Source organism: Bradyrhizobium paxllaeri, assembly GCF_001693515.2.
Classification (GTDB): domain Bacteria; phylum Pseudomonadota; class Alphaproteobacteria; order Rhizobiales; family Xanthobacteraceae; genus Bradyrhizobium; species Bradyrhizobium paxllaeri.
Genome location: NZ_CP042968.1, coordinates 4,923,267 through 5,153,952, shown reverse-complemented (window position 1 = coordinate 5,153,952; position 230,686 = coordinate 4,923,267). Strand labels below are relative to the sequence as shown.

Annotated in this window: 192 protein-coding genes and 11 pseudogenes (2 of these 203 only partly in view); 112 read left to right on the top strand and 91 right to left on the bottom strand. The window is 59.6% G+C overall.

Translation table 11 applies throughout. From position 1 onward, the window contains the following. The 5 genes from nifA to LMTR21_RS24590 all read left to right on the top strand — a co-directional run. Nucleotides 1-266: the 3' end of a nif-specific transcriptional activator NifA gene (gene nifA / locus LMTR21_RS24610; RefSeq protein WP_065754580.1), read on the top strand. 1,558 nt of this gene lie to the left of the window's left edge; the window shows 266 of its 1,824 coding nt (coding positions 1,559-1,824); the start codon falls outside the window, past its left edge; the stop codon is at nucleotides 264-266. A 745-nt stretch (nucleotides 267-1,011) separates the two neighbouring features. Next, on the top strand, nucleotides 1,012-1,854 hold the full coding sequence (locus LMTR21_RS24605) for an electron transfer flavoprotein subunit beta/FixA family protein (protein ID WP_065754579.1): 843 nt from the start codon (nucleotides 1,012-1,014) through the stop codon (nucleotides 1,852-1,854). Between the two features lie 479 nt (nucleotides 1,855-2,333). Continuing rightward, nucleotides 2,334-3,635 carry an FAD-dependent oxidoreductase gene (locus LMTR21_RS24600; protein ID WP_065754578.1) on the top strand — a complete coding sequence of 434 codons (1,302 nt, stop codon included), beginning with the start codon at nucleotides 2,334-2,336 and terminating at the stop codon, nucleotides 3,633-3,635. Nucleotides 3,636-4,375: 740 nt separating this feature from the next. Next, on the top strand, nucleotides 4,376-5,653 hold the full coding sequence (locus LMTR21_RS24595; RefSeq protein ID WP_246174167.1) for a GFA family protein: 1,278 nt from the start codon (nucleotides 4,376-4,378) through the stop codon (nucleotides 5,651-5,653). 37 nt (nucleotides 5,654-5,690) lie between these two features. Then, nucleotides 5,691-6,368 carry a 2OG-Fe(II) oxygenase gene (locus LMTR21_RS24590; RefSeq protein ID WP_065754577.1) on the top strand — a complete coding sequence of 226 codons (678 nt, stop codon included), beginning with the start codon at nucleotides 5,691-5,693 and terminating at the stop codon, nucleotides 6,366-6,368. Nucleotides 6,369-6,819: 451 nt separating this feature from the next. Here LMTR21_RS24590 and LMTR21_RS40235 read toward each other — a convergent pair whose 3' ends face one another. From LMTR21_RS40235 to LMTR21_RS24575, 3 genes are read right to left on the bottom strand one after another with little or no spacing between them, the layout of a single operon-like run. Continuing rightward, entirely contained in the window at nucleotides 6,820-8,118 is a 1,299-nt protein-coding gene (locus LMTR21_RS40235) for a preATP grasp domain-containing protein (protein WP_246174152.1), read from the bottom strand. 17 nt (nucleotides 8,119-8,135) lie between these two features. After that, entirely contained in the window at nucleotides 8,136-8,339 is a 204-nt protein-coding gene (locus LMTR21_RS24580; protein ID WP_141688435.1) for a hypothetical protein, read from the bottom strand. Then, the gene (locus LMTR21_RS24575) at nucleotides 8,305-9,843 is read right to left on the bottom strand and encodes a class I adenylate-forming enzyme family protein (protein ID WP_065754575.1); all 1,539 of its coding nucleotides are present in this window, start codon (nucleotides 9,841-9,843) and stop codon (nucleotides 8,305-8,307) included. The genes LMTR21_RS24580 and LMTR21_RS24575 overlap by 35 nt, the downstream gene beginning before the upstream one ends. A gap of 837 nt (nucleotides 9,844-10,680) precedes the next feature. Here LMTR21_RS24575 and tnpA (LMTR21_RS24570) point away from each other — a divergent pair. From tnpA (LMTR21_RS24570) to tnpC (LMTR21_RS24560), 3 genes are all read left to right on the top strand, one after another. Beyond that, nucleotides 10,681-11,100 (top strand): IS66-like element accessory protein TnpA, encoded by a 420-nt coding sequence (gene tnpA / locus LMTR21_RS24570; protein ID WP_065754574.1) that lies wholly within the window; start codon nucleotides 10,681-10,683, stop codon nucleotides 11,098-11,100. Further along, entirely contained in the window at nucleotides 11,100-11,447 is a 348-nt protein-coding gene (tnpB, locus tag LMTR21_RS24565) for an IS66 family insertion sequence element accessory protein TnpB (protein WP_065754573.1), read from the top strand. The genes tnpA (LMTR21_RS24570) and tnpB (LMTR21_RS24565) overlap by 1 nt, the downstream gene beginning before the upstream one ends. Nucleotides 11,448-11,517: 70 nt before the next feature. Further along, nucleotides 11,518-13,167: an IS66 family transposase gene (tnpC, locus tag LMTR21_RS24560; RefSeq protein WP_065754572.1), complete on the top strand. Its 1,650-nt coding sequence runs from the start codon at nucleotides 11,518-11,520 to the stop codon at nucleotides 13,165-13,167. 242 nt (nucleotides 13,168-13,409) lie between these two features. On the opposite strand, the gene LMTR21_RS24555 is transcribed toward tnpC (LMTR21_RS24560), so the two are convergent. From LMTR21_RS24555 to LMTR21_RS24510, 12 genes and pseudogenes are all read right to left on the bottom strand, one after another. Further along, nucleotides 13,410-13,781, bottom strand: a complete 372-nt coding sequence (locus LMTR21_RS24555; RefSeq protein ID WP_187399180.1) for a hypothetical protein — start codon at nucleotides 13,779-13,781, stop codon at nucleotides 13,410-13,412. Between the two features lie 70 nt (nucleotides 13,782-13,851). Continuing rightward, nucleotides 13,852-14,121: a flavin reductase gene (locus LMTR21_RS41500; RefSeq protein WP_283813508.1), complete on the bottom strand. Its 270-nt coding sequence runs from the start codon at nucleotides 14,119-14,121 to the stop codon at nucleotides 13,852-13,854. Beyond that, nucleotides 14,021-14,437 (bottom strand): flavin reductase, encoded by a 417-nt coding sequence (locus tag LMTR21_RS41495; RefSeq protein ID WP_283813507.1) that lies wholly within the window; start codon nucleotides 14,435-14,437, stop codon nucleotides 14,021-14,023. Before LMTR21_RS41495 ends, LMTR21_RS41500 begins: the two co-directional genes overlap by 101 nt. A gap of 197 nt (nucleotides 14,438-14,634) precedes the next feature. Further along, nucleotides 14,635-14,874, bottom strand: coding sequence for a hypothetical protein (locus LMTR21_RS24545; protein ID WP_065754570.1), 240 nt, complete (start codon nucleotides 14,872-14,874; stop codon nucleotides 14,635-14,637). Next, entirely contained in the window at nucleotides 14,871-15,125 is a 255-nt protein-coding gene (locus tag LMTR21_RS24540; protein ID WP_065754569.1) for a hypothetical protein, read from the bottom strand. The genes LMTR21_RS24545 and LMTR21_RS24540 overlap by 4 nt, the downstream gene beginning before the upstream one ends. A gap of 233 nt (nucleotides 15,126-15,358) precedes the next feature. After that, the gene (gene trpC, locus LMTR21_RS24535; RefSeq protein WP_065754568.1) at nucleotides 15,359-16,177 is read right to left on the bottom strand and encodes an indole-3-glycerol phosphate synthase TrpC; all 819 of its coding nucleotides are present in this window, start codon (nucleotides 16,175-16,177) and stop codon (nucleotides 15,359-15,361) included. A 16-nt stretch (nucleotides 16,178-16,193) separates the two neighbouring features. Further along, nucleotides 16,194-16,430: pseudogene (locus LMTR21_RS24530) on the bottom strand (anthranilate phosphoribosyltransferase); the annotation flags it as partial. Between the two features lie 750 nt (nucleotides 16,431-17,180). Beyond that, nucleotides 17,181-17,357: a hypothetical protein gene (locus LMTR21_RS40230; RefSeq protein WP_156434855.1), complete on the bottom strand. Its 177-nt coding sequence runs from the start codon at nucleotides 17,355-17,357 to the stop codon at nucleotides 17,181-17,183. Between the two features lie 138 nt (nucleotides 17,358-17,495). After that, complete coding sequence (locus LMTR21_RS24525; protein WP_141688434.1) at nucleotides 17,496-18,038, bottom strand: hypothetical protein; 543 nt, start codon at nucleotides 18,036-18,038, stop codon at nucleotides 17,496-17,498. 511 nt (nucleotides 18,039-18,549) lie between these two features. Then, nucleotides 18,550-20,157 carry an acyl-CoA carboxylase subunit beta gene (locus tag LMTR21_RS24520; RefSeq protein ID WP_065754565.1) on the bottom strand — a complete coding sequence of 536 codons (1,608 nt, stop codon included), beginning with the start codon at nucleotides 20,155-20,157 and terminating at the stop codon, nucleotides 18,550-18,552. A gap of 1 nt (nucleotide 20,158) precedes the next feature. After that, nucleotides 20,159-20,662: an acyl-CoA carboxylase biotin carboxyl carrier protein subunit gene (locus LMTR21_RS40595; protein ID WP_210250532.1), complete on the bottom strand. Its 504-nt coding sequence runs from the start codon at nucleotides 20,660-20,662 to the stop codon at nucleotides 20,159-20,161. A gap of 1 nt (nucleotide 20,663) precedes the next feature. After that, on the bottom strand, nucleotides 20,664-22,139 hold the full coding sequence (locus LMTR21_RS24510) for an acetyl-CoA carboxylase biotin carboxylase subunit (RefSeq protein ID WP_065754563.1): 1,476 nt from the start codon (nucleotides 22,137-22,139) through the stop codon (nucleotides 20,664-20,666). Nucleotides 22,140-22,581: 442 nt separating this feature from the next. Here LMTR21_RS24510 and LMTR21_RS24500 point away from each other — a divergent pair, with 442 nt between their 5' ends. Next, nucleotides 22,582-22,956: a hypothetical protein gene (locus LMTR21_RS24500; protein ID WP_187399179.1), complete on the top strand. Its 375-nt coding sequence runs from the start codon at nucleotides 22,582-22,584 to the stop codon at nucleotides 22,954-22,956. A gap of 693 nt (nucleotides 22,957-23,649) precedes the next feature. Then, entirely contained in the window at nucleotides 23,650-24,111 is a 462-nt protein-coding gene (locus LMTR21_RS24495; RefSeq protein ID WP_187399178.1) for an acyl-CoA dehydrogenase family protein, read from the top strand. 75 nt (nucleotides 24,112-24,186) lie between these two features. Here the strand turns inward: LMTR21_RS24495 and hemN are convergent, their stop codons facing one another. Next, a complete protein-coding gene (hemN, locus tag LMTR21_RS24490) occupies nucleotides 24,187-25,539 on the bottom strand; it encodes an oxygen-independent coproporphyrinogen III oxidase (protein WP_065754560.1) in 1,353 nt (450 codons plus the stop codon). 956 nt (nucleotides 25,540-26,495) lie between these two features. Here hemN and LMTR21_RS24480 point away from each other — a divergent pair. Beyond that, complete coding sequence (locus LMTR21_RS24480; protein ID WP_187399177.1) at nucleotides 26,496-27,335, top strand: DMT family transporter; 840 nt, start codon at nucleotides 26,496-26,498, stop codon at nucleotides 27,333-27,335. Nucleotides 27,336-27,637: 302 nt separating this feature from the next. Here LMTR21_RS24480 and LMTR21_RS24475 read toward each other — a convergent pair whose 3' ends face one another. The 3 genes from LMTR21_RS24475 to LMTR21_RS24465 form a co-directional block, all read right to left on the bottom strand. Beyond that, nucleotides 27,638-29,422, bottom strand: a complete 1,785-nt coding sequence (locus LMTR21_RS24475; RefSeq protein WP_065754558.1) for a DUF885 domain-containing protein — start codon at nucleotides 29,420-29,422, stop codon at nucleotides 27,638-27,640. Nucleotides 29,423-30,555: 1,133 nt separating this feature from the next. Next, on the bottom strand, nucleotides 30,556-30,765 hold the full coding sequence (locus LMTR21_RS40225) for a hypothetical protein (RefSeq protein WP_065754557.1): 210 nt from the start codon (nucleotides 30,763-30,765) through the stop codon (nucleotides 30,556-30,558). A 131-nt stretch (nucleotides 30,766-30,896) separates the two neighbouring features. Next, nucleotides 30,897-31,346, bottom strand: coding sequence for a VirK family protein (locus tag LMTR21_RS24465; protein ID WP_065754556.1), 450 nt, complete (start codon nucleotides 31,344-31,346; stop codon nucleotides 30,897-30,899). 1,635 nt (nucleotides 31,347-32,981) lie between these two features. Here LMTR21_RS24465 and LMTR21_RS24460 point away from each other — a divergent pair. From LMTR21_RS24460 to LMTR21_RS41020, 10 genes and pseudogenes are all read left to right on the top strand, one after another. Next, the gene (locus LMTR21_RS24460) at nucleotides 32,982-34,184 is read left to right on the top strand and encodes a cytochrome P450 (protein ID WP_065754555.1); all 1,203 of its coding nucleotides are present in this window, start codon (nucleotides 32,982-32,984) and stop codon (nucleotides 34,182-34,184) included. Nucleotides 34,185-34,277: 93 nt separating this feature from the next. Then, a complete protein-coding gene (locus LMTR21_RS24455) occupies nucleotides 34,278-35,570 on the top strand; it encodes a cytochrome P450 (protein WP_065754554.1) in 1,293 nt (430 codons plus the stop codon). A gap of 1 nt (nucleotide 35,571) precedes the next feature. Continuing rightward, nucleotides 35,572-35,874 (top strand): annotated as a pseudogene (locus tag LMTR21_RS24450) (ferredoxin). After that, nucleotides 35,861-36,706, top strand: coding sequence for an SDR family oxidoreductase (locus LMTR21_RS24445; RefSeq protein WP_065754553.1), 846 nt, complete (start codon nucleotides 35,861-35,863; stop codon nucleotides 36,704-36,706). The pseudogene LMTR21_RS24450 and the gene LMTR21_RS24445 overlap by 14 nt, the downstream one beginning before the upstream one ends. Then, nucleotides 36,706-38,049 (top strand): cytochrome P450, encoded by a 1,344-nt coding sequence (locus tag LMTR21_RS24440; protein WP_065754552.1) that lies wholly within the window; start codon nucleotides 36,706-36,708, stop codon nucleotides 38,047-38,049. The genes LMTR21_RS24445 and LMTR21_RS24440 overlap by 1 nt, the downstream gene beginning before the upstream one ends. A 145-nt stretch (nucleotides 38,050-38,194) precedes the next feature. Further along, entirely contained in the window at nucleotides 38,195-39,202 is a 1,008-nt protein-coding gene (locus LMTR21_RS24435) for a polyprenyl synthetase family protein (RefSeq protein WP_187399176.1), read from the top strand. Nucleotides 39,203-39,506: 304 nt separating this feature from the next. Next, entirely contained in the window at nucleotides 39,507-41,057 is a 1,551-nt protein-coding gene (locus tag LMTR21_RS24430; RefSeq protein ID WP_065754550.1) for a hypothetical protein, read from the top strand. Then, nucleotides 41,054-41,956, top strand: coding sequence for a terpene synthase family protein (locus tag LMTR21_RS24425; protein WP_065754549.1), 903 nt, complete (start codon nucleotides 41,054-41,056; stop codon nucleotides 41,954-41,956). Before LMTR21_RS24430 ends, LMTR21_RS24425 begins: the two co-directional genes overlap by 4 nt. A 19-nt stretch (nucleotides 41,957-41,975) precedes the next feature. Beyond that, nucleotides 41,976-42,203, top strand: a pseudogene (locus LMTR21_RS41620) (type 2 isopentenyl-diphosphate Delta-isomerase); the annotation flags it as partial. A gap of 1,602 nt (nucleotides 42,204-43,805) precedes the next feature. Beyond that, nucleotides 43,806-44,062 (top strand): annotated as a pseudogene (locus LMTR21_RS41020) (transposase); the annotation flags it as partial. 230 nt (nucleotides 44,063-44,292) lie between these two features. Here the strand turns inward: LMTR21_RS41020 and LMTR21_RS24415 are convergent. Further along, on the bottom strand, nucleotides 44,293-44,700 hold the full coding sequence (locus LMTR21_RS24415) for a hypothetical protein (protein ID WP_065754582.1): 408 nt from the start codon (nucleotides 44,698-44,700) through the stop codon (nucleotides 44,293-44,295). 535 nt (nucleotides 44,701-45,235) lie between these two features. Next, nucleotides 45,236-46,099: an Effector protein NopP gene (locus LMTR21_RS24410; protein WP_065754547.1), complete on the bottom strand. Its 864-nt coding sequence runs from the start codon at nucleotides 46,097-46,099 to the stop codon at nucleotides 45,236-45,238. Nucleotides 46,100-46,851: 752 nt separating this feature from the next. On the opposite strand from LMTR21_RS24410, the gene LMTR21_RS24405 reads away from it, so the two are divergent. After that, nucleotides 46,852-47,727, top strand: a complete 876-nt coding sequence (locus LMTR21_RS24405) for a host specificity protein (RefSeq protein WP_246174150.1) — start codon at nucleotides 46,852-46,854, stop codon at nucleotides 47,725-47,727. A gap of 1,605 nt (nucleotides 47,728-49,332) precedes the next feature. Then, on the top strand, nucleotides 49,333-49,551 hold the full coding sequence (locus LMTR21_RS41895) for a DUF7694 domain-containing protein (protein WP_084030784.1): 219 nt from the start codon (nucleotides 49,333-49,335) through the stop codon (nucleotides 49,549-49,551). Between the two features lie 1,835 nt (nucleotides 49,552-51,386). Here LMTR21_RS41895 and nopM read toward each other — a convergent pair. After that, nucleotides 51,387-53,129, bottom strand: a complete 1,743-nt coding sequence (gene nopM, locus LMTR21_RS24395) for a T3SS effector NEL-type E3 ubiquitin ligase NopM (RefSeq protein ID WP_187399175.1) — start codon at nucleotides 53,127-53,129, stop codon at nucleotides 51,387-51,389. A 250-nt stretch (nucleotides 53,130-53,379) separates the two neighbouring features. Then, nucleotides 53,380-53,706 carry a recombinase family protein gene (locus LMTR21_RS24390; RefSeq protein ID WP_246174147.1) on the bottom strand — a complete coding sequence of 109 codons (327 nt, stop codon included), beginning with the start codon at nucleotides 53,704-53,706 and terminating at the stop codon, nucleotides 53,380-53,382. Between the two features lie 236 nt (nucleotides 53,707-53,942). On the opposite strand from LMTR21_RS24390, the gene LMTR21_RS24385 reads away from it, so the two are divergent. Further along, a complete protein-coding gene (locus LMTR21_RS24385) occupies nucleotides 53,943-54,908 on the top strand; it encodes an IS481 family transposase (protein ID WP_148636005.1) in 966 nt (321 codons plus the stop codon). 602 nt (nucleotides 54,909-55,510) lie between these two features. Here LMTR21_RS24385 and LMTR21_RS41890 read toward each other — a convergent pair. Both LMTR21_RS41890 and LMTR21_RS24370 read right to left on the bottom strand, forming a co-directional pair. Continuing rightward, entirely contained in the window at nucleotides 55,511-55,807 is a 297-nt protein-coding gene (locus LMTR21_RS41890) for a transposase (RefSeq protein ID WP_430642593.1), read from the bottom strand. 321 nt (nucleotides 55,808-56,128) lie between these two features. Further along, a complete protein-coding gene (locus LMTR21_RS24370; RefSeq protein WP_065755985.1) occupies nucleotides 56,129-56,866 on the bottom strand; it encodes a carbonic anhydrase in 738 nt (245 codons plus the stop codon). 826 nt (nucleotides 56,867-57,692) lie between these two features. Between LMTR21_RS24370 and ltrA the strand changes: the two genes are divergently transcribed. Next, the gene (gene ltrA, locus LMTR21_RS24365; RefSeq protein WP_187399174.1) at nucleotides 57,693-59,081 is read left to right on the top strand and encodes a group II intron reverse transcriptase/maturase; all 1,389 of its coding nucleotides are present in this window, start codon (nucleotides 57,693-57,695) and stop codon (nucleotides 59,079-59,081) included. 201 nt (nucleotides 59,082-59,282) lie between these two features. Here ltrA and LMTR21_RS24360 read toward each other — a convergent pair whose 3' ends face one another. Beyond that, nucleotides 59,283-59,486: a hypothetical protein gene (locus LMTR21_RS24360; protein ID WP_065755984.1), complete on the bottom strand. Its 204-nt coding sequence runs from the start codon at nucleotides 59,484-59,486 to the stop codon at nucleotides 59,283-59,285. A gap of 985 nt (nucleotides 59,487-60,471) precedes the next feature. Next, nucleotides 60,472-61,068: a nodulation methyltransferase NodS gene (gene nodS / locus LMTR21_RS24355; protein WP_065755982.1), complete on the bottom strand. Its 597-nt coding sequence runs from the start codon at nucleotides 61,066-61,068 to the stop codon at nucleotides 60,472-60,474. 1,053 nt (nucleotides 61,069-62,121) lie between these two features. Between nodS and LMTR21_RS24350 the strand changes: the two genes are divergently transcribed. After that, nucleotides 62,122-63,294, top strand: a complete 1,173-nt coding sequence (locus LMTR21_RS24350; protein ID WP_065755981.1) for a PLP-dependent cysteine synthase family protein — start codon at nucleotides 62,122-62,124, stop codon at nucleotides 63,292-63,294. 1,147 nt (nucleotides 63,295-64,441) lie between these two features. Beyond that, nucleotides 64,442-65,026, top strand: coding sequence for a GNAT family N-acetyltransferase (locus tag LMTR21_RS24345; RefSeq protein WP_065755980.1), 585 nt, complete (start codon nucleotides 64,442-64,444; stop codon nucleotides 65,024-65,026). 496 nt (nucleotides 65,027-65,522) lie between these two features. On the opposite strand, the gene LMTR21_RS24340 is transcribed toward LMTR21_RS24345, so the two are convergent. After that, nucleotides 65,523-67,544, bottom strand: coding sequence for a hypothetical protein (locus LMTR21_RS24340; protein WP_347339124.1), 2,022 nt, complete (start codon nucleotides 67,542-67,544; stop codon nucleotides 65,523-65,525). 524 nt (nucleotides 67,545-68,068) lie between these two features. Here LMTR21_RS24340 and LMTR21_RS24335 point away from each other — a divergent pair. Further along, entirely contained in the window at nucleotides 68,069-68,551 is a 483-nt protein-coding gene (locus LMTR21_RS24335) for a helix-turn-helix domain-containing protein (protein WP_141688600.1), read from the top strand. A 732-nt stretch (nucleotides 68,552-69,283) separates the two neighbouring features. Here the strand turns inward: LMTR21_RS24335 and LMTR21_RS24330 are convergent. The 7 genes from LMTR21_RS24330 to LMTR21_RS24295 all read right to left on the bottom strand — a co-directional run bounded on the left by LMTR21_RS24330 (nucleotide 69,284) and on the right by LMTR21_RS24295 (nucleotide 75,586). After that, entirely contained in the window at nucleotides 69,284-70,144 is an 861-nt protein-coding gene (locus tag LMTR21_RS24330; protein WP_065755978.1) for a hypothetical protein, read from the bottom strand. Nucleotides 70,145-70,290: 146 nt separating this feature from the next. Next, a complete protein-coding gene (locus tag LMTR21_RS24325) occupies nucleotides 70,291-70,881 on the bottom strand; it encodes a tetratricopeptide repeat protein (protein ID WP_065755988.1) in 591 nt (196 codons plus the stop codon). Nucleotides 70,882-70,914: 33 nt separating this feature from the next. After that, nucleotides 70,915-73,032, bottom strand: a complete 2,118-nt coding sequence (sctV, locus tag LMTR21_RS24320; protein ID WP_065755977.1) for a type III secretion system export apparatus subunit SctV — start codon at nucleotides 73,030-73,032, stop codon at nucleotides 70,915-70,917. Nucleotides 73,033-73,473: 441 nt separating this feature from the next. Continuing rightward, entirely contained in the window at nucleotides 73,474-73,998 is a 525-nt protein-coding gene (locus LMTR21_RS24310) for a hypothetical protein (RefSeq protein ID WP_065755975.1), read from the bottom strand. A gap of 30 nt (nucleotides 73,999-74,028) precedes the next feature. After that, nucleotides 74,029-74,916 carry a SctD/MshK family protein gene (locus tag LMTR21_RS24305; protein WP_065755974.1) on the bottom strand — a complete coding sequence of 296 codons (888 nt, stop codon included), beginning with the start codon at nucleotides 74,914-74,916 and terminating at the stop codon, nucleotides 74,029-74,031. A gap of 123 nt (nucleotides 74,917-75,039) precedes the next feature. Next, nucleotides 75,040-75,246, bottom strand: coding sequence for a hypothetical protein (locus tag LMTR21_RS24300; protein WP_065755973.1), 207 nt, complete (start codon nucleotides 75,244-75,246; stop codon nucleotides 75,040-75,042). A gap of 52 nt (nucleotides 75,247-75,298) precedes the next feature. After that, the gene (locus tag LMTR21_RS24295; protein ID WP_065755972.1) at nucleotides 75,299-75,586 is read right to left on the bottom strand and encodes a hypothetical protein; all 288 of its coding nucleotides are present in this window, start codon (nucleotides 75,584-75,586) and stop codon (nucleotides 75,299-75,301) included. A 686-nt stretch (nucleotides 75,587-76,272) separates the two neighbouring features. Here LMTR21_RS24295 and LMTR21_RS24290 point away from each other — a divergent pair. Then, nucleotides 76,273-77,703: a DUF1521 domain-containing protein gene (locus LMTR21_RS24290; protein WP_065755987.1), complete on the top strand. Its 1,431-nt coding sequence runs from the start codon at nucleotides 76,273-76,275 to the stop codon at nucleotides 77,701-77,703. Nucleotides 77,704-78,338: 635 nt separating this feature from the next. Here the strand turns inward: LMTR21_RS24290 and LMTR21_RS24285 are convergent. Then, a complete protein-coding gene (locus LMTR21_RS24285; protein ID WP_065755971.1) occupies nucleotides 78,339-78,554 on the bottom strand; it encodes a hypothetical protein in 216 nt (71 codons plus the stop codon). A gap of 1,173 nt (nucleotides 78,555-79,727) precedes the next feature. Between LMTR21_RS24285 and LMTR21_RS24280 the strand changes: the two genes are divergently transcribed. From LMTR21_RS24280 to LMTR21_RS24270, 3 genes are all read left to right on the top strand, one after another. After that, on the top strand, nucleotides 79,728-81,065 hold the full coding sequence (locus tag LMTR21_RS24280) for a M16 family metallopeptidase (RefSeq protein WP_065755986.1): 1,338 nt from the start codon (nucleotides 79,728-79,730) through the stop codon (nucleotides 81,063-81,065). Beyond that, nucleotides 81,062-82,486, top strand: coding sequence for a M16 family metallopeptidase (locus LMTR21_RS24275; protein ID WP_065755969.1), 1,425 nt, complete (start codon nucleotides 81,062-81,064; stop codon nucleotides 82,484-82,486). The genes LMTR21_RS24280 and LMTR21_RS24275 overlap by 4 nt, the downstream gene beginning before the upstream one ends. Before the next feature lie 806 nt (nucleotides 82,487-83,292). Further along, on the top strand, nucleotides 83,293-84,258 hold the full coding sequence (locus LMTR21_RS24270; RefSeq protein ID WP_148636004.1) for an IS481 family transposase: 966 nt from the start codon (nucleotides 83,293-83,295) through the stop codon (nucleotides 84,256-84,258). A 213-nt stretch (nucleotides 84,259-84,471) separates the two neighbouring features. On the opposite strand, the gene LMTR21_RS40220 is transcribed toward LMTR21_RS24270, so the two are convergent. Together LMTR21_RS40220 and LMTR21_RS24255 are read right to left on the bottom strand one after the other, a co-directional pair. Next, nucleotides 84,472-85,221 (bottom strand): hypothetical protein, encoded by a 750-nt coding sequence (locus tag LMTR21_RS40220; protein ID WP_187399412.1) that lies wholly within the window; start codon nucleotides 85,219-85,221, stop codon nucleotides 84,472-84,474. A 330-nt stretch (nucleotides 85,222-85,551) separates the two neighbouring features. Beyond that, a complete protein-coding gene (locus LMTR21_RS24255; protein ID WP_141688696.1) occupies nucleotides 85,552-86,250 on the bottom strand; it encodes a nodulation protein NolW in 699 nt (232 codons plus the stop codon). A 648-nt stretch (nucleotides 86,251-86,898) separates the two neighbouring features. Between LMTR21_RS24255 and LMTR21_RS24250 the strand changes: the two genes are divergently transcribed. Then, the gene (locus LMTR21_RS24250) at nucleotides 86,899-88,173 is read left to right on the top strand and encodes an IS256 family transposase (protein WP_065750578.1); all 1,275 of its coding nucleotides are present in this window, start codon (nucleotides 86,899-86,901) and stop codon (nucleotides 88,171-88,173) included. Nucleotides 88,174-88,773: 600 nt separating this feature from the next. After that, nucleotides 88,774-91,401: a hypothetical protein gene (locus tag LMTR21_RS24245; protein ID WP_065756361.1), complete on the top strand. Its 2,628-nt coding sequence runs from the start codon at nucleotides 88,774-88,776 to the stop codon at nucleotides 91,399-91,401. Between the two features lie 499 nt (nucleotides 91,402-91,900). Here LMTR21_RS24245 and LMTR21_RS41885 read toward each other — a convergent pair. Further along, nucleotides 91,901-92,410: pseudogene (locus LMTR21_RS41885) on the bottom strand (nodulation protein NolW); the annotation flags it as partial. A 201-nt stretch (nucleotides 92,411-92,611) separates the two neighbouring features. Between LMTR21_RS41885 and LMTR21_RS40215 the strand changes: the two are divergent. The 11 genes from LMTR21_RS40215 to LMTR21_RS24185 all read left to right on the top strand — a co-directional run bounded on the left by LMTR21_RS40215 (nucleotide 92,612) and on the right by LMTR21_RS24185 (nucleotide 101,043). Continuing rightward, nucleotides 92,612-93,136, top strand: a complete 525-nt coding sequence (locus LMTR21_RS40215) for a nodulation protein NolB (RefSeq protein ID WP_347339122.1) — start codon at nucleotides 92,612-92,614, stop codon at nucleotides 93,134-93,136. Nucleotides 93,137-93,141: 5 nt separating this feature from the next. Then, nucleotides 93,142-94,008, top strand: coding sequence for a type III secretion system inner membrane ring lipoprotein SctJ (sctJ, locus tag LMTR21_RS24230; RefSeq protein ID WP_084030988.1), 867 nt, complete (start codon nucleotides 93,142-93,144; stop codon nucleotides 94,006-94,008). A gap of 11 nt (nucleotides 94,009-94,019) precedes the next feature. After that, the gene (locus LMTR21_RS24225; protein ID WP_065756360.1) at nucleotides 94,020-94,658 is read left to right on the top strand and encodes a nodulation protein NolU; all 639 of its coding nucleotides are present in this window, start codon (nucleotides 94,020-94,022) and stop codon (nucleotides 94,656-94,658) included. Further along, nucleotides 94,648-95,271, top strand: coding sequence for a type III secretion system stator protein SctL (gene sctL / locus LMTR21_RS24220; RefSeq protein WP_065756359.1), 624 nt, complete (start codon nucleotides 94,648-94,650; stop codon nucleotides 95,269-95,271). Before LMTR21_RS24225 ends, sctL begins: the two co-directional genes overlap by 11 nt. Further along, the gene (gene sctN / locus LMTR21_RS24215) at nucleotides 95,268-96,617 is read left to right on the top strand and encodes a type III secretion system ATPase SctN (protein WP_065756358.1); all 1,350 of its coding nucleotides are present in this window, start codon (nucleotides 95,268-95,270) and stop codon (nucleotides 96,615-96,617) included. Before sctL ends, sctN begins: the two co-directional genes overlap by 4 nt. Then, a complete protein-coding gene (gene sctO, locus LMTR21_RS24210) occupies nucleotides 96,593-97,123 on the top strand; it encodes a type III secretion system stalk subunit SctO (RefSeq protein WP_065756357.1) in 531 nt (176 codons plus the stop codon). Before sctN ends, sctO begins: the two co-directional genes overlap by 25 nt. Nucleotides 97,124-97,186: 63 nt before the next feature. Beyond that, entirely contained in the window at nucleotides 97,187-98,242 is a 1,056-nt protein-coding gene (gene sctQ, locus LMTR21_RS24205) for a type III secretion system cytoplasmic ring protein SctQ (RefSeq protein WP_065756356.1), read from the top strand. Further along, complete coding sequence (gene sctR, locus LMTR21_RS24200) at nucleotides 98,235-98,900, top strand: type III secretion system export apparatus subunit SctR (RefSeq protein WP_065756355.1); 666 nt, start codon at nucleotides 98,235-98,237, stop codon at nucleotides 98,898-98,900. The genes sctQ and sctR overlap by 8 nt, the downstream gene beginning before the upstream one ends. Before the next feature lie 2 nt (nucleotides 98,901-98,902). Beyond that, nucleotides 98,903-99,187 carry an EscS/YscS/HrcS family type III secretion system export apparatus protein gene (locus LMTR21_RS24195; RefSeq protein WP_028350693.1) on the top strand — a complete coding sequence of 95 codons (285 nt, stop codon included), beginning with the start codon at nucleotides 98,903-98,905 and terminating at the stop codon, nucleotides 99,185-99,187. After that, nucleotides 99,188-100,009, top strand: a complete 822-nt coding sequence (gene sctT, locus LMTR21_RS24190; protein WP_065745421.1) for a type III secretion system export apparatus subunit SctT — start codon at nucleotides 99,188-99,190, stop codon at nucleotides 100,007-100,009. Beyond that, a complete protein-coding gene (locus tag LMTR21_RS24185; RefSeq protein WP_065756354.1) occupies nucleotides 100,006-101,043 on the top strand; it encodes an EscU/YscU/HrcU family type III secretion system export apparatus switch protein in 1,038 nt (345 codons plus the stop codon). The genes sctT and LMTR21_RS24185 overlap by 4 nt, the downstream gene beginning before the upstream one ends. Before the next feature lie 41 nt (nucleotides 101,044-101,084). Here LMTR21_RS24185 and LMTR21_RS24180 read toward each other — a convergent pair whose 3' ends face one another. From LMTR21_RS24180 to LMTR21_RS24155, 6 genes are all read right to left on the bottom strand, one after another. Beyond that, nucleotides 101,085-101,744 carry a CpaD family pilus assembly lipoprotein gene (locus tag LMTR21_RS24180; protein WP_065756353.1) on the bottom strand — a complete coding sequence of 220 codons (660 nt, stop codon included), beginning with the start codon at nucleotides 101,742-101,744 and terminating at the stop codon, nucleotides 101,085-101,087. A gap of 10 nt (nucleotides 101,745-101,754) precedes the next feature. Continuing rightward, on the bottom strand, nucleotides 101,755-103,170 hold the full coding sequence (locus LMTR21_RS24175; protein ID WP_246175724.1) for a type II and III secretion system protein family protein: 1,416 nt from the start codon (nucleotides 103,168-103,170) through the stop codon (nucleotides 101,755-101,757). A 73-nt stretch (nucleotides 103,171-103,243) separates the two neighbouring features. Further along, entirely contained in the window at nucleotides 103,244-103,933 is a 690-nt protein-coding gene (locus LMTR21_RS24170) for a response regulator (protein WP_065756352.1), read from the bottom strand. A gap of 1 nt (nucleotide 103,934) precedes the next feature. Then, nucleotides 103,935-104,339, bottom strand: coding sequence for a hypothetical protein (locus LMTR21_RS24165; RefSeq protein WP_065756351.1), 405 nt, complete (start codon nucleotides 104,337-104,339; stop codon nucleotides 103,935-103,937). Between the two features lie 1,076 nt (nucleotides 104,340-105,415). After that, nucleotides 105,416-106,087, bottom strand: a complete 672-nt coding sequence (locus LMTR21_RS24160; RefSeq protein WP_065756350.1) for a hypothetical protein — start codon at nucleotides 106,085-106,087, stop codon at nucleotides 105,416-105,418. 61 nt (nucleotides 106,088-106,148) lie between these two features. Beyond that, on the bottom strand, nucleotides 106,149-106,898 hold the full coding sequence (locus LMTR21_RS24155; RefSeq protein ID WP_057859058.1) for a P-loop NTPase family protein: 750 nt from the start codon (nucleotides 106,896-106,898) through the stop codon (nucleotides 106,149-106,151). A gap of 747 nt (nucleotides 106,899-107,645) precedes the next feature. On the opposite strand from LMTR21_RS24155, the gene LMTR21_RS24150 reads away from it, so the two are divergent. From LMTR21_RS24150 to LMTR21_RS41010, 8 genes and pseudogenes are all read left to right on the top strand, one after another. Further along, nucleotides 107,646-109,523 carry a hypothetical protein gene (locus LMTR21_RS24150; protein WP_065756349.1) on the top strand — a complete coding sequence of 626 codons (1,878 nt, stop codon included), beginning with the start codon at nucleotides 107,646-107,648 and terminating at the stop codon, nucleotides 109,521-109,523. Nucleotides 109,524-109,707: 184 nt separating this feature from the next. Beyond that, a complete protein-coding gene (locus LMTR21_RS24145; protein WP_141688635.1) occupies nucleotides 109,708-110,199 on the top strand; it encodes an LLM class flavin-dependent oxidoreductase in 492 nt (163 codons plus the stop codon). Between the two features lie 604 nt (nucleotides 110,200-110,803). Further along, nucleotides 110,804-111,205 (top strand): IS66-like element accessory protein TnpA, encoded by a 402-nt coding sequence (gene tnpA, locus LMTR21_RS24135; protein ID WP_148636003.1) that lies wholly within the window; start codon nucleotides 110,804-110,806, stop codon nucleotides 111,203-111,205. A 23-nt stretch (nucleotides 111,206-111,228) separates the two neighbouring features. Next, nucleotides 111,229-111,549 (top strand): IS66 family insertion sequence element accessory protein TnpB, encoded by a 321-nt coding sequence (gene tnpB, locus LMTR21_RS24130; RefSeq protein ID WP_430642467.1) that lies wholly within the window; start codon nucleotides 111,229-111,231, stop codon nucleotides 111,547-111,549. A gap of 47 nt (nucleotides 111,550-111,596) precedes the next feature. Next, on the top strand, nucleotides 111,597-113,261 hold the full coding sequence (tnpC, locus tag LMTR21_RS24125; protein WP_148636002.1) for an IS66 family transposase: 1,665 nt from the start codon (nucleotides 111,597-111,599) through the stop codon (nucleotides 113,259-113,261). A gap of 238 nt (nucleotides 113,262-113,499) precedes the next feature. After that, the gene (locus tag LMTR21_RS24120; protein ID WP_084031034.1) at nucleotides 113,500-113,778 is read left to right on the top strand and encodes a helix-turn-helix transcriptional regulator; all 279 of its coding nucleotides are present in this window, start codon (nucleotides 113,500-113,502) and stop codon (nucleotides 113,776-113,778) included. Then, nucleotides 113,775-115,139, top strand: coding sequence for a type II toxin-antitoxin system HipA family toxin (locus LMTR21_RS24115; protein WP_065756763.1), 1,365 nt, complete (start codon nucleotides 113,775-113,777; stop codon nucleotides 115,137-115,139). Before LMTR21_RS24120 ends, LMTR21_RS24115 begins: the two co-directional genes overlap by 4 nt. Before the next feature lie 554 nt (nucleotides 115,140-115,693). Beyond that, nucleotides 115,694-115,954, top strand: a pseudogene (locus LMTR21_RS41010) (transposase); the annotation flags it as partial. Nucleotides 115,955-116,103: 149 nt separating this feature from the next. On the opposite strand, the gene fcl reads toward LMTR21_RS41010, so the two are convergent. Continuing rightward, the gene (gene fcl / locus LMTR21_RS24105) at nucleotides 116,104-117,057 is read right to left on the bottom strand and encodes a GDP-L-fucose synthase (RefSeq protein WP_065756762.1); all 954 of its coding nucleotides are present in this window, start codon (nucleotides 117,055-117,057) and stop codon (nucleotides 116,104-116,106) included. Then, a complete protein-coding gene (gene gmd / locus LMTR21_RS24100; protein ID WP_141688669.1) occupies nucleotides 117,038-118,123 on the bottom strand; it encodes a GDP-mannose 4,6-dehydratase in 1,086 nt (361 codons plus the stop codon). Before gmd ends, fcl begins: the two co-directional genes overlap by 20 nt. A 475-nt stretch (nucleotides 118,124-118,598) precedes the next feature. Between gmd and LMTR21_RS24095 the strand changes: the two genes are divergently transcribed. After that, nucleotides 118,599-119,255 (top strand): FkbM family methyltransferase, encoded by a 657-nt coding sequence (locus LMTR21_RS24095; protein WP_057859050.1) that lies wholly within the window; start codon nucleotides 118,599-118,601, stop codon nucleotides 119,253-119,255. A gap of 1 nt (nucleotide 119,256) precedes the next feature. After that, nucleotides 119,257-119,388: a hypothetical protein gene (locus tag LMTR21_RS41490; RefSeq protein WP_283813505.1), complete on the top strand. Its 132-nt coding sequence runs from the start codon at nucleotides 119,257-119,259 to the stop codon at nucleotides 119,386-119,388. Between the two features lie 812 nt (nucleotides 119,389-120,200). On the opposite strand, the gene LMTR21_RS41005 is transcribed toward LMTR21_RS41490, so the two are convergent. Then, complete coding sequence (locus LMTR21_RS41005; protein WP_246175723.1) at nucleotides 120,201-120,515, bottom strand: hypothetical protein; 315 nt, start codon at nucleotides 120,513-120,515, stop codon at nucleotides 120,201-120,203. Between the two features lie 928 nt (nucleotides 120,516-121,443). Here LMTR21_RS41005 and LMTR21_RS24080 point away from each other — a divergent pair. Together LMTR21_RS24080 and LMTR21_RS24075 are read left to right on the top strand one after the other, a co-directional pair. Next, nucleotides 121,444-121,689 carry a hypothetical protein gene (locus LMTR21_RS24080; protein WP_245319843.1) on the top strand — a complete coding sequence of 82 codons (246 nt, stop codon included), beginning with the start codon at nucleotides 121,444-121,446 and terminating at the stop codon, nucleotides 121,687-121,689. Nucleotides 121,690-122,157: 468 nt separating this feature from the next. Then, on the top strand, nucleotides 122,158-122,832 hold the full coding sequence (locus LMTR21_RS24075; RefSeq protein WP_084031030.1) for a 4'-phosphopantetheinyl transferase family protein: 675 nt from the start codon (nucleotides 122,158-122,160) through the stop codon (nucleotides 122,830-122,832). A 909-nt stretch (nucleotides 122,833-123,741) separates the two neighbouring features. On the opposite strand, the gene tnpC (LMTR21_RS24070) is transcribed toward LMTR21_RS24075, so the two are convergent. From tnpC (LMTR21_RS24070) to LMTR21_RS24050, 6 genes are all read right to left on the bottom strand, one after another. Then, nucleotides 123,742-125,394, bottom strand: a complete 1,653-nt coding sequence (gene tnpC, locus LMTR21_RS24070; protein WP_065756977.1) for an IS66 family transposase — start codon at nucleotides 125,392-125,394, stop codon at nucleotides 123,742-123,744. Nucleotides 125,395-125,440: 46 nt separating this feature from the next. Then, nucleotides 125,441-125,788 carry an IS66 family insertion sequence element accessory protein TnpB gene (gene tnpB, locus LMTR21_RS24065; RefSeq protein WP_065756978.1) on the bottom strand — a complete coding sequence of 116 codons (348 nt, stop codon included), beginning with the start codon at nucleotides 125,786-125,788 and terminating at the stop codon, nucleotides 125,441-125,443. Continuing rightward, nucleotides 125,785-126,186 carry an IS66-like element accessory protein TnpA gene (gene tnpA, locus LMTR21_RS24060; protein WP_148636000.1) on the bottom strand — a complete coding sequence of 134 codons (402 nt, stop codon included), beginning with the start codon at nucleotides 126,184-126,186 and terminating at the stop codon, nucleotides 125,785-125,787. The genes tnpB (LMTR21_RS24065) and tnpA (LMTR21_RS24060) overlap by 4 nt, the downstream gene beginning before the upstream one ends. A gap of 22 nt (nucleotides 126,187-126,208) precedes the next feature. Beyond that, nucleotides 126,209-126,394: a cyclic nucleotide-binding domain-containing protein gene (locus tag LMTR21_RS41000; protein ID WP_246174118.1), complete on the bottom strand. Its 186-nt coding sequence runs from the start codon at nucleotides 126,392-126,394 to the stop codon at nucleotides 126,209-126,211. A 108-nt stretch (nucleotides 126,395-126,502) separates the two neighbouring features. Then, a complete protein-coding gene (locus tag LMTR21_RS40995; RefSeq protein WP_065756971.1) occupies nucleotides 126,503-126,997 on the bottom strand; it encodes a cyclic nucleotide-binding domain-containing protein in 495 nt (164 codons plus the stop codon). Between the two features lie 1,881 nt (nucleotides 126,998-128,878). After that, nucleotides 128,879-130,153, bottom strand: coding sequence for an IS256 family transposase (locus LMTR21_RS24050; protein ID WP_065750578.1), 1,275 nt, complete (start codon nucleotides 130,151-130,153; stop codon nucleotides 128,879-128,881). A gap of 1,073 nt (nucleotides 130,154-131,226) precedes the next feature. Here LMTR21_RS24050 and LMTR21_RS24045 point away from each other — a divergent pair. From LMTR21_RS24045 to LMTR21_RS24020, 6 genes are all read left to right on the top strand, one after another. Then, the gene (locus LMTR21_RS24045; protein ID WP_065756983.1) at nucleotides 131,227-131,703 is read left to right on the top strand and encodes an Lrp/AsnC family transcriptional regulator; all 477 of its coding nucleotides are present in this window, start codon (nucleotides 131,227-131,229) and stop codon (nucleotides 131,701-131,703) included. A gap of 184 nt (nucleotides 131,704-131,887) precedes the next feature. Continuing rightward, nucleotides 131,888-132,289 (top strand): IS66-like element accessory protein TnpA, encoded by a 402-nt coding sequence (gene tnpA, locus LMTR21_RS24040; protein ID WP_148636000.1) that lies wholly within the window; start codon nucleotides 131,888-131,890, stop codon nucleotides 132,287-132,289. Continuing rightward, nucleotides 132,286-132,633, top strand: a complete 348-nt coding sequence (gene tnpB / locus LMTR21_RS24035; RefSeq protein WP_065756978.1) for an IS66 family insertion sequence element accessory protein TnpB — start codon at nucleotides 132,286-132,288, stop codon at nucleotides 132,631-132,633. Before tnpA (LMTR21_RS24040) ends, tnpB (LMTR21_RS24035) begins: the two co-directional genes overlap by 4 nt. A gap of 46 nt (nucleotides 132,634-132,679) precedes the next feature. Continuing rightward, nucleotides 132,680-134,332, top strand: a complete 1,653-nt coding sequence (gene tnpC, locus LMTR21_RS24030) for an IS66 family transposase (protein ID WP_065756977.1) — start codon at nucleotides 132,680-132,682, stop codon at nucleotides 134,330-134,332. Between the two features lie 562 nt (nucleotides 134,333-134,894). Continuing rightward, nucleotides 134,895-135,272, top strand: coding sequence for a hypothetical protein (locus LMTR21_RS24025; protein ID WP_065755964.1), 378 nt, complete (start codon nucleotides 134,895-134,897; stop codon nucleotides 135,270-135,272). A gap of 410 nt (nucleotides 135,273-135,682) precedes the next feature. Next, entirely contained in the window at nucleotides 135,683-135,988 is a 306-nt protein-coding gene (locus LMTR21_RS24020) for a hypothetical protein (protein WP_065755963.1), read from the top strand. Nucleotides 135,989-136,512: 524 nt separating this feature from the next. Here LMTR21_RS24020 and LMTR21_RS24015 read toward each other — a convergent pair. Together LMTR21_RS24015 and LMTR21_RS24010 are read right to left on the bottom strand one after the other, a co-directional pair. Then, nucleotides 136,513-136,950, bottom strand: coding sequence for a MarR family winged helix-turn-helix transcriptional regulator (locus LMTR21_RS24015; protein WP_347339121.1), 438 nt, complete (start codon nucleotides 136,948-136,950; stop codon nucleotides 136,513-136,515). Nucleotides 136,951-137,063: 113 nt separating this feature from the next. Beyond that, entirely contained in the window at nucleotides 137,064-137,279 is a 216-nt protein-coding gene (locus LMTR21_RS24010) for a hypothetical protein (protein WP_065755962.1), read from the bottom strand. Nucleotides 137,280-138,938: 1,659 nt separating this feature from the next. Between LMTR21_RS24010 and LMTR21_RS40210 the strand changes: the two genes are divergently transcribed. Next, nucleotides 138,939-139,112: a hypothetical protein gene (locus LMTR21_RS40210; RefSeq protein ID WP_187399173.1), complete on the top strand. Its 174-nt coding sequence runs from the start codon at nucleotides 138,939-138,941 to the stop codon at nucleotides 139,110-139,112. A gap of 107 nt (nucleotides 139,113-139,219) precedes the next feature. Here the strand turns inward: LMTR21_RS40210 and LMTR21_RS41610 are convergent, their stop codons facing one another. From LMTR21_RS41610 to LMTR21_RS23995, 3 genes are all read right to left on the bottom strand, one after another. Then, complete coding sequence (locus LMTR21_RS41610; protein WP_187399172.1) at nucleotides 139,220-139,861, bottom strand: Mov34/MPN/PAD-1 family protein; 642 nt, start codon at nucleotides 139,859-139,861, stop codon at nucleotides 139,220-139,222. Then, nucleotides 139,861-141,471 (bottom strand): ThiF family adenylyltransferase, encoded by a 1,611-nt coding sequence (locus LMTR21_RS24000; RefSeq protein ID WP_065755960.1) that lies wholly within the window; start codon nucleotides 141,469-141,471, stop codon nucleotides 139,861-139,863. The genes LMTR21_RS41610 and LMTR21_RS24000 overlap by 1 nt, the downstream gene beginning before the upstream one ends. 465 nt (nucleotides 141,472-141,936) lie before the next feature. Next, nucleotides 141,937-143,055: a branched-chain amino acid ABC transporter substrate-binding protein gene (locus LMTR21_RS23995; RefSeq protein ID WP_065755959.1), complete on the bottom strand. Its 1,119-nt coding sequence runs from the start codon at nucleotides 143,053-143,055 to the stop codon at nucleotides 141,937-141,939. Between the two features lie 676 nt (nucleotides 143,056-143,731). Here LMTR21_RS23995 and LMTR21_RS23990 point away from each other — a divergent pair. The 3 genes from LMTR21_RS23990 to LMTR21_RS23980 all read left to right on the top strand — a co-directional run bounded on the left by LMTR21_RS23990 (nucleotide 143,732) and on the right by LMTR21_RS23980 (nucleotide 145,244). Then, complete coding sequence (locus LMTR21_RS23990; protein ID WP_084030939.1) at nucleotides 143,732-143,926, top strand: Flp family type IVb pilin; 195 nt, start codon at nucleotides 143,732-143,734, stop codon at nucleotides 143,924-143,926. Between the two features lie 107 nt (nucleotides 143,927-144,033). Continuing rightward, on the top strand, nucleotides 144,034-144,699 hold the full coding sequence (folE, locus tag LMTR21_RS23985) for a GTP cyclohydrolase I (RefSeq protein ID WP_187399171.1): 666 nt from the start codon (nucleotides 144,034-144,036) through the stop codon (nucleotides 144,697-144,699). Then, a complete protein-coding gene (locus tag LMTR21_RS23980; protein WP_246174107.1) occupies nucleotides 144,696-145,244 on the top strand; it encodes a 6-pyruvoyl trahydropterin synthase family protein in 549 nt (182 codons plus the stop codon). Before folE ends, LMTR21_RS23980 begins: the two co-directional genes overlap by 4 nt. Before the next feature lie 788 nt (nucleotides 145,245-146,032). Here the strand turns inward: LMTR21_RS23980 and LMTR21_RS23975 are convergent. From LMTR21_RS23975 to LMTR21_RS40205, 3 genes are all read right to left on the bottom strand, one after another. Continuing rightward, nucleotides 146,033-148,450, bottom strand: coding sequence for a putative bifunctional diguanylate cyclase/phosphodiesterase (locus LMTR21_RS23975; protein WP_187399170.1), 2,418 nt, complete (start codon nucleotides 148,448-148,450; stop codon nucleotides 146,033-146,035). A 35-nt stretch (nucleotides 148,451-148,485) separates the two neighbouring features. Beyond that, nucleotides 148,486-149,049, bottom strand: coding sequence for a putative pterin-binding protein (locus LMTR21_RS23970; protein WP_347339120.1), 564 nt, complete (start codon nucleotides 149,047-149,049; stop codon nucleotides 148,486-148,488). 274 nt (nucleotides 149,050-149,323) lie between these two features. Then, on the bottom strand, nucleotides 149,324-149,575 hold the full coding sequence (locus LMTR21_RS40205; protein ID WP_065755956.1) for a hypothetical protein: 252 nt from the start codon (nucleotides 149,573-149,575) through the stop codon (nucleotides 149,324-149,326). Here LMTR21_RS40205 and LMTR21_RS23965 point away from each other — a divergent pair. The 3 genes and pseudogenes from LMTR21_RS23965 to LMTR21_RS40200 form a co-directional block, all read left to right on the top strand. Next, nucleotides 149,550-150,177, top strand: a pseudogene (locus LMTR21_RS23965) (ArdC family protein); the annotation flags it as partial. The gene LMTR21_RS40205 and the pseudogene LMTR21_RS23965 overlap by 26 nt on opposite strands. A 1,063-nt stretch (nucleotides 150,178-151,240) precedes the next feature. Next, nucleotides 151,241-152,056 (top strand): ferredoxin--NADP reductase, encoded by an 816-nt coding sequence (locus LMTR21_RS23960; RefSeq protein ID WP_065755955.1) that lies wholly within the window; start codon nucleotides 151,241-151,243, stop codon nucleotides 152,054-152,056. Between the two features lie 32 nt (nucleotides 152,057-152,088). Then, nucleotides 152,089-152,247, top strand: coding sequence for a hypothetical protein (locus LMTR21_RS40200; protein ID WP_187399169.1), 159 nt, complete (start codon nucleotides 152,089-152,091; stop codon nucleotides 152,245-152,247). Nucleotides 152,248-153,344: 1,097 nt separating this feature from the next. On the opposite strand, the gene LMTR21_RS23950 is transcribed toward LMTR21_RS40200, so the two are convergent. Next, a complete protein-coding gene (locus LMTR21_RS23950; protein ID WP_065755954.1) occupies nucleotides 153,345-155,081 on the bottom strand; it encodes an outer membrane beta-barrel protein in 1,737 nt (578 codons plus the stop codon). Between the two features lie 2,231 nt (nucleotides 155,082-157,312). On the opposite strand from LMTR21_RS23950, the gene LMTR21_RS23940 reads away from it, so the two are divergent. Next, the gene (locus LMTR21_RS23940) at nucleotides 157,313-158,377 is read left to right on the top strand and encodes an IS110 family RNA-guided transposase (RefSeq protein ID WP_065755951.1); all 1,065 of its coding nucleotides are present in this window, start codon (nucleotides 157,313-157,315) and stop codon (nucleotides 158,375-158,377) included. A 576-nt stretch (nucleotides 158,378-158,953) separates the two neighbouring features. Here LMTR21_RS23940 and LMTR21_RS23935 read toward each other — a convergent pair. Then, on the bottom strand, nucleotides 158,954-159,133 hold the full coding sequence (locus tag LMTR21_RS23935; RefSeq protein ID WP_065755950.1) for a hypothetical protein: 180 nt from the start codon (nucleotides 159,131-159,133) through the stop codon (nucleotides 158,954-158,956). Between the two features lie 74 nt (nucleotides 159,134-159,207). On the opposite strand from LMTR21_RS23935, the gene LMTR21_RS23930 reads away from it, so the two are divergent. After that, entirely contained in the window at nucleotides 159,208-160,122 is a 915-nt protein-coding gene (locus tag LMTR21_RS23930) for an alpha/beta fold hydrolase (RefSeq protein ID WP_065755949.1), read from the top strand. After that, nucleotides 160,119-161,993, top strand: a complete 1,875-nt coding sequence (locus LMTR21_RS23925; RefSeq protein WP_246174099.1) for an MFS transporter — start codon at nucleotides 160,119-160,121, stop codon at nucleotides 161,991-161,993. The genes LMTR21_RS23930 and LMTR21_RS23925 overlap by 4 nt, the downstream gene beginning before the upstream one ends. Nucleotides 161,994-162,147: 154 nt before the next feature. Here LMTR21_RS23925 and LMTR21_RS41880 read toward each other — a convergent pair whose 3' ends face one another. Continuing rightward, a complete protein-coding gene (locus tag LMTR21_RS41880; RefSeq protein ID WP_084030936.1) occupies nucleotides 162,148-162,348 on the bottom strand; it encodes a LysR substrate-binding domain-containing protein in 201 nt (66 codons plus the stop codon). A 342-nt stretch (nucleotides 162,349-162,690) separates the two neighbouring features. Beyond that, nucleotides 162,691-162,906, bottom strand: a pseudogene (locus LMTR21_RS41875) (hypothetical protein); the annotation flags it as partial. Between the two features lie 446 nt (nucleotides 162,907-163,352). Here LMTR21_RS41875 and LMTR21_RS23910 point away from each other — a divergent pair. The 4 genes from LMTR21_RS23910 to LMTR21_RS23895 all read left to right on the top strand — a co-directional run bounded on the left by LMTR21_RS23910 (nucleotide 163,353) and on the right by LMTR21_RS23895 (nucleotide 167,014). Next, on the top strand, nucleotides 163,353-164,627 hold the full coding sequence (locus tag LMTR21_RS23910; protein ID WP_065750578.1) for an IS256 family transposase: 1,275 nt from the start codon (nucleotides 163,353-163,355) through the stop codon (nucleotides 164,625-164,627). Between the two features lie 253 nt (nucleotides 164,628-164,880). Beyond that, a complete protein-coding gene (locus tag LMTR21_RS23905) occupies nucleotides 164,881-165,609 on the top strand; it encodes a helix-turn-helix transcriptional regulator (RefSeq protein ID WP_065752832.1) in 729 nt (242 codons plus the stop codon). A 191-nt stretch (nucleotides 165,610-165,800) separates the two neighbouring features. Then, a complete protein-coding gene (locus tag LMTR21_RS23900) occupies nucleotides 165,801-166,439 on the top strand; it encodes an acyl-homoserine-lactone synthase (protein ID WP_065752833.1) in 639 nt (212 codons plus the stop codon). A gap of 71 nt (nucleotides 166,440-166,510) precedes the next feature. Next, nucleotides 166,511-167,014: a cysteine hydrolase family protein gene (locus LMTR21_RS23895; protein WP_065752834.1), complete on the top strand. Its 504-nt coding sequence runs from the start codon at nucleotides 166,511-166,513 to the stop codon at nucleotides 167,012-167,014. 514 nt (nucleotides 167,015-167,528) lie between these two features. Here the strand turns inward: LMTR21_RS23895 and LMTR21_RS40195 are convergent. The 6 genes and pseudogenes from LMTR21_RS40195 to LMTR21_RS23865 form a co-directional block, all read right to left on the bottom strand. Then, nucleotides 167,529-167,734: pseudogene (locus LMTR21_RS40195) on the bottom strand (IS5/IS1182 family transposase); the annotation flags it as partial. 1,477 nt (nucleotides 167,735-169,211) lie between these two features. Further along, nucleotides 169,212-169,406 carry a hypothetical protein gene (locus LMTR21_RS23885; protein WP_065752837.1) on the bottom strand — a complete coding sequence of 65 codons (195 nt, stop codon included), beginning with the start codon at nucleotides 169,404-169,406 and terminating at the stop codon, nucleotides 169,212-169,214. Nucleotides 169,407-170,354: 948 nt separating this feature from the next. Beyond that, nucleotides 170,355-171,041: an HAD family hydrolase gene (locus LMTR21_RS23880; protein WP_065752923.1), complete on the bottom strand. Its 687-nt coding sequence runs from the start codon at nucleotides 171,039-171,041 to the stop codon at nucleotides 170,355-170,357. A 7-nt stretch (nucleotides 171,042-171,048) separates the two neighbouring features. Beyond that, complete coding sequence (locus LMTR21_RS23875; RefSeq protein WP_246174091.1) at nucleotides 171,049-172,635, bottom strand: amidophosphoribosyltransferase; 1,587 nt, start codon at nucleotides 172,633-172,635, stop codon at nucleotides 171,049-171,051. A 958-nt stretch (nucleotides 172,636-173,593) separates the two neighbouring features. Further along, nucleotides 173,594-174,376: an enoyl-CoA hydratase-related protein gene (locus LMTR21_RS23870; RefSeq protein WP_246174069.1), complete on the bottom strand. Its 783-nt coding sequence runs from the start codon at nucleotides 174,374-174,376 to the stop codon at nucleotides 173,594-173,596. Between the two features lie 92 nt (nucleotides 174,377-174,468). Next, nucleotides 174,469-175,545, bottom strand: a complete 1,077-nt coding sequence (locus LMTR21_RS23865) for a LacI family DNA-binding transcriptional regulator (protein WP_065752839.1) — start codon at nucleotides 175,543-175,545, stop codon at nucleotides 174,469-174,471. Between the two features lie 286 nt (nucleotides 175,546-175,831). Between LMTR21_RS23865 and LMTR21_RS23860 the strand changes: the two genes are divergently transcribed. From LMTR21_RS23860 to LMTR21_RS23825, 8 genes are all read left to right on the top strand, one after another. After that, nucleotides 175,832-177,046, top strand: a complete 1,215-nt coding sequence (locus LMTR21_RS23860; protein WP_065752840.1) for a CaiB/BaiF CoA transferase family protein — start codon at nucleotides 175,832-175,834, stop codon at nucleotides 177,044-177,046. 1,013 nt (nucleotides 177,047-178,059) lie between these two features. After that, nucleotides 178,060-179,358 (top strand): extracellular solute-binding protein, encoded by a 1,299-nt coding sequence (locus LMTR21_RS23855; protein ID WP_065752841.1) that lies wholly within the window; start codon nucleotides 178,060-178,062, stop codon nucleotides 179,356-179,358. After that, nucleotides 179,358-180,260: a carbohydrate ABC transporter permease gene (locus LMTR21_RS23850; RefSeq protein ID WP_065752842.1), complete on the top strand. Its 903-nt coding sequence runs from the start codon at nucleotides 179,358-179,360 to the stop codon at nucleotides 180,258-180,260. The genes LMTR21_RS23855 and LMTR21_RS23850 overlap by 1 nt, the downstream gene beginning before the upstream one ends. 95 nt (nucleotides 180,261-180,355) lie before the next feature. Beyond that, entirely contained in the window at nucleotides 180,356-181,069 is a 714-nt protein-coding gene (locus LMTR21_RS23845; protein ID WP_246174065.1) for a carbohydrate ABC transporter permease, read from the top strand. A gap of 24 nt (nucleotides 181,070-181,093) precedes the next feature. Further along, nucleotides 181,094-182,191 (top strand): ABC transporter ATP-binding protein, encoded by a 1,098-nt coding sequence (locus LMTR21_RS23840; RefSeq protein WP_065752844.1) that lies wholly within the window; start codon nucleotides 181,094-181,096, stop codon nucleotides 182,189-182,191. Nucleotides 182,192-182,244: 53 nt separating this feature from the next. Next, complete coding sequence (locus LMTR21_RS23835; protein ID WP_065752845.1) at nucleotides 182,245-182,700, top strand: MaoC family dehydratase; 456 nt, start codon at nucleotides 182,245-182,247, stop codon at nucleotides 182,698-182,700. Then, on the top strand, nucleotides 182,664-183,926 hold the full coding sequence (locus LMTR21_RS23830; protein WP_084030592.1) for a glycoside hydrolase family 88 protein: 1,263 nt from the start codon (nucleotides 182,664-182,666) through the stop codon (nucleotides 183,924-183,926). The genes LMTR21_RS23835 and LMTR21_RS23830 overlap by 37 nt, the downstream gene beginning before the upstream one ends. Nucleotides 183,927-184,201: 275 nt before the next feature. Further along, entirely contained in the window at nucleotides 184,202-184,678 is a 477-nt protein-coding gene (locus tag LMTR21_RS23825; RefSeq protein ID WP_065752847.1) for an Lrp/AsnC family transcriptional regulator, read from the top strand. A gap of 213 nt (nucleotides 184,679-184,891) precedes the next feature. Here LMTR21_RS23825 and LMTR21_RS23820 read toward each other — a convergent pair whose 3' ends face one another. The 7 genes from LMTR21_RS23820 to LMTR21_RS23790 form a co-directional block, all read right to left on the bottom strand. Next, nucleotides 184,892-186,115 (bottom strand): glycoside hydrolase family protein, encoded by a 1,224-nt coding sequence (locus LMTR21_RS23820; RefSeq protein ID WP_065752848.1) that lies wholly within the window; start codon nucleotides 186,113-186,115, stop codon nucleotides 184,892-184,894. A gap of 98 nt (nucleotides 186,116-186,213) precedes the next feature. Beyond that, complete coding sequence (locus LMTR21_RS23815; RefSeq protein WP_210250531.1) at nucleotides 186,214-187,074, bottom strand: helix-turn-helix domain-containing protein; 861 nt, start codon at nucleotides 187,072-187,074, stop codon at nucleotides 186,214-186,216. 173 nt (nucleotides 187,075-187,247) lie between these two features. Beyond that, the gene (locus LMTR21_RS23810; RefSeq protein WP_065752849.1) at nucleotides 187,248-187,553 is read right to left on the bottom strand and encodes a hypothetical protein; all 306 of its coding nucleotides are present in this window, start codon (nucleotides 187,551-187,553) and stop codon (nucleotides 187,248-187,250) included. Then, entirely contained in the window at nucleotides 187,550-188,743 is a 1,194-nt protein-coding gene (locus LMTR21_RS23805; protein ID WP_065752850.1) for a CaiB/BaiF CoA transferase family protein, read from the bottom strand. Before LMTR21_RS23805 ends, LMTR21_RS23810 begins: the two co-directional genes overlap by 4 nt. A 59-nt stretch (nucleotides 188,744-188,802) precedes the next feature. Next, on the bottom strand, nucleotides 188,803-189,138 hold the full coding sequence (locus LMTR21_RS23800; protein WP_210250530.1) for an acyl-CoA dehydrogenase family protein: 336 nt from the start codon (nucleotides 189,136-189,138) through the stop codon (nucleotides 188,803-188,805). 10 nt (nucleotides 189,139-189,148) lie between these two features. Then, entirely contained in the window at nucleotides 189,149-189,937 is a 789-nt protein-coding gene (locus LMTR21_RS23795; protein WP_246175720.1) for an enoyl-CoA hydratase/isomerase family protein, read from the bottom strand. Between the two features lie 32 nt (nucleotides 189,938-189,969). Next, on the bottom strand, nucleotides 189,970-190,392 hold the full coding sequence (locus LMTR21_RS23790; RefSeq protein ID WP_210250529.1) for a MaoC/PaaZ C-terminal domain-containing protein: 423 nt from the start codon (nucleotides 190,390-190,392) through the stop codon (nucleotides 189,970-189,972). A 742-nt stretch (nucleotides 190,393-191,134) separates the two neighbouring features. Between LMTR21_RS23790 and LMTR21_RS40980 the strand changes: the two genes are divergently transcribed. The 7 genes and pseudogenes from LMTR21_RS40980 (at nucleotide 191,135) to LMTR21_RS23755 (ending at nucleotide 198,133) form a co-directional block, all read left to right on the top strand. Beyond that, complete coding sequence (locus LMTR21_RS40980; protein WP_246174057.1) at nucleotides 191,135-191,827, top strand: copper chaperone PCu(A)C; 693 nt, start codon at nucleotides 191,135-191,137, stop codon at nucleotides 191,825-191,827. Between the two features lie 103 nt (nucleotides 191,828-191,930). Next, on the top strand, nucleotides 191,931-193,718 hold the full coding sequence (locus tag LMTR21_RS23780; RefSeq protein WP_065752853.1) for a PQQ-dependent dehydrogenase, methanol/ethanol family: 1,788 nt from the start codon (nucleotides 191,931-191,933) through the stop codon (nucleotides 193,716-193,718). A 132-nt stretch (nucleotides 193,719-193,850) separates the two neighbouring features. Further along, entirely contained in the window at nucleotides 193,851-194,345 is a 495-nt protein-coding gene (locus LMTR21_RS23775; protein WP_065752928.1) for a c-type cytochrome, read from the top strand. Beyond that, complete coding sequence (locus LMTR21_RS23770; RefSeq protein WP_065752854.1) at nucleotides 194,342-194,974, top strand: hypothetical protein; 633 nt, start codon at nucleotides 194,342-194,344, stop codon at nucleotides 194,972-194,974. Before LMTR21_RS23775 ends, LMTR21_RS23770 begins: the two co-directional genes overlap by 4 nt. A 135-nt stretch (nucleotides 194,975-195,109) precedes the next feature. Then, a pseudogene (gene pqqA / locus LMTR21_RS41605) lies at nucleotides 195,110-195,178 on the top strand (pyrroloquinoline quinone precursor peptide PqqA); the annotation flags it as partial. Nucleotides 195,179-195,371: 193 nt separating this feature from the next. Then, nucleotides 195,372-195,863: a (2Fe-2S)-binding protein gene (locus LMTR21_RS23760; protein WP_065752856.1), complete on the top strand. Its 492-nt coding sequence runs from the start codon at nucleotides 195,372-195,374 to the stop codon at nucleotides 195,861-195,863. Then, nucleotides 195,860-198,133 (top strand): xanthine dehydrogenase family protein molybdopterin-binding subunit, encoded by a 2,274-nt coding sequence (locus tag LMTR21_RS23755; RefSeq protein WP_065752857.1) that lies wholly within the window; start codon nucleotides 195,860-195,862, stop codon nucleotides 198,131-198,133. The genes LMTR21_RS23760 and LMTR21_RS23755 overlap by 4 nt, the downstream gene beginning before the upstream one ends. 484 nt (nucleotides 198,134-198,617) lie before the next feature. Here the strand turns inward: LMTR21_RS23755 and LMTR21_RS23750 are convergent. The 4 genes and pseudogenes from LMTR21_RS23750 to LMTR21_RS23735 all read right to left on the bottom strand — a co-directional run. Beyond that, nucleotides 198,618-199,061 (bottom strand): annotated as a pseudogene (locus LMTR21_RS23750) (carbamoyltransferase C-terminal domain-containing protein); the annotation flags it as partial. A gap of 160 nt (nucleotides 199,062-199,221) precedes the next feature. Next, nucleotides 199,222-201,090 (bottom strand): reverse transcriptase family protein, encoded by a 1,869-nt coding sequence (locus tag LMTR21_RS23745; RefSeq protein WP_065752859.1) that lies wholly within the window; start codon nucleotides 201,088-201,090, stop codon nucleotides 199,222-199,224. A 352-nt stretch (nucleotides 201,091-201,442) separates the two neighbouring features. Then, the gene (locus tag LMTR21_RS23740; RefSeq protein ID WP_065752860.1) at nucleotides 201,443-203,113 is read right to left on the bottom strand and encodes an SWIM zinc finger family protein; all 1,671 of its coding nucleotides are present in this window, start codon (nucleotides 203,111-203,113) and stop codon (nucleotides 201,443-201,445) included. Next, the gene (locus tag LMTR21_RS23735) at nucleotides 203,110-206,268 is read right to left on the bottom strand and encodes a hypothetical protein (RefSeq protein ID WP_065752861.1); all 3,159 of its coding nucleotides are present in this window, start codon (nucleotides 206,266-206,268) and stop codon (nucleotides 203,110-203,112) included. Before LMTR21_RS23735 ends, LMTR21_RS23740 begins: the two co-directional genes overlap by 4 nt. A 55-nt stretch (nucleotides 206,269-206,323) precedes the next feature. Between LMTR21_RS23735 and LMTR21_RS23730 the strand changes: the two genes are divergently transcribed. Continuing rightward, the gene (locus LMTR21_RS23730; protein WP_141688288.1) at nucleotides 206,324-206,506 is read left to right on the top strand and encodes a hypothetical protein; all 183 of its coding nucleotides are present in this window, start codon (nucleotides 206,324-206,326) and stop codon (nucleotides 206,504-206,506) included. A 102-nt stretch (nucleotides 206,507-206,608) separates the two neighbouring features. Here LMTR21_RS23730 and LMTR21_RS23725 read toward each other — a convergent pair whose 3' ends face one another. Together LMTR21_RS23725 and LMTR21_RS23720 are read right to left on the bottom strand one after the other, a co-directional pair. Next, complete coding sequence (locus LMTR21_RS23725) at nucleotides 206,609-207,424, bottom strand: DUF2182 domain-containing protein (protein ID WP_065752862.1); 816 nt, start codon at nucleotides 207,422-207,424, stop codon at nucleotides 206,609-206,611. A gap of 49 nt (nucleotides 207,425-207,473) precedes the next feature. Further along, nucleotides 207,474-208,103: a DUF1326 domain-containing protein gene (locus LMTR21_RS23720; protein WP_065752863.1), complete on the bottom strand. Its 630-nt coding sequence runs from the start codon at nucleotides 208,101-208,103 to the stop codon at nucleotides 207,474-207,476. 272 nt (nucleotides 208,104-208,375) lie between these two features. On the opposite strand from LMTR21_RS23720, the gene parS reads away from it, so the two are divergent. Both parS and LMTR21_RS23710 read left to right on the top strand, forming a co-directional pair. Then, nucleotides 208,376-208,894: a type II RES/Xre toxin-antitoxin system antitoxin gene (gene parS / locus LMTR21_RS23715; RefSeq protein WP_084030593.1), complete on the top strand. Its 519-nt coding sequence runs from the start codon at nucleotides 208,376-208,378 to the stop codon at nucleotides 208,892-208,894. After that, nucleotides 208,891-209,394 carry an RES family NAD+ phosphorylase gene (locus LMTR21_RS23710; RefSeq protein ID WP_065752864.1) on the top strand — a complete coding sequence of 168 codons (504 nt, stop codon included), beginning with the start codon at nucleotides 208,891-208,893 and terminating at the stop codon, nucleotides 209,392-209,394. Before parS ends, LMTR21_RS23710 begins: the two co-directional genes overlap by 4 nt. Nucleotides 209,395-209,628: 234 nt before the next feature. On the opposite strand, the gene LMTR21_RS40975 is transcribed toward LMTR21_RS23710, so the two are convergent. Then, the gene (locus LMTR21_RS40975; RefSeq protein WP_246174047.1) at nucleotides 209,629-210,498 is read right to left on the bottom strand and encodes a hypothetical protein; all 870 of its coding nucleotides are present in this window, start codon (nucleotides 210,496-210,498) and stop codon (nucleotides 209,629-209,631) included. Nucleotides 210,499-210,848: 350 nt separating this feature from the next. On the opposite strand from LMTR21_RS40975, the gene LMTR21_RS23700 reads away from it, so the two are divergent. Then, nucleotides 210,849-211,166: a hypothetical protein gene (locus tag LMTR21_RS23700; protein ID WP_187399166.1), complete on the top strand. Its 318-nt coding sequence runs from the start codon at nucleotides 210,849-210,851 to the stop codon at nucleotides 211,164-211,166. 459 nt (nucleotides 211,167-211,625) lie between these two features. Next, entirely contained in the window at nucleotides 211,626-212,000 is a 375-nt protein-coding gene (locus LMTR21_RS23695) for a hypothetical protein (RefSeq protein ID WP_065752866.1), read from the top strand. Nucleotides 212,001-212,101: 101 nt separating this feature from the next. Here the strand turns inward: LMTR21_RS23695 and LMTR21_RS23690 are convergent, their stop codons facing one another. Together LMTR21_RS23690 and LMTR21_RS23685 are read right to left on the bottom strand one after the other, a co-directional pair. After that, complete coding sequence (locus LMTR21_RS23690; protein WP_430642465.1) at nucleotides 212,102-213,349, bottom strand: polysaccharide deacetylase family protein; 1,248 nt, start codon at nucleotides 213,347-213,349, stop codon at nucleotides 212,102-212,104. Nucleotides 213,350-213,543: 194 nt separating this feature from the next. Beyond that, nucleotides 213,544-214,290: a polysaccharide deacetylase family protein gene (locus LMTR21_RS23685; RefSeq protein ID WP_065752930.1), complete on the bottom strand. Its 747-nt coding sequence runs from the start codon at nucleotides 214,288-214,290 to the stop codon at nucleotides 213,544-213,546. 153 nt (nucleotides 214,291-214,443) lie between these two features. On the opposite strand from LMTR21_RS23685, the gene mgtE reads away from it, so the two are divergent. The 5 genes from mgtE to LMTR21_RS23660 all read left to right on the top strand — a co-directional run bounded on the left by mgtE (nucleotide 214,444) and on the right by LMTR21_RS23660 (nucleotide 218,545). Further along, nucleotides 214,444-215,880, top strand: a complete 1,437-nt coding sequence (gene mgtE, locus LMTR21_RS23680; protein ID WP_065752868.1) for a magnesium transporter — start codon at nucleotides 214,444-214,446, stop codon at nucleotides 215,878-215,880. A 118-nt stretch (nucleotides 215,881-215,998) separates the two neighbouring features. Next, nucleotides 215,999-216,337 (top strand): helix-turn-helix domain-containing protein, encoded by a 339-nt coding sequence (locus LMTR21_RS23675; protein WP_065752931.1) that lies wholly within the window; start codon nucleotides 215,999-216,001, stop codon nucleotides 216,335-216,337. A gap of 109 nt (nucleotides 216,338-216,446) precedes the next feature. Then, entirely contained in the window at nucleotides 216,447-217,265 is an 819-nt protein-coding gene (locus tag LMTR21_RS23670; protein ID WP_065752869.1) for an aldo/keto reductase, read from the top strand. Nucleotides 217,266-217,330: 65 nt separating this feature from the next. Then, nucleotides 217,331-218,146, top strand: coding sequence for a hypothetical protein (locus LMTR21_RS23665; RefSeq protein WP_065752870.1), 816 nt, complete (start codon nucleotides 217,331-217,333; stop codon nucleotides 218,144-218,146). A 165-nt stretch (nucleotides 218,147-218,311) separates the two neighbouring features. Next, on the top strand, nucleotides 218,312-218,545 hold the full coding sequence (locus LMTR21_RS23660; RefSeq protein ID WP_065752871.1) for a hypothetical protein: 234 nt from the start codon (nucleotides 218,312-218,314) through the stop codon (nucleotides 218,543-218,545). A gap of 14 nt (nucleotides 218,546-218,559) precedes the next feature. On the opposite strand, the gene LMTR21_RS23655 is transcribed toward LMTR21_RS23660, so the two are convergent. Beyond that, nucleotides 218,560-219,237 carry a DUF599 domain-containing protein gene (locus tag LMTR21_RS23655; protein WP_065752872.1) on the bottom strand — a complete coding sequence of 226 codons (678 nt, stop codon included), beginning with the start codon at nucleotides 219,235-219,237 and terminating at the stop codon, nucleotides 218,560-218,562. Nucleotides 219,238-219,339: 102 nt separating this feature from the next. On the opposite strand from LMTR21_RS23655, the gene LMTR21_RS23650 reads away from it, so the two are divergent. The 4 genes from LMTR21_RS23650 to LMTR21_RS23635 all read left to right on the top strand — a co-directional run bounded on the left by LMTR21_RS23650 (nucleotide 219,340) and on the right by LMTR21_RS23635 (nucleotide 222,100). Beyond that, nucleotides 219,340-219,996: a glutathione S-transferase family protein gene (locus LMTR21_RS23650; protein WP_065752873.1), complete on the top strand. Its 657-nt coding sequence runs from the start codon at nucleotides 219,340-219,342 to the stop codon at nucleotides 219,994-219,996. 277 nt (nucleotides 219,997-220,273) lie between these two features. Beyond that, entirely contained in the window at nucleotides 220,274-220,477 is a 204-nt protein-coding gene (locus LMTR21_RS23645) for a hypothetical protein (RefSeq protein WP_108517906.1), read from the top strand. Between the two features lie 151 nt (nucleotides 220,478-220,628). After that, nucleotides 220,629-221,603, top strand: a complete 975-nt coding sequence (locus tag LMTR21_RS23640) for a hypothetical protein (RefSeq protein ID WP_065752874.1) — start codon at nucleotides 220,629-220,631, stop codon at nucleotides 221,601-221,603. A 56-nt stretch (nucleotides 221,604-221,659) separates the two neighbouring features. Further along, on the top strand, nucleotides 221,660-222,100 hold the full coding sequence (locus LMTR21_RS23635) for a DUF1489 family protein (protein ID WP_057856784.1): 441 nt from the start codon (nucleotides 221,660-221,662) through the stop codon (nucleotides 222,098-222,100). Nucleotides 222,101-222,117: 17 nt separating this feature from the next. On the opposite strand, the gene panC is transcribed toward LMTR21_RS23635, so the two are convergent. Beyond that, nucleotides 222,118-222,969, bottom strand: coding sequence for a pantoate--beta-alanine ligase (gene panC, locus LMTR21_RS23630; RefSeq protein ID WP_065752875.1), 852 nt, complete (start codon nucleotides 222,967-222,969; stop codon nucleotides 222,118-222,120). Nucleotides 222,970-223,292: 323 nt separating this feature from the next. Between panC and LMTR21_RS23625 the strand changes: the two genes are divergently transcribed. The 4 genes from LMTR21_RS23625 (at nucleotide 223,293) to LMTR21_RS23610 (ending at nucleotide 227,383) form a co-directional block, all read left to right on the top strand. Further along, nucleotides 223,293-224,228 carry a division plane positioning ATPase MipZ gene (locus LMTR21_RS23625; protein WP_065752876.1) on the top strand — a complete coding sequence of 312 codons (936 nt, stop codon included), beginning with the start codon at nucleotides 223,293-223,295 and terminating at the stop codon, nucleotides 224,226-224,228. A 597-nt stretch (nucleotides 224,229-224,825) separates the two neighbouring features. Then, nucleotides 224,826-225,725: an alpha/beta fold hydrolase gene (locus tag LMTR21_RS23620; RefSeq protein ID WP_065752877.1), complete on the top strand. Its 900-nt coding sequence runs from the start codon at nucleotides 224,826-224,828 to the stop codon at nucleotides 225,723-225,725. A 104-nt stretch (nucleotides 225,726-225,829) separates the two neighbouring features. Next, on the top strand, nucleotides 225,830-226,591 hold the full coding sequence (locus LMTR21_RS23615; protein ID WP_065752878.1) for a hypothetical protein: 762 nt from the start codon (nucleotides 225,830-225,832) through the stop codon (nucleotides 226,589-226,591). A 66-nt stretch (nucleotides 226,592-226,657) separates the two neighbouring features. After that, the gene (locus tag LMTR21_RS23610; RefSeq protein WP_065752879.1) at nucleotides 226,658-227,383 is read left to right on the top strand and encodes a DnaJ domain-containing protein; all 726 of its coding nucleotides are present in this window, start codon (nucleotides 226,658-226,660) and stop codon (nucleotides 227,381-227,383) included. A 259-nt stretch (nucleotides 227,384-227,642) separates the two neighbouring features. Here the strand turns inward: LMTR21_RS23610 and LMTR21_RS23605 are convergent, their stop codons facing one another. Then, nucleotides 227,643-229,490: a serine hydrolase gene (locus tag LMTR21_RS23605; RefSeq protein WP_148635998.1), complete on the bottom strand. Its 1,848-nt coding sequence runs from the start codon at nucleotides 229,488-229,490 to the stop codon at nucleotides 227,643-227,645. Nucleotides 229,491-229,889: 399 nt separating this feature from the next. On the opposite strand from LMTR21_RS23605, the gene LMTR21_RS23600 reads away from it, so the two are divergent. Next, nucleotides 229,890-230,228, top strand: coding sequence for a phasin family protein (locus LMTR21_RS23600; RefSeq protein ID WP_065752932.1), 339 nt, complete (start codon nucleotides 229,890-229,892; stop codon nucleotides 230,226-230,228). A gap of 430 nt (nucleotides 230,229-230,658) precedes the next feature. Then, nucleotides 230,659-230,686, top strand: partial view of a hypothetical protein gene (locus LMTR21_RS23595; protein ID WP_084030602.1) — the start only. It continues 170 nt past the right edge of the window; only the first 28 of its 198 coding nucleotides appear in the window; its start codon is at nucleotides 230,659-230,661; its stop codon lies beyond the right edge, outside the window.

Below are 230,686 nucleotides of genomic sequence, written 5' to 3'. Positions count from 1 at the left end.
CGATCCGACCAGTGCCCGCTAAGCCCGCCGCGCCGCCGGCCGAGACTGCTACATCGATCCCGCCTTTCGGCAGCGAGCTCGCCCCGCTGGCACCGGTCGGCGCAGCTCTTGTAGGTGGTGCGAAGATGGCAGATCGCGAGCGTGTCATCGCGGCCATGGAAAGATCCGGCTGGGTACAGGCAAAGGCGGCGCGCCTGCTTGGACTTACGCCGCGCCAAATTGGCTACGCCCTGAGGAAATATGGCGTCGAGATCAAGCGCTTCTAAAGCAGTGTCGGACTTTGGGTGTGTCGGGGCCGTGATTATCGCCGCTTATGGCGAATAGTTGGCGAAACAAAATAGAGGCGTGATGGTTTGGGGCGGTCCTGGAGCCACGATAGGATGCGGCCCCCGCGTCAGCGCCGGTTCTGGCATCAACCGCCCGGCACAGGTGGTCCCTTGCCTTCTACGCTCGTGCGAACGCGAAGCTGTCAGCAAGAATCCGTTGGCCATGTCGCCATTGGCCATTAGCTCACGGCCTGATACCGTCAGTGAGACCATCGGGGGCTGTTCGACCTCGTTCGATTCGCGCGGCATCGTATGCGGCGACCGCTGCGCGATGCGAGGCCTGCGCAAAAGAAACCGCCGTGTGCCTTGCGGTCGCAGACGCCGCAAACGTATTGCGGCGCCTTGCTCCTCTCGACGCGAAGCATCGTCCAGTGCAACTCGGCTCAGGGCTTACGCTCTCTCGTGAGCGCAGCGGCCGCTACGAGACCCAAAATCGCGTGTGGATCAACTCTGGCAAAGCGCATCCTGTCTTTGGGCCGCTCTCATTGAGAGATCAAGAACAAATCACGCCGCGAGAGCCGGGCTGTCGTAGTCACGACGAATGTCGCAATTGCGTCGGCGAACGTCAGGCGACAGTGACATTGCTTCCCAAAAGCCGTTGTATTTCTGCCCGATATTGAAATTCGCGCAATGGTACGACACTTGCTGTTCTGTTCGCCAGCCGTTGCCACGTCTGGAGAAGCACATGCACAACGTCGTCTGCATCAAGCAGGTTCCCGACTCCGCGCAGATCCGCGTGCACCCCGTGACCAACACGATCATGCGTCAGGGCGTGCCCACCATCATTAATCCATACGACCTCTTCGCGCTCGAGGCCGCGTTGGAGTTGCGCGATAAGTTCGGTGGCGAGATCACTGTCCTTACAATGGGGCCGCCATCAGCGGAGGACTCATTACGCAAAGCGCTGACCTTTGGCGCCGATCGCGCCGTACTGCTCACCGACCGCTGCTTTGCGGGCGCCGATACGCTGGCAACGACTTACGCGCTCGCGACCGCCATCCGCAAAATCGGCAAGGAATATGGCCCGCCGGACCTTATCTTCACCGGTAAGCAGACCATCGACGGCGACACCGCGCAGGTTGGGCCCGGCGTCGCGAAGCGGCTCGGTGTGCTGCAGCTTACCTACGTCGCAAAGATCAGGGCGCTGGATCTCGCTGCGCGCACAATAGAAACAGAACGGCGCTCCGAAGGTGGCGTCCAAGTGCTCCGCACCAGGCTGCCGTGTCTCATCACCATGCTCGAGGCAACCAACCAGATTCGCCGCGGTGCCATGGACGATGCATTGCGTGCCGCCCGAGCGCCGATCGTGAAATGGAGCGCCCAGGAGGCTGGCGTCGAGGACATCTCCAAATGCGGTCTCAAGGGCTCGCCAACCGTCGTCAAGCGTGTCTTCGCGCCGTCCGCGCGTGCTGAGAAGGCGATGCTGGTAGAGGCGGCCGAGCAGCCGGCGCAAGCATTGATCGACGCCATCTTCAAGCACCAGCCCAAGCTAGAAGCCGACCTTGCGGCGCTAGCTCGCGATGCCTGATCTGAAGGGGCTTGGCGATGAACTATCTGATAAGAGCTCCCGCGTTTCTTGCGCAAAGGGTGCGCGCTGCCAAGAAGGCGCTGCCGGGGCATAAGGCGGACAAGCATGTCTGGGTCGTTTCGAACAGGGGCGCGGGCAGGTGCATCCAATCTCCTGGCACGGGCCGCAAGCTCGCCGAGAAGCGGAAGGTTGGTCTCGCGCCGGTTTGTCGGTCCCGAGGCCGAGGCGACACGCAGCGCCGCGGTCGAATTCTTCTCCTACGCCCGCCGACCTTGTCGCAGCCGTCAACGTGTTCGCAGATTACCGCGACGAGTCCTACAGCATGGCGCCGACCGATCTCGTGAATAGCCATCAGGCGGAGATCCTGCTGTTGGGAGCCACCATCTTTCGCCGCCTTCGATGTTCGCCGCGCTCACGCGACCGCGTCACAAGCGAGCGTACGTTTTGAGAACATGCGCCACTGAACAAGGGAGAGGCCAATGGTCGAAGAGAGGTTCGATGCCATCGTGGTTGGCGCCGGAATGGCCGGCAACGCGGCGGCGCTGACCATGGCCAAGCGTGGCATGAAGGTACTGCAGCTCGAGCGCGGCGAATATTCCGGATCAAAGAACGTGCGGGCTGCCATCCTCGATGGGGACATCATGGAACAGCTGGCCCCCGATTTCCGCGAGGGCGCGCCGCTCGAGCGCCGCCTTGTCGAGCAGCGATTTTGGTTATTGGATAGCCGCTCCCATGTCGGGCTGCGCTACCGCTTCAACGACTGCAATGACAAGCGACCGAATCAGTATATCGTTATCCGCGCAGTATTCGATAAATGGTTCTCCCGGAAGGTGAGGGAGGCCGGTGCCACGGTCTTGTACCAGAGTACAGTTACGGAGTTGGCGCAGAATTGTCGCGGCCGCGTCATTGGTGTGCGTACCGACCGCCAGGATGGCATAATCCACGCCGATGTAGTGGTGCTCGCCGAGGGCGCCAATGGCTGGCTCGGGACGCGCGCGGGCTTGCGCGAGCGGTTGACGCCCGACCATATTGCGCTGCAGGTCAAGGAAATGCACCTCTTGCCGCGCGAGATCATCGAATCTCGATTCAATCTCAAGCGCGACGAAGGGGTCATCATCGAGGCTGCCGGCACCATCTCGCGCGGCATGACGGGCATGGGTTTTATCTATGCGAATAGGGAGTGCCTCTCGCTCGGCATCGGCTGCCTCGTCTCCGACCTCCAGCGAACGGGCGAAACGCCTTACGGGCTACTCGAACGCTTCAAACGTCATCCGTCGATTCTGCCGCTAATCAACGGCTCAGAGCTCAAGGAATATTCCGCGCACCTCATCCCGAAACGCGGCTACAACACCATACCCCAGCTCTACGGCAAAGGCTGGGTGGTGGTTGGGGATGCCGCCGAACTCAACAATACCGGCGATTGTGGACGTCTGAACCTTGCGATTATCTCTGGAAGAATTGCAGCGGAAGCGATCTTCCGTGTAAAGTCGCGCGGTGCTCGCAGCACGTCGAGTACTCTTTCACTGTACAAGAAGATGCTGAATGAATCGTATGAGGATCTGAAAAACGACAAGTATATGCCAGCGCTTATCCATACCCAGCCGGAGAACTTTCTCCTCAGCTATCCGCAGCTCGTCTCGAAGGCCATCGTGAACTTCGCACGCATCGGCGTCGGGCCAAAGGCGGGGGAGAGCAAGCCGGATTCAAAATCCTTTTGTGATATGTGGTCGTGGACCGGACTCTTCGGCGATGGCTTCCGCTTGCCGCGCGCCTGGCGCTGAATCAGCACTAGTTCGAGCGAGACGCCGGAAATGTACTTCGAGCATTCGGTGCGCTAAATGACAAGCTGTTCTATAGCCCGTTATGCGTCGCAAACAGCTACATCAAGGGCGGCCCCACGAGGCCCCGTCAGTGCCGTTAGTCAGCTGCTGCTGAAGCTGTTGCCGCGCCGCTACGAGTCGAACACGAAGGCCATACGCGGACTACCGTTGAGGGGCGCATCGAATGCCGCCCTCCCAGCTCATCGGCGAGCAAGCGGGAATGCTTATCCGGCGGCGTTGACCCACCCTGGGGATCATTCTGGTAGAGGCAAAGATCACCGCTGATCATGTGTAAAACTATATCGAAGACAGCTCTCGCCCAGGAGCACCTTTCGTTAATGAAAAAGCGTGGTCTCAATCCCGCCCTGCCACCAACGAATCGATCCGGCCCGTCTCCCAGCAATCGGCCCGCCGCAAAAGTGATTGCGTGAGCCTTGCTTGAAAAAGGCATAACCACGCGCTTTCTGACTCCGCTCAGATCGTTTCCAACCGGACACGTCGCGAGAATTGGTACGGGCCTTGCTTGAGGTGAGCAAATGGCTCTGGGGCCGGACGACGAGGTGGAATGATAGTGCCACGTTGTCAGGTTTCCGACTTCGCGTCTCCAACCGGACACGCACCGCAGGACAACATGGAGAAAGAAATGATGGCGACCCAACAGACCTAGCTCGCATGACGGGTGGCGCTAGGGGAAGGCTGACATGGAAATCCCGCTCTTTGTCCGGGGTGATCGCAGGCTAGCGCGGCTTAAGCGCTCTCTCTCTCTCTCTCTCTCTCTCTCTCTCTATGCCCGGACTCGAATGACGCTATCCCAACCTTCTTCTTCTAAACTGGATCAACCTTCAGAGATACCGGTCGGCGAGCACTTGGCGCGCAGAGCCCGGGATCTGCATGGCGCCCATCCGTTTGCTGCGGAAATCTCCAAAGATCAGGTAGCCAGTCTACTACCTGAATACTTCGCGATGTCACAGGCGTTCCCATATCTGCAGGCGGGATCGCAAAAGGATCTCGTATTCGAGGCAATGCACCGCAATCGAGAGCTCCCGAAGGACGTTGAGCTGACCAGTGTGGTCGCAAACTTTATCTGTTGGGATGAAACGGGAGGACACAGTCGGGTTCTCCAGGGCGGCAACGCTGCGCTACCCAGTATTCTGGAGACAGAATACTTCCACTCAAAGCTCTTTAGAAGAGATGCGTCGCGCCTACTTGGCCGCGCAATACAGCCTAACTACAGCACCAGAACGAGCCGGTACCTTCGTGCGCTATATCATGGCTTGTCGTCGCGAGATGCCATAGTCCGCTGCGCCCACATGGTCGCCTTCGAGCTACATGCTGCGGAGATGATCCAGGCACTGTGGACTACTTTAGTCAAGACGTTTGATGCGCGATCTGACGATCTTGAGTATTTCCAGGCCCATGTCGGCGGCGAGGATCCTGCGGAGAAATATCACGGAGAGATGACAACCAGGCTCATTAGCGAACTGGTTCCTGCCGACTGCAATAACCGTTTCTTGGATGAATTCGATCGGGCGTATGGTCTCAGCTTAGAGTGGTGCCGCAATCTAGTCGGAAGTTATTCGCCTCGCGGAAATAGTGGGGCGGAGGTGGAACACAGCGGCCGCTGTCATTGTGGATCTGTCAAGTTCTACGTACGAGCGCCAGCAGAGATTTCTGCAGTGAAGTGCAGTTGCTCGATCTGCCAAATGTCAGGATTTGTGCACATGCTCGTTGCCGATGACAAGCTCAGGATTGAATGCGGCGAAAACGTCCTCACTACATACCAGTTCAATAAGAACATCGCTCGGCATACGTTTTGTCGGTTTTGTGGCGTAAAGCCATTTTATCGACCGCGATCGAACCCTGCAGGATTCAGCGTAAATGTTCGATGCCTAGATAAAACGACGATCGAAAGCATAGAAGTAGAGGATTTCGACGGCGAGAATTGGGATTTGGCGATCCGTTCGTTGCACGCGGATTAGAGGAGGCGAACTTGAGTGAATCCGAAAGGCGCGCACAATGAGCGATAAACGTGGTCTGCTTTCAGAAGATGCCATCGCGGAATACCGTGCAGAGCTGGCAGATAGAGGTACGGTCCTGATTGCCCCCGATACGCTGTTCACCAAAGACGAGTTGACGAGGATCGATCAGCTTCAGTGCGATGTTCCAGAAGAACAGGTTCGGAAGGGAGATGCCGGCGATTGTCACAACGTTTTTGTGAAACGAGTGCGGCTAGATCACGCCGGCCATAATCCTAGCAACGTGAATGGTACAGCTTCAGCGCAGATCATCAAACTACTGGAAAGAAACGAGCGGGTCTCTGCGCTCAGAAGGATCTTCGGAGCGTCATCGGAGTACGTGATTCGCCGATGCCAAATGCATCGCATGCCGCCTGGGTCCTTCGTTGGTATCCATTTAGATGCTGAGAGCGACCCCGACTTCGAATATTCTGTAATTGTTCAGCTCACGACAGAGTTCGAGGGCGGTGAGTTCGTCGTGTATCCAACCGACCGCAAACGGCAGGTGTTTCGTCCACACTTTGGGACAGTGCTTATCACAACATGTAGGTTCTGGCATGAGGTAAGGAAGGTGCACGCGGGGGAGCGTCGGTCACTCGTCTACTTTTGTTCAAAATACGACGGTGTGAACCGCCGGATAGTCGAAGACCATGCCGCTCGCGTGCGGTCGGCTAGCTAGATGGCACGGCCTGCAATGGCGTCGGGATGAGGTATATTGATGCGGGCCGGATGCTCTAACTGGATGCGCCCGTAGCGGCGCACAAAGATTCTCTTCGTCGCCCGTGGCCATAGGGGAACAGCTTTGTTCTGGCTCAACCCATTGCCCTGTCGCTCAGGGCTATCGCACATTCGTTGATTGTGCTGGTTCGGTATGCCGGGCAAATTCGTCCTGCCGGAGAAGCCCGGGCATTACGATGAGCAATAATGACGACGCTCGCGCGCACGCTAGCGCTCTGACCCAGCGATCGCGTGCCGTCAACGTCGCCGGAGCCCGCGTCATTGACCTCGCATTACGCAAAGCGCCTTTGGGGTCCAGCAGATGGTTGGGAATAGGGCTGTAGTTCAAGTTGGAACAAGCAAATGGACCGAACAAAGTATCTTGAATAGTGGACATGGGGCAGTGGTCCAGATCAGACTATCCTCAATAATCGATGCTCGAAATTGCGGCCCACGAGCCTATCGCGCGCGATCACGAGGCACTCGACCGTACCTGCGTCTTGATCGGCGGCAAGCGGAATAACGCCTTCCTTCTGTATGCTATCAAATAGCAATCCTTCATCGACAAAACAATCAACCGCCTCTCGGAGGGAGTTTAGTCGGACGTTCCGCACGGATGAAATCACGTGAGAATGGGAATAGTCGGATCCTAGCATCCGGTCAGCAATGCTGTGCAGTACCGAGCCCCCGCCCCAGCGACCGTTCGCTTCATTAAAGAGCAGCCTCCCGTCGATCGAAAAAATGGCATCTATGTTGATCATTCCGCGGTATCCCAAGGTCCGCGCAAGCTCCACAAACCGATAGGCGTGCTCGTAAGCGGTCGAGTACTGCTCATTGCTTAGGTCGCTTGGAAGTTCTAGTCCAGTCCAGACGAGAGCTCTCTCGGACGGATCTTCGCTTCGACGCAGACGTATGTTGCCGCTATTGACGTATGCGATGGAACCATTTTCCTCGATTTCAAACTCCAGATAGAAGAGAGAACGAGCCACGTGGTATGACTCGACGACCACTATTTTACATGAGGCGGTTGTCAGCTCAGACCAAAGTTGATCAGGATCAAACGACGGCCAAAGGACCCGCCGGGTCTCTCTTGCCCCAGGTAGTGGAGCGCTCTCCTTGCCGGTCAATATGACATTTCCGACCCCGCCGGCGCCATTGTCCAACTTTACAATAACGCTGCCGGTTTCAAGCCTTAGCGAGTTGACCGCTCTGAACAGTTCTTCTGAAGTTGTTGCTATGCATCCACTGGGCAACGGAAGCATGGTACTTGTTGCCAGTTGACGGAAGTGGCTCTTGCGGTTCAATAAATCAGGACCCCGCTGCAGAGCGAACTCGTCCCCGTACTGCATTACGCCGAGCATCGCCGCTAGGCGCGCGACGCCTTCAGTAGCGTAGCAAGCATATAGTTTCCAATGTGTTTTGTCACAAATGTGGCGGCGGATCTGTTCAACAATTATGTTGGACTGTAGAGTGAAATCACTAAGGACACCCATCTCGTGCGCGTTTTCCGGCACGACCACCAAGACAGTCGATGGGTCGAACCTTAATGTCGCACCAACATATTGTAGCAGGTCAGTCGGGATCGCTACCGGAGAGACAATTAGGTCGCCCGGTTGCGCAAACCATACGGAGCGCCAAGCCGACTTGGCCGCAAGCGAAAGTTGGAGTGCCGTTAGATCGGCACCGGACATTTGGGCGGTACCGGCATTCATAATTAGGATTCGCGGCATCAACGAGCTCCGTGGCACTTGGCATATTGGACGGAAGCGCAGTCCCGCACTACGTGAACGGGCGGCAGCGCATTCATGTAGAACATTTTGATCGAAACGACCTCATTGAGCTTGAGACGGAAGACCGCCTGCAGCAGGCGAATATTGGCAGCGCCCAATCCGCGATACTTATTTGGTGTCTCTTTGCCGAGTTGATCGCGCATCGAGTTCTTTCAGCATATAATGCTGGATCTTGCCGAGCGCCGTTCTCGGCAGTTCTTCCGTGAAAATGATTTCGCGCGGCACTTTGAAACGGGCGAGCTGCGACTGCATGTGCGCGCTCAGCGCTTCTGCTTCAATCCGTGCGCTTGACCTTCTGATCACATATGCCACTGGTACTTCATCCCAGCGCGAATCGGGCCGACCGATGACAGCGCATTCTGCGACATCGGGATGCTCCATAAGCACACGCTCGACTTCCGCCGGGTAAATGTTTTCTCCGCCGGAAATGATCAGATTCTTCTTGCGATCCTGCACCCAGAAATATCCATCGGCATCGCGGCGGCCGATGTCGCCCGTGTGATACCAGCCATTATGCAGCGCCTCGCCCGTTGCGTCTTGATTGCCCCAATATTCGCAGAAGACATTAGGCCCGCGCACTACGATCTCGCCCAGGGTTCCTGGCGGCTGCTTGTTCCCCGCATCATTGATGATTTCCACTTCGCAGCAAAGGCCGGGCAGGCCAGTCGTACCCTCACGCGAGAGATCACCGCCCAGTCTCGTATAGACAGCAATTGGGCACGTCTCCGTGGACCCATACACCTGCAACACTGGTACGCTGCGTGCGACGAAGCGTTCGATCAGGTGCTGCGGCACCATGGTTGAGCCGGCGGAAATCGCTCTGAGTGAGGTGAGGTCGGTGGTCGACCACTGGGGATGCTCGGTCAGGGCTTGAATCGTGGCAGGCACCAGGACAGTCAGCGTTGGCCGGTCGCGCCCGATCGCAGCGAGCGTCGCCTCTGGCGTAAACCGCGTGTGAATCGTAACGGTCGCGCCGTGATGCAAAGCTGGCGTCGTCTGGATGTTGAGGCCACCCACGTGGAACAGCGGCAACACTGTTAAGACGTGGTCTGCCGAGGTGATGCCATGCATGTGCTGACTCATCATCCCATTCCACAGCAAGGTCTCCTGGCTCAGCACAGCCCCTTTCGGCCGCCCGGTGGTGCCCGAGGTATAGACGATCAGAAGCGGACAGGACAGGTCCGTGTGCGGATTGCGACCGTCGCCGTGCCCTCGGTCTAGCAGGCCATCCCATCTGCTTCCGCCAAGAGGCGCAAAATCCAAGCCAACGACAAAGATATCCGGTAGTTGATCGGCCAGGGCTGGCAGGAGCGCCTCGAAGGCGTGCTCGACCACCAGCACCTTGGCGTCAGCGTCGGATAGGATGAAGAGCTGCTCAGCGACCGCAAGCCTCCAATTCAATGGCACGAGCATTGCGCCGAGCCGCGCGCAGGCATAGAGCAGCACCAGATGGTCAGGCCGGTTAAGACTAAGGATCGCGACGCGATCGCCTCTCTCGACACCAAGCTGGCTTTTTAGGGCGCGAGCGACCTGCTCGATCATTTGATTGAAACTCGCGTAACTTAAGGTCTCGCCCTCGAAATGGATCGCCGGCTTGTCGGGAGAGAACGCCGCGTTGCGCTCAATCAGCGTGCAGAGATCAACCATCAGTCTTCCGCTTTCCCTGGCTTGCACCGTATATCCTCCCGAAGCGGCAATGAGAGCTCATCAACGTCCCGTGAGGTATCGATTAGACTTTTATGGTGTTAGATGAGCCGCCTTGCGTCAGGTATCTGCAAAAAGGATGCAGCTTGTGGCGATGTCATGAGGCTCAGGTAGGGTGGATGTGACACGAGGGCTCAAAGTGTAGGCTCTTGCTCACGTACTTTAGTTTGCTCGACAGGGGCTGTCGCATACACGCGATAATTTCGATAAGCGCACCATGAGGAGAGTTTCTGCGATATTCTCAATGCAGGCTCGCCACACATATAGGCGGCTCCAGCATCTCCATCTTTGAAGCCGACATGGCCCGGCATTGGCCTTCAGTGTGATTGACTAGCAAGAGCTTCCTGGAGCCGTCAGGTCCTTTTCACATTGCCCCTCCGAGAACCGGGCAATCTTTTGCGATGCCGCGCCGATTGTGGTGGCGGAATGTGCCGTTCCTGCTCCTTAGCTTCTGCAGCCCAATCGACCTTTATTCGTTTGCGCGATCTTGTCGCCATACCAGCTCCGAGGGATCTGTGCGGACAGAACAAAACCACGTTTCTTTGATTGACCGCGGCCCGGCCGGAAACCGGCGCCTTTGAGACCGTACAATGTGACGCTACGTACGATTCAAGTCGTTTTTGGGCGGCCGGCGGGTGAATATGTTCAAACCTCTAAAACCTGCCGCAAGCAGCGACATACGAAACTGAAAAGTGCACTGCCATTCTTTCCTCATAAGATCTGTATCGCTCCGGTGAAGGCCGCCTTGCGCGCTTGGACGGAGGATGAAGACATAGGCGTATGACTGACCATACGCCTATTTCGAAGGTCTCCCGATTGGAAGTTGTTTCGACGGGCGCTCGACGCCGTTGGACGTTGGACGAGAAGCGGCGGATCGTTGCTGAGAGTTATGGCGGTTCCCGACTGGTGTCGGAGACGGCGCGGCGCAACGAGTTGTCGACGAGCCAGCTGTTCACTTGGCGACGTTTGGCGCGTGAGGGCCGGCTGGGCGGGGATGCCACGCCGGTGCTTGTTCCTGTGGAGATCACTTCGACGCCATCTGCGGCATCGACCTTGGTAGCACAACCGCGGCCATCGCCAGCCAAGGAGCGCGCGAAGGTAGGAATCATCGAGATCGAGCTCGGCGATTGCCGGGTTTGCGTTGACCGTGACGTAGACCTTGAAGCGCTGCGGCAGGTCCTCGAACTTCTGAGGCGGTAATGATCCCGATCCCAAGCGGCGTCAGGGTCTGGATCGCAACCGGCCACACCGACATGCGCCGCGGCATGCAAAGCCTTGCGCTGGTGGTTCAGGAGAGCCTCAAGCGCGATCCTCATGCGGGCGATCTCTACATCTTCCGCGGCCGCCGCGGCGATCTGATCAAGATCCTTTGGCATGATGGGTTGGGCACGTCGCTCTATGCCAAGCGGCTGGATCGCGGCAAGTTTATCTGGCCTTCGGCGTCGGATGGTGCGGTGTCGATATCGGCGGCGCAAATGGCTTACATGCTCGAGGGCATCGACTGGAGAAATCCCCAGCTCAGCTGGCGGCCGCAGAGCGCGGGCTGAGCAAATAAATCTACCGCCCTTCAGCTTTTGGGGAGTCACAACACATCCGATCTGTGATTCACTGCATCGCATGGATACCAATCGCAACGCTGGTCCTGATGATATTGCAGCCCTGAAGGAGGCTCTGGCGGCCGAGCGTGCCAGGGGTTTGGAGATTGCGGCCGAACTTGCGGTAGCCCGTGCGAAGGCATCAGAAGACAGCGCGCTGATCGCCCACCAGAAGCTCCAGATCGCCAAGCTAAAGCATCAGATCTACGGCCAGCGTTCGGAACGTTCGGCACGGCTGATCGAACAGTTGGCCTTGGCACTCGAAGAGCTGGAGGCCGATGCCACCGAAGACGAACTGGCGGCAGAACGGGCCGTGGCCAAGACGACCACAGTACGCCAGTTTGTCCGCAACCGCGCCGAGCGCCAAACCTTCCCCGCGCATCTGCCCCGCGAGCGTGTGGTGATCGACCCGCCGGCTGTGTGTGAGTGCTGCGGCGGCAATCGCCTGCGCAAGCTCGGCGAGGACGTGACGCAGACTCTGGAGGCGGTACCGCGCCAGTGGAAGGTGGTCGAGACAGTGCGGGAGAAGTTCTCTTGCCGTGACTGCGAGAAGATCAGCCAGCCGCCGGCGCCGTTCCATGCCATCGCGAGAGGATGGGCCGGACCGAGCCTGTTGGCCATGATCATGTTCGAGAAGTTTGGCCAGCACCAGCCGTTGAACCGCCAAGCCGAGCGCTACGCTCTGGAGGGCGTGCCGATTGCGCTATCGACCATGGCGGACGCCGTAGGGGCGGTCTGCGCGTCCCTGGATCCGCTCCTGCGCCGCCTCGAAGCACATGTGATGGCGGCCGAGCGGCTTCATGCCGATGATACGACCGTGCCGGTGCTGGCCAAAGGCAAGACTGACACGGGCCGGTGCTGGGTCTATGTCCGGGACGACCGACCGTTTGGCAGCGCAGGCCCACCGGCGGCGATGTTCTATTACTCACGCGATCGCAGGGGGGAGCATCCCCAGGCACATCTGGCTGGGTATGCCGGCATCCTGCAGGCCGATGCCTATGATGGGTATAACCAGCTCTATCTGGCGGGACGCCATCCTGGACCGATCCGGGAAGCGGCGTGTTGGGTCCATGCGCGGCGTCCCTTCTTTGCCATGGCCGACGTCGAAGAGAACGCGCGGCGCAAAGCTGCCGGCAACAAGGAAATCCCTCTATCTCCGATCGCAATTGAGGTGGTGCGTCGCATCGATGCGCTGTTTGAGATCGAGCGCTCCATCAATGGCAAGAGCCCGACGGAGCGTCTTCAGGTACGGCAGACGCTGAGCCGCCCTCTGGTCGAGGACCTCCAGATCTATATGCGCGAACAGCTCGCCAAGCTGTCGCGGGGACATGACCTGGCCAAAGCGTTCAATTACATCCTGAAGCGATGGGCGAGCTTCACGCTGTTCCTCGAGGACGGGCGGGTGTGTCTCTCGAACAATGCCGCCGAGCGCGGCCTAAGAGGCATCGCACTTGGCCGAAAGGCCTGGTTGTTCTGCGGCTCTGATCGCGGCGGGCGGCGCGCTGCGGCCCTGTATAGCCAGATCGTCACGGCCAAAATGAACGGCATAGATCCGCAGGTCTGGCTCGCCGACATACTCAACCGCATCGCAGCTTACCCAGCTCATCGCTTGGACGAACTGCTGCCTTGGAATTGGACGTCGGCATCAGCAATCTCCGTTCGAGCTGCGTGATCACGGCAAGCCGATTAAGCTTCTCGCGCCAGCTCCGTCCGCGGCCCACACCGGATGGGTACTAAGATCTGGCCCGAGCCGGGCTTGCGTTGCTATCCCAGAAGGCGCCGTCTTCGAGCGGCGCAGCTGATCGGCATCGAGTTGCCATTCAGGGCTGATCTTTTCGCCGCCATCCTACGGTTCGCACCGGGTAAGAAGCCGAGCTGCCAAAAAGAGCTGCTATCCAGACAGATAGACGAGTGTCACGTGCATGCTGGGCACGAACTCAGGATGCGAGCTGCCTGGGAGTTTTCTGATGAGAGCCGTCTTTCGATATGTGCGCGAATCGCATTTGCTTTAGCGTCAATCCAGCCGCGCTCGCGCGCGCTTGCGACCATCTTGGCGTAGGCTGCTTCCCAAGTTGCGTTGTCCTTGGGGCGGCCAGGCAGGATAGGTACTAAATCAACAGGCACCAGCGCATTGTCCTGGTCAACGAGCGTGATCCCATTCAAGTCTGAAGGCTTAGCGGCATGCGTGCCCTTCAAGACGAGCTTGAAGCCGCAAAATCGAAGGGCTCCGCCAGTTGCACTTCCCCCACCGGCGAGCATTCTGTGATCATAAATCGGATCCTTCATCGTGGCTTTCAACATAAGCCTAGCCGTAGAGTTTCGTTACGAATAGCGAGCTTGCGGTGAAAACACGCCCTCAGCCGTACAGTAGCGTTCGAAACTCCCCACGGAAGTTGATGAGTGGATTGCCTTGAGCTGATCGCGTTGCGACAATCCGGCCGACAAAGATCCCAGGGGTGCCGACGACTTGGTAATGATGCAAGACGCATTCGAGCACACAAACTGCGCTTTGCAGAACCGGTACGTTAAGGACGCCTTGACCCCATGCCGCTGTGGGAAACGGTCGGCGCCGTTTGCGCCGTGCCGGCGGGCAAACGCGGTGCGAGGTCCTGCTTACTGCCGCCAAGAAGACTCACACCAAGAGTGCCGTTGGCGAGTATCGCGTCGTTAGTTTCGCAACTGTTAATGCCGACCAGCAGGCAGGGAGGCTCCATGCAGATCGAGGTAATAGAGCTGACAGTTAAGCCGCGCCGTCCGTCGACCGTTCCGGTCGCTACAATGGACACGCCGCTCGCCAGATTTCGCACGGCTTGGCGAAACTTGATCGCCTCGATGGCTGAATTTCGCTTATCGGGGGAGGCGATTGCCAGCCCATAGTCCAGCTCCAGAGTGGCGTTTGACTTCGAAGCTTTGAGGCATGCGGAGATTGCGTAGGTTCGCAACCGTTGAAGTTGCCTCCGCGCTGTTCGCGCTTGGTGGCACCTGTAATCTGACTGATCTGGCGATGCTGCTCGTCGCGCCTCCGCGTCAGATCGAGTACGTTCCACTTCCTCGTGTCGTAGGCCGGGAAGAGCGACGGGCAGGATGCCGGTACGTCCGAAGGGCCGGCCGTCCGTGATCTGTCCGCGCGGGGCATCATTCACTGCAAATTATTCCTCGGTGGTGACATGGGCATTGCCCACGCGCCATTTTGCCTGCCGATACTGTCGAGAAGGCGCTTTTTCCCGGAGATAAGACGCTCATCCAGCGTGGCGTGCAACGAAAGCCGCAGCTCAGGCGGGATCGAGGCGTCTGTATCGATCACTTCACGAAGCTTACGAAACATGAGTTCGATCAGCGCGATCGATCCGAGTACCGTGTCTGTCTGCCAAGATATCATTGTTGGCCTCTTTTGGCGCTCCAGCGCGAAGCGCGATTCACCGAGCCGCCTATCTCTTCGATGATCTCCGTGGGGCGCTTCGCACCGGCTCTGGCGATCTGAGCGGCGCTCGATATGTCGGCCGCCGCCTTGACCTCGATCAGCTCGGCAGCATTGACGCCGTACGCATGCTGCCGCCCGAAAAGTGCGCTGCTCCGAGCATAGACCGCGCTCATCTGACGAATCTCCACCTCGATTTTAAGACTTTCCATGATTCTGCCATTAATCCCCGGGCTAGGGCACCGCTATTTCGTTCAAACGGTGCATTTCGACTCTCCATCACCGGCTGCACTTATCGGCCTACTCAAAGCAGGGGAGATTACGGGCTCTTGGCTGACGTGAGAGTTCTGCGGACCTTCTGAATGCTGAATAGCCGTCCTCGAAACGCGCGACCCCGAGCAGTATTCGGACCGAAGCCAGCTTGGCTGGGAGGTTTTGTCGCGCATTACTGCGCTCCGGTTGAAGCCGCCGCCTCGCGTGAGAGCAGCGCGCGGGTCGCCGCCCTCACATCAGCCTGCCGCATCAGACTTTCTCCGACCAGGAAGGTCGAAATGCCAAGCCGCGAAAGACGTAGAACATCGCCCTGCGAGCGGATACCGCTTTCGCCGACGATCACGCGATTCTTGGGTAGGAGCGGCGCCAGCGCCTCGCTGATCGTAAGAGCGGTCTCGAAGGTGCGCAGGTTGCGGTTGTTGATGCCGATCATCGGCGAGCGGAGTTTAAGCGCCCGATCGATCTCCTCGACGTCGTTGATCTCGATCAGCACATCCATACCATGAGACATTGCCGCAGCCTCAATCTCACGAGCGGCTTCGTCTTCAAGCGCCGCCATGATGATCAGAATGCAGTCGGCTCCCTGAGCGCGCGCTTCGGCCACCTGATAGGTGTCAAGCAAGAAGTCCTTGCGCAGCACCGGAAGATATGATGCCGCGCGCGCCGCGACCGTGGAATCAGGGTGCCCCTGGAAGAGGTGCGTTTCCGTCAGTACCGACAGACAGGCAGCGCCGCCCCCTTCATAGGCCCTGGCTAGCGAGGGCAGATCGAAGTCGCTCCGGATAAGGCCCTTGGTGGGAGAGGCCTTTTTGATCTCGGCGATCAGCGCATATTCATCTGCTGCGTGCTTGTTGCAGATGGCGGCGAGAAAACCCCGCGGCGGCGAGGCCTGCCGTGCGAGCGTTTCGACCTCTGAAAGTGGCAAGGCGCGCTTGGCGGCTGCGATCTCTCCGCGTTTGTAGGCTTTGATCTTCGTCAAGATATCGGACATCGGTTAGGCTCGGCTGTTAGGCGTTGGATACTGCGATTAGTTGTTTCAACCGCGCCGCCGCGGCACCGCTACCAAGCGATTTCTGCCCTAGTGCGACGCCTTCCTTCAAGGTTTTGGCACGGCCGGCCACGATCAATGCCGCGGCCGCATTGAGAAGCGCGATACCGCGATATGGGCTTGGCGTGCCGTCGAGCACGCTTTTCAGCGCCACTGCATTGGCATTGGCGTCGCCGCCCTTCAGTCCCTCGGCTGGCGGGTCACCGGTGCCCATGGCTTGCGTGGCGTAGGTTTGGTCATAATTCATTCCTACAACCTAACGCAGCGTCAGGTTCAATCCCTTTTAGTGGCTTGGCTGAACCAATTATGCCGTCCCAATATGCAATCTCGCGCGTTCCAGAGTGACGGGGACACAAGCGTCTGAGAAACCACTTCGAAAGGTTAGTTACTCACATTGGAACGGGTCGTCGGGTGTTTTCAGGCCGACAAGGACGACTGAGAAATCTTGGCGGCCGAGGAGCGGGCCCGCCCGAGGCGGCCACGAGTGCTGCCGTCCCCTCGCAAATCATGGTGTTTCCGACATTCATGCTGGTTATCGAACCGATCGGGATCGACGCCCAATCAAACCTTCAGGACAGACTCAGAACTCATCCTGCCTTGGGCTGGCTAAAATGGCTGGACGACTATCGCCGGCAACAGCCGTAGGGCCCAGTCGAGATCGTCACGGCACCTAGCATTGTCGTGCCAGATGGGCTCGAGACGAGGGCGCAATCGTCATCAGGAGCGTCCACAGATGATCGCGATCGCTTACCGGCTGTTCACGACAAAGATTCGGCACAGACAGCCGCGAAGTTGAGAACTCATAGCAGGCGCTAGGCAGCGTCTGGAAGTTCTTTAGCTTATGGATCTCGATCCACCTGCCGCTTCAGATCGGTGATAGCGGCGTGAAGCCTCGCATTACAACCACGCACCGCTGTTCATGGGCGGGTCAGTTTTTTATTCGCTTTCAGCTGCGCGTGATCGTTAGACCAGCATTCTCCAGGGCATCCAGGATCTTGCCCGCATCAGCCGGCGCGTCGTGTTGGTGCTCGCCAGTCAGGGCGCCGGCAATGACCGCGTACGCCTCCTCGCGCTCGGCCGGCTTGTGCACAGTATATTCGCCGCAGACATTGCAGGCGATCATCGGTCGACCGCTCCAGGGATCATGTGACGCGATTTCGCACCAGTCATCGGAGTTGCATTTCGGGCACTGCATGGGCAAGGGCTCCTGGCAGTTCTCAGCGAGCTCGGTTCTAGTCAAATCCAAAGGCGGTTGGGCAGCTTACCTCTGCAGAAGCATCGGGAGTGTGGAGCTCGCCTCGGCCATTCCAGAAGCGAACAAAGCTAGCGAGGCCAGCGCGAAAACAAACGAACAGACGTGGCAAATGCGCGCGGCGTTCGCAGCGCGCAAGCGGCGCGCCTCTTGGATCCGTTGTGGCTCACAAGTCCTGAGCCTCGAAACCGCGATTTCAGCAGCGGCGCCGGCGAACATTGCAAGGAAAGCGAGCGCAGCCCCCAACGCGAAGTACATCGCTGCTGAAGAGAGGGAGCCGATAAGGCTCAGATCGATTGTGGCTCTGGTTGCTACGCCTTCGAGAGATGACATGACTGCAAGCCCAGCTCCACAGTTGATCAATATCAGAGCGCGAAGCGCAATCGGGACTGAATCGAGGGCAGCCTCTCTTACAAATCTCCGAACTTGGACCTTGCGAGGGACGCGCTGCGCATCTTCGTGGTTCAGGCCGTGATGCCATTTCCAGTCTTTTACCGCCTGTCTTTGATCGGAATGTTCTTCAAATGTTGATTGTTTGTTGGACTTGTCCACTAGGTGTGCTCCTCGGTCCGTTCGGGGCGACGAGAGCGCCGCTTCGGGCGCTTAGGTCGCGGGAGTTGATCCTTTGAGAGGCGAAAGCTAGTCCGGACCCAAAGGCGGTAGGCGCAAGCTGCGTGCTTGACACGGCGAATCGGCTTTCGCTCAAGAACATATCGGCTCGGAAGCTCACGAAATCCCATTCGTGTGATGACGTCGTGCTAGCACAGAACCGTTTCGAGGCCGGTCGCCCGTGCTTGCGTCAAACTTCGCTGATGCATCAGCGTCTCAGTGGTCGCCACCGGAGCGGGTTCGAATTCGCTCTCCTCTAGCTGCTTCGAAAGTTTCGACACTGGAGCACATATAGTTCAGATCCAGTTTTCATCGACGGAAGGCCGCGGCGAAGGTGATGCGTTTTACTTATCTGCCTTTCGCGTGGAGGTAGACCCAGCCGCCGATTTGGAAGCCAGTCAAATCGAAGAATCGGCATGATCAACGCCTTCTCGCTTTGCGCCTGATCCGATCGCTACATTCTGAAGACGCCGTAACGTGGCGCCTCGATGGGAGTATTGAGCGAAGCGCTCAGGACGATTGCGAGCGCGCTTCTGGTGTCGACGGGATCAAGAATGCCGTCGTCCCAGATTTCGGAAGTTGCATAGTAGGCGCTCGATCGTTCCCGATACTCTTCGACGATAGGCTCTCGGATGGCCGCCAACTCTTGCTCCGATAAGCGTCCACCCGCCCGGGCCAATTGTCTTGCCTTGACATGCGTAAGCACGCCTGCCGCTTGCTCTGCACCCATCGCTGAGATCTGAGACTGCGGCCAGGAGAACATAAAGCGTGAATCGTAAGCTCGTCCCGCCATAGCGAATGTCCCCGCTCCGTGGGAGCGGTTGCAAATAACCGTGAATTTAGGCACCGACGCTCCAGAGACGGCCATGATAAGCTTGGCGCCATCCTTGGTGATGCCACGCCGTTCGTATTCGCGGCCGACCATGAAACCCGTGATATTCTGCAGAAACAGCAGAGGCGTTCGATTCTTGTCGCACAATTGGATGAAGTGAGCGCCCTTCAGCGCGCTATCGCTGAACAGTGCGCCGTTGTTTGCAATAAGCCCGATCTGATATCCATAAAGGCGGGCGAAGCCGCACACCAAAGACTCGCCATAGCGAGGCCGGTATTCGTGGAATCGGCTGCCGTCGACCAGACGGGCGATAATCTCCCGCATGTCGAACTGCACTCGAGGATCCCTGGGAAGAATACCGTACAACTCAGACGCATCGTAAGCGGGCGGCTCCGGAGCGACTCTATTGATCGAGGCTTTCGTAGCAGGATTGAAGCCAGCGACAATGTCCCGCGCGATGGCAATCGCGTGCATCTCGGAGTTTGCGAGATAGTCACTCGTTCCAGACACGCTGGTATGCATATGAGCGCCGCCAAGCTCTTCGGCGGATACCGTTTCGCCCGTGGCCGCTTTCACGACCGGGGGGCCCCCTAGAAAAATCGCGCCCGTTCCCTCCACGATGATGTTGTAGTCGCTAAGCGCGGGGACATACGCCCCTCCTGCGGTGCAATGACCCATTGCGATGGCGACTTGCGGCACTGCCATCTTCGAGAGAATGGACTGATTGCGGAAGATTCGCCCGGCGTAGTATCGATCCGCGAAGAACTCCGCCTGCAAAGGCAGAAATCCACCAGCACAGTCGCACAGATGAACAACAGGCAAACGGTTCTCGATCGCGATGTCTAAGGCCCGCACGATCTTCTTGACAGACAGCGGATACCATGCGCCGCCCTTCACGCTGGCGTCATCGGCGTGAACAATGACTTCGTGACCCGCTACGATGCCGATGCCGACGACCTGCGCTGCGCCGGGCACATCGCCGTCGTAAGCCTTGTTAGCGGCTAGAGTCGAAAGCTCGAGGAACGGTGTTTCTGGATCGAGCAAAGCCTCGATCCGATCCCGTACAAACAGTTTGTTCTGCCGGCGCAGGCGCTCAAGTTCCCGTTCAGCGCGATTATAGCGGACGGTACGTTGTCGTTCCTTCAATTCGGCCGCGAGTCGTCTGTTATGGAGTTGGTTGAGGCGAAATTCTTGGGATTGGACATCCACTTCAGAAGCGATCCGCTGCATCTCAGCGCCCTTCCTCGGAGAGCGTAACCAGCACTGCGTCTTGCTCGAAGCTTTCGCCTTCGTTGAAGTGAATCCGGTCGATCACCCCGTCTCGTGGAGAGCGTATGATAGTTTCCAACTTCATGCTCTCGATTTTCATCAGCGGCGTGCCTGCGGAAACGGCTTGGCCAGGCGAAACGCTGGTGGTAACGACCAGGCCAGGCATCGGCGCGCGCGCCATCAGATGATGTGGCTTATTGTTCGCGCAAGCGAGCGTTCTCAATGGGTCGCGGTAGTGCAGAATGCGCGTCCGGTCGCGCATACGCACGTGAATAACGTCGCCATCGATGGCGAATCTAACCGGTTCGCTTTCGCCTGCGATGGTAAGAACGCCGCGGCCTTCGCTTTGCTGGGAGAACGCGATTGGAGCAATCACTTCATTGCTCAAGCAAAGCCGATAGCCATGTTGGCAACGTGAAAGCGATAGCTGATAAGTTACGCCATCAACTTCAAAAAAGTGGTTCACGTCAGTTTCTCCAGCTCCCCAGCGCTGCGTGAAGCTCGGGCACGGCATCTGCAGATTCGCGGACAGGTCTCGTCAGGAGGGCGGCTGTGGCGAGGAAGTCAGATAAGTCGGACGCGGGTTCGCCCGATGCAATATGCGGATTTTCCTCAAGATATCCCGTATGGACGTGTCCGCTCAGAAATGCCTTGTCGCGGAGGATGCGTGTAAGAAAGCTTGCGTTTGTCTCGCAGCCGAGAAGCACCAGCTCGCGCATCGCGCGATCGGCCTTCAGCGCAGCCTCCATGCGCGTGGGCGAATGCACGATGATCTTTGCAAGCATGGGATCGAACGCTGTCGTGATCTGCTGGCCTTGCACGATGCCACTGTCGATCCGTATGCCGTCGCCGTCCGGATACTCAAGAACAAGTACCTTGCCAGTCGTCGGAATATACCCGCGTTCCGGGGCTTCCGCATACAGTCTAGCCTCGATCGCGTGTCCTTTCGAGACAATATCAGACTGCGAAAATCCAAGTTCGCGGCCGGCGGCGACATAGATCTGTTGCGCAACAAGATCGATGCCGGTGATCATCTCTGTCACACTATGCTCAACTTGCAGACGCGTATTCATCTCGAGAAAATAGAACTCTCCGCCGTCGTAGATGAATTCGACAGTGCCTGCGTTCTGGTATTTGGCGGCACGCGCGATGCCCGCGGCAGCTTCGCAGATCCGCCTCTGCAACTCTCCCGATAGTGCGGGGGACGGCGCCTCCTCGATGACTTTCTGGAATCGGCGCTGGACCGAGCACTCTCGCTCGAAGAGATGGACCACGTTTCCGAAGGAGTCGCCGAGCACCTGGACTTCGATGTGCCGCGGGTTTTCGACGTATCGTTCGATGTAAAGCCGGCCATCACCGAAGTATCTCTGCGCCTCACTGCGCGCCTGCGCAATCGCGTCCTCCAAGTTAGCGAGGTCGCGCACGATCCGCATGCCCTTGCCGCCACCTCCAGCCGATGGCTTCACCAGCAAAGGAACGCCAACAGTTCGAGCCCTGAATGTGAATGTCGCTGGATCATCTTCTTCGATCGCGGAAGGTGCAACCGGAAAACCGCTCCGCTGAACGAAGTTGCGAGCCCTGATTTTGTCGCCCATCAGTTCGATGCTTTCCGGAGCTGGCCCGATGAAAGCAATGCCTGCCTTTGTCACGGCCCTGGCGAACTCAGCATTCTCGGAGAGAAACCCATAGCCCGGATGAAGGGCGGCGGCGCTCGCCTTGTGGGCAGCAGCGATGATTTGCGGGATATCGAGATAGGCGGCAATCGGAGTGCGACCGCTGATCGCAATCGCCGTGTCAGCCATGGCAACAGCCGGCGTCCCCGCATCCTCATCGTGGTAGACAATTGCAGAGCGAAGCCCCAGCCCTCGCAAGGTTTTGATGATTCGTACGGCAATCTCGCCTCTGTTGGCGATCAGAACGGTTTGGAAAGGTATTTCACGCATTCGCCTGTTCGTCCAAGTAAGTGTCCAGCGCCAAGAATTCCGTCATTCGCAAGCGGTTGGTGCAGCCTCAATTGCCCGCGCCCTTTCATCTGTCCCCATTCGGCGTTGCCATCCTGGAATTCAGCCCCAGGGGCTGGTCTCGAACGTGGGCAATCGAAGCCGGCGGGCTATCGGCGCCGGCTCATTTCGAGCTTTCCTTTCGCTTGGCAGAGTCTCGAAACGATATCACGTAGCGACATTGGTCACTCAGGTTTCCGAACTTGGCTCTGAGACAGGAAGTGATGGCTCCTGCATCAGGTATGTGGCTGCTACAAAGGCGAAACACGTCCGGTGTGCAAGCCTCTCGTTCCTCCGGTGTCGCCAGCCGATCTCGCGCACCCGCCTGTTCGGCGCATAGAACCGTGGTAGTCACAGCAGCAACGGCAAGTGATGCTGCACAGCGGTGTACTTTGAAAAACCAAGACCGATACGTTCGCAGCTTTTGATTCACGATATCCTCTTTATGTTGAGACAACCTGCGGTATTGTCCTTTCTGCGCGAAGCGCAGCGTGACCTGTCTACCGCGAAACAGGGCGGGACCATTCAAAGCATTGACGGCCGCGGAAGCGCACTCGCGTATCTGCACACCTATCGCAGCGGTGCTTCGGTCGTCCTATTCGTAGATACCGTAACTTCCGAGCGCATGGAGGCGCCTAACAAGCCGCCGGTCGCCGATGAGCCAGAGCCGCCAACGCCGGGCGAAACAACGATTGCGACCCGGGTAGACGAAAGAAGTTTCGATACCGGTAAGATATACCTCGCAAGCATTGTGGATTGAGCTACCTCCAAATGCCGCCGAAGCTGCATCTGGTCGGGGAGAGAGAACCAGGAGCGGTCTGTAACAGCCGTGGCTATCACCCACATGCTGCGCAGATCGCGCCAGACTCTCATCCTATTCCGGGTGCAACGTGGTAGGTTTGCGATGCGGCTGATGGACCACTTTGCTTTCGGGTGAGTGCTCGAGCATCGTGATTTTGCGACGTGAGCTCACGAGTGTGGGACATTAGCAATTCTCATCACTTGGTTGGAAGCGTTGAAATGGCCACAGGGACGCCACCTGCTTTTTAAGACCGTACAATCTAACGCTACGTGCGATTCAAGCCCTCGCCAGGACTACTCGTGTGGATATATCTAAAACTCGCAGGCCCAAGTGCCATCTGGCGCGAATAGGGTGAGAGGCCTTGCACTGGCAAATCTCAGTTCCATTCCCATCTAGCCCGAGCGGGGCCGTGCACGTGAGCGCCAGGTCCAGCACGGCTGATCCCTTAAGCGGGCAAGTGGAGCGATCGAAAATTGAACAGGTTTTCGATCCTTGTCAGCGTAAACTGCGCGTAGCGGTAGCAGTTCGAAAGCGAAGAGCTTTTATTCCCGAGATGCAGGCGCTTTAGATGTGCCGCCTTTACACGTTCGTCCTGAAAGAAACTTGACCTAGCGCGCCTTCGAAGGAAATCGTCGCGGCTACGGGTGTATCTTGCTGGGTCCGGCTGCCACCGAGTGTCTGCGAGGCATAAGCAAAGCCAAGTTTATAAACAGCTCAATACGTGCGCACCCGCTTGGTCGGGCTCGGGCTCGCGCAGGGCGCGTTCGAGAAGGCGCCGACATTCGTGAAGGAGCGGCAATTCGGGCGCCCGATCGCCGATTGCAGTGGAGGCTGGCAGACATGGCGAACGCGCTCAATGCGGCAAGGTTGTCGCTGCATCAGGCTGCGATCAGCGCCGATCCCTTTCCCGATCCGCTTCTCGCCACGCAGGCGAAGATCATCGCTTCCGAGGCGGCCAACAATGTGACCAACCAGGCGCTGCAACTGTTCGGCGCCAGGGGCTATTCGCGCGACTATCCGCTCGAACGCATGGTGCGCGACGCTCGCATGTTCACCATCGCGGCCCGCACGGCGCAGGATGATGAGGACGCTGGTCGCCTTGAGGATTCTTGACACAAAGACCCCCAGACCCGCGATGGATACCTGGAGGCTGTTCAAACGCCCTCGCTGGCGGCAAAGTGAGCTTGATCAGACCGCCCGGCTGTGCGTCGCAGCGGAGCTGGCAAGATGCGCATCGAATGCTGATGCGACGCTGCGAACCAGGAATTCCGCGCCCTCGCTGATTGAAAGCCGATCGTCGATCATGGTCACTGCCCCGTCGACGATGAGGCGTTCGATTCGTGATCGATCGACGATGGCGGACTTGAGGTCACGGCCGTGTACCTTGGATATCCGGGACAGATCGACGGCAAGATCGCACATGATCCGCTCGATGATGTCGGCACGGAAACGATCTTCCGCGGTGAAGCGATAGCCCTTGGCGATCGCAGGCCGTCCTTCGGCGATGCGCGCGAGATAGTCGCGCGTCGGGACGATGTTCTGAATGAAGCCTTGCGGCATGCGGCCGATCGCACTGGCACCGAGGCCAATCAGCGTGTCGGCGGAATCGTCGGTGTAGCCCTGGAAATTGCGCTTCAGCCGGCCGTCCTGCCGCGCGATGGCCAGATTGTCGTCGGGAAGAGCGAAATGGTCGAGGCCGATGCGGACGTAGCCGGCGTCCAGCAGAGCCTCCGCTATTGTTTCGGACTGCAGGTGGCGCTTGATGCTGCCGGGAAGGGCATCTTCAGCGATCTTGCGTTGATGCCTCTTGAACGAGGGGACATGCGCGTAGCCGAACACCGAAAAGCGATCCGGGCGGAGTTCGACGCATTTGGCGACGGTATCGAGACATGAATCCACTGTCTGAAGAGGTAGGCCATAGAGCAGGTCGAAATTGATTCGCTTGATACCAAGATGGCGCAGGCGCGCGACCGACGCTGCGGTTTGCTCGAAGCTCTGCATGCGATTGATGGCGCGCTGCACGGCGGGATCGAAGCTCTGGACTCCCAGGCTCGCGCGGTTGACGCCGCAATAGCCGAGCGCCTTCGTCATCTGTTCAGTCAGCGTGCGCGGATCGATTTCGACCGCGATCTCCGCATCGGGCAGAACGAAATATGCATACCGCAGCGCGCCGACGAGGTCCGCGAACATCTCGGGCGACATGATTGTCGGCGTCCCGCCGCCGAAGTGAATATGGGAGATCGGCAGTCGCTGGCCGATCGTTTCGGCTACGAGCCCCGCTTCGGTGCGCAGGCCCGCTGCATAGTTTGCGATCGGGTCCTCGCGCTTGGTGACCGAGGTGTGACAGCCGCAGTACCAGCACATCGACCGGCAGAAGGGCACGTGCAGGTACATCGACGCCGGCTGCTGGAGCGATATCGACTTCAGCCAGCGGCGGTAGTCCTCCTCGCCGATGGCCGGCGAGAAGTGCGGAGCCGTGGGGTAACTGGTGTAGCGCGGCAGCCTGTCCTGCCCATAGGGTTGCGCCAGATCCGATCGCATCTGCATTTCTCCTTCACCCCGCCGGATCATGTAGCGGACCCGGGGCGGAAGGACTTTGTTCTAGCTCAACCCGCCGGTCTGTCGCCGACAGTTGGGGCGCGCACTCAGAAATCCTCATTGAGCTTGGCTCGACCTGCGCTCAGCAGAGGCCGGAGGCGCACCGGTCATCAGGACAGCCGTCATCGATGCAAATTGAGTTGACGGCTGGGCCGGGTGACTTCCGCAGCTAGCGCAAGCCAATCGCGCTCCCGGCTTCACTCCCTCCGAGATATAGATTGGATTCGAATTTGCGAATTTTGCGGGGGAAGGCACTACGTAATGATACGGAGGCCTGGTGTCGCATTCTCTTCATGTACGAAGTGCATCTCATGTACATGAAACCCAAAGATCCGTTCTACGATCCAAAATTCTGGCGAAGCCGTGCGGAAGCGACGCGGACCAAAGCGGTGTCGTTCGCTGAAGGCAAGTCCAGAGATAGGCTCCTTAAGATCGCCGAGGAATATGAGAAGCTAGCCCGGCACGCAGAGGAGTGGCCGACGCTCAAAAAGGATTGCGACGCAGGACCCGATCGCAGTCCCTGATGCTTGGCCGGATTTTCGATAAAATCCTGAGTAGCTCTCTAGGAGCGGCTAGCTCGATGCGTCACACGCATGCGGGCCGATTTGGATTACTCGGCCGTTAGCATTCGTTCATCGGGCGCGTGATCAACCTCACTATTGAACAAGCGATGCCTAAAGTTAGCACCCTGGTTCTTTATCTCGCAGATCCGGTACCATCCAGAATCTTGATCGCTATCTCTGGAGAAGGCTGATTGCGACGTTTCCTCTAACCATGGAGGCATCCGCGGCTGCTGACCTATTGCACGAACCTGGGTGTCATACGGTCTGATGCAAACGAAAAGCCATCCGTTGAACCAGCCTAGCCTTTTCGTACCGCTTCTTTGCGGAACCCTTGCGATGGTCAGCTGGAGTATCGGAAACGTCCTGTCCAAGGCCGCCCTCTGCTGTATCGAGCCGCTCTCGCTACTAACAGGGCAGTTGGCTGTGAGCGCTGCAAGCCTGACCGTACTATCCATCTGGTCAGGCGCGCCGCCTCGCTTGAGCGATTGGCGTGCTGGCCTTCCGGGCCTCCTGCAGCCGGCGCTTGCGTCTGGTTTGTCGACCTTCGGCCTGACGATGCTGCCGGCGTCTGTGGAAGCGATCCTGTTCGCAGTTGAAACGCCAATGATCATACTCCTCGCGTGGTTGATTCTTGGCGAGACCCCCAACCGGGGCGTCGGCTTGCTCTGCTTGTTGGCCTTTTCCGGAGTTAGTTTGCTGAGCTGGACCTCCGAACCCGATCCCTACGCAACGCGCGGACTGGGAGTCGGCCTCGTCCTCGGCGGTGTTCTATTTGCCTCGCTCTACAGCATCACAGTCCGGTTGATGTCGGATCGGATCGATGCGCTGCGGCTTACGACAGTAAGCCAAATCGTCGCGTTCGCAGCAGTGGCATGTGTATGGATTGGTGTTCGTCCATTGCCGATGCTCACGCCAACTATCACTGATGTTATTTTGGTGGTCGCATCAGGATTGCTGCTCATGTCAATTCCATTTCTTCTCTACGGCATTGCGCTGGAACGCATGAGCGCGACCGCGGCCGCGCTGTTGCTGCCGCTAGTCCCGATGTTTACGTCTATCCTCGCATCTGTTTTTCTTCAGGAAACCCTGACTGCAAAACAGTGGCTAGGTGCTGCCACTGTTCTCGTGTCGGCGCTTGGAATGCCCTTGGCCCTGCGTTGCAAACCGCACGATTGACCTGGATCAATTTGGCGCAGGCCACGTCGTCTCGCTAGCGGCCCAACCAAGCAAAAATGCGCGGCTTCCTCGGCCGCGGCCAGTTACAGGTGGACAGTTCCTCTTTCAGATGTCTGGGGCAGGAGATCGAACCTTCCAACCATTTCACCTTCGGGCGGCTCGCTCGATCGTCGGCGACGAAAATCATTCGGGCCGTCGGCACATAATCGCACCCGGAACATGGCTCCTCGTTTCGCGTCCAGCCGAAATGACGCGACAGAAGCAGGATCAGATCGTCTCGCCTTCGATCTGCGCATCGCACGTTAGCCGCGAGGAGTTGCGCCGGGGCCTTTGCTTGCGATCCAGCGATCGACGAGCTCGCTGAGGAGTCCGAAGGGAAGTGCACCGCTGCCGAGGACGATGTCGTGGAACTCGCGCGCGTCGAATGCCCGGCCCAGCTGAGAGCTTGCCTTGCTCCTCAACGCGAGCAGTTGCTGCATGCCCACCTTGTACGCAGTAGCCTGGCCCGGTAAGACGACATAGCGTTCCACCTCACTTATGATTTCGGACAAGGGGTTCGGCGTTACCTTGCTTAGGTAGTCGATCGCTTGTTCGCGCGTCCAGCGACTAGCGTGGATGCCGGTATCCACCACAAGCCGCGCGGCGCGCCACAGCTCCGCCGCAAGCCGCCCGAAATCGGACATCGGATCGCGATACGCACCCATGTCCTTGGCGAGCGACTCAGCATATAACGCCCACCCTTCCGCATAGGCGGTGTACGAGCCGAACTTCTGGAAGGCGGGAACTCCGGTCAGTTCTCTCGCAATCGCAATCTGCATGTGATGACCCGGCACGCCCTCGTGGTAGGCGAGAGCTTCGAGCTGGAACGTCTTCAGAATCTCCATTCTGGACAGGTTAACATAGTAGACGCCGGGCTGGCTGCCGTCAGCCGTCATTCGCTGATAGAAGGCGAGGGCCCCAGAGTTCTCACGGAAGGGCTCGACGCGCCTGACAACCAAAGGAGCCTTGGGAAGCCTGCCAAAAGAATCGCCGAGCTTGCGGTACATCGCATCCAAAATGCGGGACGTTTCGCTGAGGTAGGTGCTCCGTCCCTCCTCGGTGTCGGGATAGACAAACTTGGGGTTTGTCTTGATGTGCTTAAAAAAGGCGGCGAGGTCGCCGCCAAAGCCAAGCGAGTTCTTTATCTTTTCCATCTCTCCGTGGATCCGGCCGACCTCCTCTCGTCCGCACTCGTGGATTTGGGCGGCCGACAGCTCCGTCGTGGTTATGTGCCTGAGCGCCTGCGCGTAGAACTCAAGTCCGTTGGGGTGCTTCCAAGCGCCATCGTCGGTGCTGGACGAGGCCTCGAGTCGGCCCGCCGCCGTAATCAAATCGACGTAAGCCGGCTGGACGAACCTGATCATCGCTTGGATGGCTGCTTCAATAAGCTTGGGCTTCTTCGCGTAAGATATTGGCAGCGCCTCGAGCTTGATGCGGAAGTCCGCAAGCCACGTCGAGTCCTTTCCTGAAGCATGAAAGGGCACGCCGCTCAGAAGATTGCGACATTCCCGGATGACCTTGTCGTAAACAAACCTGGGAGCGGAAATACCGTTGCGAGAACGCAACTCGACACCATCAATGATTTGTGCGACCAACCTGCGGATGCCCTCGAGGCGAGAGATGTAGGCCTCCGCATCTTCGACAGCGTCGATTGGATGATGGTTGAGCAGAAAGGCCGGAATGGACGATTGCCAGCCACCCATTTGGTTTAGCGGGTAGTTGTAATGCCGGAATTCGTCCGCTTCTAGCGATGTCACGCAGTTGCTCTCGAACAGCCGATAGCTCAGCTTGGCCGCGGCCGGCAACGTCTGCGGATCGAAGTCCGCGCGCAGTCGATCAAGGTCCTGCCGAGTCTCGCGAACCGCTTGGTCCCGTGCTGGTTCGTCGATCTCGTCCCATAGATGCTGGCGATCTTTGCGCCGCAGCAAGGCGGCCTCTCTCATCGGGCTCCGTCGGATTTGCCGTTCGAAGGCCTGTTCGAAGAAAACACCGAGCGCCTCGGTTTGCGGTGTGGCCGTAACCGACTGAGGCATGGTAGGCTTGTTCATTCTGTTCAAGGTCCTCGATTGAAAACCGCGCGCCGAGTCCGCCCCTGAAGATCACCGCACCGCGGTTGTGAGATGCCGCGAACGAAGCAAGCGGCGTGCCGAATTGAATTGCAGGTTTTTGACGGCACCTCGTAAGTGTGTGTGGCGTCAAGTTGCTGACATTGGTTCCAAGGCTGACAATCGCCGCCGCTAGTTGCCGACAGAACGTTGCGCAGCGGGAAGCCGCCTTTTTCGAAGAGCTTTCCCATGACGTACTCAATGTGCGCCTTTGCAGGAGTCGGCGACGAGCACCGACACAAGGCATGGATGCCGTGCATCACTTTTTGAGGACGCGCGCAGAAGGTTGGTCTTGAAATCACGCCGACGTTGATTCGCGAGGTTTCGTCGTTGCGGCCTAGCGACGGGGAGGCGCCCGGGAGAGTACGCCGGACCCCCGATTCGCCCAGATTTGACGGCGGGTTATGCTTGCTCCTAAAAAAAGGGCTTTCCCCGCCCATAAACGAACTTACAGGGGCTACATGCACGCACCGGCGAGTAAGCCGGCTGTAGAAACATGGCCCTTTTAGGCGAGTACGGCCGCACGAAACGGAATTCGCGCCGGCATTCGGCCGAGCAAATCGGCCAGATCGCCGCATCTATCCGGCAATGGGCGGGACGATGCCGATCCTAGCCGCCGAGCGATTACGCTCGGCGCGGTCAAAGCCAGGATGCAGAAGATTTCATTAGCACCTGCCGCGTATTGGAGAGAACACTAGCGGCCGGAGTTCCGCAATGGATGGCGAACGAGCCGGCACGGCGGATATGCCGTCAGCAGCGCATCCGCAACGGCGGCGAGGACGCATTCGGCCAAGTCAATACGGTCGCAGGGCAAGAAACGCTCAGTTTTCTCCGTAATCACATCGCGAGCGCTTTTACCTTCGCTACCACCGTCTACAATCTGGCGCGACTGCGCGGGCGGCGATGGTCAAGACCGGGCTTCGCACAGACCCCTGACCGTTGGCGCATCATCGAAACGGATAGCTGGGCAGCGCTTCCTCCATCTTATTCTGAGAGGCGAATCTCACCTTCAAGCATAAGTCCGATGCTGAAATCGCCATAGCCTTCGGTGCGCTGGAGCGCCTTGTCGACTTCCGCTACGGTTCGCGAGAGGAGGCGGCCTGCTCGGAATTCTGATGGTAACGGGACGACGAGAATGACCCCGCACGCGGTCGCGGATCGGCTATGATCGGCATCACGGGCAGCCGGTCGGCCAGTTCTTCGTACACGATAGCGACCATCAGGCGTCCCTTGCGAACGCGGCCGAGTTCTTCAACAGTCTGGTAGGTCAGCACCACCTCATTCAAATGCTGCTTCAGTAAACGGTAAGTAACTTCGCCGCGCGGCCACCGGCTACGAAAAGACGGCCAGAAATGACCTGGCCGCCGTCACGATTTCGGTTACGGTGTTATGGCTCGATAAAGCTGCACTCGAAAGGTCAGTGGAGAGAAGAAACGAACTTTGCGCCGTCCGGCAGTTCGCACACGAATTCGCCCTGATTCACTACTTCGGTCGCCCCGACGATCAGCTTGGAGGCCCGCACCGTAAGCTTGCCTTCGCGGCTGAGGCTGTGGCGAATGTATTCCGTCACTGGCTGTCCCGAGCTATCCACGGTTTGATGCGCATTGGCAAAGCTGATGCCGTTCTGGGCGGTCACCCTGAACGCACTAATAAGCAGCCCGGCCTGCGTCGCTGGTCCGGGCTTGCCGCCATCGAGCGTGGTACAGCGGCTTAGGTCCAATATGAGCTTCACATTCTTGCCGGCCTGCAGGGCACTGAGCACCTCGACGTATTTCGGCGAGGGCTCATCGGCCTTGGCGATCGTGCTCACGCTCGCAGCCGAAAGCAACGAAAGCAGGATCGACAGGCATCTGCGATTAAACTTCATACGCTCTTCTCCTTCACAGCAACACCGCACGCCACGCATGCGGCAACTCCGATGTCGCGTCCGCAAACAGCTTGGCGGATTCCGGACATCGAGCATGTGCGCTTCGCAACAACTACACGTGTTGCAACCGCTTGCAAGTTGTTGCGAAGGCTAATCCAACCTCACAAGCTCGTACGTAAGGTTTTTCGAAGTGGCGTCACCATTTGCGACATCCTGTGCACTGTTTTGTCCAGGGGGGCAGTGTCGAAACAGGAATCGCAATAGTGCGTAAATGCAAAGGTGGCCGATATGAGCGAGAGAGTGCAGGTTAGGACTCTCATATACACGTGAGCGGAACAGCTTCGAACGAGCCTTCAAACGACGGGCGTTCTTGCTGCGCATTTTGTGTGGTCGCCCGTCAGGGGGCCGCTGCCGCCCGAAGAAATGGTCCGGAATGGACGGGAGGCGAAACTGATCCAGTGGGAGAACGAGCAAAATACTTGATAGTTCAAGGAAGTTGACCTCGGTCTATCGAAACAAGGTTGGCGGAATGTCAATGGCGCAACGGCAGCGTTGATTGCTTGCCCCCGCGCTTGGCGCGACTCCGGGGCCACCCCGCTCATGCAATGAATGACTAGCTGACCCGCGGCGCTCCCGCTGAAAACGGTGCGTGACATACGCACTCGCTCGCTAGCATGCGGCGGTGCGTCGCGAGCTCATTTGCTTAGAGGTTACGTAGATGTTCCTGCTGCGCAATCGAAATGGAAGGTCATGCGTCGTCATGATTTGTGACGCAGTATATCTAATCCGTTCGGATGCCCACGCCCCTCTGGCCACACTGCGCAACGAAGTCTCGCCTACTTCGAAATCCGGCGATCGTCCAGCCACTAGTCTAAGGAGGAAATGGCCCATAGGTAGGCGCGTCCTGCCGCAATTGAAAATCCGTGCGCCCGACGCCGGCGAATCGACGCCGATCATCGGCACTATTTCGTGTGGCATTTCATTTGCACGGGTTTGTCTGGGTTGGACGACCAAGTGCCGCGCCATCCCCAACCGGCCCCACGCACCTTATACCCGGCAGTGTGCGTTGGGCCGGTGCTGTTGCAGCATAGGAGATCGACGCTCGACCGCATTCACCGGTGTTAAGTCGGATGCAGCCGCTTGTGCGACGACCGATACAACGGCCGAGAACGCTGCGCTCAAGCGTGCCGGCAGGAAGGAATGGCAACGCGTGGTCATGACATGATCTAGCGCTGCTCGCTGACTGCCGCGCAACGTGCGCCTCGGCGCCAACACCAACGCGTTCGAGGGAGGATTTCGACTGTGTGAAGAAGGGGCGATTAACGCGCCCAGTGTACGGCGATAGAGAAATGCCGGAGCTGGCGCCTCCAACGTACAGGCGCGTGAGCTTTGCGTTCGCTCTTGGTCGTCATCGCGATGCTATTTCAAGGCCAAGCATGCATTTTTCCGCCTTGAGCTTAGGGGGCTACTACAAGATTCGGTAGATGGCAAAAGCCAAATTGAGGCCCTAGGGTCTGGCTGCCTTCCCCGCCGATCATCGTCGACGAACAGAAGTGAACGCAAGCGCAAGTGAAGCCGCTGCCCGCAGCACCTGCCGGTCACCTTCCGCCCTTGCGTCGCTTAGAGAGTGCCACCATGTCCGAACAACCTTTGCCGACGCTGCCGATGTGGCGCGTCGATCACATCGACCCCTTGCCCGATATGTTGGCGCTACGCGCCGACGGTCCGATCCACCGCGTGCGCTTCCCATCCGGGCACGAAGGCTGGTGGGTGACAGGCTACGATGAGGCCAAGGCGGTGCTGTCCGACGTGGCGTTCCGGCCCGCGGGAATGCCGCCGGCCGCATTCACCCCGGATTCGGTGATTCTCGGTTCGCCCGGGTGGCTGGTCTCGCACGAGGGGGGCGAGCATGCCCGGTTACGCACCATAGTGGCGCCGGCCTTAAGCAACCGCAGGGTGAAGCTGCTCGTGCAGCAGGTCGAGGCGATCGCCGCGCAGTTATTCGAGACACTGGCGGCCCAGCCCCAGCCCGCCGACCTGCGGCGCCACCTCTCCTTTCCGCTTCCGGCCATGGTCATCAGCGCGCTGATGGGGGTGCTCTACGAGGATCACGCCTTTTTCGCCGGGCTGTCTGACGAGGTGATGACGCATCAGCATGAAAGCGGCCCGCGCAGCGCGTCGCACCTGGCCTGGAAAGAACTGCGCGCCTACATTCGCGGCAAGATGCGGGACAAGCGCCAGGATCCGGGCGACAACCTGCTGACGGATCTGCTCGCGGCGGTCGACCAGGGCAAGGCGACCGAGGAAGAGGCGATCGGCCTAGCGGCGGGCATGCTGGTGGCGGGGCACGAGAGCACCGTCGCGCAGATTGAATTCGGCCTGCTGGCTATGTTCCGCCATCCGCAACAGCGCGAACGCCTGGTCGGCGATCCATCCCTGGTGGACAAGGCGGTGGAGGAAATCCTGCGCATGTACCCGCCTGGCGCGGGCTGGGACGGCATCATGCGCTATCCGAGAACCGACGTGACGATCGCGGGCGTGCATGTTCCCGCGGAGAGTAAGGTGCTGGTCGGCCTGCCGGCGACATCGTTCGATCCGCGCCATTTCGACGACCCGGAAATCTTCGACATCGGACGCGAAGAAAAGGAGCACCTGGCGTTCTCCTACGGGCCGCATCACTGCATCGGCTCGGCGCTGGCCAGGCTGGAACTCAAGGTGGTGTTCGGTTCGATCTTCCAGCGCTTTCCCGCGCTGCGCCTGGCCGTGGCGCCCGAAGAACTGAAGTTGCGCAAGGCGATCATTACCGGCGGGTTCGAGGAGGTCCCGGTGCTCTGGTGATGCGCGGACGCCGCCGAGGATCGCGATTCTTCTCCGCAATTTGCCGGCGCCTGGCGCGCGCCGGTCAGATCAGCCAGCCAACAGGTAACCAAGATGGACGTGCGAGAAACCACTGCAGCATGCCGCGACGCCTTCGCGGAACTGGCATCGCCAGCGTGCATCCACGACCCGTATCCGTTCATGCGGTGGTTGCGCGAGCACGATCCGGTGCATCGCGCGGCGTCGGGCCTCTTTCTGTTGAGCCGCCACGCCGACATCTACTGGGCGCTCACGGCTACGGGCGATGCGTTTCGGGGACCGGCGCCAGGCGAACTGGCGCGCTATTTCCCGCGTGCGGCGACCAGCCTGTCGCTCAAGCTGCTGGCGTCCACGCTAGCGATGAAGGAACCACCGACGCATACGCGTCTGCGCCGGCTGATCTCGCGCGATTTCACCTTGCTCCAGATCGACAATCTGCGGCCGAGCATCGCGCGCATCGTCGCAGCGCGCCTGGACGGCATGGCGCCCGCGCTAGAGCGTGGGGAGGCGGTCGACCTGCATCGGGAATTCGCGCTGGCCCTGCCCATGCTGGTCTTTGCCGAACTGTTCGGCCTGCCCCAGGACGACATGTTCGGGCTCGCCGCCGGCATCGGCGCCATTGCGGAAGGCCTGAGCCCGCACGCCAGCGATTGCCAGCTCGCCGCGGCGGACGTGGCCAGCGCCAGGGTGCAGGCCTACTTCGGCGACCTCATACAGCGCAAGCGCACCGATCCCCGCCACGATATCGTGTCGATGCTGGTCGGCGCACACGACGACGATGCCGACACGCTGTCGGATGCGGAGTTGATCAGCATGCTGTGGGGCATGCTGCTGGGCGGCTTCGCCACAACTGCTGCGACCATCGACCATGCGGTCCTGGCCATGCTGGCGTATCCCGAACAGCGGCATTGGCTGCAGGCAGACGCCGTGGGGGTAAAGGCATTCGTCGAAGAAGTCCTGCGCTGCGACGCGCCCGCCATGTTCAGCTCCATTCCGCGTATCGCCCAGCGCGACATCGAACTGGGCGGCGTGGTGATTCCGAAGAATGCGGACGTGCGCGTGCTGATCGCGGCCGGCAATCGCGACCCGGACGCCTTCGCTGATCCCGACCGCTTCGATCCCGCGCGGTTCTACGGCACCAGTCCTGGCATGTCGACCGACGGGAAGATCATGCTGAGCTTCGGCCACGGCATCCACTTCTGCCTCGGTGCGCAACTGGCCCGGGTGCAGTTGGCCGAGAGCCTGCCGCGGATCCAGGCGCGCTTCCCCGCGCTAGCGTTGGCCGAGCAGCCGACCCGGGAGCCCTCCGCGTTCCTTAGGACGTTCCGCGCGCTGCCGGTGCGGCTGCATGCGCGAGGGGGAGGCTGAGATGCGCGTCGTGGTCGACCAGGATCTGTGCAGCACCACGGGGCAGTGCGTGCTGACGCTGCCGGGCACCTTTCGCCAGCGCGAACCGGACGGCGTGGCCGAAGTGTGTGTGGCGACGGTCCCGCAGGCGCTGCACGCCGCCGTGCGGCTCGCGGCCAGCCAGTGCCCGGTCGCCGCCATTCGGGTCATCGAAAGCGACGCTGGGGATGACGAGCACGCCAGCGCCAATCTTGCGTTCTCCGCCGGAGGCCGAGCGGCATGCCGCGAAAGACGCAATCCAGGAGGACACGATGGGACGGTTTGAAGGCAAAGTGGCTGTGGTGACCGGCGCCGGCGCCGGCATCGGCAAGGCATGCGCCCTCGCCATCGCGCGGGAGGGCGGCAGAGTGGTGGTGGCCGACATTGATGGCTCGGCGGCCATCGCCTGCACCGCGCAGATCGCGGCCGAAGCGGGCCACGCGCTGGCCCTGGCCATGGACATCGCCGATGCGCAGGCGGTGGTAGCGCTGTTCGAAACGGCGGAGCGGCACTTCTGTGGGGTCGACCTGCTGGTGAACAACGCGAGCGCCATGCATCTGACCCCGCGCGACCGCGCGATCCTCGACCTGGACCTTGCGGTCTGGGATCAGACCATGGCGACCAATCTGCGCGGCACGCTGCTCTGCTGCCGGCAGGCCATCCCACGGATGATCGCCCGAGGCGGTGGCGCGATCGTCAACATGTCGTCGTGCCAGGGGCTCAGCGGTGACACCGCGCTGACATCCTACGCCGCGTCGAAGGCGGCGATGAACATGCTGTCGGCCTCGCTCGCCACCCAGTACGGTCATGCGCAGATCCGCTGCAATGCGGTTGCGCCCGGTCTCATCATGACCGAGCGTCTCCTCGCCAAACTGGACGCGTGCATGCAACGGCATCTGCGCCGACACCAGCTCCTGCCGCGCGTCGGCCGCCCCGACGACGTGGCCGCGCTGGTGGCGTTCCTGCTCTCCGACGATGCTGCGTTCATCACCGGCCAGGTCGTGTGCATCGACGGCGGCATGCTGGCGCATGTGCCGACATACGCCGACGGTGGCAACAGCCGCGCCGCGCGGCCTGCCGGCGCGACCGCCGAAGGGGACGCGGCGCCGCGCTGCTGATGGACATGCTGCTCAACCCGCTGAACCGTCGGCATCGGCTGCGGCACGACATCCCGGTCGTGCCCGGCGCTTTTCCCTTGGTCGGGCATCTTCCCGCCGTCACCTGCGACCTGCCGCGCCTGCTGCGGCGCGCGGAACGGACGCTGGGCAGCCACTTCTGGCTGGATTTCGGCCCTGCCGGACACCTGATGACCAGTCTGGATCCGGATGCTCTCGCACTGCTCCGGCACAAGGACGTGTCCTCGGCGTTGATCGAAGACATCGCGCCCGAATTGTTTGGCGGAACGTTGGTCGCCCAGGACGGCATCGCGCACCGGCAGGCGCGCGATGCGATCCAGGCGGCGCTTCTGCCCAAGGGGCTGACTCAGGCCGGCATCGGCGAGCTGTTCGCGCCCGTCATCCGGGCGCGCGTGCAGAGGTGGCGCGACCGGGGCGACGTCACCATCCTGCGCGAAACCGGCGATCTGATGCTCAAGCTCATCTTCAGCCTCATGGGAATCCCCGCGCAGGACCTGCCGGGATGGCATCGCAAGTACCGGCAACTGCTGCAGTTGATCGTCGCGCCCCCGGTCGACCTGCCCGGACTGCCCTTGCGGCGCGGCCGCGCCGCCCGCGACTGGATCGATGCGCGGTTGCGCGAGTTCGTCCGCGCCGCGCGCGAACATGCCTCGCGCACCGGGTTGATCAACGACATGGTGAGCGCCTTCGATCGCAGCGACGATGCGCTTTCCGATGACGTCCTGGTCGCCAATATCCGCTTGCTGCTGCTTGGTGGTCACGACACCACCGCCTCGACGATGGCCTGGATGGTGATCGAGCTAGCGCGGCAGCCTGGGCTGTGGGACGCCCTGGTCGAGGAGGCGCAACGCGTAGGCGCGGTGCCGACCCGGCACGCGGACCTGGCGCAGTGTCCGGTCGCCGAGGCGCTGTTCCGCGAGACGCTGCGCGTGCATCCGGCGACGCCGCTCCTAGTGCGTCGCGCACTGCGTGAATTGCGACTCGGCCAACGGCGCATTCCTACGGGCACCGATCTGTGCATCCCGCTGCTGCATTTCTCGACCTCGGCGCTGCTGCACGAGGCGCCTGATCAGTTTCGGCTGGCGCGGTGGCTGCAACGCACCGAGCCGATCCGGCCGGTGGACATGCTGCAGTTCGGTACCGGCCCACACGTCTGCATGGGCTACCACCTGGCGTGGCTGGAACTGGTGCAGTTCTGTATCGCCTTGGCGCTGACCATGCACGAGGCCGGGGTGCGGCCGCGGTTGCTGAGCGGCGTCGAAAAAGGCCGGCGCTATTACCCGACCGCACATCCGTCCATGACTATCCGCATCGGATTCTCATGAGCTGGCATCGCATGCCCCGTGTGGTGAGGCAGCGGCGCCGGCGACGCGCGGCATTGCTGCACTTGGCGCGCGCGCTCGGTGCGAGGCCGGCAACACCGCGGCGGCTCGCCGCTCGCCGTGGCCGTCTCCTGGCAGGTACAATGACATGAACAACATGCAGACCGGTTGCACACTACACGGCGAGCGAACTGGCGTTTCCGCGCTCGGTGGATTGGGCGCGCAGGCGCGCGGCGCATCCGGCTGGCTGCTGCCGGAGATCTGGATGCAGGACGGCGCAAAGCGGGTCGAACAGGCGCTGACGCGTCTTCTCTGCGGTGAAGACGACGGTGAGACCGAGCTGATGGCGGCGATGCGCTACGCCACCTTGCATGGCGGGAAGCGCACCCGTGCCTTGCTCTGTCTGGCTGCCGGGGCGCTGGCCGACACGCCGGCGCACATGCTCGACGACGTCAGCGCCGCCATCGAGATGATGCATGCCTGTACCCTGGTCCACGATGACCTGCCCGCGATGGACGACGACGTGCTTCGCCGCGGGCTTCCGACCGTGCACGTCAAGTTCGGCGAAGCCACTGCGATCCTGGTCGGCGATGCGCTGCAGGCGCACGCCTTCCTGACCCTGGCGAGCCTGGATGCGCCGGGCGACAACCGTATCGCGCTCGTGCGCGAACTGGCGCAGGCGGTATCCGCCGAGGGTGCCGCAGGCGGGCAGGCCATGGATCTGTCGCTGGTTGGAAAGCACGTCGAGCTGGACAGGATCCTGGCGATGCACCGGATGAAGACCGGAGCGCTAGTGCGCGCGTCCGTTCGCATGGGCGCGCTATGCGCCATCGCGGAGGATGCCGCGCACGCTGCGCTATACTGTGCGCTCGATCGCTACAGCGCCTGTTTCGGCCTAGCGTTACAGGTGGTCGACGACATTCTCGACGCGACAGCGGATATCGCGACGCTGGGCAAGACCCCCGGCAAGGACGCGGCGGCGCAGAAGCCGACCTGTGTGTCAATCATGGGGCTGCAGGCAGCGCGCCAGTTCGCGCCGGATCTGTTGCGCGACGCCGGGGAGGCCATCGCCCCGCTGGGGCCGCGTGCGGAAAGGTTGGCGCAGATGCTGCAGCGGGCCAACGCCTATCTGTTCAAGCACGTGCCATGCGCGTGAGCGCGCCCGTCCGCATGGAATCGCCCCTGTGCCGCTGCGATCGGCAGGCGGCAGCGGTGCATGCTGCACTCTGTCCGAGTCCGCGGCGCCGATCGCAGCGGTTGCCCAGCACGGCCGCGGCGCACGCGGCGCGCTGCGCGGAGACCCATGCAGCGAACCGGCGCAGCATCGGGGCGCGTCGCCGCGCCGGAGCAAGCGGCCATCCGGCGCTGCCCATGCGCCGGGCCGCAACTGCCTGCGGCGACGTGCGCGGGGTCTGCCCGATCCTGGCTCTCGTCAAGCGTCTGCAGAAGGAACATCCGACGTGAACGCGCTGTCCGAACAGATCCTTTCCGAATTGCGCCACCTGCTGAGCGAGATGAGCGATGGCGGCAGCGTCGGTCCGTCCGTCTACGACACGGCGCGAGCTCTGCAGTTCCACGGCAACGTCACCGGTCGGCAGGACGCATACGCGTGGCTCATCGCGCAGCAGCAGGCCGATGGCGGATGGGGAAGCGCGGACTTCCCGCTGTTTCGCCATGCGCCCACGTGGGCGGCGTTGCTGGCATTGCAGCGTGCCGATCCTCTTCCCGGCGCTGCCGACGCAGTCCAGGCTGCAACCCGATTCCTCCAGCGCCAGCCCGATCCCTACGCGCATGCGGTGCCGGAAGACGCGCCTATCGGCGCGGAGCTGATCCTGCCGCAGTTTTGCGGCGAGGCCGCATCCTTGCTGGGCGGCGTGGCGTTTCCGCGCCACCCGGCGCTGTTGCCGTTGCGGCAAGCGTGCCTGGGCAAGCTGTCGGCGGTGGCGAGCTTGCCGAGCGGCCATCCGTTGCTGCACTCCTGGGAAGCCTGGGGGACGTCGCCGACCACCGCATGTCCGGATGACGACGGCAGTATCGGCATCAGTCCGGCGGCCACCGCCGCGTGGCGTGCGCACGCGGTGACACAGGGGAGCACGCCGCAGGTCGGGCGCGCTGACGCGTATCTGCAGGCGGCATCGCGAGCGACGCGCAGCGGCATCGAAGGTGTCGTTCCCAACGTCTGGCCGATCAATGTGTTCGAGCCATGCTGGTCGCTGTACACCCTGCATCTGGCCGGGCTGTTCGCGCATCCCGCGCTCGCCGAGGCGGTGCGCGTGATCGTCGCGCAGCTCGACGCCCGCCTGGGCGTGCGCGGTCTGGGCCCGGCCTTGCACTTCGCAGCCGATGCGGACGACACCGCCGTTGCGTTGTGCGTCCTGCGCCTTGCAGGCCGCGACCCGGCGGTCGATACGTTGCGCCATTTCGAAGTCGGCGAGAAGTTCGTCACCTTCCCCGGCGAGCGCAATGCCTCGGTGTCGACCAACATTCATGCCCTGCATGCGTTGCGATTGTTGGGAAAGCCCGCCGCCGGCACCAGCGCCTACGTCGAGGCCAATCGCAACCCGAACGGTCTATGGGACAACGAGAAATGGCACGTTTCGTGGCTGTATCCCACCGCGCACGCCGTCGTTGCGCTGGCGCAAGGCAAGCCCCAGTGGCGCGCCGAGCGCGCGCTGGCGGCGCTGCTGCAGGCGCAGCGCGAGGACGGAGGCTGGGGCGCCGGTCGCGCGTCCACATTCGAGGAAACCGCCTATGCGCTGTTCGCGTTGCACGTGATGGACGGGAGGGAAGAGCCGACTGGGCGCCGGCGCATCGCGCAGGCGGTGGCGCGTGCGCTGGAGTGGATGCTCGCCCGCCATGTGGCGCATCGATTGCCGCAGATGCCGCTGTGGATCGGCAAGGAACTGTATTGCCCCACCCGGGTCGTGCGCGTGGCCGAACTCGCCGGGTTGTGGCTTGCGCTTCGTTGGGGGCGGCGCGTCCCGGCCGAAGGAGCAGGAGCGGCGCCATGATCCAGACCGGACGCGCGCTGCAGCAGGTGCTGGAGTGGGGGCGTTCCCTGACCGGGTTCGCCGACGAGCATGCCGTGGAAGCGGTCAGGGGCGGCCAGTACATCCTGCAGCGCATCCACCCGAGCCTGCGCGACACCAGCGCCCGCACCGGCCGCGATCCGCAGGACGAAACGCTGATCGTGACGTTCTATCGCGAACTGGCGCTGCTGTTCTGGCTCGACGATTGCAACGACCTTGGCCTGATCGCGCCGGAGCAGCTCGCCGCGGTGGAGCAGGCGCTGGGGCAGGGCGTGCCGTGCGCGCTCCCCGGATTCGAGGGCTGCGCTGTGCTGCGCGCTTCGCTGGCCGCGCTCGCCTACGATCGGCGCGACTATGCTCAGCTTCTCGACGATACCCGGTGCTACTGCGCGGCGCTGCGCGCCGGCCACGCGCAGGCGGCAGGGGCGGAACGCTGGTCCTACGCCGAGTACCTGTACAACGGCATCGATTCGATCGCCTACGCCAACGTGTTTTGTTGCCTGTCGTTGCTGTGGGGGCTGGACATGGCGACGTTGCGCGCGCGTCCGACGTTTCGCCAAGTCCTGCGGCTCATCTCCGCGATAGGGCGCCTGCAGAACGATCTGCATGGACGCGACAAGGACAGGTCGGCCGGCGAGGCCGACAACGCGGCGATCCTGCTGCTGCAGCGCTATCCGGCTATGCCTGCGGTGGAGTTCCTCAACGACGAGCTGGCCGGCCATACGCGCATGCTGCACCGGGTGATGGCGGAAGAACGCTTTCCCGCGCCGTGGGGACCGTTGATCGAGGCCATGGCGGCCCTCCGCACGCAGTACTACCAGACCTCGACCGGCCGCTACCGCAGCGACGCTGCGGGGGGAGGGCAGCGTACGCCGGCCTGAACGCGCGGGAGGCGGCGGCGTGCGCGCGCTGCCGTCGGTCTGATCCGACGCAACGCCGTCGCCCGATGCGACGGATGGAGCGAGCGGGAACGACACCGCCCTGAGCCGGCGCAAGGACGACCATCTGGATCTCGTGCTGGATCGGCGAACGGCGCCGGCCACGGTCGCCGCCGGCTGGGAGTACATGCGGTTCGAACACTGCGCATTGCCCAAGTTGGACCTGACGCAGATCGACTTGCGCGCCTCGGGTCCGTGGGGCGCAATGGCGAAGCGTATTGCGGCGTCTTGCGTTGGTGACCGATAAGTTGGCTAATCCACCCGGCGTGCGTACGTACGTGCCTCCAATATTCTGGAGACCGCGAGCCGCTGAGAAAGGTCAGTCGATGACCACAGGTGTGGATGCAAGTTTGCGCTTGCCAAGGTGTCCATCCTTGTGGCGCCGCATTCGGCTGCGTTGGCACACCGTCTCGCTCATAAGAACGCGTAGATGAGCCAGCAGATACCGGCCCACAGGAGCGCGTTGAGGAGGAGCGCCGCAAGCGGCCAGGGGTTCCACACTATCCGCGGCTGCGAAGTATCAGCGTGTAATGCGCGATCGGCCTTGCCGCCTTCAATCACGCGCGGTTTTGGTTTGCTCCAGTGCGTCATTCGTATCCCATGCTTGCGCTGCGTTAGTCGACTAGGCACCGGCAAATCGAAGATCACCAAGTCAAGCAAACGTCGCGATCCCGATGCAGACAGCATCACGGTCGTGAGCTGGTGAGGCTGATCGTCAGCCTCCTCGACTGCCAGATGCCAGCCAGCATGCGGTCTAGGTCTGGCCCTTCGAGCACCTAATCATAGTGTCAATGATCACGTGAGCCTCAGGCCTTTTGGAGATCGATGAACCCAGCGTTGCTTCGCGGTCGGCGCTGCTCCTCAACGGCTGCGCACGTTGCGTGATCTGGTTCTAGCATTGTCCATTCGCGCCCCAAGCTCACAGCTGCTTCGTGAGCAGCCGTCCGCTTGATGCTCAAGACTATTTCCTTGGTCGGTGGGGTTAAGTTAGCGGGCTACGGCCACATCAATGTCTGCCGGTCGTACAGTTACGACTAGCGTCAACGCCACATTGATCAAGATCAATCGAACGAGTCTCATTGTGAATTCCTAGCTCGGCGACCAGCGCGCCGCTCTTTAATTGCGGCAATCCTCATCTCAGCAATCGGCGTGCCACACGCCGAAGTACTCTCTGCGCGTCCCTTGAAGAAGGAAAACGCGCGCGCGAAGCAGAATCTGTGGAATGATTTAGCGGTAGTAGTCGGATTCTCCACATCAACGTCCGTAACCGAACACGATCGGGACGACAAGATGGAGGGCAAATGACGCCGGCCAAGGCAGCAACAATGCTTCGCATTGGGGGGCGCTGAAAGTATTTCCCTCACCAAAGTGAGCAGTTGGGACGCATCTGCAGCACGGCTGATCGTTCAAGGGGCAAGTGCGAACTCGAGATATGGGACTCGTTGGTATCGCAACCAGTCCACCGGGTAGAGCATGCTCTCGATAGTGGTTAATTACGTGCCGCTAATTCAATTCACGAAGAGCGCGCCCCCAAACTACATCCGGTGGGTCGCCGAAACTATCTTGGCCTATGGCCCAAAACAGCTCACCAAGAGAGCGGAAACGTGCACGTGAAGCTATCCGCGCAAACTTCTTAGTCGCTCGTGAAGAATCCCTAAAGACGTGATCGGAGATTCCATTTTCTGGCGAAGGCGGAATTGCAAACTTTTGCAACTCGCAGCCTCGGGAGCTCCTAATTTTATTGAGCAGATTCTCGAATCGACGCGTGATTCCGTGATGCAGGGGAAGGGCGATGCAACCGAATAAGCCAAAGACGACTGGGGAGGGCGATGTGGTTCGAGCCGGGCTGGATCAGATCATCAACCTGAAGCGCGAGTTGGTGCAGCTCGAGGCAAGATCGACTGGGACTGGATTGATGGCGAGGTCGCGCCGCTCTACTTAACGAGGCCGGGCGGACATCGCAAGCCGCTCCCTGATCGGACTGCTGCTGCTCAACCATCTACGGCCTGTCTGACCAACGGGTTGTGCGATCGCTGGGCCTTCGACCCCTGTTCCACAGGCGCCCCGAATGCCATTGAGGTACCGAGAAACTCACCGGCGGCACAGTCGAGCGCGCCTATGTGGTTAGCTCTCCTGCGCACTGCGGCGCCAACTAGCCTCGGTTCGCCTGCGGTGGGCTCACCCTTTATCAGCGAGCCTCCGCCGGTCCCGATGAAACCTCAAGCGATCAGGGGGAACGCGCCAATCTAGGGATTGGCCACGTTCCTGTTAAGCCACTCTCATCCGATATCTTTCGCATGAGGAGTGTTGTCTCCGAAGCCGAGGTCCGGAAATCGCGTGACGAGCGCGGTTTTCAAAAACAGGATATGCCTGATAGTGACTTCTAGCTCGTTCAACCGCCGTTCCCCTTCCGCTATTTCACTGCCAAGCAAATTCTGATAATGGTTGTCTTCCGGATCGCGCGTAAGATATTCGTCGGAATCATTGCCCAACGTTACTGCCGACCGCGCTAACGCTTCATCGACACTCGATTTTAGGTCAGCTTGCTCTGCCATCGCATCTTGCAGCGCGTTCTCTATCGAACGCAAAATGGACGTAGCACGGGCACGATCAGTTTCGGCATCACGACTAGTCGATCGGGCCTTGAAATAGACACCGCTGAGCGCCTTTAGCAATCGTTGAAACATCTTCTTCTCCATGCTTAGTCGAAGTGGCCGCCGAATCTTCACACCCAAATCAGAGGCCCAACCGCCCGGCGCAATAGGCCAATGCTCACAGAATATCTCACCACGTCCGATGATCACTGTGCTACATCTGCAAAGTCGGTGTCGTAACGAAGCCAGTTCCTCCTGGTCAGCAAAGTTCGGGACCAACGACACCGGCGTGAGTAAGTGTGCTCGCCAGAAGCAGACCGAAAGCTTCAACAACTTTCTGCGACAGCAAAGCTTTGGGCGTAAGTCGGCCTCCCAAGCAATCCGCCGGCAAAATCGATTTGATGCCTACGGCGATTGGGCCAAGCTTAAGGCGTCCCGACGAGCTGAGCGCCGAATTGCGCTAAGCGTCCAAGAACCAGCCGAGACGATTGATAGTCGCCAACGAAGGCTCTTGTGCCACGGGAGCCGTCCACACATGTGATCCAGCCTGAAGAGGATCGCTGCATAGGAAGCAAGACGCGGTCAGATCCGGTCGTCTCCGTCGCGACTCTAAAAGATCCCATTCGATCTACATAAAGTCATCCTCGTACGAGTACGTGGCGGGACTTGCTGCGCTCTCGATATTACTGTTCTCACCGCGCGCAGCTTTGGAGAGATATAGTGGAGGTTTGTTTTTGCGCTGCCATTCACCGGCAGTGTTCTTTATCCAAATGTCGGGGTACTGGGTGGGATCAAGTACCATATTGTTCTCGTCAACCGCGACGAATCCCATCGTCGCTGCACGGGCTTTTGACTCTTGATTGGCAGCACGCCAATTGAGCAGCGGTCGTTCGCCGTCGAGTCGAAGTTGATACTCCAACAGAATATCACCTGCGTTCTCGACAAGCGGGTGAGTAAGTTGAAGATCTACAACGGATGTGATTTCGGTTCGCTCAGGAAACAGTTCGCGCCACTTTTCGCCTTCGAACTCAGTCATGCTGAATCCGCCTTCCGTTCTTAGAAGCCCGGCACTCTGCTTTCCTAATTGATAGCTAAAATATCGCGCGTGCTCGGTATCTTTAGTGCAACCGTATTTCTCGGCGACCTGAGCGGTGCGCTTGGCTTTTTCGGATATGAAATCCGAGTACTCTTGTGGATTAGCGGCTATGTGCTTGATTTCATCGTCATAAAAGCGCTTCGCTTCTCTCCTAAATAAAGGCTTGTCGATCTTCACAACTGGAGGTCTGGGAAGGAGGGCATATAACGGCGCTTCGGCCGAAGATGAGCCATCGTTAGAATCCGGTGCGGCAAAGTACATCTGTGCGAACATGTCCGCGAGGCTTTGGCTGTCCGCATCAGTTTTCTCGGCGCTACTTGCTGACGGCCTCGTTTCGTCACCCTCGCCAAGGGGAGCGTATTGAATATTGGACGAGCCGCTGATTCGGCTATGCATGGCGTTCCGCGCTCTTATCGGATTAGTGTTTCGCACTGAGTTCAGGCTGGCCAGAACCTGCGGGCTTGATAGTCAGCCAAGCTGACGGCAGGCTGACGCAGGCGTCGGCGTCACTCGTCTGCAGGCCCGGTTACGGAAGGATCTGCTCGGTAGAAGGAGCGCTCGCGCGCATGATGGCGTACAAGAGAAAGCCAATTATTGACACAGTGCATACGATGAAGAGTTGATCAGCACTGATCTCTGTTCGCAGGAGAGACGGCTGTGTCCCCTCGAGTGACCCGACGTCAGTTGCGTCAACATACTCATTTGCCGCATCCTGCTTCGCCCGTGTACGGTTCCGCTGTTTGGTCGCGTTTGTCGCAACATACAATACCGGTGATGGCGCCGGCCGGGCGAGGCTTGGATCAGCTCGACGCGATCGGCAAGACGAGCGCCGCCTTGGTCCAAGCGCCCGGCAACCTCGCCGCAAGAGCAGTCGGATAGTCGCCGATCACGAAGGGATCTGGACGCGCCGCGCCTACAACTCCTGGAGCCATGCAGAAATCGCCACGTAGGCGGCTAGAATCTCCCGCGAATGGCAGCAAGCGTTACTGTAAAAGCCCGCCGCCCCTCGCCATGCAAAAATGTGAGCACCCCTAGGATGATGCACCGTGTCTGTGCGTCAGCTTATTGTCAGCTCGCGCGCCTATCATGTCTACAGGTCTTCAAGTAGGCCAGTTGGGTGCATTTTTGCGATAGGGAGAGCGAACCACATGGATAGCAGAATCACTGGTTCTTCCAGTCGATTTCCAAGCGCGAGCCAGGCCGATGAATCGGAGCCATTACCAGATGGCCGAAGGTTTACGGAAACGCTTGCCGACGCGGCGCCTGGTCCGTCCTCGGGGGCGACACGGTCGTACTCACTCGTTTCCGAACCTCCCATCGATGAGATCAACAGGAAGTCATTCAAGGAAGAACTGAGAAAGTTTTACGGTGACGACATCAAGCACATAGCCGATAATCCGCTAGAATACTCGGATTTCGTTTCCAACAAGGCTAGGCAAACAGCGATGGTCGCCAGAGCCGCATCCACCGTAGAGGATTCGGACGAGGCGCAATATTTCAGCTACCAATTGGGTGACAAGAGTGTCGGGCTTCTAAAAACCGAAGGTCGACGTCGCATGGGAGGGGAGGCGTGGGAGCGGAACTTTCCTGGGCGAAAACATGTCTCGTCCGTTGTCGGTCTCCGGGTTACTCATCCGCTCGTTGAGAACGCAGGCGATGTTCTGCTGGAACATCAACTTCGGCTTGACGGCAAGCGGGCATTGGTCATGTCGCGTCCTGCCACCGATGAGGTGCAGCCCCGTCTAGAGCAAATGGGCTTTGTTTACGTGGGAGACAAGGAAGATGACAACGAATATGTGCTTGACCCTAGGCAGCATCCCGACAAGTGGACGCTGAACGAGCAGGGAAAATGGCAGCGGGTGGACAAACCTCAGCTATATCTCTCCAAAGCTGAGAGTAGTGATGACGAAAACGAAGGAAGTGTCGAGGAATATTCGGGTGAAGAATACATCGAAACGGATTCGTCGGGGGACGATCCTTCTTGGTACTTCGAACAGCTCAATTTAGGCCCGGGGACTGGCTAGCAGACGTCCTGACGGGTGCGGCTTGGCCTCAAAGTGGCCGACTTCTCCTAGCGGCATGCACCGGGAAGGGGCGCACCAACGGGAGCGCCCGCCACGCGCGGGCCCCATGCGGCGCGCGAGCGGATAAATTGGAAGCGGCAGCGGTTCCCGAGTTTGCTGGCAGAGCAGCTTCTTTGGAACCCCTAGTCAGCTGCTCTGAGTGCTTTTTGCGTCATTGGAAACTCTCTGGGATATGGACGCTTCATCGATGCGTTGTGCGAGTCTTGCGGGGCGCTTCGCTGGACGGTTAATTGAGGTGTGCTCCTCGTGACCAGCAACGGGTCAAGCCTAGTGTCGCTGCCGCCTATGCGATCTGCGGCTTCAATTAACCTGGCGCGCTACGGAAGGAGCAAGGGATGAATCAGCCTGGTCTATATCGATGAAAAACACCCGCGCGTGATGCAAACCAGATCGCGCTGTTCGTTGATCGATACCGCCAATTGTCTGGAGACTTTCGTCGTCGAGCCGAAGAGGGGGCGCTGCTCGGAGCTCCGCTTGCCGCGCCTCATCCGGACCTCATCTTCATGGATAGCGAAATGTCTTGCCGTCGTTGCTGATCTTAGTGCTTGCCAGGATGACCATCCGACGCAAGCGGGGGGTCAATTGCCGACATGTTACAGCCTACCGCCTGTGCATTGGCGCCGCTGCTCGTTAATCCCTTCATCAGCTGTTTAGCGCTTGGATCACGAGCGATTTCCGACTGAGGCTTGGGGGAGCCTGTGGCTCGTCCGGCCACTTGCCGAACCGTTCACCAGGTTCGCGGGGCTGCGCTGTGCAAAGAGAGAGAAGGCCGTCTCGAAAAATTCGGCCTTCTGATCATCCGATGGTCGCATTCTGCTGCGCGGGGGTGCCTGCCCATTCCAAACGAGAAGGCCAGCATCGAAAGAGTTCCTGAATTCGACGGCGGGATCAAGCTCCGAAACGGTCGCCTTGTGAGCCAGGCGTTCAACGGGGCTCATTCCATCTGCCCGCCGTGACAATACTGGAAGAGCAACTGCTTCCGACGGCGCGTTTGCCGTCGTCAAGGGTTCCTAGCCTCGCGAGGCGAGCCGCAGCCGTGGGTTTGCGGCAAGCTTCGAAAGGAACCGGGGATGTGGTGAGCTAAAAAAGGAAAGATCTGTTGCTGAAACCAAACTCGACCTTATCCGTACGGAAACGTACGCGGTTTCTCAATAAAGGTGACGGAGATGGCTGAAAGTTTATCCTGGCCTCACGGGGAGATGCTTTACCGGCTCGACGAAAGCCGAGCGTCCGCTTGCATGTGTTTGCCGACATTGGAAGCGGAAGAAGAGAAATGATCTGCATCTGCGGTTTGTTCAGCGGTTTGCTCGAAACCAAATTCATCAGCGAGGCAAAGCAGGGGACGTGAGAGCACAAGTTCTAGAAAAACTCGAGGCCGGCCGCGTACGACATGGCCAATTCGCCAGCGCGCCGGGATCAGGTCCTTGCGGCCTTTTCTTTGTTCAGGGCCCTTGTGGGTGCAGACTCAGGATAGTCGGACTTGTTCGCCCAGGGTGGGAGCATGTCTCCGTCTCCACGCCGCGACGTTGTCCGAACTGGGAGGAGATGTGCTTCGTCAAAGACCTGTTTTGGGATGAAGAGGAGTGCGTGATGCAACTGCATCCGCCTCATTCGCAATACGTAAATAACAGCCGGTACTGTCTGCATCTCTGGAAGCCGACTCGTCAGGACATTCCCGTGCCACCGGCTAGCTTCGTAGGCGTCGTCGGGCTTGGACCCTCTGAAACGGCGAGATTGCTTGCACAGATTGGCGGGCTATCGTGAAAGCCGTTTTACTACAACGAATCGGCGCCTCCAACATGGGGCGCCGCCGCACGTATTCAGTACGAACGACGACTGCAATGCAGGGAAAACTCTCTTCAAGACATCTAAGAGGTTTGTTGGGGTTTGTTGGGGAAATTTTCCAGATCTCTTCGGCTGATCAGCAATGCCCGGAACTCACGCGAAACGATATCGTTGCCGGCGGGAAACTCGTCAGCTTGACGTCAGCTCGCACCCTTAGGGTGCCGATCCGTCAATCGGCGCTGAATGATAACCTTATCACGCATCGAGAAGAGCAGCGAGTTATAGCGAGCATGTCTGGCTCTACGGAGGACACGGCACGTGTGGATTGGGTGCCGTTCTGGTTGCGATCGGTCTTGGATGTAGCCGCATTGTGCTGTGTGGCGTGCCTTTTGATGACGACCGTTATAATGACGAGCCTTTTTGGTGGCGTACTGCTTTTGCTTCATCTGATGCGGCGGGCTCGGTCGGTGCAAATCGCAACGTCTATTGTGGAAGCTGGACCAGATCGCTTTCGAGCGAAAAATGAGAAGCATGTCGGACCGCACCAAGAAGTGGTTGGGTGGCGCACACAAACGCGACCCGCGGCCTCAGGAGATACGATCGAGTAGGACCCGCAGTAGTCGACCGCCTGAAAACAGCAGACCGCGCCACATGAGATGCGCTCCTGTTATAGTTTCAACTTGCAAGAACGGGGAAACGGGTTCGGTCCTCTGGACCGGCAGATGTCGTTGCACTGCATCAATAAGGCGCGCCTGACGAGGACAGCGCCTCTCAAAGCAGAGAGTATACTCATCGCAGTGTGCCTCAACACTGAGTACCATCAAGATCAATCCGGCATACGGCAATGATCTAGCGTGTGGTTGCCTCGCGGGCGCTGACGCAGTCGCCAATCGACGATGGAGTACAACGAGTCGTTCCCCGTGGGCGCCGCAGCCGGCCTATTTGCCAGCCCAAAGTGTCAGTCAGTCGACCCGCGATTCTGCGATAAACTTCGAGGCATATACCTCCGGCCGGGCAGATCAATCCTCTTACGACCCGGGTCCGCTGCCGAGTATATCTTTATATCGTCCCCTGGAGTGGCAGCACGGCGCACAGTGGGTGCCGGAAGACCTTAAGGAGGGACTTGCAAAACGTGCTGCCAGGCGCGTCTCAACCGGGGACAAACCTCATCCTTCAGGGCGTGAATTACACCACCACCATCGGCCGGCAAGCTATGAGAGTGATGTTTTTCTGCGCCCAACCGCATAAGGGGATGACAATCTTCGAGAGTGGGGCCGTTCAATGACCGACCGGCTGCTGGAGGGCGACATCGCGGCAAAGTTCTGCCGGTGGTGCTAGCGCAGCCCAAGGTTAAGAAGCTTCTGTCGAGCGATCACTGATCGAGGCCTGGGCCTCGAGTAAGCGCGACTAGCCGGTCGTTCGGCGGGAAGCGGGCTCGCTTGCTGCGAGCCCACGTCGAACAGCAACTCCCTTGCTCAGGCCTGGCCACCTCGCGTCACGAGCAAAACTCGGCAGTCCACAACTGGACCGTCCCAAGCCTGCGAGCCTAATGCTGCGAGTCTCTTGAGCCGCGTTTATTGCTCCCGCCGCGTGCCCTTCGATCACCATTTCTGCTCACTCGACTCCTGCCCATCGCTCTTGAGCGGGCCGAAGGCTCTCTATGGCCCGGCCAGCGTTGTTTGATCCGCTGACGAAAGTCGAGCGCCAAGCGGCAATCGTCAGCGGCAGTTCGAAGATGATATCAATTGCACGTTCGATCTTTAGGTAGCGCCACAGAGCAATGAAAAATATCCCTGCGGGAGTCTTGGGAAGTCTCATTGTTCGAGGCCACGGTCTGCGAGCAGCCGGTGCATGACCTCGCGTTTGATCTCGCCAGCGATTTGGTTTCGGACTTGGGCTCCGAGTACCCGCTCGGCATCCGCATCGCCTAGCAGACCATGCTCGGCCAGCCGCTGATCGAGGCGGCTTTGAAACTCCTCGCCCATAGCTTCGACGAGCCGGTCTTGCATCGCTGCATATTCGTCCGGAGCGATGCGCCTCAGCACCGTCTCCCAGGGTTGCCAGCTTGCCACGTAGTCGGTGAACTGGCTTGCTTCCCGCTCCCGGACCAGGTGCAGCGCCTCCGTTGCATCATCCTCGCTTACGTGAGAGACCGCCAGGAAGCGCATGTCAGGGGCGACGTGACTGAGCTCCAGAGGCTCGCGCAGCCGATGTTGATAGGCCAGGTAGACTTCGACGTCGTCTACGTTCGGATTGCCGCTGAGGAGCGAGTTGACCCTGTCGCGCGCGATCTCGTCCAGCGCCTCCAAGCGGAACGCGACACGGCCGCGCTGGATCAGTTCGCCAAGCCGATCGTCATATAGCCCGTTCTCGACGTCAGCGTTGAGGCGCGCGCTCTGCATACCGTTCCAGTGCAAAGTAACACGATCCTCGCAGCTCGCGTTGGCCTCGGAAGCCTGTGTGAAAAACTGCTCGCGCAATCTCGGATTGGCCGCCGCCTGCCGCAGATCATCAGCCACTGCCTGCCGAAACGCGTCATTGCCGTAGTTCACGGTGCCTCGTAGCCTCTCCAGGAACTGTGCGTAATTCTGGGCGCCGGGCTCATCCGCAAAGTGCTGCCACTCGGCCAGCGTCGCCGGATCATCTGCGAGCCAGTGTGCGGCAGCCTCATGCAGGGATTGCTGCGCAAGCTGCGGTGGCGCTTCAGCCGCTGCCAGACGAGCGAGGACGTCGTCCGGCAGCGGGTTATCCCCGAACTCGAGGCTCTCCAGATGCGGGTAGTAGGGACTAAGATGCGGTACAAGAGCCTCAACAAGACCCTCAGGCAGGCTGGTCAGCCGGTTACCGATAAGATTGAGCGATTGCAGCGTGCTCGGAAGAGGGTCGGGGAGGTTGGCCAATTGATTGCTGCTGACATCGAGTTCAATGAGCCACGATGGGAGTGACTCAGGGAGGTCGGTCAGCTGATTGCCACTAACCGCGAGCGAGGTGAGCCCGCTCGGGAGAGGGTCCGGCAGGCTAGTTAGTCGGTTGTCGTTTGCGTTTAGGATCTCAAGCCCAGCCGGAAGGTTGGCCGGCAGACTGGTCAAGCTGTTGTCGGCGAGCTCCAGCCGCGAGAGGGTCGCTGGAAGAGCGTCCGGCAAACTGGTCAAGCGGTTATGGCTAATGAGAAGATGCTGGAGACCGGGTGGGAACGTAGCTGGTAGGCTGCTTAGCTCGTTGTGCCTAGCGCGCAGTTCCAGCAATCTTGGCGGCAGGGCGGCGGGCAAAGCGGTCAGCGAGAGGGACGACAAATCCAGCGAGTGCGAGTCTGCGTCGTCCGAATCCCTGATTCGTGTGCGCCCCTGTCGCCGATTCTCGGCTTCGCCCTGCCCCTCTTCGGCAACCCAATTGTCCAGGATCTGCGCGCGCGCGGAGGCTGGGGTCCGATACCCTGTCAGGGTTTCGACCCAATCCGCCATGGCTCGGCTGAAGCCGCTGAAATAACTTTCCTGCTCCCCCTCTTCAGAAGGGGCCGAGGAAGAACCTGCACTCCACTGTGCCTGTCCCGTGTTCATCAATTTCTCCATTGTCAGAACAAGAATACCCCCCGCTTCTCAAGCTCGCGAAGCAGGTGGTTGCGCAGCGCAATGATCATTCGACAGCCGGTGCACGTGCGCTGCGGCTCCCGTCCGACTCGAGCCGGTACAGGCTTACACGAGCCCAACCGCGGCAAATGGATCGATACTGCTGCGAGCTTCTGCCAATCGTTGACCAGATAAGTCGTCAACATGGAAGCGTTCTGCCCTTAGCAGGCCTACCTGTCGATCAGCTGACGAGTGTCGCTGCAGAATACCCAGTTCGCTCCACTGTTGCCACCAGCGACCGAAGCAGGTCCACCTTGCGGGTGAGCCGGTCAAGCTTCGCAAAGACCAGCTTCGAACCGATTGCCTTGGCATGTAAGAGGGCCGCCGCGAGCTTGGGGCGGTCGGAGCGCCTGCCGCTCTCGGTTTCCACGTACTCGGCCGAAAGGGCCCACTGGCCGCCGTTGAGATAACGCACCATCGCCTCGCGCTGGGCCTCTATGCCCAAGCCGCTCCTGCCCTGCTTATCCGTGGAAACGCGTAGGTAGGAGATGAACTTGCCCTCAGCCATGGTCGCAGCCCTGTCCCAAATCAATTTGCAACGGGACCTTCACGCGAAGACGAGGGCTGTCTTTGAATCCCTACGATTCGTTTTTGCAAAGGCCGCTTGCGAATCGTTGTCGCGAAGGCCGATAGCTCGGACGCTGGGGGACAGCGTGAGACGAAACTGCTGGTGAAGGAAGGCAACCGCTGTTTAGTCCCAAGCTTTGATGGTGCATTCTTATCGCACGATTCGAAGGATGCGCTATGGGACAAGTTTTACACGGCTGCGCCACCACGACGGAGGCAGTCCGTCGAGCAATACAGAATAGTCAAGAGAGCCTGAGAGCACTCGCCAAGCGCTACGGGATCAACCAGAAGACTGTTGCGAAGTGGAAGCAGCGCGAGACCGTCGCCGATCGTTCGACAGGCCCCAAGGAAGCCAAGTCGACTGTCCTTTCCATCGAGGAGGAGGCGATCATCGTCGCTTTCCGGCGACATACGCTGCTGCCACTCGACGATTGCCTCTATGCGCTGCAGCCAACCATCCCGCATCTGACGCGATCATCCCTGCATCGTTGCCTCCAGCGCCACGGCATCAGCCGGTTGCCGGAGGTCGAAGGTGGCAAGCCTTCGAAGAAAAAGTTCAAGGCTTATCCGATCGGCTATTTCCACATCGACATTGCCGAGCTCCAGACCGCTGAAGGCAAGCTCTACCTCTACGTCGCCATCGATCGCACCAGCAAGTTCGCCTTCGTGCAACTGGTCAAGAAGACGGGAAGGACCTCCGCCGCGGCGTTCCTCGAAGCCCTGATCGCGGCAGTCCCCTACAAGATCCACACGGTTCTCACCGACAATGGGATCCAGTTCACCTTCCCGCCGCGCTATGCGGACGGCCCGACGGCGAGATACGTGACGCATATGTTCGATATGCGCTGCCAAGAGAACGGGATCGAACATCGGCTGACCAAGATCAAACATCCCTGGACCAATGGCCATGTCGAGCGCATGAACCGCACGATCAAGGAAGCGACCGTCCAACGCTACTATTACGATCGGCACGATCAGCTCGAAGCTCACCTTGCCGACTTCATAAACGCCTACAACTACGCTCGGCGGCTGAAAACCCTGAAGGGCCTCACACCTTACGAATACATCTGCAAATGCTGGACTTCCCAGCCAGAACGATTCAAACTCAATCCGCTCCAGCAAATGCCGGGACTAAACACCTAGGGGGCCGCATGACAATCGGGCGATTTCTATGGCAATTTGCTCCCGCCATCCTGGCACCTTTCAGGTGCGGTCGTCCTGGCTTTCGGCAGCTTTTCGTTATCGTGGCGGCAGTCAAACTTTAACGTCACGCTTGCTCAAATAATGAGGAGATTGCCCGCCTGCGGAGAGCGCGAACACGATAACAGGTGGCAACAGCTTCGCGTATATGGCGTTCCAGGTGCCTGATCCAAGCAGTGATAGCGCCGCTATTCCCCTGTTCATCCATCAAGGAAAATACCCGCTGTACGACGTGGGAGTGCGGATTTAACCTAGTGATTAAGGCCCTATGGGTACAGCACTGCGCGTGGGCAATAGCACGCCGGGTCTTGCTGTGTCGGTGGGTTCTGTCCTCCCACACACCGGCCGAGACTTCTCCTACAATGTTTTCTCCGGGGCGCGGAATGGCGCTTTGAAGCCACGACGCCTGGGCTGACGTGGGCGCATCGCTGGGTGCAAGAGCTACGGATGCGCTGGGTTGAGCACGCTTGGCAATTGCCAGCAGGGTGACGGGGGTCAGGAAGGCAAAGAGCTTTATCGAAAGTTAGCGTTCAGACTCAATTGACTCAATAGGCGGCAATGGCGGCGAGGTGGACGGCAGCCAAGAAGTTTCTGGCAAGTTTGTCATAGCGAGTTGCGACTCGCCTGAAGTCCTTGAGCCGGCAGAAACAGCGCTCGATAACATTGCGGCTTTTGTAGTGCGTTTGCTGAAGCTGTGGAGGGGCACCCTGTTGGATTTGTTTGGAATGACAGGCTTCGCGCCGCGACTGACGATTTCGGCGCGAAAGCCATCGCCATCGTCCAAAAGGACCGGCCCTGCGGCAATATCGGCGTCTTGGCCTGGAGTGAGATGAAATGCGCAAAGTTGCAATCAAGGTCGCTCAGCGCGTGGTGGTCCGGCCACCGCGCGAGTGGCCGATCGCTTGTTCATGCTCCCCCTTTTCCGCCGCTGGCTGAGCGATGCGCTTTGATCGAGGTGGAATCGATGGACAAAGTAACGCCGTTCTTGCCGCAGCCGGCGAGCGCTTCAAAGATCGCTGCCAATGTCCGCAACCGAGGCTTTCCGGCCCCGAAACGTGTTTAGGACTACGGAGAGCCAAAAATCTTCTGCTCGCTCTCGCGCGCCGCATCGCAGGGTTGAGGTCGCCCGCGGCCGCGCGAGAAACGGCCCATTGCTGGAAGTGTCAGCTCAGCAGCTCGACGCTGCCGGTGTCGAGCCGATAAAGAGCGCCGACGACCTTCAGCTTATTCTGCTCAACTGCCGCGTTCAGAATCGGGGTTGCCGATTTCAGCTTATTGACGTTGTCCACCACATTTTGCCGGATCGCGTTGGCGAGTGCATCCCCGCTTTGCTGCAATGACGCCTTGACCGCGGGTGCAAGTGCGGCGATGAGGGACGGGATGTGCCCCGGCGGCGGCTTGTCGTCTTTCATCGACTGGATCGTAGCATCGACGGCGCCGCAGCGGTCGTGGCCGAGCACCAGGATCAGCGGCGTATTTAGTACCGCAGCGGCATATTCCATGCTCGCGACCGTGTCATCGTTGGCGAAATTGCCTGCAACGCGGCAGACGAACAGATCGCCAAGTCCACTGTCGAATGCAAATTCGGGCGCAATACGCGAATCGGCACAGCTCAGGATCGCGGCATGTGGATTTTGCCCACCGATCAAGACTTCGCGTTCGTGCTTAAAACCGTGGCACCGCGACGCGCCCTGGACATAGCGTGCATTGCCTTCCATGAGTCGCTTCAGTGAAGCGTCCGGCGAGAGCACGTTGTCGGGCTTGGGTGGTGCTTTCGCCTCCTTGGCGTCAGCAATCCTGTCGCCAAGCAGCACGCCAACAGCCGAAGCAGCGAACAACATTAGGGAACGCCGAGACGGCGAGAGCAGGTGAGGTAGATTCGAAGAGCAGTTTTCACACATATTTTTCTTAGCCTGTGCGGTTTACAGCGTCTGCGAAAAGCGCGTGAATGTGTTTGTAAGGTGTATGGACTACGCGAAAACGTCGCGCTTGGCGAGCCGTTTTGGTGGGCTTTATGCCCGCACTGGACAGACGAACGCTCAATGGCATCGGCCGCCGTGTTTGCGCGAGAAACGCGCCGCCAGCAGATAACTTCGAGGTGCGATTCAGTTGCTCCAGGGCGCAATGGAAGTCGTATCGCGCAGTTGAGGCGTCCGCCTTGGGTCGTGTGTCACGAGCGTAGCCGGTCCAAACGGCGACGCGCAACTGTACGAGAGATGAAGGAGGGCCCTTCGGGTTCGGCAATCAGGTGCTGATCCCAAGCCACTGCAAGCTGCCGCGGCCAAAAGTCGTGGTGGTGAGCGTTGCAGTCAAGTCTGGGCAGGAAGTCCAGACGGCAAGGTCGAGAGAGGCGAGCGCAAGCAAACCGTCCATGAAGTGTCGAAAGCGGATTAGGCGATGTCAAAACCGGGGGATGACCCTTCCCCCGGGATCAGCCTGGGGGATGCCTGATACGGCCCGGGCGGCATCCGGCATGTAGGCGGCGCGAAGCTCGACCAGGCTTTCGTATGGAACGTGAGAACCTGCACTGCGTCACGCCGCCAGCCTTCAATGGGCGGCGTGAAGGGACAAGCCACAAGCGGCGCCAATCGCGAGGGCGAGAGTACCGACACGCAGGGCAGGGACGGAGCAGCCCGTAGTAGCAGTGAAGGTCCTGTAATGGGGCTGGAGCCAAGGGGCTGCGTTGTTCAGCCTTGGCCATGGGCCAACTGGTGACAGGACGAACCCATGGACGAGGCAAAGCCGTTTCTGATCCCCAAGCGGGAAGTCTGGGAAGCCTTCAAGCGTGTGAAGGCCAACCAGGGGGCGGCTGGCGTAGACGGACAATCGATCGAAGACTTCGAGGCCAACCTGTCGGGCAACCTCTACAAGCTCTGGAACCGAATGTCCTCAGGGAGCTACTTCCCCCCGCCGGTGCGGCGCGTCGAGATTCCGAAGGCAAGTGGCGGCATCAGGCCGTTGGGCATTCCAACGGTCGCCGACCGCGTTGCTCAGGAAGTCGCTCGCCGGTATCTCGAGCCGATCTTGGAGCCGGTGTTTCATCCGGACTCCTTTGGCTATCGGCCCGGCAAATCTGCGATTGATGCCGTGGCGAAAGCCCGCGAGCGCTGCTGGCGCTACGACTGGGTGCTCGATCTCGACATCAAGGGCTTCTTCGATAGCATCGACTGGGAGCTTCTGCTCAAGGCGGTCCGCAAACATACGGACTGTGCTTGGGTGCTGCTTTACATCGAGCGCTGGCTGAAGGCGTCCGTGCAGATGGAGGATAGCAGGGTCGTACCGCGACAGGCGGGAACGCCACAGGGCGGGGTGATCTCGCCGCTGCTGGCGAACCTGTTCCTGCACTACGCGCTCGACAAATGGATGGCGCGGGAGTTCCCGCACATCCCCTTCGAGCGCTATGCGGACGACGTGATCTGTCACTGCAGAACCGAGGAGGACGCACGGGCCCTCTGGCGTGCGATTGCCGACCGCTTTGCGGCCTGCAAGCTGGTTCTCCATCCTGAGAAGACGAGGATCGTCTACTGCAAGGATGTGAACCGGCGCGGCGACCACCCGGACATCCACTTCGATTTTCTAGGCTACCAGTTCCGAGCCCGAAAGACGATGTGGGTCAAGCCGGATAGGCGCATCTTCGCACACAGCTTTCTGCCTGCTGCCAGCCCAAAGGCATTGACGCGCATCAGCCGGGAATTCGGCACTGGGCCGCTTCATCACCGCAGCGACAAGTCCCTCAGCGATCTGGCCGCGATGTACAACCCGTGCATCCGGGGCTGGATCAACTACTACAGCCACTTCTATCCGACGCAATTGCGTCCAACCCTGAAAAGGATCGATGCCTATGTCATTCGATGGGCTCGCCGCAAATACAAGCGGATGGTCCACTGGACCAAGGGCGCGAGGGACTGGTTCGATCGGCTGCGCCGCGCGAATCCAGCACTCTTTGCCCATTGGCCCACGGCAACGGCCGAACATCGGGAGCCGTATGAATCGAGAGGTTCACGTACGGTTCTGGGAGCGCCCGGAGGTGAAAGCCCTCCGGGCGACTCGTCATTCTCGACCGAGTCGAGCCAGCACAACGGCGGCAATATCCATTATGGCACAAAGCGGAAGTGAAATCGGAGCGTTGGCGCCAGCGCGACGGGGCATTGTGGGTTGATGGCACTGCCGTTACTCCCGAGCCGGAGTCTAGAACCGTGCGCGACGAACTCAGTGGCTGACCATAGGACACGATAAAGAAATCCGCGTCGCGCCGATCGCGAAGATGGATGCGGACGCGCTGATCACGCGCTGCATTACAGCAAGACGGTCAACAATTCATTCCTTGCGCTCGGCCTCTTTATCCACGAGGCGGCTCGAAGGCGCGATGACATTTTGAATAAAAGCCACATCCAAGGGCTGGTACGCGATATGCCATGGAATGTATTTGTCGAGTTGAACTGGCTGGTGTTCTTGGAAACGTAGCCGCGCAGTAGCAGGAACCCGCGCCCTCTCGACGCACTGCGGATGAAAAAAGAGCATTAACCGCACATCTGAGTGTGTGATCTCGTTCGCCCGTGGGTGCCAACCGGACGATCTGTCGCGCGGCTGCCTTCGTGCTGACCGGGATCAAGTTGAGCAAGAGCTTGCTGCGATTGCCCGACGGCTCGATCCCGCACAAGATGACGCAGGTGAAAGGCAAAGAAGCGCGCGGCTCATTTCGCCAAGACTGGCGGCTCATGCTCAGGGCAGGGCGTGCCGCTCGATGGCCAACAGCTGCGATATATCGACTTTCCCATTCCCGAGGCGCGTGCGGAACAAGTATGCGGAGATCGAGCGGCGTGGCAGGGGCATGTTTTGCGGCATTGCGGGTAGCAAGCAGGCGATGGCCGAGGCCCCTCGGCACAGCTGCGCGGCAGCGGCGACCGCCACGCCTCAGTGAGTTGATCTTGGCAATGCCCGTGCGCTGAAGCTCTTGGCGGTGAATTATGACAAGACGCCTTCCACCTGGACGTCGCCGCCCCCTCGGCTAGAAAACTGGATCAATTTTGCGTCGTTTCTCGCGAATGAATCGGCTCAAGGGCATTAGGACCAACCGGAGTAAGCCTATAAGAAAAGGTAGTTGAAGTACTGCTGCTTGCATGGCACCTTACTTGGTCCGGAAGGACCTGCATGACTGACGCCCGGGCGACTTATCAGCCGGAATAAGGTTTGAACGTGGAGCGCTGAACATGACGACATCTTCTTGCTCTTGGCCGATTTCCCGTTGCCGTTGCCGGACCGGGTCCCCCTTCTCATAGCCAAGGTGATCGGCCAGCTCCGCACCAGGCGCCTCAATCAGCGTCTTCTTTAGCTATTTGAAAAGCCCGTCCGCACCTGTGAGGCCTTTAGGCGTTCCATAGTTAGCAAGCAGTGATCCAGTAGTTCAGGTGTAAACGTCGTATCGGTCGTCATGTGAGTCTTCTCGCTAAGGTAAACTCACAGAAACCTGCTTACACACTCTTTCCGACACCCTCATGAGCCGGCATCAATTCGGCCGAAAGCAGGAGATCAAGCAGTCTTCGTTAGCCGACTGACCTTGGCAACTCACACGCTCGACTTCGACCAACGATTCCTTCAACATGAGGATGCAAGTCTCAGCTCCAGCGGCATGGCCCCAACGTCTGCAGTTGGTATCTCGGGCTGACCCAAAAACCAGCTGTCCATCTGGCGCCAGCATCTGCACCAACTTGTGGATAGTCGCACGCATGTCGGCCACGCCTCCAAGGTAGTAGAGGACTTCGGCCAGTACGATCAAATCAAACCGCTCGACGGTCGAAAACTGCTGAACGTCCAAAGCTATCCAGGTTATGTGCGACCACCGTTTCGTCCGCAGGCGAGCTCGAGCAATCGCTTGCGGCATAACGTCGATGACTGTGAGCCGTTTGCAATGAGGTGCTAGTATTTCCGTAAATGCGCCAGCCGCGCACCCGACCTCGAGGGCGTGGGAAATCACCCCTTGCGAGCGCGATAGCCGGAGCATTTGCGAGTAACGCTCGCGTTCGAATGGATTACCGTCGAGCCTCCACGGATCATCGGCGGCTAGTTCCTGCTCTAACGATTGATACTTGCTGTCCGAACTCATGATTACCCTACCTACTGAGAATGCACGATCGGGTGCCCGCGCTTATGCTGTCAAACGAGACAGCCTCGAAGAACTACGCGAAAGCTCCGCCTCCCGGGGACTACCGACCATTGAAGAGCCTCCAGTCCAGCTTTTCGCAGACCTCATGAGCACACCTCGTCAATCCCAATCCAGTACGGCGCATACCAGTACGCAGCTGGGCAATCATCCATTCGTGCTAGCCCATCATCCAGCAACTGTGTTTAAACGAACAATTCGTTTCACACGCATTTTCCTGATTGATGGTTGAGTTAGCCGGCGTCTGACTATGGGGAATGCGGCAAAATTAGTAAAATCTATTGTTTTGATGGAAGGTATCGATTCCGATAATGGTTCGCAAAGAACGCGTTCGCGTTAAGCGCATGATGAGCCGGCCGCCTTGACGAAGCAGCACATGCTAAAAAGCCCCCACGACGTTGGTCCTGCGAAGTTCCTCGCCGGATATCGAATGCCTCGAAAGCTCACGTCAGACGCAGAGCTGGACGCGCTCGAACACTGCTCGCGGCGAACGGGATCGAGCCGATACCGCTGCTTGATGATGGCCAGCGGCGGCTCCGCCGATGATCGCATCAGTTAACCGCTCGACACGATCCGATTTTGGGTAGCCTGAATCGGAGGCGCCCATCAAACACGACTAGAGCTAGGTTCAGAATGCTCGAGAGGAATCCGAGTCGTGCAGCGTTTCGGCTGGTGCCGGCCAGAATGAGGTGTGGCATAACTTATTGGAAGAAGGCGAGGCGATTAAGTCGATTCGTCAGAATTCTGACGTTCGACTGGCGACACGAGTCGTGTGCCCCTTGACAAGAACTGCAGGTGATCAGAAAGACGAGCGAAAATGCGATGCGTCGTCACGTGTCGTGCCTCCACGGACTCGGAAATCTATGCGGACTGTCGATGCAGCGCTTCGTGGCAGTCTGGAGCCCTCCATGCCGCTTGGAAGTTGGGCGTCGGGCATCAGAGCGACCGCGGCAATACGACTTGCTGTGCAAAGCGAATTATTTCATGCTAGACGCTATGTCGATCGGGCGCACGTCTTTCAGTCGCAATAACTTAAGCTTGCCGAGCTATCGGCGCGGCTGGGTGGACGAGGCTGTGGCTGCAATCGAGGCCGAGCAGTGCCGCACTGCCGATACGCACCTAATTCGGCTGATCGTGCCGGCTCTCGCCGGGATTGACATCTATTTGAAGGACGAGTCGACCCATCCGACCGGCAGCCTGAAGCACCGATTGGCTCGCTCGCTATTCCTCTACGCGCTCTGCAACGGACAGATTCACGAGGGCACGCCAGTCGTCGAGGCCTCGTCGGGGTCCACGGCGGTGTCAGAGGCCTACTTCGCGCAGATGATCGGCGTACCCTTCTATGCGGTTATGCCGCGGACGACGTCGGCCGAGAAGATCGCTGCGATCGAGCATTATGGCGGCAAGTGCCATCTGATCGACGACGGCCGCGCGCTCTATTCCGAGGCATCGGCGCTCGCCACCCATCTTAACGGGCATTACATGGACCAGTTCACTTTCGCGGAGCGGGCGACGGATTGGCGCGGCAACAACAACATCGTCGAGTCGATCTTCACCCAATTGAAGGGCGAGCCGCACCCTGTGCCGGACTGGATCGTGATGGGAGCCGGCACTGGCGGCACCTCGGCGACCATCGGGCGTTATTTGCGCTATCGTCAGTTTCCAACGCAGCTCTGCATTGCCGATGTAGAGCATTCCGCCTTCTTCGACTGCTTCCGCTATCAGGACCGCTCGCGAACTTGCGAGCGTCCCTCGCTGATCGAAGGCGTCGGCCGGCCGCGCTGTGAGCCATCCTTCGTTCCGACCGTGGTCGACCGCATGATGAAGATCCCGGATGTTGCGACGATCGCGGCTATGAACGTGCTGTCGCGTCGCCTGCGCCGGCCGGTCGGCGGCTCTACCGGCACCAACTTCTTGGCACTGTGCCGGCTGGCTTCGGAGATGTGCAGCGCCGGCCAAGCGGGATCGCTGGTGACGCTGATCTGCGACTCGGGCGAGCGCTATCGGCAGACCTATTACAAACCGGAGTGGCTAAAGGCGCGTGACATCGATCCTACGCCTTATGAGGCCGAGTTGATATTCTTCCTAGAAGCCGGGCATCGGCCCGGCTTCTCGATCGCAGACGTGACGAATCCGTTGAATGCCCGAGGTGCAGCGCGACCACGCTGATCGAAAATTACACCTCGTCTGCACGGCGTCAGAGTTTTCAAATCGCATCGGTTTGGTAGGCGAGTGCCCGTTGTTTCGGGACCAATCAAAGTGTGGCGCATCCGACGTGATTCTAACGGGTGGCCTCCACCTTGGTGAGTGACGCTCTATAGCTGAGCTAAGTGTGCATCTCGTAGTTCTTGCGCACATTTGTTGTAAATATGAAGCGACGAATAACGCTCTCGCAATTCCTTGAATTACGAGCTCTCAAAACTCTTCTTTGCGCCAACTGGTTCAACACGTGCATTCGCGGGGCAAGCGTCTGGGCTGTCGTCGCGGAACTCGCCTTCCATGACCCGTTAGAATTCGGGCAGGGGGATTTCGTACAAGACCCGCGATGCATCCCGGGCTTCGAGAGCTGCGCTTCACCCGCACTTGGAGGCGATCGAGCGTTAGCACTACGAAATGTGCGTCAAGGCCATTCAGGAGCATGATGGACGAAAGTGTATCAGTGTTGATGCTTCAAGGACACCCGTCCATTTAACGACAAATATCGAGACGAGTTTCCTTTCGGCGCCGTCGACGCAAATCTCAACTTCAGGCCCAGATCTATCACACTCACCCCAGCGGCCGACCGGAGACAATTCTGGGCCACGCACGCATTGGCCGCATCTAGAATGACACAACTTTATCGATTCCTTTTTATTTCTTTCTCGACGCACTCCGAAAGTTCAGAGACGAAGAGCAAATCCGGTAAGTTAATACGTCGACTTCATCCATTGGATGAATGTTACGACGTAGATCATGGGGTCGGCATCGCGGGCTCCTGGAGAGTTTGCCGAGGTTGCTTGGCGCGAGAAGATGAGGCGCGCCGTTCGCTTCGAACAACGGCACCATCCGACTGAGGGCAATAGATATGCGGCTTTCGTTATTGGCACGTGTTTTGAATGTCGGACCCTACCAGAACAGCTCAATGGCAGACGAGATGATAGGTTATAAGATCGTGTGAAAGATCGTTGGTCATCTGCGATCTCAACGTGCGACGTTTGCTAACCTGGACGCCCGATGCATCCGACGAAAGCCTGTGTCGTGTATCCTTCTTTCGTTCAGAGCCATTGTCCTGCACACTTGTAACTCTGACGCCTAGATTGAGAGCTGGAAATCACATATGCTAGCGGAGTCGGACATCAAATGTACGAATGCAAACAATCGCGCAAGCACCGTCTGGACAATTGTGCTCGGCTTTGCCGCCGATCCGTTGATGCGGTGGAGTTGGCCTGACGCAAGGCGATATGTTCAGAGCATGCCTCAGTTCATCAACGCCTGTGGCGGACGAGCATTCGAGCATGGCACAGCGTACGTCACGGGAGGGGTTCGCGCCGCGGCCCTGTGGCTCCCTCCCGGCGTGCAACAAGATGAGGCGGCGCTGGACGAAATCATGGCGCAATCCCTGAGCCCGGGGATTACCGAGGATATGGCACACCTGCGGCGGGGAATGGCCGAACATCAGCCGCCCGAGCCACATTGGTATCTGCCTCTCATTGCCACCGATCCCAACTGGGCCGGACAAGGGCTTGGCACATTGCTAATGAAATACGCTCTTCAACGATGTGATGAAGAGGGCGTCACCGCGTATCTCGAAAGTTCGAATCCCGAGCACATTCCCTTTTATCAACGCCATGGCTTCAAGGTCATTGGTGAGATACAACATGGCTCTTCGCCGCCGCTCACGCCAATGTTGCGAACGGCTTAGCTAGCTCGAAGCGTTGGCCCACCGCTTTGGGGATAGCCAGCAAGCCGTGCTGCGGCCGCTGCTGACGCTCGGTCACACGACTAAGACCGTCTATGACAGCAAGCGCGCTGATTTCCAGAAGATCTACGCCCAGCTTACGCACAGAAAGAACCGTCCAAAGGCGGCCACAAGCATCATTACCTCGCGCTGAGTCAGCTCAGTCCCACATTTACCCAGCTTATTTCCAGGGCCATCACGATCGATACTTCACACTGCGCGATGGCGCGGGTCTGTTTATGAATGTTACGACAGTTGCTGTAATGGATAAGGCGGCCTTTGGCATGGCGGGATAAACCAGAATTGGCCAAAGAAGATTTACTTCATCGATACGAGTGCGCTGATTGCCGCATGGTACGAGCGCTATAAACCGAAGCGGCGGCTTTCAGTCTACCGGGTGCTAAAGGCCCATGACCTGATCACGACGCGATGGCGTCGATTTCGGACGTCAATAGGCACTCTAGCGCGAGAGGCCCCTAACTACATCCCGTGTCGAGTGGCCTGCGTCGACCGGTGCTCCGCCTCGGCAAGCGGATAGCGTGGATCTCAACAAGGACTCACAGAACGCAGGCGTAAGCTTGCCGCGGTGGACCACGACGTTCTCGTGACCCATGGCAGCCCGAGCGTTCTGCCACTGCCGATTGTAGCCGCGCTGTTCATTGGACTTGACGTGGCAAGCGGCGAACTCGGCGTCATCTAGCGTCGCCAATTGCCGCACAAGTACCGGCCGGTTCGTGTGGATGTGCACCCACATCGGACTCGGCGTTGCACCATTGCTCAGCGCCTTGGGTTGGAGCTTGAACTCAAACAGCGTCCCTGGCTCGCCCTTTAACGGGCGCGGTACCTCCGCAGGCGCCAACTCCTCGGCCGCCCGCAAGTATTCAAGGTACTTCTGCGACGGAAAGGCGTAGGTCTTCATGCAATCAATAATAGTCGTGGCTTTTCGCTCTTTCGCAGCCTTGGCCAGCCCCAGCGCCTGGGACGACATCATGTTGAGCCGGACTATTTTGTCGTGCATCTGGGGCACTTGCGCAGCCGTGAGTAGGCCGCTTCGACGAGGCTCCTCCAACGCGGCCACGCAGGCCTGCATCTCGGCCGCCCGCATCTGTAGGCGCTCAACCACGGTGTCTACCACGTGGTCGGCGTCTTCGGGTTTCATCTGGCGCGCTTGCGAAACGGCCCTTTGCTGTCCGGCCAGATCGAATTGCAAAAGTTCGTGCAAGCGCTTGAGTAGTGGCGTCAGCGCCTCGATCGATGGCGGGGCCTGCCAGATAGCTAAGTGTGCCGCCGCCGACGATGACGCCGTTTGCGCCTCCTCCGCGCTCACCAGCTTCTTCGTACCTAAATCCGAGAGCACGAGAACTTTGGCTGCTGGCGCTGTGGCCTTGTCGGCCGTAGCGAGCTGTGGCTGCATCCTCCCGGCCGCTGAACTCCCGGCGCCCTCGGCCGGCGTGCGCTTGCCTCTGCCCTTCCTGCGCGTCGTTGTGCCTTCGGCCACTACAGCCCTGCCGGTAGTGTTGGCCGGTATCGCAGCCCCAGCGTCGGCCGGCGGTGTAATAATGGCTGGGGTCCTCGGCTGCAGCGACAAGAGGCGCTTGGCCTCATCCGCTGTGACCCACGCACCTTCCACAATCTGGCCCAACAGTTCCAATGGGAGGTCGGCATCTGTTCCGAGAGCGCTTAGATTTCCGACGACGTCGTGCAACGCCAACGCAAATTCCGAAAGGCGCTCCATGACGCCTTCCAGAACGGCGCAGTGCTCTGCGTCCAGCGCGCGTCCTTCGCTGTTTAGAACAGCGCCGCGCGTCGAGACGAATGCCGGGAAAAAATCATCGACGAAGGTTCCCAGCAGACGCACCTGCCCGTTCTCACCCATGAGGATTTTCCTCACGGCTGGTTCGAGCGCGCTCGCCTGCGGCTCAATCATGACCTGCGCGAGAGCGACCCGCGATTGCAGATGCATGCACTTCGTATACAGTGCCCAGCCGGTGTGCAGCCGCAGCGCGGCCTCGTCGGCCTGCCGCATATCGTCCGTTGCAGTTGGTAAAGCGGCAGCGGCTTCGCAAACCGACTGCATCCGTTCCGAGCGCAATGCCTTCTTTCCCCACCACTCCATGCAGGCCCAATAGCGGTTCGCCACACTGGAAACCGCTCGGCGCAGCTGGTCGGAGGGAGCAGTGGATTGGAGTATCCGGTCGAGCACGGTGGCCGCACTCTTCCTGCTCTCGTCCAAGGCGTAGATGGTCGGGGTGGCCAGTGTGTTGCATTTGTTCGCCGCATCGAGCGCCTCGTCCCGGAGTCGGCGAGCCTGATCGTCGGACAGAATGCTACGCGCTACATGCGGGGGCAGGCTCGCGCGGTACTCCAGAACTTTTGAGCTTGCCTCGACGAGTTGATCGAGCAGCTCTTGCTCCTTCGACGAGTTCTGCGCTTGCTTGGCCGCCTCACGGCAAGCGTCAAGTTCCTCAAGCAGGCGACCCATTTGTCGCTTTGTTGCCTTGATCTCGTCGCCTGTCGAGGATGGGACTGCCATACCCGAAGTGCGCGGCTGGCTGGCAACGGGCGCGCTTCTATCTTGCGGCCCAGAGCGCATCCGCTTCACGACGGAATTGAACCGGTGGCTGCCTTCCCCAGCGGCAAGACTTGAGTCCGAGCGCGAACTGCTCAACGTGCTGTCGGCGCCATCAGCTCCAACGTGCGATTTGCCAGATGGGCCAATCCCCGTCATATTCCAACCTCCGATACAGGTGAGCATGCGCAGCCTATCTAGGTAGACGCCCTGGCTGACAATTAGCTGACGGAGTGCATTCTCCCGGATGCACAAAAAAGTCCGAATCACCCGGGGTCCAAGTCCATGGAAGATGCCGGGTTGCTAGTCTCCCGAACATAAGTTCGCAATCGTAGCTTCGTATCGCTGTGCGAAAGAGCGCTGGCAACAGGGGCGGAGGTCTGATCGCGGTCCAGCCACTTGCGCCCTTGATACAAAGCGATGACGAGCGTGCCGAAATGAAGTCGCTGACAATGCAGCGAAAGAACGCGCTAGCGCTGGCTCTGAGAGCCCGGATCGTGCTGACCTGGGCGGAGGGCGGTCAGAACGAGGAAGTGGCGGCCGAGTTGGACCTGGACACGCAGACAGTAGGCAAATGGCAGTATCGTTTGGTGAAGCGGCGCGTGGCCGGGCTGCACGACGAGCCACGTTCCGTGGCGCCGCGCACGATTGACGATTCTCGCATCGACGCGGTGGTCGTGCGGACGCTGGAGAAATGCCCCCGAGAACGCCACCCATTGGAGTTCGCGCGACATGGCGAACGTCAACGGGTTGTCGGTGTCGACGGCGCAAGGCATCTGGCGAGCCTTCGAACTCCAGCCGCACCGGCTGGAGACGTTCAAGCTCTCGACCGATCCGCACTTGGTGGCCAAGGTGAGCGACGCTCGTGGGCCTTTACGTCTCGGCGCCGTGTGGATGAAAGTCCTAAATCCAGGCGCTAGGGCCTGTTGGGATTTTAGGATTCTCATCGGGGCTCGGTTGTGATCCAAGCTTCGGATGGAACGAGATTGACGTCCAATTGACGAAGATGGAACGCTGCATCTCGGCAAACCGAGCGATCCCGGTGGGAGCGGCAAGGACAGCGGATGTTTGTCGCGGCGGTGTCATGTATCGCGCGCCCGGGCGTCCTTCGCGCGATCTGCCGCGCGCTTTCGGCCACTGGAGTAGCGTGTACACGTTTCCGCGATTGGGTGAAGGCGGACGTGTGCAAACGCCTGTTCAACTCGGCTCGGACGAGCCGGACGTTGAATACGCCATGGTCGTCAAGGTCCATTGCGACCTATCAAGCAGTTGTACAATAGTTCAGGGGGTAATCGTCCTCTCGCTCGTTATGTGAGTCTTCTCGGTAAGGTAACTCACAGAACCTGCTCGGAGATCCTTTCTGACATCCACTGGGCGCATCGGCGAGCGGGCACTCACGGAACCTTGGTGAGCTGCCCCGAGAGGATTTCGCAAGCTGAACCATAGCCGCTCGATTTGCCGGCTCTCGATGAGAATAGCCGGCTCGCTCTTTTGTCCGACCAGCAAAACCAACGCTTAGCGCGGGTGAGGGCCGTGTACGCGATGACTCTTCTTGAGCAACCTGAAGTGCTGCATGGCGAGACATAAAACGGGTATTGTGACCCACTGGCAATCCGGTCTCGCTTCGCGTCATCTATCTTCTTCGGACCAGTCTACATGAAGTCATCGTCGTCCCAATCTGGCGTGGTATTTGGAGCAAGCTGGGCCCCTCCGGTATCACTGCCGCTAGTGTCAGTAGCTTTAAGATACAATGGAGGCTTGTTTTTCCGCTGCCATTCACCATCATCATTCTTCGTCCACTTGTTAGGGTGCTTGGTAGGGTCAAGCACCATCATCGAGTCACTCACCTCAACAAAACCCAACGCCCGTGCACGGGCTTTCGCGTCGTCGTTGACAGCATGAGAGAGGAGCAAAGGCCGTTCGCCGTCGAGCCGAAGCTGATGTTCCAAAAGAATATCGCCTGCGTTCTCCACGAGAGGATGAGTAACCCGAAAATCTACAGTGGATGTGAGTTCGGTCCGTTCGGGAAACTGTTCCCGCCAGCGCGCGCGTGCCTCTTCATCTTTGAACACATTACTCATGCAAGCTCCGCCTTCCGTTCGCAGGAGTCCTACACTCTTGTTGCCTAATTGATAGCTGAAATAGCGTGCGTCTTTCGAACCAGATTTCGTGCCGTGGTCATAGGCAACTTGTGCTGTGCGTGCGGCTTTCGAGGATACGGGAAGCGAGTATTGCTGTGATTTCGCGGCGATATCCCCGATTTCATCGCCATAAAAGCCCTTCACCTTTTCTGCAAATTCAGACTTTTTGATCTCCACCACAGGAGGTCGGCGAACGAGGGAGTACGAGGGGTTTGCTCCCGACGAGCTAGCCCTCGGCGCCGCTATGTGCATCCCAGCAAACATGTCCGCAAAGCGTTGGCTGTCTGCATCAGATTGCGCGTGGTTGGTGGCGGATTGTCTGATTTCATCAGCGTCGGAAGCGCCGGCGGAGCTATTGATTCGGCCATACATGGTGATTGGGTTTCCTATCGGTGAAGTGCTCTCGCACGGAGTTCAGGCTCGTCGGGCACCGCGAAGTTGATAGTCAGCCTAGCTGACGACTAGCTGACGCGCAGGCGTTTAGCGTGTACGATCCGGCGTTCTACGCCAAGGCCACGCTATGGCGAACGCGGCAGCGCACGCGGCTCGTGCGAAAGCGGTTGTAGGCTGTCAGATCCGGTATCGGCATTCCCAGCAAGTGCGAGCGATAGGCCAAGATTGTTGCGTAACATCTGATTGCCTGGGGCGGCTGCGAGAGCCTCGCGATATAGCGCTTGTGCCTCATTATGACGCCCCTGGGAGTCGAGGGCCACCCCTTTTGCGTTCAGGGCACGCAAATCACCAGGAACTGCAAGCAAGATCTTGTCGGTTACCTCAAGTGCTTCACCCGCGCGATTCTGTGCCATAAGGGCCTGCGTAAGCGAGATTGCCGCATCGACGTTGTCTGGCTTTCGCTTCAGCGTCTCACGCAAACTCTCCTCGTCCGAAACTCGGAGGAGGGCGTGTGCAATGCGCTCGCGCATAGCAGGATCGATGTCCTTGGCGCCCAGCAACTCTGGCCGCGGCGTCTCTTGAACTGAGGTAGCTTGGTGATCCAAACTGGCGCAACCACCAAGCACAAGAGTGGCGAATAAAGCGAGGAGAGTTAAGCCCGAGGGCGGATGAAACGCATACAATCGAGCAGCGAACGTTGTTGTTGGTGAATTCATGCCGTCCATCTCACAAGCGACTGCTGTGCTCTGTTAACCGTTTGTGGCAAGCAGGGTGCGTTGTTCTCCTGTCGGAGCTTTTTCCTTGGCACCTGTAAGCTTGAGCGACCCGACCGGCTGTACCGTGAAATCGGAGGCGAGATCCTGATAAGACAGAACAGGAAGATCGATCCCGTTGCGGGTGAGGAAGCCGCGGACGAAGCGTCGGATATCCAGCGAACTCAGGATGACGGGCTGGCTCTGGCCTGCTGGCACGCCTGAATGAATCTGGCGCAGTTGCGACAGCAACATCTCGGTATGCCGGTCCTCCAGCGCGAGGTACGGCCCGACGGTAGTCTCTCGAACCGCACTGCGAATTACATCCTCAGTTTCACGTTCGACGATAAAGGCGGGTAGAACACGGTGGGCGTTGGCATGGCGAAAGCAGATCTGCCGTCTTAGGCCTGAGCGAACATATTCGGTGAGCAGGACGGCGTTTTGCTCGCGTTCGCTCCATTCGGCGAACGCTTCCAAGACCAGCCGTGTGTTACGAATCGGGATGCCCTCGTCGAGCAGGCGCCGCAGGACATCGGCGATCCGAGGAACTGGAGTCGTGCGTAGCACTTCCTTCACCAGGTCGGCATATTCCTGCTCCATCCGGGCAAGCAATTGTCGCGTCTCTTGAATGCCTACCAAGCGCTGCGCATATCGCGTCAGTACGGAACTGACGCGCAGGGCGATGATTTCGCTCGGACGGTGATGCCCGATCCCGGCCGCTTTGAGAGCTGGTGCATGGCTCTGTTCGATCCAGATCCGGTCGGCGTCTGGATCTTGCCGATATGGGATGCCACTCAATTCAATGTTCGCTCGGTCGTCGGTGAGCACGAGCTGCGTCGGATCGACTCGATCCCGTTCAACCGGCACCCCTTCCACATCTAGCCTGAACTCGGATTGGGCCAAACGTTGATCAACCTGGACTGGAATGCGGGGGATCGTAATGCCAAGATCGGCTGAAACCAGTGCCGAAATGCGAGCGATGTGCTGCTCAACTTCCTCTCTATCAATCGCGTTTACCAGGTTAGGTGCAAAGAAAACCGCGACCGGAAGCGCTTCCGCAGGTATGGTTTGCCTTTGAGCCTGCGCTGGTGTTGAGGTCGGAGCACTAAGGTTGGCGCCGGTCTTGGAGCCCGTGTTCGCGCCTTGCACACCGCCTTTGACATAGCTTGCCCCGGCAAAAAGTGCGGCCAGCATGAGAAACGGGGGCAAGGGGAAACCAGGTATCAGCCCCATGAGAAGTAAGACACCGGCCGCTAGCCGCAATGCCTGGGTACTGGCCGTGAGTTGGTTGATGATATCGGCACCAAGCTTGAGCTTGGAAGGACCATTTACACGTGTGACGATGGTTGCGGCCGTAACCGATAGGAGGAGCGCCGGAATCTGAGAAATCAGCGCATCGCCGATGGTGAGCAGCGTATATTGATGCAACGCCTCATCGACGGACATGCCCTTGGAGAGCAGTCCGATGCTGATTCCTCCCAGCATGTTGATGCAGATGACTATGAGGCCGGCAATGGCATCCCCTTTCACGAACTTCATGGCGCCATCCATTGCACCGTGAAGTTGGCTTTCTCGCTCCAGTGAAGCTCGCCGGCTTCGTGCCTCGTGCTGATCGATATGACCGTTGCGTAGCTCCGCGTCGATAGCCATCTGCTTGCCTGGCAGAGCGTCGAGCGTGAATCGTGCTGAGACTTCAGCAACGCGCTCGGCTCCCTTCGCGAGAACCATGAACTGCACCATGGTCACGATCAGAAATATAACAATTCCGACTGCGATATTCCCTGATATCACGAACTCACCGAAGGTATGAATGATACTGCCGGCGTCTCCTTCAGCGAGAATCAGCCGCGTCGTCGCGATGGTCAGCGCCAGACGAAAGACGGTAGAGATCAGGATAACGCCGGGCAGGGACGAGAAATCCAGTGGCGTGCTGAGATACAGAGCAACCATCAGCAGCAATACGGCAAAGCCCAGATTGAAGCCGATCAGCATGTCGACCACGACGATCGGCACCGGCATGATCATCATTCCGATTGCCAGAAGCAGCATGAACGCGACCATGAAATCCGGGTGGAATGGCGCGCGCACGATAAGCTTACGAAGAAGGTGTGCCATGGAGAGCCTTCTTATTGTTGTTGCGTTGGGGCTGTCCTGCCACGCAAGGACACATAGTCTTGAAAGACTGCCCGCGCCTCGTCCATACGGCCAGCCCGTCGTAGCGCGTGACTGCGGAGAAGCGTCAAAGGCAGACGCGAGGAGGGCTCGTCGTCAAGCGTGTCTAGTCTATCAAGCACCGCAAGTGCTTCATCGCCAAAGCCCTCCGAAATGAGAGCATAGGTAAGAATGCGAAGCAGGTCGACGTCTTGCGAGTAGTCATGGGCAATGAGCCGCAACAGAGCGAGAGCTCGTGCGCTCTGTCCACACGCGAGGTGGACGAAGGATATTGCGCAGACCAAATCGCGCTCCTGCCCGGAGATTGGCAGGACATCGCCCGTTTTGGAAGCATCGGCCGGCGGCGGTGGACTGGCGAACTGCGCTCCGCCCGAGTCGATCATGCTAGCTCCCAATTAAGCTGTTTTGGTTCTGCCGGAGCAGGATGAGCCGCCGGAGCTCCTGCTGCAGGGCGTCGGTCCCTTCACGCGCCGAATCCTCCGGTTCGGCCCGAAGCCTATCGGCCAAGCGCTCCAGAAGAACACTATGATTCTCTGCTCGCAGCACGTCCGGATCACGCAGGCGTGGTGTCACGAAGGAGAGCAGGCCAGTTGCGAGGTTGCGGCCATAAAGTGAAGCGAGTGCTGCACGGGGATCGATCTCAGCTATCCGTACGCGCCTCTCGTTGAGACTGACACGCGAGACGGCATCGATATCGTTTACATCAAGCGCGGCCTCGATTTGCAGATCCGGCGCCTCGGTATCCGGCCAAACCGACCCGTGCCTCTTCTCGCCACCGCCATCGGTGCCATGGATCTCTAAATTATGGACTTGAGGCAGGGCCGGCTTGTTCGCTGGCTCATGGTCATGGGTGTTGAGCCTTTGCGAAGAGGTGCCAAGTCCGACAGGATGCTGGGGCAGCTTGGTCATGATGTTTTCCTTTCCTGCGGCGGTGGAGCTCTAATAGGGGAGAGCAGCAAGCCGTCCATTCCGGCTGAGCAGTACACGTCCCGCCTCGATTCGATCGACCGTCCATCCGTCGTTCAACAGCGCGCCCACGAAGTACTTTTGGCCACCAATAAGAAGATAGGGGTGGGGTCCGCGCCACACCGCCTGGACAGCAATTGAGGAGGGCGGCTTATCCTCCTTCACAATCACTCCATTTACGAGTGTCAGCGACCCGTTCGTATGCTGATCGAACCGTTGCTGAACCTCCTGCCATCTACTGACTGACGCAGGCGTCACGGTGCCCTCGGCGCAGACCACACCTAGCCCAGAACCGATTTTAATATTGAGAAGTCCCGCCTTGTTAATCTCCTCTTGCAACTGTGCGGCGGCCGCATTGAGGGGGCGATCATCAGGACCGGTGAGCGTCAGCTTGGGTGGAAGTGCTGCGATAGGGGGCGCACCGGGGCTCAGTGCACCGGCACTGCCGTCAAAGAGAAAGCTGATCGCAAGAGTGGCGATCCCGACAGAGCTCAGCAAGACCAAGGCGACTGCTATTATCGCGACACGCGACAGGCCGATTGATCCTTGCGCCGAATCCTGTGTGCAGCGAATGGACATCGCGCCCGCATGAACGACGGCAGGAAGAGAAATAACAACCCGCTTGCCTACGGCAATATCTCCGCTTCCTTCTATGCTGAGTCCGGCTGCTAGAGCCTCGATCTCCATCGAATCGTGCAGGGGGGTGAGACGGAAGTGATTGGGCTCGAGCCCCTGTTCGACGAAGACGATATCGGCATCGAGGCCACTTCCGATAAGGCTCGTTCCGACGGGCGCTTCACCGGTCACTCCGGAATAGATCCCCGATAGCACTTCGAAATGAACGGAGGCCGGTTCATTCACGGAGAGTCTCCTCAAGCAACGAGAAGCCGTACGGCATTGCCGTACGGCTGGTTCCGAATTCGTCAGGCTGTAGAGAGCATCCAGCACGCCAAAAGAGCGGCCATGCGCCCCTCTTGCAGCGCGCTAACTAACTCGCTCGTCGGCAACCTTCTTTTCGGACGAGAGCTCGGTCGTAATTCTGCGCATCACGATGCTGTTGGCCTGAGCTTGTTTGCTGACACGCTCGAGCTCGGCGAGCTGCGCGGCGAAATCGCCAGCCCCCGTAGCGCCGGTTTGCTGATTCGTGGCGACTTCAGATGGGGCGGGGGAACCGCCAACGGGAGAAACCATATCGACTCACCTTTCTGTTTGGAAGTTAGTGGTACTGATGACCTGCCTCACCCTAACCAGCTGGGGTAACGACGGCAGGAAATGAAATCATTACATGCGCGCCGGGCGCGCCATTCAAGAGCGTCAATTCGCCGTTGCCGTGGTTACACTGGGGGGTGCTTCCTGCGGCAGGGCCATTATCCTTGGCGACCTTGTCAGCATCAGCCTTCTCAGGCTCCAAATTGTGAATAACTTTCTCGAACGCGTGGTCGAGTGCCCCACCGACAGCGGAACCAATCGCCGCTCCCGACGGTCCACCGAGCCATCCACCAGCGGCGCTTCCAATCATTTCTCCAATCATCGCATTCTCCTGTGTTCACTCCACTACGCTCAATAGACGACTCATCGCCTAGAGATCAGCACTCTCATCCTAGGAGGATTACCTTTCGAGAAGCTGACGAGTCTCACAAAGGCTGCGGGCAGGCGGATAAACAAGGCGACCGTGCTGTTCGTGTACAAGTGCCCGGCCTCGCAATAATGAGCCAAACTAATTTCGAACAGGTGTTTCTATTTCGAATATGGCCGGCTAAGGCACCTAAAGACCTCTCGAGGATTCACGCGAGACGCTCGACCGGCATCCTTCAGAGAGCGTGGTCGATAGCCGGCCGCGCGTCCAAAGATGTCGTTGTTACGGCGCCCGTTATGAGGAGCGGTTCGTCGCGATCGCATGCTCCCAACATTCAGGTGATCCGGAAGCTGATGTGCTGTTGGGCGATTATTCTATCGTCAGCTTTTCGACAGGTATTCCGGATAAACTTCCTGCGACTTGGATACGCTCGACGTGAGAGTCCCGATTGCCGAGGGGCAGGGGGAGAAGTGGTCCGCCGATCAAGGCTGTTGTCACCTGCAACAAGAAACGCGAGAGCGCCTGCTGCTGGCCGTGACGTGGGATTGGTTTTGAAGGGCCTCGGCGCAACGTGCCAAGTTGATTGTGCGGGTGGTCCTCGCAGTCTGTCGCTTCCTTCAATGCAATAGGAGTGAATGAAAATGCCGTATCTTCCCGTGGTGGGCGGTTTCAATCCGGCGGTAGGGCTCGTGCCTGAAGGCGTGCCCACCGTTCCAATGTTCAACGTCGCATTGGGGCAGTACGCCGGCGCTGCCGGCGTCCCGGTGGGGGGCTACCAGTACCTGCCGGTAAATAGTCCGGTCGTTGTCGCTCCCGCCGTACTCAGTCCAGCCTACGTTGCTCCAACCCTTCTCGCCCCGCCGCCGCCTCCCCAGTTCGCGTCGGTCGCCCAGAATCAAAGCCCGTCGTCCGCAATTGATCCGGTGTGGACGAATGAGGTCCATGATGGCAAAGCCACGGTACACCTTGGCGATAAGTATACAATTACGGCGGACGAGAAGGACGGCACCTGGACTGTCCGCAACAACGAGACCGGCCATTTGACGAAGATCCACGGCGATCCTCATTTCGATGCTAACGGAGACGGCAAGGACGACTTTGATTTCAAGAAAGGCATGACCCTGCAACTCGACGATGGCACGAAGATCACCGTGGATACGGCAGACTACGGCAACGGCAAGAGCATTTCGTCGAAGCTCACCATCACGAATGGCAGCAACGCCATGGTTGTCGAGGGACTCGGTGACGATAAGGATGGTGCCAACAATCTTAAGGTGACGCAGTTAAACGCTGGCCTCACGCTCGATGCGCTGACATCAGATGGTTCACAAACGATCCATGAGCAAGGTCAGGGTTGGGTTGACGGCGCCGGGCGCGAGGTGGACCAGGCGAGTATCGATGCTGGTGAAGAGGGGCGCGCCCCGGGCGCCGGCTCTCAGTCCCAGTACACTCCTCAGCCGCTCGCTACTCCATCGTACTACTACTATACTCCAGTTTTCGTTCCTCCTCCACCGCCTGTGTCGATGACCCCAGTTGCGGTTAACCAGAGCCCGCCACCGAAAACTAATCCGGTGTGGTCGCATGAGGTCCATGACGGCAAGGTAACGATTCGCCTTGGCGATAAGTATACAATTACGGCGGACGAGAAGGACGGCACCTGGACTGTCCGCAACAACGAGACCGGCCATTTGACGAAGATCCACGGCGATCCTCATTTCGATGCCAATGGCGACGGGAAGGACGACTTTGATTTTAAGAAAGGCATGACCCTGCGACTCGATGATGGCACGAAGATCACCGTGGATACGGTCGACTACGGCAAGGGCAAGACCATTTCGTCCAAGCTCACCATCACGAATGGCGACAACGCCATGGTTGTCGAGGGGCTCGGGGACGACAAAGATGGTGCCAACAATCTGAAGGTGACGCAGTCCAATGCTGGCCAAACCCTCGATCAGCTGACGTCGGATGGTGCACAGACGATATATGAGCAAGGTCAAGGATGGGTCGATAGATCCGGATGGCAGGTCAACCAGGCGAGCATTGACGCCAATGAGCAGGCCGCCGGGTGAGACCGATCTGAGCACCGTTCAAAGAATGGGAGCGGGCACTGCCGCCCGCTTTCCCATGCTCCTAAGCGCGCGCAGGGAAGCACGTCGCTTGGGGGTGCCCAAGCATTATCCGCGCTTTCGATGATTTGATTGGCAGTTCTGTGCCGGTAACAGTCTGCAACGAAGGCACGACTGGATGAGTGGGGGGCGTCTCGAGGAGCGAGAGCTGACCCACAAGAGGGGACGCGCCTCGGCGCCCGCTGCGCGGCGAATACCAAGCGGCAGAAATGCGCGATCTGTCGTATTTGCGGCCAAGAGCGACGCGCCGAGTCTTAGGCGCGTCACCAGTCGCTAACAGCGCGCGAGGGCAGGAAGACCCTGTTTGGTCTCTCACTCCTATAAGACACCTTGTGACGGCGATTGCCTGAAGCAAGGCGAGTCCGTTCGATATGTGAGCCGGACGTCTTGGGCTACCAAGATACGGATGACCGGAGTGGCCCAAAGCGAAAAGAGCCTAAGAACTGTCACACCAAGCTTACGGCAACTTGTCTGAACGACCAGGCACCATTGAGGTGCGAATCCTCCGGCTACTGAGAAGCTCCTCTCCGTCCTCTCTTCTCATCGTTTCATGTATCTTCCGACTCGACAGGGCCGAATCAAACATCCTCTTCTGTATCGTCCATGGCAGAGTCTAAATCGGCTTGCGCATCGCTTACAATTCGCATTGCGAGCATGCCAAGAGCCATTTCGAAAGCTTTGCGTTGTTGCATGGCCTGCGAGTTGGCCTCATCGGCCGCCTCGGTTCCGTCAAAATCCGCGCCGTTACTGCCCCCCGCTGCTCCGATATTGGGTGCACCTGCGTTCATGTTCATAACACCGCCTATAGATAACCCACCCTCTCATGCTAGCAAGGTTAGCTTTCGAGAAGCTGACGAGGCTCAGGACGTTCATGATAAGCCATTGGAGACCGCATCGATGTTTCCGTCAGGTGCGGTGTTGGTGGTCTGCCGAAGAAAAGCTAGCGCTGGTCGAGGAAGAGCGTTGCGGCGGGCAAGATGGTCTCGGTGGACGCTAGCGCGCCTTCAATCCGAAACGCCTGTTCATTAGAAAAGCTCCTGCAGGGCAGCAGCTCTCGGCAGAGGCCGCCAGGAGGGGCGTCGACTTGGCTGAGGCCTTTCAAGCACCTACGAAGTTGTAGGGCTGGATGGAGGTTGACACACTGCGTGAACCCGTGGAGCGCGGTCAAGCAAAAAGCGAATTGTGCGTTCGGCATCATTGCCGGGCCAGCCAATGAAACAGGCCGAACGTGAAATCGTCGACATGCGAGCACCTGATCTCGCGTGTCGCTGAAGTAGCGCTTGAAATGGCGAGTTGGCCCGTGTTGGAGGGTGAGCTGCCTTGAGCTCAAGGCGCGCTGTGAGGAACAGGACAAGCGGTGGAATTCGCCGGGCCTGAAACCTTCCACATGATCTTGTCGCGAATCCGGTAGGACCAAAGCTCGTAGCGTCGAAGCGGGAGGCGCCGCAACAGGCTTTGGATATTTCCTGGCAGGCAGCCAGCTGCGTCCGCGAAATGGTGCAGCAGTGCCTCTGATTCGAGATCAGGCCTGCGGCATGTGGCGTCGCAGGATTTAGACGAATGCGAGGCGGCGAGTTGTCGTGGGTTTTCGTGTGCAACGTCGCGTCCGCAACATGTTGGCAGATACCAAACAAATTCGGCCTTAGCTTTCGAATAGAAAACAGGCAACGCGCTTCGTTTTGCCCACCACCCCGCGCGGCGGCCTGTGGGCACAAGCACCCGGCGATTGGCCCGGCTTTTGCTCCGCTGCTTGCCTACGGCGTGCGGCTCCCCTGCCTTGTCGGGATCGTCCGCTGCAGAATGTGGATCTCGATGCGACCAAAGGCGATGCCATGAAGAATTGGAGTTTCGTGACAACCAAGGTGCTAGGCACGGCCACTGTTGCAATGGCCTTAATGACGCGCACCGCGCTGGCGGTCGAACACAACGTTGAATACAAAAAGGATAATAGCAGCAATCCTAGCCACATTCCTGAAAACAGGAGCGTGCTTGCACAGATCACGGAGACCTCGGAACGACCGGCAAGCTTTACACTTGCGAACGGCCTGCAGGTGGTAGTGATCCCCGATCATCGCACGCCGATCGTGACGCAGATGATATGGTATAAGGTCGGCTCCGCCGATGATATGCCGGGCAAATCGGGGCGTGCACATTTCTTCGAACACCTGATGTTCAAGGGCACAGCCAAGCATCCGCCCGGCGAATTCTCCCGGACCGTGTTGCGAGTCGGAGGCGACGAGAACGCCTTCACCTCGATGGACTACACCAGCTATTTCCAGCGCGTGCCGCGCGAGCAGCTGGCTAAAATGATGGAACTCGAGGCCGACCGGATGACCGGTCTCATTCTCAAAGACGAGAACGTGATTTCCGAGCGCGACGTCGTGCTGGAGGAATTCAATAGGAGCGTCGCCAACAATCCCGATAGGCGGTTCACCGAGCAGATCAGGGCGGCGCTTTACCTCAACCACCCCTACGGCCGCCCCAATCTCGGCTGGCGGCAGGAGATCGAAAAACTCGACCGCGAGGACGCGCTCGCGTTTTACAAGCGCTTCTACGCGCCGAACAACGCGATCCTGATCATCGCAGGCGACGTCGATCCAAAGGAAATCCGCCCGATGGCGGAAAAGAATTTTGGCGACATTCCTGCGCAGCCTGCGATCCCCGCGAAGCGCATGCGGCCACAGGAGCCGACGCCCGCGGCACCCCGCACCGTGACACTCTCCGATCCCCGCGTCGAGCAGCCCACCTGGCGCCGCTATTATCTCGTGCCATCGGCTTCGACCGCGGCCGCTGGCGAGAGCACTGCCCTCGACGTGCTCGCCCAAGTGATGGGCGGCGGCGGCACCAACTCCTATCTCTACCGGGTGCTGGTCATCGACAAGAAGCTCGCCATCAGCACTGGCGCGAGCTACCAGGGCACCTCGCTTGATCCCTCGCAATTCATGATTTCAGCCACGCCGAAACCCGGCGTCCACTTCGCCGAGATCGAGGACGCGATCGACAAAGTGATCGCCGACCTCGCGCAAAATCCCGCACGCGCCGAGGATCTCGAGCGCGTCAAGACCAAGCTGATTGCGCAAGCGATCTACGCTCAGGACGATCAGGTAATGCTTGCGATCCTGTACGGCCGCGGGCTCACGACGGGGCTCAGCGTTGAGGATATACGAAGTTGGCCTGACCGCATTAGCGCCGTCACCGCCGAGCAGGTGCGCAAGGCCGCGCAGCAATGGCTCGACAAAAAACGTTCGGTAACGGGCTATCTGATTAAGGATTCTGCGCCCAAACGCGAGGAGAAGCGCTCGTGACCTATTCCTTCACACGCCGTGCCGTCCTCGGTGGGGCTTCGCTCGCGATAGCCACGCTCGGCTCTGCACGATCGGTTGCCGCGACCAGGATTCAGCGCCTGGTCTCGCCCGGCGGTATCGAAGCCTGGTTCGTGCAGGACGCCACCGTCCCGCTGATCGCGATGGAATATGCCTTCGCCGGCGGAGCGACCCAGGACCCCACAGACAAGCCCGGCGTCGGCCACATGGTTGCCAGCCTGCTCGATGAAGGGGCCGGCGATCTCGACTTCGAGACCTTTCACGAGCGGCTCGACCGCCGCGCCATTGAGCTGAGCTTTACCTCGAGGCGCGACCAGTTCCGCGGCTCTTTGCGAACGCTTAAGCACAACAAGGACGAGGCTTTCGATTTGCTGCGGATGGCGCTGGCCTCGCCGCATTTCGATGCGCTCGATGTTGAACGGATCCGTGCTGCGGTGCTCGCGAACCTTCGGCGCGACTCCACCGATCCTTCAACGCTCGCCAATCGCAAGTTCCTCGATGTCGCTTTCGACGATCATCCATATGCCCGCCAGGCCGGAGGCGCCGTCGAGAGCGTGCCAAAAATCGACGTCGCCGATTTGAAACACTATGTCCGGCGCGTGATCGCCAAGGACACGCTCAAGGTTGCGGTGGTGGGTGACGTCGATCCAAATACCCTTGGCAGACTGCTCGATAAGACGTTTGGTAGCCTGCCGGCCAAGGCGGAGTTGACAGGGGTAGCCGATGTGATCGCGGCCAAAGCGCTGCAGTGCGTTTTCATTCCGCTCGACGTGCCGCAAACGGTCGTGACCTTCGGCGGTGCTGGCGTCCGCCGCAGCGAGCCGGATTTCATGGCCGCCTATGTCGTCAACCATATCCTCGGTGGTGGCGGGCTGTCGTCGCGGCTGTTCCGAGAAGTCCGCGAGAAGCGCGGGCTAGCCTATTCCGTCCATGAGGCGCTCTTGTGGATGGATCATTCCGCCGTGTTTGTCGGCACTACCGGTACCCGGGCCGATCGCGCCAGCGCGACGGTCGAGGAGATCGAGAAGCAGGTCCGCCGCATGGCCGAGGAAGGCCCGACCCAGCAGGAACTCGATGACGCCAAGTCGTACCTGAAGGGCTCGCAGATGCTGGCGCTGGATACCTCATCAAACCTTGCGCGGACGCTGCTGCAGCATCAGCTCGACAAGCTGCCGATCGACTATATCGAGAAGCACAGCGCGCTCGTCGATGCGGTGACGCTGCAGGATGCCGGGAAGGCGGCGCAGCGGCTGTGGGGCCAGGGTCTGCTCACCGTCATCGTCGGCCGCTCCCCATTGGCTGCAGGCCAGTCGACCACCGCGCCATCGGCCACGACGCCGCGGCCCGCGGCAGTACAGCCAGGCACCGCGCCATCAGCCGCAACGCCGGTAACACCCAATTAACTTGGTATATTCGTGAGGTGACATGCGATTTGAGCCTCTTTTTTGGGGCCGCGACAGGTGCGGTCGTGGCAAGCGGTGCCGTCAATGCGGCGGATCTCGGCCCCGGCAGTATAGGTCCCACCGGCACTGTCGGAGCCGGACGAGAGATATATTGGCGGGCACGTCGGAGCCGGCGACGGCCGGTGATCGTGTAGCGATCCTTATGTCGGTCGATTTACGGTGAGTCGTCGATACCCCTGTGTTCCTGGCTTGAGGTCAGGCGAGAGAGCACTGCGTTTTTTGGTTCGAATTGGACACCGTGGGCGCTGCCTCGGACGGTACAAACACCTGTCTTGCCGTCTTCGGCATTGTCGTGAGCGCAAAACTCAAAGCAGGTCCCGACGTCTTCGTCATCGGGCCCTGCGTTGGCCCGCACGGCCACACGCTGGCCTCTTTCAAGGCAGGGTTGGGTTGGATCGCGGCGATGTCGTCAATAGCAACGAATTTTGTCGTGTGCCACACGGGGTCACTCATCTCGACTATGGTCGTCTCAGTGCCACCCTCGGCGCGGGCGTCGAGCAAGTGCTCACGCCGCCATGGTCGGTTAAATTTGAGCCGGCATCTAAGCTTCGAGGGAAAAAGCACAGCGTGGAACGATGGGGCACGTTCCTGCAGGCTCCATACAAGTTAGACTGAAGGTGCTCGCTCGTCGCTCTAAGCTTCGCACGGCCGAGACAATACAGAGACGGGGGCACGGATCCCGCAGCTAGGTGTTTAGTCCCAAGCTTTGATGGTGCATTCTTATCGCACGATTCGAAGGATGCGCTATGGGACAAGTTTTACACGGCTGCGCCACCACGACGGAGGCAGTCCGTCGAGCAATACAGAATAGTCAAGAGAGCCTGAGAGCACTCGCCAAGCGCTACGGGATCAACCAGAAGACTGTTGCGAAGTGGAAGCAGCGCGAGACCGTCGCCGATCGTTCGACAGGCCCCAAGGAAGCCAAGTCGACTGTCCTTTCCATCGAGGAGGAGGCGATCATCGTCGCTTTCCGGCGACATACGCTGCTGCCACTCGACGATTGCCTCTATGCGCTGCAGCCAACCATCCCGCATCTGACGCGATCATCCCTGCATCGTTGCCTCCAGCGCCACGGCATCAGCCGGTTGCCGGAGGTCGAAGGTGGCAAGCCTTCGAAGAAAAAGTTCAAGGCTTATCCGATCGGCTATTTCCACATCGACATTGCCGAGCTCCAGACCGCTGAAGGCAAGCTCTACCTCTACGTCGCCATCGATCGCACCAGCAAGTTCGCCTTCGTGCAACTGGTCAAGAAGACGGGAAGGACCTCCGCCGCGGCGTTCCTCGAAGCCCTGATCGCGGCAGTCCCCTACAAGATCCACACGGTTCTCACCGACAATGGGATCCAGTTCACCTTCCCGCCGCGCTATGCGGACGGCCCGACGGCGAGATACGTGACGCATATGTTCGATATGCGCTGCCAAGAGAACGGGATCGAACATCGGCTGACCAAGATCAAACATCCCTGGACCAATGGCCAGGTCGAGCGCATGAACCGCACGATCAAGGAAGCGACCGTCCAACGCTACTATTACGATCGGCACGATCAGCTCGAAGCTCACCTTGCCGACTTCATAAACGCCTACAACTACGCTCGGCGGCTGAAAACCCTGAAGGGCCTCACACCTTACGAATACATCTGCAAATGCTGGACTTCCCAGCCAGAACGATTCAAACTCAATCCGCTCCAGCAAATGCCGGGACTAAACAGCTAGGTCGTGTGGACTCTTGGTATTCCCTTAAACCGCCAATGCCTGACCAATTCTCTAAAAGGACGCATTGGGTACACTCATCTTAGGAGGCCAAGATAGCCAAGTTAGTCGACGCCGTCCGAAAGGACGTCGCCAAATGCTCCTGCCGTCGGCGACGTCCCGAAGGTCTGCTGGCAGCACGGCTATGCCCGTGCCGCGGGCTGGGCTATGGAATGCCTATTCGGCGGGCGCGTCGCCGTGCGACTGTCCAGGCCAAAGGCCTGCGTTCAGCGACGGTTTGACACTAACAAGCCCGTCTTGTCGCAATTCGGCTGTGTGGGGCATACCTAGCATGGTGAAAGTTGTGGTCGGGGAGGTATTGGTAGGCAAGAGTCCGGCCCTCCTTAATATGTTGATCTCCGCATCCGAGGCCGTATGGGGAAAGAAGACCCAGTGGTCGGCTATGAGACGTTCGTTTTCTGGAATGAAATTCGTGAGTTCCAACACCGCAGCCCCGGCGGACGAGGACGGCCCGGCCTTCGACGGCCCGGCTTGCGATGGTCCAGCTTGCGATGGTCCAGCCTGCGATGGCCCGGCTTCCACATGCTGCCAAATCAGCTCAGGATCGAACTCGGGGAGTTCCGCGATGGCTTGAGCAATCGGCTGCTGCGAGCCGGGCTGCGGAGAGCTTTCCCTGTCGGCCACCAATGGCCCGGGGGAGGGCGCAGCCGGCGCATATAGATCATCGTCCCAATCCAACAGTGATGGACCGGGATGCCCCGACTCCAAGTATTGCGAATAGGGATGGCCGGCGTCTAGATATGGCGAGTAGGCTTCGTCCTGCTGCACGGGAGACACCGCAGCAGGTGGCGGAGCACTACCTTCGAACTCGCTCAGCTGGTGCTCAAAGCCCGCTGGGTCCGCGGGCGGTGATGGTGAATCGGGCTGCGGGCTCGTGTTCGTTGGGCTGATTGAGTTGAAATCCATCCTGTTCCTCCTTTGAAAGTTCGGCTCGAGCCCTAGTTCGACGAAGGCCATTTGCATTGCGACTTCCAGAGAACCGTTTCGAACGCTCATGTGGAGTGCAGCCTCCGAGCTGCCGGCAAAAATGGCGCCAGCCACGCTTGCCATTATCCGAGCATCGGGTGCCCGACGTGCATCTCTATTAAGATGGATAGGCGGCATCGCCGTCTAGACATCCGCTCTCTCATGCTAAGAGAGTGAGCTTTCGAGAAACTGACGAGCGTCAAAAGGATTCGCAATGAGCCAATGGAGACGGCATTGACCTCCGCCGAAAACTGCCGCGCATTTTCAATTTCATCTCTGGCCTGGCGCAGGCTCGCGCACGATGCTGTCCTGACGCGGCGCGTCGGAAGAATAGGGGGCTTCCGGTCGTCCATCGCGAACGACCGTGGTTGAGGAGCCACGAAATAACTTCAGCACCGATTCCCGCGGCTGCCTTTCGATCGCAGCGTGCGGCCGCGCCTGCGCCTCCTCTACTAGGCCGTTAAGCGTCTGATCCAAGAGCGCGATGAAACGTGGTGGACCAGAAACCAGGACGAGGCCATCTCCTGGTGCCGGTCTCACAAGATAGCGCTCGTCGGAGATGTCGAGTGCATCGAGGGCCGCTTTGAATGCATCGAAGCTGATCGGCTTCAATACAAGCAGACGACTTTGCGCCTCGCTTGCAGCAGATACATACAGCACGAGCCCATCGTAGTACCATTGAAGATTGTAGAGATTGGTCAACCGATCGAGGAACTCGCGCGGTGGCAGATCTGGCATGCGCCCGCGAATCCGACCCTTCACTTCGCCGCTTACGTTTACTCTGATATTGAGGTTGTTACCGAATTCCAGCAGTGCGGCAGACAGGTCCTGATCCAGAACAGTGTAGCTATAAGGTGCCGAAGGCAGCGAGAGCTGAGCCCCAAAAGCCGTGAGTGCGCCGGTGCAAAGGAAAACTCCTGCGCCCGCAAATCGGTTCAAAATGTTCAGGATGGTGCGTCGGCTTAGCATTCCCAAGTCCTTTAGTCCTGAGAACAAGTATCAAGACTTCGCCCAAATTGGAAGCCGAGCGTGATCTCTAAAATGGCCTTATAGCTCGCGTGGTCGTCAGCTTGCGGTCAGCTGGCCTCTTTACGGTATTGACCATCAATTCTTAACAACGGCGATGTTTCATCGGCGCCAAACCAATGACACCTTCGATCATTCTAGGCGCTATGCCGATCTCTCTGAACCCTGCCGAAGGTCTGTCCGGGCTCTGTCAGCCGGCAACTATCGGTGAGCAGAGCCAGTTTCAGTAGACTTTTGTTCAGGTGGCGTGCCTTCGATTCAAGACGCTGCCTCCTCAGTCGTAGATAGATCGGTATTGATTCTGCCGATATCGGAAGGTCACCGTGCAATAACACAGGCGAGTCCGGTGGGCGAGCGCGTCCTCCAGGCACCCACACACACACTCTCTCTCTCTCTCTCTCTCTCTCTCTGCAATATATCGGAGCAATACAGGTCCATCTGTCGGCAGTGTGCTCGCCTGGATGGTTCGGACCGAGTGATACCAGCCAGTTGGGGATGTCCCGGGGTTCTGTTGAATTTCTGAAGAGGTCGGCGTTGCCCCCCTTGAGCCGGTAGGCTCGGGGTGCTGATTCCACAAAGGAGAGCAACGCCATGACGAGAGATATCACACCGGCTGGTTCGCCGGCGACCGGGGCTGTGGACGAAGCGTTTGCAGAAGTGCGGGCGAGCTTCGATCGGTTCTGCCTTGCGGCAGGGATCGAGGCGCTCGGCACGATGATGGAGGCGGATGTCACGGCGGCCTGCGGGCCGCGCCACGGTCGCGACGCGGCGCGGCGGGCGCACCGTTGGGGCCGAACGCGGGGACGGATCGGCTTCCACGGCGGCAAGATCGAGGTCGAGCGCCCGCGGGTCCGGGGCCTGGACGGCCGCGAGGTCACGATCCCGAGCTGGGAAACGGCGGCGGAGGAGGACTGGCTTGGTCGCTGGGCGATGAACCTGATGCTGATCAATGTATCGACGCGCCGGTTCGGCCGCGCTGTCCGGCTGCCCGAGGGTGATGTGCCGGCACCGCCCGGATCGGGGGTTTCGAAGTCGGCGGCCTCGCGGAGGTTTGTGGCGCTGTCGGCGGCGCGGCTGGCCGACTTCATGGCTGCCGATCTGTCCGCGCTCGACCTTCTGGTGGTTCAAATCGACGGGCTGCATCTCGGCGACGATCTCGTGCTGGTCGCCGCGATCGGGGTCGACGGTGAAGGCAACAAGCATCCGCTGGCGCTGGTGGAAGGGGCAACCGAGAACGCCGCAACGGTTCAAGCCCTGCTGGACAACCTGGTCTCCCGCGGGCTCGCCCCGACGGTGCCAAGACTGTTCATCGTCGACGGCGCGAAAGCGTTGTCGAAGGCGATCCGCCGCACCTTCGGTTCGGCCGCCGCGATCCAGCGCTGTCAGATCCACAAGGCGCGCAACATCACGGAACGCCTGCCGAAAGAGCATCATGCGGCCACCCGTCGGGTGCTGCGCCAGGCCTGGGAGCTCGATGATGCCGACAAGGCTGAAAAATTGATCCGCAATCTCGCGCGTCGACTCGACCAGCAATGGCCCGGCGTAGCGGCCAGCATTCTCGAAGGCCTCGACGAAATCCTGACTGTCGTCCGGTTGAAGCTGCCGAAGGAGCTGCGTCGATCGCTCGCCTGTACCAACATCGCCGAGAACATGATGGGTACCATTCGCCGCGTCACGCGCAACGTCAAACGCTGGCGGGATGCCGGCATGGCCTTGCGATGGGTCGCGGCCGGCATGATCGAGGCCAACAAGGGCTTCCGACGATTGAAGGCGCATAAGCAATTGTCGGTTCTGCGTGCGGCCCTTCAAGCTCACCACGATCGCATGACGATCAAGCCCGTTGCCCACGTCACGAGAGCCGCGTAACATTCATTCCGCCAACGCCGGTCCGACGTAGTTCAACAGCGATCGGGACATCTCCGCCAGTTTTGCCCAAAGCCGTCATCAGCATCGGCGCGCTAAAGATGCGCCGATGCTGCGTCCAAGGACGTAACACTTACTTGGTGCGCCCATTGGTTACGGAGCTTGATCGATGAAGCGAGCTCCCGTCATAGATATGTCGCCAGGCGAGATAATCGCGCATTGGCCCATCAGCGCGTAGGATTGGCTCGTCGCGGGTAAACCGTTATGCCTTACGTGTCACGGCTCTTCAGTAGAGACGAAGCAGAACCACACAATTGAATCATCCTGAGAACTCGTCAGCTTTTAGAAAGCTAAGCATCCTAAAATGAGAACTGGATTCTCAAGGGCGAGGCCGCCTAGCGGGCGCAAATGGAATGAACGCGGCAGCGCGGTAGTCGGGATGGGCTCGATGTAATCGGAGGATCGCGGCTTGCAGCTGCGCCAGTGCTGTTTTCGATTGGACAACGAGATTTGCTGTTGAAGCCTCCCTCGCCTTGAGCCGGGCACACGTCCGAGCTGAGCTGGCGGATTTGCGCACAATCGACATTCTCAAGGACGATTAGAGTGGACCGCAACAACATCAACCCATTCAGCCCTGGTGAGTTTCAGGCGTACAACGGCCCGCTGCAGCAGCAGGAGCAAGAACCGGGCAATATGAGCCAGCAAGCGATGTTTGAGCAGCAGCTGAGCGAGCTGCAACACAGTGCGTCTTATGAGAACTCCGCAGAAGCGGGTTCGCCTGATGGGCAAACCGCAGACCGAGGTGAAGCGATTCGGCGCACTGATGTCGGCGATTTGATGCAGGTGCCGCCCATTCAGGACCACGCATTCAGCAGAACGCGCCAAAGCCTAGACATAGCCCATACTCCCTTCGGCCATTCGACTGAAGTGCCGTCCAAGCGAAGCCGCGAGAACGCTGGCCCGGACGAGGAGCTTTTTTCTAGATTCCGCGAGGCATCAAAGAAAAGCCGAGCCAGGGATGGCACGATCCGCGAGGAAGCCAAGAAAAGCGGACCAAGCGATCGCACCATCCGAAGGGATCTAGAGGTACTGCGCAACTTCAGCGCCTGGAGTCAGGCGAAGCAGAAGCCACCAATCAGCAGCCGACTAGAGAATCTTCAGGCATTGCGTGCCGAGGGGAACGAGTTTGCGGCCAATGATGTTGGCTTGGGCGCTCGTATCGAGGCAGCGTTGACAAGGCTCGAGCAATTCGCAGTCGGTGCGCCGGTGACAACGTTGACGCGAGGGGGCCGGCCGGTTGAGGCTCCCGTCACCGCAGTTGGAGCGTCGGTGATGACATTGCCGCGGGGCGGCCGGCGGGTCGAGGCTCTCGTCCCCGAGGACGAGGCGCTCATCAACGCTGCGTGTGACGAAGGCGTTAAGCGCGGCTTTGCGGAGGTGACCATGCAGGAGTACCGTAGGGCTCTTAACAGCTTCGGTAGGTGGCTCAACGGGCGCGGGGTGAGTATTACTCAGGCTGGCCCCGAGGAGCGAGACCGCTATATTAACTCTGGGAAGGGCTCGTATCTTAGAGAGTTTCCACGCGCGTGGAATCTTCTTCAGGACTACCGACAACGCGCCAGCGCGCCGCAGCCGTTCCCTCCACAGGAAGTTTCCGCCAGCGCGGATGACGAGGCGCTTTTTCTCGGATTCAACGAGGTGGCCCCGAAAATCGGCGTGAACCTTTGGGCACTTCGCCAGTTCAGCGCCTGGCTTCAGACGACACAGAAGCCCTCAATCACGGGTCGGGTTGAGAATCTAGAGGCTTTACGTGCCGAGGCCGACGAGTTTGCGGGCGATGACGTTCGCTTGCGGAATCTTCTCAGGACGTCGTTGCCAAGGCTCTGGCAATATCAACAAGCTGTCGAGGCGAACCGAGCGCTGGGGTTGGGTCCACCAGGACAAGCGGGCTCGCTCGCCGGGCAAGGCGCTCCGCAGCCGAGCTCGCTTCAGGAGCTTCCGGCAACGCCCGCTACTCCGAGCGAGGGAGCGTGGGATTGGTTTACGGAAGTGATGCAAGAACCAGCTCCGTCATCGTCCGCACCACACCGTGGCCTGCAGCCCAGCTCCTATCAGGAGCTTCCGGCAACGCCAGCTAGCCCGAGCGCGGGAGCGTGGGATTGGTTTAGGGAAGCGATGCAAGAACCCACTCCATCGTCCACACCACATCGTGGACTGCAGCCCAGTAGCTCGTATCAGGAGCTTCCGGCAACCCCGGCTACCCCGAGCACGGGAGCTTGGGATTGGTTGAGAGAGCAGATGCAAGAACCCACTCCGACGTCGTCCACGCCGTATCGTGGCTCGCAGCCCAGCTATTGGGACTGGCTTAGTGAACAGGTGCAACAACCCGAGCCATGGTCGTCTGCCAGGGCTGCGGCGTCAAATATCTACGGCGGCCTTGAGCCAGTGCCTGATCCGAATGCGCCCACAGCGTCTGAGTTTGACTATGCGCACTCTGCGCCGGCGCGTGGTATCGCCAGACCCCCGTCGTTCATCGGGCCATCATTGCCCCCTCAAGAGCTACCGGAAGTCGGACATATGGTCGACAACTGGCGCCACCGTTCCCAACCTGCCTCGGACACCCTGATCGACATACTCGGTAACGTCGGCCTCTTGCCGAATCAGTTCGGCCCAACACAGTTCACCATCGAGAGTCAGCTTTACTCGGCCACGTTGGGACCGGCAGGACGCAGGGACGTTCAACTCATCCATCATCCGCGCGCTAGGCAGATGAGTGAAGTCCGGAGATCGCGTCAGCCGCTCCGCGAGCCGGCGTCAGCCAGCGCGCCCTCAGACGTTCATGGCAGTGCTGAATCACTGGTTGATCTCAATCCAATCACACGGTCCGAGTTGCGTGACCATGCTCAACCGATGCGGGGCGCCGGCTCGTCGTCTCCTGGATCGTCAGGGGCCTATCGCCCCCGAGCGGAGTTACCGGATATCGGACCTTTTCTCGGCGACGATTGGAACCACAGCCGCTGGGACAATCAAGGCCAGGGCCGAGAGGTCTCGCACAGCGGCATGATGTACATACTGAACACGTGGAACCTGCTTCCGACCCCGCAGAACCGGCGCATACAGTTCACCATAAACGGTGAGCTCTACACGGCCGAGTTAAGGAGCAGGCAAAGTAACGCGATCTTGGGATCCGGCCACGTCGTTTATCTCATCTATCACCCTCAAAGCGACTGAAGAACGCGCTTGGGCTGGGAGTCCCCGAGTTCTTCGTTTCGATGCGCCCAACATCCCATGGCAGCGAAACTGCGAATTCCGACGATCTCGCGCGCGTGTACCGACGCGCTGCGGCCTGCGCCGTCCGAGATGATTTCGCCAACGTTCCGGGATGATCTTGCCGGGCGTGGAGGCGTCTTCTGCGAATGCTTCTGGCTCCGAGCAAGTCGCACGGGAGTGGGACCTGACGTGCCAGCGAATAGGGAGCGCCCGGACGGTCCTAGACATGAACTCCGCCAGCGCCCTAGCTCTCGAAAGAGGTACTCTCGGCAGTTTCACGGCATCGAGCAGCTGATCGATATTGCCTCGAAATGCTGCGACGACCGGATCTTTATTCAGGAATGTTTAGGCCGCAGAGGTGGCAAAGCCGTTGATTCGCTCTCAGATACCAATACGGAGCCTACAAGCTGGAAATCCGGAGCATTTTTCTCCGCAGACGCCGGTGCCCAAGCGGCTTCTCGGCGGTGAGAGAGCGTGGCCGCGCCTGTCGTTCGGCCATGCGGCCGTTGAGCCTCTGGTCCACTAGCGCCACGACGAGTGGCGGACCCCTATTTCCCCGTGGCGGTCTCTCAACATAGCGCTCGTCGGAGATGTTGAGTGCATCGAGCGCCGCTTTGAATGCATCGAAGCTGATCGGCTTCAACACAAGCAGACGACTGCGCGCCTCATTCGCAGCAGATGCATACAGCACGAGCCCATCGTAGTACCATTGAAGATTGTAGAGATTGGTCAACCGGTCGAGGAAATCGCGCGGTGGCAGATCCGGCATACGCCCGCGAATCCGAACCCTCCACCTCGGTGCTGACATTTACTCTGATATTGAGGTTGTTACCGAATTCCAGCAGTGCGGCAGACAGGTCCTGATCCAGAACCGTGTAGCTAATAGCTGCCGAAGGCCGCGAGAGCGGAGCCCAAATGCCGTGAGTATCCCGGTGCAAAGGAAAACTCCTGCGCCCGCAACTCGGTTCAGTTCAGGATCGTGCGTCGGCTTAGCATTCCAAAGTCCCTTCGGCCTGAGAACAGGTATTAAGGCTTCACCTAAATTGGAAGCCAAACGTGATCTTTAAAATGGCCTTATGGCTCGCGCATTCGTCAGCTTGTGGTCAGCTCGCCTCTTTACGGTATTGACCATCAATTCTTAACAACGTCGAATCTCATCGACGCCAAACCAATGACACCTTCGATCATGCTAGGCGCTACGCCGATCTCTCTGAACCCTGCCGACGGTCTATCCAGGCTCTGCCAGCCGGCAGCCATCGGCCAGCAGAGCCAGTTTCAGCAGACTCTTTTGCATGTCGCTTCGACATCAGGCGCGGCCTCATCAGTTACAGATCGGGCAGCGTCCGTTCCTGCTGTGTCAGAGGTTCAGCGTGCAACAGTGCAGGCTAGCCCGCCTGGCGAGCGCGTGCTCCAGGCTCTCTCTTCGATGTATCGGGGCAACCCCGTTCCTTCTGTAACGAGCGGCGGTGTGGCGGCCATTTCGAAGGCCGTTCAACCTGGGCCGGCCGCCCAGCCGCTTTCTCGGTCGCAGCTAGTCGGGACGAATCCTGCGGGCAAGCCGGAAGGGGTGCTCGACTTCGACGCGATGGTTGCGGGTCTGCGAGACGTTTACAAGGGTGTCGTCGAGGTTTCGCTCGTGTCCAAGAGCACCAGCGCGGTCAGCTCATCTTTGAACAAATTGCTATCGGCGGGCTGAGTTCGTTGACGTCTGGTTTCATCTATGGACAAAACGGCCATGCCCGCCTATCCGGTCGGCGATTGCGTGTTTTTGCCGTGCTATCGCTTCTCCTCCCCTTGATTGGCTGTAAGGCCGATCTCTACACCAAAGTGCAGGAGCGCGAGGCCAATGAGATGCTTGCGCTCCTGCTTAGTAAGGGTGTCGATGCGGTCCGTGTTACTGCCAAGGACGGGACCAGCACGATCCAGGTCGAGCAGAAGCAGTTGGCCTTTTCGATTGAGCTGCTAAATCTAGAAGGTTTGCCGCGCCAGCCTTTCAAGAACCTCGGCGAGGTGTTCAAAGGATCGGGCCTGGTTGCCTCGCCGATCGAGGAACGCGCCCGCTACGTTTATGCCCTGAGCGAAGAATTGTCGCGCACGATTAGCGATATCGAAGGCGTCATATCGGCGCGCGTCCACGTTGTTTTGCCGAAAAATGATCTCTTGCGCCAGGACACGATGCCGTCCTCAGCGTCGGTGTTCATTCGACATAACTCCAATGCAAAGCTCTCGGTTCTGCTACCGCAGATCAAGATGCTGGTCGCCAACAGCATCGAGGGCCTATCCTATGACAAGGTGGCGGTGGTCTTTGTGCCAGTTGAGCGGGCTCCGCTTGAACTGCCGGCCCGGCCAGCTGCGGCCGCTCAGTCGACCAAATATACTTCAGACCCGCTGCTTGCGGCCGCTATCGGGGGAGGTGGCGCTGCCGTTGGCGTTCTGTGCTACATATTCCTGGGCTCTCTTATGCGTCAGCGCGCCCAGCCGTCGCGCGCGCGATCCAGATTTGGCATCCGTTCGAACACGCCGGCTATCCTGCCTCCCAGTAAAAAGATCGCTTCCGACAAGGCATAGGGGGTGAGCAAATGCCCATACCGCTGCTATCTACCGGTTCTGACACGTGGTCGGAATCGCTATCTGAGGGCCTGCGCGAGCTTGCTGCTTCTGCCCATATGACCCGATTTGCTGCACGCCTTGACGGCCGGTTGTCGGCTTCGACTTTGGTGCGGCTACAGAAGAGCTCGAGGCTGCAGGTAAGACTTGCTGAAATGCTGCTTGGTAATGAAATGGACTCCAACGGCCGTAACTGGAGAGACGATCTTCTGCTCGGCCATGATCCGAATAGGGCTGCTTTGCTTGCCGGCAGTATCTGGCATGCTCGCTCGCTCCTAAAGCTCGTCTCAAAGCAGCATCTTGCGATTCTGCGCGACCGTATCGGGGCAGAAGCGCACGCTTTCGCTATCCGGAACTTGGCGAGCGCGGTCGCAGTCACCACTGCCGCTGATCCGGAGCTACTTTCGCAACAGATTGAACACGATGGCCATGCCTGCCTAGGTGCTTGGATCAACGAAGCCTCGGCACTTGATCGCACGCGCGTGCTGTTACGCTTGCCCACGGGCACTGCTGCGGAGAATCCAGCGGCCGAACACCGCAATGCCGCGGGCCCAGTGCTTTCCTTGGTGATAGCCCATTTGTTGAGGGAGACGCCACGGCATGACAGCTGATGACCCAGCGCTGCCGGTGGCCCCCCAGACACGGCCGCTCGGGCCTGTCATACCGGCTGCCGAGATCGGAATCTGGTGCGATGCCGTAGAAGCGCGAGCGGCTGCCGAGCGGCATCTGCAACGCGTTCGCGGCTGGGGACGGACAGCTTATAAGCGGGAGCGGGAGCGCGGCCGTGCGGATGGCTTCAAGAGTGGCGCCGAGGAAATGTCTCGGCTGATCGCGCAGGCGACTTCCGCACTTGCGCAGCGAAAAGCCATTCTGGAGCAGGAGTTGCCGCAGCTCGTCATGGAGATCGTGAGCGATCTGCTGGGCGCGTTTGATCCAGGCGAGATGTTGGTGAGGACCGTTCGTCACGCGATCGAGCAAAAATATGGTAGCGCGGAAATTTGCCTTCATGTCTCTCCTCTGAAAGCCGATGCGCTGGCGCGCGAGTTCGCTACGTGCGATGGACAGGAGGGCCGGCCGAAAGTGCGGGTTGATCCGGATCCGGCTCTAACGACAGAGCAGTGCGTGTTGTGGAGCGAATTTGGCAATGTGGATATTGGAGTTGCCGCGCAGCTCCGAGCTCTACGCCTTGGCCTGGGTTTGCCTTCAAAGGAAGACGGACCGTGACCACATCAGCAACCCATGCGGCGGGAGAGAGGAATCTGCACGCCGCGCTATCGTCTCTGAAATCTACAGCAAAGCATATCGACACGCGTGCTGTACGAGGGCGGATCACACGGGCGGTCGGCACCTTGCTCCATGCCGTCTTGCCAGAGGCGCGTATAGGGGAGCTTTGCCTGTTGCAGGATCCCCGCACCGGATGGTCTCTCGAGGCCGAGGTCATCGGCCTGTCGCAAGATGGGGTATTGCTCACTCCTATTGGTGATATGGCGGGCTTATCCAGCCGAGCAGAAGTGGTCGCGACCGGACGAATGCATGAAGTCCCGGTCGGCCCCGATTTGCTTGGCCGGGTGATCGACAGCTTCGGCCGGCCAATCGACGGAAAGGGTCCAATCAACGCCGCTCAAACTCGTCCGCTGCGCGGAAAGGCTCCCAACCCAATGACAAGGCGCGGTATCGAGCGAACATTCCCACTCGGTGTCCGTGTCTTGGATGGGCTTCTGACATGTGGCGAGGGGCAGCGGATCGGCATCTATGGAGACCCAGGGTGCGGTAAGTCGACGCTCCTGTCGCAGATTGTAAAAGGCGCGGCTGCCGACGCCACTATAGTCGCGTTGATCGGTGAGCGCGGTCGTGAAGTGCGGGAATTCATCGAGCAGCACCTTGGTGAGGCAGCGCTTCGCCGCACCGTCGTGGTCGTTGAGACCTCCGACCGCTCGGCAATGGAACGAGCGCAATGCGCTCACATGGCAACGGCACTCGCTGAATATTTTCGTGATGAAGGACTTCGCGTCGTCCTGATGATGGACTCATTGACGCGCTTTAGCCGCGCCATGCGCGAAATTGGCCTTGCCGCAGGAGAGCCGCCGACGCGGCGCGGCTTTCCGCCATCGGTTTTTGCGATGCTTCCTGGCCTGTTGGAGCGTGCCGGCATGGGCGAGCGCGGCTCAATCACGGCCTTCTATACTGTGCTTGTCGAAGGCGACGGCTCGGGTGATCCAATCGCCGAAGAATCACGAGGCATTCTTGATGGCCACGTTGTTCTCTCACGCCTTTTGGCTGCACGCGAGCATTTTCCAGCTATTGACGTATTGTCAAGCCGCAGCCGTGTGATGAATGCGGTCGTCTCTGTATCACATCGAAAGGCGGCTTCCTTCTTCCGGGATCTGCTCTCCCGCTACGCTGAGGCCGAGTTCTTGGTGAAGGTTGGCGAATATAAGCAAGGCAGTGATCCTCTGACAGACCGGGCAATCAATTCGATCGAGGAGTTGCGGAAATTCCTGCGTCAGGGCGGAGACGAGGCGTCAAGCTTTGAGGAGACGGTCACATGGATGTCACGTCTGACCGCGTGAATCGTGTCCATGCCTCGAAATTGCGGCTAGTGAAGGATATGAGACAGCGGAGCGCCCTTCGTGAGGTGTCCAACTTGGAGGACGAGCGCCGCACCGCGCTTCAAGCGGTGGAACAAGCTGTCCGGGATCTTGCAACGGCCGAAAAAAGCCAAGCGGCGCTCGAAGCGGAGCTTTACCGAGAACTGGCATCTTCTGATTCGCTATCTGTCGAAGAGCTCGATCGTCGCTGTCACATCGTCATTGGACGGCTCAAAGCTGGGATCGCAGGAGCACGCCGAACGCTTGAGGAAGCGCGCGCCGCTCAAGAGCGGGCCGAGACGGCGGTCTTCGAGGCGAGGACTACTTTGACCAAGTGCTCAGCTGCGAGTCACAAATGGCAGCAGATTGAAGGCGACGTTCAGCGCGCGAGTGATGCCCATTCAGAGATGAAAGCCGAGATAGAGGCCGATGATGAGGTTTTGCTTTGGTATGGCAGTGGTTCGCGTACTCACACGGCTAGCGACTGAACTCTGATGGCTTCTTCTCTTATGCTAGGGAAAGCGCCTTGTCTTGTAGACGCGCCTGTGACCATGGCTACGGGTGAACAATCGGGATTTAAACCGGCGCTAACCGTGTCCCCTGCGGTCGTCTCTTGGCTCAACGAGATCGCAGCTGCCCGCAAGCCTCTGCAAAGCCGTCTAAGTGATAAGCCGCTATCTGTGCGGATGGAACGGCTTGTCTGGGAGCCGGAGCCGTGTGCGGTATCGATGCTCGACTGCGTTTGGGCCATTGGACATGAAACAATCGTCTTGTCCTTGGCCCGTCCGGTTGTAGAAGGGCTGATCGCGACGGTACAAAGCGGGCTTGGCCTACCTGCCGAGCCCACTCGTTCGCTCCTCGTCGAATTTGCACTCGATCCGTTGCTCAATCAACTAGAGGGTCTGACGCAACAGAAGTTGCAGCTGATCTGTTTGAGCGAAGCGACGGCTCGAGGTCCTTATCTGGAGCTCGAAATCACCTACGGCCCATTCAAGGGCAAGGCGCGCCTGTTCCTGTTCTCTTCTCTCGATGGTTCAGTGCCGCCCGCGTTTCGGGCGTTAGGCGGACTGCTCAGGCAGCTGCCGCGAGAGGATCGCCAGCTTCCCTCAGAATTGCCTGTCATCGTCAAGGGAGAGATCGGCTCGCTCCGTGCGACAGTCGCGTTGCTACGGAAAGCAAATGCCGGAGACGCTCTATTGCCGGACGTAATACCCTTCGCCCGTGGCCAAGCCATCCTCAACACGGGAACCTTATGGGCTCCGGCACACGTTGCAGAGGATCGCTTGATCGTACGGGGGGCATTCCGCCTCCAACCACATCCCCTGGAGTGTGCACATATGATGACCCAATCCGAAAAAGCCTGGCCGCCCTCTGAAGGTGATCTCGACAACATCGAGATTACTCTTGCTTTCGAATGCGGCCGCTGGACTGTCGCACTCGGAGCCTTGAGGAATATCAGCGAGGGACATGTGTTCGAACTTGGCCGGCCGCTCGACGCACCGGTTGATATCCTTGCTAACGGCCGCCGCATAGGCCGCGGGGACATCGTAAGCATCGGCGGGGACCTCGGCGTCAGGTTGCGGGGCAGGTTGGCCGTCAATGACTGACATTCAACCGGGAATTCTTGGTCTTCTTGCGCTCACAGCCGGCCTTGGCCTGCTGGCGTTTCTAGTCGTAACAAGCACAGCGTTCATAAAAGTATCCGTCGTGCTCTTCCTCGTTCGCAACGCGCTCGGGACTCAATCTATCCCACCGAACCTCGTTCTATACGGGGCGGCGCTGATCCTGACAGTTTTCATTAGCGCGCCAGTGATTGAACAGACCTATAATCGCCTTTCTGCGCCACAACTCCGCTACCAAACGGTCGACGATTGGTTGAGCGCCGCAAAGGAGGCGCAGGAGCCGCTGCGCGGGCATCTGAAGAAGTTCACCGCTGACGAGCAGCGCCGTTTCTTCTTGGCTTCAACCGAACAGGTCTGGCCCGAGGAAATGCGCGGCAACGTGAGCGCCGATGACCTGGTCATTCTGGTGCCATCGTTTCTGATTTCGGAACTCAAGCGTGGATTCGAAATTGGTTTTCTTCTCTATCTGCCCTTTATCACCATCGATCTAATTGTAACGACCATCTTGATGGCCATGGGTATGTCGATGGTTTCGCCAACGGTGATATCCGTGCCTTTTAAGCTGTTCCTATTCGTCTCAATCGACGGCTGGTCGCGGCTCATGCATGGGCTGGTGCTCAGCTACACAACACCGGGGGGCTGAGCATGGATGAGGCGAGCATTCTCACTCATATGAGCCGGTCACTTGTGCTCTTCATGATCTGGGTTCTGCCTACGCTTATCGCGGCGGTCGTTGTCGGCTTGGTCGTTGGCATCATCCAAGCGGCAACGCAGCTTCAGGATCAAACGTTGCCACTGACTGTGAAGCTTCTGGTCGTTGTCGCGGTGATCGCTTTGTTCTCTCCAGTGCTAAGCGCCGCGCTGATCAAGGAAGCAGAGCAGGTATTTACCGACTTTCCCGCACTCACAGCAAGTATTAGTCGACGTTAGATGAACGTCCCCTCACTCACCGAAACGCAAACTCTGATCCAGGAGGCGATCGAACTCGTGCTTGCAGCCGGGCTCGCGGCAGCCCGCGCCCTTGGCATTATGTTGGTCCTTCCCGTATTTACGCTGCCGCGCATTAGCGGGCTGATCCGCGGCTGCGTGACCTTTGCGATGGGACTGCCATGCCTGTTGCAGATCAGGCACGGCTTGCAGTCGTTGGATCAGGGCTCACGACTGATCAGTGTCACTCTGCTCGGTTTGAAGGAGGTGTTCGTCGGCCTGCTCATCGGCTTTTTGCTCAGTATTCCGTTGTGGAGCATCCAGGCAGTGGGTGAGATCATCGATACCCAACGGGGGATTACGAATCCTGTTGCTTCCGATGATCCAGCCACGCGTGGCCAGGCTTCGGCGACGGCGGTTTTACTCGGTACCACTGCGATTGCAATTTTCGTCCTAGCCGGGGGATTGGAGAATATGATTAGGGGCCTTTATGGCAGCTATTTGATCTGGCCCGTGTATCGACTGATGCCTAGCTTGACCGTGCAAGGCGCGATGGCATTTCTGGGGCTTCTCGGCCACATCATGTATACGGCGCTACTGGTCTCTGGCCCGGTGTTGGCATTCCTGCTGCTACTCGATGTGTCGGTCATGATACTCGGGCGGTTTGCGCCGCAACTCAAACTGAACGATGTCTCTCCCACCATGAAGAATCTGGCGTATGGGATAATCATGGTAAGTTACGCCACCTTCCTCGTCGAATATATGGGATCGGAAATCAGTCAGTCCAACACCGTGCTCGAGTTGTTCAAGAACCTCCTTAAATGAGTGGCTCGAGCGAAGAGAAGAAGCTCCCTCCCACTCCCAAGAAGCTAAAAGATGCGCGCAAGAAAGGGCAGACTCCGCGCAGCACCGATTTGGTCAGCGCAGTCAGTGTTTGCGCCGGTTTCGGCTGCCTCTGGTTAAGAGCGGGCCTCATAGAGACCAAGTGGTATGAAACAGTACGGCTAATCGACAAACTGCAGGAGCAGCCGTTCACAAGCGCGGTCCAGCAGGCGGTGGGCGGCTTGATCGAACTGTTTCTTGCGGCCGTTGGTCCATTTCTCGGGGCCGGTGTTGCCGCTGGTATTCTAGCCGGGGTCCTGGCCAATGGTGGATTAAACGTCTCTTTCGAGTCCTTAAAGCCGAAATTCGAGAAATTGGACCCAATGAAGGGGCTCAAGCGGATTGCGTCTAAGCGGTCGCTCATTGAACTCTCGAAGTCGCTTCTTAAAGTGTGCGTTCTCGGCGCAAGCTTGCTGCTCCCGGTTATCGCAAGTTGGAAGGCGCTGGTATACTTGCCAACCTGCGGTATGGGGTGTCTCAGCTTCGTCTTCACTGAGATCAAATTGCTGACCGAAATTGCTGCCGGTGCTTTTTTGATCGCCGGATTGGCCGATCTTCTTATCCAGCGCTGGTTGTTTTTACAGGACATGCGCATGACCGAGACGGAGGCCAAGCGCGAGTCCAAAGAACAGCAGGGCAATCCGCAGGTCAAACGAGAACACCGTCGCCTTCGACAGGAGACGGCGAACGAACCTCCGCTTGGTGTGCATCGCGCTACCTTGATCGTGACAGGAGAAACGATCTTGATTGGGCTTCGCTACATTCGTGGCGAGACCGGCGTGCCGATCGTGGTTTGCCGTGGTGAGGGCGAACTTGCCTCACGACTGCTTGCTGAGGCGCAGTCGCTGCGCCTCAGCATTGTTCGGGACTCGGTCCTGGCGCGTCAGCTCATCCGGAATGCCATGCTGGGCAACGCCGTTCCTGGGAAGTGCTTTGAAGGGGTTGCGCGAGCGCTCTATTCCGCCGGGCTGGTCTAGACATTGCTTATGCAGCTATGATTGCGCCATCCGGCGCGCTGCTATTGAGGCGACTGTATATCCCTCGTCACCGTTGACCCGGGTTCTGGCAAGGACCTGTTGCCAATTCCACCTTCCAAGTCGCTCTTGTTGCGCCGCCCCATGGACCCGTATGCGGCAACAGGAATGGCGGCACGATCGCCTTTTGTTGCCATGACAGCTCTATTGTCCAATAGGTCGACTGGATCGTTGACCATGACTGCGAGATTGTTGCGATTTGAGCAGCCTAACGTCTGGTCAAAGGAATTATCGTTAACTGAAGGACCAATGATCGAAAGGGACGGACAGACGGGAGGACGTGCTTCATAGACAATGGCCTCGATTTGCACCGCGAAGCCGACAGGCCGGTCGATGCGAGGGCCGAACAGGCGTACGTTGTGAAGGGCAACGCCCATTGCGCGGGCCTCGCCGGCGACCTGCGCGGCGAGCCGGGGCGAGCCGGTGATACTGAGATGGAGCGCATCAAACCGACCGCGACTGGCGCCGGCTATGAAATCCCTCAGTCGATACCGCTCGAAGCCGCGAAGGCTCTGCAGCACCAACACACTGTTCTGCTGCTGCACCATGGTTGCTTGTTCAGCCGGCCCGATCAGAGCAGTGCTTGTGCAGCCGCCTAGGCTCGCCATCAGAACGAACAGTTGGGGCAGGGCTCGTAAAGTCATTCGAGGATCCTCATTCGATAATAAAGCCCGCGCCGCCTGTCGCGCCTGGTATACTCGTGCGCGGAGCGTCGCGGCCTCGCGGCGGGCTTGCCAACGTGTTCGTCAACGTGCGCCCCATATCTGAGGGCGGTCCGATGCGGTCGGCAGGGGCATTCATCCGGTTCGGATTCGATGCTGGCCGCACGATGTAAGGCGTGACAATAATAACAAGCTCCGTCTCCTGCTTTTGAAAGGACGAAGAGCGAAACAGTGCACCGAGAATGGGCACGTCGCCTAACCAAGGAAAAGTACTGATATCCGTGCTGAAGTTACGCCTGATTAGCCCGCCTATTGCAAAGCTTTGTCCGCTCCCAAGCTCGATAACGGTCTCCGCACGCCTTGTAGAGAGGGCAGGCACGGCCATACCGTTCACCTTGACCTCACCTTCTTTTGAAATCTCGCTGACCTCAGGTTTGACGCGGACATTGATTTGATTGTTGCTAAGAACGGTCGGGACGAAATCGAGGCTCACTCCGAAGTGACGAAATTGGATCGAAACCTGTCGGTTGTCCTGCATGACGGGAATTGGAAATTCGCCGCCCGCCAGGAAGCTTGCGGACTCACCGGACATTGCGGTGAGGTTCGGCTCAGCCAGCACCGAAGCGAGGTGCTCGCTGGCGAGCGCGTCGAGAACAGCGCCGACGTTGATACTACCGGCGCTGAAGCCGATACCTGCCTTGCCGCCTCCGCTAGCCGTGCCGGAACCAGCACCTTTTCCGCTGCTAAAGAAAAAAGTGCCATTCTGCCCCAAAGCGGAGAGGTTGATGCCGAGCTCCTTGATGGCACTGCGTGAGACCTCCGCTACGCGAACGCTCAGATTGACCTGTAATGACCCGGCGACCTGAATTTTATTGACGACAAGCGCACCCGGACCGAGAAACTGCTCTGTGACCTTCACGGCAGTGGCAACGACATCGGCATTGGGAGCCGTGCCGTTAAGGATCGCGCCGCGGGGGGTATAGCTGACTTGGATCGGATAGTCGCCGACCTGGGCCTTCAGCATGGCACGCAGATCCTCGATCGGTTGCGTCACGACAACACGCAACTCGGCGAGAGCTTCCCCATTGTCGTTCAAAGCGAACAGGCTGGTCCGTCCGGACTTCTTGCCAAAGACGAAGATGGTCGTGTTCGATGGCGCTTGATAATCCGCGATCGTCGGGTCGGCAACAAAGATGCTCGCCGCCGGCCCGGGCAGATGAATTGTCTTACCGAGCGAGGAGGAAAGGTCCACCGTCCCATTGATGCTGCTGGAGGGCGCGCGCGGCGGCCTCCCTCCAGCGTCTCGCGTTGTCTGAGCTGCGGCAGTTGGTGGTGATAGCAAAGCGACCGCGCACAGGAGGTGGGAAAGAGAAGGACAAACGACAGACCAGATAGCGCTAGCGACGATCGAGCGTCGATCGCTGCCACCCTCATTATCAAGAGCGATCTTCAAGGTAGTCTTTGCTTTCAAGTTTGATCGACTAGGCGGCCGATGCCGCGCTATTCAATTCAAGGATATAGCCGACGCCGCGTGCGGTCGTGATCCGTAGCGTTGCACCAGACTGATTCAAATGACCGCGCAAGCGATAGATTGCGACTTCAAGCGCATTGGTAGAGACCTCGTTGTCAAACGCATAGAGGCTATCCTCCAGCGACGCGCGTGACACTGCGCGGCCTGCGCGGCTAAGCAGATGCTCAAGAATGCACACTTCGCGGCGTGCAATCTTTAGCGGCCGACCACCAACTGAAACTTGCCGGGCGATCGGATCGAATTTTAGATTACCAAACACAACGACGGGGGCTGTCATTTGCGTTGATCGCCTCAGAATGGCTCGCATCCGAGCGATGAGTTCATCAGTAGACACGGGCTTGGGCAGAAAATCGTCTGCACCACCATTGAAAATGGCGATCCGCCTACCGAGATCATTGCGGCTGCTCATCACCATGGCAGGCATAAAATGTCCGTCGCGTCTCAACCGCTTCAGCCAGTCCAGGCCGCTTCCATCCGGTAGAGCCAACTCGAGCAGGAGAATGTCGTACTTGGCGTAATCCAGAGCGGTCGCCGCCTCATCCAGAGTGCTCGCCACATCAACCGCGAAACCGCAATCCGAAAGCGCACCTTGCATAGCGCGCGCAAGGTGCTCATCATGATCAACCAGTAGTGTTCGCATTTCATTGCCTCTTCATGCCAAAACTACCAGGCAGATCACCGTCGACCATGAAGTTGGGCGAAATTGAGTTCTCCAGCTTCAACGTAAACGTCGGGACACGGTACCGACCAAGAAGAGCAATGTTGGTGACGGCCAATCTCGCTCTGCTCATTGCCTGCCGATTAGCAATTTCGGCCGTCTGCTGTGGATCGCATGCGTCCTTGACACTCAACGTGGTCTTGATGTCGGCAACCAGACCAGAATCAGTCAAGGCATCAAGCGCTGTGGCAGGACCCTCGTGCATCTTCGCGCTAATCTCGGCAGTTCTTCTGGTCATCGGCTCGGCGAATGCATCGCCAGCACGCGCAATCGAAACCAAAGCAAAAGAGAGAATGGCTGGATTGGCATCCGAACTGATAGGAGACATTTGGAAGCTTCCCATGTTGTCCTGACTCTGCGGTGAGCCTTGCTATGCCCTCGACCTGTGAGGTCGCTTTGGCCACGGCAAATGCAACCTTGAACGCGTGAAGACGTATCGCACCCCCGGAGCGGGCCGATGCTCTAGATGCCGCTAGCGTGGACGAAACAGCCAATGCACCGCGGGCTATGAAAAGATTGTCTTGTTGGGCGGTGACGTGCATCGGGAGCGGAAGAGACCCGGCATTCAGACAGATCCAACAGGCCCGCTAGGCTCCGGCCCATCTGGCACACCGACGAATGACGGGTCCATCCTCGCAGCGGCGTTATCGGGCATGTGGTTCGGGTGGTTCCGCCGCCTGCATTCCACCTCTCGCGACGAGCGGCGACAGATACCGAGCTTGGACTCAACTTTGTTTCCCGCGCGACAACGAGAACAGGGCAGCGACGGCTGCTCTTGAGCTCCTCGTGCTGTTGCAGCCTCAACCTGGCTGGCGAGGGTACCCCGTCCGGCGCGTAGGCGACGTTGCCAACAGGCCTGCGGGTGGACTGATCGAGGAGCGTGATGGGGGTGGGCGTGGCCCTATGGGTTGGAGACATTCGCAATTCTTGCTACCTGTCAGGAGGTGTTGCGCGCGACGCATTGTCGCGACTGATGTACGAAACCCTACAATCTGACGCTACGTGCGATTCAAGTCCCTTCGAGAGCTCGTTGCAGGGAATATTTTATAAATCTCACGCTTGCTGACGCAGCCACGGGGAATTGAATAAAAAAGCACCGCGCATCAAGCAGCAAAGCACCTTTGGGAACTAGAGGGCCTTCGCTGGCGCCGAGACTGTCCATTCGTGATCATCTGGACGGAAAGCCGATGCCTGCCATGGCGGCTGAGACATTTCGCGCTTCTTGCTAATCTGTCAGCAAGTATTGTCGTCTTTGTCGGAAACACCACAATCCGACGCTGCGTACGATTCGGGTCTTCCGAAATCTCGCTGTGCATGAATATGAGCTGCAAACCTGTCTGCGAGCTATAGGACCAAATTGAAGAACACTTGTATCCCGGGAATTCTCCACATCTGGAGCCCGACTCAAGCCGACAGCTGTGGCATTGCCATCGATTCGAGATCGCGGAACATGATGTAGTTTCGCCAGATCCACTGATGCAACTCGGTGGAGGAATCCTTCTCGTTGCGCAGATATCTCGTGAATGAAAAGCTCAGTCGGTCGACGTAGGTCTTTAGAAATACTGGTAGCGCCGAAAAGCGGAGTACACGCGCGTCAGCCATGGCTTCAGGTAACTCGCCGCGCAGCATGAATTCATTGTGGATGGTGATCAGCGCTCCGGGCGGAATCCGCCGCCTCAGCATCTCATAGCTGCGCAAGGAGATGCGGTCGGTACCGGCCACGAATAGGACGACGGGGGCAACATGGCAGCGGAGCGCCTCCCTGATGAATCCGATCTCCTCGCACATCTTGAAGAATTCATCAAAGGCATGGAAGCCGAGATCGATTACCTTGGCCACCCGGTCGTGCAGGATAAGCCGGTCCATCAGCTGCATCTTGCCGTATGTGTCGATCACATCCGCCGTCTCAGTGATGTTAGGCAGGTAATCGACCAGTGACGGCTCCTTCAGGTTGATGTCGAACGAGAGCGCAGTGCCGTTCTTCAGCAGTAAGAACTCGCTCATGAGGCGAGAGACGAGGGTCTTACCGACCTGCGGGCTAGGCGAGCAGATGATGTAAACGGGCGTAGCTAACATTGGCATTACTATTAAGCGAACTTCATACGCGGCTTAGCCCGTTCAATCGACGAACGATCGACTATTTTTCACCGCCGCGGGTCACTGACTTGGCGCCGGCCAAGTCGGTCAAGTTAATGCGATCATATTCGCGCCAGACATTCGCGAGCCAGTGCCGAACATAGCCGCGCAGAACGAAGGAGTGGTTCGCGGCCTCGTCGTTCCGATTCTTGTTGGCTACAAAGTTGACGAACGGGACGGAAGCAACTTCGACCTGCTCATAGGCCATCTCGTTGAGCTTAGGGATCGTCAGCTCGGTCGCGTTCTTGATTTGCTGGAAATAGGAGTTGTAGGTCGACTGGTCCCACTGGAAGAATTGAGTGTCGTTGATGAAGTTCTTGACCAGAAAGTACTTTGCACCACTCATGAAACCAGCAGTCTCGGCGATCTCGTCCAGAGAAGCGATGGAGGATCCCAAGATATGGAATACGGCAAAGGTGATCTGGCCGGACCGAGCGGCATCCAAAAAACCGATGTCGCGCAAGGATGCCAGTGCCGGGGACAGCAAGCCTGCGCGGGCGTCGATCACGGTGACAGATAGCCCTGAGTTCAGTGTGTCGAAGATCTTCATCTGATCCGCAGTCGTGGTCATGTCGACGATCTCGGTGATCTCGGGGTGGAAGCGCTTCAACGTTCCTCGCGGGGACTCGGTATCGAATGCGCGTGTCTGCACGTTATTGGTATTGAAATAGTCCAGAAGCGTTCGGGATACGGTCGTCTTGCCAACCCCACCCTTGTCCGCACCCACCACAATCACGACTGGCTTTGTCACGTAATTCTCCTCAAGCACTCGCTACGTCCGACCGCGACGTGTGCGATCGGCAAATGTCTGCTTTGGATGCGAACATGGCAGAAACAAGGGATACTGGAATCTTTGACGAGTCACCAACGTGATCGGTGGGGATATGTTAACGCCAGGCAATCAGTGACGCTGGAGTACAGAAGACAAGTTGCTGTGAGCGGTGTTCCACGTCAGGTTTGTGAACAGGTCGTCCGCGGAAAAGCCCGACTGGGACAATGAGATCACCGCGACCACCATCAGCAGTACGTCCCCATTGTATAGATAAGCATCAAATAGCTTGAAACTCACGTAGCGTCAGGTTGTAGTCTTGGAGATGACCAAAGGCTCACCGCGCAGGCGTCTATGCTCATTTGAGAAATCAATTCGAGCGGCATGGCTTGCGAAGTCGACCTTCTCGCTTGCCGATGATGACCGATTCAGCTTGTGCCAGGATGGGAAGCGCTTTCGCCGGTTATTGGAATGACACTGAAAGAGAGCAAAGTCGCAATGTGGCTTGGGGAGCGTCGGGTAGTTACGATGCTGAATGCTTCGTAATGTAAGTTGCAATTGCGCAGGTCGCACACCGCCAGCGCAGCGATAAACTTATCAGAAGCTCGGGAACAGACGCTTCCACTGCAAAGGACAATCTTTGTCCGGCCCGGAGAAAGCGGCGCTGCGACGGAGTAGCAGCGCAGAGCACCCCTGGTGCGATCTCGTAATGACGTTGTGTACGGTCTGATGAAACTTAGTGAAGCGCTAAGCGAGATTGGTCGAACTCGCCACATCGGTGAATTCTCAGCTGTAGTGCTGAAGCACGACAAGCAGCTGCGGATGGTGGACCACGCAACCTTTCTGCAAAAGGCCGCCGCGGATTTCAAATTTCGATTTGTGGCATGCTTCGAAGAAGACATCCGCGCCGGGAAATCGATGGGGTACGCTACGACATGCAACGCGGTGAGCCGGAAGGCCGGAGGTCAGGCAGGTATCCAAGCTTGCGAGCGCATAGCTGCATGTATGTCTCGGCTTGATTACGCTCTGATTAAGGAAGTCGGGCTCAGAGCCCTTTCGTTGCTCGCATCATCATTCGGTCGACACTCAAGGGTGGCGGAATGCCGTAGTGCAACGATCAGAATCGCCGAATGTTGTCACGATTTAAGCCGAGCGCTTCAGGAGTTGAACAGCCAAAGTCTAGGATTGCTGGTGAACGGTTTCAGCAAGTGGCCGGAAGAGGCGGCCTCTCGCCAAGCCGCGAGCGCAATCGCGGGCGAGGTGTTTCGCCGTGCAAATCGCCATGCCCGGCTCTCTAAGTTTACCTCGCTGGGACTGGCGAACCTGGTCAACGGTTTCAGCAAGTGGCCAAAAGAAGCTGTCTCTCGCAAAGCCATATTCGCTATTGCGGGTGAGGTCATTCGCCGCGGTGACCGGCTGTCTCATTTCAATCAGCAGGACTTGGCGAAACTGGTGAACGGTTTCAGCAAGTGGCGCGAAGCGGCTGTCTGTCACCAAGCCACAGTGGCAATTGCGGGTGAGGTCCTTCGCCGAGGCGACCAGCTCTCTCATTTTAATCAGCAGGACCTGGCAAACCTGGTGAACGGCTTCAGTAAATGGCCGGAGGAGGCCTCTCGGCAAGCCACAGTCGCCATCGCGGGTGAGGTCCTTCGCCGTCCCGGCCGGTTCTCTGATTATACTCATCAGGGACTGGCGAACCTGGTGAACGGTTTCAGCAAGTGGCCAGGTGAGGCGGCTTCTCGCCAGGGCACAGTTGCGATCGCGGGCGAGGTCCTTCGCCGAGCCGCCCGGCTCTCTGACTTAACTCAGCAGGGACTGGCGAATTTGGTGAACGGCTTCAGCAAGTGGCGCGATGAGGCGGCCTGTCGCCAAGCCACAGTCGCGATCGCGGGGGAGGTCCTTCACCGTGCACCCCAGCTCTCTCACTTTACTCACCCTCACTTGTCGAACCTGGTAAACGGTTTCAGCAAATGGCCGGAGGAGGTGGACTCTCGCCAAGCCACAGTCGCTATCGCGAGCGAGGTCCTTCGCCGTGTCACCCAGCTCTCTGACTATACCCGGCAGGATCTGGCGAATTTAGTGAACAGTTTCAGCAAGTGGCCGAAACAGACGCCCTGTCGCCAAGCCGCAGTCGCGATAGCGCGTGAGGTCCTTCGCCGCGCGGCCCGGCTCTCTGGGTTTACCCAGCAGGACCTGGCGAACCTGGCGAACGGTTTCAGCAAGTGGCCGGAACAGGCGACCTGTTGCCGAGCCACAGTCGCTATCGCGAGCGAGGTTCTTCGCCGTGCCGCCCAGCTCTCTGATTATACCCAGCAGGACCTGGCGAATTTGGTGAACAGTTTCAGCAAGTGGCCGAAAGAGGCGCCCTGTCGCCAAGCCACAGTCGCAATCGCGGGTGAGGTCCTTCGCGCCGTCCGGCTCTCTGAGTTTACCCAGCAGGGACTGGCCAACCTGGTGAACGGTTTCAGTACATGGCCTGAAGAGGCGGTGTGCCACCGTGCGATATTGGACATCGCTAGAGAGCTAGAAGGCCAATATTTCAATCACGATTCCTACAAAGAATTGCAGCAAGGAAGCAGAGATACGCTGGATCAATCGAGTGCCTAGGAACTCGAGCAGCGCCTGTGAAAGATCAGCAACGAGGTTGCACACTGCCAAGGACATCCGCCCACTGGGGAGCCGAAAGGGTATTGCACGTAGCGCAAGCACACCCTTTCGGCGCGAGCTGCCGAGCCCAGGATGCCCGAGATCACCACGTCGCCTACTGCATGCTGCCTAACAAGCGCCCGGTTTGCGCGAAAGTATTTTGCGTGCCGCGCGTCAAGGGGTAGGGGCGCTGGCTTTTGGATTTGTGGAGGCGTCGCAAGCGAAAGTTTGGCGCGACGACTACTATCAGATAATCAAGTCCGATGAGTGCGTGCCCATTGGGCATTCGGTAAACGCCAATATCGCCGTTCTCAACGGTATGATGGTTAATGAGAACGCCGAAGAAGCTATGCGTCGAGGACTCGATGGTTTCAAGTTCTTCGGCTATTCGATCGCGCATTATGCGGTGTATGGCGAACACCGTCCGGGGCGCACGAATTTGTGGCGGCACTTCCAAATGATCAAAGACGAGATGAAGCAGAAGCCAGGCTCAGGCAGCATCGGACAGCCTAGGAGCGTTCGCAAGCATCTTATGAGGTATGCTGATGTCGGTATCGACCAGATGATCTTTATCCAGCAGTGCGGAATGAATAAGCACGAGCATATCTGTGAGGCACTCGAGCTTTTCGCCAAATGAGGTCATGCCTGCTCTGAAAGAACGGGAAAACGAGCGCGCCCGACGTAAAGAAGAGGAGCTGGCTCCCTACGTAGAGGCGGCACTTGCCCGCAGGCTATCGATGCCCGAGCTGAGCGAGGCGGACATCCCGAATGTCGAGGCGATAGGCATCGTGCTCGAGCGTTTTAAAGACTACGCCGCGGCGGGGGCACCTTCGCGGACCCGACCCGCGGAGGCGCCATTCCGATGGCTTCACGCGAGTCCTTCGCCAAGTCGACCAATGTCGACGGATACCACCACGATGGGATCTGCCCGAATGGGCGGGTAGGTTAGTGGCCGGCAGCCATCGAGGAAATCGGCCCTCGGTCACAGTCCGAAGAAGCTTGTGTGCTGGCCGCACCGCGCCGCTGTGGTGGGCTGATTGCCGCGGAACTGCGATCAAGAGCAGCGCGCGCGAAGCGCGATCACTCCCATGATCGTGGCGGCCGTCTCAAGTTAGCGCCGAATAGACTTGATAAGATTTCCCGATCGGTAAATTGTACGCATCCGACGGGGGCCGTCTTGCGTGACGGGTGGCAATTCGCGAAGCGTGTGGCCTTAAGTCTAGCTTTAAGGTCATCAGGCGATGCGGGTCGAGGTTTTGGGTGGGCTGGAGCGGCGGCGGCGCTGGTCGCAGGACGACAAGGCACGGATTGTCGAGGAGACATTGGCGCCGGGCGCGAAGGTGACTGAGGTTGCGCGTCGCAACGGAGTAGCGGCCAGCTTGGTGTTTACCTGGCGTCGACAAGCACGGACATCGGAACAAGTTGTACCATCTTTTACGCCGGTGCAGATCGCTGCCGTAGCGGCATCGGCTGAGGAAACTCCGAGGCTTTTGCCTACGGTTGATGGCCGAGTTCGCTCCGTGGCAGCCGCGCGTACCGGATTGATAGAGATCGATCTCGGCAACCGACAGTGCATCCGGGTGGATGCGCACGTCGATCCGGAGGCGCTGGCGCGGGTCCTCGATGTGCTTGGACGCCGATGATTGCGATACCGGGGAATGTGCGAGTGTGGCTCGCGACAGGCTACACGGATATGCGCAGAGGCTTTCCGTCGCTGGCACTCCAAGTGCAGGAGGTGCTGCACAAAGACCCGCTCAGCGGTCATCTGTTCGTCTTCCGCGGTCGCCGCAGCGATCTTGTGAAGGCGATCTGGCACGATGGCCAGGGAGCCTGCTTGTTCACAAAAAGACTCGAGAGAGGAAAGTTCATCTGGCCATCGGTTGCCGGTGAATCGGTAACGATCTCGCCGGCGCAGTTGAGCTATCTGCTGTCCGGGATCGATTGGCGTAACCCACAAGAAACCCATCGGCCGACGCGGGTCGGATAGCCGCTTTTACGGTTTGAATCTGCTGCTTGATCTGATTCAATGGCTTCATGATATCGAAGCCGGACGATCTTCCATCGGACCTCGTCAGTGCCCTGGCGGCGCTGCAGGCCGAGCGTGAGGCACGGCTGCGAGCTGAGGCGGTGGCTGCCAACTGGCAGGCGCAAGCCGCGAATGCGCAGGCGCAACTGTCGGATACCGAGGCGCTGATCGCGCATCTCGAGCTGCGGATCGAGAAGCTGAAACGCGAACTGTACGGGCAGCGCTCCGAGCGCTCGGCACGGCTGCTCGAGCAGCTGGAGTTGGAGCTCGAAGAACTCGTCACCACAGCGAGCGAGGATGAGCTTGCCGCGCAGGCCGCCGCGGCGAAGACGCAGAACGTCCGCCCCTTCATGCGCAAGCGGCCGGTGCGCAAGCCATGGCCGGACGACATCGAACGCGAACGCATCGTCATTGAAGCTCCAACGACCTGTGCCTGCTGCGGTGGATCGCGGCTGGCGAAGATCGGTGAGGATGTGACCGGGACGCTGGAGGAGATCCCGCGGCGCTTCAAGCTGATCGAGACGGTACGGGAGAAATTTACCTGCCGCGATTGCGAGAAGATCAGCCAGCCGCCGGCGCCGTTCCATGCGACGCCGCGCGGCTTCATCGGCCCACAATTGCTGGCGACGATGCTGTTCGACAAGTTCGGTATGCATATCCCGCTCAACCGCCAGAGTGCGCGCTTCAAGGCCGAAGGGATCGACCTGCCGCTGTCGACGCTGGCCGACCAGGTCGGCCACGGGACCTTCGCCGTCATGCCGCTCTTCCACTTGATCGAACGCCATGTGCTCGCGGCCGAGCGCCTGCATGGCGATGACACCACCATCCGTATCCTGGCGAAGGGCAAGTGCACGACCGGGCGGATCTGGACTTATGTGCGGGATGACCGGCCCTTCGCCGGGCCTGCGCCGCCGGCGGCGGTCTATTACGCCTCGAGCGACCGACGAGGCGAGCACCCCCAGAAGCATCTGGCCGCCTTCGCCGGTATCCTGCAAGCCGATTGCTACAACGGCTTCGAGCCGCTGTTCGACCCGCAGAAGAAGGTGCTGCCGATGACGCCGGCGTTTTGCTTTGCCCATGCGCGGCGGGGCTTCTTCGAGCTGGCTGACATCGAGAAAAATGCTCGGGAAGGTAAGAAGGGCAAGCCGGTCTCTCCGATCGCGCTGGAGGCGGTCAAGCGCCTCGATGCGTTGTTCGAGATCGAGCGCGCCATCAACGGCCGTGGCGCCGACGAGCGGCGCGCCGTGCGCCAGGAAAACAGCAAGCCGCTTCTCGATGACATGCGCGCCTGGTTGCTGCGTGAGCGCGAAACCCTCTCGCGCTCCTCCGATGTCCTGAAGCCGATCAACTACATGCTCAGGCGCTGGGACGACTTCGCCAGCTTCCTCGACGATGGCAGGATCTGCTTGACCAACAATTGTGCTGAGCGCGCATTGAGAGGCATCGCATTGGGAAGGCGCAACTGGACCTTCGCCGGCAGCCAGCGTGGCGCCAACCGTGCCGCCATCATGCTGACGATGATCACGACCTGTCGCCTCAACGACGTCGATCCCAAGGCTTGGCTCGCCGACGTCCTCGCCCGTATCGCCGATCTTCCCGCTTCGCGTCTGCACGAACTGCTGCCCTGGGAATGGAAACTCCTGCGCCAAGCCGCCGGTCAGCAGGCCGCCTGACCTTCACGCAACGCCATCATAGAGCCCGCCGCGCCCGCGCGCATGCGTCAATCAGGCGGTCTTCGTCGTATGCGTACGGTAAATTTGACTGTCCCGCAGCCAGTTCTGAGTAGATCTTTTCCCGGTCGGGAAATTTTGTCCGCTGGAACCCAATCTTTACCGGGGTTTTCCCGGTCGGTAAATTCAGGCTTCCTGCACGCCCTGCCGGGGCTAATATTCCCGCTCGGGGAAGATGATCATGACCATCACGACCACCTCAGAACTCGGCCAGACGATCCGGAACCGGCGGACCTCCTTAGGTCTCCGGCAGCAGGACCTCGCCTTGGCAGCGAACGTCGGCGTCCGGTTTATCGTCGACATCGAGAATGGCAAGGAGACAAGCCAGGTCGGTCTGGTCCTCCGCCTGCTGCAGGCGCTCGGCATTCGGCTGACGGCGGAAATGAGCCCTGTGCCGGCGGCTCGCTCGGCCAGCGAGGAATCCGAAACCTTCGACCCTGATAACTTCACGCCTTCATGACGACCAAACCGAAAGCGGGCGGCGCCGGCGAGACCCTGGAAGTCCGGTGCGGCGACAAGCTCGTCGGGCTGCTGCGCCGGCGCTCGGACCAAATCCAGGACATCGAGTTCGTCTACGATGAAGCGTGGGTGAAGCATCCTCGGGCGTTCGCCGTCTCGACCCGCATGCCGCTCGCTCAGCGCGTTCACGAGCCGGACGTCGTGTACCGATGGTTTTTGAACCTACTGCCAGAAGGCCGGACGCTGAGGATGGTGGGCACCATCCTCAAGATTCCGGAGGCGAATGTGTTCGCGCTCCTTGGGGAGTTGGGAGAAGATCTTCCGGGCGCACTCGAAGTCTATCGGCCCGCCGACCAGCGGCCGAAGCGGGCGCCGCGCTACAAGCGGCTCACCGAAGCGGAGCTCGCTGCCGCCATTCGGCGCCTTCCGGAGAAGCCGCTTCTCGTGGGCGAGGAGGGCATCCACATGTCTTTGGCCGGCGAGCAGGACAAGCTTCCTGTAGTTCAGTATCCGGACGGCGGCATCGGCCTCGCGCTCGACGGCGCGCCGACCACGCATATCCTCAAGCCGGCCAACAAGCACTTCAGCAACGCCGTCGAGAACGAGGCCTTCTGCCTTCGCCTGGCGGCCAAGGTGAAGCTGCCCGTCGCCGAATGTACGATCGGAAACGCGGAGGATCTTGATTACCTGCTGGTGAAGCGCTACGACCGCGAGCCTCACGGGCGCAGCCTCCGCAGAATCCATCAGGAGGATTTCTGCCAGGCCACGGGGCACATCCCATCGACCAAATACGAATCCAATCTGGCGACCAAGCTGCGTGGGCCGACCCTGAAAGACTGCTTTGACGTCCTGCGGAACACGCAGGCAGGCGCCTTCAACGCCGCCCGCTTCGTCGATTTCTTTGTCTTCAACGTTCTCTGCGGAAACGTCGATGCGCATTCGAAGAACTATTCGCTGCTGCTGCAGCCGAGCGGCGCCGCCTCCATGGCGCCGCTCTACGACGTCATGAACGGCGATATTTATCCGGACGTCACGCGAAACCTGGCGATGAAGATCGCCGGCAAGAACCGCGGTCACGACATCTACGCCCGACATTGGGATCGGATGGCGAAGGAAAACCACCTTTCCGGCGCGCAGGTGAGGCGGCGCGTCGGCGAATTGTCTCAGGCTGTCCTCGATGCGCTGCCGTCCGTCGTCGAAGAGTTGAACGCGCTGAAGAAGTCTCCGGTCTACCAGCAAATCTCGGACTACGTCGCCGGCTATTGCCGCGACATGCTACGGAATCTGAAAAGCGGTGCCGAGGACGAGCCCGAAAAGGACCTGGATCCCGTGGCCGCCGCGCGTCCCCCAGGATTCTCGTGAACATTTTTGCAGAACTGCGTCGCGGGGGATGAGGTTAAGCTTAGCCTTCGACCTTGGGGCAGCACGAGGGGCACGCCACGATCTAGGCCGTAAAGCAATATCTCGAGATCTTCTAAACGAGTGGATCGGATTTGGTCGCACGCATGAAGCGTCTGACTGCTCTCGCGCCAGATATCGACACCTTCAGTCAGCATTTGGACGTCGGCCAGCTGAAGAGAAGCGCATCATGAACGACGGTCGCGCGATTCTGGAGGTGCTAGAACATTCGCAAGCGGAAGAGCCGGAGAAACCCGAGCTGGTCGAAGCCGCTTCGAGCAAGGCCCCGGTGATCGCGTTGTCGCCGCAACGGCAGGCTCACCGAACGAAGCGTGCGCCGCGACGTAACCGAACGCGCCTCAATTTCGATTTTTGGCCCCTAGAGGGCGGTGTGAGTCGACGATCCGCCTGTCGCTGCCGCGTCATCGCTCCGAAAAGCCTATTGAGGGCGAGCTCCCCGCCGGGGCAGTCTCACCGCCGCTAGGGTCTGTACTCAATAAAGATTCCGGTCTGGGCTGATTTGTGATTCAAACTTCTCCCAAGCGAAGGGGGCGAAGCAACGGTACTGGCTGAGCGAGTTGGAGTGGAAGCGGATCAGCCGCTGTTGCCACGCGGGCGGCCGGGGGCGCACCGCGGGATGACCGGCGCGTGATCAGCGGGATTCTCCAATGCTGCGATCGGGCGCACGCTGGCGAGAGTGTCCGCCAGACTACGGGCCGTACACAACGATTTACAACCGCTTCAACCGCTGGAGCGGCAAGGCGTGTGGAGCAATATTCTCTACGCGTTGACCGGCTCGCTCGCGCGGCGGGCGCACCACGCGAGCATCCTAAAGCATGATCTGGAAAAATGGGTACAGATTTTCGGCGAAAGGAGCGCGAAACCTTGCCGCGGCAATGCTGCTTCGCCCGCCTCGCGCGAGGCGGGCTTAAGCGTTTACGGCGTGCTCGCTGAGGAACGCCTGATAGGCAAGCCGGATGCCGTCTTCGAGCCGCGTCGTGGCACGCCAACCGAGCTTGACCAACCGGCTGACGTCGAGCAGCTTGCGCGGGGTGCCGTCGGGGCGCGAGGTGTCAAAACTGATCTCGCCGGCGTAGCCGACAGTTGCGGCGACCACGCGCGCGAATTCAGCGATCATGATGTCCTCGCCGGTGCCAATATTGACCAGTTCGTGATCCGAATAGGTCTTCATCAGATGGATGCAGGCATCCGCGAGGTCGTCGACATAGAGGAATTCGCGCCGCGGCGTGCCGGTCCCCCACACCACGACCTCCTTGGCGCCGGACTGCTTCGCTTCGTGGAAGCGGCGGATCAGCGCGGCGGGGACATGACTGTATTCGGGATGATAATTGTCGCCACAGCCGTAGAGATTGGCAGGCATGACATTGATAAAATCGGCGCCATACTGGCTGCGATAGGCCTCCACCATCTTGATGCCGGCGATCTTGGCAATCGCATAGGGCTCGTTGGTCGGCTCCAGCGGGCCGATCAGCATGAAATCTTCGCGTAGCGGCTGCGGCGCGAGCTTGGGGTATATGCAGGACGAGCCCAGGAACATCAGCTTCTCGGCGCCATGGACGTGTGCGGCGTGGATCACGTTCGCAGCGATCGCCAGATTGTCGTAGAGGAATTCGGCGCGCAGCGTGTTGTTGGCGACGATGCCGCCGACCTTGGCCGCCGCCAGAAACACCACCTGCGGACGGTTGTCGGCGAACCATTGGTTGACCGCCGCCTGGTCGCGCAGGTCGAGCTCATTGCGGCTCATTGTCAGCAGTTCGACGTCTTCACGCGCCAGCCGGCGCACCAGTGCGGAACCGACCATGCCGCGATGGCCGGCGACGTAGATCGTCTTGCCCTTCAACTCAAACGGAATGCTTGCCATTGGCTACCTCCCGCCGCGCATCCTCTAGGTCGCCTGCGACCATTTCCTTGACCATCTGGGCAAAGGATATCTTGGGCTTCCAGCCGAGCTTGTCCCGCGCCTTGCTGGCGTCGCCGATCAGAAGGTCGACTTCAGTGGGCCGGAAATAGGTCGGATCGATGCGGACCAAGGTCTTGCCGGACTTCGCATCGACGCCGGTCTCCTCGACGCCTTTGCCGCGCCACTCAATGCGACGGCCGACCTCGGCGAACGCCAGTTCGACGAATTCGCGCACCGAATGGGTCTCGCCGGTCGCCAGCACGAAATCGTCGGGGGCATCGACCTGCAATATCCGGTGCATGCCCTCGACATAGTCGCGCGCATGTCCCCAGTCGCGCTTGGCGTCGAGGTTGCCGAGATAGAGCGTGTCTTCCAAGCCAACCTCGATGCGGGCGACGCCGCGGGTGATCTTGCGGGTGACGAACGTCTCGCCGCGGATCGGGCTCTCATGGTTGAACAGGATGCCGTTCGAGGCAAACATGCCGTAGGCCTCGCGGTAATTCACCGTGATCCAGTAGCCGTACAGCTTGGCGACGCCGTAGGGCGAACGCGGGTAGAACGGCGTGGTCTCCTTCTGCGGCACTTCCTGGACCAGACCGTAGAGCTCCGAAGTCGAGGCCTGATAGAACCGCGTCTCCTTCTCCATGCCGAGAATGCGGATCGCTTCCAGCAGCCGCAGCACGCCGATGGCGTCGGCATTGGCGGTGTATTCCGGGCTTTCGAAGCTTACGCCGACATGGCTCTGGGCGGCGAGGTTGTAGATCTCGGTCGGCCTGATCTGCTGCATCAGCCGGATCAGGTTGGTCGAGTCGGTCATGTCGCCGTAATGCAGCAGGAACGGCACGTTGCGCGAATGCGGATCCTGGTAGATGTGATCGATGCGCGCGGTATTGAACGAGGACGAGCGCCGCTTCACGCCGTGCACGGTGTAGCCAAGGCCGAGCAGATATTCGGCAAGATAGGCGCCATCCTGCCCGGTGACGCCGGTGATCAGCGCCACGCGCCGCTTTGAGTCCAGGGCCGTCATTCTCTCTCCGGTTACGCGTAAGGGAGGGCCGTCTTTTGCGAAGCCTAACTGAAAGTCGATTCAAATTAAGCAGTAGGCCGCAGAGTCAGCATCGACCTGGCATTCAATGCTGGAGCCTACCTTTTGCCTTATGCTGTGGTGCGATTGTGACGAGCCACTTTGATTTCGGCAGCAATGACATGGTACGACGCGCCTGTTGAAGAGCCCGCGATGCGCCGGCGACCGCATTTCAAAAGGCACGAGTTGATCGAGTGGCGCACATAATCCATCCGCTTATCGTTACGCCGGCACATGCACTATATATACATTGATATACATTGCGCAGGAGGGGCGTGCGTGTAATCGAGAATTCAAAGACAAAGTTCAACGGACCTTAGCGAGCCCCTGAGTAGGCAGCTGCCGAGCGCTCCAAAAGTTCTCGACAGGACTGCTGCTAGGCTTCGGCAGGGCCTCCTCTAAGAGAGTGCATATTTCCATGGAACCCACATCTTCCTTAACAGTACATCAGCAGATTGTTGGTCTTCTTCAAAAGCCGGATCCCGTTATCTTGGACATCGGCTGCAACGACGGAACCGATACGCGAAAGTTTCTCGAGCTCTGCCCGCAGGCTCAGCTCTACTGCTTTGAGCCAGATCCCCGAGCGGCTGCTCGCTTCAAGAAAAACATGGATCGGTACCTCGACAAAGTGAAGCTATTTGAGATCGCGGTCTCCGACCGAAATGGCAGGATCGATTTCCATCCAAGCAATGGAAATGGAGATGCGAAGGACTGGGATCTCTCTGGCTCGATACGCCGGCCCAAGAATCATCTCGTGGAATATGAATGGGTTCGGTTTGATCATCCCATCTCAGTTGAAACTCGACGCTTGGATGACTGGTGCAGTGAGGCGAAATTAAAACGCATCGATTTCATTTGGATGGACGTGCAGGGAGCCGAGTCCGATGTGATCGCTGGCGGCAGGCATAGCTTGAGCAACACGCGCTTCATCTACACTGAATACAGCGACCAGGAGCTCTATGAAGGGCAGAAGTCCCTGCAAGCAATTCTTGACTTGCTACCATCGTTCGAAGTCGTGACGCAGTATCCCCATGGAGCCGAGGGTGATGTCTTGCTTAGGAACACGAGCCTGTAGAATGAGCTTTGAGCGCGTGTACAAGGCCGCCGAAGACATGGTCGGCCTCGGCCAACATGGGAGAACGCTGATCGTACTTACTTGCAGTTCGGTCGGCGAGCAGGATCACGACGAAGAGGATGAACAGAACTGATCGAGAGAAGGACGCCACGGTTCCGGCTCCTCAACTGCCTGCGATCAGCTCTTCGATAAGAGCTGGAAAGCTCCCTTGAATGGATAGCAGAACGTGGTGCTGTCCTTCGATATGCGGACAGCCATATTTTTCTCCCGCCCAATTCTAGACAAACTGAAATAGGTGTCGGTGAACCGCTTCGAAGTGCTTTAAGTCCTGTTCGCCGGCGGGAGTTCTTCATCGCTGGTGTCGCGGACTTCGCCTCGGAGGCCGCGAACTCCTTTGTCGGAGATCGCGCTTATTTCTTCACGACAGGGCGGGGATAGCAGAAGTCGCCGGCAACAGCGGCATACATTCTTGGCTACGCTTTGCGATAGGCCTTGATAATGGTCTTCCGGCGGTCTTCTTGCGGAGCTACCCTCTATATTGGGGGAATAGTGGATCCCTTCACCGCACTTATTTTCCTAAAATCGGCCGCTGCCAATGACAACCATCCGCTTTGCCCTCCTTTATGCAGATAATTTCTTAAAACCATGGTTGAAACGCTAGCGCAAACTAGGTGACTGGCACAAAGGCACGGACACTAATGATAGGCAAGGGTGGCTAGCCGGATCTCGTGTTGAGCGTTGAGGCGTCCTTCCCTGCTGATAAAGGGCTACCTATGCGCGGATTGGCGGTTTTGGCAGCGGCCACAACTTCGCTTTTTGTTGCTAGGTGATACGGCCATGCGAGGAACACCATCATCGCTGATTGAGCCGTCGATATCTCGTCGATGGGACGACCAACACGCCTGCCGACTTTGGCGTTGGGAGCGGTTGTGATTTTGTCTACCATCAGTCAGCATGTCGCGAGCAGCCGTTGCACCCATTCAGCTCGATGATGAGCCGGAACAACGGCCATCCGTCGGATAGGTGGTGAAGGCGCAAGTGGTGATTGAGTCGGTGAGATTGAAACTGCCTTCCTGCACGATGACGAGTTGGCGCGACTTGCCTGCATAATTCTTGCCGCAAGCGACGGCCCAGATCTCGCCGCGCCTTATCAATCCAGGTCGGACGCGTCGTCGATGAGCCTGATGTTGCGGCATGGCCGCTGGCTGCAACAGCAAGTGACCGACGATGAGGCTGCTTGCGGAAAGATGTAGACCGCACATCGGGTACCCAAATCTCGAAAGGCCGCAAGCCCGACAAAACAGCTTGAATCTCACGTGGCGTCAGGTTGTAGGCTTGAAAAATGTTGACCAAAGCCCATCATTTGCAGCTCAAATTTGAGTGCCACGGACGTTAGCATTGAGAGCTTCGTGTCTTGGAGAGCACGCTTTCAGTCAGTGTGCGTCTTCGAGAGGCTGAGTCACTTCGCGTGATGGCAGGTCGAAACAGATCGGAGTCAAGGATCGAAGATCTACAAATCCAAGAAGGCTCGTAGTGGTGCGACGTGGGAGCTAGATCAGTCCGTGCAAGCGGTTGGGGCGGCCGGCCTTCCGTAAGGCAGAGTCGCCCATGTGGGTGAAGCGTGCGCCGCACTGGCTGGGCCGCGTGGCACGTTACGGTCTTCTTAGGGTCGCGCACGTGCAGCCGATCGTTGTAGCAAGTGGCGAGCGCGCGTGTTTCTTAGAAGTGCGGCACCACTGCGAAGGAGCTTAAATCTCTGTGAAGTCTTGCGCTATCCCTTGTTTCGCGCGGAACGTTGGGAAACCTCAGGCTACTGCTCACCGCTGCCCGGCTGTTGCGCCGGCATGGTCACCATGTTCGTGTACTTGCGGATCCAGCTATGCGTGCAGAAGTCGACGCCACAGTTTTTGAGTTCGTGTCACGGCGAAGCGCCCAATCGGTGAGGCTGCGGATCTGGCAAATGTCTCGAACCTTCGGAATCGTATGCGCAAGGTCGTCTTTGAGCCTTGCTCTGCCTCCCGTGGATCCTGGAAATCGACGGAAGTTGTCTCCCGCCAAGTTTCGTGAGGCGCATGATGTGACCCTCGAGGCAACACAGGGCGCGGGAGGCGGAGCGGCTGAGGCCGGTCTTTCGAGGGCGACCACAACGTCGATAACAGGCGAGCCAACATTCAGAAGGAAGCATTTCTTGACTCAGGCCGAAAAAGACGTGGTCGAGCACATGCTCGCATCATTAGCGATGAGCTCGCTGCAAAGTGGCATTGCACCCACCAACGAACAGGTTGCGCACCATTTTGAGTTATCATGCGAGAGGGTTGGACTTGTCGTCACACTTGAATCTGCGACCCGGATCTTCAATTGCATCGCACGTGAGATCCACAAGGCGCAGTCGGTGCTCGAGTTCATCGGTCGCGGCACGGATCAAATGCAGTGAGCGAACGGAATGGAGCTCGTTGCACGTGCGCGCATCACAAAGTCGCCCTCGTGGGTCGACATCATAATGGAGGGTCGGCCCCACGCGTTAGATTGCACATAGACGACATAATTCTGCTCGAGGTCCACAAGCAGTGTACCAATCCGCCCCGATCTCTGCCTCACCGTTTGTTCAAAGCCGTACCCGTTCACTCTGAGCACTCTGCGACAGCCCCGACAATGGTGATGCAATTCGGCCAGCCAGGTGTGGCGCGAGGGCTGTCGATCTCGAAAGCTGGTCGCGTCAGCTCAGAGCTCGTCCGATGCACGCTCGATCGGTCCGATCCTGCCGTCGAAATATCGAGCGTCGCAGAGCATGACCTCGGCTTTGACGCTGCGGGCCTTGAGTGGCCTGCGGTCTTAGGTTTGCTATCGTAAAGAAAGCTCAGATTTGCACCTTCACACTTTTCCAGAACAAGGGTCGCCCACTATGAAAACGCTCACGACGTTAGAGGCTGCTATCGGTGCAGCTTTGGCACACGACATCAGCTTTTCCGGCGGATCAATATATGACGCGTTTCCCCTCCCATTTCCCGCTGAAGACGACATGTTGGGGAACGTCTCGCTTCGTCGTCGGCGTGAGTTCGCCTGGGGACGGCATCACGCTCACGAGGCCCTGCGTAAACTGGGTTTCGCTCCCGTTCCGATTTTGTCGAGAGTGGATCGGGCTCCTCTTTGGCCTTCGGGGGTCGTCGGGAGCATTTCACACTCTTCGTCTGATTGCGGAGCTGTTGCCGGAAATTCCAAGAATGTGCTCGCTCTGGGATTGGACATTGAAGATCAAGAACCGCTCGAAGCGGACCTTTTGCCGTTCGTATGCACCTGCGACGAAATCGAGCGAAAGGAGTGGTCCAGCAGTCGCTTCGGCCCGAAATTGTTGCTCGCAATAAAGGAAGCCGTATACAAATCATATGCGCCGGCAACTGGTGAATTCTTGGATTTTCAAGATGTCAGTGTCAGGACGAATGACCAGAGCGGGGTCTTCGAGGCCGAGATTGTCAACCCGGAAAAGCCAACTAGTTTTGGCAGTCGAACCATAAATGGAATCTATCGCCCATTTGACGGAGGAATTGCAGCACTAGCCGTGCGATTTCGAGGCGCGTGATGCATCTCGCCTGCTAGATGCTGGAAGGCGACAGGAGACCTCATCGAGTTTGCCTTGCAATTGAAGAAATGACCTTCGGCTCTAGTAGCGGGTGGGGCAGAGGCGTTTCCGAAGAAGCTATGTGTGACTCCATAGCGCCCGGTTCCCCTGATCCGAGTAGACAAGGTCCTCCACCGAGCCCTTTCTGATCGAATGCGACCTGAGATGCCGGTCAATCATGTGTTCTCGACCAGGAAACCAAGGATCGCCTGGCAAGTCACAAGTACTGCCGTTATCCGGGTTCGCGCGATGATGCCCATTGTCGCAATAGCAGTGGCGCCATTAGAGCCAATATCAAGCCGCTATGAAACTGCGGGATGCGCAACATCGATCTGGTGAGAGCGACGTAGGCGAGCTTCAAGCAACGGCAGGCCAGGATAATCAGCTGGTGGTGACGGTTTGCCGAGTCGCGCTTCGCGTTGGCCTGCACACGCTTCCGTCCGGAAGCAAGCGCGCCGATCGATTAAAGGAGGGGGCTGCCATTCGGCGTGCCCGGCTCGGGGGCGGACTTACGCTTGACGACGTTGCATCGGCAGCATGTATTTCAGTTTCGATGCTCAGGCGGCGAAGCGGGGGCAGCATTGAGCTGCTTGAACGTATCGGCGCGAGGTTAGGTACCGACCTTGGACCCTCATGCGTGAGGTTGAGCAAACGAAGGGCGAGGCTCAACTCACCAAAGGCCGCTGATCAATTGGAGGTCGTGCGCTCAGGTAGCGGGTATGGCAGACTCTATCGCTGGCTGTCGTACCAAAAGGGAGCACGGAAGCTTTTCGAAGCCTTCTTCATCAATATGGTACGCATACGACGAAGGCCGCCGGATTGACGCATGCGCGGGAGCGCGGCGAGCACTATGATTGCGTTGCGTGCAGGTCAGGCGGCCTGCTGATCGGTGGGCTCGCTGGCCTGCCGCAAAAGCTTCCATTCCCAGGGCAGCAGTTCGTGCAGACGCGAAGCGGGAAGATCGGCGATACGGGCGAGGACATCGGCGAGCCAGGCCTTGGGATCGACGTCGTTGAGGCGACAGGTCGTGATCATGGTCAGCATGATGGCGGCGCGGTCGGCGCCGCGCAGGCTGCCGGCAAAGGTCCAGTTGCGCCTGCCCAACGCGATGCCGCGCAACGCTCTTTCAGCGGCGTTATTGCTGAGGCAGATCCTGCCATCGTCGAGGAAGCGGGCGAAGTCGTCCCAGCGCCTGAGCATGTAGTTCATGGGCTTCAGGACCTCGGAGGAGCGCGATAGGGTTTCCCGCTCGCGGAGCAGCCAGACGTGCATGTCATCGAGCAGCGGCTTGCTCAGCTCCTGGCGTACGGCACGCCGCTCGTCGGCACTGCGGCCGTTGATGGCGCGCTCGATCTCGAACAGGGCGTCAAGACGCCTGACCGCCTCCAGCGCGATCGGGGAGACCGGTTTGCCTTTCTGTGGGTCCCGGGCGGTTTTCTCGATGTCGGCCAGCTCGAAGAAGCCCCGCCGCGCATGGGCCAGGCAAAATGCCGGCGTGATCGGCATCGCTTTCCTTTGTGGGTCGAACAACGGATCGAAGCCGCTATAGCAATCCGCCTGCAGGATACCGGCGAAGGCGGCCAGATGCTTCTGGGGATGTTCGCCCCGTCGGTCGCTCGAGGCGTAATAGGCCGCCGCCGGCGGCGCAGGCCCACCGTAGGGCCGGTCATCCCGTACATAGGTCCAGATTCGCCCGGTCGTGCACTTGCTCTTGGCCAGGATGCGGATGGTGGTGTCGTCGCCATGAAGGCGATCAGCCGCGAGCACATGACGCTCGATCAGCTGGAACAGCGGCATGACGGCAAGGGTTCCGTGGCCGACCTGGTCGGCCAGTGTCGATAGCGGCAAATCGATCCTCTCAGCCTTAAAGCGCACGCTCTGGCGATTGAGTGGGATATGCATGCCGAACTTGTCGAACAAGATCGTCGCCAGCAGTTGCGGACCGATGAAGCCGCGCGGCGTGGCATGGAACGGTGCCGGCGGCTGGCTGATCTTCTCGCAATCGCGGCAGGTGAACTTTTCCCGCACCGTCTCGATCAGCTTGAACCGACGCGGGATCTCCTCCAACGTCTCGGTCACATCCTCGCCCAGCTTCGCCAGGCGCGATCCGCCGCAGCATGCACAGCTCGTCGGGGCCTCGATGACGACGCGCTCGCGTTCGATGTCGTCCGGCCAGGGCTTGCGCACCGGCCGCCGACGCGTGAAGGCGCGCACGCTCTGGCTTTTCGCCGCGGCGGCCTGAGCGGCAAGCTCGTCCTCGCTCGCCGTGGTGACAAGTTCTTCGAGCTCCAATTCCAATTGCTCGATCAGCCGCGCCGTGCGCTCGGAGCGCTGCCCGTACAGTTCGCGCTTGAGCTTCTCGATCCGCAGCTCAAGATGCACGATCAGCGCCTCGTTGGCCGACAGCTCCGCCCGCGCACTGGCGGCTACCGCCTCGGCTTGCAGCCGCGCCTCACGCTCGGCCTGCAGCGCCGCCAGGGCACTCACGAGGTCCGATGGAAGGTCGTCCGGCTTCGATGTCATGAAGCCATTGAATCAGATCACGTTGCAGATTCAAACCGTAAAACGGCTATCCGACCCGCGTTGGTCGCAGCGTATCTTGAGGGTTGCGCCAATCGATTCCGGACAACAGGTAGTTCATCTGCGCCGGTGAGATCGTCACTGCTTCGCCCGCAACCGTTGGCCAGATGAACCTTCCTCTCTCGAGTCTCTTGGTAAACAGGCATGCCCCCTGGCCATCGTGCCAGATCACCTTCACAAGATCGCTTCGGCGACCGCGGAACACGAACAGATGACCGCTGAGCGGGTCCTTGCGCAGCACCTCCTGCACTTGGAGTGCCAACGACGGAAAGCCTCGGCGCATGTCCGTGTAGCCTGTCGCGAGCCACACTCGCGCGCCCGTCGGAACCGGGATCATCGGCGTACCAAAGCATCGAGAACGCGACGCAGTGCGTCTCCATCAACGTCGCCATCGACCCGGATCCGGTGCCCGCTACCAAGATCAATCTCGATGATGCCCTGGCTCTTCCGTCGACGCGCCGCCGTCGTCGTCAACGGCGCTTCGGCCACCTCCGGCGGCGGCACAGACGGCCCAATCGCGACCGGCACGAACGGCGCTCTACTCGTTTCACCGTGCTTGCAAAGCTCTTTGCGCCACCTGAACAGCTGGCTCACATGAAGGCCGGCCAGGCGGGCCACCTCGGAAACGCTGGCTCCGGGCTCGAGCGATGCTGCAACGAGCCGCTCCTTCTCATCCTGCGACCACCGGCGCCGCCGCTCGACCGATGTGATCACCTCCGCACGCGAAATCGTCATAGCGCTTCTCCTAGGATTACCCCTAGGACCTGCAGCGATCGCGTTCGTCGAACAAGGCGGCCTTTGGCGGAGGGATACCATGGATCTGCAAGACGCCACGCATCTTGCGAATCAACCTTTGTTCTTCAAATCGGATTAGCGTCTCGGTTACACCGGCGCGGCGTAATCCCAACGCGAACGAAAGGTAGTCATGGGTGACTGGAATCACATGCGCGTCCAGAGCATCACTCGCTAAACAGAGCCAGCTTGCGAGCCGCTGTTCGCGTTCGGGCCGAACCCCACACAATCCCGTCTGAGCGCAATGCAAGGTCAGCCCTTAAACGTACCGAAAAAGATGTTCTCGGATTTCAGGACGCTCCTTCGTCACTCGACGCAAATCCTCGACACGGATCCTGTGCGCACTTCCGGGAAAGAGCACAACAGATTGGTGCGTCGAAATATGCCCTACCACTAAGAGCGAAGCGCCGACCGCACCCCAATGTCCTATCACCGCCGATTCAAGGATGCTTTCCGCCGCGACAATTCTCAGCGAGACGAGGCCCGACTCAATAAAATAGACGTGATCAAGATGCTTTTTCGGCTCCTGCAGGATCATGCGTTCTTTCAGCACGATCGGCTCAAGGAACTCGCCTATTGCCGCGAGGTCTTGCAGAGAAAGACTGGCGAGGATCGCATTTTTCACAAAGGAGCGCGTACGAGGACGCATCTTAACAGGCCGGTCGAGCATCGGCTGTTTGCCGGAGACCTTCGTGAGTGCTGCATCGCTTGAGCCGTCGAGCGCTTCGCGGACGGTGGACACATGGTCGGTCATAATTGCGGCCCCCTCTCCCGACATGCGGCGGTCACCTCGCTGATACGTAACGAAAACTTGATTGGGACTGTAAGGACACTTTCATCCTGATTAATGCAATGAGCCTGGCGCTGAGGCTTAAATTCCGCGTTCGAGCGACCTACTTCGACGGATTTAATACCTTCCCTGTCCGTCCTCGTAGGGTGCGCGCAGGCACTCGTCTTCGAGCCGTCAGCGTCACCTCTTTGCCTTCTCGCGCATGCCATCAGATAAGCACGCCAGCCGTTTTAGCCCGGTGCGGGGTCGCTGCCAGAGCGATAACCGCCTCATTACGGCAAACGCACCTCCGCAGGGAACATTTCGGATGGTCACACGACAGTTATCATGTGCCCTTCCGCGACGTTCATTTTTGCGACGCGAGATTAATTCTGATGTTCTCGCGACAATCGAAAAATGCTTGCTCGACAGCTCATTCCATGAAGGAATGCTATTCTCTTGTCGCGGGCCCGATGGGCGGCAATTGGCTTATCCCCACGTATCGCGACGCGCCGAGATGATCCGTTCATACCCTCATCGAGCTGCTTCTCAAGTGCGGTGTCCGCCAGGCCGCCTCAGCCTGCCAAGGCGAGCGTTACGCGGAGCCATCGCTCGAAGAATTCCAGCAGCGGCTGGCTTTTCTGTTGCCTAACGAGACGGCGCCCTCGGCGCTACAGCAACGAACGTCCTTCTCGATGCCATAGAACTCCGCGATAATGCTTGAGCGCCTCGTCCGTAGTGGGAGAAGGACCAGGGACGGCAAGTTCGCGCACGCACGCCGATCAGCAGAATTGAGAGCAAAGGCTGAGATAGGTGAAGCAGCGTCGGCCAGCATGATCAAATTGAACCGAAGATTAAAGCTCGACCATCGTGGTGAAGCGCACGCCACCATCAACTGGTCGTTGGGCCGATGCCCTTCGTCCTCTAAGCTGGACGACACCTGCCCGTCAGTTCGTCGTCAGCTTGCCTGAGTATCATTCGCAGCAGGGCCTAAGCAGCCCGAACTCGCTGCGACGAAATGTACGCCGAAGAGACACGCGAATCGCCATGTATGATCGAACCGGGGGCTCATGCACATACGCTAGCGAAGGTGACGAACCGAGTTAATCGGTGGACAGCGACAGCTGTGCCCGCCGTTATCAACCGTATTCTATGGGGTAGCTCCAGACTGATCGAGTAAAAAGCGAATAACTAGCGATTTCATAGTGCACTCTTCCATCCATACCACGATGATCGGAAGAAATGTGGAGAGTGAGCTTTTCTATGGCTCCGGATTGAAACAGGACGGCCGAGATCGACATCTTGCAAACTCAGTCGGCAACAAATGGCTCGTCCGTTGAAGCTTGTTGGCCCCGGCTGTATTGGCAGTGGCGACTTCAGGAGTGCTGCTACACGCAACCCAACGCGTCCCAGCCGCTTGAATTCACCAAAAAAAGCACCAAAACGCAGAAATTAACCGTAGATGCGCAGCTCATTGCATTAATCTAGATCTAGATATTCGTTAAATTCAGCAATCCTCGCGAAGCGCTCAGCGAGCTGCTTCGCCCCGAACGTGCACATCAGACTTGGCATCGCTGCACCTCACCTGCGGGTATGGTGGAAGCGGCGAAGACGCATGGTGAAACGGTAAAGACAATGTAGGGAGGCTAACTACGCAATGCCCGGCTAGAGGAGAACATACGCTAAGCTTCCATTTTGGCTCGATTGAGGGCCTATGATCTGTGCTGGCCCCGAGATGGCGTGCGAGGCTTGCATCTATCGATGCTACCTTGTGAGATGGATGCCACTGTCGGCCTGATCTTCCTCTCACCGGAGATGTCCCGATCGCTGTTGAACTACGTCGGACCGGCGTTGGCGGAATGAATGTTACGCGGCTCTCGTGACGTGGGCAACGGGCTTGATCGTCATGCGATCGTGGTGAGCTTGAAGGGCCGCACGCAGAACCGACAATTGCTTATGCGCCTTCAATCGTCGGAAGCCCTTGTTGGCCTCGATCATGCCGGCCGCGACCCATCGCAAGGCCATGCCGGCATCCCGCCAGCGTTTGACGTTGCGCGTGACGCGGCGAATGGTACCCATCATGTTCTCGGCGATGTTGGTACAGGCGAGCGATCGACGCAGCTCCTTCGGCAGCTTCAACCGGACGACAGTCAGGATTTCGTCGAGGCCTTCGAGAATGCTGGCCGCTACGCCGGGCCATTGCTGGTCGAGTCGACGCGCGAGATTGCGGATCAATTTTTCAGCCTTGTCGGCATCATCGAGCTCCCAGGCCTGGCGCAGCACCCGACGGGTGGCCGCATGATGCTCTTTCGGCAGGCGTTCCGTGATGTTGCGCGCCTTGTGGATCTGACAGCGCTGGATCGCGGCGGCCGAACCGAAGGTGCGGCGGATCGCCTTCGACAACGCTTTCGCGCCGTCGACGATGAACAGTCTTGGCACCGTCGGGGCGAGCCCGCGGGAGACCAGGTTGTCCAGCAGGGCTTGAACCGTTGCGGCGTTCTCGGTTGCCCCTTCCACCAGCGCCAGCGGATGCTTGTTGCCTTCACCGTCGACCCCGATCGCGGCGACCAGCACGAGATCGTCGCCGAGATGCAGCCCGTCGATTTGAACCACCAGAAGGTCGAGCGCGGACAGATCGGCAGCCATGAAGTCGGCCAGCCGCGCCGCCGACAGCGCCACAAACCTCCGCGAGGCCGCCGACTTCGAAACCCCCGATCCGGGCGGTGCCGGCACATCACCCTCGGGCAGCCGGACAGCGCGGCCGAACCGGCGCGTCGATACATTGATCAGCATCAGGTTCATCGCCCAGCGACCAAGCCAGTCCTCCTCCGCCGCCGTTTCCCAGCTCGGGATCGTGACCTCGCGGCCGTCCAGGCCCCGGACCCGCGGGCGCTCGACCTCGATCTTGCCGCCGTGGAAGCCGATCCGTCCCCGCGTTCGGCCCCAACGGTGCGCCCGCCGCGCCGCGTCGCGACCGTGGCGCGGCCCGCAGGCCGCCGTGACATCCGCCTCCATCATCGTGCCGAGCGCCTCGATCCCTGCCGCAAGGCAGAACCGATCGAAGCTCGCCCGCACTTCTGCAAACGCTTCGTCCACAGCCCCGGTCGCCGGCGAACCAGCCGGTGTGATATCTCTCGTCATGGCGTTGCTCTCCTTTGTGGAATCAGCACCCCGAGCCTACCGGCTCAAGGGGGGCAACGCCGACCTCTTCAGAAATTCAACAGAACCCCGGGACATCCCCCCTCTCACCCCCAACACACCTGAAAACTCATAATGAAGCCACGGCGCGCGGCTTCGCCGAAGGATGACGCTGTTGACGAGTTTGGGTTAGTTCCGCACTGTGCCACATCCATGAGTAGTTCGATTGATGATAGCCTAAGTGAGATGAAATCAGTGCGAAACGATATTTGGCGTTATCGTAAGTTGCTTCAAAACGAGTTGCCTGATGAGCAGCGAAAAATCATCGAGCAACGCCTGGCTGAACAGTGTTCGGCTTTCGAGCGGCTTTTGGCGACCACATTTCCTTTCACGTTGAGGCTCAAGTCAACTTCAGTGCCTGTGCCGCCAACACCTAACTAAACCTAACCCGCATGAGCCCTATCCTCCTTATCCTCGGCTCACCTGGGATCCAGCCCAGACTGAGTTGATCAATGGAAGTGAAATGGTGGAAAATGCGATGCATGATACCAGGCAGGATGTTGATCGCTATCGTTGACTCGAGTGACCTCGGCGCGCCGGCGGCGACGACGATGGATAGGCGAGGAGAAGGCCCGCATCGTGGAGCAACGTTTTAAGCAGGGTGTGAACATTGCACGCGGTCTTTGGCGCAATCGCGTTGCCCGCGGAAGCCCGCGATCGCCCGCCACCTTGAGCAAATCCGTCAGCAAGTCAGAGCGGAGAGGCCGCAATCTCCGGAAGCCAATAGACAAAGCAGAGCCAGCTTGAATTTTGAGCATAAGCGCTCCTTTAAAGCGAACGATCTTTGCCGAAAATGGGGAGCAGCAGGTGATCGCAGTAACGCCTCATTCACACGTTGACGTTAAGGTTCAATGACAGATCTTACTCCGGCAGGATGATCGACTCCTGGCGGAGCAGAGTCATCACCAGCGGCCAGGACGGTGCGATCGCCCACGCGGCATTTGTTGAATTTATCGCATTGCTATATTTTGGACGATTTTCGGGATGCAATTCACATCAAGGCCGGGGAGCCGATTATGCGATACGATCGGATAGACGCCCGCATCCTCGAGATCGTGCAAAAGAATAACCGCCTAACTTCCGAGGTGATCGGCGCACTGGCGGGGCTTTCTGCAACCGCGTGTCAACGCCGACTGAAGAGGCTCCGTTCGGAAGGTATTATCGAGGCCGATGTTTCAATCGTTTCGCCGAAAGCGGTGGGCAGACCTATTCAAATGCTGGTGCTGGTGACCCTGGAGCGAGAGCGTTCAGATATAATCGATAGATTCAAGAAGGCCATCAGATCATCAGTTGAGGTCGTCAACGGCTTCTACGTCACCGGCGACGCGGACTTTGTCCTGTACGTTACCGCGCCCACCATGGAAGATTATGAGGAGTTCACTCGGCGATTCTTCTATGTGAACCCGGACATCAAGAGCTTTAAAACTATGGTCGTATTGGATCGCGTAAAGGCGGGCTTTGCTGTTCCAGTTGAGACACCATCCGGGAATTGACTACACACTGATGCAGGCGTTTCACTCCGCGTTTTGAGGCGTTTCGCGCTCTTCGTCACTTAACCGATAGAACCGCCGATGAATTTGCTCGGCTTGTCCATATTGAGTATCCCTCCGCCAAAGGCCGCCTTGTTCGACGAACGCGATCGCTGCAGGTCCTAGGGGTAATCCTAGGAGAAGCGCTATGACGATTTCGCGTGCGGAGGTGATCACATCGGTAGAGCGGCGGCGCCGGTGGTCGCAGGATGAGAAGGAGCGGCTCGTTGCAGCATCGCTCGAGCCCGGAGCCAGCGTTTCCGAGGTGGCCCGCCTGGCCGGCCTTCATGTGAGCCAGCTGTTCAGGTGGCGCAAAGAGCTTTGCAAGCACGGTGAAACGAGTAGAGCGCCGTTCGTGCCGGTCGCGATTGGGCCGTCTGTGCCGCCGCCGGAGGTGGCCGAAGCGCCGTTGACGACGACGGCGGCGCGTCGACGGAAGAGCCAGGGCATCATCGAGATTGATCTTGGTAGCGGGCACCGGATCCGGGTCGATGGCGACGTTGATGGAGACGCACTGCGTCGCGTTCTCGATGCTTTGGTACGCCGATGATCCCGGTTCCGACGGGCGCGCGAGTGTGGCTCGCGACAGGCTACACGGACATGCGCCGAGGCTTTCCGTCGTTGGCACTCCAAGTGCAGGAGGTGCTGCGCAAGGACCCGCTCAGCGGTCATCTGTTCGTGTTCCGCGGTCGCCGAAGCGATCTTGTGAAGGTGATCTGGCACGATGGCCAGGGGGCATGCCTGTTTACCAAGAGACTCGAGAGAGGAAGGTTCATCTGGCCAACGGTTGCGGGCGAAGCAGTGACGATCTCACCGGCGCAGATGAACTACCTGTTGTCCGGAATCGATTGGCGCAACCCTCAAGATACGCTGCGACCAACGCGGGTCGGATAGCCGTTTTACGGTTTGAATCTGCAACGTGATCTGATTCAATGGCTTCATGACATCGAAGCCGGACGACCTTCCATCGGACCTCGTGAGTGCCCTGGCGGCGCTGCAGGCCGAGCGTGAGGCGCGGCTGCAAGCCGAGGCGGTAGCCGCCAGTGCGCGGGCGGAGCTGTCGGCCAACGAGGCGCTGATCGTGCATCTTGAGCTGCGGATCGAGAAGCTCAAGCGCGAACTGTACGGGCAGCGCTCCGAGCGCACGGCGCGGCTGATCGAGCAATTGGAATTGGAGCTCGAAGAACTTGTCACCACGGCGAGCGAGGACGAGCTTGCCGCTCAGGCCGCCGCGGCGAAAAGCCAGAGCGTGCGCGCCTTCACGCGTCGGCGGCCGGTGCGCAAGCCCTGGCCGGACGACATCGAACGCGAGCGCGTCGTCATCGAGGCCCCGACGAGCTGTGCATGCTGCGGCGGATCGCGCCTGGCGAAGCTGGGCGAGGATGTGACCGAGACGTTGGAGGAGATCCCGCGTCGGTTCAAGCTGATCGAGACGGTGCGGGAAAAGTTCACCTGCCGCGATTGCGAGAAGATCAGCCAGCCGCCGGCACCGTTCCATGCCACGCCGCGCGGCTTCATCGGTCCGCAACTGCTGGCGACGATCTTGTTCGACAAGTTCGGCATGCATATCCCACTCAATCGCCAGAGCGTGCGCTTTAAGGCTGAGAGGATCGATTTGCCGCTATCGACACTGGCCGACCAGGTCGGCCACGGAACCCTTGCCGTCATGCCGCTGTTCCAGCTGATCGAGCGTCATGTGCTCGCGGCTGATCGCCTTCATGGCGACGACACCACCATCCGCATCCTGGCCAAGAGCAAGTGCACGACCGGGCGAATCTGGACCTATGTACGGGATGACCGGCCCTACGGTGGGCCTGCGCCGCCGGCGGCGGCCTATTACGCCTCGAGCGACCGACGGGGCGAACATCCCCAGAAGCATCTGGCCGCCTTCGCCGGTATCCTGCAGGCGGATTGCTATAGCGGCTTCGATCCGTTGTTCGACCCACAAAGGAAAGCGATGCCGATCACGCCGGCATTTTGCCTGGCCCATGCGCGGCGGGGCTTCTTCGAGCTGGCCGACATCGAGAAAACCGCCCGGGACCCACAGAAAGGCAAACCGGTCTCCCCGATCGCGCTGGAGGCGGTCAGGCGTCTTGACGCCCTGTTCGAGATCGAGCGCGCCATCAACGGCCGCAGTGCCGACGAGCGGCGTGCCGTACGCCAGGAGCTGAGCAAGCCGCTGCTCGATGACATGCACGTCTGGCTGCTCCGCGAGCGGGAAACCCTATCGCGCTCCTCCGAGGTCCTGAAGCCCATGAACTACATGCTCAGGCGCTGGGACGACTTCGCCCGCTTCCTCGACGATGGCAGGATCTGCCTCAGCAATAACGCCGCTGAAAGAGCGTTGCGCGGCATCGCGTTGGGCAGGCGCAACTGGACCTTTGCCGGCAGCCTGCGCGGCGCCGACCGCGCCGCCATCATGCTGACCATGATCACGACCTGTCGCCTCAACGACGTCGATCCCAAGGCCTGGCTCGCCGATGTCCTCGCCCGTATCGCCGATCTTCCCGCTTCGCGTCTGCACGAACTGCTGCCCTGGGAATGGAAGCTTTTGCGGCAGGCCAGCGAGCCCACCGATCAGCAGGCCGCCTGACCTGCACGCAACGCAATCATAGTGCTCGCCGCGCTCCCGCGCATGCGTCAATCCGGCGGCCTTCGTCGTATGCGTACGATCCATGAACGCAAGAGCCTCGAGCAAAAGGCATGTGGTTGTTACAATCTTCTTCAGGGACTTACGCCCTTGTCTGAGTTCCTCAGCAAGAGAGCGGACGGTTAGCAAAATCGCCCAGAGGTTCAAACGCACACCCCGAGATGCGCGTCCACGTGCTCCGGAAGTGCTAACCGAGGGGGCGGATGCCGGAAGCGGACGGGAAACTGCGTTTCAGGAATGCCGTGACCGCACCACTAAGGCAGCGGTGTGGACCGGCTTGGAGAAGACCGCTTCTAGGGAAACTCGTGGCGTTGTTGTTCCAGGTAACAACATGACGGTGACCTTCATGTTGGGTAAAGGCTTCCTCACGGAACAGATCGCCCGCGGGAAACGCTTCGAAGGACTTATCACCCTTGGTTGCACGGCCGACGGAATTAACTCTGTCTTTAGGAAGCCGGGCCGAACAGTCTTGCGGCTATTGTGAATACAGAAGAACGGGTTGCTTATGCTGAGGGACGGAACTTATGCCGTTTGGTTCAAAACCCCACGAGGCCAAGGCACCGGCATCGCGCATGTCGCGGACGGTAGAATCTGGGGCCGCGATAGCATCATGATCTACAGTGGCACCTGCGAGGTTGATGGGGACCGGTTCACGGCGATCGTAACGATCAAACGGCACAGCGAAAGGCATGCATCCGTCTTTGGCGCCGATGACCTCACGCTGAAGCTTGAGGGAACCTGCCCCGGCAAGATAGGCAAGTATGTCGGGACGGCGGAACATGTGCCGGGAGTGGTTCTCGAAGGGACGCTCATCCTCAGCGAAGAGCGGCCGACCAAATTTGACCCTTCCAAACTTCCCAAGCTGCCGATGCCGTCGCGCTGAATGATCGGGAACGATCGCGCCACCGCCGAGCCACTAAACTGGCCGAAGGCAAATGCGAGAAGATCAGCTAAAAGATCTGGATTGGCGCGTGAGCCAGCCGCAATGAGAAGCTCTATGCGTCAGCTACAACAGCTTCCCGTCGTAGCCCGGATTGATACAGTGGAAGTCCTGAATACGTTCCTGCGAATGCTGCTCACCGCTTCTGTCGATGGCAGAGCGATTGGAAGTGATTAGCAGGGGCGCGCCAGCGATTTAGGACCGCGTTGGCGGCCCACTTCCATGAGGACTCACGGTCCTATATCTCGCGGCCGCGACCGGCTCCGGGTCGAAGGTTAGGGCAGGGGACATGATCACCATTATACTGGCCAACTACAGCAAGAGCGTCCGATGACGACGCGCGGATTTTTACAATGGCGGCAATCGTTGCGATTGGAGCTTGGGTCTTGTGGCCCAAGCCCGCCGCCTTCGCCCAAAAAGAAGTCGACAAGATCAAGGAAGACATCCGGACTGAGTTTAGCAGGGGTGAAAGTCTCAAGGTGATCGAGGTTCAATTGATCCGAGAGGACGACCGAAAGCTGGCCGGCTTTGTAAAGTTGGAGGTCGAGGCCTTGGCGGAACTGAAAAGCCTCCGGCGGTCTCTTCGACGGCCCATAACGAAGGAATGCATGGCCTCGATGGACGAGAACTGGCATGTTGCCGAGCATGACTTTTACTAATGGCGCCGACGACATCGTGCCCGATTAAGTCCGGCTCGCTTGCTGACCAATAGCAAACGCCGCGCTTTTCTCGCACGAGCAGTGAGCCGGCGGCACCGCAGCGGCCATGATGCACCACCGAATACCCTGGACTTTTCCTGATCATGGCGGACGATTATGGCACCACCGGAAGGGACGCGTTGGTCAAGGCACTCACGCAAAAAACAGGAGGATCAGTCCGCCGCTAAGGGCGGCCAACCAGATAAGCGCCACCACGAATGGGACGTCGTGAAGGGTCATGCTCATGCCTAGCGAAAAGCCGCCGATCGTAGATCGGCGGCCCCCAAGGTTACAATCGATTACAAAGTATGAATTCGCCTCCCTGGGTTTTCGAGATTACGCCGCACGATCTTCACTGCCTTCACATATGTTAAAATGATCGTGGCAATGGCCTTGCACGTCAGCCGCGTTGCTCCCATGACTGAGGAGCTGGAGATGAAGGTTCGAATTCGTTCACACGCGCCATAAGGATTATGCGTTTGGTCTCAGGACTCCATGGCGACTTTCAAGCGAGCTTTCTCTAGACGATGCCTGAGTGCAGTGAGCCTATTAGCGAACTCACTCAGTTCGTGAAGACCGAAATCACCAAAAACAAATTTATCGAGGAGTTCCTGTTGTGCAGCGACGCTAGCGAGATGCTTGCAAGTCTTGTCCGTCAGTGACATCTGGACGACCCGGGCATCGCTTGTGGAGGTCCTACGCCGCAGGAAGCCCTTCTTCTCCAGCAGCTTTGATTGGGTCGTGACGAATGAAGGGTCGACGTGCATAAGTTTCGATACCACGTTGACCGGAACACCGTTTTCTCTATCCAGCTCCGTCAAGGCCATCAAGATCATCCACTGTGGTCCAGTAATTCCAAGTACATCGGCACGGAATTGGCGAAGTTCCTCCAGACATAAATTGATCGATCTTATTTCCCACATGAATCGCCGGACCACCTCCTGACTCTCAGCAGAGCCACTGTCGGCCGCTCTTGCTAGACTGGGCATGTCCTGAGTCATCGTATGTCAGCAGTTCATTCTTTGGTTCGTTTCCCCTAGCGCAGATTGAGAATACGGACAATGCCGTCCGCGCGAACCCCCGGCGCGCTCAGATCGTTCGGGCACTCGGCGAACTGCCGGATCACCTTGGCGTCACTGCAATCGAAAACCGGAGGCTGGGTTGCCGCGAGCAAAAGTAGACAATGCGGTGTGGTGAAATCAGTCGAAAAAAGCGCGGGATCGCAGAATTTATTCGCCGGCGACGGACGCATTGCATTAATCAATATCGATACCCTCGTTACTATGCAGGGCCAAGTGTAACCCTGTTTCACGAGCCCGACGGTGGGTGTCGGCAAATACAATCGCGCGGTCAAACCTATCTCAATTGGCGAAACGGATAGGAGTGGGACAGGCTAGGTATTTCTACCGCGGCACGCCCAGATGCGATCGCAGGGCGCATTTCCAGCCCCAACGTCATGTCCCGGCGGAGGAAGCCGTGAACTGGGCGCGCTTTTCAATCGAGCGTATCGACAACCTATGCCGCTGGAGAGGGCACGAGAGGAATTCCCCGACGCATACTGAACGCTGACGACTTCGCCACGTTTCATTTTGGCGCCAGCGGGGAAGCTGGCCGCGCGCCCAAACGCGGAGGAGCACGCTGCGCGGCCACCGTAGCGGCTCAGCACGAAGTATTCTGCCTGACCGCTTCGCGGTTCAACCGACGGCGAACGATCAATTCGCTGGCCGTCCCTTGCTAGCTCTCTTACACTTTACATGTATGAACGCCGCGCTTTTGCTGAATGCAGAAAAAAAGCCCGCGCGAACTTCACACGGCCAAATCAGGGAGGAAACGCCCCATGCGCCTCTGAACCAGAGCTCCAAGAATGAATGATCGCATAACCATTGTCTTGCGTCGCTTGGCGGAGAATCTCGCTCATGTTTCGCATCTTTCGCGCAAAAATGACCAACTGATCGCAGCTATCCCTCGAAAGCGTCGTACGACATGGCAGTTTGCGTTACATCGGTCGCAAATTGATGTCCCGTTAATCGGAATCCAGATTGCGTTCGGGTAAACGCGCGTGCTCCTAGCGTGCGAGTAGAGCAGCAATACAAAGCGGTGACCCAAACAAGCGCGCCAGGGTGCCACGCCGATTTCAGCGCCCAGGCAACCTCAGCGCTCAAAGTGGGCCATGCGTTGTGCGCGGTAGTGGGGCACTGAAGGCTGACCAAAGAACTACAACGGCTTCCCGTAGTCTCCCGGATTGATAGACCGGAATCTCTGAATACGTTGGCGCGAATGCTGCTCACCGCTTCTGTCTGTGCCAGGGCGATTGGAAGTGATTAGCAGGGGCCGCCAACGATTTAAGAATCGCGTTGACGGCCCACTTACCATCAGGACTCCCATCCTATATCTCGGCCGCGACCGATTCCGATCAAGGTTAAGGCAGGGGACATGATGACCATTATATTTACCAACTACAGCAAGAGCGTCCGATGACAAAGGGCGGAGTTTTCACAGTGGCGGCAACCGTCTCCGCCGACGCCGAGAAGGCCTGTGAAGCCATCTTGGCGCACCTGACCAGATAGCTTCGGGATTCGGGATCTGGTTTAGCCCTTGCCCGCCCATCCGCGTCGGGTTGGAGAGCCCGCGGCAGAGAAGCCAGAGCGTTCATTAGGCTGGGGCCGAGTTTCGACGAGCCGATCCGGTTGCCGGGCGGCAGGGAAACTGGTCTACCTGCGACGCTGCAACTACATCCCCAGTTTTGCCAGGATGAGGCCGAACTGGCACGCGGTTATTGAAGCGCTGATCCTAATTTGCGCGCTGGGCGAGCTCACGATACTCGCACGGATCAGCATCATGGCATTGAACCGCAACGATATTCGCGAATACAACCGGAGAGCAAAAGCGCAAGCCAATTGAGGATAGTCAAATGAGAACAGTTTGGATTTATGTCGACACTAGCAAGCAGGTCGGCGACACAGATCATCTTAGGGTGTTTGCGACGCTCGAGGTCGCTGATGCTTGGCTAGAAGAGTACGATCGGGAAGGCGTCGCGTTTGAATACCCGGTGATCATCGGCGAGGTTCGTACACCGAGGCCCTGATCTCCGGACAGCGTTGAGTTTTGGAATAATCGGCCCGGCTGAATGTGTGATCTCCATTCGATCAACAGCCAAGAAACCATTCGCGCGCCGTTCCGCGTGATCAACCGCTATGTTGGCAACCTAGCGGCGAGCCAGGTGTGTTCCTGGACTATCGGCTCCTGTAATCCGGAATGCCGACGGTGAGCGCGAAATTGCGGTAGTGCCGCCACGGCCGCGCACTGGCGGTCAGCCTGCGCCGTCAACGACGTCGATGAGACTGCAATCCGCCGTGGCCAGACCGAAGAAGGATCGAAAATCTTCAGCTCCTGGGGCGTCGCCAATAATCGCCGCCGAAGCAACGAACGGACGACCTGTCCTTTCCAGCAGCGCGGCGACCAGTCCGTTCCGCTCCCGGCGACGATGAGCATCAACGGCTCACTCACCCGTCGGGCTATCTGCAAGAGCGTCGCCGAATCGAGACAGCTCATCTCGGCGGCGCCGTAGGGATGGGAGTGCCAGTCACCGAGATAGTCCAAATCGCCGCCACTTGCTTCGAACGCGTGGTTGATTTCCGCCACCTGCCACTTGTGATCCGGCAGGAAACAATGGCGACCGTGAAGGGCGAGGGGGCCGGGGCCGCGCAGATCGACGATGATACGATCCTCGCCTGAACGCCAACCGAGAAGGATTCCTCCGTTCTCCAGGGGCGACAAATCCCGCGCGCATTCGGCCATCGAGTGCATCACGCGCGAGGATAGCCACACGATCATCAGCTGGCTCCGCAGCATCTTGGGTGAGGTGGGCAGGAGTGTGCCTCCCAACGCGGCAGAGTCCTCGATCCGTCTTCGTTCTTGAGCGTCAGCACGGCAACGGCCCAACCGCCAGGATGGCAGTTTCCCTCCGAGAGCAATCCGACCACCGTACGAACGATTTCGAGCGAGATCTCCTGTAGGTCGAAGCCGCCGCCGGTGAACGTCGGGGCGTTGCAGCCGAGCGGAATCACCATGCCGACGTTGTCGACGCGTGGCTCGGGTATGCGCTTGTCCTTCCAGTGCTCGTTGAGGCAGACGAAGCAGCCTTCGGCGTCCGGCAGAAAACGCGCGACCAAGCCACCTGCAACCCCATATGTCGCGTGACCGGCGACGTAGGGGACACCGAACCGCTTGCAGTAGTGCGACAGGGCAAGCTGCACTTCTTCCGATGCGGAAGCGTCGACCACCACGTCCGCGCCGCGCAGCGCGTCGAAGACTGGCGCCAGCCCGTTGCCGGAGCCAGGTGCGATCGCGGCGGCATTGGTGGTTGCCTGGCCGAGACGTCTGGGAATGAAGCACGCTTTCGTCCATGGATAGTTGTCGGCGATGAACTTCACGAGAGCCGAGGCCTTGCCTCTTCCCCAGGCTGAGCGACCCAGCGGCCAGCGCAGGCTGTTGCCCGGTTGGACCATGTCGAAGTCAAGAAAGGTGAGTTCTCCGACGCCGGCGCGCGCCAATTCTAGGCCGGAGAAGCTTCCGATCGCGCCGGCCCCGACGACGACGGCCTTCTTTGTCAGAAGCGATTTGGCGATGGGCAGCCGTGAAAAGACGTCGTCCTTTCCGGCGCGCTCGCCGAGCACCAATCGCGGCGCACCGGCGGTCGTTCCGTCCGCAAGTGCAGGCCGAGTGACCAGGAACAGCCATCCCGCGCCGTTCTTCTGAGGGCCGTACTTGACCTCCTCCGGAAACACGATGCCGGTGATAGAGAGAGGACCACGCGCCGCCTCGTTGACTTTGCGCACGCTGGCGGGCTGCATCACGGCCTGGCGTGCAAGTTCTGCTTCGGCAAGCCGAAGCAACTCGCGCGCATCTGTGGTCGCTGGCGGAGTGAACTTGACCCACCGACCGGTGAGCACCTGAGCGTCTTGTGGCTCCGTCGGAAATCCGAACCGTTTTCCGATGGCTGCGCCGCTGCTGGTCTTCAATTGCCGCAGCACGCCTTCAAAGGCGGCCTGGTTTGTGCTGTTGAAGCGACCCGAGCAGACTACCTCCAGCAGCCCATGCGGCGCCGGCGGCAACGGAGCGTGACCGTCGAATAGGATGACCGAGTCCTCTTCAGAGGCTCCCGCGAAGTACGGCATTAACGGATCGGCGGCCTGCTCCTCAAGCTTGGCTGCATCGTCCCAGCGACTCTCCCTTCTTGCGTTCAGGGCGCGCAGGAGATGGTTCAATCGTTCCTGGACGAAGGCGGCGACGAGCTGGTTGGAGTCCCACTGTCCCGATTCCTGCGTCAGCAGGCACAGCTCGCGGCTGAGGGGGTTTTGATGCCGTTCGAAGCTCTCGTTCGGCGCAGCCACCGCGGGGCGGAAAAAGGGATGCAGCGGAGAATACCCGATGCGCAACAGCATGGGTACGGACTGTCCATCCACCGGCCAGTCCGCTTCCAGGATCAGGATCCCGCTTCCCTTGTGAATAGTTCGGGGCGCAATACCGAGCCGTGCGAACTCCGCCAGCTCGGCATCAAGAACCTCCGGCCAAATTGTCCACCAATCCTGGTCGGCACGGGGCTAGCTGTGCTTAGACAAGCTTAGCCCACAGGACGATGGCCGGGCGGCGAACTCGGGCGCGGCGGGCCTTTGCCCGGTGTCTCGCTGGGCGGGCCAGGCGGCACGTCAGGATGCTCCGGGTGCTCCGGACGGGGCGGTTTAGCCATTCGTAAAATCCGTCTCATCTTACAGTTACCTTGGCGCCATGGCGCCGAATAGAGAACCTATGCCCCCACTAGGGACATTTTATTAGGGACACGTTTTCCCAGTGGTCGCAGAAACGAAAACTTCGATCGTCAGGGCTTTCTTATATCGGATTGAGATGCGTCAGGAACCCTTTTCGTTCACCTCGGCATAGCCGCCCTTGTCGTCCCATTTATAAACGACATAGTCGATCTGCGTGATGTCGCCCTTGGCATCATATTCCAGCTTGCCGATCGCAGTCTCCCAGGAGCCCGCTTTGATCGTATCTATCACCTTCTTCGGATCCGTGGTGCCGGCCTTGGCCACAGCCTGCGCCCACACCTGTACCGCAGCGTAGGTGTAGAGCGTGTAGCCTTCGGGGTCGATGTTCTTGGCTCTGAACTTTTCGACGATTGCAGCCGCCGTCGGCTTCTTGCGTGGGTCGGGTCCGAAGGTGAAGAGCGTGCCTGCGCCGGCGGCGCCGGTGATCGAGGCATATTCCTTGTCGGCCAACGCGTCACCCGACATTAGCACGGTCTTCAGACCCTGGTCGTGCATCTGGCGCAGAATCAGGCCGGCTTCCTGATGGTAGCCGCCGACAAAGACCAGATCGATGTTGTCGCGCTTCAGCCGCGAGACGATCGAGTTAAAGTCCTTGTCGCCCTTGTTGTAGGACTCGAACATCTTCTCGGTGACGCCGGCCTTGTTGAGCGCCTTCTTGGTTTCGTCGGCGAGGCCTTTGCCGTAGGTGGTCTTGTCGTTGAGGATGGCGACGTTCTTGCCCTTGTAGTTCTTGACGATGTAGTCGGCGGCAACCAGGCCCTGCTGATCGTCACGGCCGCAGACGCGCGCCACGTTCCACAGCTTGCGCTCGGTGAACAGCGGGTTGGTCGAGGCCGGCGTAATCTGCAGCACGTTGCCGTCGGCATAGGCTTCGGAGGCCGGGATCGATGACGACGAGCAGAAGTGACCGGCCACGAAGGGGATCTTGGCACTGGCGAACTTTTCCGCCACCGAGCGCGCCTGCTTGGGATCGCAGGCATCGTCGCCGATCTGCAGCGCCAGCTTCTTGCCGAGCACGCCGCCGGCGGCGTTGATGTCGGCCACCGCCTGTTCGGCGCCGTTCTTCATCTGCCGGCCGAATGCGGATTCGCCGCCGGTTATCGGTCCCGCGACAGCGATGGTGATGTCCTCCGCGAATGCCGCTGTGGAGAACGCGAGGGATGTACCAAGTGCCAAGCCGAAGAGCCAGAGTGATTTCATGGAGTGGTCCTCACAAAATGAACGAAGGCGAGCGGGCTCGAGCAGAGCAGCACGAGCCCCGTCGCGTCAGTGCCACGAAGCCTTTGGAGACAAGGTCATGATCGTGCATGAAACACCGTCGATTGCGTCGCAGAAGAGAGGAGCAGTCCCGCCTTGGCTCGATGAGAAAACAACCGCCTCTGCCGAAAGCACGAGCTTCTAGTCGGGGAGGCGCCTTCAGAAAGCTCGTCGCCCGAAAGCAGAATGTTAAGTATCTGCCGGCGTCGAGCCAGCAAGGCAAGGAATCGGAGCGGCATACGCAAAGGGAAGTTCGTCCGAGCAAGCGATCGTAACTTGCAATGCGTTCGTCCCGTCTCACCCTCGTAGAGCACTATCGATCTCATACCGCCGCGCAATGTCCAACGCATGAAGTTGCCAACATGAACATTAGCCGGATCTGGTGGGCATGAAAGCAATAGGTCTGTCCGCAACGTACAGAGCGCGCCTTTAATTGTGATGCTTAACTCTCGTCCAAAGCGTACCAGCTGCGTTATCTGCTTGCTCCGGCGGGCATCGGTCCGCTCCGTACAAAGTTTCCACGTCGATAACAACGAAATCTCGAATGAGATTCTGCTAGGTTTAACAAATTGCCGGTAAGGTCCCGAGCCTTAACGTTCGAAGGGGGCGCAATGTGAAAATGCTAGTTCGCTTTTTACGCGATGAGTCTCGAGCTATCGCCATAGAATATGGGCTGATAGCGGTGGGTATCTCACTTATGGCAGCCGTGAATAGGCCAGGATCTAAACTCAGTACGAAGTTCGCTCCGATCAACGGCTCTGTGACCGGTGGCGCTCGCCGGCTCGCTCGCGCCGAATTAACCGATCCGTCGTAAACTGAACCGCAAGGGGGTTCGGCCAGATTACGCGAGCGACATTCCTCGGCCGGCCGGGGATGGGACGGAACGCAGCAGGGGATAGCATGAATAACAGTGCCAAGAAATTGCGGCTGCCGCCGCGGGGCGCCGCACTTTGCAACGAAGCCATTGAGGGATTTGCCGATCGAGCCGCGAAAGTCGCGATGATCGCGGAAGCGTCGCAGAAATTAGAGGAGCTATTCGACGTTCTGCGTATCGATCATGTGAACGATCATAACACCCGCGATACGCCGCGGCGGGTCGCCAAGATGCTTGTTGAGGAAGTGCTGCGCGGCCGTTACGACGCGGCGCCGAAAATCACCGAATTCGAAAACGTCGAACGCTGTGATCGTCTGATTGTCACCGGACCGATCGACGTGCGCTCGACTTGTGCGCATCACCTCATGCCGATCCATGGACAAGCCTACATCGGCGTGCTTCCATCGCCCGAGGGCAAGATCATCGGCTTGTCGAAATACGACCGCATCGTCGAGTACTTCTGCGCGCGACTGCAGATCCAGGAGGAGCTCGTCTCCCAGATCGGCAACTACATCGTCGACGCGACTGCGCCGAAGGGGCTCGCCATTCGGATTAGCGCAGTTCACATGTGCAGGACCCACCGCGGGGTCCGCGCGAGCGAGCAGAGCCGGATGATCAACAGCGCCTTCTTCGGTGAGATGCTGCACAACCAGGATCTTAAGAACGAATTCCTGCACGAGGCTCTGGCGCTGGAACGGCGAATCGGCACATGAACGTTCGTCAAGAAAATAAATCTGGCATGGCAACCAGCCTGCTGTCTAAACCTTCCTCGCCGCCGATTGCGCCCGCCTCGGCCGGTCTGATCTACCGTTCGACCAAGACGTACGGTCACAGCGAAGGCTTGTCATGCTGCTTTCGGCAGTGGCGCGCGACGCACTCGCATTGCAGCCTGCTGCATGGTTACGCTCTGTCCTTCGCCTTTGTCTTCAGCACACGCGAGCTCGATGAATGCAACTGGTGCTTCGATTTCGGAGACCTGAAGGAGGTCAAGGCGTGGCTGCATCACATGTTCGATCACACGACGCTGGTCGCGGCGGACGATCCACACCTTACCGTCTTTGAATCGTTGCAGCGGACGGGGCTGGCAGAGCTTCGCGTGCTGCCGGGAGTGGGGTGCGAAGCGATTGCAAGGCACGCCTTCGATCACATATCGGATTATGTGGCGAAGAAAACAGCGGCCAGGGTGTGGCTTGAAAGCGTGGAAGTCCGCGAACACAGCGGCAACTCCGCGATCTACTGCAATCCGGCCGGAGCCTGATGTCCACACCGATGCAACGTTCAGGACAGTCACGACATCCTCGCGTGACTGCGTGGACGGCGCTTCGCGCCGACTGAAGTCCAGAGAGGGCGCACGCTACCGTCGCGAGCGGACGAAGGCAGTGACAAAAACGAGCGACTAACGCCGCCGCTAACGGCAATCTTGACTGCGACGACTTCGATATAATCGTCTTTGATCATGCCGAACTGGCCTCCCGCAATTCGAATGTCGATCTGCCCTTTGGCCAGCCGAACTCCAGCCGCCCGTCCATCACAGGCGATTACTGCCCCCTTTGGAACGGCGATCGCGGGAACATCAGAAAGCTTTGCAGGCCAAAACCGTAACACACTCGCCGGGCGCAAACAGAGCGCCGGAATTGTCGAGTTCGATGACGGTCTCTACCGAAGCTTCGTATTGTTTCAATGTCGGGCCCACAGAAACCGGGGTCGCTGAAAAAATCTGCCGTGGCGAACCTTCAAAATAGACACTGATACTCCTGCCGACGCCCATAAGGCTAGGCTTGCCTCGGGATGGCCGTGCCGAAACACAGCTTCGAGGCGTCGAATAATTCGAGCGATGCCCTTCAGAGATTCGCGAACGGCCGTATCAAGCGTCGGCACATCAGTGCCCGCGCGACAGGCCGGGGCAACATCCGTCTTTTCTCCGTTCACACGTCAGGTTACCGGAGCGTTTGTGAAGTGCATGCCTTCAAGAATAACTTCGAGCGGGCGAGGCTCAAAGTGACCGTGCAAGGCGGCGAGGCAAAGCGCCGCCCTGATAACTTTCGCCTAGGCCGCCGTCTCCCGGTTCGCACCGAGCGCCAGTAAATCGGCGATCTGTTTGCCCGACATGGGCCGGAAGAAGTAAAAACCCTGCGCATCGGTGCAGCCGGCGACCTGCAGGCTCTCCTTCTGTTGCACTGTTTCAACTCCCTCGCCGGTTGTCTTCATGCGGAGCGTGTGCGCGAGATCGATGACCGACTGGATGATCGACATGCAATCTGCATCGGTGGTCATCTCGCGGACGAACGTTTGGTCGATCTTGATCTTGTCGAACGGAAAGCGCCGTAGATAGCTGAGCGAGGAGTATCCGGTTCCAAAGTCATCGAGCGCGATCCCGACCCCGAGTTCGCGCATCCGATGCAACGTAGCCATCGTGGTGTCGTTGTCCTGCAGCAGCAGCGATTCGGTGATCTCGAGCTCTAGCCGTTCGGCTGGGAGGCCTGAAGCCGCCAGCGCCAGCACCACGTTGTGCGGAAGGTTGGGATTATTGAACTGCGCCGGCGACATGTTGACCGCGATCTTGACATCGGATCGCCAGCCTGCTGCTTCATGGCAGGCTCGACGCAGCGCCCAATCACCGATCGCAGGAATGAGTCCCGCCTCTTCGGCGATGGGGATGAATTCGGACGGCGGCACAGGACCCCGCACCGGGTGATTCCACCGAAGCAGCGCCTCACACCCGATTATCCGGCCCGAGGTCAGATTAACCTGGGGCTGGTACAGGAGGTGAAATTCACCTTCCGCCAGCGCAACTCGCAAGTCCAATTCGATCTGCCGCCGCGTCTGCAGTTCCAGATTCATTTCCGCTTTGAAAAGGCAGAATGTCGCCCGGCCCGCCGCCTTTGCCTGATATAGGGCGAGGTCTGCGTTCTTGAGCAGCTCATCAGGAGCATGGCCGTCCGCCAGCGCGAGCGCGACGCCGATGCTCGTTCCGATGTTGATGTGGTGTCCATCGATCTCGAATGGTTCGGCGATGGCCCGAAGTATTCGGTCGGCAAGCTGAGAGATGTCGTGATTGGATGCATCCATCGCCAGCACGGCGAATTCGTCTCCGCCGAGCCGTGCAACCAGATCGCCGGGCCGCACGGTCGCGCTCAGGCGTTCTGCCACAGATTTCAGCAGCGCATCTCCGACCGGATGGCCGAGCGTATCGTTCACGTTCTTGAAGCGGTCGAGGTCAAGCAGCATGACTGCAAACCCTCCGCCATCTTCTGCACGCTCGAGCGCTGCGATCATGCGCTCATGAAACAACGTGCGGTTTGGCAGGCCGGTCAACGCATCATGGTGCGCCATGTGCGCGATCCGCGCCTCGGCACGCCTCCGCTCCGTCAGATCCTCATATGTTGCCACCCAGCCTCCCTCGCTGAGCGGCTGATGTGATACGCCCACGGTGCGCCCGTCGTTCAATTCCTCGAAGTAGGTCCGGGCCCGGTTCTCATGCACCAGGATCTGTTGATTGGCATAAACCTGGTACAGGCTGGCGCCCTCGTCGCTGCTCGCGGAAAGGAATTCCGCAAGGTGACGCATCGGCGCGCCGGCCTTCAGCAGGTTCTTGTCGAAACCGAACATCGCCTGATAGCGCTGGTTGCAGATGACAAGTCGCTGCTGTGCGTCCACCAGGCAAAGCGCCTGCGACATATTGCCGAGAGCGGCCTCGAACCTTTCGTTTTGCGTGCGCAGGTCACGATCACGCCGGACAAGCGTCTCGTTCTGCCGCTCCAGCTCGGCGTTGGCGAACTGCACCTCCTGATGAGCTTCCGCCAGGTTTTCGGATGTGACCCGCAGGTCATCAGTGAGCACCTTCATCTCGTTGTGGGCTCTCTGCAGCAGGCGATTGTGCCAGGCGAGCAAGACGATCAGTGCGATGCCGCACACGATCAGCCCGGCCGCCATTACCGAGAAGGTCCAGTGTAGGCGGATCAGCTGGTGCTGATCGTCCGCAACGCGGTCGCCGCCGACGCGGTTGGCGGCGGCGGCGAGCTGGGCGAGACGGGCATCCACCGGCAGCAGGATCTGCAGCAATCTCGGAACATGCGCCGGGTTCAGATCCTCGAGGTACGGTTGGACGGCGTCAAGGGCTCGCGCGAGCGCGTCGATGGTCGCGGCGTATTCCGCATCTGCTTTCACGAACTCCTCGACCTCGCCAGTACGCAGGAGCGAAAGCCGGTTGACAATGATGTCAAAGCGCAGGCGCACCTCGTCCGCGCTGATCTTGCTGTCCGGGAGACCGAACGCGCTTACCCGTTGCTCGAGACGCGTGTACTCTGATGTCGCCTGACCAACCAACCAGGCGACATTGTAACGCGAGACCCGCTCGAGCGCGCTTTGGCGCTCCATCACCAATGCGGAGATGTAAGCGGTGGCGGCAACGAACACGCCGATGACCAGCGCGAGCAAAATTTTGATTGGGCGAAGGTTCGACATGGCGGCCATCGTCGAGCGAAAACGCTGGTTTGCCGTTACTTCACGATCAGGCGGTTCACCTGCCACGCTGAGCGACTGTAGAACTTCTGGCTTCGCAGCTCGGGGTCCGTGTCGTAGGGATAGACGATGAACAGCGGCCCCTTGTCTCGGATCGGCATATATTCGCCATCGCGTTTGATTGCGAGGATAGCGTTGTATTTCGCGAAGTCCTCGACGGGAATCTCGGTACTGTAGTCGTTCAGCGCCATTGCGACCAGACGCTGACCAGTGGCGCCGACGTTCTTCAACAGCTTGTCGAGCGGAACGCCTTCGAACTTGACGGGATGCTTGTACCAGGGCGTGCTGGTTTCGAAGCTCACCATTCCCATCGCTTCTAGGTCGGAACGGCGGAAGGTGAGGCCGGCTTTGGCGTCGGAGGCATTGATCCTGCCGCTGATGGTCAAGATAGGGTGTTCCTGAGCTATGCCGGCCTCAGGCAAGCAGGTGAAGGCGAACGCCAGGCAGGCCGTAACAACGAACGTTAAGCTGCGACGCGGCGCATCTGAATAGGCTTGGGGAATCTCCGGAGCGGCTGGTTGGATGAAGCGATGAACTAACACTGCGCCTTGTTCGAAGTTCTAACGCTGCCGCTCGAGGGCCCGGCTGTTGCACTAGACGGTAACCACTTTGCTAACGCGAAATCGGCAAAGCCGCATAACTGGCGCTTCGGACTAACCCGCAGGGGCTGCTGCGCAGAGCCCAAAATTCAAGGCGAGCGACAGGGCGGCGTTGTACGAACCGATCCGATCTGTCTGGACAACGCGCTAGGGTGACGAGTGAGATCATTCGTTCGTTTCGTACGATACTTGCCGGCGCAACGCCCCCAATTTGCCATTAGTGTCTGTGTGAGAGCGCGTCGAATTCGTCATTCGCGCTCGCCTGGTCGGACAAAGGTTCGGTACCTCGCTGCGCTATCATACGCACCATAGCTTCAATGCTGCTGACATAGGAGAGTGCCCAGATCCACCGCGAGCCATGTGATACCAAAATATTCTTCTCGTAAAAGTCGAGTAAGCTTGTTCGGCTTGAAGTTTGGATCTCTTTCTTGTCACGTGCCAATGCAACTAACTCAGCTTCTTTGGCCATGCCGAAGAGCGCCGCGACCGACCGTCAATATAGCCGCATCAACGTTCTAATCCTCCGGTGGGCTTCCACCGAACGCGGATTCACGGGCAGAGCTCACTTACCTTCCGCCAGGCGCCGTCGCTCGGTGGTCACGTCCGCAAGGGCGAGCGTGATACCGCCGTCGTCTATGCCGACCGCTCTGTGCCAGTCGACGAAAAGCGGCGCGCGAGCGAGAACGGTGACGAAGCGCAGGCCATTCATTCCTCAAGCGCTTCACAGTCTTCAACACTGTCAGTGCGACGACTTGCCTTCGGAGATCACAACGATGGCGCCGCCTCAGCCGCCAGGCCCTGATCGAGCCGAAGGTCAAATACCTGATCAAGGCCACCGGGATCGACTTCCGCATTGGCGGCAATTGCGCCTTCTATGTACCGGCAGAAGAGTGTGCAGGTGCCGCCACCGCAAGCCTATTTCGAGTCCATTAATTGGCTTCGGACGCCCTGCATGAATTGGCGCATGCCAGCGGCCATCCATCACGTCTCAACCCGCGATCTGCCCGGCGCTTACGGCGCCAAGAAGTCGAGGATCTCGTCGTAGAGATATCGTCTGCGTTCAGTTGCGCCTAGCTCGGTATTTAGGACCCGCCCATCGTTCAGAACGCACCGATCTACGTGCCAGTCATGCGGAGCGCGTATGCCTCGCAAATCAACACCGCGGTGCTCCCGCTTGCTGACCTTGCATCGGGCAGCATCAGACAGGCATCCGATGTTGTTATGCCCTAGTGCGAATTCAGTGAGCGCAACATCACTTTTGGCTCAAAGAGGCGCCGCAGCTAGGACGTTCTATTCTGCCGAACTGCCGCGCGATGCAGACTTTGGAGTCCGTGCTCATGCACTCTTTTGCTTCCGCTTCCCTCCTTGGTTCGAGTGGAGGCCAAAGCATTGCGGCGTTCTGCATCGGACCGAGCACGTGGCGTCATGCCGGCCTGGTGTCCACTGATCGAAACCGTTCGGGAGCAGGTGGCTCGCTGTGCCGTGAAATCCATCGAGGCGCCCCCCAAATGCAGGATTTAGGCGTAATCACGCGGGCCATTGCATTAATCAATATTACCAATTGTTACAGTTAGACCCAGACGAACCACAGGCGGTCGCAGAGCGCACATTCGGTGGGGTGTTACCTCGGCGAAGCGTCGATCTTCGTTGGGGTCGCTTCCAGCAGCTTTGCAACAGAGCACAAGGTTCTAAGGAGTCTGAAGCCGAGACGACACACTCAGGTGAGAAACAAGATTCTTCGTTCGTTACGTACTGTGTTTGTCGGAGCAAAGCTGTGCCAAATTTGTCATTTGGTTCTGCGATGGCGCGCCCACTCGGGAGGATGTGAGCCGGCAAAGCCAGCTAACCTGCCCGGCGTGAACTGGAGGAAAAACTAATCATCTTAGCAACGCAGATCCCGGGGGGCTAAACCAGTCAAGCGATTGGAGATGTTGTGAATGGTCAGCGGCCGGGTTGATTGCTGCAGGCGGGCGCACAGGCCGATCTTGAAAGCCAAAGCAGTTGAGGGTGTGAACCTATCGGTCCGACGATAGTGCATCGATAGCCTCACCTTGTGCTCGCATTATCATTTGGAAAACCCGTGCAGCCACTTTGTACTAACGCGGACCCGCGGGTCGTTTCGCGGGAGTGTGAGATGAGCGATTTCAACCAAGAAAGCGTGCTGAGCGTCCATCACTGGACCGACAATCTCTTCAGCTTCACCACTACGCGGGATCCCTCGTTCCGCTTCCGTAGCGGCGAATTCACCAAGATCGGGCTCAAGATCGACGAGAAGCCGCTGCTGCGTGCGTGCAGCCTGGCCAGCGCCTATTACGAGGAACGGCTGGAATTCTTCTCGATCAAAGTGCCGGGTGGTCCCTTAACCTCGCGTCTGCAGCATCTGAAGGAGGGTGACGAGATCATCGTCGGCCGCGAGGCGACGGGGACGCTGGTCCTCGATAATCTCGAGGAAGGGCGCAATCTCTATCTGATCGGCACCGGCACTGGGGTTGCTCCGTTCCTGAGCGTGATCAAGGATCCCGAAACCTATCTTCGATTCAAGAATGTCGTGCTGCTGCATGGCTGCCGCCGCATCGCGGATCTCGCCTATGGCGAGATGATCACGGGAAAACTGCCGAGCGACGAGCTGGTCGGCGACTTTGCGCGTTACCAGTTGATCTATCATCCAACCGTGACGCGCGATCGCTTCTACAACCGTGGACGGATCACCGACCTGATCGCGTCAGGCAAGCTGTTTCCTGACATCGAGCTGCCGGAGCTCGAGCCGCAGCATGACCGCGTTATGATTTGCGGCAGCCCCGCACTGGTGCGCGATGCCCGCGAGCTATTGGTGGCAAAGGGGTTTATCGAAGGCAATCACGGCGAGCCGGCGCAATTCGTGTTCGAAAAGGAGTTCGCCGAACGAAATGGTTTGGGCTCTGCTAGGCCAAGGGGTCTCCACGAATCATGACGGCAAGTAGGAATCACCATGAAGCATCTGAAATGACAGATGAACAGCGCGAGCTGGAGCGCTACAAGCAAGAGATTCTTCATCTCACACAGAAGGTTGCGTTTCTCAAACGGCAGGTTGTGCAGCTTTCTGAAATTGTCTTACGCAACGTAGTAGAGAGCGCCGGGAGCGGAAAATCAGAACGCTTGTGAGTCTCTGAGCGATGTCGAAGCGCGCGCTGTTTCCCAGCGGCGTGGCTTCCAGGCTTTGGGAGCAGGGGAAGTCCCTCGCTGTGTTCCGTGGGGACGGGCTCATCATTTCTTGTCGGGAGCGCGGTGCGGTATATGAGGGCTAATGTTCAATCGTGACGGTGACTTCTGGTCTCAACTTGCGGCATATCTCTACGCTGTGTTTGTTGCCTTGTTTGTGTTGTGCGGCATTGGTCAGCTTCTAACAGGGGCAATCTTGAACTATTGCTCAAACTCAGATGAGCGAGCATCGGGTATCATTGTTGGATGGACCGCACGCGGCCCAAGCGAATGACTGGCGGGAGCGGTCGAACGGAATCCGCTCGCGGTCCAACCGGGAGACGTGGCATTGCAATGAAGTCATCTCCTCTTGTACGTTGCTGGCGCGACAAGGTGGGGCGAGCTCAATTGAGTACGCTCTCATCGCTGCTGGGATTTCTGTACGCTAGTCCTTGCGCTGAATGTCGTTGGCTCCAACCGCAATGTTGATTGCAGTTCCTCACCTTCATCAAACGTTTTGACGCGCCAGTTCGAGAACTTGAATCTCGTAGGTGAAGCCAGCAATGATAGGCAAGGCAAATGACCGTCAGCAAATACCAGTTCAGGCACGAGCTGCGGCAGCTGATCGAGACGCACATCAGCTCCTCGAGGACGTTCGAAGACTACGTGCTAATCACATGGGAGAGGAGGCTGGCGCTGGACGTGAGATGTTCCCGGACGAGGAGTCGACGCCTCTCAATTGTAGCGCCGGCCCGAGCGATTCGCACTGATGGTCAATCCTCGGGGCGAACGCTCAATTGGAATACCAAAGCCCGCGTTTGCGCGCGTCCGATCGAGTTTTTTTGACTTTGAATCGGGGGCGGCGCAGAAGAGGCGGCCCTGCCTTGAGCTAATCTTGCCGGCGCTAACATGGAAGATCGAACGATTATCCATGCAAGCTTTCGGGCTTGAACGGCCCAAAAGCTTGCAGCTTTATTCCCGGTCGTTCGCCTGGCTCTAGCCACGGGATCGGGTGCTCTCGTCATCGTGGTCTCGACTTCCGAAGCTTAGAGCGAGGTGTTTCAGTCAAACTTGTAAGAGGCTTGGAAGAACGTGCCCCATCGTTCCATGCTGTACTTCGCAAGTGTAGGGTGCTGATAAAAGCCATCCAAAGCGCTGCAGCTGCTGCAGGTGAAGGTGACATTGCTGTGGTCTTTGGTCCACATGGCCCAATACCGGGCTCCAACGCCAACGCTGAAATTCCTGGTGAGAAAGTAGGATAGAGTTCCTTCCACCTGAACGCCGGCTCCGCCGTCCCCGCGCTGATCGTAGAAAACTGTGTCGGGACGGAGGAGATGGTTATCGCGACCACTGAAGTCGGTCCACGGAAGGTAGGCAACCTCGGCACTCACGCGCCAGCGCTTAAGCAGCATAGCCTCCGCGCTAAGACCGATGCGCGGTGCATTCCAATTGGCGTCTTGACTGCCAATGAGCTGTTGCTGGTACGGCATCCCGCATATCCAGTACGGCGAGGACGAGGCGGTCTGCTTGCATCCCATCGAATCGGACTTCTGGCCGTAATAGGTCCATCCGACAAATCCACCCAGTTTATAGCTGCTGCCGCGCAGAAAATTGTAACCAATATCGGCCGTGTAGTACATGAATTTTCCATTCGCCTGGCTCGATAACGTGTTGCTGTAGGCAATGTCCTTGGTGGCGATTGAATCTTCGTCGTTCATCTTTCCTTTGTTGAAGCGTCCGATGCCAATATTGCCCTTCAGGAATACCCCCCAGAGACTATCGAGACGCCCGAAAAATTCGCCGGAAATGCCGTCCAGGCCGTGATAGGTGAGCCTTGAATTAGGAATGCCGTCATCTCCAGGCATCGAGGGCGCAAGAATGTAGTCCCACTGGAATGTTCCCCGGCTGAGCCAGACCCGTGAGCCGCCTTCGAGCGACCAATCGCTCGTGTATGCAATCGGCTTCGCTTTGGCGGTCCCGTTTTCCGAATACGGCGATGCATCGGACCACTCCAGTGCCCTCGGGTCGGCGCCAAAATGGTAGTTCAGGCCGATCTTTCCGATGTGATAGCTACTGGATAAGCTGCTGGTGTTGCCGAGAATGACTGCAAGGGGCGGAAACTGCATGGTCGGTGGGGTCTCTAGATGTGGCCCGCCAAAGCCCATATAGTCGTATTCAAATTTGACCGACCAAGCAGGCGTGAGCGCTTGTTCAAGGCCGACTCCGACGGTCCCACCGAAACGACCGTAACCGAATCGTGTCGTGTGCTGCGGGAACCCAGCAAAATAGCCCCGGAATTCGTTGTTGTTGGCGATATCGCCACGATTGTTTTGCCAGGCTACGCCTGCCTTGACGTAGGCCAGCGTGTGGCCCTGAGGGCCAAAGGTGTACCCGATGCGAGCGGTCCCTGTGACAAAGACGTTTGGACTTGCCTTGCAGGTGGCGATCACAACAGTGGCTGAGAAGGCAAGACAGCTGTTTGTGCCATCGGAGACAGCATGGCTCGCGTCTAGTTCGGCACCGAGAACCCACCCATTCGTTTGCCAATTGTAGCCGATTTGTCCTCCGGCGAGGAACACAGGGGTATTGACGACGTCCCCATAAATTGAGGGGCCGTAGGGGTCACTGAATGATGTCCGGCCGTAGCCTCCGCCGACGTGCCCGCCGATATATCCTCCGGTCCAGCTCCAGAGTGCCGGTGGGACACTTACTACCGGCCTAAGATCGGCCGAGTTGACGGCACCGCTTGCAACGAGCGCAGCTGTTGCGGCACCCCAAAAAAGAAACTTCGATTGCATGTCACCTCACGAACACGTAACTGGTGCGCCATCTTGCAAGAAGGCCAAATGGCCGACGTTGCTGATGCCCCTTCCATGCTGCTTGTGTGTGCAGGATTTAGACCAGCGGGCGCGATGCGCATTCCCTGCGATTTTTCGATCGCGATGTTGTCTTCGCAACAAGACCGCTGGATTTGAAACAGCCGCTCGTCTGAGGTCGAACACGAGGGGCATGCTGCACCCCTGGCATTTCTGGCGATTGAATAGTTGAACGCTCCTGTGAAGAGTTCGCCTCTTGCGCCAGCCTCCCTTTAAGTGCGCAATGAACAATTGTGTGAGTTTTTAGCTGTAGCGCTGGTGACTTCGGGAAGAGTGGTTCAATGCGCCGAAATCCGATGCTGCTGATAGTTTGATGCCCTCGCAAATCACGATGATCGAGCTTCGTGTACGGCCGGCCCGGAATGTCGCGCCAATCGGGGTATGTAGTCCGAGTCGGCCCCTTCCGATGAGTCTCAGCACATCTTGGTACCAAAAACTGGTTGAACGGCGAGACCCGCTTCTTAGGCAGGTAACAACGCTCTTCTCACCGAATTGATCAAAATATTGTACTTGGCACGCAGATACTTGGCCTGCAAACGCGCAGCCTCCTGGCTCGAGGTATAACCAGTCCCGCCGGCGCAATCAAAAGCAAGGCAGGCTCATCGAGCATCATGATCGGCAAGACGCGTCACCTGAGTTGCGAACACGTCTAAGGTAGTCTGGTGGTCCTTTACATGATGGCGTACGGCTAAAGCACGAATCGCTAGCGACGGCATTCTGAGTTGCCTGCGTCATGGCCTCAATATTCTGACTGTAAAAATGGGCATTGCGCAGAATAAAACGTTGCGGGTGCGGTTGCGCCCGCTAGCGGAGCTGCGCAGTCTCATTCGGCGGGATTCAGTCGGGCACTTTCGTCGAGTTCGCAATGAAGTCCGCAACGCCCCTCAGTTTGCCAGGTCGCGTGAAACAAATGAGGCCAAAGCGGCACGGCTCGAAGATGGATGCCCAGCATTTTGAACAGATGGTCGGTTGGCTACTCAGGAAAGGCCGCGAGGAAGTTGACCCGCGCGCTGCTGCTGGGAAGCTTGCCGCGTATCTTGTCTGACCCTGACGCTCGCGATCTCGTAAAGCCGCTGCTTCCGATCATGTTGGAGGCGCTTCCTTTCGGTTGTATGGCCTCATTTTGGAAATGCCATCGTCCGGGCTCGTGTAACTGCGTGGCAGACAGAACACGTGCTGGGCGACAGTCTCTCGTTCGCTGAAAAATCCGCCCCTTCTTAGGCCCCTGAGGACATTCTTTTCGCCTGGGCTCACGCAAACCCCGATGCTGCGCCAGCATTTCTTGCGCGTGTGTTGCCGGTGTTGACCAGTGCGAAAGGCGCAGACCGGACTTTCCATCCGCTTGTAAAGCGGCTCTTGGACGAGTTTGGCGAACGTGACGATGTCCTGCGCTATCTTGTTCAGAACATGCATTCGTTCGGCTGGTCAGGCTCTCTGACCACATATTTTGCGCTTTATGAGGAGCCCTTTCAAGCGCAAGCACGTCGAGGCCGCGAAGGACGATGAGCAGGATGCTCAATGGAATGCGTGAGTTCGCTAGTTATGTTAACCGAGCGAACGGAGAGTGGTTCAAGCTCACGAATACCGAGGTTGCAGCGTTCAAAATGCGCAAATACGTGAGCTGAATAGCCTGCGGCAAATCGCAAGTACGACTTTGCTGCCCAAAAGTTTGTCCGAGATAGAGCCGCACTGCGCTATGCCGCCGGATGATACAGTCTCGGAAACCACCTATCGACCACCGCAGTAGGAAACCCAAGCTTTACGGGCGAGGGCGTTGTTGGGGAAACGAGGTGAGGTATCCCTTATCGATAAGCGCGTTGAGCGCCGTTCGAGCTTGGCGCTCTTCGTATCCCGTGAGCGCGGGGGCGCTGCCCCGTGCATAGCAGCTGGAGCTGCTGCGCTCGGGCAAAATGCGCAGCGGTGAAACGACTCGTGCCGGAACAATTGACCAAACGCCAGCCGAAATTGAGCGTCTCACTGCCTACTTGAGCTCATGGACGAGAGCAAAAAGCTTGGGCTCGTCCGGCATGAACCGTTGGACGGCTCTTCAAATCGGGCTTCGAGATACCGGTGCACGGGGATAGTCACCCGGTGGCCGAATCCGGAGCCTGGTGCAACGACTTGAAACGTCGTTGTCACAAGGGAGAGCTCCGATGAAACTCTACGTTGGATTGGACGTCGGTCTGGAAGAAACCAGCCTTTGCATCATCGATAGCGAGGGTCTCACGGTCCGCGAAGTCAAGATTAGCACGGAGCCAGAGGCGATCCGCTCCGCTGTAGAGGGCTACGCGGATCGCCTCGATAGGGTCGGAGTCGAGGCGTCATCGCTGGGTATCTGGCTCTATCGCGAATTACAGCCAGCCGGGCTTCCAATCATTGTCGTCGAAGCGCGCCACATGCGCGTTTCGCTCTCGACGATGCGCAACAAGACCGATCGCAACGATGCACGCGGCATCGCGCAGATGATGCGGCTGGGCTGGTACCGCGCCGTCCATGTCAAGAATATCGACATGCAGAAGATGCGTACGCTGCTGACCAGCCGGAAGCTGCTCAAGCGCAAACTGATCGACCTCGAAAACCACATTCGCGGTGCGCTGCGGGCCTATGGGTTGCTCGTCGGAGCCGTCGCCCGCGGTGCCTACGAAGCCCGCGTCCGCGAGCTGATCGAGCGCAGCGATCCGATCTTCGTGATGACCATCGAGGCCATGCTGGACGTGCGCCGCGCCATCTTCGAGGGTTACGATCGGCTGCATCGTGTGCTCCTGCAGGTGGTGCAGCATGATGCTGTCTGCCGGCGTCTGATGACGGTTCCCGGCGTCGGTCCGGTTGCGGCCCTGTCATTCAAGGTTGGCGTCGATGACCCTCATCGGTTTGCGCGATCACGAACGGTGGGCGCCCATTTTGGCCTGACGCCGAAGCGGCACCAGTCCGGCACGTCGATCGATTATGAAGGGCGGATCAGCAAACAAGGCGATGTCGCCGTGCGCGAAGCGCTCTGCGAGGCGGCCGCAAGCCTGCTGCTGCGGGTCAGGAAATGGTCGGCACTGCGGGCGTGGGGCCTGCGGATCGCCAAACGCTCGAGCATGCTGTGCGCGATCACCGCGGTCGCGCGCAAGCTGGCGAGCATTCTGCATCGGATGTGGGTCAGCGAGACCGACTTCCACGTCGGGTTCGGCGCCAAGGTCACGCAACGGCTTCGGTTGAAACCTGAACGGTAGCCGCGATGCAGATGATGACGGATTAGCGCTGGGTTTGCGCCCGGCATGTTGAGGAGGAGCGAAGTTACGGATCCGCGCGCGCGGTGAGCGTCCCCTGGCGGGGCCGCGAAACGGGGAATGTCCGCTCTATCTTGCCTGCTGCCGCCCTTCGGGGACGAGAGCGCCGGACTGCTTGGACAGCCCTGTTTACGAACCTGATGAAGAGCATGCGACGGCCGAAGTGCTGAACGCGAAGGAACGCATGGACCCCGCCTGGTGAATGCACGTCGCGTACGCGGCTGTGGTGGAGTTTGCGCGTTGATGACGCAGGGAGTCGGTGATGGCCGAAGATCGAAGAGTCGAAGAAAAGCGTAGGAATGAGTTGACTTTGCCCACCCGATTAGGAAGGCGAGGGAATAATCACCGTCCGCACACATGTACATGGCGTTGATCACAAAGGCCAGGGGCGGTTCGGATGCCCTCTTTCTTATAGATTTGGCGGACCCCCGCAGGCCGAATGAGTTTGTACGCACCGCGTGGTATACATGCGCTTTTCTCGCGCAAGGGCTTTAAGCCCTTCAAAATACTCATCGCGGGTCATTCAGGATAGCGTTTGCTTTTCGGCCGCTTGGCCTTCTCAAGAGCTTGGCGCGCCTTTCTAAACTCGGCGTATCGAATCACTTCCTCGAAGTCGTCGTTATCGAGTCCGCCGCTCGCTGAAGTTAGTGCCGCCAGAGGTGTGTCGAAATCCGATCCGCCGGTAATCGACACCTCCATTCTTATGCATGCTCATCCACAACGCCGCTCGATGCGCGGCAACGTCTTGCCGGCGCTCCAAGAAAGGGGTGTCGATGCCTTATATCGATTCAGGCGGAATAAGGCTGTATTTCGAGGAATATGGGCGGGGCTATCCAATCATTTTCGTTCATGAATTCGAATCCGACCTACGCGGCTGGGAAGCCCAGATCCGGTATTTTTCGCGTGGCTATAGGTGCATCGCCTACAACGCGCGTGGATATCCACCGAGCGATGTTCCTGATGATCCTGCCATATACGGCTGGCAGGTCGCCGTAGAGGACATCGGCATCGTCATGCGCGACCTCTCGATCGGACGTGCCCACATGGTTGGATCTAGCATGGGCGCCTATGCTGCTCTGCTGTTTGGGTTGCGGTACTGCGAAAGAACCAGCGCGATTGTCGCTGCCGGAGCAGGGGTGGGATCTCCAGCCATAGATCGTGAAAGATGGTTGAAGAACACGTCTGTTCTCGCGCGCGCATTGGCGGCGCGAGGTATGGATGCCATGGCAGAGAAAATGGCACGCCACTTCACGCGAATTAAACTGAAACACAAGGATCCGAAGGGCTGGCAGGAGTTTGTAGACCGGCTCAAGCAGCATTCGGCGCAGGGGATGGCCAATACTTTGCTTCAGTGCCAAGCCGTGCGGCCGCCTTTGCACAATTTCCGCGATGAATTTTCACGGATGACAGTCCCGGTGCTGCTCGCGGTGGGTGACGAAGACAAGCCCTGTTTAGAAACCGGCCTGATGCTCAAATCCACAATTCCCGCCGCCGGCATTTGGGTGTGCCCCAATACAGGCCATGGCATCAATCTCGAAGAACCTGCGGCCTTCAACGCGCAAATAGAAGCGTTCTTCAGCGCGGTCGAGCGAGGAAGCTGGGGTCATACCGAACGGCGGACACAGTCCGGCTCGGGACATGAGAACTCAACGGCCGCTCGATTGAATTTCGACGGAGCGCTTCCATGAAGCCACGGATCGGTGTCTACCTTTCCGAGCCCGTCGCCGCGCGGCTCGCAGTCGCAGCACAATGTCCCGGGACCACCAAATCAGCGATCATTGAGGCTGCCCTCGCTCATTTCTTCGAGCCAGATCATGACGTCGAAGCCTCCTCGGTCGATCGGCAGCTGAACGCCCTTAACCAGAACCTCGAGCAGCTTCATCAAGAGTTGCGGATTGTGAGTGAGGCTGTTGCGCTTCAGGCTCGCTTTCTTCTCGCCGTCACGCCTCCGCTTGCAGCTGCGGACCAGCCTGCCGCGTGTACCCTGGGCCTCGCGCGCTTCGACGAATTTGCTGCACAGGTGACAAGGCGGGCCCATCTAGGAACGTCGCTCATAAAGGAAACAATCGAGCGGGTGAATTCCGCTGATCCGGCGCATCTTGCAACACAACCGGTGATGCAAAAAGGGCCGACGCGCTTCACGCACCAGGAAGCAAAGGGCGTTGGGGCGACTGTCGCCGGCAACAAAGCAGAATGTTCTCCTGTTGCTCGAGGCGCAGGCGTCGATCGCGAACCCGATACCAGAGCAGATCGAACAGCGGCTGGCACGATATTGCGGCCGCTTCTGGCATCATGGCGTGCTAGGGGGCAGCGCTCACGAGCCTTCTCCACAGATTGGCTTTTAGTTTTGCGCGTCTTCTTACCCTTCGTCTCAGCTTACTACCTTTCTTTTCTCTTTCGGACCATCAACGCGACCATAGCTGCACCATTGATCTATGAGTTTGGTCTGGGTGCCGATGACCTCGGTCTCCTGACGTCCATCTACTTCCTGACCTTCGCGGCCGCCCAAATTCCTATCGGCATATTAGTGGACCGATACGGTCCGCGGAAAATCCAGAGTGTCGTGCTGATGGCCGCAGCCGCCGGGGCAGCGCTGTTTGCCATCTCCGACAATTTTTGGCTTCTTCTTCTCGGCCGGGCGTTAATTGGCTTTGGCGCTTCTGCAGCATTGACGGCCGGATTGAAAGCCGTCGTTCTCTGGTTTCCCGCCGAGCAGGTGCCACTGCTCAATGGCCTAATGATCATGCTGGGGTCCTTTGGGGCCGTGACGGCAACATTGCCCGCCGAACACCTGCTCGGGTCGATCGGCTGGCGGGGATTGTTTGAGCTCCTAGCCATTGCATCGGTGGGATGCGCCCTAGCAATTTTCCTTCTTGTGCCAACGGGCACGTGGTCATTCACGGTGAAGGGGACTACCATTGGACTACGAATGATTTATTCAGACCCACGCTTCTGGCGTTTGGCGCCGCTCTCTGCGACCTGCATTGGTACGGCCTGGGCGTTACAGGGGTTGTGGGCCGCCCAGTGGTTCGCCGATGTCGAGGGCCTGGACCGATCGGAACTGCTGCGCAATCTCTTTTTCATGGCAATCGCATCGAGTGCGGGCGCCCTGGTTCTAGGTATTGCGGCTCAAAAGCTTCGTCGGCACGGGATAGGTCCACGACCGCTCTTGGGCTTGGTCGCAGTTCTGTTCTTCATAGCCCAATTGGCAGTAATCCTGCGAGTACCCTTGTCATCATCTGTTCCGTGGATGATTGTCGCTGCCTGCGGAGCGGCGACGGTCCTTAGCTACGCGATTTTGGCCGATTTTTTCCCAAAAGAGCTTGCTGGACGTGCCACCGCGGCGCTCAACGTCTTTCACATCGGTTGCGCCTTTCTAATCCAGTATCTGGTGGGTTTCTTGATTCAGTACTGGACACCTCAGCAGGGCCACTACCCAGAAGTTGCTTACCAGATAGCCTTTGCAGTCAACCTTGTAGTTCAGCTCGCAGCATGGTTCTGGTTTATTATCCCGGTGCCTCTACGAGGCGGTGGTGCCGGGAGCAAGCGACCGCTCTAGAAGCTCCGCAAGATGTGGACGAAAGCGGCGGACACTGAGATCCGTGGTCCGTGTGGGCGGTCCTCAACCTGACGTTCCCGGTTGCTGCGAAGTTGCTATTGCGAGGAGGAGAAAGCCAGGGCCACTCAACGTCAGCCAACGTCTTCAAGTGGAGCTAGTCTTCTTGCGTCAGCCATGTGATAAACTGCTCAACAGTTTTGGCTTTGCGCGCTGAGGGGCTGAATAGGCCGTAGAACCCAGAGCCAATGATGCGTGATTGAGGAAAAAGAATTGCAAGGCGCCGTTCTGCAACGTCGAGCGAAACGAGAGCCTCCGGCACAAGAGCAATACCATAGCCATTGATTGCTGCCTCTATGCAGAGGAAGAAGTAGCAAAGACTTGGGCACGCGGCGTCTGACTGACATCTATACCAGCCTTACGGAAGCCAAGCCGAGATGCGGCTCTTCATGTGCAGCAGCGGGCTCCGCGCCAAATCCTTCGCATGGCGGATTTTCAATTCCGGCAGCAGCGCTGGCGAGACGACCGCCACGGCTTCGTCATTGAGAAGATGACGGCAAGCTAATCCGGCCTTTTTTAAGGATAGCAACGGATGACAAGATCACTCTGGTCGACGCTCGACTCGAACTCATCGGTGTTAGAGGTTTCAAGCCGGATTTCGATACGCGGATTCAGTCGCTGAATGGCCGCGATACGGGGATCAGCCATCGCATCGCAAACGATGGCGTCGCGTTGACGCGGACGCAGTGTGCAGAGCCGTAGCTGGCAAAGTCCTCCGAAGCAACGGCCAAAGATCGAGGCTCTTGCGTACATCATAAGCGTAAGAACGTGCTGCAGGCGTCAATTCAATGCGGTTGCCAGTCTTCCGCACCAATTTACAAGAGAAATATCCCTCCAGCAGCCGCAACTGTTGGCTGACAGCGCTGTGCCATTCAGTTCAGCGGCAGCTTCCGTGAGGCTTTCATGTCGTGACAACGCCTCAAAGGCACGAAGAGCAAGGTGGAATTCTGCGCATGCTTAGGTGTTACACTCTAACATTTATCCCGATAAATGATACTTTTCAGATGACGAAAACGCGGTTATCTCGCGCGATTGCAAGTTTTTCGATGAAAACCACAACAAGATTGCTTGTAAGAGATTCTCCAGCTGCTGTAAGGCTGCGTTGCAGGTTGTCGGTTAGAAAGAACGACTAGATGCCAATTTAGTCCATTGGCGGGGCTCACAATTCGCACGGCTTTTCCGAGTTCGCCGAGATCCGAATGGGGGATGTCCCGGGGTTCTGTTGAATTTCTGAAGAGGTCGGCGTTGCCCCCCTTGAGCCGGTAGGCTCGGGGTGCTGATTCCACAAAGGAGAGCAACGCCATGACGAGAGATATCACACCGGCTGGTTCGCCGGCGACCGGGGCTGTGGACGAAGCGTTTGCAGAAGTGCGGGCGAGCTTCGATCGGTTCTGCCTTGCGGCAGGGATCGAGGCGCTCGGCACGATGATGGAGGCGGATGTCACGGCGGCCTGCGGGCCGCGCCACGGTCGCGACGCGGCGCGGCGGGCGCACCGTTGGGGCCGAACGCGGGGACGGATCGGCTTCCACGGCGGCAAGATCGAGGTCGAGCGCCCGCGGGTCCGGGGCCTGGACGGCCGCGAGGTCACGATCCCGAGCTGGGAAACGGCGGCGGAGGAGGACTGGCTTGGTCGCTGGGCGATGAACCTGATGCTGATCAATGTATCGACGCGCCGGTTCGGCCGCGCTGTCCGGCTGCCCGAGGGTGATGTGCCGGCACCGCCCGGATCGGGGGTTTCGAAGTCGGCGGCCTCGCGGAGGTTTGTGGCGCTGTCGGCGGCGCGGCTGGCCGACTTCATGGCTGCCGATCTGTCCGCGCTCGACCTTCTGGTGGTTCAAATCGACGGGCTGCATCTCGGCGACGATCTCGTGCTGGTCGCCGCGATCGGGGTCGACGGTGAAGGCAACAAGCATCCGCTGGCGCTGGTGGAAGGGGCAACCGAGAACGCCGCAACGGTTCAAGCCCTGCTGGACAACCTGGTCTCCCGCGGGCTCGCCCCGACGGTGCCAAGACTGTTCATCGTCGACGGCGCGAAAGCGTTGTCGAAGGCGATCCGCCGCACCTTCGGTTCGGCCGCCGCGATCCAGCGCTGTCAGATCCACAAGGCGCGCAACATCACGGAACGCCTGCCGAAAGAGCATCATGCGGCCACCCGTCGGGTGCTGCGCCAGGCCTGGGAGCTCGATGATGCCGACAAGGCTGAAAAATTGATCCGCAATCTCGCGCGTCGACTCGACCAGCAATGGCCCGGCGTAGCGGCCAGCATTCTCGAAGGCCTCGACGAAATCCTGACTGTCGTCCGGTTGAAGCTGCCGAAGGAGCTGCGTCGATCGCTCGCCTGTACCAACATCGCCGAGAACATGATGGGTACCATTCGCCGCGTCACGCGCAACGTCAAACGCTGGCGGGATGCCGGCATGGCCTTGCGATGGGTCGCGGCCGGCATGATCGAGGCCAACAAGGGCTTCCGACGATTGAAGGCGCATAAGCAATTGTCGGTTCTGCGTGCGGCCCTTCAAGCTCACCACGATCGCATGACGATCAAGCCCGTTGCCCACGTCACGAGAGCCGCGTAACATTCATTCCGCCAACGCCGGTCCGACGTAGTTCAACAGCGATCGGGACATCTCCTCCGAATGGGTTGCATAGAATGACGCCAGTACATCCGCGGGCAGGGCCTCGTTCGCCTCCACCTCGGCTACCCGGTCTCGAGCCCGTGGGTGTTCTGGCGGGAGCTCGCGCGACCTGGTAAGCCGAGCAGCTTCTTCGCCAAAAGCTGCAGTGGGGTAATCAGGAAGCACGTGACTATGTTAAAATGGTAGAGCCGGAATGAGCCCGGTCGAATGCATCTTCCAGGAATTTATTGATGCCATCCAAACCGCAACCAGCGAGGATGAATTTGAGCGCGTCGCAACGCGGCTAACACAGAGGCTTGGCTTCCAGCGATTTGCCTACCTGCGATTGACCGGCGAGACGCCGATGTTGATCTCGTCATATCCCAAATCCTGGACCAGCCGGTACTTCCAACTTGGATATCAGCAGCTCGATCCTGTGGTGCGCCGCGCGCGTGCCGAGCACGCGCTATTTAGCTGGGGAGGCGAGGCGTCAGCCCTGGCCGGAAATCGCGAGCAGCGCCGGTTCTTCGATGAAGCGACGACTTTCGGAATTAGATCAGGCATCACTGTGCCAATCAGGGGTGGATTTGGCCGGATGGCCGCATTTACATTAGCGACGGGCGACCGCGATCTTCACCCCGAGCGGCTCGTAGCCGACGGGAAGGATCTCATACAACTCGTCGGGTTGTACTTTCATTGTTATGTCGCCGCCAGACTTGACGTACTCTCTGCCAGTAAACTCGTCGCAAGTGAGCTCACTCAGCGCGAGCGCCAATGCCTTGCATGGATCGCGCGCGGAAAAACTATCGCCGATATCGCGGTGCTGGTCCAGATTGCACCGAGAACTGTCGTGTTTCATCTTGATAACGCGCGCCGCAAACTAGGTGCAGCATCTATTGCTCAATGCGTCGCCGAGGCGCTGCGGCGCGGTTTGTTATCCTAATCATCCACACTCTCCCATTTCGCGAGATGCACAACAGACCTGGCGCTCGTCGCGCCGGGCATCTTGTATTGTGTTCGGTCCAAAAAGGTCTAACGTAATCAAACTGAACAAGAGGTACCTGTAAAATTTGACAGGCGATTAGCAACTCTCTTTCTGGTTTTGAGGCCTCCCGATAATTTTAGGAGGTCGCTATGCATGCCATCGCAATTCACACCTCTCAATTTGGTCGTCACCTGGAGTTGCTCGCGGCGATGTATCGGCTGCGACGCCGTGTCTTCAAGGACAGGCTCGACTGGTCAGTGTCGGTCTCGGGTGAATTCGAGCTCGATGTGTATGACACTCTCGGGCCGACTTATCTGGTTTTGATGGCAGACGCCGGGGAGCCGGTTGGTTCGGTTCGTCTGCTTCCGACGACCGGGCCAACTATGTTGGCCGACACCTTTCCCGTTCTGCTCGGCGGGACGCCAGCGCCGCATGACGGGAGAATTCTCGAAAGTTCACGCTTTTGCGTGGACACCAGTCATATCGCGGAGCAGGCTGCCAATAATCTCAATCGCGCAACGTTTATCCTCTTCGCTGCCATGATGGAGGCAGCACGCGCCGCGTGCGCAGATACCATCGTGACAGTCACTGATACGCGTATGGAGCGCATTCTTCGCCGCGCGCGCTGGCCATTGAGACGGATCGCTGATCCGCGGCAGGTAGGATCGACCATGGCGGTCGCCGGCTTTCTCGACATGTCCGAGCAAACGCTTCACAGGATGTACGAACAAGCCGACGTCAACGGTCCTGTGCTTGTGCCAGCGGATCTTGTTAACGCGGCTGCCTAAATGCCCCGCGGAGCAGCATCCAGCAACAGTAGTTTGGTACTTAAATGCTCGCAGACCCACGACATAGCCGGGTGGTTTTGATCAATATGACGCGTGGTAAGACGCCGGATTCGGCCGGTCTTGCCCCGCGGCATGTCAGTTTCTCATTGCTGCAGACAGGCTTGGAGATGTTTGGTGTCGCGTCGACCGTCATAGGCGAATGCCAGCCGTTCGAGATTATGCAGAAACTCGTGCACTCGACGACGCAGCTGGACGTTGATGCTGTTTCCATTTGGCGCGATCCGCGATTTACGGACAATCTGGCTTCACGCGAAACCGGTATCATTTTCTTTGGGGGAGGTTGGCTCGAAGAAGATATCTTCATTGCCGCACTGCAGGCGGTCGAGCGTGGATATGACGTACGCCTCCTCTCGGACCTTATCGCAACGCGTGTCGACGCGGATCGATCACTCGCTTTGGATCGGATGGCGCTTCATGGCATCTTGGCGACCACGGTGCGCCAGATGCTGCTGGAATGGGCGGTATGTCTGCATGATCCGCTTTTGACGCAAAAAGTTCAGCAGCTTCTACTATGATCTGGGGACCATCCCCCAAGCGGGGCACCCGTTCTTGTGGTGCTGGGTCTTGCGGACGCAGATGCGCAGCATGGAGAGGCGCTGGGCGTCCAAGAGAGACCAACTCTAGCGCTGCATTCAACACCTGCGGTTTGCCGAGATTCAGGTGAGAGAGCGCAGGTAGACGAGCTTCATGCATGTGCGAGGGGATCCGAGAGGGCTCGCGTTGGCAGCAATGTGGAGTAAGGACACCGCGTAGTCCGATGAGGAATTGTCTTTCGCTGAGCTCGACAGGATTGCGAGTCTTTTTGCGATGCACGCCGGAGATGCGGTCATGAATATCCGGGCCTCCGCTCAAGATAAGGACGAATGTTTGCCAGTGAACAGTCGCGAACCTTGAAGCCGATCAGATCATCCTTTCGTATTTTTCGCGAACGCTTCCCGAATCATCGTTCATCACTGAAGAACCATGCGGCTCGAAGCTTATCGCAAGCGAGCGCCCCGCCGTGCTCGTCAGATCCCCTCGACCGAGCCATGGAATTCGTTCAGTGGACAAGGCTGCGGCTTGCGCATCACCTCTAACCGGGCAGTCCGTGTGAACCGCACGGGACATCCCAAGCCTCGAACGGCCATCTGGATCTTGGTGCTCAGGCCAACGCTACAAATAGCTTGATCTTCAGGCCCGTTTTTAGCCTCGGCAGCTGCTTGGGCTCGGACGATGGTAGAATCAACGGTCAGGTGTTATATTGAGCTAGCAGCGCGGGCGGTAGGGACAGCGCCTCCATTTGGCCCTAAATACGCGGCGCCGAGTCGCCCGAGCTGCGTCTAGTTGGTTGCACAATGTGTGGAGGCTAGGCGGCGCGGGTCTCGGCCGCGATCCCCGGGCTTAGGTGTTGGCGAGAGCCGCTCCAGCCACCCTCATCAGCCCAAGCTTGGATCAGCTCCCAATCGCTGTTGAAGTGCCTGCCGATCAGCGACGAGACTGTCGAGGCGCAACAGGCCGACCACCAATCGTTTAACTAACTCGCGTGTGTCGTCCACGAAATAGACGCCAATCATAACCGTTCTGGTGCTGGGCCATCCGGCCTTACTCCAGGTGGTTGTACAGCCTTTCTGCGAAGGATCTTGCGATGCTGTGGTGGGGCCCCAGCGGGGTAGTGGTAGTGATAGGCGACCGGCCCTTCCGGAGGGTGGCGATCAATGAGCGGCAGCGACCAACGCTGCCCGTCAGCATCACTCACTAGCTCGACATCGCAGACCGCGCAGTTCGAGGCGGCGGTGCTTTCATGAGCGGGCACGGAAGCTCACCAGCTACCTGGCATCGTGGGACCGATCCACGCCAGATCAGCGCAACCTCTCACTGATTCTGGTTATAGCCGATCGCCTTGATCGGCTGGAGGCGGGGGCCACGATCGGAGAAGGATAGGGGGCTGCCCAGATGATCTTGGCTCCTGGCCGCGCAGAAGTATCGATACCGATGCTCTGGGAGTCGCCGACCCGTCACATACTTGTCCTTTTCGACAAGCGGGAATGCATCAGCGTCAGAACCGCGGCAAACATCGCCGGCAAATCGGAATCGACCATTCGCGCTTGGACGGAAGAGCACGGGCTAGGGTGCCGCATTGGGGGCAGCCCGTCGTCAATCAGCCGGGTGGCTCTCGCGATGGTTCTGAACGGCGACGAACGCGCGCTGCGAGCCTACCACGCCGACGATCTACTTTCGGAATGTGTTCGCATCAAAGAGCCTCTTCCCAACCAAAGAATGAGCGGCGCGCACTGGGGACGATCCAGCGCAATCTGAAAAGGGGGTTCCCCCGGGCCATACCGATAATTGCCTACGCGCGGAAGCGGCCAGAGACCGCCTTCCCAGTTCTGTTGAAAGACGCGCTCCAGCGGCTTTCCAGGTCTGTCGAGAGGCCTTTCATTGATCCGGTGGCGCGTACGCGCCTGCAAGTCCTATTGGAGCGCAAGGGCGAAAAGCATGTGTTGCTGCCTATTCGGACCATCATCGAATCCGAAGTCAACGAAAATGCGCTCGTTGAACCGATTGTCAGCACCGTTTCATCGGTAATCGTCGACTATCCCAAATGGACCGACAAGGGTCATCTGCTTCATTTTCCAGTCCCTCGCCATTGGTTGCACAATCACAGGGAGACATAGGAGTCGGTACCGCCTTTCTACGGATGTGGACTTCGGCTGCCTGTTCAAGCTGGCGGGTCTATTCCACCAGCCGCATAGTCCGGCGCTGCTTTATGCGATCAAGCGCGCGGACAACTGCTTCTCTATCGAGAACGGCCAATAGCCGGTGCACTGTTTGAGTGGCGTCGCGCGGCCCTGGTGCGATGTATTCGCCAAGGATCCGCCTGGCATCCTCAATCGCCTTCAATACGGTGTCCTCATCCGGAGTATTCATGGTACACGCCTTTAAATGTGCGGACCCAAACCGAGAAATGAACTTCCTTCGTATTCGCGTTTTGGATTGAGAAAACGGCCCCGGTCTTGCTGCTGCGCTAAGACCAAAAGACATCATGATCACTATCGAAATTGTAGTCTGTGGACTGATGGACATATGAGCAAGATTCTTCGCGTCCTTCATGCTCGTTCAGCAATTGACAGCTTCTTTGGTTACCAAATCATTGGGAAAAAGTGGCAAGTCGTCCCAGTGTTGGACGCCGAATGCACAAAAGCCGTACCCGCTCTGTTCGCCCATGCTCGGTAAAACTACTGATAACCAAGATACAGTTTTCACCTTTCTGGCCCGGAACAGATTTCATACTCGTGACATGATACGCCCGACGGTTGAAGCGCGACCTAGGATGCACGCGATGGGGCGATATTACTTCGATCTCCAAGGTGCTCAGAATGCCCACGACTCAGGCGGCCTAGCATTTTAAAAAGACATGGAAGCTTTCCATGCCGCTAAGCGACTGGCGCAAGAGTTAGCTGCCGCGCGACCAATCTGAGAGGAAACACCTGCGTGGTGCTCACCCGCAAGGATGCACTCGCCGTGGATCAGAGCGCTAGCCGAGCTGCGCAGCGGGCGATGCGAGAGGGCACTGCTATCAGGTCCAGGCAATCACCGTTGCGATTGATTAGTACGGGGAGAAGGCAATCGAGATTACTTTCTCAACAAGCCCTACGGCGTCGGCGGCTCAAGGAAAGCCAGCGACGTTCCGTGAACGACGAAAAAGCTCAGTTTTCGCAACAGCGATCAATAGGTCAGGACCGCCAATGGTTCCACTGGCGAGGGAATTCGATCATGAGGAGCATAACCAAGGGCATCGACTTCAGCCTAGCTGGCATCTGCGCGAGAGTCTTTGTTCTCCGCGGCCGCACGGGTCGATTGTAAGCTGAGTTTCACTCATGATTGTGCGTTACGAAGAAAGCCGTGCCTTTGCAAAATTGGCAGCAGCTCATGATGGTCATGAATGATGTAATCCGGCTGTGCAGCCTGCAAACGCGACTCGGAGACAAATCCGCCGGTAATGGATATGCTGATAAGCCCGAGGTCGCGTGCAATGTCCGTTTCAACCGGCATGTCGCCGATGATAAAGGTTGACTCGGGCTTCAGATTATTTGCTTGCATATACCGGCGAAGCCGTTCGCCTTTGCTCATGCTTTTGAATTGAGTGGCGCGGCTTTCGAAGGCTAGAATCTCGTTGACGCAATTATCGAGTCCAAGCCTGCGGATTTGGGAATGAAGTGGGTCGACTATATAGCTGCTGAGAACGATCGTTGAGACCGCCTGTTGACGTGCCGCTTCTAGAATGCAACGCGCGCCTTTGCGCAGATCGGCCTTGCTCGCCAGCGGTTCGTAGGTGTCGTGAAAAATGGCGCTGCCATCGCTATCCACGATTGCGGCTTCACCTTCCGACATTCCGACCCTGCGGTAAAGGACAGAAAGCGGGAGCTCGCACTGTTCCCGAAAAGTTGGCATATCGATATCAGGGCGACCGAAGCGCCCTAGAATGGCATTGATCGTTTTCAGCAACGCATCGGCGTCGTCGAGCAGCGTGCCGTTCCAATCAAATACTAGAGTGGGTTTCATGATAACCTCAGGCAACGGCTGACTCCGGGAAGGGAAGATCGGCGATTAACTTGTTCAAATTCTTATTCGCGCGCTTTTGCCCCGCTGGGGTTGGCATCTCAAACGTAAACGGCGAAAAATCTATTCCATCATGCCCCTGCGGAAGCAAGGATACGAGAACTTGGAAGGGCAGATAGGTGATACCCGCAGCATTGATGGATACGGCGAGTTTGCTTTCGATGATCCTGAGCATTTGCTGTTCGACTTTATGAAAACGCAGGCTTTGCTTCCGCTGTTCGGGTGACAGAGTTTTCCATATTTGCCAGAACGCCAACTCGTCGATCGTGTCGATACCCATCCCATAGTAATTTGGCGCCACTATAGGCGGTGAACCGATTGCCCAATGCACAGCTTTGGCCCCGGCGGAAAGAAGCATATTCGTGACGGACCGACTTGTATCGCCGCGAATGAGGGCTTCATCGACCATGAGTATGGTGCTGTCAGCGACGTCCTTCTCTGCGACGCGGTATTTTTTGGCTACAAGGGATCTGCGCTGTTCAACGATACCTACAAGCGTTCGTTGAGAAAATCGTGTTGCGACGACTTCGTGACGTCGGATGATGGCACCGTGTTCGGTCAGTGATGCAAACAGACCATCAGCATACGGGCCTCCGGTCCGTGGCATGGAAGAAATGATAATAGGAGCGGCCCCAACTTCTGCTGCCAGTCTCGGCGCAATAAGTTTACCAAGAGCGACCCCGATATTGTAACGGGTTTCGAGATAAGATTGTCGTCTAGACGTATTGGGGCTTCCTAGGTAAAGCGTTTCATAGGCGCATAGCCTGGTGTTATGTCGAGCATCGCACACCGAGTGATCAAGGCATGCTCCCGTTGTTCCGTTTACGCACTTGATGTAGCCCGGTAAAATTTCGCCCGCCTTGCCTTGTAGTCCGGAAAAGGCACAGTTTTCCGAAGCAAAAAGCAAAAAGCCGTCGTCGGTCTGCATGAACTCCAAAGGTCGCAAACCATATCGGTTCCGGAAAGCAATGAGATTTCCTTCACCATCCAACAAGAGTGCGCTAACGGCGCCGTCGATACAGTTGTCGATCTCCCGAAACAGTCTTTGATGATTCACCGGCAGACCATGCCGCCAATAATCACTTTGACAAATGTGCTCGATCAGCTTGAGCAGGAGCGCGGCATCCGTTTCACCGTCAAGGCGATGCCCTTGGGCGAACAATTCTTTCTTAAGTTCATCAGCATTGACCAAAGCCCCGTCTAGAGAAATCGCCAAATGGCGGCAACCGGCTTTATGGTTGTGAACAGGCTGAAAGTCGCTCTCGTCGTGTTCTCTGCTAGATGGACTACGTACGTGCGCAATTGCGACGCGAGGCCTTAAATTCGCATACTGGTCACTACAGTCGATCGTTGTTAGTTCGCATGGCGGCTGGGAGGACTTTGTATATTGTACGTGTTTTTCGTGCATGAACGCTGCAAAACCGAACCCCGCCTGTCCACGAAGTGCAAGTTTCGGAAGCATGTGCTTAAGCCGATCATAAACTGTCTCCTGTGAATGACTTGAAGGCAAGAGAACAGCACCAGCAACACCGGACATGCTATTTATCCTTCAATGACGACCAGTTGTAGCGCCGTCATTCGACACCGCGTGTGTCGTGTTCAACCAAGACACCGCGTCCTGAGTCCGACACTAAGGCAGATGTATTCCGCCGGCGCAGCGCGAAGCACGCCGTTCTGCTCCTTTTTAGCAAGGCCCGTGCCAGTGTCTTTAATGGCTGCTCACGCGGCAGACCATACGGCTGGAAAGATGAGCGTTTTGATCGAGCGGCCGCGATCCGAGCTGTTGGAACTACGACACGTTGGCTGAGGCGCGACACGTTTTTGGCAAATAGGCGCCACGAACTGAACGTCCGTATCGGCGCGACGCTACGGCGCGATATCTCACCCGGCTCACTGATGCCACCTTCGTAAGCATGTGTCTGTGAGCGAAGCCCGCGTCCCTGGCCGAAGAACACCAGTCATAAAAAGAGGAGATTGATCTGTTCCACGAAGAGGACCGCGATGCAGCTCTCATAGTGTATGCGGTCTCGGTGGAGACGGGGCTGGCTTACAACCCCGAACATCAGCTGCAACAGCCGGACGGGTTTGTTTCGCTGGGACAAGTGCACGTCCGTGCCGCTCAGAATCTGGCGGTACCGTTCGGGAATGATTCATTCGCATTAATGTACAGCATGACAATGTCCTGGCCGGCACAATGCCCCTCGAGGCTCACCGGGACGTAACTGCGGTGGCCGGACGTCATTCTGAACTGGTGGGTCAAGCAGTTGGCCGAGTGAAGTGAGATGTCCTTGCGCGCGCCTCAATCGCCCAGACCGAGGAGTACTACTCCCCGAACGTTCGACGAGTTGATGGAAATCCTCCGGAGCACGTTGTCGGATGCGGGAATCGAATTTAGTTTCCGCTGTTTGACAAGCCAGGTGGCGGGCGCGGCAGATTGAAAGCTTTGCCGGCGCAGAGCTCTGATCACCTTCGCCGTCCCGTTCAGTTGACCCATTCTAAATCCCCCGATAGCTAGGCGACCGCTTCTCAAAAAACGCGTTCATTCCCTCTTGCTGGTCGGACGTCGTGAATGCGTGCCTGATGGCTTGTCGTTCAAATTCTAGACCGGCGTCAAGCGCGGTTTGGTAGGCGGCGAGTACAGCCGCTTTAGCCAGTTCGGTGGAACGCGGCGGCTTGTGCGCGATAGTTTTGGCAAGTTCGAGGGCGCGGCTCTGTGCCTTTCCCTCTGCCGTGACCTCCGCAACAAGCCCAGCCTGATGGGCTGCGCGCGCAGAGATGGGTTCTCCGGTCAGGATCATGAGCATCGCGAGCGATTTGCCGGCCACTCGGGTCAATCGTTGGGTTGCTCCGTCTCCCGGCAATATCCCGATGTTGATCTCCGGTTGCCCGAAGCTAGCGCCTTCACCGGCGATCACGATGTCAGCCAGAAGCGCGAGCTCGTGACCACCGCCAAAGCAAATTCCCTCAATCGCGGCAATAAATGGCTTGGGGAAATTGGCGATATCCCGCCAAGCAGAACGTCGCGCGGAATTGTCGATGGCTTCGAACCCTCGTTGCCGCATTTCCTTGATATCGGCGCCGGCAGAAAAGAACGCATCGCTGCCACGAAGTACGACGCAGCGCACCTGATCATCCAGCGCAGCCTTGCGAAGAGCGGCCGCGAGTTCCGCGATCAGATCATTGTTCAGCGCGTTTCGTTTGGGTGCCCTATTCAGTGTTAGGAGCACGATGTGCTGCAGGGGAGACGTCCAAAGAATGAGGTCGGATTTGGCGTTCAACGTAGCACCTTTGCAGGTTATGGATCAGCGCCATTTACACCGAAATCGTTTTCGCGAACAGCCGTTCTGCAGCCTAGCCAGCTTGCCACCCTTCATCGGGGGCGCTTCGGAAGGCGGTCGGCTTTCGGTGGTGACGCGGTGGACGACCGCACCACCAGCCGGTAGGGCAACAAGACGCTTTTGGGGACGGGTCTTCCTGCGATCGCACTGATGAGATAGTCGGCTGCGCCCCGGCCGATTTCAGCAGCGGGAAGACTGATCGTCGTTAGCGGCGGATCCACCTGTGCCGCCAGCTCCACGTCGTCAAAACCGGTAATCGAAACCGCCCGCGGCACGCTCAAGCCCATCTTGCGGGCTTCCGTCATGGCGCCGATGGCCAGCGTGTCGGTGGTGCAGATCACGGCGGTCGTGCCGGGATGGTCAGTGAGCAGTTGGCGAAGTGCCTTTCGTCCTTGCGCCAGCGAGTGGTCGGCCCTGATGACCTGAGTCGGTTGGAGTCGGATACCGGCTTCAGAGAGAGCGCGCTGGATGCCATCAAGTCGGGCGCGCGAACGGTCATTCGATGGTAGAATGTTTGCAATTGCACCGAAACGAATGTGTCCCAGGCCGAGAAGAAATTCGGTCATTTCGCGAGTGGCACGTTCGTTGTCGATGCCAATGGCAGGAATGCCGCCGCCCGCCTTGGAGACGTAAGTCGTAACGACGGGGACGCCAGTTTGCTCGACCAGAGTTCTCAGCTCCCGACCGTGCGAGCCCCCCACCAGCACAATGCCGTCGACGCCACGCTCGATGAGGCTCTGCATCTCCTGCAACTCGCGGCGTTGATCATATTGTGAATTGGCGATGAATAACGTGTACCCGTTTTCGCTTAGCCGGTTCTGCAGGGCCTCCACGCTTTCGGCAAAGATGCCAAGGGCGAGCGTCGGAACGATCGCGCCGATCGTCCGCATGCGTCCCGATTTCAGTGCCCGGGCCGCGCTATCGGGCGTATAGGAGAGATCGGTGATGAAGCGCATCACTTTATCGCGCAGTTCGGGCCTGACAATTCCTGGATGATTTAGAACGCGCGACACCGTCGCCGGCGAGACGTTCGCCTCTCTTGCGACGTCCTCGATCTTCACCCTGGGCCGGGTTCGGCCTTTGGAATCGGCGATCGATTTCTTGTCCATCTGATCTGCTCGGATTGTCCCAAAACGGGCTGTTAACGCCATTCGAGTTAAACCACCGGGAGGGCCGCTGTCTCAAGCGCACGGTGGACGATATCGGTGGTTCCGTTGAACAGTATGCGCGCGCCTAAGCTACATCAAGCAGAGCGCGCCAGCGGCCATACTCCGATAGCGCGGCGCTTAACGCGCTTGACTCCGCTGGTCCGTGGGATCAATAATCCTGAAAACGATTTCAGAAGGCGCGGGATGTCGCCAACATTCGTGAGATAAGAGAGCCAAGAAATAACGTATGGTCGATCTTCTCAAGGGCATTCGCGTCCTCAGCTTCAACCACTTCCTGATGGGTCCGATGGGCGTGCAATTTCTCGCCGATCTCGGCGCAGACGTAATCGCTGTGGAGCCGCCGGACGGCGCCTTCCAGCGGAAATGGGGCGGGGCGGACAAGCAGGTAGATGGTCAATCCATGCTGCTTCTGACCGGCAATCGCAATAAGCGTAGTCTAACGCTCGATCTTAAGAAGCCGGACGCGGTTGCTGTTGCGAAAAAACTGATCGCAACGTCGGATGTCCTCACCGAGAATTTCCGGCCTGGCGTGCTCAACAAGCTGGGGCTTGGCTATGAGGACGCCAGGAGCATCAAGCCAGATATCATCTATGCCGCAGCGTCCGGATATGGCGCAGACGGTCCGTACGTCAATCGACCCGGCCAAGATCTCTTGATTCAAGCGTTGGCGGGGCTTGCAACCATCACAGGAAGCCGCGAGCACGGCCCGCGCGCCGTAGGTGTTTCGGCAGTTGATCATCACGGGGCCGTTCTTTTTGCGGCTGGCATCCTAGCCGCATTGGTGAGGAAAGCGCGTACGGGGCAGGGGTGTCGGGTCGATGTCAGTCTGCTGTCAGCAGCCCTCGACCTGCAGATGGAGTCCTTCACCTGCTATCTCAACGGGCAGCGACCGGACGATGTGCGCCAGCCGGGTCCGATCGCAGGATGGTATTACGGCGCACCTTACGGCATCTATGCCACCCGTGACGGACACATCGCGATCTCGCTCGGATCGCTCGACGTGCTGGCGGATGTGTTTTCGCTTCCCGCCGATCAGCGCGTTCCCGACAGGGAAGCTTATCGGCGGCGCGACCAGGCATCGGCAGCAATTGCGGCCAACATCGCCAAACGCACGACATCGGAGTGCCTTGCCCTGCTTGAGGCTCGCGGAATCTGGCACGCCCGCGTCAATGACTATTCAGATGTCGTCGTCGACCCGCAGGTGATTCACAACAAGAGCTTCCAGGTCGTGATAGGGGCGACGGGGGCACCGATTACGCTCGTCAGCCATCCCATTTGTTACGACGGCGAGGTGCCAGAGGTCCGTTTGCCGCCGCAGAAGCTCGGGGCGCAAACGGAAGAAATCCTGAAGGAGCTCGGCTATGACGCTCGGCAATTGAAGGATCTCTACGACAGGGGTGCCGTCGGCTCTGTGACATCTCTTGATCCAAAAGTGCTTTAGCTACAGCAACATTTGAGGGCGCGCAGGCCCTTGTCTCCTCTATGTCCCCATCGCGCTAGCTCATCGTCAGCAGGAAACCCGCTGGATGCAGCAGGTGACCGCGGGCGCCGACTGGTAGTGTCGCACGTACAGCTCGCATGGTGTCGTTCGGGGATTTCGAGGACCCGCGATCCTCAGCACTAAACGGCGGTACAACAGCTTTGCATGATGGTGTCGCGGCGATAGACCGGCGCACGAAGATGGCGTCATATCGGTCCGAGACTGAGCGGGCTCGGTGCATTTGCTGCCATGTATCCGATCGCGATGGACAGAAAGCCGACCTGAATGATCCGCATTTTGAAACGCGTGGTCTGACATATCCCTGGTTGAAATGGAGGCCACAGAAATCGCCAACAAATGGATATAAACCATGTTGGTGGCTTAGCCATGATTTTGATCTTTCGAGCTGCCGCTCCTTATCTCGTGGCCTCGATAATCCGCGAACCCGGACGCAAGCTTCGGCTGCCCCGCACGTGTGGGCTTATTCCTCCAAACCAGTAGAAGATGCTGTGCCTGCATTGGCACAGTATGCTAATACTTGTACTTTTCGGCATTCGTGCGCAGCGGCTCGCAGAAACCCGCGCACTTATCAGCGCAGAAGTGATTATGCGTCGCAGCGAATGGGTCGCCGCACCATTCAGAATGCACGTAAGAAAGTACAAGAAATTCGGAAATGCGTCCTAGCGCTCTCCCGCTCCGTTCGTCGATACTTCCGCTTAATTGGCGTCAAAAGCGACAAGGCGCTGATTAGCGTCGTCAGTAGCCCCGTGTGTTACGACGGCCAGGTGCCGGAGTAGTTTGCCGCAGCAGAAGATCGGGGCGCAGACGGAAGAAATCCTGAAGGAGCTCGGCTACGGCGCTCGGCAATTGAAGGATCTCTAGGAGAGAAGCTGCCGTTAATTCTGTGGCATCTCTCGACCGAACAAGAACATAAGCTTCTGTAGAAGCGCGCTTTGCGGAAGAGGAGGAATGCCATGGGACTACAGAATAAGCTTGCGCGCGCGCTTCTTGTCAGCGGCGGCTTTTGTGCCGTTTGCTCTTCGACATCGGCACAAGCAGAAACAGCGCTGAGCATCTGTTACATCAATCATCCGGTGCAAGTCGCAAACGTCGCGATCCTGGAGAAATGGGCGGCCAATCAGCGCGTTAAGCTGAATAAAACGGTGACATCCTACACCGTCTATTTGCCGAAGATCACCCAGATGTTGACCTCCGGGGCCAATGACCAATGCGACATCATCTGGAACAATGACGACTGGGGACAGGATCTCGCCCAGTATCTTGAACCGCTTGAGGATGTTCCCAATGCGCGCAAGGTCGAGGTGGGGCAGCTTGAGCCATTCCACAGTGCAGACGGAAGGACGACGGCGGTATCGATGACAACCACGGCCGGCATTCTGTTTTATCGCACGGATCTCATTTCCGAGGCGGAATTGCCTAAGACATGGGACGATCTCGTTAAGATCAGTCAGACCCTGCAGTCCGAAAAAAAGGTGAAGTGGGGTTATGTCGGCGGCATGAGTTACACCAACACTTTCTTCAGCTTCTGGTGGACGCTCTGGAACAACAGTTGCGACGTCTATGCACCCGCCTATGAGCGAGACAACAAGAAGCTTGCGGCAAATGGTTGGAAGCCAATGATCTACTCTCCTTGCCAGGTGCAGACCGCGGAGTTTTGGTGGGATGCTCTCAATAGCAAGAAGATAAGCCCGCCCGGCATGACGACTTATTCGCGCGATGAGGCAAATGCGATCTTCCAGGCCGGTGACACCGCCTTTACTGTGGCCGATACTACTTTCCTCGGCACCTTCAATAACTCCGAGAGGTCATCCGTCGCAGGAAAGGTCGGCATCGCGCCATTTCCGGTCGGCCCCATGAGCAATGGCATTCACACCTGGATAGACGTGTGGGGCTGGTCAATCCCAAAGACTCTTCCGAATGATCGCAAGACGGCGGCCAAAAAGCTGCTTGGCGCCATGCTCGGCGATCCCGACGGTCAGATCGAGCAGTGGAATCAGACCGGAGGCCCGCCGCCGAACACCGACGTCTGGCGCACACTCGAAAAGAGCGACGCGACCTGGCGCAGGCTCCACACAATCCTGTTCAAGCCTGATCATGTCCATGCTGCCTACTATTTCCGCAACTGGGCGACTGTGCACAAGGTCTATTCGGACACGCTGATCCGCGCGATGAAGGGCAAGCGTGAGGACATTGCCGCGACCCTTAAGGCCGGCTCCGATGCCATCCATGCCGGCGCTACGACCAACGATTGATGACCGCTCGTTTCACGAAATTTGGATTCGATGAGAAAGAGCGCTTTATGCTTTTTCTCATCGCGCCGGCTGGGATCGTTCTCGTTTGTTTCGAGATCATTCCGATCTTGATCGGAATGAATGCAAGCTTCCGCGAATGGTCGCTTGTTAACCCGCAAAGGACCTGGGTCGGGCCGAAGCAGTACATCGCCGTCTTCACCGACCCTGTATTCTTGAAGATGGTTCTACCCAATACGTTTGTCCTGATGATCCTCTCGGTCGGCGTATCCCTTGCACTCGGCTTAGCACTGGCATCATTGCTCAACCGTCCGTTCTTTGGCCGGGCAATTATGCGGACCATCATCCTACTGCCGCTGACGATTGCGCCTGTTATCACCGCGACCATGATGAGGTGGTCTTTCAACGATCAGTTTGGTGTAATTACTATTTTCCTCTCATGCCTGGGCCTTCCCGATGTCGCCTGGCTCTCCGATCGCTGGCCGAGCTTTGCGCTCGTCATCATGACGGACATATGGATCTGGACACCGTGGTTCACCATAATCCTGCTGGCCGCCATGCAGGGACTACCGCCCGAACCCTTCGAGGCCGCGCGGATCGATGCCGCATCGCCGTGGTGCATCTTCAGGCGCGTTACGCTCCCAATGCTGCGTCCAGTGATCATCGTCTGTGTCTTGATCCGCGCAATTGACGCATTCCGCACCTTCGACCAGGTCTGGATCCTGACTGGCGGCGGGCCTGCCCGATCAACAGAAGTGTTCAGCGTTTACGCCTATGTCCTGGCGTTCGTGGATTTGGACATCGGTCGCGCCGCGGCCGCCGCCGGGATCGGCGCGCTTATCATGCTGTTTGTTGGGATTGGCCTCTATGGGCTCGTCAACCGGAGCATGGAGGTGTCGCGATGATCTCATTCGCCCTTCACGCGCTGCGGCGTTCAATCTTCGCGATCAGCATCGCCGCGATATTCGTTGTCTTCGTCGGGCCGATTGCGATCCTCGGCGTGACGTCGATCCGTCCCGCGTCTGGCGTATTCTACATCTGGCGCGGCACGAATTTCACGCTCAACAACTTCGTTGAGGTGCTGCATCAGTCCCAGGTGGTGCAAGCGATGTGGAACAGCTTCGTGCTTTCGACTTTGGCCACCATCCTGTCGCTGGGCATCACGGTCGGCAGCGGTTACATGCTGTCGCGCTTCGGCGGCTGGATCCAGCGCAGCTGGTTTGCCACCATCTACATCTTCCGTACCGTTCCTTACATCTCTTGGGTGCTGCCGCTTTATCTGGTCAATACCCGCCTTGGGATCTACGACACGTATGTCGGTCTGTTACTGCCGCACATCGCGGTGCATGTCTGCTTCTTCTCATGGCTAATGAAGGGCTTTTTCGACGGCATCAATCCGTCGATGGAGTATGCGGCCCTGATCGACGGCTGCACCCGATGGGGTGCGTTCTATCGAGTCGCGCTCCCCGCCGCGATGCCGGGGATAGCTGCGCTTGCGATCCTTTGCTGGCTCTCGACGTGGAATGAGTTTTTGTTCGCCCTGATCCTATCAGGCAAGCGCACGCCCCTGATCACGTCGACTATGGCCCAATTCGTCACCGAGACTGGAACGGAATGGAATCTGATGAGCGCGACGGCCGTGCTTGCGATGATGCCAGCGCTGCTGGTGACGATCTTTGGTCAGAAATACGTCATTCGCGGGCTGCGCATGTAACCGGCGGGACTCAGAGGAACGGTTATGGCAGAGGTCATTCTACAGGACGTCGTAAAAAGGTACGGCAAGTTTAAGGTTGTGCACGAGGTCAACCTCAATATCGCAACCGGTGAATTCGTCGTGCTAGTTGGTCCATCCGGATGTGGCAAGTCAACGACGCTTCGCATGATCGCCGGTCTCGAGAACATAAGCGCGGGGACTATCCGGATCGGAGACAAAGTCGTTAACGACCTGCCACCAAAGGATCGTGACATCGCGATGGTATTTCAGAACTATGCGCTCTATCAGCACATGACGGTGTTCGACAATCTGGCATTCGGGTTGCGAAACCGGAAAGTCCCGGAAACGGAAATTACAAGCGAAGTCATTCGCGCGACGCAAATGCTCGGTCTGGAGCCTCTCCTAGCACGCAAGCCGTCTCAACTCTCCGGCGGCCAGCAGCAGCGTGTGGCTCTTGGACGGTGCATCGTAAGGCGGCCACAAGTGTTCCTGTTCGACGAACCGCTCTCGAACCTCGATGCCAAGCTGCGGGCGCAGATGCGAATCGAGATTAAAGCGCTGCGCGAGCGCGTGCCTACCACATCGGTCTATGTCACCCATGATCAGGTTGAGGCGATGACGCTTGGCGACCGCGTTGTCGTCATGAAGGACGGCTGGATTCAGCAGATCGGCACGCCGCTGCAGATCTACAATCGACCGGCCAACCGATTCGTCGCGAGCTTCATCGGGGCGCCTGCAATGAACTTTATCGAGGTGGAGCTTGTCGAAGAACTCGGCGCCATGTCGGTGCAGGCGAAGGATTTCAAGGTCGAGTTGTCGCTCGACCAGGCGGCGGTCCTGCGCAAGCATGGCGCCAAGACGGTGATTCTAGGTATCCGGCCCGAGCATATACGTCTTGGCATCCCTCCAAGCAACGCGGGCTCATCCTTCACCGGCGTCGTCAGCGTCACCGAGCAACTTGGCTCGGAACTGGTGATCGCGCTCAACGTCGGGGGCAGCACGATCATGGCATCGCGCATTTCGCCAGAGACGCAGGTCAGCCCTCATGCCTGCGTGCAGATGTGGGTGGATCGGAAGGCGCTGCAATTCTTCGACGATAAAACGGAAATGGCGATTAGATAGTCTTCTGTACGCGTCATGCACTTTGAATATCGAACAGCGGAAGGGCAAGAACGATGAATGTGATGCAGGCAAACGTCGGGGATTGCGTTCGATTTTCGAAAACCGTCGGAGAGTCGGATATCTATCTTTTTGCGGGTCTGACCGGTGATCTTTCGCAAAATCACGTCGACGACGAATTCATGAGCCATTCAATGTACGGCAAGCGCATTGCCCATGGTGCGCTGATGGTCGGATTCATTTCAACGGCCTCCACCCGAATGATTGAAGAAAGCGTGCGAAAGGGCATTGATACGACACCCGTATCGCTCGGCTACGATGGCGTGCGGTTTCTCAAGCCGGTTTACATCAACGACACGGTGACAGTGACCTATACCATCGGCGAAGTCGACGACGAGCGCCGCCGTACGCTTGCCAATGTGGACGTCACCAACCAGCGTGGCGAACTCGTCGCCGTGGGCAAGCATCACCTCAAATGGACGCCCAACGTGACGAAGCGGCCGACGTCCTAGGCGATTCGCGAAGGCGATCGCGCGTGTATGTGGAGAGAAGAGGGGTAAGGCAACTGGAGGAAATGGTGAGCACAGCCAAGCTGCGATGGGAACAGGCAATCGAACGGATGCGCTGCCGCGTCGATCAGACGCTCGAGAGCCTGCAATCGGAGTTCCCGCACTGGGCCGAGGCCGCGACGGGAAAATGGACGACGACTGTCGACGGCGACTGGACCGGCGGCGCGTGGCCGGGCATGTTATGGTTGTTTGCGCGACGCACGGGGAGCTCAAGATACCTGGATGCTGCCCGGCTGTGGAGCAGCCGGCTCGAGCCGCGGGCGCATCTGCAAACCGCGTTCAAGGGCTTTGGGTTCTACTACGGCGTTGCACTTGGCGACATCCTGTGTGCAGACAAGGATGCCGCGACATTGGCGCTGGATGCTGCCCAATCGCTGAAGGGTCAATATGACCCGAGGCTTGATCTCATTCCGCTAGGTGGTGACGCCGAGGAGTCGGAGGACGTAGGCAACTCCTTCAGCAGCATCGATTCCTTGCAAGCGGTTCCTCTCCTGTTCTGGGCGGCAGAGAAGACGGGGGAAGCATCGTTCGCTGACGTCGCCGCGCGACATACGACGCGGGTGCTGGATATTCACATGCGGCCCGACGGTTCGATCGTGCAGTCGAGCGAGCTCAATCCAGCGAACGGCAAGGTCGTCCGCCATTTTACCCACAAGGGCTTTAGCGAGAGCAGCGTTTGGGCGCGGGCGCAGGCTTGGGGCCTCGTCTATGCCGCGGTCGCGCTTGCCTATCGTCCGCAGGAAAAGCGCTGGATGGAGCAGCTGATCGCGAGCGCCGACTGGTGGCTGTCGCATGTCCCGCCCGGCCTGGTGGCGTTCTGGGATTTCGATGATCCAGCAATCCCCAATACAGAGACCGATACGGCGGCTACTGCGATCGTCTGCTCGGCGCTGCTCAAGCTGGGGCGGCTTGCGCCTTCGGCCGATCTCCGCACGAAATATCAGGATGCAGGCGAGCGCATCGCGCTCGCTCTGATCAACGGCTACCTTACGCCCGTCGCGGCAGGGGAGACCCGCTCGCAAGGCATGCTGGTCGGCGCCTGCTTCAATAAGCGGCGCGACGCTCGTGTACGGGATTCCGCGACCAATGCTGAGACGATCTTCGGCTCCTATTATCTGCTGGAATCGCTGAACGTTCTGGATGGTTTGATCGAGGCGGAAAAGATCTGAACATATCGATCGATGTCACCTCTCCCGATGCGTGGAGCCATGTTAAATCCTCTGGCGCTGCACTGGGGACGCTGACCTCGGGACGCGGCATGCGAGCACTGGATTTTCGGCTTGACTGTGTTGATGAAAAATGTGGCTGAGCGGAACTAATTGTAAGCTGACCAAGTACCGGGAGCGCATGATGTGCGCTCCCGCCGTCTACTCTGCGCCTCGCTCCGATCGCGAACTGCTCATCAGGCTTCCGATAGCTTCGATCTTCTAAACGTGGCACAGCCATGCAACTCGATAGAATTGATGCTCGTCTTCTTGACCTCGTACAGCGCAACAATCGCCTGACCAGTGAAGAACTCGGCGCGAAGGTCGGCTTGTCTGCATCCGGAGTTCAGCGTCGACTGAAACGCCTACGATCACACCGCATCATAGAAGGAGACGTTTCAATCGTCTCGCCAAAAGCAATCGGACGAAACGTGAGCCTGTTGGTTCTCATTTCGTTTGAGCGCGATCGGACCGATATCGTCGATCGCTTTAAGCAGACAATCCGCAAAATGCCAGAGGTGATGAGCGGATTCTACGTTACCGGACAGACTGACTTCGTTCTCCTAGTAACAGCAAATAGTATGGAAGAGTACGAGCAGTTTACTCGGTTTTTAGTAGACGAAAACCCAGACATAAAGCGCTTTGAAAGTATGGTCGTTTTGGACAGAGTCAAAGCCGGCTTCACCTTACCAATGGCTTCTATCGCATGCTGGTGACCAAGCTAGGCTAGAGCGCAGCGGTTTGAGGTCCAGCTGAAGGCGCCAGCTGGCGGCCGAGCTCAAGCCGTGCGGCTGTAATAAAGCGCGTGTGCAACGACGGCTGAATGTTGCGATCGTTCAGAAAGTGTAGTCGATGGATTGGGAGCGGGTTTGGATATTCCTGGAAGTGGCGCGTGCTGGGCAGATCAGCTCGCGAAAGGCCAGTTCATCTCACGCGAGTATCGGCACCGCCGTCAGCGGTCGGAACTTACCGGGCAGCATGACGCGGCACAGGGCTTCTGTGAAGAAGAAGTCGCCGAACATGGTCGCGCTGCGCACACCCTCATTGTGCGGCTTCGAGTAGCAGGAATTCTTCAACAAGCCGCGATGCGAGGGGTCTCGCGCGAACTCATCGCGGCACAGCGCTTCCAGCATCGCCAATCCCTTCTCAGTCCACGCCGAAGCAGCGGCGTCATCGGGATGCAACCGCCCCAGCTCGAGCAAGGCGGATGAAATCACGGCTGCTGCCGCCGTGTCCTTAATGTCGGCGTCGGCCTCCGTCGCATCGAAGTCCCACGGCGGGACCTGACGTCCAGCAAGCCGCTTCATATGATATTGTGCAAGCTGTTCCGCGAGGTCCAGATATCGGCGCTGACCGGTCTCTCGCGCGGAGTTGACGAAGCCGTAGATGGCCCAGCCCTGGCCGCGGGTCCAGGCGGATTCGTCGCCTGCTCCCTGGAACGTATAGCCGCGCTTCCGCGCGCCGCTCACTACGTCGTACTCCACTGCATGGTAGGTGGAATGATCGGGACGAATGAAAGCCTTTGCGGTAATGTCGGCATGCGCTTCGGCGGCCAGGCGATAGCTGCGGTCGCCGCTGTAATTGGTTGCCCAATACAACAGCGAGAGATTGGCCATCGTGTCAATGGCCGAACTGCATTGCCCGCGCGGGTCGTCCAACGGCCCCCAGGAGGCGAGATACGCGCCGCTGCGCGTGGTGATGATCCGAGCGCGGAGCTTGTCGGCTGCGGTCATCGCGATATCCGCATACCAGCGGTCGCCCGTGATCGCGTGCGCGGGAATCGCGCTGCTGTCAAAGATAAAGCCGATGTCATGCGTGTTGGGGTCGTCCGCGCGCTGAGCCACGAGCCGCATGCGTTCGCGAGCCCAGATCAGGTATTTCTTCTCGTTGGTATGCAGATAACAGGTCAACAACAGGCCAATCCAGAAGCCGCACAGCCAGTTGCCGTGGCTCCAGGCTTGGCCGCTATAGCCCGCCGACAGCGAAGCCGGCAGCTTAATCCAGGAGCCGTCCGGTGCCGTAACGTGCGGAAATTCGACGCCAAATGTCGGCTCGTCTTCGGCCACTTTGCGCGCCATAACGTTCAGGACCTCGGTGAACAGTCGCCGCTGCGCGCCAGTGAGTTCGATCGAATTTTTGGTCGTGTCCGGCATACTTCTTTCCGAGAGAAAACAGATGGGTGAGATCTTCGCGACGGGCCCCCGATAGTTTGAGGGCTGCCAGTTTCGCTTGGGTTTACTCGGCGATGGGATCAAAGGTTCAGCGTAGCGAGGCTCTGGCGGAATTCGATCGGCGAGCGGGTGGTGTGCTTCTTGAAACAGCGACTGAAATACGCAGGATCCTCGAAGCCGAGACGGTCGGCGATCTCAGCCACGCCGATTTCGGTGTGCAGCAGCAGCCGCTTGGCTTCCAGCATGATCCGCTCGCGAATGAGCTGAGCCGCGGTTAAACCAAGGGCTTGCCGAGTGGCTTCGTTGAGTGCACGCTCGGTGACCTTCAGAAGCTTGGCATATTCCGCCGTCTCGTTCATGGTGCCGAAATTCTTCTCCAGCGCGCTCTTGAAACGGCGTGATAGGAGCAGGTTTCGGGACGATAGGTCGGTGATGGCGGGAGGTACGGCTATCCTTGACATCTTCATCAGGAAGATCCGCAAATAGGACCAGATCACATCCTCATGCCCGGTCTTCTCCGCCGTGTATTCTTCGATTATGGCATCCATGATCTGGCGGAGACTCTGGGCCTGTATATCGTCCAGATAAAACGCGCTGTTGAGATTTTCGAGACTGTAGATCGGAATGTCGGTGAGCGAATGCCGGTTGTGGACTCTGAAAGCGAAGAATTCCGGGCTGAAGCTGATGGTGTGCCCGATCGCGTCTTCCGAGAGCGTGAAATCATGGATCTGCCCTGGGGCCATGAAGAACAGGCTGTTCGGTCGGACTTCATATTTGACGGAGTCGATGATGTGGCAGCCGGTGCCGCGGGTCACCCAGACGATATGATAGAAGTCGTGCCGATGCGGGTAGGGCAGCGTCGATTTCATGTTCTCCAGCGGTGCAAAATGGATGTTGAGCGACTTGATCTCGGAGCCGTAATCGTAGTGCTCTATCTTCACGACCGGCAGTGAACAACACGGTTTCCGGTGCGCTGGCTCGCCTCGTGAAAAGAAGGAGCGGACTGCCGCCGGTCGTTGGCCCAGTCTCGCCGGTGATCCTTCTACGTCATCCATCGGCTCTGAGGACGCCATGGTTGGTAATCGTTGAGTTCTGAAAACGATTTCAGTCATTTTTATAGCATCAGTCGCGTTAATATGCCAGCCCCGTTTTCTTGAGGATCCGCGGTCTGGCGAATTTCTGCTGCAGTGGAAAGAAGGCCCTGTCTGAAACGCAGATACTTGTAAGCCGAAAGTCCGCTGAGGACTGCCTCGCCCGTTTGTTGCGGACCATCGTATCCAGGATCAGGATCGGCTGAGAGATAGCCGAAAGCGTCCACTTCCATTTCGGTGAAAGTGCGGGTCACCGCATGCGTTCGGCCAATCTCGAACTTGCTGAAGCTCGGTAGCCGCCATGTTTCCGGCTTGGTTGCGATGATCACGAGGCGGCCTTATTGGTAATGGCTATCCCGCCGTCAGACAATGCGTCGATTTCGTCCGCTGCATAGCCAAGCTCGGCCAAGATTTCCCTGGTGTGTTCGCCATGCCGCGGTGGCAATCGACGTAGCGGTGGCGCTTCGCCATCGTAACGGACCGGATGGGCCAAGAGCCGCACCTCGCCCGCTTGAGGGTGCTCGATCGTCATGATCATGTTGTTATGTGCGACCTGCGGATCGGTTTCGACCTCCTCATAGTCATTCACCGGCGCGTACCAGATGTTGTGCGCATCGAAGATCTCCATCCACTCCGCCGTCTTACGGCTCTGCACGCGCTCATATACGATGTGATGGATCTCGTCGCGCCGACGCACCGGATCCTTAGGGTCGTTGAAAGCTGCTAGCTTCGGATAGTCGAGCGCCGCTGCCATCTGCGATATAGGGGTTAGCGAGATCGCGATCCAGCCGTCCGCGGTGCGATAGATCCCGTACGGAGCGGGGTGGAAGCGGCTGCCCAGCGGCGGGCCCGTGCGCGCCCAGAGCCGGCCCTTATTGAGGTAATAGGTAAACGGCTCAATCTGCAGATCGAGGGCTGCATTGAGAAGGTTGCTCTCCACCAGCGCGCCGCGTCCGGTGCGCTGACGCGAAAGCAGCGCCGAAACGACGCCGAACGCTGCAAGCGCGGCGGCGTGCTGATCGACAATTGCGGAGCCAACCGGGGTCGGCGGCGCGTCGGCCCCGCCCGAGAGCATGGTCATGCCGCTCATCGCCTGCAGCAACATGTCCTGGCCAGGCCGTTTCAAGTAGGGGCCGGACGATCCATAACCCGAGCAGGAGCAGTATACGAGGCGGGGGTTGACGGCCTTCATGTCTTCATAGCCGAAGCCAAGCCGCTCCAGGACGCCCGGGCGGTAGTTTTCAACCAGCACGTCGGCTTCGCGCACCATGTGCAACACGATCTCTTTTGCCTGTTCATTGCGAAGATCTAGCGAGAGGCTCCGCTGATTGCGGTTGCCGAGCAGAAAGAAAATGCTCACGCCTTCCTTGAAGGCATCGAATCCGGACCAGCCGCGCTCAAATGCGCCTCCAGGAGGCTCGATCTTGATTACGTCCGCCCCGGCGTCAGCCAGCATCTGCACGGCCGCAGGCCCCTGCAGAAAGTGCGTGAAACTCAAAACCTTAATGCCCTCGAGCATGGAAACCTCATGGCTGGATCCAGCAGTTGTTCTCAAACGTCAGCGCTCACGCTTTGCTTTCATTCGCGCGAGATGATCGTGCGCTGCATTTCGGATGTGCCTTCCACGATTTTCAGCACCTTGGCATCGAAATTTGCCATCAGCGGCGAATTGGCGACCGCAATCGACACGCGATAGCTCCTCGAGCACGATAATGAAGGACAGCCATTCGCCGCCGCCACCGCCATACACGCAGGGTAGGGCAGGCCGGCAAGGCCGAGCCTGGAAGCCTTATTTCGTACAAAAAATACTTCTTCTTTCCACAACTGGTGGGACCAGGGCGCGATCTGGCTTTCCGCGAAACGCCGAACGGAATTGCGGATCATCGCGTGCTGATCGTTCAGCGAATGGGGCATGCTCATGGGATCACTTGGATTTCTCGGAAGTCGAATTGTCGGTGAGCGCTTTTTTGGGCTTGCGGCGCGCGGCGAAGGCGCGCAAACCCGTGCGGGCGGCAGTGGTGCCGTGGTTGACGGCGTAGTTCGCGGCCTCCAGATCCAGTCCCACATTCAGCGGGATCTCGGCGGCGCGGTTGACGCTGCGCTTGGCCATTTCCATGGCGAACGAATCGTGCGTCGCCAACTGTTCGGCAAAGGCCAGCGCCGCCGACTTCAGCTCTGGCGCGGAAGCGAAAACATGAATGAACCCAAACTCCCGGCATTCCGCGGTCGTATAGTGGCGCCCGGTCAACACCATTTCCTTGGCGCGCGCCAACCCCATCTTTCTGACCGCGAGCTGCGTTCCGCCCCAACCAGGGATGGTATTGAGTGTAATCTCCGGAAAACCAAACCGCGCCGTATCGGACGCGACGATGAAGTCGCACGCCAGCGCGAGCTCGAAGCCGCCGCCCAATGCATAGCCATTCACCATGGCGATAGTCGGCTTTGCGAATTCATATAGCCTGAACAGGACGCGCTGACCACTTTGCATGTCGCGATAGGCCTCGACACCATTCATCTCGATAAGGCCATCGATGTCGTTGCCAGCCACAAAGGCCTTTTGACCCGCCCCCGTAATCATGACGACACGGGTCGCGCTATCCCGCGCAGCATCGTCAAGCATGTGGTCCAGCTCGTGCATTACCGCCGGCGTGAATGCGTTCATTTTGTCGGCGCGATTGATGGTGAGCACGCGAACGGCGCCGAGCTGCTCCATCAGCACCAGGCTGTCGCGGTCAGCTGTTTGCATCAAAGGACCTTCAGGTAGTTGTTGCCCGTGGCCGCGGTAATGCCGCTCTCTGGTTCGTGACCTCGTAGTAAATATTGAGGTGTCGTGCCCCTCATCATTCTCACGCACCACCAGCTTTGCGGTGACGGTGTCCCCGAAATAGCCTGGGGCATCGAAGGTGACGCCATATCGGCAGGGCACTGCGCTTCCGGAGCCTTTGCTACAATATATCCCGTCACGGTGGAGGGAAGGCCGACCGAGACCGTTCCCTGCGCGATCCGCTTCTTGAAGCGCGTATTCTTGGCGTACTCCTCAGTGAGGTGTACGCCGCAGAAGTCGCCAACAATGTCTGTGAATGCATATACGTCATATTCGGTCACGGTCTTCGCGACGTCGGCGCTATCGCCGATCACATAACAGTTCATGATAGGTCGCTTGGCCATGATGTTGGATCTGATCTTTAGAGCTGCCGCTTCCTGATCGTCCCGACATCTGCGAACCTGGAGGTAAGCTTCGGCTGCCGTGGACGTGGGGGCTTACTCTTCCAAATGTTAGAAGCGGCCCTGTGCCGGCGTTAGGACAGTTTGTGCGAATGCTTGGATTTTTCGGCAATCGCGTGCAGGGGGGGGCTCGAACGGGGCGCACTTGTCACCGCAGAAGCGATTGTGCGTCGCGGCGATATGATCGGCGCGCTATCCAGATGCCGATGTCACGTAAAAAAGTACAAGAAATTCGGAAATGCGTCCTAACGCGTTGCGCTCTGTTCGCCAATACTTTCGCTCAATTGAAGTCTATCGTTGTATCAAAAAAAGCGCGAAGGGGGAGCGGCAGCGTGAAACATTTGGCGTGAAGCTTTGGGTCCATCCTGAGGTCGAGGCGCCAGCGGACGTCTGCCCGTGATTACACATGGCGCGGTGCAGGACATTACCGACCTCGCGATGATCGGGCTGGCGTTGTCTTCGTCCTCTATGGCGGCGAAGTGCTCTCGCTAATTAGGACGGAGAACGCGTCGTCAGTGCCGACCTCGATGGTCTACCCTAATCTTGCCGTTCCGGTCGGCGGTGCACTGCTCATTTTGTATGCGCTGGTGCAGATGGTTGTGTCGCGCCTGCCGCCCGGTAAGTAGAGACACCCGTCGGTGCGTCGGAATATCGAGCTGCATCTAACAGTTGGGGAGGCGCGATCGTGTGGGGTTTTCATGTTGGCAACGTCCTTCGTGAGCTCGGTGCGCCGGTTGCGATCTCCATTGCAATTGCGAGCGCGCGTGCCGTCGGGTCGACTGGCGCGCCACTGCTGGTCATTCCACTGCAGCTCTTTGCCAGCCCGTATAATGTCGGCCCGCTGGCGGTTCCGTTTTTCATGGACCACGATCGCTACGAACTTCGCGGCCGCACCGACATCGATCGCGGCAGGCAGATTGTGCGAGGTGGTGGGGGATTGCGGATCTTTGCGATCCGACTTTTGATTGTCGGACTTGGGCTGACGCTGATGCCCGGATTCGCCGCCGCAAGCGACGCGCTGAAGATGACGAATGCCCGGGTTTCCGCATCCGATCAGATCGGTGTCGATCTGCCGCTTTTGCTGACAGTCAAGAACGATGCAGCCGAAGCTGACGCTATCTTGCGCGTCCGCTGTCCATTCGCGAATTTTTCGGAAAAGCACACTGTTGATCGCGGCGAAGGGGCGCCCGCCATGCGTGCGATTAAGTCAATTCCGATTCCGGAGAGCGGGATGCTCGAGCTCAGGCAGGATGGATACCACGTCATGCTGCTACAGACTCGCCACAAACTTGTCGACGGCGAGACGTTCACATGCGCCGTCGTTTTCCAGAAAGCCGGAACAAAGGAAACGGAGGTGCAGGTTTCACGAACGCCCTAATCTCAGTGGACCGTTGAGCCCGCTGGATGAGGCTTCTCAGCCGAATGCCCGGAACGTGCCGGACGTTCGATCAACCATAATATGTCAACGGAGGGCACTACTCATGGAGCGATTGTCAGATCAAGCAAGAATATCGACGCGAGCGCGGCTGGTTGCGGCTGCAATCGCCGCGGGAGGCATGCTGGCTGCAGCGCAGGTCTGTGCCGCGGATGAGGTCACTCAGGAACGGCTGCTCAATGTCGGCAAGGAGCCGGGCAATTGGCTTCATCATCATCAGAATTATTCGGCTCACCGGTTCTCTACTCTAAAGGAGATCAACCGCGACAACGTGAAGAACCTGAAGGTCGCCTGGACCATGCACCTCGGCGGGGTCGAAGGCGGTGGGATCTGGAGCCATGGCGGGCTGGAAGGCACTCCCATTGCCGAGAACGGATTCCTGTATGTGACTGATGGCTGGGGCTCGGTCTACAAGATCGATGCTCATGGTGGCCGTGGCGTGCTGGTCTGGAAGATGGATCCCAAGACGGACCGTGACTGGGCTGGTGCTGTGGCGTGCTGCGGCGTCGACAATCGCGGCGTCGCGCTGTGGGGTGATCTCGTCATTTCTCATACGCTCGATGGCCGGCTGATCGCGACCAACAAGGAAACCGGCCAGGTTGCGTGGCAACGGACTGTGGCCGATCCGGACAAGGGCGAGGTCATCACCGGCGCGGCACTGATCGTCAAGAACATGGCGATCACGGGAGTTGCCGGCGCGGAGTACGGCATTCGAGGCTGGCTCGCCGCCACCGATCTCGCGACCCAGAAGGAGGTCTGGCGCACCTACACAATCCCGGGCAAGGGCGAGCCCGGCAGCGAGACCTGGAAAGACAGCAACAACGCGGCCGCCTCCGGCGGCGGTTCGACTTGGGTTACCGGCAGCTACGATCCCGCCACGGACACCATCATCTGGGGCGTCGGTAATCCCGGGCCTGACTGGGACAGCGCCTATCGGCCGGGCGACAACCTCTACACCGACAGCTCGCTCGCCCTTGATGCCACGACCGGCAAGATCAAGTGGCACTATCAGCACACGCCGAACGATCCCTATGACTACGACAGCGTGGCAGAGAACGTGCTGGTCGACATACCCGGACCGAGTGGCCCGCGCAAGCTCGCGCTCGAAGCGGACCGCAACGGCTTCGCCTACGCGATCGATCGCACCACCGGCAAGTTCGTGTGGGGGGTGCCGTTCGTTAAAAAGGTCACTTGGACCAAGGGGCTCGACGCGGAGACCGGCAAGCCGATCGAGTACGATCCGAACAAGCCCGTGCAGACCTACATCGCATCGGTGACGCCGAGCCGCACCAACATGGAAACCGACATCTGCCCCGGCAACATGGGCGGCAAGAACTGGCCGCCCACGGCCTATAATCCCGACCTGAAACTTTGGTACGTCCCAGTGATCGAGAGCTGCAATCGCGTCAAGGTCGAGGTGATGACGCCGGAGAAACTGAAGCCGCGTGAGTTCTGGACCGGCGGCGGCACGAGCCAACCGTTCAAGATCACCGGCAGCGTGACCGCGATCGATGTGACGACCGGCAAGATTGCCCAAAAAATGGAAACGCCGTTCCCCAATCTGGGTGGCATGTTGGCCACTCCCGACCTCGTCTTCACTGGTCAGCCGTCCGGCGAAGTGATGGCCCTTGACGCCAAGTCGCTGCAGAAGCTTTGGGAGTTTAATACCGGCGGCGGCGTTAACGCGCCGCCCATGACCTTCACCGTGGAAGGCAAGCAGTATGTCGCGATCCTGGTCGGCCTGGGCGGCGCCTGGGACAAATGGTTCATCGATTCGACGCGCGAGCTCAAGAAGATACAGCCGGGATCGATGCTCTACGTATTCGCGCTCTGACCTGCCCGCAAAGGAGGGTCCGTTAGTCCGGACCCTCCAACCTTTTCGAAAAGAGACGCGATGATGGCTTTCAAGGCATCCCCGGTGGCGACGAGTATCCTGCTCGTGAGCGTCGTCGCGCTGAATCTTTCGATGTCAGGCCTCGCCTATGGTCAGGCGGCGCAAGCAGCAGTGTCGGACCCGACTAATGCCGGCAAGGCCGTATTCAGCAGGGCCAATTGCATGGGCTGCCACAAATGGCACGGCGATGGCGGCGGCGGCTACGGCGGTGATGCGCTGTCGCTGCGCAAGACCGTGCTGACCAAGGAGCAGATCATCGAGACCGTGGCTTGCGGCCGGCCCGGGACGGGCATGCCGTTCTTCGTGCGAGGCGCCTATGACACAACCAGCTGCTACGACATGACCCGGCAGGATGTCGGTGAACGCATGCCGCCCGAGGGCGGCACGTTTCTGCGACCGAACGATATCGCAGCGGTTGCTGACTATTTGATCGTCCACGTCAAGGGTGCGGGCGAGCCGACCTACGCTCAATGTACGACCTTCTTTGGCAACACGTCGCGCGTATGTGACATCTACAAGGCGGGTGCGGAATCATCCAGCAAGACGGGGACTGAGGGCTCGAAATGAAATCGGCACGTCGCGCCGTGATGTCGGTTGGGATCGTTCTTGCCGTTGGGATGCAAGCCGCTGTCGCGCAGGTCGAGCCCGAATATGATGTTCGCGATATCACCGTTGGCAGGCCCGTCCATATAGTATCGGACGTTGGCTACGCGAATCTGTGCTGCGCCAGGGATCCAAAGGCCAAGCTGCCAGCTTGGTCCGCGTGGGATGAGTGCCCGGCCGAGCGCGATGGGTTGCGAGCAATTCACTTCGAGTTCGATCCTGAGACAAGCCGAGAAGGCACGCTAATTGCAGGTCATCCGGTGCTTTTGACCGTCTTCATTGACGGCAAGGGCATCGTATCGGGCCTCGATATAGAAACCGATCCGAATGCAAGACTGTATGCTCGGAAGAAGGCCTTTCTACTCGCTGCGCAGGTCAGGTCTCGTTACGGCGGCGAAGGGTGGACATGTACCGAAGCGAAGGCGCAAGCCGACGAGCAACCGGTCGGCGGTGTTTTCATCCGCGACACATGCAGAAAGTCACTGCCGGACCGGTTGCTCGCCGTCGAGCGCAACTTGTTCAGACGAGCCGGCCGAGACCTGAGGGACTTCGTTGATCGGACGTATGTTCGGATTACCCGGAAGATGCAATAGGGCTTCTCTGCCGAGCCGGTACCTTGTGGTTTCCACTTCTTCAACTTGCGTCATCGGGCTTGGAGAGTTGCCGAGGATGCAAGAGGGCGTGTGCTCGATGCGCAGGCCAAGCTCAGCCTCTCCAGGAAACAAGAGATGAAGTGGAACGCGCCGAAGATCATAGAACTGCCGGTCGGCATGGAAATCAACATGTACGCCTGTGCCAGCGCGGTCGGTATCCCGGACGATAGGCTTCGTTTGAGGTATTTCGCTTGTTGCCCGATCGGCCCGGTGCAGGTCAGCGGCGGGCGGGTGCCGTAATTGTGGGTTAGCGCAGCTGCGATGCTGCCACTCGTTTTCACCGGAATGCAGTCAGTTCAATCGCCTCGAATTCGTCCCGTAAGAAGGTTTTTGGCAAATGGCAAAGTTAAACATCAACGGCAGAGATCTCTCCGTGGATGCGGCACACGATACGCCGTTGCTCTGGGTCATCCGCGAGCAATTGCAGATGACCGGTACGAAGTTCGGCTGCGGCGCAGGTCTTTGCGGCGCCTGCACGGTTCACGTCAATGGGGAAGCCGTCCGTTCCTGCCAGACCATGGTGAGCGACGCCGTCGGCAAGAAGATCACCACCATCGAAGGTCTGTCCGCCAAGGGCGATCATCCCTTGCAGAAGGCCTGGATCGCCGAGCAGGTCCCGCAATGCGGCTACTGCCAGTCCGGGCAAATCATGCAAGCGGCGGCGCTGCTGTCGAAGAATTCCAACCCGACCAGGGATGAAGTGGTCGCGCATATGGACGGCAATCTCTGCCGTTGCATGACCTATTCGCGTATTCAAAAGGCGATCATGCGCGCCGCATCCGAAATGCGTACCGCCTCCAACGCCGGCACCGAGCGGAGGGCCACATGAATACGCACGTGAAAATCCCATCCACTGATCTCAGCCGCCGTTCGTTCCTGGTCGGCTCTGCCGCTACGGGCCTCGTGCTCGGCTATGCCGCCGTTCCAGGTATCGATCAGGCTTTGGCCGCGCCTTCCGCTTTCGAACCCAGCGTGTGGTACTCGATCGGTCCCGACGGACTCGTAACCGTCACGTGCGGCAAGGCCGACATGGGCCAGCACATCGCCTCGACGATGGCGCAGATCGTTTCCGAAGAACTCGGTTCGAGCTGGAAGGACATGCGGGTGCAACTCGCGTCCAACGATCCGAAGTTCAACGATCCCGTGCTCGGCGCGCAAATTACCGGCGGTAGCTGGAGCACGATGATGAACTTCGACGCGATGAGCCGCGCGGGCGCCGCCGGCCGTATCGCGTTGACGGAAGCAGCAGCCGGCATCATGGGCGTGCCGGCCGGCGAGCTGGTGGTGCGCAACTCCGCCGTCGCGCACACCAAGTCGAAGAAGCAGATGAGTTTTGCCGACATCGTCAAGAGCGGCAAGATCACCAAGACCTTCACCCCGGATGAGCTGAAGGCGATCAAGCTCAAGACGCCCGACCAGTACACCATGATCGGCGTCTCGGTACCGCAGCTCGATATCCCGCCCAAGATCAACGGCACGGCCAAATACGGCATCGACGTCATGCTGCCGGGCATGGCCTATGGCAAGGTCGTCACTCCGCCGGTGCGTTTCGGCGCCACGGTGAAATCGGTCGACGATAGCGCAGCGAAGAAGGTGCCGGGCTTCATCAAGGCCGTAACGCTCGACGACAAGACCGGCAGCACGTCCGGATGGGTGGTGGCGGTCGCCAATACCTATGCCAATGCCCGCAAGGCGGCGGATGCGCTGAAGATCAGCTATGACAACGGCCCGAACGCCAAGCTGTCGAGCCAGTCGTTGATCGACGAGGCCAAGCGGCTGCAGGCGCTCGACGATTCCGGGCAATTCTTCGTCAAGGACGGCGATACGGCGGCGGCCTTCGGGACCGCGGCGAAGGTGATGGAGGCGGAATACACCACCAGCATCAACATCCATGCGCCGCTGGAGCCGATGAACGCGACCGCCGAGTTCAAGGGCGACATCCTGCACATCTACTCCGGCAACCAGTTCGCGACACGCTCCGGCGCGATCGCGGCGGGAGCGGCCGGGATCGATCCCAAGTTTGTCGTGATGCACCAGATGTGGCTGGGCGGCGGCTTTGGCCGGCGGCTCGATGCCGACATGATGGTGCCTGCCGTGCAGGCGGCGAAGGCGGTCGGCAAGCCGGTCAAGGTGATCTACAGCCGCGAAAACGACATGACCATGGACTATTCGCGCCCGCTGACCTTCCAGAAGGTCAAGGCGGGTCTCGATGGCGATGGCAAGCTTATCGCGCTCAACCACGACGTGGTCAGTGCGTGGCCGACCGCGCGGTGGGGAATCCCCGATTTCCTGACGCCTTCGGTCGACAAGAAGGGACCGCTGGACTCGTTCACGGTGAATGGCGCGGACTTCTTCTATTCCGTGCCCAATCACAATGTGCGAGCGATCAAGAACGAGATGGCGCACACGGCCACGCCGTCCGGTCCGCTGCGCTCGGTGGCGCCGGGCTGGACGTTCTGGGCGGTCGAAAGCATGATCGACGAGCTCGCGCACGAGGCCGGCCAGGATCCCGCGCAGTATCGCATTGCGCTGCTGGACGGCAAAGGCAAGAATGACGGCGGCGCGCAACGCCTGCGCAACACGCTGCTGGCGGCGATGGGCATGGCCGGCTACGGCACCACCAAGCTGCCGAAGGGCGAGGGCATGGGCATCGCCTGCGTCTCCTCGCAGGAGCGCGCGACCGCAAGCTGGACCGCCTGTGTGGCCCATGTTGCGGTGTCGCAGTCCGGCGAGGTCAAGGTCAAGAAACTGACCGTCGCCACCGACGTCGGCATGCAGGTGCATCCCGACAACATCCGTGCCCAGGTCGAGGGCGCGGCGCTGTGGGGCCTTTCGCTCGCGATGTATGAGAAGGCGACGCTGAAGGATGGCGGTATCGAGCAGACCAATTTCGATACCTACACACCCTTGCGGATGAGCCAGACGCCGGAAGTCGCCGTCAATGTCATCGCCAACGGCGACAAGCCGACCGGCGTCGGCGAGCCGGCGGTGACGGTTGTGGCGCCCGCGCTCGGCAACGCCATCTTCAATGCCTCTGGCGCCCGCGTCCGCGCATTGCCGATCACGCCGGAAGCCGTGAAGGGCGCGATGAAGGCGTAAGCCCCAGTCACAAGCACCCGACAGGGACGATTCGCCGGGGGGGGCCTCTCCGGCGAATTTTTCTTCGAATTGCACTATCTGAAGCGGACAACCGAATAGATGGGTTAGTTCGGCTCCCGTATTCCGAGGATCCCCGCAAATTGTCCTGTTTAACGGGGAATTCGACTAAGGAGACTGGCTTCGGCCGGCCGCACGCACCAGCGCTTGCTTGCCAGGTTGATCGAGGGCGCCTGGCACGCCGGCTGCCGATCCGCATTGCTTTCGGTATGACAAGGCTTGACCAGGCCGCCACGGTCAGCTGTTTGCGTCAAAAGTCCTTCAGGAAGTGCTGCTTGACGCCACGACAGAGCCGTTCTGGTTGGTGACCGCGTGGCAGTAAAGATGCAGCTGTTGCGCTCCTCGTCCTTCTCACGCACCACCAGCTTTGCGCTGACGGTGTCCCCAAATGCATCGAAAGTGACGACATATCGGTGCGACACTGCGCTTACGGAGTTTTCGTCCATAGCATGCCATCGCACCATACGTGCGCAACCTGTCCCCATTCGCAGGCGGCTGCGGCATCCGGGAAAAACCCACGTCCATGGAGGTTAGCACTTGTATTGCAAAGCAGCGGAATGCCCGAGAGTTTTTCGTATTCTATGAGAAGTTCTGCGATTTTGTGCTGAGAGGTTCTGCAAACGGTCTGCAATCGCGCAGATCGGTCGAGATGTACAACAGCTGGGATCTTTTCGCACCATTCTGCTCGAGTCTGGTGATCGAAAAGCATGTAAGGGTCCGGCGTTCCAGGACTGAAAATATCCGGCGCACGATCCTCCAGGCATATCGGTGCCACCGGCCGGAAGTGTTCGCGAAGTTTGATATCATTGAGATAATCCTTCATTCGCGGCGAAGCTGCGGCTGCGAGAATGCTTCTGCTACCTCCGAGCGCACCAGCCCAAATATCTTCGAATCGGTCGAACGGACCTGCCGAGCGATGGCTCGCCATGGCCAGATAACCGGCTGAACTAACCGGTAGGGCTGCGCGGTTCCGAAGGGAATTTGCCAGTGAAAAGAGGTCTTTCTCGGGTTGGGTTAGACCGGACGGTGCTTCAACGCTTCCACCACCACCTGAAATAGGCAAACAGCAGCGCGCCGGCGATCACGGCGCCGCCAGGCCTGATCGCGAGCGCGAGGATCACCGCCAGCAGGATCACCATCGCCGTGACGTACCACGGCTGTCTCTTTTTGGGTGCTGTCGCCGGTCCCGCCGTGGGAGCCGCCTGCGGGCCGGCGGCGCGCGGCGTGCCCCACGGCGATGGGGGGACGTTGGGCGGGCGTGACACGCCGGGAGTTGCGGTGCGCGCTTGGGCGGCCCGCTTCTTTTCTTCCTGCCGCGCCAGCGCAACCAGCACCGGGTCCGGCGCTGGTGGCGGCCGCTCCGCGGGATTCCATTGCCGGCCCGGCGGCGTCTGGCCGGCGGCCGCAGCCTTGCGGAATGCGGCGCGGGTCGGGCGCCGCGCGGAGCGGGTGGGCGCGTAATGCGCGGCAAGGCGCTGCGCTCGCTGCAGCAAGGGCGCGCCGCTCTCTGGATCGACCATCTTGGCGAATTGGCCGAAGCCGAGCAGCGACCGGATCACGTCCTTGCCGGGGCCGAAGTGCTTGCCATCAGGCCCGTGGCGCTCGACCTGCTGCAGCACCGCGCGGTAACGGCGCAGCAGGTCGCGCGGCACGGCCACGGCTTCGTTGACCGTGAGGCCGGTGACCTCCTGGCGCGTCGACCGGCGCATCACGCGCGTCTTGTCCGGATGAATCTTGAACCCTTCGGCCTCGACAATGACGTGCACGGCCTTGAGCAAGGTGCCGATCTTTTTCACCGCTTCGCCCGAGCCGGAGAAGGTCAAATCGTCGGCATAGCGGCTGTAGACAAAGCCGAGCGTGCGGGCGAGCCCCATCACGCGGCGGTCGAGCCTGCGGCAGATCAGGTTGGTGATCGCCGGGCTGGTCGGCGCGCCCTGCGGCAGCAGCCGCGGGCCGTCGGCGATGAAGTGGCGCTCGCCGTCGAGCGTCCGCGGGCCGTCGGCGATGAAGTGGCGCTCGCCGTCGAGCGTCACTTCATCAACCATTGGCTCGGTGCACAACAGCGCGAGCGGGATCGCGACCGCCTCAGTATAGCCCAGCGCCTCGAACAGACCCTTGACGCGGGCGTAGGTCAGGGTCGGGAAGAAATCCTTGAGGTCGAGATTGATCACCACGTCGCGGCCGACATGGTTGCGCGCATTGGTCAGGATCGAACGCTCAGGCGCGAAGCCGTGCGCGGCATCATGCAGCGGCGCGCGTGCGAGGATGTTGTCCAGAACCCAATACTGCGCGCGCTTGAGGCGCGGCATCGGCGCCGAGATCAACCGCTCGCCACCGCTCTTCTTGGGGATCGTGAAGCGCTGATAGTGATTGACCGACGCCACCTTTCTGTTGAACGCGAGGAAGCGCAGCTCGCCCAGCGGGATGCCCATCGCGTCAGCGAGCGCCTTGGCATCGGCGAGCGGTGGCAAGCCGTCGCGCAACGGCATGGTGGTCGTGCGGCTGTGAAGGCCGGGCGAGACGTCCTCGCCGAGGTAGAGCACATCGCGCTTGCGGCGTTCGTACCAGGCAAACGCCCGCGTCTGTCGGGCCTCGGCGTTGCGACGCTTGGTCTCCTGCCGCCGCGCCATCGCTTCGGCCTTGCGGCGCTTGTGCATTTCCTTGAGCGCGCGCACGGGATCGCCGAGGGCGGCATTCTGGCGCTGCAATTCGCTGAGCTCGCGCATCGCCTCTCCGCGCGCGCGGATCGCGTCCGCAGCAGGCGCCGGCTCGTTTTCGCCGTCGGGCCAAAAACCGAGGCGGATCATCTCCTCGAGGATGACCTCGTCCTTCGACGACTGGCGGATACGGTCGTAGAGTTCCTGGCGCGTCAGCGTGCCGGGAGAAACGGTGTCGGTCACGCGGCCAGCCCTCCGGTCAGGAAGGTGGCGGCCACGGGGGGGAGAGAGATCGGAAAGGGCGCAGGCCGGATTGCCTTCGTCTCATCCAAGAACTGGATCGATCCACTCGACGCCGGGGCGTCCACCCATCCGCAATTGGGTTCAAGGAACCCATTCTGCGATTGCGGATGGGTGGACTGCCCCGGCCCAGTGAAGATCGGGCCAGTGACGCATGCATGGTCATGGTGCAAGGACGGCGATACGCCGCCCGGGTTGCAAGGTCCTGACCGGCCTGCGCCCTTCCGAATACGGTGATACGCGAATTGTCGTGTCCGGTTCAAGCCGGGTCTGCAAATGGCAGCTTTCATGTCACTCATGCGATGGCGCGTCCGTCCTGGGCGACGCCCTCGACCTGGGCATGGAAGATCCGGCGCAACGCCAGCATGTGTTCGCAAGGGCCGCGCGCCATCTTGTTGTGGCCGTAGAAATGACAGCTGCATCGCGCCTCGACGAGACGGTCGTCGTCGTCGATGACAAGGCTCACCTGCTCGGTGCGGGCGTTGTCGAGCACGCTGCCGTTGACGGCGCGAGCGCCCTGGTTGCGATCAATGTTGCCGATCGTCACGAGGTTGGCGTCGATCAGGCGGTCGGCCTTCTCCTCCTGCGGGCTCGCGAAGCGCAACTGCGCCGGCGACAGCGGCTCGCGCGTCAGTTCGCGCAGGCGGTAGAGCGACTTGTCGAGGTCGAACATGACGCGTCCGGCCTGGGTGTAGCCCGTGAGCGCCGCATGCACGAGCGTCTGGTCAACGCCAGTCCAGCGCGACAACTCCGCGGCGGTCGCCGCGTGGGATTTGCCGAGCGCCGCGAAAATGCGTTGGGCGGTGTCGCTGTCGACCTTGTGGCGCGGCGCGAGCAGGTCGAACTGCCCGGCGGACGACCAGTCGTTCGCCGTCCACCCGGACAGGCCGAGCGTAAATCGTAGCCCGCCGAAATCGACGACGAAGAACGATGGCAGGCCGCTCTGGGTCAGATGGACCCGCACCGACCGCGCCAGCGGCAGCGCCCGCCCGAGGATCGCAAGCCTTCGCCGGCCCCAGATGCGGATCTCGGCAGGGGCCTTGCCGCGATAGATCGAGCGGCGGAAAGTGAGCCTGTCGTGCCACGGTTCGATGATCACCTCCACGGGCGCATCGGGCTTCAGCACAAAGCGCAGCGAGCGTGGACCGGCCTTTTCCTTTTTCTGCGCGAGGCGGGTGAGAATGTTGGCCATGTCCACCGGATGCAGGTCGAACACATGCGCCCGGAGGGTCATGGCGCTCGACACCTGCAGGAAGCCGCGCACCCAGCTATCCGGCAGGTCGATCTTCTCCTCGCGGAAGTCGAGGTCGTCGCCGGTCTGCACCTCGAAGCCGGAGGGATCGATGGTGAGCGTGGTGTCGCGATAGGAGCGGATCTTCTGGAATTCGTCGTAGAGGGCGTGGCTGTAGTCGATGTTGGTGGTGCCGAATGCCATCTCGCCGAGGCTCTCGAACACGTCGTGGTCGCATGACAGCCGCCCGTAGCTCGATTCGTCGAGGCTGAAGCACTCGAAGAAGATCTCGTCCGGATGCACGGTGATGACAGGATCGAGCACGATCCAGGCGTCGCGGTTCTCCTTGTAGAGGTAGTTGAAATAGGCCTGCCGCGCCGTCCAGAACGGCTTCATCAGCCGATCGCGCGCGCGGTCGAGGCCGCGGATGCGGTCCTGCAATTCCGCGATGCGCGGCTTGAGCGCCGCGGACTGCTTCGTCGCTTCGGCGAGGAAGTTGGCCTCGTTCTGCTTCAGCCACTCGAAGTAGGCGGTACGGTCGCGCGGCTTGAAGCGCAGGTCCGACACGACGACATGATGCAGCGCCGAGATCGCCTCGCGGAACGCGAGGTGGCGCGCGACCTTGCCGGTGAAGAAGGTCGGTTGGCGCAGCGTGTCCGGCGCGAAGGCGAACGACGACGAGGCGGCGTCGGACGAGGCGCTGGTGCTGCCGAGAAATCGATATGCGAAATTCATGCGGCGCTTCCGCTGGCTTGCGAGTTGCCGCCCGACGGCGTGCGGCCGGCACGGGCCACGGTGACAGGCAGAGTGAGATCCGGCCAGGCCCGGGCTATGTCGCGCAGGATCATCAGCGCCGGCGCCTTATCGCGAAGGGTCACGCTGAGCGTAAAGTCGTGCAGCAACTGCGCGATCGCTGCGGCACGCTCCCTGTGCGCCAGCGCCTCGTTGCGCAATGCCGTGAAGATGCGGTCCTTGGCGATGCGCCCGCGGTTGATCTGCATCAGGATGATGCGGGCCTGGGTGAGGAATTTGGCGAAGACCGCCGCATCCGCCAGCGAATCGCCGGTTATCAGCTCGGTGACGAAGAGGTGAAAGCTGCCAGAGGGGTGCTCCAGCACGCGCCCCAGCACCTCGGCGACGTCGCCGTCGGCGAGGCTGCGCCGAAGCAGCAGGCGGGCGCCGTCCTGCACCGCCGGCACGGTCGAGTCCGCCATGACCGCCAGCGCCGCCGCCGGCAGCGCGTCGCTGGGCCATGCGGTGAGGCGGTTCACCGCGGTGGCTCGTACGTCGTCCCACTCGCTCTCGACCAGCAGCACGGCATTCTGCGGGTCGGCGCGGAAGCGGGCCTCGTCGGCCGCAAACGCCTGAAGCGCGAAGCGGCGGACGGCAGCGAACGGATGGTTGCCGAGGCGGGCAAGCTGGCGGACAGAGAAGCGCTGCAGGTCGCGGCTCTCCAGCAGCTTTGCGCCCATCATGCGCGCGCCGGACGCGCGTGCCTGCAGCAGCCGCCACAGCGTGCCGTCGTCAATGGCGGCCGCTGCCCGCGGCAAGGCATCGGCGAAGAGTGTGACCATGTCGGCGGCATGGCCTTCGACCGGTTCGGCGCGGAAGAAGCCGGCCATCAGCATGTCGCGCAACCGGATGGCATAAGCTTCGTCGGTCGCCGCAAGGCGCGCGACCAGCGGCCGCGCCGCCGCGCGCAGCCCGGCATGGGCGCCGGTGGCCGCCAGCGTGATGCCGTCGCGATACTCCGCAAGGGCGGTGTCGTCGAGCCGTGCCAGCAGGGCCATCGAGGCAATGCGGATTTCCGGTGCATCCGCCTGCAGGATGGCCTGCCAAAACTCTGCCGGCAGGTCATCGGGCCGCGTTGGGGTAACGGCAATAAGCTGGATGCTGGCTGCCTGGACGTCGGGGCTGGCGTGGCCGGTCAGGCTTTCGATGATTTCCGGTTGCAGCGGGCAGTCGCGATCGGGCCATAGCTGTGGCAGCAGCGCGAGGGCGGCCGTGAGGCTGGCGCGCTGCATGTCGTCCAGTTCTGACGGCAACTGCGCGAGCCACGCCGCGAACGCTTCCGTCGCGCGGGCGCGTTGGTCCCGCGAGGGCGCGCGGTCGCGCAGCCAGCCGCGCGTCCGGCCCTGCACGTGCTCGTGCGGGCTGGTCAGGGCCGTGCGGGCGAGGGTGGGGTCGGCCCACGGCCAGTCGGCGCGGTCGTCGATGGCGCGGATGGCGAGGTCGCGCATTTCCTGTACGGCCGACTCGAGCAGTGCGGCGATCAAGGCTGCCTCGACCTTGCCGGCATCGATCAGCCGCCGCGCGATCGATGCCGCGAGCGCGGTGACCTCCGGATATGGCGAGGCTAGCAGGCCGCCGATCGCGGCCGCGTCCATCATCTCGGGCCGTGGCGGGCCCTGCCGCAGCGCCTCGGCCGCGAAGCGCGCCGCCGCATGATTGCGCGCCAATGTCGCGATGTGCAGCAGCCGTTGCGGCTGGGCATCCCACAGCGCGGGGAACGCTTCCTCGCGCTGGTCAGGCGCATGCGCGCCGACGTGGCGATGCGTGAGCGCGTTGGGATTGAAGCGGCTGGTCTCGGCCGCTTCATGCAGCAGGTGGCTGACGCTCCAGACCCGGCTCAGCGCCTCGGTGGCATGGGGGGCGGGCTGGAAGCGGCCATCGATGCGGACATACTCGGTCCACGTCGCCGGCTTGATGCCGTCGGCGTCGGTGAAGGCGAGGAGGAGCTCACTCGCCATCGCCGTGAAGGTGTCCTGTCCGAGCTCGGCGCGCTTGCGCAGCATGCGCCAGGCGCGCCGCTTGAAATAGAGCAGGGTCTGGTCGGACAGCGCGATGCGCGGAGCCGTGCTCCGCAGTTCCTCGCTGAGCTTCAGCGCCTGGCGCGAACCGGGCACCCAGACGCGGTCATTATAGACGCGGCCGCGACGGTACATCGGTGTCGCCAGCTCGAACTGCCGCGCCGTTGCGGCGAACAGCGGACCGTCGTCGGTGAGATCGGCATACTTGAACAGGCGCCGCAGCACCTGAACATAGGGCGGGCGTGGACTCATCGCGCGCACCGCCGCGAGCAGCGTCTTGCGCGCCGCGCCGTCGGCGAGCGCATGGTGGGCAAGCGCGATGAGGAACTGATTGGCGAAGCCCGGATGTGCCGAGCTTGCCGCCAGCAAGGCCTGCAGCAGCCCCGCGCCGTCGCCGTTCGTCAGCGCCATCTCGATGTCGCGTGTCGCCGCAGCATCCGTCGTTCGCGGCAACGACAGGCGTGGCGGCGGTCGCCGCGCGCCCATCAGTTCGCTGGCGAGGGCATAGGCCGCGTAGTCGCGTGTCACGAGACTGACATTGGCGTCCGCGCAGCTGCGCAGCAGATCGGCGGCATCAGCACCGCCGCAGCGCGCCAGCGCATACACGAGGCTGTAACTTGCGTTCGCCGCGCCGATATTCTCGGCGATGGCAGCGAGTTGGGGGTAGGCGGGGGCCAGCCGGATCACGCCGAGGCGCCAGAACAGGCGGTCGCGTTCGTTGTCGGGCCATGCACTGCGCGCACAGATCGCGAGCTTCTTGAGTAGCTCCGTGTCGCGTCCGTTGGCAGCGACGCCGGTGTCGCGAACCGTCAGCGGTGGTGCGTCGCCGTCGACGCGGCGATAACCGCCGTTGATCTTGGACACCACGACACTGTCGAATAGCTTGTCGGCGTTCGCGCGGATGACCGGCGACGAAGTCTTCGTTCCATCCCTTAACGACGTGCCGCGACGGCCATACCTGAAATTGACGAGATAGCGTGCGTCGACGTCTGGGCGTTCGAGATCGACCAGATCGACTTCATAGAGTTTGTCTGAACTGCCCTCCTTCATCCAGAGGCGAACGGAACGAACGACTTTCATGCACGACTCTGGATTGTCGGGGCGGTCAACATGGCAAGACGGGCGCGCCGGGTCAATGGCGATTGGTGCAACGGAATATGGCGATGCTGTAGGTCGCAGGCTGTGGAATGACGACGTCGCCGGTTTGGTCCATCAGCGCTTCGCATTGCGCCGTATTGGCGGAAAAGCCAAGGTCAAGCGCGCCTCGCTCAAGCGCCCCGATCCATGGGGTACACCGGCCCAAGGCACAAACCATTGACGGCGAAAATGTTTTCGCGATCTTTATTCCCGCGTTGTTGCTCGCAGCGAATTCTGGAATGCGGCAGAGCGTTTGCTCTCGTAGTCGTAAGTAGCTCGCCCATCACTGCGGCAAGGACACCAGCAGCCAGGCGCCCGCAGCTACACATGCAATGCCGGCGGCGCGTGCGATCCATCGTCCGGCCGGCGTAAGCTTCTCCAAAAGGACAAGCAGAGACAAAAGCGCAATCCAAAGCACGTTCATGACTCCGCTGACGAACAAAAGCGCCATCAAAAGCCAGCAGCAGCCGACACAATAGCCTCCGTGCCGAAGCCCCAGCAGCAGGCAGCCTCGCCGGTCGTCGCGAAAACCGCCGTGGCGCATCAGGAACAGAAATGGCGACTGGCATTGGGCGAGACAGGCGTCCTTGAGCGGTGTCCATTGATAGACACCCGCCGCGATCAGCACGATTGCGCCGAGCAGGTTGCTGGCGATCGCCATCCGGGAGTCCAGCAGGGCTGTCCGCTCGATCACCCATTGGAGAAAAGTGGCTGCCAGCGAAAAGCCGCTCCAGGCGAGGAGGTAGCCGGCCGCAAACCAGCCGGTCGCGGCGAATGGCTTGCCCTGCGTTCTCGCCTGTCGACCCACGCGGGCGTACATGAGAATCATGGGCGCGGCCGAGGGCGCCATCATTCCGACCATCATCACCGCCCACATCAGGAACACATAGGCGAACTCGGTCGCTCGCCATGGCTCGTTGGCCGGCAACATGATTCCGATCCCGGCCATGCGGAAGCCGGTCATGTCCATGCCGCCCATGTCCATGTCGTTGGCGAGCCAGAGCACATAGCCCCATGCCAGCGCGGCAATGATCCCGATCGCGCCGCCGACGATCCACCGATCGCGGCGCAGCACGGTTTCCAGGGGGCTGTCGGTCATTTGCGATTGACGTTACCGGCCTTGGTGCAGGGCCGTATCAGGGGCTGCGTCACGCCTGGTTCGACCAGCGGATCGGCGCATAGAGGCCGTTCTTGCCGGAATTATCCCAGCGCATGCCATGATCGCTGAACGTATTGCCCGCGGCGCCGACCGCCATCACCATGTTGTCGGGGCTAACCGGATGGCCGATGTTCGCCCACATTTCCCCGCTCGGATGCATCGTCGGCAACGGCTCGACGGACATGTGCAGAATGCCAGGGATTTCGGCGGACCGCGTCTTGCCGTCGATTTGGAATGTGATCGGGACCTTGCGCACTCCGAGGTTCTTGCTGATCAACGGCGTGAATGCGGCCATCGGCCCACCGGCGGCGCCGGTGAAGATCGCAGCCAGGGCCTCGGTCTGCTTGTCGTCGGCGCGCTGATCGATATAGGCGGCCACCGACCAATCTCCATCTGCCATGACCCCAGGCGCGTGGAGGATCACCAGGACATTGAGACCATCGAGCGCGATGTCGCCATAGCGACCACTTTCGACATGGAAGATCAGTGGAACGTTACAGAAGCCCTCGGTCGGCCGCGCGGTTAACGGTGGGGCCGCCGACACGAGGCAGGGACACACGATGCTGCAACTGCAGTTCTCAAAGTAGTCACCGGAAAGGTGCCATGGGACGTCCGCCATCGCTCTGTCCCGCCAGGCCGAACCAGGTGGATTGCTTTCGAACGAGCTACGTGTAGTTGAAAGTTACGCTGCACGGGAAAGTATCGCAAGATCCGGCAGAAATCGCTCAGCCTTCATGACGCAGACACGCGTGACGCGCTCTCTCGATAGGGATGTCATTTCCGGTCCAAAACGCCGGATTGAGAGGCTTTATGGCCGGAAATCACTGGGAGCCCCGGTTGCGGGGCGGCGACAGCTGTCATATATTTAGCGACACGTGACAGGAGGGCTCCATGGCCCAAAAGGCTACCGCTTCCAGACGATCTCAAAAATCGACCGTTGCCGAGATCGATGTGCTCCAGAACTGGGAGCAACTGCATCGACGTGTGGCTGGTTTGCTGGGCATCGAGGCCGTTGGACGGTCTGTCGGGACCGACCCGCTTGGTGCTCATTTCCTGCTGGAGGGTGGAATTCCGAATCGGGCCATCGATCACCTCGCTGGTTGCTTGAAAGTGATGGGACAGGATTCACTTGAACAAGCTATCGGGATGAGCTTGCGCACCCTTCAACGGAAGGAAAAGAAACCGTTGGGTCTGTTGAGTCATGAGCAAGCTGGTCGAGCGTGGCAATTTGCGGAGCTGCTGACAAAGGCAACAGCCGTTTTCGGCACGCAAGAGGAAGCTGAGCAATGGTTCGAGCGTCCGGCTATCGGGTTAAACCAAAAGCGTCCTATCGATCTTTTGACCACGCCCGCCGGCGTAAAGATCGTTGAGGATTATCTGGAGCGTCTCGCTTACGGTGTTTATGCGTGACGTCGCTGCCATCGCCGATTGGAGGGAGCGAGTTAGTCGCATGGCGTCTGGACTCCAAGGTCTTCGCGCCAACCTGGGGCAGCGGCGAGGGCGCATACAGGGTAGGAGGGCGGTGGAATTCGAAAGGCACGCGAGCGATCTATTGCGCTCTCGACGCATCGACTGCGATTCTTGAAGTTGCGGTCCATAAGACCTTTCGAGTTCTTGATACGGTTCCTCATGTTCTGACTGCGGTCACCATCCTGGAGCCGTCTGCCGTTCACATCGTCGATCCAGTCTCAGTTCCAAATCAGGCGTGGCTTCGCCCCGGTGTCCCAAGTGCAGGGCAACAAAAATATGGTGATGAGCTTCTGGAGAATTACAAGTTCGTCGCCATTCCAAGCGCCGTTTCGAAATACAGCTGGAATTTGATCTTCATTGGATCGCGGGCAGAAGGGGCCTACGAAATGCGCTTCCAGGAGCCGTTCGAGCTCGATACCCGACTGCATCCGCCGGCTTGATTGGGACAGACAACCTACCTTTGTCAGCGCCGATCGATTCAAAGTGCACGTTGACCGCATCAGCGCGTCTGCGGCGAGCAATGCCGTTGGAGGCCATTGCCTCCAGGGTTGCGTCGTCGATCTGGGCGTAAAGCTCTCCCGCCGAGCCCCCCGGAGATCAGCCTTGTTCTTGTTGGGTTTTTGGCTCCGCCCGCATCCCGTCGCGGGCTATTGAATCTCCGAGGGGCAGATATGTCACGGCTTGGCCTGACTTGATCGAGGTTTGAGCGGGACTCGAAAGGTCCTGAACCGCGCGATCTCAGGAAAACTATCCGCGGCGCTGGCAGAGACTAACCCGACGACCGCAGCCGGGACTTCCTTGCTGACCAGCCGATTGATCGCCGTGGCCTGACCTTTGCTCAGTTGAATATCGGGCGCGCCGGCCGCCACCATCGCAGTTCTGACACGGCCGATCGACGACTCCGAATATCGATCGTCGATCGCAATGGTCTTGCCTGTGAGGTCGGAGACCGACTTGACGTTCGTATCAGCCACGAGGACGGCCACGAGAGAGTCCAGCGACGCATCCAGCGTCGGGACCGTCATTCCCTCCGCAACCGCAGAGGCAGCCGCCACCTGCTCTTCCGTCGTTCTGGTCTGCGGAACGTCGGTCGTTGAGTGCGGATCGGTGGCACTTGCTGGTGTCGCTTGTGCGGCAATGGCGTTGCCCGTCGTCTGCTGGCTTGTTTGCGGAGAAGGAAGCGGTATCGGAATGCGAGAAGCCGCTTTCGCCGCGACCTTGATTGGCCTCGGTGTCCGACGGACTTCATGATGCGCATGGGATCGCGGCGGCGTATCGCCGCGCGAGGCGACGGCTGGCACCGGTCTGATTGCGGCAACATCGCTGTCAGGCGCTTCAGGCTCAATTGGCACATGAACCGCGGTCAGGCAGGCCAGCGGGTTCAGTCCAACGCATGATGGCTGGGGTGGTTGTTGGCTACTGCAGCCGACCAGGATCGTAGTCACTGCGCAAACAAAAAGCGTCCTCAATCGATCCTCCTGAAAGAGGTTGAGTGCGGCCCCGCAATTCTTGCGGCTTTGAAGGATGTTGCGCTGGAGCCTCAATCAATGAAGCAAAACTCTTAATCGCCCCTTAAGCGTGGGCCGCGCGCATTGCCGAGGGCGACTGCCTGGTCATGCGAGAGGCGGGATGGCTTTGCGTGAACAGAGACGCTCCGGCACGACGTCATGGCTCGCGCATTCACACGTTCGCCTTTTAGTTGCTTTCTTTGATTCAGGTTTCCGCCACGAATCGGTCGCTATGCTCACGCGTTGGGGGTTGTTCATTGAGTTATGGAGAATGACCGATGGCGAGTGTCGAACGACTACACAGAACTGCGCCGCTGGACTTAGCCAAGCTTGAGGAAGATGTCGTAGGGAGCCATCCCGCGATCAGGGCGGCTCCATCAGGACCGATGCCTGACTACGTCGAGCATGAAGAGGGCGTTACGCGCGTCGGCGCGCTCTCGGCCGAAGCCGTGGTCCGCGACTATGAAGCCGCCGCAAAGGAAATCGAAGCAATGGGCGCCGAGCTGATCAACGCGGCGAAGCGATGCGAGGCAATGACCGCTGAAGTGCATAATGCCATTGCCTTCATGCGCGATACCGCAACGTCGTACCGCGAGGAAGCCAAGAAGATTTTCAAGCGCATCGAGGAATGCTCGATCTTTACCGAGCAGGTGCGCAAGACCTGCGAGACCGTCAAGCTCAAGATGATCGACGGCAAATTGTAGCCGCCGTGAGATATCAAAAACATCGATCAGATTTGCCGTCCCGACGGGGGGCCATCAGTTTCCAATAGCGTGTGTGAATTGCGGTACACGTCCGCGCCGCGAATCAGCTTAGTTTGTAGTCCTCCCTAGACCTGCACCCGTCGCAAATGGCGGGTTCTCTTTTGTGACGTCAGGCAGTCGCCGAGTGCCGCTGCGGTAGCCGTAGCCCCTGATTGGCAGAACCGTATCCGTATCAAGAGTTGTGACGCTGGCCTCATGCAATCCGCAGCGAGGCCCGTGCGTGTCCACAATGACACGGCGCGCAATTCCTTTGGAGGCGGGGGCGGGTTGGATGCCCTACCGTCGCACCGTTCGCGTAGAGTGCGCCAGCCCGCCGGCCGGTGATTCCGGATCCGCGCGCCTGCCGCAGTTCGGCGCTTCCAAGAGTTCGCGCTACGTGAGACCACCCGGAGCATCTCCATGCTGTTTCTGAGCTATGCCTATCGATTCCTCTCCAACTTCGTGTTCCTGGCGCTGGTCTATCTCGCTCTGAACTTCCTCGAAAAATATCAGCATCGCGTGGTCGTCGCGGTTCTCGTGCTGGTCTATGCCGGCATGCATGCGGCGTCCGCGCTGCGCTCGTTTCACTTCTTCCAGCGCATCGAGCGGCTGGAGCTGGAGGCGCGCCGTCTGGTGGCGGCGCTGGGCGAGGGGCCTAACTCGACGTCGACGCGCAAGCAGGTCATCTCCGAGGTCAGCGGGCTCCGCCATGCCGGCGAGATAAAGGCCTATATCGACCTGCTATTTCTCGCCATCGTCATCCTGCTCTGCCTCGCCAAGATCGTGACGAACTGAGTCGGCTTGATCGGCAGCTGAACGAAGAGCAGGCGTCAGGAAAATGCATCAAGACAAATGATCGGAGCACGGTCCTGATCCATTCGATCAGAACCGGCCGATCAGCGCTTCTTCAAGCCGGCCACCCGGACCGAGCGCCCGTTCTTTCTTGAATCCGTCGGCTTGGGGGCTGCACCGGCACCCTCGGGCTTTGGAGCGGTCTGGGTGGCTGATGTCTGCGGCCGGCGCGACTTGCCGGCCAGCTTGGCGGAGACTTCGGTGGCACGGGCATTGGCCGTGTCGATGCGGCGCCCGGGCGAGGTCAGCATCAACGGATCCGGAATCCTGAAAACGCTCGCGGCCGGCACCGGCAGCGCGGCCAGCACGCCGCTCGGCGGCAAGGCAATCTGCCGTGGCCACAGCGCTATCAGCGGCAAGGGTACAGCGCGTCCGCGCCGCTGTGCACGCGTCGCGGCATCCGGATTGCGCCAGTCAAGATCGGACAAGGCCGGGACAGGAAGCGCGGCCGGGCCGGCCGCAGCGAACTTCGGAACCTTCGGCCAGCGCGAAATCGCCACCGTCTCGGACGGCGGATGCAGCAGCCATTGCTGCGGCTCGGTCGGCGTCGCCGGCCGCCCTGGCGTCGCCGGCACGACATGGACGATGCGATAGCCGCGCACCTTCATTTCGTGCAGGATTCTCGGCAGCGCCGTGACCGTGCGCGGCTGAATGTCGTGCAGCAGCAGGATGCCTTTGCCCTTTCGCTCCAGCCGCTGCATCGCAAGCTCATATACGCGACTGGCAGAGACGTCGCGCCAGTCGTCGGCCGGGAAATCGGCGCTCCAGAGCTGAAGCCCCTTGGAAGCGGCGTATGCCTCGATCTCGTCGGTGCGGCGCAAGCCGGGAATGCGCAGGAACGGCGCCGGCGCGGTGCCGTCGCCGAGCGCCGCGGTCACCGATGCGATGCCTTGTTCGATCTCTTGTTTGGAGCGGTCGAACGGCAGACGGTCCATGCCGCCTGGATGGTTCTGGGTGTGGGTTGCCACCGTGTGGCCGGCATCGCGTACCTTGCGCACGCCTGCCGGATTGGCGCTGGCCTGGCTCCCGACCATGAAGAAGGTCGCCTTCGCGCAATGCGCGGCCAGAATGTCGAGGATCAGGTTGCTGTATTTCGGCAGCGGGCCATCATCGAAGGTCAGCACGACCTCACGGTCCTGCAGCGGCAGGGTCTTGCCATATTGCATGGTGCCGATGATGGGGTAGGCGCGCGGATCGACCACGATGGTGCGCGACGTGCCGATGGCGTCGGGATGGCCCGGGCAATCGGCGGCCGACGCAGCCTGTGCGGCGACAGAGGTTACGAGGCCCACGCACAAGGCGGTCCACGACCACCGCAGCTCCCCAAATACGCTAGCGATCATTGAACCCCGGCTTCATTCCAAGAGCACGCAACGGCTTACAACTGGCATCATGAATGCCGTCTTAATCATCTGAATTCCAGACTTAATTTGGCCCTGGCACCCGATCCGGGCGCAAGAACCGCGCCGGCCAAACAGATCGTGATCTATTGTGCTTTGCCGGACACGGTTTTGGCATCTGCCGGAACCAGGTGAACCACGCGGTAATGGTTGTCGCGGAGATAGCGCAGGAAGGCCGGCAGCATGGCAGCGGTCTGCCCCTTCGGATCGTGCAGCAGGATGATGCCCTTGCGGGCGACCTGCAGCCGCTCGGTGAGCAGTTTCAACTGCTGCGCCGGCGTCATCGGATTCCAGTCGCTGGCCCAGACGTCGGCGCCGAACACGGCGATGCCGCGCTTTTGCAAGGTCTCCAGCGTGGCGGGCGACATTGCAAAATAGGGGAAGCGAAAGAACGGTGTGCTCGGGATCGTGGTGGCCGTCCCGTGCAGCGCCGCTTCGACAGCGGCGATACCCTTGTCGATCTCGCCGATGGCCGCCTCCGGCTTCATGTATTTCAGATTGCGGTGGCTCCAGGTGTGGTGGGCGACGGTGTGGCCCTCCGCCGCCATTCTTCGCACCCATCCGGGATAGGCTGAGGCCGACCTTCCGATCAGGAAGAAGGTGGCGCGCACGCATTCCTGCGCCAGCGCCGCCAGGATCTTGTGGTCCGTTGCAGGCCATGGCCCGTCGTCGAAGGTCAGCACCACCTCGCGGTCACCCAGCGGCAGCGTCTGCGGAAAGCTCTTGAGGCCCACGCGCGGGTGGGTGGTGGCGTCCACCGCAAGGACGCGCGAGGTGCCGAGCGCATCCTTGCGGGGGCATTCGGCAGCCGGCGCCGCTGCAACGAAGGTCATCAATGTCGCGACTGCCGCGCACAGCGCCGCGCTAAAATTTCGCATCATTTGCGGTTGGCGATATTTGGCATTGCGCATGGCGCAGCCGATTGGGTAATGCGGGGCGATAGCTCAGACATTTCTCTCATTCTGTCAAACCGGCGAGGGCGCGGCATGGCCGAGAATATCGACATTGCCCAAGCCGCCGAAGCGCGGCTCACGGAAGGCTCGGCGCTCGACCATCTCCCGATGCGGGATGAGGAGGGGCAGCTCCGCCACGAATTCGTCGAGGAGATCGCGCGCGCCATTCATGCCGCCGACCGGCCGCTGCTGTGCGAGGTGGTGGCGGAGCTGCACGAGGCCGATCTCGGCGATTTGATCGCGGCCCTCGAACCCGAGGACCGCGTCACCCTCGTCGAGATCACCGGCACCGATTTCGACTTCTCGGCGCTCAACGAGGTCGACGACGCCGTCCGCGAGGAGATCCTCGAGGAACTCGAGCCGGAGACGGTCGCGGAGGGCGTCCGCGAGCTGGAGTCCGACGACGCAGTCCAACTGCTCGAAGGTCTCGACCAGGAGGACAAGGAAGAAATCCTTGAAAAATTGCCGCCGGCCGAGCGCGAGCCGCTGGAGCGCAGCCTGCTTTACCCGGAGAATTCCGCGGGCCGGCGGATGCAGTCGGAATTTATCGCGGTGCCGCCAGACTGGACCGTCGGCCAGGCCATCGACTACATGCGCGATACCCCCGATCTGCCCGACCGGTTCTATGAGATCTATGCGGTCGATGCCGACAAGCACTGGCAGGGCGCGGTCCCGCTCGACACGCTGCTGCGGGCGCGCCGGCCGGTACAGCTTTCCGAACTGATCGAGGAGGACCGCCGCCGCGTCTCGGTGCTCGACGACCAGGAAGAGGTCGCGCGGATGTTCGGCAAGTACAATCTGGTCGCCGCGCCCGTCGTCGACACCACCAACCGGCTGGTCGGCGTCATCACCATCGACGACGTCGTCGACGTCATCGAGGAAGAGGCCGACGAGGACCTGAAGGCGCTCGGCGGCGTCACCAGCGACGAAGAATTGTCCGACAATGTCTGGACCATTGCGCGCGGCCGCTTCAACTGGCTGCTGGTCAACCTCGCGACCGCATTCCTGGCATCCTCGGTGCTCGGCCTGTTCGAGGGCCAGCTCGAGAAGATGGTGGCGCTCGCGGTGCTGGCGCCGATCGTGGCGAGCCAGGGTGGCAACGCCGCGACCCAGACCATGACGGTGGCGGTGCGGGCGCTGGCGACCCGCGAGCTCGGCTCCAACAACGCGTTCCGCGTCGTCATGCGCGAGGCGATGGTCGGCCTCGTCAACGGGCTCGCCTTTGCCGTCATCACTGGCGTCGCCGCGGTGGCGTGGTTCAAGATCCCGGGGCTCGGCATCGTGATTGGCCTCGCCATCATCTGCAATCTGGTGGCCGGCGCGCTCGGCGGCATCCTGATCCCGATGGTGCTGGAACGGGTGCGCGCCGATCCGGCGGTGGCGTCGGGGACCTTCGTCACCACCATCACCGACGTGGTCGGCTTTTTCTCGTTTCTCGGCATCGCCACGCTGTGGTTCGGGCTGAAGTAGCTTAGCGTTTTCAAACGGCTGCCGGCGCGCGTGAAGAAAACGCGTCAGGCGAGCGCCGCATTTATCGTTAAGTGGACCTTAAGGCGCTTGGCCGATGATGGTGGCCCACGAGGTCAACATGCAGCGCTTGCGGCTTAAAGCGGACGGACGGATTGTCGAGCTGCGGGACGGGCAGGAGTTCCCGCTCGCGCCTTCGATGCCCGGGCTCGAGACTGCGCCTGCCGTCCCTGGGGCGAACGAGACGGCGCCGCTGCCGGCGGTGCGTGATCTGCGCCGCCGTGCCCAACTGACCCAGCTCGAATTCGCGGCAAGGCTTGGCGTGCCCGTCGAAACCATCCGGAATTGGGAGCAGGGCAAGCGTGCGCCGCGGGGACCGGCGCGGGCGTTGCTCGCCGTGATCGCGCATTCGCCGGACACCGTTTTCGCCGCGCTGGCCACGGAGCCGTCGCCCGCCTAGTCCTTCATTTTGACGCGTTTTCCTGCGCGAAGCCCTTCGCTTCGAAATGCTATCTGTTGGCACGGCTTTTCCCGCAGCCCATAATGGGGCCGGTCCGCGGATACAACCAATGCTGTTTGTCGAAGCCAATGGCGCAAAAATCCCGGCGATCGGGCTGGGCACCTGGGAATTGCGCGGACGCACCTGCACGCGGCTTGTCGAGCAGGCGCTGCGGCTCGGCTACCGCCACATCGACACCGCGCAGATGTACGACAACGAACGCGAGGTCGGTGAGGGGCTGCGCGCGGCGGGCGTGAAGCGCGATCAGGTTTTCCTCACCACCAAGATCTGGCCATCGCATTTCGCGCCCCATGATCTGGAGCGCTCCGCCAAGGAGAGCCTGGTGCGGCTGCGCCTGACCGAGGTCGACCTGTTGCTGCTGCATTGGCCGAACCCGCAGGTGCCGCTGGTGGAAACGCTGGGCGCGCTGGCACGCGTCAGGCAGCAGGGGCTCGCCCGCCATATCGGCATATCCAATTTCACGGTGGCCCTGATCGAGGAGGCGGTGGCCGCCTGCCCGGAGCCGCTGGCCTGCGACCAGGTCGAGTATCACCCCTATCTCGACCAGACCAAGGTGAGGGAAGCCTGCGCGCGTCACGGCATGGCGCTGGTGGCTTATAGTCCGGTCGCCAAAGGCCGCATCAAGAGCGACCGCGCGCTGCGGCGGATCGGCGAGCGCTACCGCAAGACGGCGGCACAGATCTGCCTGCGCTGGCTGGTGCAGCAGGGCGTGGCGGCGATCCCGCGCACCTCGAAACTCGAGCGGCTCTCGGAGAATATCGAGATCTTCGATTTCGAGTTGTCGGACGAGGACATGCAGGAGATTTCCGCCCTGGGCAGCGCCAGCGGTCGGCTCACGGATTTCGGTTTCGCACCGAAATGGGATTGAGCGGCGGCGCCGCCCGACGCTATGCTGGCGGAAATTAGGGGAATAGCTGGCATCGTTTCGATCCGATGGACCTGCGGCGGGTCATACCTTCTGACATCACGGCGTCGGCGATCGCACATGTGTCGCTGCTGACGCTTCTGCTGCTTTTTTCGGAGGTGCATCCGTTCGGCACGGTGACCGCCGAGCAGATCCCGGTCGAGATCGTGACGCCGCAGGATATTCTCGAGCAGCCGAAGCCGGCCGAACAGGCCGTCACCGAGACCAAGCCCGAACCTGCGCCAATTCCAAGACCTGATCCCCTGGTGCCGGACAGGACCGCCGCTGCCGGCACGCCGCCGCCGTCAGGACAGCTACAGCCGCAACCGCAACGGCAGGCCGCGCTGGTGCAGCCGGCGGCTCCACCGCAATCACAGCCGGCAGCGCCGTCCTACAAGCCGCCCGAGCCGGACGTCACCATCAAGTACCAGGTGCTGCTCGGCCTGCCGCCCGATCTTTCGCCGCTGCCCTCGGCCACCGCGCCCGGGCGCAGCAGGGGCGATGACGATTTTGACGGGCCGGCGATCGAGGGCGCCAAAATCGCGAGCTCGCTGATTGCGGAATTCCGGCGGCACCTCAAGACCTGCTCGAAGCTGCCGGCCTCGCTGTCGGAGGCCGACAACGTCGAGGTCAAGCTGCGTGTGCTGATGACGCCGGACGGCAGGCTCGCCGCCGCCCCGGTCCCCATCGAAGGCAAGGCCTCGATGAAGGCCCTGTCGCTGATGCAGGAAGCAGTCCGCGCGCTGCAGGCCTGTCAGCCCTACGCCATGCTGCCGACGGATCGCTACGGTGAATGGAAGGTGCTCGACCTCAGCTTTACGCCGAAGGATTTTAGCGCCTCCTAGCGCGCGCTCATCCCGGCCCCGGGAGAGGCGAAGGTCGCTCTCTTGGGGGCAAATGGAACTTCGATCGGCGAAACGAGAGCACCGGCCGGACGTTGATAATCGACCAAGAGACGTCGGACCTTCGGCCGGCGGCAGCTCGCGGCCATTCACTGGCGGGAGACGAGCATGACACTCATATGGCTTGGTGTGCTTCTTGTTTTCGGCGGGGTGTTGCAGATGGTGTTTCAGCCGATCTGGCACGGCCGGCTAAGCGGCAGAAGGCGACTTCGCGCCGGGCAACCCGGCGACACCCTGGAACCTGAAAGACCAGGTGGCGGCTTTGATCTCAAGTCGAACTGGCCCGGTCTTGCGCTGCTCGCGCTCGGCGCCGCTTTCCTGCTCGCCGGAGCCACGATCTGAATTTTGACACCACACTAGCTCCCCATCGCCCGCCAGGCGTTTGATGCGAACTGCCGCCGCCAGGTAACGACGACGACGAGCGCGGTCGTCAACAGCAACAGCCAGGGGCTGACGAACCAGCCGAGATAGCCGAGCGCGAAGAAGAACGCGCGCTGGCCGCGGTTGAAATGTCGGCCCGCCGCCTCGAACAGGCGCGTCGTGCGCATCACATGGGCTTCCGCTTCCGCAGTGTCGCGCTGCGAAGAGGGCGGCATCGCGCCGAGCAGGATCGCGACATAGTTGAACAGGCGATACGACCAGGCGAATTTGAAGAAGGCATAGATGAAGATCAGGATCAGCCCGACGCATTTGATCTCCCACAGCGCGGGCGAGGGGGTGAGGTCGACCGGCAGCTCGCGCAGCACGGCGAGCGCATCGTTGGTCGCGCGCAACAGCGCCAGCCCGCCGCCGATCGCGATCAGGCTGGTGGAGGCGAAGAAGGCGGTGCCATTCTGCAACGAGGCCATGATCTGCATGTCGACCATCCGCGCCTCGCGGTCGAGCATGTTGCGCACCCAGACCTCCCGATAGGCATTCATGCGCGCCGACAGGCTGTTGCGGCCGTACGCCGTGTGCTCGAGCGTGAAGCCGTAGGCCAGCCATTCGACGACGAAGAAGGCGACGGCGGCGATATCGACCCAATAGGCGCCCATGTGGCGGCATCTCCGATCATGCTTGCGGCATCGTGATGTACAGGTTGAACGCGTGCGGTGCACTATGGCAAGATGCCGGCCCCAACAGGATTTTTCCGGCAAATGTTGAAACTGGTCATCGGCAACAAGAACTACTCGTCATGGTCGATGCGGCCGTGGCTCGCGTTGCGCGCCAACGACATCCCGTTCGAGGAAGTGTTCATCCCGCTCTATACCGACGACAAGGCGGACAAGGACCGGATCCTCAGCTTTTCGAAGGCGGGCAAGGTGCCGGCGCTGATCGACGGCGACCTCACGGTGTGGGATTCACTTTCGATCATCGAATATCTCGCCGAGAAATACCCGCACGCGATGCTGTGGCCGGACGACCGCGCCCGCCGGGCGCATGCGCGTTCGATTTCGGCGGAGATGCATTCCGGCTTCATGCCGTTGCGCAATGAATGCGGCATGAACCTGCACCGTCCGGTCGGCGCCGTCGATCTGTCTGATGACGCGCGCGCCAATGTGGCGCGCGTTCAGGAGATCTGGGCTGATTGCCATCGCCGCTACGGCAACGAAGGACCGTTCCTGTTCGGCGCCTTCGGCGGCGCGGACGCGATGTTCGCACCGGTGGTGCATCGCTTCCGTACCTATGCGATCGAGGTGAAGGGCGATGCGCGGCATTATTTCGATGCGATGATGTCGCTGCCGGCGTTTCAGGAATGGACCCGCGCCGGCCTTGCCGAAACGCTTGTCATCGAGCGGTTCGAGACGGTCTGATTTCGGGTGTGGGTAGGGGCCGGGGGCTTGCGGTATTCGATTAATCTGACGCTCGCTGTCCTATAATGGGAAAGGCGGCCTCGATGCCGGGAAGCGGGTTTCCCTTGGGGAACCCTTGGGATTGCCGGTTATCGCCCTGAAAAACATGCCGAATTAGCGTATTGGCCATGCCTCGAAGCCGCTGGCTTTTAGGCAGGCGGCTGTGCTAGGTTGCCGCAGGGTTCTCAAGTCGGCCGAAAGCTAGCGGGACCGTGAGCGCGGCCGGCGTTCTTGCGTAATGGAGAGGGCGTTGAAGCATAAGTACTCCGTTGGAGAGACTGTCTATTTTACTGCCAGCAACGTTGCCCGTCCGGCCGCCAGCGGCACCTATGAGGTGATCAGGCTGCTGCCGACCGATGGCGACGACTGTCAGTATCGCATCAAAAGCTCGACCGAAGCTTTCGAACGGGTAGCCAAGGAAAGCCAGCTCGCGATTTCCTGAAACAGTTGTGTGCAATCAGCCGGCTGACGGGGTTCCATTACCGCCGCCGTCAAAAGGCCCCGTTCGCAGAACCATTCTGCCGAAAAGCGAATGCGACAAAGACGCATTCGTCTTTCGATCGCGCTTGATGCTGCGTTGAGGGACACCGCGCATGAACTGGGCATGGGATGCTTCGCTGGATCAGATCTGGCACTCGCCGAACCTTCCATTGTACCTGACGCTGGCGACCGCCGGATTTGTCGGGATTATTGTTCTGATCACGCTGCTGCGCTCGGAGAGATCCGTAGCCAACGGCGTGCTGGCGCTGATCACGCTGCTTGCGATCGGCATTGGGGGAGTCGTGACCTTCCGCAGCGTCGGCACGGCCGGCCCGGTTCAGTCGGCGGAGGCGCCTCGGCCAGTCCCGACCGCCACCGCCGCCTTGCCGCAGCTTTCCTGTATCGACGAACTGGCCGGGGATGCCGTTCTCTCGGCGTGCGAGAAGACACTGTTCGGTTCGGCCGAGTCAGTGGCCGCGGCCGTGGGCTATGCAGCCTCGCAGATCACGCTCTTGACCTCGCTCGGCGATGTCGCCACCGCGAACAAGGGAGCTGGCTCTGACTTGCAGGCGCTGCGCCGGGCCGTGGAGCGCGACCGCTACGGGTTGATGGCCTATGTGCTGATGATCCGCGACCGCTGCACGCCCGCGGCCTGCCGCGCGTTCCGTTCGCTGACCGACACGCGCCAGATCGCGGCCAACATGGAAGAGCGACTCTACGAAAACCTGATCATGCGCTACGCGGCGTCGTGGAACGCGCCCACCCAGACTGCGGCCGGCATGATGGCGGCGCTGCCGCCGTCCATGCCCACGGGCAAGCCCACCAATGCCGAATTCCCGACCTCGGCCTCCACTCCGCCGGTCAGCATCATGAATCCCGAGCCGCCGGTGAAGCCGTCGCCACCGGCCGCGGCTGCGCCGCCAGCGGCACCGCGTCCCGCCGCTGCGCCATCGCCGGCACCGTCAGCGTCGCCCTCACCGGCGCTGGCCGCCGCCAAGAAGCCGCCGGCGCCGCCGAAACGGCCGTCCACAGCGGCACCGGTCCAACTTGCGCCGTCGGGTTCGGGGACTGCCGACAATGAGCAGTGATCTCCACAGGGAGTGATCTTTTCAAAGCGCACACGGGCCGCTACATCGGCGGGATCATGCCGCTTCATCTCATCAAGCTTGCCGTTGGCTGCGAGTCGGTCAAAGAACTCAAAGGCTGGGTTGCCGAACGCATGGCGACCGCCAAGAAAAAGGGCTTGCCGCTCCGTCACGTCCACGTCACGCGGATGACGCCGAAGCGCGACGGCGAGATCCTCGCCGGCGGCTCACTCTACTGGGTGATCAAGGGCGAAATCGCCGCCCGCGAAAAGATCATCGCCATCGAGCCGTTCCGCGACAAGGACGGCATCGGGCGGTGCCGCCTGGTGATGCAGCCCAAGGTTTTTGCGGTCTCGCCGCGGCCGATGCGCCCGTTCCAGGGCTGGCGCTATCTGACCGAGGACGCTGCACCCCCGGACCTCACCAAATCCTCCGCCGCCAGCGTGGCCGCGATGCCGGAACCGATGCGTCGCGAATTGCGCGATCTGGGGCTGCTCTGAGCCGGTCGGCCCTCGGCTTACACCCCGATGTTATCAATCAGGCGTGTCTTGCCGAGTTTTGCGGCGACGAGGATCCGCACCGGTCCTTCCTTGACCGACGCAATCGGCGCCAGCGTTGCAGCGTGCCGGGCCTCGAAATAGTCCAGCGCGAAACCGGCGGCGGTGATCAGGTCGCGGCCGGCTGCCATCGCGGTCTCGAAATCCTCGCCGGCCTTCAGCCGCTTGGCGCTTTCCTTCATGGCGCGATGGAGCGTCGGCGCGGTCTGCCGTTCCTCCGCCGACAGGTAGACGTTGCGCGAGGACATCGCGAGCCCGTCGCGCTCGCGCACGGTGCGCGAGCCGATCACCTTGACGCCGAGGTCGAGATCGGCGGCCATCTGGGTCACCACCCGCAATTGCTGAAAATCCTTCTCGCCGAAGATCGCGACATCAGGCCGGCATTGGGTGAACAGCTTGCCGACCACGGTGGCGACGCCGCCGAAGAAATGCGGCCGGAAACGATCCTCGAGGCCCGCGGTAGCCGGACCTTCCGGCACAATCCTGGTGGCGAAGCCCTCCGGGTACATCGCCTTGACGTCCGGATTCCAGATCAGGTCGACCTTCTCTGCGGTCAGCCTGGCGAGGTCAGCTTTCCAGGTGCGCGGGTACGAGCCGAAATCTTCTGACGGCGCGAACTGAGTCGGGTTGACGAAGATCGAGACGACGACCTTCTGGGCGCGTTGCCTGGCGAGCCGCACCAGCGACACATGCCCGTCATGGAGCGCACCCATGGTCGGCACCAGCGCGACGGCGGCCTTGCGGGCACGCAACGCCTCGACGGCGCGGCGCAATGCAGGAACGGTACGGACGACCATGGGACTTCGCGACATCGGGCCTAGATCTCTTGCTGCTTGTGAACGGGGTGAGGGGCTGGCGGCTCCACGCCGTTTGGCGGGCGCGCCGACCTTATAAGGCCAGAGCTTTGCCGCCAAGGTTACTCGGGAATGGCAAGGCTGCGGCAGTTCAACGCCAAAGTCGGACGCGCGCGCCCGCCGGTTGAAAAGTTTCTGGACTGATCGCGGCACCGGAACGAAATCCGCACCATCGGGATTCATGATTAAAGACACACCGCGACTGATTTGAATGCGTCGTCGCGCATTTCACTTGACGGGCAGTCGTGCGTGATTTGAAGATATCGTGCGGGGGTTGAGTCATGTTGCTTCAGGCGAGCCAGGGACAATTCGGGTCGGCGCATGTCGTCGTGCTCGGCAATGAGAAGGGCGGTTCCGGAAAATCAACCACCGCCCTGCACATCGCTGTTGCCCTGATGAAGGCCGGGCAGCGCGTCGCCACCATCGACCTCGACTGCCGCCAGAAGAGTTTCACCCGCTACATCGCCAACCGGAGCGCGTGGGCGCGCCGCACCGGTCTCGATCTCGAAATCCCCGTGCATTACTGCATCAAGCTCGGCGAGACGATGCAGATCGCCGACAATGAAAACTCCGAGTTCCAGCAGTTCGCCGAGGCGGTCGGCACGGTCGAGCGCGCCTTCGACTTCATCGTCATCGATACGCCGGGTTCGGACTCCTATTTGATGCGGCTGGCGCATTCGATGGCCGACACGCTGGTGACCCCGATCAACGACAGCTTCCTCGATTTCGACGTGCTCGGCACCGTCGATCCCGCCACTTATTCGGTGACCGGCGAGAGCCACTATGCGGAAATGGTCCGTGACACCAGGCGCAAGCGCCGGCAACTCGACGGCGCCAGCACCGACTGGATCGTGGTGCGCAATCGCCTGTCGATGATCGGCTCGCGGAACAAGCAGCTCGTCGCCGACAGCCTGAAGGACCTCTCGATGCGGCTCGGCTTCCGTTCCATCGACGGGTTTGCCGAGCGGGTGGTCTACCGCGAATTCTTCCCGCGCGGACTGACGGCCCTCGACGACATCGACGAGGCCACGCTCGGCACCCGGCCCAGCATGGGCCATGTCACGGCGCGCGAGGAGGTGACCAGCCTGTTGCGCCAGCTCAAGCTGCCGCTCGACGAGCGCGGCCGCCGCCGCGCCGCCAACCGCGCCGAATGGTTCACCCAGGTCGACAAGCCGCTCGAAGTCCACGACATCATTGGCGACATCCTCAGCGCCTGACCGCCATCGACGGCCGGCTTGGCCTATCGCGGCTGGATGACCGTCATCCTGAACGGGCCGCCGCCACCGGCATGAGCATCCCGACGCCGCCCATCAGCACAGCACCATCCGCCGCCAAGCGGCGGGCACAGCCTGGGTGGGAAGCCCATGACGTCAGCGGCGTCGCGACAGGACTGAAATCCTTGACCCATCCCAAGAGAGCCGGCTCAAACTGGAGTATTGAAGCTTCCAGGCCCATAACGACCCGGCCTGAAGTTCGTTGGCTACGCAACGGTCTAAGACACTCTGCGAATTACCGGTACTTATACACCTGCGGAGGTATCGGGTTCCGTTTCAGGAACAATCCCTATCTTTCCGCGTTTTCACTAGACTTTTATCCAACCCTCGAACCAAAGCTTGATGGGAGGCAACGTAAGGAAAAGCGGGTCAAATTTGTGGGAATTGAGCGGCTGCACAATGGATAGGTGCATCGCACAATGATCAGGCGTTCGGTACACAACATTTGGCCTTTATGTCACGCCATCGTGACATATATCATCAACAAGGGACCGAAGAGTCTCAAACAGGGTTGGCCCTTAGCGGGGCGCGAGGACGAATATGAAACGTGGAATTCTCGTTCTGCTTTCACTCTCCGTGCTGGTCGCGGTCGCGTATTTTACCGCGAGCAAATGGGCGATCCGGCATGAGACGATCGCATTCCACGATCGCGACCGTGACGACCGCCTGGTGGCGGTCAACATCGCCGTCCGCCGCGACAAGGAAATGCAGGCCAATGCCGGCTTGATCAAGTTGCCGGTCGCGATCCTCAATCACGGCAATACCGTGAAGCACACCGAGTATTCATTCCTGGCGAACGTGTTCGCCTGGCGCGGCTATCTTGCGATCAGCCCGCAGCACGATCTGCCGACCGATCCGCCGATGGTGACCAAGGTCGGTGAACCCTATGTCGGCCGCCTGCCGCAGATTCAGCGTGGTGTGGCCAACATCCATTTCGCCATTCACGAAATGAAGAAGGTCCAGCCCAACGCCGACTATGAAAAGGTGACGATGGTCGGCCACTCCATGGGCGGCGACATCTCGATGTATTTCGCCAAGGAGTTTCCCGACGAGATCAAGAAGGTCGTGACGCTGGACAATCTGCGCGTGCCGTTCCTGACCGACGGCAAGTTCAAGATCCTGTCGTTCCGCTCCCAGGATACGCATTTCAAGGCGGACCCTGGCGTCGTGCCTGATGACGAACAGTGCGAGCAGGCCGGTATCACGGTGGTGAACACCGGATTCCAGCATAACGACATGCGCGATACTGGGCCCGACGCGGCCAAGTCTTCGATCGAGAAGATGCTCGACAAGTTCCTGGACGAGTCCGACAAGAGTGCCGTGTTGAAGCCCGTGCCGACCAAGGTACCGGACATCCTTAGCAGCAGCCCGGGACCGGTGCCGCTCTCAACCCCGTTGGCCAGCAATTCGCCGCCGAAGAACAAGCCGGTTACGAACTAGACGACCGACCGCCACCGTGAATTTGCGGCTGCGTCACGAGCCGGCGCATTGACCCCGCCATAGGCGCATCCCACATAGAGCTTGCTGCTTATCCGCGAGCGCTCATGGCCGGCGAACCCATCAAACCGAAATCGGCAGGCGAGGTTGACTCGGCAAAGGCCGAGGCGCGCAAGGGCGGCCCGTTACCGGAGAAGCCATCGGCATCGGAAGACATCGCCGCCTTCGTGGCGAAGGCGCGCGCGATGTCGCCGCACCGCACGGGCGCCAGGGGCAGGCTGGTGTTCGCGCTCGACGCCACCATGAGCCGGCAGCCGACCTGGGACATGGCCTGCGCGCTGCAGGCCGACATGTTTCGCGAGGCGGGTTCACTCGGCAGCCTCGACATCAGGCTGATCTATTACCGCGGCTTCAACGAATGCCGCGCGACGGGATGGATCTCCGATTCCGCGCAACTGGCGAAGCTGATGAGCAAGATCGACTGCCAGGGCGGCAATACCCAGATCGGCAAGGTGCTGTCGGAGGCGCGGCGCGAGGCGGTGGCGTCCGCCGTGCGCGCGGTCGTGTTCGTCGGCGACGCCATGGAGGAGCAGGTCGACGATCTCTGCGCCAAGGCCGGCGAACTCGGCCTGCTCAAGGTGCCCGTGTTCATGTTCCAGGAAGGCCACGACCCCACCGCCGAGCAGGCGTTCCGCGAGATTGCGCGGCTCACCGGCGGGGCATGGTGCAAGTTCGATCCCGGCGCCGCAGCGCAGTTGCGCGAGCTCCTGCGCGCCGCCGCGGCCTACGCCGCCGGCGGCCGCGAGGCGCTGCTGCGGCTGTCGAAGACCACCGGAGGCGCCGCCGCGCTTATCGGCCAGATGAAGTGATTACGACTTTGGTTGTCGCCGCGCCGGGCGCATGCTTTTCGGCGCCGGTGCCGCTATATTAGAGCCATGCCTACCCTGATTGCCGGCGTTGTCGCCGTTGTCGTTCTGTATTTGCTGCTGCAGATGTTTCGTGCAGCGAACCCGGTCGTGCTTGCGCGCACGATCAAGATCGTGGGCGGCGTGGTGGCGCTGGCGGTCGCAGCCTTCACCGGTCTGCGCGGCGAGCTGGCGGTTGCCATTCCGCTCGGCATCTTCGGCGCCGGCCTGCTCGGCTGGTCGCCGTTCGGCCCCGGTGGCTTCAGCAATATCGGCGGGATCTTCGGCGGCGGCGCACAGCGTTCGTCAGGACAGGCCTCGCGCGTCCGCTCGCAGTTCATCGAGATGACGCTCGATCATGACAGCGGCGACTTGTCGGGACGGATCGTGGACGGGCCGAATGCCGGCCGCTCGCTTGGCGAATTCGACCTGCCGCAGTTGATTGCGATGATGGCGGCGTTCGACGCCGAGAGCGTCGCCTTACTTGAAAGCTATCTTGACCGCCGGTTTCCCGCTTGGCGTCAGAACGCGCAGGGCGATACGGCAGGGGGGCAGCGCCGCACGGCGGCGAGCGGAAAAATGACGGACGAGGAAGCCTATCAGATCCTTGGCCTGCAGCCGGGGGCGGGGCGTGACGACATCAGCCGGGCGCACCGCGCCCTGATGAAGAAACTGCATCCCGATCAGGGGGGCTCGACGTACCTCGCTGCCCGTGTAAACGAGGCCAAGGATACTCTTCTTCGCACGCATCTCTAGCTAACTCCGGCTCACGCCACCGACGCTACAAACCGAGAGTTGCCTGCCTGCCATTCTCTGACTGACGCCCCACATCGCCCGCCGTTGTCCGGCGTGGTCGATCGTTCCTTGCAGGGAAACTTAACCGTAAATTCTTGACGAGAAGTTTTCGCTGACAGCATTGGGCCTGATCGTGCAAGCGCCCGCGCGACTGTGCTGCGAAAACAACGAAGCCGGCGCTTGCGGCGCCGGCTTCGTCAACTTCGGCGAAACGCCCCGCTCAGTTGCGAACGGTCATGCAGGAGATGTCGGCGCGCTTGAGGGTCTTGCACACCGCTTCGGCCTGATCGCGATCGAGACCGGCGAAGCGGGCGCGGTAGAGCGTGCGGTTGTCCTTGGCGACGACGGTTTCGGTAAAGGGATCGGCCTTGCTGAGCAGCGCGCTGGCCTTGGTGCGGGCGAGATCGATCCGCTGCTTGGCTTCGCTTTCGCTTTCGAGTGCGCCGACCTGAACGATCCAGCCGGTGCGGACCACCGCGGGCGCGGCCGGCTTGACGGCGTCGTTCTGTTGCGCGGCCTGCGGCTGAGCACGGGGCGAGGGATCGGCATAGGCCATCGTCTGCGCGTGCGGGGCCGGCGGGGGAGCCTGCGCCAGGCTGGAAGCGGGCAATACGCCGAGCACGCCGTTGCCGGTGCCGTGGCCGGCCGGCTGCTGCGGCATGGCTGCCCGGAGGGCTTCCTTGGCAGCTTCGATCTTGCTCTCCGCGGCTTTTGCGACGACGGCGCTGGAGGTCTCGGCGACTTCAGGGCGGGCCGGGATGGCGTTGGTGACCGGCGGCGCCGCGGGCTGCGATGGGCCGGCGGATGCCAGCTTCATCGGCCCGGCCTTGACCTGAACGGTCTTGACCTTGACCGGCTTCATCGGTTCGGCCGAGCCGGGGATCGCCGATATCTGCTGGGTCTGGATCACACCGCTGGTCAGCGGTGTGGGTTCGGGCCTGGCTTGCTGCTCGAACTTGTTCGCTTCGACCTTGGCGGGCGGCGGGGGCAGGGCCGCGGCGGCCGCAGCCATCAGCGACGGCTTGGCCGGCGCAATCGAGCGGGTCGTTTGCATGGCTGCGAGCCCCGGCTCGGCGGCGAAGGCGGGCTGAGCCGCTTCGGCTGAACGCGAGGTGGTGTCGGCTTCGGCTACGTCGACGGTGCCGTCGGCGGGATTGCGCTCGCTGATCGCAGCGACGGTACGCTTGGTTGCGCCTTTCTCCAGGTTCTCGGCCAGCAGGTTGCGCATGGTGGCATCGCGCGAGCCGCCGCTGCGGCCGCCCAGCACCACGCCGATGAGATGGCGGTTGCCGCGGCGCATCGAACTGACGAGGTTGAAGCCGGAGGCGCGGGTGTAGCCGGTCTTGATGCCGTCGACGCCCTCGACATTGCCGAGCAGGCGATTGTGATTGCGGATCGCTTGTCCCCGATAGTTGAACACCGAGGTCGCGAAGTAGCGGTAGTAGCGCGGGAAGCGGTCCTGGATGGCGCGGCCAAGGGTGGCCTGATCGCGCGCGGTGGTCAGTTGCTCGTCGTTGGGCAGGCCGGAGGCGTTGCGATAGGTGGTCTTGCTCATGCCGAGCGCGCGCGCCTTGCGCGTCATCAGCCGGGCGAATTCGGCTTCATCGCCAGCAATGGCTTCGGCGACCACGACGGCCGCGTCGTTGGCGGAGCGCGTCACGAGACCCTTGATGGCGTCCTCGACCTTCAGCGTCTGGCCGGGCTTCAGGCCGAGCTTGGTGGGAGCCTGCTCGGAGGCGTGCTCGGACACGTCCATTTCGGTGTCGAGCTTCATCTTGCCGGATTCCAGCCGCTCGAACAGCAGATAGAGCGTCATGATCTTGGTCAGCGATGCCGGGCGCCGGATACCGTCGGGATTGTTGGAGGAGAGCACCGCACCGGAATTGCCGTCGACGATGATCGAGGAGAATTGCGGGCTGTAGCTTTCCCGCACGACATGGTGGCGACGTTGCTTGTAGCGGCGCGCTTCGGCGCTCTCGCTCGAGATCAGGATCGCGGTTGTGAAGGTGATGAGTCCGAGGGCGCACACGCGCAAAGCGCGCGAGGAAGCCAAGGTTGTACGAAGCATTTACTTCCCCGTCCCAATTTCTGTCTTGATCACCGGCCCGTGAGGCGAAATTGTGCCCACCAGCCGCTGAGTTTCTCCCGCTCGAGGTGCCGATCCGGCCACTACACGCGGCTGGGGCGGCCGATCAGGTCGTTGTTCTAGCTAAGATGCTGTTCACACACAGCTTTCAGGCTGTCTGTCGGAAGACGAACAAGTCCAAGATTGAGGTTAGGCCGGGCGGGTTTCCAAAAGATTAATTAAGCGTTGCGTAGGACCCCGGTCTTTTCCGCTAATTGGCCGTATTTGTGCGACGCACAATATTCCTTGACTTTATTGTGCAGTGCACATATATGGAGGGTGTCAGGGAGCCGGGCCTCCCGGCAATCGGTTTGCACCTGCAGTCTGGGAAAGGACTCCATGATGGTCAAAGTTGAAGACATTCAGAACTACGGCAAAGAACATCTCGAGACGGTTGCCGCCTCCGCGAGCAACCTGCAGAGCGGCGTTCAGGCGATCGCGACCGCCTATGGCGACTACGCCAAGAAGTCATTCGAAGACACCAAGTCGTTCGTCGAAAAGCTTTCCGGCGTGAAGTCGCTGGACAAGGCGATCGAAGCGCAGACCGAATACGCGCGCTCGTCCTACGAGACCTTCGTCGCGGAATCGCAGAAGATCGCCGGCCTCTACACCGATCTCGCCAAGCAGACCTTCAAGCCCTACGAAGGCCTGGTCGCGAAGTTCAACCCGGCTTCGCACTAATCCGTTCGCGACTTCGCGCTTCGACAAAAAGAAAGCCCGGCCGTTTCGGCCGGGTTTTTTCATGAGCGAATTGGAAAGCTCGCGATCGATCCAAAGGAGCGCGAGTTATTCGACCGTCTCGCGGCACCTCACGACGTGGAAAGGACGATGCTGGAGAGCGGCCAAAACGATTAGCCAAGAACTAGCCTGGCGGGAAGGTTGAACAGGAGCGAGGAGCGGCTGAATAATGGCGCGGAGTTCTACGGCCTCAACTGAGCATTTCGCTGCAATTACTCAACTTGTGCTGCTTGTACTGTCGCACTTTTTAGGAACTTGGTGAAGGTGCAGGCATTGGAGCATGTCACCGCGCGGTCTCCGGGTATCCATCGGTGATGAGAACGCCAGTTGCGCTCCCGCCCTCCACGCTAGCAGGCAGGGGAAGGAGCAGCGCATGAAGCGCCGTCGGTTCAAACAAACAT

What these genes read in the sequence shown, in the direction of transcription:
- LMTR21_RS24605 (WP_065754579.1), top strand. Translation starts at nt 1,012, where the DNA reads ATGCACAACGTCGTCTGCATCAAGCAGGTTCCCGACTCCGCGCAGATC.
- LMTR21_RS24600 (WP_065754578.1), top strand. Translation starts at nt 2,334, where the DNA reads ATGGTCGAAGAGAGGTTCGATGCCATCGTGGTTGGCGCCGGAATGGCC.
- LMTR21_RS24595 (WP_246174167.1), top strand. Translation starts at nt 4,376, where the DNA reads ATGGAAATCCCGCTCTTTGTCCGGGGTGATCGCAGGCTAGCGCGGCTT.
- LMTR21_RS24590 (WP_065754577.1), top strand. Translation starts at nt 5,691, where the DNA reads ATGAGCGATAAACGTGGTCTGCTTTCAGAAGATGCCATCGCGGAATAC.
- LMTR21_RS40235 (WP_246174152.1), bottom strand. Translation starts at nt 8,118, where the DNA reads ATGAATGCCGGTACCGCCCAAATGTCCGGTGCCGATCTAACGGCACTC.
- LMTR21_RS24580 (WP_141688435.1), bottom strand. Translation starts at nt 8,339, where the DNA reads ATGCGCGATCAACTCGGCAAAGAGACACCAAATAAGTATCGCGGATTG.
- LMTR21_RS24575 (WP_065754575.1), bottom strand. Translation starts at nt 9,843, where the DNA reads ATGGTTGATCTCTGCACGCTGATTGAGCGCAACGCGGCGTTCTCTCCC.
- tnpA (WP_065754574.1), top strand. Translation starts at nt 10,681, where the DNA reads ATGACTGACCATACGCCTATTTCGAAGGTCTCCCGATTGGAAGTTGTT.
- tnpB (WP_065754573.1), top strand. Translation starts at nt 11,100, where the DNA reads ATGATCCCGATCCCAAGCGGCGTCAGGGTCTGGATCGCAACCGGCCAC.
- tnpC (WP_065754572.1), top strand. Translation starts at nt 11,518, where the DNA reads ATGGATACCAATCGCAACGCTGGTCCTGATGATATTGCAGCCCTGAAG.
- LMTR21_RS24555 (WP_187399180.1), bottom strand. Translation starts at nt 13,781, where the DNA reads ATGAAGGATCCGATTTATGATCACAGAATGCTCGCCGGTGGGGGAAGT.
- LMTR21_RS24545 (WP_065754570.1), bottom strand. Translation starts at nt 14,874, where the DNA reads ATGATATCTTGGCAGACAGACACGGTACTCGGATCGATCGCGCTGATC.
- LMTR21_RS24540 (WP_065754569.1), bottom strand. Translation starts at nt 15,125, where the DNA reads ATGGAAAGTCTTAAAATCGAGGTGGAGATTCGTCAGATGAGCGCGGTC.
- trpC (WP_065754568.1), bottom strand. Translation starts at nt 16,177, where the DNA reads ATGTCCGATATCTTGACGAAGATCAAAGCCTACAAACGCGGAGAGATC.
- LMTR21_RS40230 (WP_156434855.1), bottom strand. Translation starts at nt 17,357, where the DNA reads ATGATCGCCTGCAATGTCTGCGGCGAATATACTGTGCACAAGCCGGCC.
- LMTR21_RS24520 (WP_065754565.1), bottom strand. Translation starts at nt 20,157, where the DNA reads ATGCAGCGGATCGCTTCTGAAGTGGATGTCCAATCCCAAGAATTTCGC.
- LMTR21_RS24510 (WP_065754563.1), bottom strand. Translation starts at nt 22,139, where the DNA reads ATGCGTGAAATACCTTTCCAAACCGTTCTGATCGCCAACAGAGGCGAG.
- hemN (WP_065754560.1), bottom strand. Translation starts at nt 25,539, where the DNA reads ATGCGATCGGATCTGGCGCAACCCTATGGGCAGGACAGGCTGCCGCGC.
- LMTR21_RS24480 (WP_187399177.1), top strand. Translation starts at nt 26,496, where the DNA reads ATGGTCAGCTGGAGTATCGGAAACGTCCTGTCCAAGGCCGCCCTCTGC.
- LMTR21_RS24475 (WP_065754558.1), bottom strand. Translation starts at nt 29,422, where the DNA reads ATGAACAAGCCTACCATGCCTCAGTCGGTTACGGCCACACCGCAAACC.
- LMTR21_RS24465 (WP_065754556.1), bottom strand. Translation starts at nt 31,346, where the DNA reads ATGAAGTTTAATCGCAGATGCCTGTCGATCCTGCTTTCGTTGCTTTCG.
- LMTR21_RS24460 (WP_065754555.1), top strand. Translation starts at nt 32,982, where the DNA reads ATGTCCGAACAACCTTTGCCGACGCTGCCGATGTGGCGCGTCGATCAC.
- LMTR21_RS24455 (WP_065754554.1), top strand. Translation starts at nt 34,278, where the DNA reads ATGGACGTGCGAGAAACCACTGCAGCATGCCGCGACGCCTTCGCGGAA.
- LMTR21_RS24445 (WP_065754553.1), top strand. Translation starts at nt 35,861, where the DNA reads ATGGGACGGTTTGAAGGCAAAGTGGCTGTGGTGACCGGCGCCGGCGCC.
- LMTR21_RS24440 (WP_065754552.1), top strand. Translation starts at nt 36,706, where the DNA reads ATGGACATGCTGCTCAACCCGCTGAACCGTCGGCATCGGCTGCGGCAC.
- LMTR21_RS24435 (WP_187399176.1), top strand. Translation starts at nt 38,195, where the DNA reads ATGAACAACATGCAGACCGGTTGCACACTACACGGCGAGCGAACTGGC.
- LMTR21_RS24425 (WP_065754549.1), top strand. Translation starts at nt 41,054, where the DNA reads ATGATCCAGACCGGACGCGCGCTGCAGCAGGTGCTGGAGTGGGGGCGT.
- LMTR21_RS24415 (WP_065754582.1), bottom strand. Translation starts at nt 44,700, where the DNA reads ATGTTTCAACGATTGCTAAAGGCGCTCAGCGGTGTCTATTTCAAGGCC.
- LMTR21_RS24410 (WP_065754547.1), bottom strand. Translation starts at nt 46,099, where the DNA reads ATGCATAGCCGAATCAGCGGCTCGTCCAATATTCAATACGCTCCCCTT.
- LMTR21_RS24405 (WP_246174150.1), top strand. Translation starts at nt 46,852, where the DNA reads ATGGATAGCAGAATCACTGGTTCTTCCAGTCGATTTCCAAGCGCGAGC.
- LMTR21_RS41895 (WP_084030784.1), top strand. Translation starts at nt 49,333, where the DNA reads ATGTGCTTCGTCAAAGACCTGTTTTGGGATGAAGAGGAGTGCGTGATG.
- nopM (WP_187399175.1), bottom strand. Translation starts at nt 53,129, where the DNA reads ATGAACACGGGACAGGCACAGTGGAGTGCAGGTTCTTCCTCGGCCCCT.
- LMTR21_RS24390 (WP_246174147.1), bottom strand. Translation starts at nt 53,706, where the DNA reads ATGGCTGAGGGCAAGTTCATCTCCTACCTACGCGTTTCCACGGATAAG.
- LMTR21_RS24385 (WP_148636005.1), top strand. Translation starts at nt 53,943, where the DNA reads ATGGGACAAGTTTTACACGGCTGCGCCACCACGACGGAGGCAGTCCGT.
- LMTR21_RS24370 (WP_065755985.1), bottom strand. Translation starts at nt 56,866, where the DNA reads ATGTGTGAAAACTGCTCTTCGAATCTACCTCACCTGCTCTCGCCGTCT.
- ltrA (WP_187399174.1), top strand. Translation starts at nt 57,693, where the DNA reads ATGGACGAGGCAAAGCCGTTTCTGATCCCCAAGCGGGAAGTCTGGGAA.
- LMTR21_RS24360 (WP_065755984.1), bottom strand. Translation starts at nt 59,486, where the DNA reads ATGCTCTTTTTTCATCCGCAGTGCGTCGAGAGGGCGCGGGTTCCTGCT.
- nodS (WP_065755982.1), bottom strand. Translation starts at nt 61,068, where the DNA reads ATGAGTTCGGACAGCAAGTATCAATCGTTAGAGCAGGAACTAGCCGCC.
- LMTR21_RS24350 (WP_065755981.1), top strand. Translation starts at nt 62,122, where the DNA reads ATGTCGATCGGGCGCACGTCTTTCAGTCGCAATAACTTAAGCTTGCCG.
- LMTR21_RS24345 (WP_065755980.1), top strand. Translation starts at nt 64,442, where the DNA reads ATGCTAGCGGAGTCGGACATCAAATGTACGAATGCAAACAATCGCGCA.
- LMTR21_RS24340 (WP_347339124.1), bottom strand. Translation starts at nt 67,544, where the DNA reads ATGGGTCGCCTGCTTGAGGAACTTGACGCTTGCCGTGAGGCGGCCAAG.
- LMTR21_RS24335 (WP_141688600.1), top strand. Translation starts at nt 68,069, where the DNA reads ATGAAGTCGCTGACAATGCAGCGAAAGAACGCGCTAGCGCTGGCTCTG.
- LMTR21_RS24330 (WP_065755978.1), bottom strand. Translation starts at nt 70,144, where the DNA reads ATGTATGGCCGAATCAATAGCTCCGCCGGCGCTTCCGACGCTGATGAA.
- LMTR21_RS24325 (WP_065755988.1), bottom strand. Translation starts at nt 70,881, where the DNA reads ATGAATTCACCAACAACAACGTTCGCTGCTCGATTGTATGCGTTTCAT.
- sctV (WP_065755977.1), bottom strand. Translation starts at nt 73,032, where the DNA reads ATGGCACACCTTCTTCGTAAGCTTATCGTGCGCGCGCCATTCCACCCG.
- LMTR21_RS24310 (WP_065755975.1), bottom strand. Translation starts at nt 73,998, where the DNA reads ATGACCAAGCTGCCCCAGCATCCTGTCGGACTTGGCACCTCTTCGCAA.
- LMTR21_RS24300 (WP_065755973.1), bottom strand. Translation starts at nt 75,246, where the DNA reads ATGGTTTCTCCCGTTGGCGGTTCCCCCGCCCCATCTGAAGTCGCCACG.
- LMTR21_RS24295 (WP_065755972.1), bottom strand. Translation starts at nt 75,586, where the DNA reads ATGATTGGAGAAATGATTGGAAGCGCCGCTGGTGGATGGCTCGGTGGA.
- LMTR21_RS24290 (WP_065755987.1), top strand. Translation starts at nt 76,273, where the DNA reads ATGCCGTATCTTCCCGTGGTGGGCGGTTTCAATCCGGCGGTAGGGCTC.
- LMTR21_RS24285 (WP_065755971.1), bottom strand. Translation starts at nt 78,554, where the DNA reads ATGAACATGAACGCAGGTGCACCCAATATCGGAGCAGCGGGGGGCAGT.
- LMTR21_RS24270 (WP_148636004.1), top strand. Translation starts at nt 83,293, where the DNA reads ATGGGACAAGTTTTACACGGCTGCGCCACCACGACGGAGGCAGTCCGT.
- LMTR21_RS40220 (WP_187399412.1), bottom strand. Translation starts at nt 85,221, where the DNA reads ATGGATTTCAACTCAATCAGCCCAACGAACACGAGCCCGCAGCCCGAT.
- LMTR21_RS24255 (WP_141688696.1), bottom strand. Translation starts at nt 86,250, where the DNA reads ATGCTAAGCCGACGCACCATCCTGAACATTTTGAACCGATTTGCGGGC.
- LMTR21_RS24250 (WP_065750578.1), top strand. Translation starts at nt 86,899, where the DNA reads ATGACGAGAGATATCACACCGGCTGGTTCGCCGGCGACCGGGGCTGTG.
- LMTR21_RS40215 (WP_347339122.1), top strand. Translation starts at nt 92,612, where the DNA reads ATGACACCTTCGATCATGCTAGGCGCTACGCCGATCTCTCTGAACCCT.
- LMTR21_RS24225 (WP_065756360.1), top strand. Translation starts at nt 94,020, where the DNA reads ATGCCCATACCGCTGCTATCTACCGGTTCTGACACGTGGTCGGAATCG.
- sctL (WP_065756359.1), top strand. Translation starts at nt 94,648, where the DNA reads ATGACAGCTGATGACCCAGCGCTGCCGGTGGCCCCCCAGACACGGCCG.
- sctO (WP_065756357.1), top strand. Translation starts at nt 96,593, where the DNA reads ATGGATGTCACGTCTGACCGCGTGAATCGTGTCCATGCCTCGAAATTG.
- sctQ (WP_065756356.1), top strand. Translation starts at nt 97,187, where the DNA reads ATGGCTACGGGTGAACAATCGGGATTTAAACCGGCGCTAACCGTGTCC.
- sctR (WP_065756355.1), top strand. Translation starts at nt 98,235, where the DNA reads ATGACTGACATTCAACCGGGAATTCTTGGTCTTCTTGCGCTCACAGCC.
- LMTR21_RS24195 (WP_028350693.1), top strand. Translation starts at nt 98,903, where the DNA reads ATGGATGAGGCGAGCATTCTCACTCATATGAGCCGGTCACTTGTGCTC.
- sctT (WP_065745421.1), top strand. Translation starts at nt 99,188, where the DNA reads ATGAACGTCCCCTCACTCACCGAAACGCAAACTCTGATCCAGGAGGCG.
- LMTR21_RS24185 (WP_065756354.1), top strand. Translation starts at nt 100,006, where the DNA reads ATGAGTGGCTCGAGCGAAGAGAAGAAGCTCCCTCCCACTCCCAAGAAG.
- LMTR21_RS24180 (WP_065756353.1), bottom strand. Translation starts at nt 101,744, where the DNA reads ATGACTTTACGAGCCCTGCCCCAACTGTTCGTTCTGATGGCGAGCCTA.
- LMTR21_RS24170 (WP_065756352.1), bottom strand. Translation starts at nt 103,933, where the DNA reads ATGCGAACACTACTGGTTGATCATGATGAGCACCTTGCGCGCGCTATG.
- LMTR21_RS24165 (WP_065756351.1), bottom strand. Translation starts at nt 104,339, where the DNA reads ATGTCTCCTATCAGTTCGGATGCCAATCCAGCCATTCTCTCTTTTGCT.
- LMTR21_RS24160 (WP_065756350.1), bottom strand. Translation starts at nt 106,087, where the DNA reads ATGTTAGCTACGCCCGTTTACATCATCTGCTCGCCTAGCCCGCAGGTC.
- LMTR21_RS24150 (WP_065756349.1), top strand. Translation starts at nt 107,646, where the DNA reads ATGAAACTTAGTGAAGCGCTAAGCGAGATTGGTCGAACTCGCCACATC.
- tnpA (WP_148636003.1), top strand. Translation starts at nt 110,804, where the DNA reads ATGCGGGTCGAGGTTTTGGGTGGGCTGGAGCGGCGGCGGCGCTGGTCG.
- tnpC (WP_148636002.1), top strand. Translation starts at nt 111,597, where the DNA reads ATGATATCGAAGCCGGACGATCTTCCATCGGACCTCGTCAGTGCCCTG.
- LMTR21_RS24120 (WP_084031034.1), top strand. Translation starts at nt 113,500, where the DNA reads ATGACCATCACGACCACCTCAGAACTCGGCCAGACGATCCGGAACCGG.
- LMTR21_RS24115 (WP_065756763.1), top strand. Translation starts at nt 113,775, where the DNA reads ATGACGACCAAACCGAAAGCGGGCGGCGCCGGCGAGACCCTGGAAGTC.
- fcl (WP_065756762.1), bottom strand. Translation starts at nt 117,057, where the DNA reads ATGGCAAGCATTCCGTTTGAGTTGAAGGGCAAGACGATCTACGTCGCC.
- gmd (WP_141688669.1), bottom strand. Translation starts at nt 118,123, where the DNA reads ATGACGGCCCTGGACTCAAAGCGGCGCGTGGCGCTGATCACCGGCGTC.
- LMTR21_RS24095 (WP_057859050.1), top strand. Translation starts at nt 118,599, where the DNA reads ATGGAACCCACATCTTCCTTAACAGTACATCAGCAGATTGTTGGTCTT.
- LMTR21_RS41490 (WP_283813505.1), top strand. Translation starts at nt 119,257, where the DNA reads ATGAGCTTTGAGCGCGTGTACAAGGCCGCCGAAGACATGGTCGGCCTC.
- LMTR21_RS24075 (WP_084031030.1), top strand. Translation starts at nt 122,158, where the DNA reads ATGAAAACGCTCACGACGTTAGAGGCTGCTATCGGTGCAGCTTTGGCA.
- tnpC (WP_065756977.1), bottom strand. Translation starts at nt 125,394, where the DNA reads ATGACATCGAAGCCGGACGACCTTCCATCGGACCTCGTGAGTGCCCTG.
- tnpB (WP_065756978.1), bottom strand. Translation starts at nt 125,788, where the DNA reads ATGATCCCGGTTCCGACGGGCGCGCGAGTGTGGCTCGCGACAGGCTAC.
- tnpA (WP_148636000.1), bottom strand. Translation starts at nt 126,186, where the DNA reads ATGACGATTTCGCGTGCGGAGGTGATCACATCGGTCGAGCGGCGGCGC.
- LMTR21_RS40995 (WP_065756971.1), bottom strand. Translation starts at nt 126,997, where the DNA reads ATGACCGACCATGTGTCCACCGTCCGCGAAGCGCTCGACGGCTCAAGC.
- LMTR21_RS24050 (WP_065750578.1), bottom strand. Translation starts at nt 130,153, where the DNA reads ATGACGAGAGATATCACACCGGCTGGTTCGCCGGCGACCGGGGCTGTG.
- LMTR21_RS24045 (WP_065756983.1), top strand. Translation starts at nt 131,227, where the DNA reads ATGCGATACGATCGGATAGACGCCCGCATCCTCGAGATCGTGCAAAAG.
- tnpA (WP_148636000.1), top strand. Translation starts at nt 131,888, where the DNA reads ATGACGATTTCGCGTGCGGAGGTGATCACATCGGTAGAGCGGCGGCGC.
- tnpB (WP_065756978.1), top strand. Translation starts at nt 132,286, where the DNA reads ATGATCCCGGTTCCGACGGGCGCGCGAGTGTGGCTCGCGACAGGCTAC.
- tnpC (WP_065756977.1), top strand. Translation starts at nt 132,680, where the DNA reads ATGACATCGAAGCCGGACGACCTTCCATCGGACCTCGTGAGTGCCCTG.
- LMTR21_RS24025 (WP_065755964.1), top strand. Translation starts at nt 134,895, where the DNA reads ATGCTGAGGGACGGAACTTATGCCGTTTGGTTCAAAACCCCACGAGGC.
- LMTR21_RS24020 (WP_065755963.1), top strand. Translation starts at nt 135,683, where the DNA reads ATGGCGGCAATCGTTGCGATTGGAGCTTGGGTCTTGTGGCCCAAGCCC.
- LMTR21_RS24015 (WP_347339121.1), bottom strand. Translation starts at nt 136,950, where the DNA reads ATGTGGGAAATAAGATCGATCAATTTATGTCTGGAGGAACTTCGCCAA.
- LMTR21_RS24010 (WP_065755962.1), bottom strand. Translation starts at nt 137,279, where the DNA reads ATGCGTCCGTCGCCGGCGAATAAATTCTGCGATCCCGCGCTTTTTTCG.
- LMTR21_RS40210 (WP_187399173.1), top strand. Translation starts at nt 138,939, where the DNA reads ATGAGAACAGTTTGGATTTATGTCGACACTAGCAAGCAGGTCGGCGAC.
- LMTR21_RS41610 (WP_187399172.1), bottom strand. Translation starts at nt 139,861, where the DNA reads ATGATCGTGTGGCTATCCTCGCGCGTGATGCACTCGATGGCCGAATGC.
- LMTR21_RS24000 (WP_065755960.1), bottom strand. Translation starts at nt 141,471, where the DNA reads ATGCTGTTGCGCATCGGGTATTCTCCGCTGCATCCCTTTTTCCGCCCC.
- LMTR21_RS23995 (WP_065755959.1), bottom strand. Translation starts at nt 143,055, where the DNA reads ATGAAATCACTCTGGCTCTTCGGCTTGGCACTTGGTACATCCCTCGCG.
- LMTR21_RS23990 (WP_084030939.1), top strand. Translation starts at nt 143,732, where the DNA reads ATGCTAGTTCGCTTTTTACGCGATGAGTCTCGAGCTATCGCCATAGAA.
- LMTR21_RS23980 (WP_246174107.1), top strand. Translation starts at nt 144,696, where the DNA reads ATGAACGTTCGTCAAGAAAATAAATCTGGCATGGCAACCAGCCTGCTG.
- LMTR21_RS23975 (WP_187399170.1), bottom strand. Translation starts at nt 148,450, where the DNA reads ATGTCGAACCTTCGCCCAATCAAAATTTTGCTCGCGCTGGTCATCGGC.
- LMTR21_RS40205 (WP_065755956.1), bottom strand. Translation starts at nt 149,575, where the DNA reads ATGGCCAAAGAAGCTGAGTTAGTTGCATTGGCACGTGACAAGAAAGAG.
- LMTR21_RS23960 (WP_065755955.1), top strand. Translation starts at nt 151,241, where the DNA reads ATGAGCGATTTCAACCAAGAAAGCGTGCTGAGCGTCCATCACTGGACC.
- LMTR21_RS40200 (WP_187399169.1), top strand. Translation starts at nt 152,089, where the DNA reads ATGACAGATGAACAGCGCGAGCTGGAGCGCTACAAGCAAGAGATTCTT.
- LMTR21_RS23950 (WP_065755954.1), bottom strand. Translation starts at nt 155,081, where the DNA reads ATGCAATCGAAGTTTCTTTTTTGGGGTGCCGCAACAGCTGCGCTCGTT.
- LMTR21_RS23940 (WP_065755951.1), top strand. Translation starts at nt 157,313, where the DNA reads ATGAAACTCTACGTTGGATTGGACGTCGGTCTGGAAGAAACCAGCCTT.
- LMTR21_RS23935 (WP_065755950.1), bottom strand. Translation starts at nt 159,133, where the DNA reads ATGGAGGTGTCGATTACCGGCGGATCGGATTTCGACACACCTCTGGCG.
- LMTR21_RS23930 (WP_065755949.1), top strand. Translation starts at nt 159,208, where the DNA reads ATGCCTTATATCGATTCAGGCGGAATAAGGCTGTATTTCGAGGAATAT.
- LMTR21_RS23925 (WP_246174099.1), top strand. Translation starts at nt 160,119, where the DNA reads ATGAAGCCACGGATCGGTGTCTACCTTTCCGAGCCCGTCGCCGCGCGG.
- LMTR21_RS23910 (WP_065750578.1), top strand. Translation starts at nt 163,353, where the DNA reads ATGACGAGAGATATCACACCGGCTGGTTCGCCGGCGACCGGGGCTGTG.
- LMTR21_RS23905 (WP_065752832.1), top strand. Translation starts at nt 164,881, where the DNA reads ATGAGCCCGGTCGAATGCATCTTCCAGGAATTTATTGATGCCATCCAA.
- LMTR21_RS23900 (WP_065752833.1), top strand. Translation starts at nt 165,801, where the DNA reads ATGCATGCCATCGCAATTCACACCTCTCAATTTGGTCGTCACCTGGAG.
- LMTR21_RS23885 (WP_065752837.1), bottom strand. Translation starts at nt 169,406, where the DNA reads ATGAATACTCCGGATGAGGACACCGTATTGAAGGCGATTGAGGATGCC.
- LMTR21_RS23880 (WP_065752923.1), bottom strand. Translation starts at nt 171,041, where the DNA reads ATGAAACCCACTCTAGTATTTGATTGGAACGGCACGCTGCTCGACGAC.
- LMTR21_RS23875 (WP_246174091.1), bottom strand. Translation starts at nt 172,635, where the DNA reads ATGTCCGGTGTTGCTGGTGCTGTTCTCTTGCCTTCAAGTCATTCACAG.
- LMTR21_RS23865 (WP_065752839.1), bottom strand. Translation starts at nt 175,545, where the DNA reads ATGGACAAGAAATCGATCGCCGATTCCAAAGGCCGAACCCGGCCCAGG.
- LMTR21_RS23860 (WP_065752840.1), top strand. Translation starts at nt 175,832, where the DNA reads ATGGTCGATCTTCTCAAGGGCATTCGCGTCCTCAGCTTCAACCACTTC.
- LMTR21_RS23855 (WP_065752841.1), top strand. Translation starts at nt 178,060, where the DNA reads ATGGGACTACAGAATAAGCTTGCGCGCGCGCTTCTTGTCAGCGGCGGC.
- LMTR21_RS23850 (WP_065752842.1), top strand. Translation starts at nt 179,358, where the DNA reads ATGACCGCTCGTTTCACGAAATTTGGATTCGATGAGAAAGAGCGCTTT.
- LMTR21_RS23840 (WP_065752844.1), top strand. Translation starts at nt 181,094, where the DNA reads ATGGCAGAGGTCATTCTACAGGACGTCGTAAAAAGGTACGGCAAGTTT.
- LMTR21_RS23835 (WP_065752845.1), top strand. Translation starts at nt 182,245, where the DNA reads ATGAATGTGATGCAGGCAAACGTCGGGGATTGCGTTCGATTTTCGAAA.
- LMTR21_RS23830 (WP_084030592.1), top strand. Translation starts at nt 182,664, where the DNA reads ATGGACGCCCAACGTGACGAAGCGGCCGACGTCCTAGGCGATTCGCGA.
- LMTR21_RS23825 (WP_065752847.1), top strand. Translation starts at nt 184,202, where the DNA reads ATGCAACTCGATAGAATTGATGCTCGTCTTCTTGACCTCGTACAGCGC.
- LMTR21_RS23820 (WP_065752848.1), bottom strand. Translation starts at nt 186,115, where the DNA reads ATGCCGGACACGACCAAAAATTCGATCGAACTCACTGGCGCGCAGCGG.
- LMTR21_RS23805 (WP_065752850.1), bottom strand. Translation starts at nt 188,743, where the DNA reads ATGCTCGAGGGCATTAAGGTTTTGAGTTTCACGCACTTTCTGCAGGGG.
- LMTR21_RS23800 (WP_210250530.1), bottom strand. Translation starts at nt 189,138, where the DNA reads ATGCCCCATTCGCTGAACGATCAGCACGCGATGATCCGCAATTCCGTT.
- LMTR21_RS23795 (WP_246175720.1), bottom strand. Translation starts at nt 189,937, where the DNA reads ATGGAGCAGCTCGGCGCCGTTCGCGTGCTCACCATCAATCGCGCCGAC.
- LMTR21_RS23790 (WP_210250529.1), bottom strand. Translation starts at nt 190,392, where the DNA reads ATGGCCAAGCGACCTATCATGAACTGTTATGTGATCGGCGATAGCGCC.
- LMTR21_RS23780 (WP_065752853.1), top strand. Translation starts at nt 191,931, where the DNA reads ATGGAGCGATTGTCAGATCAAGCAAGAATATCGACGCGAGCGCGGCTG.
- LMTR21_RS23775 (WP_065752928.1), top strand. Translation starts at nt 193,851, where the DNA reads ATGTCAGGCCTCGCCTATGGTCAGGCGGCGCAAGCAGCAGTGTCGGAC.
- LMTR21_RS23770 (WP_065752854.1), top strand. Translation starts at nt 194,342, where the DNA reads ATGAAATCGGCACGTCGCGCCGTGATGTCGGTTGGGATCGTTCTTGCC.
- LMTR21_RS23760 (WP_065752856.1), top strand. Translation starts at nt 195,372, where the DNA reads ATGGCAAAGTTAAACATCAACGGCAGAGATCTCTCCGTGGATGCGGCA.
- LMTR21_RS23755 (WP_065752857.1), top strand. Translation starts at nt 195,860, where the DNA reads ATGAATACGCACGTGAAAATCCCATCCACTGATCTCAGCCGCCGTTCG.
- LMTR21_RS23740 (WP_065752860.1), bottom strand. Translation starts at nt 203,113, where the DNA reads ATGAATTTCGCATATCGATTTCTCGGCAGCACCAGCGCCTCGTCCGAC.
- LMTR21_RS23735 (WP_065752861.1), bottom strand. Translation starts at nt 206,268, where the DNA reads ATGAAAGTCGTTCGTTCCGTTCGCCTCTGGATGAAGGAGGGCAGTTCA.
- LMTR21_RS23730 (WP_141688288.1), top strand. Translation starts at nt 206,324, where the DNA reads ATGGCGATTGGTGCAACGGAATATGGCGATGCTGTAGGTCGCAGGCTG.
- LMTR21_RS23725 (WP_065752862.1), bottom strand. Translation starts at nt 207,424, where the DNA reads ATGACCGACAGCCCCCTGGAAACCGTGCTGCGCCGCGATCGGTGGATC.
- LMTR21_RS23720 (WP_065752863.1), bottom strand. Translation starts at nt 208,103, where the DNA reads ATGGCGGACGTCCCATGGCACCTTTCCGGTGACTACTTTGAGAACTGC.
- parS (WP_084030593.1), top strand. Translation starts at nt 208,376, where the DNA reads ATGGCCCAAAAGGCTACCGCTTCCAGACGATCTCAAAAATCGACCGTT.
- LMTR21_RS23700 (WP_187399166.1), top strand. Translation starts at nt 210,849, where the DNA reads ATGCCTGACTACGTCGAGCATGAAGAGGGCGTTACGCGCGTCGGCGCG.
- LMTR21_RS23695 (WP_065752866.1), top strand. Translation starts at nt 211,626, where the DNA reads ATGCTGTTTCTGAGCTATGCCTATCGATTCCTCTCCAACTTCGTGTTC.
- LMTR21_RS23685 (WP_065752930.1), bottom strand. Translation starts at nt 214,290, where the DNA reads ATGACCTTCGTTGCAGCGGCGCCGGCTGCCGAATGCCCCCGCAAGGAT.
- mgtE (WP_065752868.1), top strand. Translation starts at nt 214,444, where the DNA reads ATGGCCGAGAATATCGACATTGCCCAAGCCGCCGAAGCGCGGCTCACG.
- LMTR21_RS23675 (WP_065752931.1), top strand. Translation starts at nt 215,999, where the DNA reads ATGCAGCGCTTGCGGCTTAAAGCGGACGGACGGATTGTCGAGCTGCGG.
- LMTR21_RS23670 (WP_065752869.1), top strand. Translation starts at nt 216,447, where the DNA reads ATGCTGTTTGTCGAAGCCAATGGCGCAAAAATCCCGGCGATCGGGCTG.
- LMTR21_RS23665 (WP_065752870.1), top strand. Translation starts at nt 217,331, where the DNA reads ATGGACCTGCGGCGGGTCATACCTTCTGACATCACGGCGTCGGCGATC.
- LMTR21_RS23660 (WP_065752871.1), top strand. Translation starts at nt 218,312, where the DNA reads ATGACACTCATATGGCTTGGTGTGCTTCTTGTTTTCGGCGGGGTGTTG.
- LMTR21_RS23655 (WP_065752872.1), bottom strand. Translation starts at nt 219,237, where the DNA reads ATGGGCGCCTATTGGGTCGATATCGCCGCCGTCGCCTTCTTCGTCGTC.
- LMTR21_RS23650 (WP_065752873.1), top strand. Translation starts at nt 219,340, where the DNA reads ATGTTGAAACTGGTCATCGGCAACAAGAACTACTCGTCATGGTCGATG.
- LMTR21_RS23645 (WP_108517906.1), top strand. Translation starts at nt 220,274, where the DNA reads ATGGAGAGGGCGTTGAAGCATAAGTACTCCGTTGGAGAGACTGTCTAT.
- LMTR21_RS23640 (WP_065752874.1), top strand. Translation starts at nt 220,629, where the DNA reads ATGAACTGGGCATGGGATGCTTCGCTGGATCAGATCTGGCACTCGCCG.
- LMTR21_RS23635 (WP_057856784.1), top strand. Translation starts at nt 221,660, where the DNA reads ATGCCGCTTCATCTCATCAAGCTTGCCGTTGGCTGCGAGTCGGTCAAA.
- panC (WP_065752875.1), bottom strand. Translation starts at nt 222,969, where the DNA reads ATGTCGCGAAGTCCCATGGTCGTCCGTACCGTTCCTGCATTGCGCCGC.
- LMTR21_RS23625 (WP_065752876.1), top strand. Translation starts at nt 223,293, where the DNA reads ATGTTGCTTCAGGCGAGCCAGGGACAATTCGGGTCGGCGCATGTCGTC.
- LMTR21_RS23620 (WP_065752877.1), top strand. Translation starts at nt 224,826, where the DNA reads ATGAAACGTGGAATTCTCGTTCTGCTTTCACTCTCCGTGCTGGTCGCG.
- LMTR21_RS23615 (WP_065752878.1), top strand. Translation starts at nt 225,830, where the DNA reads ATGGCCGGCGAACCCATCAAACCGAAATCGGCAGGCGAGGTTGACTCG.
- LMTR21_RS23610 (WP_065752879.1), top strand. Translation starts at nt 226,658, where the DNA reads ATGCCTACCCTGATTGCCGGCGTTGTCGCCGTTGTCGTTCTGTATTTG.
- LMTR21_RS23605 (WP_148635998.1), bottom strand. Translation starts at nt 229,490, where the DNA reads ATGCTTCGTACAACCTTGGCTTCCTCGCGCGCTTTGCGCGTGTGCGCC.
- LMTR21_RS23600 (WP_065752932.1), top strand. Translation starts at nt 229,890, where the DNA reads ATGGTCAAAGTTGAAGACATTCAGAACTACGGCAAAGAACATCTCGAG.